The organism is Rhizobium sp. PL01, assembly GCF_033447125.1.
Classification (GTDB): Bacteria; Pseudomonadota; Alphaproteobacteria; order Rhizobiales; family Rhizobiaceae; genus Pararhizobium.
The window spans coordinates 1-230,686 of record NZ_JAWQUM010000008.1 but is presented as its reverse complement, the minus strand read 5'-3'; the positions used below and the strand labels follow the sequence as shown (position 1 = coordinate 230,686).

193 protein-coding genes, 6 pseudogenes and 2 riboswitches (1 of these 201 cut by a window edge) are annotated in these 230,686 nt (G+C 59.6%); of the genes and pseudogenes, 110 read left to right on the top strand and 89 right to left on the bottom strand.

Going from position 1 to position 230,686, the window contains the following annotated elements:
* Positions 1–252, top strand: the final stretch of a protein-coding gene (locus R6X40_RS19695) for a sigma-54 dependent transcriptional regulator (protein WP_318415505.1). Its footprint begins 1,095 nt before the window's first position; 252 of the gene's 1,347 nt are visible here — the last part of the coding sequence; its start codon lies beyond the left edge, outside the window; it ends in the stop codon at positions 250–252.
* Positions 253–348: 96 nt separating this feature from the next.
* Here the strand turns inward: R6X40_RS19695 and R6X40_RS19690 are convergent, their stop codons facing one another.
* The 5 genes from R6X40_RS19690 to R6X40_RS19670 are packed head-to-tail and all read right to left on the bottom strand — an operon-like array spanning position 349 to position 6,598.
* Positions 349–2,076 carry an acetyl/propionyl/methylcrotonyl-CoA carboxylase subunit alpha gene (locus tag R6X40_RS19690; protein WP_318415504.1) on the bottom strand — a complete coding sequence of 576 codons (1,728 nt, stop codon included), beginning with the start codon at positions 2,074–2,076 and terminating at the stop codon, positions 349–351.
* Between the two features lie 43 nt (positions 2,077–2,119).
* Positions 2,120–3,721: a 5-oxoprolinase/urea amidolyase family protein gene (locus tag R6X40_RS19685; RefSeq protein ID WP_318415503.1), complete on the bottom strand. Its 1,602-nt coding sequence runs from the start codon at positions 3,719–3,721 to the stop codon at positions 2,120–2,122.
* A gap of 7 nt (positions 3,722–3,728) precedes the next feature.
* The gene (locus tag R6X40_RS19680; protein WP_318415502.1) at positions 3,729–4,535 is read right to left on the bottom strand and encodes a putative hydro-lyase; all 807 of its coding nucleotides are present in this window, start codon (positions 4,533–4,535) and stop codon (positions 3,729–3,731) included.
* Positions 4,536–4,557: 22 nt separating this feature from the next.
* Positions 4,558–5,322: a 5-oxoprolinase subunit PxpA gene (locus tag R6X40_RS19675; RefSeq protein ID WP_318415501.1), complete on the bottom strand. Its 765-nt coding sequence runs from the start codon at positions 5,320–5,322 to the stop codon at positions 4,558–4,560.
* A 10-nt stretch (positions 5,323–5,332) separates the two neighbouring features.
* On the bottom strand, positions 5,333–6,598 hold the full coding sequence (locus R6X40_RS19670) for an NRAMP family divalent metal transporter (protein WP_318415500.1): 1,266 nt from the start codon (positions 6,596–6,598) through the stop codon (positions 5,333–5,335).
* 393 nt (positions 6,599–6,991) lie between these two features.
* Between R6X40_RS19670 and R6X40_RS19665 the strand changes: the two genes are divergently transcribed.
* Positions 6,992–7,660, top strand: a complete 669-nt coding sequence (locus R6X40_RS19665) for a GntR family transcriptional regulator (RefSeq protein WP_318415499.1) — start codon at positions 6,992–6,994, stop codon at positions 7,658–7,660.
* Positions 7,661–7,866: 206 nt separating this feature from the next.
* Positions 7,867–9,258, top strand: coding sequence for a family 16 glycosylhydrolase (locus tag R6X40_RS19660; protein WP_318415498.1), 1,392 nt, complete (start codon positions 7,867–7,869; stop codon positions 9,256–9,258).
* 40 nt (positions 9,259–9,298) lie between these two features.
* On the opposite strand, the gene R6X40_RS19655 is transcribed toward R6X40_RS19660, so the two are convergent.
* Both R6X40_RS19655 and R6X40_RS19650 read right to left on the bottom strand, forming a co-directional pair.
* The gene (locus R6X40_RS19655; RefSeq protein ID WP_318415598.1) at positions 9,299–9,760 is read right to left on the bottom strand and encodes an acyl-CoA thioesterase; all 462 of its coding nucleotides are present in this window, start codon (positions 9,758–9,760) and stop codon (positions 9,299–9,301) included.
* Positions 9,761–9,884: 124 nt separating this feature from the next.
* Positions 9,885–10,538, bottom strand: coding sequence for a GntR family transcriptional regulator (locus R6X40_RS19650; protein ID WP_318415497.1), 654 nt, complete (start codon positions 10,536–10,538; stop codon positions 9,885–9,887).
* A gap of 187 nt (positions 10,539–10,725) precedes the next feature.
* Here R6X40_RS19650 and R6X40_RS19645 point away from each other — a divergent pair, with 187 nt between their 5' ends.
* The 5 genes from R6X40_RS19645 to R6X40_RS19625 all read left to right on the top strand — a co-directional run bounded on the left by R6X40_RS19645 (position 10,726) and on the right by R6X40_RS19625 (position 15,347).
* Complete coding sequence (locus R6X40_RS19645; protein WP_318415496.1) at positions 10,726–12,153, top strand: M20 family metallopeptidase; 1,428 nt, start codon at positions 10,726–10,728, stop codon at positions 12,151–12,153.
* 66 nt (positions 12,154–12,219) lie between these two features.
* Entirely contained in the window at positions 12,220–12,939 is a 720-nt protein-coding gene (locus tag R6X40_RS19640; protein ID WP_318415495.1) for an ABC transporter permease, read from the top strand.
* Entirely contained in the window at positions 12,939–13,664 is a 726-nt protein-coding gene (locus R6X40_RS19635; RefSeq protein WP_318415494.1) for an ABC transporter permease, read from the top strand. Before R6X40_RS19640 ends, R6X40_RS19635 begins: the two co-directional genes overlap by 1 nt.
* Positions 13,661–14,443, top strand: coding sequence for an ABC transporter ATP-binding protein (locus tag R6X40_RS19630; RefSeq protein WP_318415492.1), 783 nt, complete (start codon positions 13,661–13,663; stop codon positions 14,441–14,443). Before R6X40_RS19635 ends, R6X40_RS19630 begins: the two co-directional genes overlap by 4 nt.
* Before the next feature lie 46 nt (positions 14,444–14,489).
* A complete protein-coding gene (locus R6X40_RS19625) occupies positions 14,490–15,347 on the top strand; it encodes a transporter substrate-binding domain-containing protein (RefSeq protein WP_318415491.1) in 858 nt (285 codons plus the stop codon).
* Between the two features lie 75 nt (positions 15,348–15,422).
* Here R6X40_RS19625 and R6X40_RS19620 read toward each other — a convergent pair whose 3' ends face one another.
* On the bottom strand, positions 15,423–15,629 hold the full coding sequence (locus R6X40_RS19620) for a hypothetical protein (RefSeq protein WP_318415490.1): 207 nt from the start codon (positions 15,627–15,629) through the stop codon (positions 15,423–15,425).
* A 149-nt stretch (positions 15,630–15,778) separates the two neighbouring features.
* On the opposite strand from R6X40_RS19620, the gene R6X40_RS19615 reads away from it, so the two are divergent.
* The 5 genes from R6X40_RS19615 to R6X40_RS19595 all read left to right on the top strand — a co-directional run bounded on the left by R6X40_RS19615 (position 15,779) and on the right by R6X40_RS19595 (position 20,835).
* Positions 15,779–16,063 (top strand): acylphosphatase, encoded by a 285-nt coding sequence (locus R6X40_RS19615; protein WP_318415489.1) that lies wholly within the window; start codon positions 15,779–15,781, stop codon positions 16,061–16,063.
* A 229-nt stretch (positions 16,064–16,292) separates the two neighbouring features.
* Positions 16,293–16,544 carry a helix-turn-helix transcriptional regulator gene (locus tag R6X40_RS19610; RefSeq protein ID WP_318415488.1) on the top strand — a complete coding sequence of 84 codons (252 nt, stop codon included), beginning with the start codon at positions 16,293–16,295 and terminating at the stop codon, positions 16,542–16,544.
* Positions 16,545–16,955: 411 nt separating this feature from the next.
* The gene (locus R6X40_RS19605) at positions 16,956–17,969 is read left to right on the top strand and encodes an ABC transporter ATP-binding protein (RefSeq protein WP_412178421.1); all 1,014 of its coding nucleotides are present in this window, start codon (positions 16,956–16,958) and stop codon (positions 17,967–17,969) included.
* A 119-nt stretch (positions 17,970–18,088) separates the two neighbouring features.
* On the top strand, positions 18,089–19,111 hold the full coding sequence (locus tag R6X40_RS19600) for a Fe(3+) ABC transporter substrate-binding protein (RefSeq protein ID WP_318415486.1): 1,023 nt from the start codon (positions 18,089–18,091) through the stop codon (positions 19,109–19,111).
* Positions 19,112–19,176: 65 nt separating this feature from the next.
* Positions 19,177–20,835: an ABC transporter permease gene (locus tag R6X40_RS19595; RefSeq protein WP_412178420.1), complete on the top strand. Its 1,659-nt coding sequence runs from the start codon at positions 19,177–19,179 to the stop codon at positions 20,833–20,835.
* A 78-nt stretch (positions 20,836–20,913) separates the two neighbouring features.
* Here the strand turns inward: R6X40_RS19595 and R6X40_RS19590 are convergent, their stop codons facing one another.
* The 3 genes from R6X40_RS19590 to R6X40_RS19580 are packed head-to-tail and all read right to left on the bottom strand — an operon-like array spanning position 20,914 to position 23,610.
* Positions 20,914–21,879 (bottom strand): ornithine cyclodeaminase family protein, encoded by a 966-nt coding sequence (locus R6X40_RS19590; RefSeq protein WP_318415485.1) that lies wholly within the window; start codon positions 21,877–21,879, stop codon positions 20,914–20,916.
* Positions 21,876–22,493 carry a transcriptional regulator gene (locus R6X40_RS19585; RefSeq protein WP_318415484.1) on the bottom strand — a complete coding sequence of 206 codons (618 nt, stop codon included), beginning with the start codon at positions 22,491–22,493 and terminating at the stop codon, positions 21,876–21,878. The genes R6X40_RS19590 and R6X40_RS19585 overlap by 4 nt, the downstream gene beginning before the upstream one ends.
* Positions 22,494–22,503: 10 nt before the next feature.
* On the bottom strand, positions 22,504–23,610 hold the full coding sequence (locus tag R6X40_RS19580) for an aminotransferase class I/II-fold pyridoxal phosphate-dependent enzyme (RefSeq protein ID WP_318415483.1): 1,107 nt from the start codon (positions 23,608–23,610) through the stop codon (positions 22,504–22,506).
* Positions 23,611–24,019: 409 nt separating this feature from the next.
* Here R6X40_RS19580 and R6X40_RS19575 point away from each other — a divergent pair, with 409 nt between their 5' ends.
* Together R6X40_RS19575 and R6X40_RS19570 are read left to right on the top strand one after the other, a co-directional pair.
* Entirely contained in the window at positions 24,020–25,546 is a 1,527-nt protein-coding gene (locus R6X40_RS19575; RefSeq protein WP_318415481.1) for an ABC-F family ATP-binding cassette domain-containing protein, read from the top strand.
* A gap of 158 nt (positions 25,547–25,704) precedes the next feature.
* Complete coding sequence (locus tag R6X40_RS19570) at positions 25,705–26,811, top strand: HPP family protein (RefSeq protein WP_318415480.1); 1,107 nt, start codon at positions 25,705–25,707, stop codon at positions 26,809–26,811.
* Positions 26,812–26,868: 57 nt separating this feature from the next.
* On the opposite strand, the gene R6X40_RS19565 is transcribed toward R6X40_RS19570, so the two are convergent.
* The 4 genes from R6X40_RS19565 to R6X40_RS19550 all read right to left on the bottom strand — a co-directional run bounded on the left by R6X40_RS19565 (position 26,869) and on the right by R6X40_RS19550 (position 32,167).
* Positions 26,869–27,666, bottom strand: coding sequence for an inositol monophosphatase family protein (locus R6X40_RS19565; protein WP_318415479.1), 798 nt, complete (start codon positions 27,664–27,666; stop codon positions 26,869–26,871).
* A gap of 29 nt (positions 27,667–27,695) precedes the next feature.
* The gene (locus R6X40_RS19560; RefSeq protein WP_318415478.1) at positions 27,696–28,757 is read right to left on the bottom strand and encodes an ABC transporter ATP-binding protein; all 1,062 of its coding nucleotides are present in this window, start codon (positions 28,755–28,757) and stop codon (positions 27,696–27,698) included.
* Positions 28,754–30,985: an iron ABC transporter permease gene (locus R6X40_RS19555; protein ID WP_318415477.1), complete on the bottom strand. Its 2,232-nt coding sequence runs from the start codon at positions 30,983–30,985 to the stop codon at positions 28,754–28,756. Before R6X40_RS19555 ends, R6X40_RS19560 begins: the two co-directional genes overlap by 4 nt.
* Positions 30,986–31,135: 150 nt before the next feature.
* Positions 31,136–32,167 (bottom strand): ABC transporter substrate-binding protein, encoded by a 1,032-nt coding sequence (locus tag R6X40_RS19550; protein ID WP_318415476.1) that lies wholly within the window; start codon positions 32,165–32,167, stop codon positions 31,136–31,138.
* Positions 32,168–32,351: 184 nt separating this feature from the next.
* On the opposite strand from R6X40_RS19550, the gene R6X40_RS19545 reads away from it, so the two are divergent.
* Entirely contained in the window at positions 32,352–33,356 is a 1,005-nt protein-coding gene (locus R6X40_RS19545) for a substrate-binding domain-containing protein (protein ID WP_318415475.1), read from the top strand.
* Positions 33,353–33,871, top strand: coding sequence for an NUDIX hydrolase (locus R6X40_RS19540; RefSeq protein ID WP_412178426.1), 519 nt, complete (start codon positions 33,353–33,355; stop codon positions 33,869–33,871). The genes R6X40_RS19545 and R6X40_RS19540 overlap by 4 nt, the downstream gene beginning before the upstream one ends.
* A 66-nt stretch (positions 33,872–33,937) precedes the next feature.
* Here R6X40_RS19540 and R6X40_RS19535 read toward each other — a convergent pair whose 3' ends face one another.
* Positions 33,938–34,108 (bottom strand): hypothetical protein, encoded by a 171-nt coding sequence (locus tag R6X40_RS19535; protein ID WP_318415473.1) that lies wholly within the window; start codon positions 34,106–34,108, stop codon positions 33,938–33,940.
* Between the two features lie 320 nt (positions 34,109–34,428).
* Here R6X40_RS19535 and R6X40_RS19530 point away from each other — a divergent pair, with 320 nt between their 5' ends.
* The 10 genes from R6X40_RS19530 to R6X40_RS19485 all read left to right on the top strand — a co-directional run bounded on the left by R6X40_RS19530 (position 34,429) and on the right by R6X40_RS19485 (position 46,577).
* Positions 34,429–34,575: a DUF1127 domain-containing protein gene (locus R6X40_RS19530; RefSeq protein WP_113243755.1), complete on the top strand. Its 147-nt coding sequence runs from the start codon at positions 34,429–34,431 to the stop codon at positions 34,573–34,575.
* A gap of 203 nt (positions 34,576–34,778) precedes the next feature.
* Entirely contained in the window at positions 34,779–37,703 is a 2,925-nt protein-coding gene (locus R6X40_RS19525) for an aminotransferase (protein ID WP_318415472.1), read from the top strand.
* An 87-nt stretch (positions 37,704–37,790) separates the two neighbouring features.
* Complete coding sequence (locus R6X40_RS19520; RefSeq protein WP_318415471.1) at positions 37,791–39,464, top strand: amidohydrolase; 1,674 nt, start codon at positions 37,791–37,793, stop codon at positions 39,462–39,464.
* Positions 39,465–39,575: 111 nt separating this feature from the next.
* Positions 39,576–40,676, top strand: a complete 1,101-nt coding sequence (locus R6X40_RS19515) for an ABC transporter ATP-binding protein (RefSeq protein ID WP_318415470.1) — start codon at positions 39,576–39,578, stop codon at positions 40,674–40,676.
* Position 40,677: 1 nt separating this feature from the next.
* Positions 40,678–41,598, top strand: coding sequence for an ABC transporter permease (locus R6X40_RS19510; RefSeq protein WP_318415469.1), 921 nt, complete (start codon positions 40,678–40,680; stop codon positions 41,596–41,598).
* On the top strand, positions 41,591–42,391 hold the full coding sequence (locus R6X40_RS19505; RefSeq protein ID WP_318415468.1) for an ABC transporter permease: 801 nt from the start codon (positions 41,591–41,593) through the stop codon (positions 42,389–42,391). The genes R6X40_RS19510 and R6X40_RS19505 overlap by 8 nt, the downstream gene beginning before the upstream one ends.
* A 22-nt stretch (positions 42,392–42,413) precedes the next feature.
* Positions 42,414–43,448, top strand: coding sequence for an extracellular solute-binding protein (locus tag R6X40_RS19500; protein ID WP_412178419.1), 1,035 nt, complete (start codon positions 42,414–42,416; stop codon positions 43,446–43,448).
* A 68-nt stretch (positions 43,449–43,516) separates the two neighbouring features.
* Positions 43,517–44,548: a histone deacetylase family protein gene (locus tag R6X40_RS19495; protein WP_318415467.1), complete on the top strand. Its 1,032-nt coding sequence runs from the start codon at positions 43,517–43,519 to the stop codon at positions 44,546–44,548.
* Between the two features lie 20 nt (positions 44,549–44,568).
* A complete protein-coding gene (gene aguB, locus R6X40_RS19490) occupies positions 44,569–45,435 on the top strand; it encodes an N-carbamoylputrescine amidase (RefSeq protein WP_412178425.1) in 867 nt (288 codons plus the stop codon).
* Positions 45,432–46,577, top strand: coding sequence for a serine hydrolase (locus tag R6X40_RS19485; protein ID WP_318415465.1), 1,146 nt, complete (start codon positions 45,432–45,434; stop codon positions 46,575–46,577). Before aguB ends, R6X40_RS19485 begins: the two co-directional genes overlap by 4 nt.
* Positions 46,578–46,579: 2 nt before the next feature.
* On the opposite strand, the gene R6X40_RS19480 is transcribed toward R6X40_RS19485, so the two are convergent.
* The 5 genes from R6X40_RS19480 to R6X40_RS19460 all read right to left on the bottom strand — a co-directional run bounded on the left by R6X40_RS19480 (position 46,580) and on the right by R6X40_RS19460 (position 50,151).
* Positions 46,580–47,266 (bottom strand): DUF2161 domain-containing phosphodiesterase, encoded by a 687-nt coding sequence (locus R6X40_RS19480; protein WP_318415464.1) that lies wholly within the window; start codon positions 47,264–47,266, stop codon positions 46,580–46,582.
* Positions 47,267–47,361: 95 nt separating this feature from the next.
* Positions 47,362–47,835, bottom strand: coding sequence for a GreA/GreB family elongation factor (locus R6X40_RS19475; protein ID WP_318415463.1), 474 nt, complete (start codon positions 47,833–47,835; stop codon positions 47,362–47,364).
* Between the two features lie 84 nt (positions 47,836–47,919).
* On the bottom strand, positions 47,920–48,354 hold the full coding sequence (locus R6X40_RS19470) for a low affinity iron permease family protein (protein WP_318415462.1): 435 nt from the start codon (positions 48,352–48,354) through the stop codon (positions 47,920–47,922).
* A 123-nt stretch (positions 48,355–48,477) separates the two neighbouring features.
* Positions 48,478–49,479: a pyridoxamine 5'-phosphate oxidase family protein gene (locus R6X40_RS19465; protein ID WP_318415461.1), complete on the bottom strand. Its 1,002-nt coding sequence runs from the start codon at positions 49,477–49,479 to the stop codon at positions 48,478–48,480.
* A gap of 54 nt (positions 49,480–49,533) precedes the next feature.
* On the bottom strand, positions 49,534–50,151 hold the full coding sequence (locus tag R6X40_RS19460; protein ID WP_318415460.1) for a glutathione S-transferase: 618 nt from the start codon (positions 50,149–50,151) through the stop codon (positions 49,534–49,536).
* Between the two features lie 142 nt (positions 50,152–50,293).
* Between R6X40_RS19460 and R6X40_RS19455 the strand changes: the two genes are divergently transcribed.
* From R6X40_RS19455 to R6X40_RS19440, 4 genes are all read left to right on the top strand, one after another.
* Positions 50,294–51,196: a LysR family transcriptional regulator gene (locus tag R6X40_RS19455; RefSeq protein WP_318415459.1), complete on the top strand. Its 903-nt coding sequence runs from the start codon at positions 50,294–50,296 to the stop codon at positions 51,194–51,196.
* An 81-nt stretch (positions 51,197–51,277) separates the two neighbouring features.
* On the top strand, positions 51,278–51,880 hold the full coding sequence (locus R6X40_RS19450; protein ID WP_318415458.1) for a TetR/AcrR family transcriptional regulator: 603 nt from the start codon (positions 51,278–51,280) through the stop codon (positions 51,878–51,880).
* 55 nt (positions 51,881–51,935) lie between these two features.
* Positions 51,936–53,075 carry an efflux RND transporter periplasmic adaptor subunit gene (locus R6X40_RS19445; protein ID WP_318415457.1) on the top strand — a complete coding sequence of 380 codons (1,140 nt, stop codon included), beginning with the start codon at positions 51,936–51,938 and terminating at the stop codon, positions 53,073–53,075.
* A gap of 31 nt (positions 53,076–53,106) precedes the next feature.
* On the top strand, positions 53,107–56,250 hold the full coding sequence (locus R6X40_RS19440; protein ID WP_318415456.1) for an efflux RND transporter permease subunit: 3,144 nt from the start codon (positions 53,107–53,109) through the stop codon (positions 56,248–56,250).
* 450 nt (positions 56,251–56,700) lie between these two features.
* On the opposite strand, the gene R6X40_RS19435 is transcribed toward R6X40_RS19440, so the two are convergent.
* Both R6X40_RS19435 and R6X40_RS19430 read right to left on the bottom strand, forming a co-directional pair.
* Complete coding sequence (locus R6X40_RS19435; protein ID WP_318415455.1) at positions 56,701–57,711, bottom strand: amino acid ABC transporter substrate-binding protein; 1,011 nt, start codon at positions 57,709–57,711, stop codon at positions 56,701–56,703.
* A 103-nt stretch (positions 57,712–57,814) separates the two neighbouring features.
* Positions 57,815–60,868, bottom strand: coding sequence for an aminotransferase class III-fold pyridoxal phosphate-dependent enzyme (locus tag R6X40_RS19430; RefSeq protein ID WP_318415454.1), 3,054 nt, complete (start codon positions 60,866–60,868; stop codon positions 57,815–57,817).
* A gap of 128 nt (positions 60,869–60,996) precedes the next feature.
* Here R6X40_RS19430 and R6X40_RS19425 point away from each other — a divergent pair, with 128 nt between their 5' ends.
* From R6X40_RS19425 to R6X40_RS19415, 3 genes are all read left to right on the top strand, one after another.
* Entirely contained in the window at positions 60,997–61,431 is a 435-nt protein-coding gene (locus R6X40_RS19425) for an Lrp/AsnC family transcriptional regulator (protein ID WP_060509122.1), read from the top strand.
* Between the two features lie 398 nt (positions 61,432–61,829).
* Complete coding sequence (locus R6X40_RS19420; RefSeq protein WP_318415453.1) at positions 61,830–63,122, top strand: NCS2 family permease; 1,293 nt, start codon at positions 61,830–61,832, stop codon at positions 63,120–63,122.
* A 291-nt stretch (positions 63,123–63,413) separates the two neighbouring features.
* Positions 63,414–63,833: a GNAT family N-acetyltransferase gene (locus R6X40_RS19415; protein ID WP_318415452.1), complete on the top strand. Its 420-nt coding sequence runs from the start codon at positions 63,414–63,416 to the stop codon at positions 63,831–63,833.
* 211 nt (positions 63,834–64,044) lie between these two features.
* On the opposite strand, the gene R6X40_RS19410 is transcribed toward R6X40_RS19415, so the two are convergent.
* The 3 genes from R6X40_RS19410 to puuE form a co-directional block, all read right to left on the bottom strand.
* On the bottom strand, positions 64,045–64,413 hold the full coding sequence (locus R6X40_RS19410; protein WP_318415451.1) for a YciI family protein: 369 nt from the start codon (positions 64,411–64,413) through the stop codon (positions 64,045–64,047).
* Positions 64,414–64,559: 146 nt separating this feature from the next.
* Complete coding sequence (locus tag R6X40_RS19405) at positions 64,560–65,045, bottom strand: ureidoglycolate lyase (RefSeq protein WP_318415450.1); 486 nt, start codon at positions 65,043–65,045, stop codon at positions 64,560–64,562.
* A 13-nt stretch (positions 65,046–65,058) separates the two neighbouring features.
* Positions 65,059–66,477, bottom strand: coding sequence for an allantoinase PuuE (gene puuE, locus R6X40_RS19400; RefSeq protein WP_318415449.1), 1,419 nt, complete (start codon positions 66,475–66,477; stop codon positions 65,059–65,061).
* A 165-nt stretch (positions 66,478–66,642) separates the two neighbouring features.
* Between puuE and uraH the strand changes: the two genes are divergently transcribed.
* From uraH to xdhC, 4 genes are read left to right on the top strand one after another with little or no spacing between them, the layout of a single operon-like run.
* Positions 66,643–67,002 (top strand): hydroxyisourate hydrolase, encoded by a 360-nt coding sequence (uraH, locus tag R6X40_RS19395; protein ID WP_318415448.1) that lies wholly within the window; start codon positions 66,643–66,645, stop codon positions 67,000–67,002.
* Between the two features lie 3 nt (positions 67,003–67,005).
* Entirely contained in the window at positions 67,006–68,481 is a 1,476-nt protein-coding gene (xdhA, locus tag R6X40_RS19390; protein WP_318415447.1) for a xanthine dehydrogenase small subunit, read from the top strand.
* Between the two features lie 10 nt (positions 68,482–68,491).
* Complete coding sequence (xdhB, locus tag R6X40_RS19385) at positions 68,492–70,828, top strand: xanthine dehydrogenase molybdopterin binding subunit (protein ID WP_318415446.1); 2,337 nt, start codon at positions 68,492–68,494, stop codon at positions 70,826–70,828.
* Between the two features lie 4 nt (positions 70,829–70,832).
* Complete coding sequence (gene xdhC / locus R6X40_RS19380) at positions 70,833–71,699, top strand: xanthine dehydrogenase accessory protein XdhC (protein WP_318415445.1); 867 nt, start codon at positions 70,833–70,835, stop codon at positions 71,697–71,699.
* A gap of 3 nt (positions 71,700–71,702) precedes the next feature.
* Here the strand turns inward: xdhC and R6X40_RS19375 are convergent, their stop codons facing one another.
* Positions 71,703–72,617 (bottom strand): LysR family transcriptional regulator, encoded by a 915-nt coding sequence (locus R6X40_RS19375; RefSeq protein WP_318415444.1) that lies wholly within the window; start codon positions 72,615–72,617, stop codon positions 71,703–71,705.
* Between the two features lie 135 nt (positions 72,618–72,752).
* Here R6X40_RS19375 and R6X40_RS19370 point away from each other — a divergent pair, with 135 nt between their 5' ends.
* Complete coding sequence (locus R6X40_RS19370) at positions 72,753–73,988, top strand: urate hydroxylase PuuD (RefSeq protein WP_318415443.1); 1,236 nt, start codon at positions 72,753–72,755, stop codon at positions 73,986–73,988.
* Complete coding sequence (gene guaD, locus R6X40_RS19365; RefSeq protein WP_318415442.1) at positions 73,985–75,313, top strand: guanine deaminase; 1,329 nt, start codon at positions 73,985–73,987, stop codon at positions 75,311–75,313. The genes R6X40_RS19370 and guaD overlap by 4 nt, the downstream gene beginning before the upstream one ends.
* Before the next feature lie 54 nt (positions 75,314–75,367).
* Here the strand turns inward: guaD and R6X40_RS19360 are convergent, their stop codons facing one another.
* Positions 75,368–76,012: an HAD-IB family phosphatase gene (locus R6X40_RS19360; RefSeq protein WP_318415441.1), complete on the bottom strand. Its 645-nt coding sequence runs from the start codon at positions 76,010–76,012 to the stop codon at positions 75,368–75,370.
* Positions 76,013–76,860: 848 nt separating this feature from the next.
* Here R6X40_RS19360 and R6X40_RS19355 point away from each other — a divergent pair.
* From R6X40_RS19355 to R6X40_RS19345, 3 genes are all read left to right on the top strand, one after another.
* The gene (locus R6X40_RS19355; protein ID WP_318415439.1) at positions 76,861–77,880 is read left to right on the top strand and encodes a GH25 family lysozyme; all 1,020 of its coding nucleotides are present in this window, start codon (positions 76,861–76,863) and stop codon (positions 77,878–77,880) included.
* A gap of 165 nt (positions 77,881–78,045) precedes the next feature.
* Entirely contained in the window at positions 78,046–79,158 is a 1,113-nt protein-coding gene (locus R6X40_RS19350; RefSeq protein WP_318415437.1) for a calcium:proton antiporter, read from the top strand.
* Positions 79,159–79,406: 248 nt separating this feature from the next.
* Entirely contained in the window at positions 79,407–80,153 is a 747-nt protein-coding gene (locus tag R6X40_RS19345; protein WP_318415436.1) for a F0F1 ATP synthase subunit A, read from the top strand.
* 28 nt (positions 80,154–80,181) lie between these two features.
* On the opposite strand, the gene R6X40_RS19340 is transcribed toward R6X40_RS19345, so the two are convergent.
* Positions 80,182–81,033 carry an IclR family transcriptional regulator gene (locus R6X40_RS19340; RefSeq protein ID WP_318415435.1) on the bottom strand — a complete coding sequence of 284 codons (852 nt, stop codon included), beginning with the start codon at positions 81,031–81,033 and terminating at the stop codon, positions 80,182–80,184.
* A 242-nt stretch (positions 81,034–81,275) separates the two neighbouring features.
* Here R6X40_RS19340 and gcl point away from each other — a divergent pair, with 242 nt between their 5' ends.
* From gcl to R6X40_RS19315, 5 genes are all read left to right on the top strand, one after another.
* Complete coding sequence (gcl, locus tag R6X40_RS19335; RefSeq protein ID WP_318415433.1) at positions 81,276–83,060, top strand: glyoxylate carboligase; 1,785 nt, start codon at positions 81,276–81,278, stop codon at positions 83,058–83,060.
* 21 nt (positions 83,061–83,081) lie between these two features.
* Positions 83,082–83,894 carry a hydroxypyruvate isomerase gene (hyi, locus tag R6X40_RS19330; RefSeq protein ID WP_318415432.1) on the top strand — a complete coding sequence of 271 codons (813 nt, stop codon included), beginning with the start codon at positions 83,082–83,084 and terminating at the stop codon, positions 83,892–83,894.
* Positions 83,895–83,899: 5 nt separating this feature from the next.
* Entirely contained in the window at positions 83,900–84,784 is an 885-nt protein-coding gene (locus R6X40_RS19325) for a 2-hydroxy-3-oxopropionate reductase (protein ID WP_318415431.1), read from the top strand.
* A gap of 63 nt (positions 84,785–84,847) precedes the next feature.
* Positions 84,848–86,116 carry a glycerate kinase gene (locus tag R6X40_RS19320; protein ID WP_318415430.1) on the top strand — a complete coding sequence of 423 codons (1,269 nt, stop codon included), beginning with the start codon at positions 84,848–84,850 and terminating at the stop codon, positions 86,114–86,116.
* A gap of 117 nt (positions 86,117–86,233) precedes the next feature.
* On the top strand, positions 86,234–86,839 hold the full coding sequence (locus R6X40_RS19315) for a DUF4174 domain-containing protein (RefSeq protein WP_318415429.1): 606 nt from the start codon (positions 86,234–86,236) through the stop codon (positions 86,837–86,839).
* Positions 86,840–86,851: 12 nt separating this feature from the next.
* On the opposite strand, the gene R6X40_RS19310 is transcribed toward R6X40_RS19315, so the two are convergent.
* A complete protein-coding gene (locus tag R6X40_RS19310; RefSeq protein ID WP_318415427.1) occupies positions 86,852–88,066 on the bottom strand; it encodes a TIGR03862 family flavoprotein in 1,215 nt (404 codons plus the stop codon).
* A 377-nt stretch (positions 88,067–88,443) separates the two neighbouring features.
* Between R6X40_RS19310 and R6X40_RS19305 the strand changes: the two genes are divergently transcribed.
* From R6X40_RS19305 to R6X40_RS19195, 23 genes are all read left to right on the top strand, one after another.
* Complete coding sequence (locus R6X40_RS19305) at positions 88,444–89,607, top strand: isovaleryl-CoA dehydrogenase (RefSeq protein ID WP_318415426.1); 1,164 nt, start codon at positions 88,444–88,446, stop codon at positions 89,605–89,607.
* A gap of 44 nt (positions 89,608–89,651) precedes the next feature.
* Positions 89,652–91,259 carry a carboxyl transferase domain-containing protein gene (locus R6X40_RS19300; RefSeq protein WP_318415425.1) on the top strand — a complete coding sequence of 536 codons (1,608 nt, stop codon included), beginning with the start codon at positions 89,652–89,654 and terminating at the stop codon, positions 91,257–91,259.
* A gap of 11 nt (positions 91,260–91,270) precedes the next feature.
* Positions 91,271–91,654, top strand: a complete 384-nt coding sequence (locus R6X40_RS19295) for a RidA family protein (RefSeq protein WP_318415424.1) — start codon at positions 91,271–91,273, stop codon at positions 91,652–91,654.
* Between the two features lie 14 nt (positions 91,655–91,668).
* Positions 91,669–93,654 carry an acetyl/propionyl/methylcrotonyl-CoA carboxylase subunit alpha gene (locus tag R6X40_RS19290; RefSeq protein ID WP_318415423.1) on the top strand — a complete coding sequence of 662 codons (1,986 nt, stop codon included), beginning with the start codon at positions 91,669–91,671 and terminating at the stop codon, positions 93,652–93,654.
* Positions 93,654–94,535, top strand: a complete 882-nt coding sequence (locus R6X40_RS19285) for a hydroxymethylglutaryl-CoA lyase (RefSeq protein ID WP_318415422.1) — start codon at positions 93,654–93,656, stop codon at positions 94,533–94,535. The genes R6X40_RS19290 and R6X40_RS19285 overlap by 1 nt, the downstream gene beginning before the upstream one ends.
* Positions 94,532–95,332, top strand: coding sequence for a crotonase/enoyl-CoA hydratase family protein (locus tag R6X40_RS19280; protein ID WP_318415421.1), 801 nt, complete (start codon positions 94,532–94,534; stop codon positions 95,330–95,332). The genes R6X40_RS19285 and R6X40_RS19280 overlap by 4 nt, the downstream gene beginning before the upstream one ends.
* 78 nt (positions 95,333–95,410) lie before the next feature.
* On the top strand, positions 95,411–95,782 hold the full coding sequence (locus R6X40_RS19275) for an antitoxin Xre/MbcA/ParS toxin-binding domain-containing protein (protein WP_318415419.1): 372 nt from the start codon (positions 95,411–95,413) through the stop codon (positions 95,780–95,782).
* On the top strand, positions 95,775–96,290 hold the full coding sequence (locus R6X40_RS19270; protein ID WP_318415418.1) for an RES family NAD+ phosphorylase: 516 nt from the start codon (positions 95,775–95,777) through the stop codon (positions 96,288–96,290). Before R6X40_RS19275 ends, R6X40_RS19270 begins: the two co-directional genes overlap by 8 nt.
* Positions 96,291–96,449: 159 nt before the next feature.
* Positions 96,450–97,370, top strand: coding sequence for a fatty acid desaturase (locus R6X40_RS19265; protein WP_318415417.1), 921 nt, complete (start codon positions 96,450–96,452; stop codon positions 97,368–97,370).
* A 119-nt stretch (positions 97,371–97,489) separates the two neighbouring features.
* Positions 97,490–98,299, top strand: coding sequence for a phosphate/phosphite/phosphonate ABC transporter substrate-binding protein (locus tag R6X40_RS19260; protein ID WP_318415416.1), 810 nt, complete (start codon positions 97,490–97,492; stop codon positions 98,297–98,299).
* A gap of 252 nt (positions 98,300–98,551) precedes the next feature.
* Positions 98,552–99,766, top strand: a complete 1,215-nt coding sequence (locus R6X40_RS19255; RefSeq protein ID WP_318415415.1) for an ROK family transcriptional regulator — start codon at positions 98,552–98,554, stop codon at positions 99,764–99,766.
* A gap of 286 nt (positions 99,767–100,052) precedes the next feature.
* A riboswitch (cobalamin riboswitch) is annotated at positions 100,053–100,267 on the top strand.
* A 107-nt stretch (positions 100,268–100,374) separates the two neighbouring features.
* Complete coding sequence (metE, locus tag R6X40_RS19250; RefSeq protein ID WP_318415414.1) at positions 100,375–102,720, top strand: 5-methyltetrahydropteroyltriglutamate--homocysteine S-methyltransferase; 2,346 nt, start codon at positions 100,375–100,377, stop codon at positions 102,718–102,720.
* Positions 102,717–103,415 carry an acyl-CoA thioesterase gene (locus tag R6X40_RS19245; RefSeq protein WP_318415413.1) on the top strand — a complete coding sequence of 233 codons (699 nt, stop codon included), beginning with the start codon at positions 102,717–102,719 and terminating at the stop codon, positions 103,413–103,415. The genes metE and R6X40_RS19245 overlap by 4 nt, the downstream gene beginning before the upstream one ends.
* Before the next feature lie 259 nt (positions 103,416–103,674).
* Positions 103,675–103,898: riboswitch (cobalamin riboswitch) on the top strand.
* A 260-nt stretch (positions 103,899–104,158) separates the two neighbouring features.
* Positions 104,159–104,380, top strand: a complete 222-nt coding sequence (gene nrdH, locus R6X40_RS19240; protein WP_060509194.1) for a glutaredoxin-like protein NrdH — start codon at positions 104,159–104,161, stop codon at positions 104,378–104,380.
* A 28-nt stretch (positions 104,381–104,408) separates the two neighbouring features.
* Complete coding sequence (gene nrdI, locus R6X40_RS19235; RefSeq protein WP_318415412.1) at positions 104,409–104,825, top strand: class Ib ribonucleoside-diphosphate reductase assembly flavoprotein NrdI; 417 nt, start codon at positions 104,409–104,411, stop codon at positions 104,823–104,825.
* Positions 104,795–106,948 (top strand): class 1b ribonucleoside-diphosphate reductase subunit alpha, encoded by a 2,154-nt coding sequence (gene nrdE / locus R6X40_RS19230; protein WP_412178418.1) that lies wholly within the window; start codon positions 104,795–104,797, stop codon positions 106,946–106,948. The genes nrdI and nrdE overlap by 31 nt, the downstream gene beginning before the upstream one ends.
* 16 nt (positions 106,949–106,964) lie before the next feature.
* Positions 106,965–107,954, top strand: a complete 990-nt coding sequence (gene nrdF, locus R6X40_RS19225; protein WP_318415411.1) for a class 1b ribonucleoside-diphosphate reductase subunit beta — start codon at positions 106,965–106,967, stop codon at positions 107,952–107,954.
* A gap of 290 nt (positions 107,955–108,244) precedes the next feature.
* Positions 108,245–108,472: a hypothetical protein gene (locus R6X40_RS19220; RefSeq protein ID WP_318415410.1), complete on the top strand. Its 228-nt coding sequence runs from the start codon at positions 108,245–108,247 to the stop codon at positions 108,470–108,472.
* Positions 108,473–108,675: 203 nt separating this feature from the next.
* Complete coding sequence (locus R6X40_RS19215; protein ID WP_318415409.1) at positions 108,676–109,668, top strand: hypothetical protein; 993 nt, start codon at positions 108,676–108,678, stop codon at positions 109,666–109,668.
* Positions 109,669–109,784: 116 nt separating this feature from the next.
* Positions 109,785–110,435, top strand: coding sequence for a hypothetical protein (locus tag R6X40_RS19210; protein WP_318415408.1), 651 nt, complete (start codon positions 109,785–109,787; stop codon positions 110,433–110,435).
* A 319-nt stretch (positions 110,436–110,754) separates the two neighbouring features.
* A complete protein-coding gene (locus tag R6X40_RS19205) occupies positions 110,755–113,334 on the top strand; it encodes an SH3 domain-containing protein (RefSeq protein ID WP_318415407.1) in 2,580 nt (859 codons plus the stop codon).
* Between the two features lie 109 nt (positions 113,335–113,443).
* Positions 113,444–114,238 carry an SDR family NAD(P)-dependent oxidoreductase gene (locus R6X40_RS19200; protein ID WP_318415406.1) on the top strand — a complete coding sequence of 265 codons (795 nt, stop codon included), beginning with the start codon at positions 113,444–113,446 and terminating at the stop codon, positions 114,236–114,238.
* Positions 114,239–114,677: 439 nt separating this feature from the next.
* Positions 114,678–116,099, top strand: coding sequence for an ISNCY family transposase (locus R6X40_RS19195; protein WP_318415405.1), 1,422 nt, complete (start codon positions 114,678–114,680; stop codon positions 116,097–116,099).
* A gap of 5 nt (positions 116,100–116,104) precedes the next feature.
* Here the strand turns inward: R6X40_RS19195 and R6X40_RS19190 are convergent, their stop codons facing one another.
* Positions 116,105–116,842 carry a hypothetical protein gene (locus R6X40_RS19190; protein WP_318415404.1) on the bottom strand — a complete coding sequence of 246 codons (738 nt, stop codon included), beginning with the start codon at positions 116,840–116,842 and terminating at the stop codon, positions 116,105–116,107.
* A gap of 419 nt (positions 116,843–117,261) precedes the next feature.
* Between R6X40_RS19190 and R6X40_RS19185 the strand changes: the two genes are divergently transcribed.
* Positions 117,262–118,017, top strand: coding sequence for an MBL fold metallo-hydrolase (locus R6X40_RS19185; RefSeq protein ID WP_318415403.1), 756 nt, complete (start codon positions 117,262–117,264; stop codon positions 118,015–118,017).
* A gap of 35 nt (positions 118,018–118,052) precedes the next feature.
* Here R6X40_RS19185 and R6X40_RS19180 read toward each other — a convergent pair whose 3' ends face one another.
* Complete coding sequence (locus tag R6X40_RS19180; protein ID WP_318415402.1) at positions 118,053–118,763, bottom strand: SDR family oxidoreductase; 711 nt, start codon at positions 118,761–118,763, stop codon at positions 118,053–118,055.
* A gap of 83 nt (positions 118,764–118,846) precedes the next feature.
* On the opposite strand from R6X40_RS19180, the gene R6X40_RS19175 reads away from it, so the two are divergent.
* A complete protein-coding gene (locus tag R6X40_RS19175; RefSeq protein ID WP_318415401.1) occupies positions 118,847–119,770 on the top strand; it encodes a LysR family transcriptional regulator in 924 nt (307 codons plus the stop codon).
* Between the two features lie 24 nt (positions 119,771–119,794).
* On the opposite strand, the gene R6X40_RS19170 is transcribed toward R6X40_RS19175, so the two are convergent.
* From R6X40_RS19170 to R6X40_RS19125, 10 genes are all read right to left on the bottom strand, one after another.
* The gene (locus R6X40_RS19170) at positions 119,795–120,565 is read right to left on the bottom strand and encodes an enoyl-CoA hydratase (RefSeq protein ID WP_318415400.1); all 771 of its coding nucleotides are present in this window, start codon (positions 120,563–120,565) and stop codon (positions 119,795–119,797) included.
* Positions 120,566–120,600: 35 nt separating this feature from the next.
* Positions 120,601–121,491, bottom strand: coding sequence for a 3-hydroxyisobutyrate dehydrogenase (gene mmsB, locus R6X40_RS19165; RefSeq protein WP_318415399.1), 891 nt, complete (start codon positions 121,489–121,491; stop codon positions 120,601–120,603).
* Positions 121,488–122,591 carry an enoyl-CoA hydratase/isomerase family protein gene (locus R6X40_RS19160; RefSeq protein WP_318415398.1) on the bottom strand — a complete coding sequence of 368 codons (1,104 nt, stop codon included), beginning with the start codon at positions 122,589–122,591 and terminating at the stop codon, positions 121,488–121,490. Before R6X40_RS19160 ends, mmsB begins: the two co-directional genes overlap by 4 nt.
* Positions 122,575–123,966 carry a dihydrolipoyl dehydrogenase gene (gene lpdA / locus R6X40_RS19155; protein WP_318415397.1) on the bottom strand — a complete coding sequence of 464 codons (1,392 nt, stop codon included), beginning with the start codon at positions 123,964–123,966 and terminating at the stop codon, positions 122,575–122,577. Before lpdA ends, R6X40_RS19160 begins: the two co-directional genes overlap by 17 nt.
* A 4-nt stretch (positions 123,967–123,970) precedes the next feature.
* Positions 123,971–125,242, bottom strand: a complete 1,272-nt coding sequence (locus tag R6X40_RS19150) for a dihydrolipoamide acetyltransferase family protein (protein WP_318415396.1) — start codon at positions 125,240–125,242, stop codon at positions 123,971–123,973.
* A 2-nt stretch (positions 125,243–125,244) separates the two neighbouring features.
* Positions 125,245–126,258 carry an alpha-ketoacid dehydrogenase subunit beta gene (locus R6X40_RS19145; RefSeq protein WP_318415395.1) on the bottom strand — a complete coding sequence of 338 codons (1,014 nt, stop codon included), beginning with the start codon at positions 126,256–126,258 and terminating at the stop codon, positions 125,245–125,247.
* A gap of 1 nt (position 126,259) precedes the next feature.
* The gene (locus R6X40_RS19140) at positions 126,260–127,492 is read right to left on the bottom strand and encodes a 3-methyl-2-oxobutanoate dehydrogenase (2-methylpropanoyl-transferring) subunit alpha (protein WP_318415394.1); all 1,233 of its coding nucleotides are present in this window, start codon (positions 127,490–127,492) and stop codon (positions 126,260–126,262) included.
* Positions 127,493–127,558: 66 nt separating this feature from the next.
* On the bottom strand, positions 127,559–128,686 hold the full coding sequence (locus tag R6X40_RS19135) for an acyl-CoA dehydrogenase family protein (protein ID WP_318415393.1): 1,128 nt from the start codon (positions 128,684–128,686) through the stop codon (positions 127,559–127,561).
* Between the two features lie 24 nt (positions 128,687–128,710).
* Positions 128,711–129,898, bottom strand: a complete 1,188-nt coding sequence (locus R6X40_RS19130) for an acetyl-CoA C-acyltransferase (RefSeq protein ID WP_318415392.1) — start codon at positions 129,896–129,898, stop codon at positions 128,711–128,713.
* A gap of 22 nt (positions 129,899–129,920) precedes the next feature.
* On the bottom strand, positions 129,921–130,688 hold the full coding sequence (locus R6X40_RS19125; protein WP_318415391.1) for a 3-hydroxyacyl-CoA dehydrogenase: 768 nt from the start codon (positions 130,686–130,688) through the stop codon (positions 129,921–129,923).
* Between the two features lie 195 nt (positions 130,689–130,883).
* On the opposite strand from R6X40_RS19125, the gene R6X40_RS19120 reads away from it, so the two are divergent.
* Entirely contained in the window at positions 130,884–131,894 is a 1,011-nt protein-coding gene (locus tag R6X40_RS19120; protein ID WP_318415390.1) for an AraC family transcriptional regulator, read from the top strand.
* 32 nt (positions 131,895–131,926) lie between these two features.
* Here the strand turns inward: R6X40_RS19120 and R6X40_RS19115 are convergent, their stop codons facing one another.
* On the bottom strand, positions 131,927–132,613 hold the full coding sequence (locus tag R6X40_RS19115; RefSeq protein WP_318415389.1) for a GntR family transcriptional regulator: 687 nt from the start codon (positions 132,611–132,613) through the stop codon (positions 131,927–131,929).
* 183 nt (positions 132,614–132,796) lie between these two features.
* Between R6X40_RS19115 and R6X40_RS19110 the strand changes: the two genes are divergently transcribed.
* The 6 genes from R6X40_RS19110 to R6X40_RS19085 all read left to right on the top strand — a co-directional run bounded on the left by R6X40_RS19110 (position 132,797) and on the right by R6X40_RS19085 (position 139,733).
* A complete protein-coding gene (locus R6X40_RS19110; RefSeq protein ID WP_318415388.1) occupies positions 132,797–133,831 on the top strand; it encodes a 4-hydroxythreonine-4-phosphate dehydrogenase PdxA in 1,035 nt (344 codons plus the stop codon).
* A 69-nt stretch (positions 133,832–133,900) separates the two neighbouring features.
* Positions 133,901–134,890 (top strand): tripartite tricarboxylate transporter substrate binding protein, encoded by a 990-nt coding sequence (locus tag R6X40_RS19105; RefSeq protein WP_318415387.1) that lies wholly within the window; start codon positions 133,901–133,903, stop codon positions 134,888–134,890.
* Between the two features lie 62 nt (positions 134,891–134,952).
* Positions 134,953–135,453 carry a tripartite tricarboxylate transporter TctB family protein gene (locus R6X40_RS19100; protein ID WP_318415386.1) on the top strand — a complete coding sequence of 167 codons (501 nt, stop codon included), beginning with the start codon at positions 134,953–134,955 and terminating at the stop codon, positions 135,451–135,453.
* Positions 135,454–135,486: 33 nt separating this feature from the next.
* Positions 135,487–137,025, top strand: coding sequence for a tripartite tricarboxylate transporter permease (locus tag R6X40_RS19095; protein ID WP_318415385.1), 1,539 nt, complete (start codon positions 135,487–135,489; stop codon positions 137,023–137,025).
* A 39-nt stretch (positions 137,026–137,064) separates the two neighbouring features.
* Positions 137,065–138,018 carry a sugar phosphate isomerase/epimerase family protein gene (locus tag R6X40_RS19090; protein WP_318415384.1) on the top strand — a complete coding sequence of 318 codons (954 nt, stop codon included), beginning with the start codon at positions 137,065–137,067 and terminating at the stop codon, positions 138,016–138,018.
* The gene (locus R6X40_RS19085) at positions 138,015–139,733 is read left to right on the top strand and encodes a dihydroxyacetone kinase family protein (RefSeq protein WP_318415383.1); all 1,719 of its coding nucleotides are present in this window, start codon (positions 138,015–138,017) and stop codon (positions 139,731–139,733) included. Before R6X40_RS19090 ends, R6X40_RS19085 begins: the two co-directional genes overlap by 4 nt.
* An 81-nt stretch (positions 139,734–139,814) precedes the next feature.
* Here the strand turns inward: R6X40_RS19085 and R6X40_RS19080 are convergent, their stop codons facing one another.
* The 16 genes from R6X40_RS19080 to R6X40_RS19005 form a co-directional block, all read right to left on the bottom strand.
* Positions 139,815–140,366 carry a glutathione peroxidase gene (locus tag R6X40_RS19080; RefSeq protein WP_318415382.1) on the bottom strand — a complete coding sequence of 184 codons (552 nt, stop codon included), beginning with the start codon at positions 140,364–140,366 and terminating at the stop codon, positions 139,815–139,817.
* 58 nt (positions 140,367–140,424) lie between these two features.
* Positions 140,425–142,590 (bottom strand): tetratricopeptide repeat protein, encoded by a 2,166-nt coding sequence (locus R6X40_RS19075; protein ID WP_318415381.1) that lies wholly within the window; start codon positions 142,588–142,590, stop codon positions 140,425–140,427.
* Complete coding sequence (locus R6X40_RS19070) at positions 142,587–143,639, bottom strand: glycosyl hydrolase family 8 (protein WP_412178417.1); 1,053 nt, start codon at positions 143,637–143,639, stop codon at positions 142,587–142,589. The genes R6X40_RS19075 and R6X40_RS19070 overlap by 4 nt, the downstream gene beginning before the upstream one ends.
* The gene (locus R6X40_RS19065; RefSeq protein ID WP_318415380.1) at positions 143,636–145,987 is read right to left on the bottom strand and encodes a cellulose biosynthesis cyclic di-GMP-binding regulatory protein BcsB; all 2,352 of its coding nucleotides are present in this window, start codon (positions 145,985–145,987) and stop codon (positions 143,636–143,638) included. Before R6X40_RS19065 ends, R6X40_RS19070 begins: the two co-directional genes overlap by 4 nt.
* Complete coding sequence (gene bcsA, locus R6X40_RS19060; protein WP_318415379.1) at positions 145,984–148,170, bottom strand: UDP-forming cellulose synthase catalytic subunit; 2,187 nt, start codon at positions 148,168–148,170, stop codon at positions 145,984–145,986. Before bcsA ends, R6X40_RS19065 begins: the two co-directional genes overlap by 4 nt.
* 108 nt (positions 148,171–148,278) lie before the next feature.
* Positions 148,279–149,319 carry a cellulose biosynthesis protein BcsN gene (bcsN, locus tag R6X40_RS19055; RefSeq protein ID WP_318415378.1) on the bottom strand — a complete coding sequence of 347 codons (1,041 nt, stop codon included), beginning with the start codon at positions 149,317–149,319 and terminating at the stop codon, positions 148,279–148,281.
* A gap of 73 nt (positions 149,320–149,392) precedes the next feature.
* Positions 149,393–151,414 (bottom strand): penicillin-binding protein 1C, encoded by a 2,022-nt coding sequence (gene pbpC, locus R6X40_RS19050; protein WP_318415593.1) that lies wholly within the window; start codon positions 151,412–151,414, stop codon positions 149,393–149,395.
* Between the two features lie 62 nt (positions 151,415–151,476).
* Positions 151,477–156,927: an alpha-2-macroglobulin family protein gene (locus R6X40_RS19045; protein WP_318415377.1), complete on the bottom strand. Its 5,451-nt coding sequence runs from the start codon at positions 156,925–156,927 to the stop codon at positions 151,477–151,479.
* Between the two features lie 179 nt (positions 156,928–157,106).
* A complete protein-coding gene (gene ssuD / locus R6X40_RS19040) occupies positions 157,107–158,276 on the bottom strand; it encodes an FMNH2-dependent alkanesulfonate monooxygenase (protein ID WP_318415376.1) in 1,170 nt (389 codons plus the stop codon).
* Between the two features lie 249 nt (positions 158,277–158,525).
* Positions 158,526–159,923, bottom strand: a complete 1,398-nt coding sequence (locus tag R6X40_RS19035) for an FAD/NAD(P)-binding protein (protein ID WP_318415375.1) — start codon at positions 159,921–159,923, stop codon at positions 158,526–158,528.
* Between the two features lie 239 nt (positions 159,924–160,162).
* The gene (locus tag R6X40_RS19030; RefSeq protein ID WP_318415374.1) at positions 160,163–160,555 is read right to left on the bottom strand and encodes a hypothetical protein; all 393 of its coding nucleotides are present in this window, start codon (positions 160,553–160,555) and stop codon (positions 160,163–160,165) included.
* Positions 160,556–160,696: 141 nt separating this feature from the next.
* Positions 160,697–161,413, bottom strand: coding sequence for an ABC transporter ATP-binding protein (locus tag R6X40_RS19025; RefSeq protein WP_318415373.1), 717 nt, complete (start codon positions 161,411–161,413; stop codon positions 160,697–160,699).
* The gene (locus R6X40_RS19020) at positions 161,394–162,158 is read right to left on the bottom strand and encodes an ABC transporter ATP-binding protein (RefSeq protein WP_318415372.1); all 765 of its coding nucleotides are present in this window, start codon (positions 162,156–162,158) and stop codon (positions 161,394–161,396) included. Before R6X40_RS19020 ends, R6X40_RS19025 begins: the two co-directional genes overlap by 20 nt.
* Positions 162,155–163,162, bottom strand: coding sequence for a branched-chain amino acid ABC transporter permease (locus R6X40_RS19015; protein WP_318415371.1), 1,008 nt, complete (start codon positions 163,160–163,162; stop codon positions 162,155–162,157). The genes R6X40_RS19020 and R6X40_RS19015 overlap by 4 nt, the downstream gene beginning before the upstream one ends.
* A 1-nt stretch (position 163,163) precedes the next feature.
* Positions 163,164–164,027, bottom strand: a complete 864-nt coding sequence (locus tag R6X40_RS19010; protein WP_318415370.1) for a branched-chain amino acid ABC transporter permease — start codon at positions 164,025–164,027, stop codon at positions 163,164–163,166.
* Positions 164,028–164,158: 131 nt separating this feature from the next.
* The gene (locus tag R6X40_RS19005; protein WP_318415369.1) at positions 164,159–165,331 is read right to left on the bottom strand and encodes an ABC transporter substrate-binding protein; all 1,173 of its coding nucleotides are present in this window, start codon (positions 165,329–165,331) and stop codon (positions 164,159–164,161) included.
* A gap of 565 nt (positions 165,332–165,896) precedes the next feature.
* Between R6X40_RS19005 and repA the strand changes: the two genes are divergently transcribed.
* From repA to R6X40_RS18980, 5 genes are all read left to right on the top strand, one after another.
* Positions 165,897–167,123 (top strand): plasmid partitioning protein RepA, encoded by a 1,227-nt coding sequence (repA, locus tag R6X40_RS19000; protein WP_318415368.1) that lies wholly within the window; start codon positions 165,897–165,899, stop codon positions 167,121–167,123.
* A 166-nt stretch (positions 167,124–167,289) separates the two neighbouring features.
* Positions 167,290–168,294, top strand: coding sequence for a plasmid partitioning protein RepB (repB, locus tag R6X40_RS18995; RefSeq protein ID WP_318415367.1), 1,005 nt, complete (start codon positions 167,290–167,292; stop codon positions 168,292–168,294).
* Positions 168,295–168,526: 232 nt separating this feature from the next.
* The gene (gene repC, locus R6X40_RS18990) at positions 168,527–169,837 is read left to right on the top strand and encodes a plasmid replication protein RepC (RefSeq protein ID WP_318415366.1); all 1,311 of its coding nucleotides are present in this window, start codon (positions 168,527–168,529) and stop codon (positions 169,835–169,837) included.
* 76 nt (positions 169,838–169,913) lie between these two features.
* Positions 169,914–172,418, top strand: a complete 2,505-nt coding sequence (locus R6X40_RS18985; RefSeq protein ID WP_412178416.1) for a DNA translocase FtsK — start codon at positions 169,914–169,916, stop codon at positions 172,416–172,418.
* A gap of 964 nt (positions 172,419–173,382) precedes the next feature.
* Positions 173,383–175,344, top strand: a complete 1,962-nt coding sequence (locus R6X40_RS18980; protein WP_318415365.1) for a methyl-accepting chemotaxis protein — start codon at positions 173,383–173,385, stop codon at positions 175,342–175,344.
* Positions 175,345–175,391: 47 nt separating this feature from the next.
* Here the strand turns inward: R6X40_RS18980 and R6X40_RS18975 are convergent, their stop codons facing one another.
* Positions 175,392–175,601, bottom strand: coding sequence for a DUF982 domain-containing protein (locus tag R6X40_RS18975; RefSeq protein WP_318415591.1), 210 nt, complete (start codon positions 175,599–175,601; stop codon positions 175,392–175,394).
* Positions 175,602–176,203: 602 nt separating this feature from the next.
* Between R6X40_RS18975 and R6X40_RS18970 the strand changes: the two genes are divergently transcribed.
* Positions 176,204–176,590 carry a hypothetical protein gene (locus tag R6X40_RS18970; RefSeq protein WP_318415364.1) on the top strand — a complete coding sequence of 129 codons (387 nt, stop codon included), beginning with the start codon at positions 176,204–176,206 and terminating at the stop codon, positions 176,588–176,590.
* Positions 176,587–177,114 (top strand): RES family NAD+ phosphorylase, encoded by a 528-nt coding sequence (locus R6X40_RS18965; RefSeq protein WP_318415363.1) that lies wholly within the window; start codon positions 176,587–176,589, stop codon positions 177,112–177,114. Before R6X40_RS18970 ends, R6X40_RS18965 begins: the two co-directional genes overlap by 4 nt.
* 535 nt (positions 177,115–177,649) lie before the next feature.
* Here R6X40_RS18965 and R6X40_RS18960 read toward each other — a convergent pair.
* The gene (locus tag R6X40_RS18960) at positions 177,650–178,090 is read right to left on the bottom strand and encodes an AMP-binding protein (protein WP_318415362.1); all 441 of its coding nucleotides are present in this window, start codon (positions 178,088–178,090) and stop codon (positions 177,650–177,652) included.
* An 844-nt stretch (positions 178,091–178,934) separates the two neighbouring features.
* Between R6X40_RS18960 and R6X40_RS18955 the strand changes: the two are divergent.
* The 4 genes and pseudogenes from R6X40_RS18955 to R6X40_RS18940 all read left to right on the top strand — a co-directional run bounded on the left by R6X40_RS18955 (position 178,935) and on the right by R6X40_RS18940 (position 188,360).
* A pseudogene (locus R6X40_RS18955) lies at positions 178,935–179,966 on the top strand (IS630 family transposase).
* Between the two features lie 549 nt (positions 179,967–180,515).
* Positions 180,516–182,900, top strand: a pseudogene (locus tag R6X40_RS18950) (DUF4347 domain-containing protein); the annotation flags it as partial.
* Between the two features lie 78 nt (positions 182,901–182,978).
* Positions 182,979–188,039 (top strand): annotated as a pseudogene (locus tag R6X40_RS18945) (DUF4082 domain-containing protein); the annotation flags it as partial.
* A 45-nt stretch (positions 188,040–188,084) separates the two neighbouring features.
* A complete protein-coding gene (locus tag R6X40_RS18940) occupies positions 188,085–188,360 on the top strand; it encodes a hypothetical protein (protein WP_318415590.1) in 276 nt (91 codons plus the stop codon).
* 391 nt (positions 188,361–188,751) lie between these two features.
* Here R6X40_RS18940 and R6X40_RS18935 read toward each other — a convergent pair whose 3' ends face one another.
* The 8 genes from R6X40_RS18935 to R6X40_RS18900 form a co-directional block, all read right to left on the bottom strand.
* Positions 188,752–189,045 carry a hypothetical protein gene (locus R6X40_RS18935; protein WP_318415361.1) on the bottom strand — a complete coding sequence of 98 codons (294 nt, stop codon included), beginning with the start codon at positions 189,043–189,045 and terminating at the stop codon, positions 188,752–188,754.
* 1,006 nt (positions 189,046–190,051) lie between these two features.
* Positions 190,052–191,401, bottom strand: coding sequence for an adenylate/guanylate cyclase domain-containing protein (locus tag R6X40_RS18930; protein WP_318415360.1), 1,350 nt, complete (start codon positions 191,399–191,401; stop codon positions 190,052–190,054).
* A gap of 86 nt (positions 191,402–191,487) precedes the next feature.
* Positions 191,488–191,772 carry a copper-binding protein gene (locus tag R6X40_RS18925; protein WP_318415359.1) on the bottom strand — a complete coding sequence of 95 codons (285 nt, stop codon included), beginning with the start codon at positions 191,770–191,772 and terminating at the stop codon, positions 191,488–191,490.
* A gap of 22 nt (positions 191,773–191,794) precedes the next feature.
* Positions 191,795–192,274, bottom strand: coding sequence for a plastocyanin/azurin family copper-binding protein (locus R6X40_RS18920; RefSeq protein ID WP_318415358.1), 480 nt, complete (start codon positions 192,272–192,274; stop codon positions 191,795–191,797).
* A gap of 32 nt (positions 192,275–192,306) precedes the next feature.
* The gene (locus R6X40_RS18915; protein WP_318415357.1) at positions 192,307–193,656 is read right to left on the bottom strand and encodes a copper oxidase; all 1,350 of its coding nucleotides are present in this window, start codon (positions 193,654–193,656) and stop codon (positions 192,307–192,309) included.
* 14 nt (positions 193,657–193,670) lie between these two features.
* Complete coding sequence (locus tag R6X40_RS18910) at positions 193,671–195,131, bottom strand: TolC family protein (RefSeq protein WP_318415356.1); 1,461 nt, start codon at positions 195,129–195,131, stop codon at positions 193,671–193,673.
* Positions 195,128–195,355, bottom strand: coding sequence for a hypothetical protein (locus R6X40_RS18905; RefSeq protein WP_318415355.1), 228 nt, complete (start codon positions 195,353–195,355; stop codon positions 195,128–195,130). Before R6X40_RS18905 ends, R6X40_RS18910 begins: the two co-directional genes overlap by 4 nt.
* Positions 195,356–195,445: 90 nt before the next feature.
* Positions 195,446–195,826, bottom strand: a complete 381-nt coding sequence (locus tag R6X40_RS18900; RefSeq protein WP_318415354.1) for a hypothetical protein — start codon at positions 195,824–195,826, stop codon at positions 195,446–195,448.
* Between the two features lie 351 nt (positions 195,827–196,177).
* On the opposite strand from R6X40_RS18900, the gene R6X40_RS18895 reads away from it, so the two are divergent.
* A complete protein-coding gene (locus R6X40_RS18895) occupies positions 196,178–196,561 on the top strand; it encodes a VOC family protein (protein ID WP_318415353.1) in 384 nt (127 codons plus the stop codon).
* Between the two features lie 72 nt (positions 196,562–196,633).
* On the opposite strand, the gene chrA is transcribed toward R6X40_RS18895, so the two are convergent.
* On the bottom strand, positions 196,634–198,046 hold the full coding sequence (chrA, locus tag R6X40_RS18890; RefSeq protein WP_318415352.1) for a chromate efflux transporter: 1,413 nt from the start codon (positions 198,044–198,046) through the stop codon (positions 196,634–196,636).
* A gap of 1 nt (position 198,047) precedes the next feature.
* The gene (locus R6X40_RS18885; RefSeq protein ID WP_318415351.1) at positions 198,048–198,869 is read right to left on the bottom strand and encodes a chromate resistance protein ChrB domain-containing protein; all 822 of its coding nucleotides are present in this window, start codon (positions 198,867–198,869) and stop codon (positions 198,048–198,050) included.
* 309 nt (positions 198,870–199,178) lie between these two features.
* On the opposite strand from R6X40_RS18885, the pseudogene R6X40_RS31635 reads away from it, so the two are divergent.
* Positions 199,179–199,609: pseudogene (locus R6X40_RS31635) on the top strand (MFS transporter); the annotation flags it as partial.
* 463 nt (positions 199,610–200,072) lie between these two features.
* Positions 200,073–200,975 (top strand): Abi family protein, encoded by a 903-nt coding sequence (locus tag R6X40_RS18875; protein ID WP_318415350.1) that lies wholly within the window; start codon positions 200,073–200,075, stop codon positions 200,973–200,975.
* Positions 200,976–201,097: 122 nt separating this feature from the next.
* On the opposite strand, the pseudogene R6X40_RS18870 reads toward R6X40_RS18875, so the two are convergent.
* The 5 genes and pseudogenes from R6X40_RS18870 to R6X40_RS18850 form a co-directional block, all read right to left on the bottom strand.
* Positions 201,098–201,397 (bottom strand): annotated as a pseudogene (locus R6X40_RS18870) (ABC transporter permease); the annotation flags it as partial.
* Between the two features lie 3 nt (positions 201,398–201,400).
* Positions 201,401–201,838, bottom strand: a complete 438-nt coding sequence (locus R6X40_RS18865) for a YqaA family protein (RefSeq protein WP_318415349.1) — start codon at positions 201,836–201,838, stop codon at positions 201,401–201,403.
* 23 nt (positions 201,839–201,861) lie between these two features.
* Entirely contained in the window at positions 201,862–203,172 is a 1,311-nt protein-coding gene (locus tag R6X40_RS18860; protein ID WP_318415348.1) for a cation diffusion facilitator family transporter, read from the bottom strand.
* Between the two features lie 57 nt (positions 203,173–203,229).
* Positions 203,230–203,505, bottom strand: coding sequence for a metal-sensing transcriptional repressor (locus tag R6X40_RS18855; RefSeq protein WP_318415347.1), 276 nt, complete (start codon positions 203,503–203,505; stop codon positions 203,230–203,232).
* Between the two features lie 153 nt (positions 203,506–203,658).
* On the bottom strand, positions 203,659–203,823 hold the full coding sequence (locus R6X40_RS18850) for a hypothetical protein (RefSeq protein ID WP_318415346.1): 165 nt from the start codon (positions 203,821–203,823) through the stop codon (positions 203,659–203,661).
* A gap of 188 nt (positions 203,824–204,011) precedes the next feature.
* On the opposite strand from R6X40_RS18850, the gene R6X40_RS18845 reads away from it, so the two are divergent.
* From R6X40_RS18845 to R6X40_RS18830, 4 genes and pseudogenes are all read left to right on the top strand, one after another.
* On the top strand, positions 204,012–204,740 hold the full coding sequence (locus tag R6X40_RS18845) for a HupE/UreJ family protein (protein WP_318415345.1): 729 nt from the start codon (positions 204,012–204,014) through the stop codon (positions 204,738–204,740).
* 18 nt (positions 204,741–204,758) lie between these two features.
* A complete protein-coding gene (locus R6X40_RS18840; protein ID WP_318415344.1) occupies positions 204,759–205,412 on the top strand; it encodes a transmembrane anchor protein in 654 nt (217 codons plus the stop codon).
* 623 nt (positions 205,413–206,035) lie between these two features.
* Positions 206,036–206,482, top strand: a complete 447-nt coding sequence (locus tag R6X40_RS18835; RefSeq protein ID WP_318415343.1) for a DUF305 domain-containing protein — start codon at positions 206,036–206,038, stop codon at positions 206,480–206,482.
* Positions 206,483–206,498: 16 nt separating this feature from the next.
* Positions 206,499–206,832 (top strand): annotated as a pseudogene (locus tag R6X40_RS18830) (four-helix bundle copper-binding protein).
* A 123-nt stretch (positions 206,833–206,955) separates the two neighbouring features.
* Here the strand turns inward: R6X40_RS18830 and R6X40_RS18825 are convergent.
* On the bottom strand, positions 206,956–207,150 hold the full coding sequence (locus R6X40_RS18825; RefSeq protein WP_318415342.1) for a DUF2933 domain-containing protein: 195 nt from the start codon (positions 207,148–207,150) through the stop codon (positions 206,956–206,958).
* Positions 207,147–209,234 carry a copper-transporting P-type ATPase gene (locus R6X40_RS18820; protein ID WP_412178424.1) on the bottom strand — a complete coding sequence of 696 codons (2,088 nt, stop codon included), beginning with the start codon at positions 209,232–209,234 and terminating at the stop codon, positions 207,147–207,149. Before R6X40_RS18820 ends, R6X40_RS18825 begins: the two co-directional genes overlap by 4 nt.
* Positions 209,235–210,055: 821 nt before the next feature.
* Here R6X40_RS18820 and R6X40_RS18815 point away from each other — a divergent pair.
* A complete protein-coding gene (locus R6X40_RS18815; RefSeq protein ID WP_318415339.1) occupies positions 210,056–210,628 on the top strand; it encodes a cytochrome c in 573 nt (190 codons plus the stop codon).
* A gap of 173 nt (positions 210,629–210,801) precedes the next feature.
* Here R6X40_RS18815 and R6X40_RS18810 read toward each other — a convergent pair whose 3' ends face one another.
* The 3 genes from R6X40_RS18810 to dmeF are packed head-to-tail and all read right to left on the bottom strand — an operon-like array spanning position 210,802 to position 212,363.
* Entirely contained in the window at positions 210,802–211,074 is a 273-nt protein-coding gene (locus R6X40_RS18810) for a DUF1289 domain-containing protein (RefSeq protein ID WP_318415338.1), read from the bottom strand.
* Between the two features lie 9 nt (positions 211,075–211,083).
* A complete protein-coding gene (locus R6X40_RS18805) occupies positions 211,084–211,359 on the bottom strand; it encodes a metal/formaldehyde-sensitive transcriptional repressor (RefSeq protein ID WP_318415337.1) in 276 nt (91 codons plus the stop codon).
* A gap of 32 nt (positions 211,360–211,391) precedes the next feature.
* Positions 211,392–212,363 (bottom strand): CDF family Co(II)/Ni(II) efflux transporter DmeF, encoded by a 972-nt coding sequence (gene dmeF, locus R6X40_RS18800; RefSeq protein ID WP_318415336.1) that lies wholly within the window; start codon positions 212,361–212,363, stop codon positions 211,392–211,394.
* A 314-nt stretch (positions 212,364–212,677) separates the two neighbouring features.
* Between dmeF and R6X40_RS18795 the strand changes: the two genes are divergently transcribed.
* The gene (locus R6X40_RS18795; RefSeq protein ID WP_318415335.1) at positions 212,678–212,878 is read left to right on the top strand and encodes a hypothetical protein; all 201 of its coding nucleotides are present in this window, start codon (positions 212,678–212,680) and stop codon (positions 212,876–212,878) included.
* A 166-nt stretch (positions 212,879–213,044) separates the two neighbouring features.
* On the opposite strand, the gene R6X40_RS18790 is transcribed toward R6X40_RS18795, so the two are convergent.
* Together R6X40_RS18790 and R6X40_RS18785 are read right to left on the bottom strand one after the other, a co-directional pair.
* Positions 213,045–213,827 (bottom strand): DUF930 domain-containing protein, encoded by a 783-nt coding sequence (locus R6X40_RS18790; protein ID WP_318415334.1) that lies wholly within the window; start codon positions 213,825–213,827, stop codon positions 213,045–213,047.
* Positions 213,828–213,980: 153 nt separating this feature from the next.
* Positions 213,981–214,184: a heavy-metal-associated domain-containing protein gene (locus R6X40_RS18785; protein WP_318415333.1), complete on the bottom strand. Its 204-nt coding sequence runs from the start codon at positions 214,182–214,184 to the stop codon at positions 213,981–213,983.
* Positions 214,185–214,397: 213 nt separating this feature from the next.
* Between R6X40_RS18785 and R6X40_RS18780 the strand changes: the two genes are divergently transcribed.
* The 4 genes from R6X40_RS18780 (at position 214,398) to R6X40_RS18765 (ending at position 219,897) form a co-directional block, all read left to right on the top strand.
* Entirely contained in the window at positions 214,398–214,772 is a 375-nt protein-coding gene (locus tag R6X40_RS18780) for a hypothetical protein (protein WP_318415332.1), read from the top strand.
* A gap of 123 nt (positions 214,773–214,895) precedes the next feature.
* Positions 214,896–215,300 carry a FixH family protein gene (locus tag R6X40_RS18775; protein ID WP_318415331.1) on the top strand — a complete coding sequence of 135 codons (405 nt, stop codon included), beginning with the start codon at positions 214,896–214,898 and terminating at the stop codon, positions 215,298–215,300.
* Entirely contained in the window at positions 215,297–216,724 is a 1,428-nt protein-coding gene (locus tag R6X40_RS18770; RefSeq protein WP_318415330.1) for an efflux RND transporter periplasmic adaptor subunit, read from the top strand. Before R6X40_RS18775 ends, R6X40_RS18770 begins: the two co-directional genes overlap by 4 nt.
* Positions 216,721–219,897, top strand: a complete 3,177-nt coding sequence (locus R6X40_RS18765; protein WP_318415329.1) for a CusA/CzcA family heavy metal efflux RND transporter — start codon at positions 216,721–216,723, stop codon at positions 219,895–219,897. The genes R6X40_RS18770 and R6X40_RS18765 overlap by 4 nt, the downstream gene beginning before the upstream one ends.
* 409 nt (positions 219,898–220,306) lie before the next feature.
* Here the strand turns inward: R6X40_RS18765 and R6X40_RS18760 are convergent, their stop codons facing one another.
* The 5 genes from R6X40_RS18760 to R6X40_RS18740 form a co-directional block, all read right to left on the bottom strand.
* The gene (locus R6X40_RS18760; RefSeq protein ID WP_318415328.1) at positions 220,307–220,537 is read right to left on the bottom strand and encodes a hypothetical protein; all 231 of its coding nucleotides are present in this window, start codon (positions 220,535–220,537) and stop codon (positions 220,307–220,309) included.
* Positions 220,538–221,162: 625 nt separating this feature from the next.
* Complete coding sequence (locus tag R6X40_RS18755) at positions 221,163–221,432, bottom strand: hypothetical protein (protein WP_318415327.1); 270 nt, start codon at positions 221,430–221,432, stop codon at positions 221,163–221,165.
* Positions 221,433–221,962: 530 nt separating this feature from the next.
* On the bottom strand, positions 221,963–222,202 hold the full coding sequence (locus R6X40_RS18750; protein WP_318415326.1) for a hypothetical protein: 240 nt from the start codon (positions 222,200–222,202) through the stop codon (positions 221,963–221,965).
* Between the two features lie 937 nt (positions 222,203–223,139).
* Positions 223,140–223,823 (bottom strand): glutathione S-transferase family protein, encoded by a 684-nt coding sequence (locus R6X40_RS18745; RefSeq protein ID WP_318415325.1) that lies wholly within the window; start codon positions 223,821–223,823, stop codon positions 223,140–223,142.
* A gap of 24 nt (positions 223,824–223,847) precedes the next feature.
* The gene (locus tag R6X40_RS18740; RefSeq protein WP_318415324.1) at positions 223,848–224,258 is read right to left on the bottom strand and encodes a DoxX family protein; all 411 of its coding nucleotides are present in this window, start codon (positions 224,256–224,258) and stop codon (positions 223,848–223,850) included.
* A gap of 83 nt (positions 224,259–224,341) precedes the next feature.
* On the opposite strand from R6X40_RS18740, the gene R6X40_RS18735 reads away from it, so the two are divergent.
* A complete protein-coding gene (locus R6X40_RS18735; protein ID WP_318415323.1) occupies positions 224,342–224,836 on the top strand; it encodes a MarR family winged helix-turn-helix transcriptional regulator in 495 nt (164 codons plus the stop codon).
* A 524-nt stretch (positions 224,837–225,360) separates the two neighbouring features.
* Positions 225,361–227,280 (top strand): diguanylate cyclase, encoded by a 1,920-nt coding sequence (locus tag R6X40_RS18730; RefSeq protein ID WP_318415322.1) that lies wholly within the window; start codon positions 225,361–225,363, stop codon positions 227,278–227,280.
* Positions 227,281–227,722: 442 nt separating this feature from the next.
* Here R6X40_RS18730 and R6X40_RS18725 read toward each other — a convergent pair whose 3' ends face one another.
* The gene (locus tag R6X40_RS18725) at positions 227,723–228,085 is read right to left on the bottom strand and encodes a hypothetical protein (protein WP_318415321.1); all 363 of its coding nucleotides are present in this window, start codon (positions 228,083–228,085) and stop codon (positions 227,723–227,725) included.
* A 32-nt stretch (positions 228,086–228,117) separates the two neighbouring features.
* On the opposite strand from R6X40_RS18725, the gene R6X40_RS18720 reads away from it, so the two are divergent.
* From R6X40_RS18720 to R6X40_RS18705, 4 genes are all read left to right on the top strand, one after another.
* A complete protein-coding gene (locus R6X40_RS18720) occupies positions 228,118–228,555 on the top strand; it encodes a curlin (protein WP_318415320.1) in 438 nt (145 codons plus the stop codon).
* Positions 228,556–228,617: 62 nt separating this feature from the next.
* On the top strand, positions 228,618–229,016 hold the full coding sequence (csgH, locus tag R6X40_RS18715) for a curli-like amyloid fiber formation chaperone CsgH (RefSeq protein ID WP_318415319.1): 399 nt from the start codon (positions 228,618–228,620) through the stop codon (positions 229,014–229,016).
* A 170-nt stretch (positions 229,017–229,186) separates the two neighbouring features.
* On the top strand, positions 229,187–229,600 hold the full coding sequence (locus R6X40_RS18710; RefSeq protein ID WP_318415318.1) for a curlin: 414 nt from the start codon (positions 229,187–229,189) through the stop codon (positions 229,598–229,600).
* A 524-nt stretch (positions 229,601–230,124) separates the two neighbouring features.
* Positions 230,125–230,487, top strand: coding sequence for a PDZ domain-containing protein (locus R6X40_RS18705; protein WP_318415317.1), 363 nt, complete (start codon positions 230,125–230,127; stop codon positions 230,485–230,487).
* Positions 230,488–230,686 lie beyond the last annotated feature (199 nt).

Below are 230,686 nucleotides of genomic sequence, written 5' to 3'. Positions count from 1 at the left end.
TCGCATTTTGCGGAACGTGTCGTGCTTGGCGTGGAGGCGGCCGGATGGACCGCCGTGCCATCCGTGCCGGTCAAAAACAGCCTGCCAGAAAAGCTGGAACTGTACGAGGCGGATATCATCCGCCAGGCGCTGTCGGCCAGCGAGGGCGATGTCCGGCTGACGATCGAGGCTTTGGGTATTCCAAGAAAGACTTTTTACGACAAGCTGCAACGTCATGGCATCAATCGGGCCGACTATGGCCGAAAACGGTGAGGGACGAAGACAGGCGCTGGCACGTTCCAAACAGCAAAACGCTCGCGGCTTGACCAAACCACGAGCGCTCTGAAACTTGCCCTGCAGGGGCAGGGCTTACTCGATACGGGCGAGCGCCGAACCGGCATTGACGTAAGCGCCCTCTGCAGTCTTGATCCGCAACACGCCGGACCGGGCCGAAAGGATCTGCGTTTCCATCTTCATCGCCTCCATCACGGCGATCAGGTCGCCCTCTTTGACGCTATCGCCATCATTGAATTTCCAGGCCTGCAGCGTACCGGAAATAGGAGCCGTGACAGCAGCGTCGTCCTCTACCTTCACTGTGTTCGCCGGATCGGCCGTCTGCTTGTTCAGGCCGCCGAGACCGGCAAGCAGGGAGGCTGGAATGCCGAGTGCGTGGCGCTTGCCGTCGATCTCGACATGGGTGCGGATGAGCGATGTATCGGCGCCGGGATCGGGCCGGGCTTCAGCTGCCAGGGTGTCTGCGAAATCGGTCTCGATCCAGCGCGTATGAACCTTGAAGCCATCCTTGCCGATGAAATCAGCGGCTTCCATCGCAGCGCGGTGGAACGGCAGGACCGTGGCAATGCCTTCGATCCTGAATTCCTTGAGCGCGCGGCGGGCGCGGGTTAGCGCCTGTTCGCGGGTGGCGCCGGTCACGATCAGCTTGGCCATCAGGGAATCGAAGGTGCCAGGAATAGTCGAGCCGGAGACGACGCCGCTATCGAGCCGCACACCGGGGCCGGATGGAGCTGCGAATGTGGTAATTGTGCCTGGTGTCGGCAGGAAGCCGCGGCCGGGATCCTCGGCATTGATGCGGAATTCGATCGAATGGCCGCGCGGTGCTGGCGTCTCGGTGACGAGGAGCGGCAGGCCGTCGGCGATGCGGAACTGTTCGATGACCAGATCGATGCCGGTCGTCTCTTCGGTAACAGGATGCTCGACCTGCAGACGCGTATTGACCTCGAGGAAGGAGATCGTGCCGTCAACGCCGAGCAGGAATTCGACCGTGCCCGCACCGGAATAGCCGGCGGCGGCACAGATCTTTTTCGCGGCGTCATGGATCGACTGGCGCTGTGCGTCGCTGAGGAAGGGGGCGGGGGCCTCTTCGATGAGTTTCTGGTTGCGCCGCTGCAGCGAACAATCGCGGGTGCCGAGCACGACGACATTGCCGTGCTTGTCGGCGATGACCTGTGCCTCGATATGGCGTGGACGGTCGAGGAACCGTTCCAGGAAACACTCGCCGCGGCCAAAGGCTGCCTTGGCTTCACGCACGGCCGACTCATAGAACTCGGCGATGTCTTCCATGTGCCAGGCGACCTTGATACCGCGGCCGCCGCCGCCGTGGGCGGCCTTGATCGCAACCGGCAAGCCGAATTTTTCGGCAAAGGCAATGACCTCGGCTGCCGTCTCGACCGGGCCGTCGCTGCCGGCAACCAAAGGCGCGCCGACACTGGTGGCGATCCGCCGCGCCTGCACCTTGTCACCAAGAGCTTCGATAACATGCGGGTCCGGGCCGATCCAGATCAGGCCGGCATCGACAACGGCGCGGGCGAACTCAGCCCGCTCGGACAGGAAGCCATAGCCAGGATGCACGGCATCGGCGCCGGAGCGCTTAGCGATGCCAATCAGCTTTTCGATATCGAGATAGGTTTCCGCCGGCCGGCTGCCGGAAAGCCCGTAGGCCTCGTCGGCCAGCTGGACAAACAGCGCGTCCATGTCCGGATCGGCATAAACAGCAACCGAGGCAGTGCCGTAATCGCGGCAGGCGCGGATGATGCGGACGGCGATTTCGCCACGATTGGCAATCAGCACTTTTTTCATGGGATCTATCCTCATTGTCTTTGGTCGGCCGGGCATCGCGATCTCAGGCCTTGGCAGGCTTTATATCGGCGAAGGCCGTCACGGGCCGGAAACGGATCTTTGCATTGACCGGGATCTGCCCGGCGAGATCGAGATGATATTCAGCGACGGTGCCGATTACCGGATAACCGCCGGTCAAAGGATGATCGGCGAGGAACAGCACCGGTTGGCCGCTGTGCGGCACCTGAATGGCGCCGGTGGCGGTGCCTTCGCTCGGCAGTTCGGCCTTGTCCTTGCGCTCAAGCGGGACGTCGCCGGAAAGGCGGATGCCGACACGGTTGGACTGCGGCGTCATCGTCCAGAGCTGTTGGGAAATCGTTGCGATGCCGGTCTCGGTAAACCAGTCGCTGCGCGGGCCCATGATCACGTCGAGAATCACCGTTTCGCCGGAGGCCGGATGATCGAAGGCCGGGGTCTCATTGAGCGAGACAGGCATCAACCCCTTCGTTTCGGTTTCGATGGTCAGCACGGTTCCGGCCGATACCGGATCCGGGCCGACGATCGCCAGAGTATCGGCGGAGGCACTGCCAAGCACAGGCTTGACGGCAAAGCCGCCGCGGATTGCCAGATAGCTGCGCATTCCCTCGGGGGCCTGGCCAAGCGTGACGATATCGCCGGGTTCCAGCGAAATCGGCTGGTAGGTTTCGGCCGTCTGCACGCGGCCGGATGTATCGCGAATGAGAATAGGGCAAGGGGCACCGGTGATGCCGAGCACTGCGCGGCCGGTGATCTCGAAGGAAAAACCACCAAGCGTGATCTCGAGACAGGCGAAATTGACAGGATTTCCGGCGATGCGGTTGGCGGCCTTGAGCGCGCCGAGGTCGAGTGCGCCGGAGGACGAAACGCCCTGACCGGTCTGGCCGAACCGGCCGAGATCCTGGAATAGCGCCGGCATGGGGGAAGCCAGCACCTTCAGCGCCACCACACCGGCTGCCGGGGCAGGCGTCGGCTCTACCGGAGCCTTGGCTGTACCGGCCGGTGCGGCGGTCTTGCTCTTTGCGAGATCAACAAAGCGCACCCGGTAACCCGGCTGGAACAGCGCTGGCGGATCGCGTGACAGGTCCCACATCTTTTCCGGCGTCGTGCCGATGATCTGCCAGCCGCCGGGGCTTGCCTGCGGGTAAACGCCGGAGAAGGCGCCGGCCAGCGCGACTGAGCCTGCGGGGATTTTCGTGCGCGGGCTCTGGCGGCGCGGCACCTGCAGGGCGGGATCGCCACCGACGAGATAGCCGAAGCCGGGGGCAAAGCCGCAGAAGGCGACGGTGAATTCGCTGTCTGTGTGGCGGCGGATGACCTCTTCGACCGACAGGCCGGTCAGCTCGGCGACATCCGCCAGATCCTCGCCGTCATAGCGGACGGTGATTTCGACGCATTTGTCGGATGGCGCGGCGCGAGCGGAGAGATCGCGCGTGGCGATTGCGCCGGCAAGCGTTTCAGCCGTCAGCTTTTCCGGCCGGAAACGGATCATCAGGGTGCGGGCTGCGGGCACCATGTCTTCGATGCCGTCGACCGGATCGGCTTCGAGCGAGGCAAACAGCGCTAATGTCTCGTCGAGATCGGCGAGTTCGACAAGCAGGACTGTCAGGCTGACGGGCAGAAAACGCATCGGGACCTCAGGCGTGATAAGCGGAATCAGGGATATCGGTGATGAACATATGCCCCGGTGCATGAGTGATGGCAAACGGCACACCGGACGCCATGACGGCTGCCTGCGGGGTGACGCCGCAGGCCCAGAAGACCGGGATTTCACCGGGTTCGATACGCACCGGATCGCCAAATTCGGGTTTGGCCAGATCCTTGATGCCGATCTCTTCCGGTGCGCCGATATGCACGGGCGCGCCATGCACCGCAGGGAACCGGCCGGAAATCGTCGCAGCATCGGCAACGCGCGAGGCGGGGATCGGCCGCATCGACACAACCATGTTGCCGTGCAGTCGCCCTGCCGGGCGGCATGGTTTGTTGGTCAGATACATCGGCACATTGGACTTGTCGGTGATGTGGCGGATTTCGATCCCGGCTTCCACCATCGGCGTTTCGAAGGTGAAGCTGCAACCGATCAGAAAGCTGACGAGATCGGGATGTTCGGCCCAGGCGGACCGGGCATCGGCCGTTTCCTCGGCAAGCTTGCCGTCGCGCCAGATGCGATAAAGCGGGATGTCGGTGCGCAGGTCAGCGCCGGGGGCGAGCAGAGTGGCATGCGAGCCCGGATCGGAGACGTCGAGGACCGGGCAGGCCTTCGGGTTGCGCTGTGCATAGAGCAGGAAATCAAAGGCCCAGTCGCGTGGCAGCACGATCATATTGGCCTGGGTGAAACCGGGAGCAATACCCGATGTCGGCTCGATGGCACCGGCGCGGTAACGCTCACGCGCCAAACGCGCCTGCTCGGCATTCACATGGCGCAGATGGTCTATCGCGATCATTGTGTTCCTCCCAGAACGTCCATCAGGCCGAAAGAAACGACCGGACGGTAATGCCGTCTGCCTCGAAGGCGCGGCGGATTTCCTGTGCGATGGCAACGGCGCCCGGGCTGTCGCCATGAACGCATATCGATTGCGCATCGACCGTGATGGTCGAACCGTCGATGGCTTCCAGGGTGCCCTGGCGGGCAAGCTGCAGCATACGGCGGGCAATCAGTTGCGTATCGTGCAGCACGGCGCCAGCTTCGCGGCGCGAAACCAGCTGTCCGTCCGGTGTATAGGCACGGTCGGCAAAGGCTTCGGCGACCGTTTTCAGACCCGACGCCTGGGCAAGCTTGAGGATCGGCGCGTTGGCAAGACCCATCAGAACCAGCGAGGGATCGATCGCCTTGATCGCATCGATCACCGCCTGTCCCTGTTTCGGGTCATGGGCGATACGATTGTAGAGCGCACCGTGCGGCTTGACATAGCCGACGGTGACGCCAGCGGCTGCGGCCATGCCTTTCAGCGCGCCGATCTGGTAGATGACGTCGGCGATAAGTTCGCCGCTCGTCACATCCATGTCGCGCCGGCCGAAGCCGACGCGATCGGGATAGGAGACATGTGCCCCGATCGAAACACCCTTTTCGGCTGCGGCCTTGACGGTAGTCCAGATACCGGCGGGGTCGCCGGCATGGAAGCCGCAGGCAACATTGGCGCTGGAAACGATGCCGAGCATCGTTTCGTCTTCGCCCATGCGCCATGCGCCGTAGCTTTCGCCGAGATCGCTGTTCAGATCGATGGCTGTCATGTCAGGTTCCTCAGGCGGCTGTCAAAAGGGCGAAGATCGGGCCGATCGACTTGTAGCCCATGTACCAGGTCAGAGCGCACACCAGAACGCCGAGCACCAGCAGCCAGCGCGGATAGCGGTAACCGGCCATAAGATCGGACCGTGCCCAGGCTGCATAGATGAAGATCGACAGGCCGATCGGCAGGATCAGGCCGTTCAGGCCGCCAACGAAAACAAGCATCTGCGCCGGGGGCGTGGTGATGATCACGTAGAAGAACAGCGAGACCGCAATGAAGATCACGGTCGCGATGTTGCGCGCACGTTCGCTGATGTCCTTCTTGAAGACGGTGATGAACGATACCGATGTATAGGCGGCACCGATGACCGAGGTGATGGCGGCAAACCACAGAACGGCGCCGAAGATGCGATAGCCGGTCTCGCCCGCAGCCGCCTGGAAGGCCTGTGCTGCCGGATTGGCGCCCTTGCCGGACACATCGATGACCACGCCGCTGGCGACCACACCGAGAATGGCAAGGAAGAGAACATAGCGCATCAGGCCGGTGACGGCGATACCTGTCAGTGCTGCACGGTTGACGGCGCCGAGGTTTTCGATGCCGACGGTACCCTTGTCGAGCAGGCGGTGCGCGCCGGAATAGGTGATGTAGCCGCCGACCGTGCCGCCGACGATGGTGGTGATCGTGGCGAAATCGATGGTGGAGGGCAGGAACGTCTGGAACAGCGCATCGCCAACCGGCGGGGCCGAAACGATAGCGACATACAGCGTCAGAACGATCATCAGGATACCGGCGACCACGATCAGCCGGTCAATGGCGACGCCAGCGCGGCTTGAGCTGAAGATGCCGATGGCGATCAGCGCGCTGATCGCGCCACCCCATTTGGGATCGAAACCCATCATGGCGTTGAGGCCAAGACCCGCGCCACCGATATTGCCGATGTTGAAGAAAAGGCCGCCGACAATGACGAGGATTGCCAGCACGTAGCCGGTGCCGGGGATGGCCGCATTGGCAATGTCGGATGCGCGCATCTTGGTGAGCGTCACGATCCGCCAGATGTTCAGCTGAACAACGAAATCGATGAGAATTGACGCGAGGATCGCGAAGGCGAAAGCGGCGCCGAGCTTGCTTGTGAAGGTGGCTGTCTGGGTGATGAAACCCGGACCGATGGCAGATGTCGCCATCAGGAAGATTGCTGCGACAAGTGCGGCGCGCCGCGACTTTGCCGACATGCCTGACGTGGGCGGTGCCCCCTTGTTGGGTGAAATAGCTGACTGTTCCATGAACCCTCTCTTTTATATTTGCAGGCGCCCACAAATTCCTCGGGCTGTCCCACGTCAATTTTATTGACAGCCGCAACCTCGCCGTATTTCACAATTCTGTCAATATTGTTCAACGATTATTATTTCATCGTTCCATCATATTGTTGAAATGTTGAGCTTTTCATGTGTGAGTCAAAAGCAGATATATCTCTATGCTGTGCTTCTCAGGTTCTTTCGCAGTGTGGGTGGCGATGGTCCTCGCAAAGCCGATGGCGCAAATCCAGGCTGCCTGCCGCATGGAAGCTGCAAAGCATACTCCTATCCACGTCTTCGACCCAGACCCCATTTCCAAGAGGAGAAAACCACGATATCGGTCAACCATGAGGTGCTTATCGCTTCGAATGAAGGACGTGTATGACTGATCAGGACATGACATCCGCACTTGCTCCCCGCCTGGCGGAAGCGATCCGCAACAAGCTGATCGCTGGCGAACTCAAGCCCGGCCATCGTCTGTCGGAAGTAAAATTGAGCACCGATCTCCAGGTTTCCCGCAACTCTCTGCGCGAGGCATTCCGGCTTTTGACCAAGGAGGGCCTTCTGCGGCACGAGCCGAATCGCGGCGTCTTCGTTGCCATCCCCAGCATGGCATCGATCATAGATATCTACCGCGTGCGCCGCGTCATCGAGTGCCGGGCCGTGGCGCAGGCCTACCCGAAGCATCCTGCGGTTGGCCGGATGCGGGCGGCTGTGGAAGAGGCGCGTGCCGCAGGCGCCAGGAGCGATTGGGGAACGGTCGGCAGCGCCAACATGGTCTTCCATGCGGCGATCGTCGATCTCGCTGACAGTGAACGTCTCAACGCCTTCTATCTGCAGATTGCCGCGGAGCTGCGTCTCAGTTTCGGACTTCTTGACAGCCCCGAACTTCTCCACGAGCCCTATATCGAGCTGAACGCCTCAATCGTCGAAAAGCTGGATGCGGGCGAGATGCAGGAGGCCGCGGCGGCACTGGAGACCTACCTTCTCCAGTCAGAGCGAACCGTTCTGGCAGCCTTTTCGCGCATTCCCGACAAGGGAAGAGCTTGAAACGCGCCCCTGTTTCGAAATCGATCACACGTGATCCAAAACGGGATCGCTTGTCTGCGTATTAACGTAGCTTGATGGTTTAACGCGTTTCATCCCAATCCATGATGGGGAGATTCGGCAGCCTGCTGTAGCTTGGGTGCGCTGCGGCATCGATCTCGTTTTCTGGTGCCGCTGGCTATGACCAGCAGTACCGGCAGGAGATGATCATGCGCAAAACCGTTTTGAATGCCCTTGGGCAACCCCTGTTCTACAGCGACAGTTCGACCGGGTTTTTCTCCGCAACCGGCGCCGGTCCGACGCTCAAGGGAACGGCAGGCAATGATTCCATGTGGGGCGATAGTGCCGTCAATGTCACGATGGCCGGCGGCACGGGTGACGACATCTATTATCTCTATTCGGCGATCAACCGCGCCTACGAGGCGGCGGGTCAAGGGATCGACACGATCAGCACCTGGATGAGTTATACCCTGCCGGAAAATTTCGAAAACCTGACCGTCACCGGCGATCTGCGCCATGCCTTTGGAAACGCTGCCGACAACATCATCAAGGGCGCTGCCGGGCGGCAGACGCTGGACGGCGGAGCCGGTAATGATGTGCTTATCGGTGGTGCGGGCGCAGACACCTTCATTTTCACCAAGGGCAATGGCAGCGACCTTATCGTTGATTTCGACGCCAATGATATTGTCCGGCTGAACAATTATTCGATCACGTCCTTTGATCAGGTTCTCGCCAATACAAAGCAGGAAGGCGCGCATCTCCGGTTCGATCTCGGCGATGGTGAAAGCCTGGTGTTTGCCGATACGACCAAGGCCGATCTGCATGCAGATCAGTTCGAACTAAGCCTTGACCGTTCCGTTTTGGCGCAGACATTTGGCGACGATTTCAACACGCTTCGGCTGATGAACGGAACGGAGGGGGTCTGGGAACCAAAATACTGGTGGGCCCCTGAGAAAGGCGCCACCCTGTCGGGGAATGGCGAACTTCAATGGTACATCAATCCATCATATGCGCCGACTGCCGCCAGCAATCCGTTTTCCGTCAGCAACGGCGTGTTGACGATCACGGCGGAGAAAACGCCCGACGCGATCAAGGTGGAGGTCGGTGGGCACGATTACACGTCCGGCATGCTGACGACGCACGCGTCGTTCTCGCAGACCTATGGCTATTTCGAAATCCGCGCGGATATGCCGGAGGAAAGAGGTGTTTGGCCGGCTTTCTGGCTGCTTCCGGAAGATGGCTCCTGGCCGCCGGAACTGGATGTCGTGGAAATGCGCGGTCAGGATCCCAACACCGTGCATGTAACGGTTCACTCGAACGAAACCGGGAAGCAGACGTCCGTCGCCACCGCCGTCAGTGTCTCCGATACGAAAGGTTTTCACACCTATGGGGTCCTGTGGCAGGAGGATGAAATCGTCTGGTATTTTGACGACGTCGCTGTCGCACGCGCCGACACGCCGTCCGACATGCACAAGCCAATGTACATGCTGGTCAACCTAGCCGTCGGCGGCATGGCCGGGGCGCCAACCGACGGGCTCCCCCACGGTTCGGAAATGAAGATCGACTATATTCGCGCTTATACGCTGGACGATCTTGCCTGATATCAGCCTCGAATATTTTAGATTAAAGTCTACGCCTAAGTTATTCTTCTGGCTCGGAACCCGCCGCTTTGAAGCGTTCTTCAAATTCGCGCCTGAGGCTGCGCCTTACCAGTGCCGCACGCTCGCGGCGCTTGGCGATGCCGGTCTTTGGGTTGTAGGCGGGGACGTTGGTCGGGCGTCCGTCCGCGTCGACGGCAACCATTGTGAAATAGCAGGAATTGGTGTGCCGCCGTTCGCCGGTGCGAATGGTCTCCGCTTCGACCCGGATGCCGACTTCCATCGACGTCCGGCCGGCATAATTGATCGAGGCGCGAAATGTTACAAGTTCGCCGACATGGATCGGCTGCCGGAAGACGACCTGATCGACTGACAGGGTGACGGCGTATTCCTGCGAGTAGCGCGAGGCGCAGGAAAAGGCGACGCGGTCGAGTAGGTTGAGCAGCGCGCCGCCATGGACCTTGCCGCTGAAATTGGCCATGTCGGGCGTCATCAGAACGACCATCTCGAGTTGGCTCGTGTCATGACCGGTTTCCAAAACACACCTCTCGATCGTAATTCCCGAAATTTCTGCGATTATCTACAATGATCCGGGACTGTACGACACAACCCGCGTCCCGGGCACTTGCTCATACCTGCTTCGGAATGTCCGCTGGCTGGCGGATATGCACGGCGATCAGGCGCTTCAATTCTTCAACGTCTCGTGCTGCGAGCGCATCGATCATCATGTGATGCTCGCGGCCTGACTTTTCGATTCGCGCCCGGGTCCGCCATTGCGAAACGGGGGCTGACGAGGTGCGCTGGCGAATTTCAGACACCAGATCGACCAGTTCCTGATTGCCACCCAGAAGCAGCAACTCGCGATGAAAGGCCAGGTTGGCCTCGTAGTGCTCAAGGATAGTCCCGGTCAGGGTCATTTCATCGAAATACCGGGCAAGTCCACGCAAGGCGGCGATACTGTCGGTCGTCACATTGGCAACCATCATGTCCGCCATGGCGGTTTCCAGAATGATGCGGATATCGCCGACTTCTTTGGCGCGCCGATCATCTGGCTGGTAGACGTGGTAGCCTCGATTGGGCACGTGGGCGACCAGCCGCTTCTGGGAGAGGCGGTCAAGCGCGCGGCGCACCTCCGGCCTCGTGCAATCGTACCGGCGTTCGAGGTCGATTTGCTTCAGCCATGTCCCCGCGGGTAGCATGCCGGTCAGGATGTCTTGAAGAACAAGTTCGGTGACGTCCCGCTCTTCGGATACGCCAGCCGTTTCACTTTGAACTTCGCTCATGAATTCTTCCTGTTGTCATAGACCGGCGGCGCAAGCCGATCCGAGGTTTTCTTTTAGCCGAGTTTCGGCAATTGCAACGCAAATGGCGCAAATAAAATTATTCATCGGGGCCAGTTGCGCAATTTATTTTTGTATCATAAATTGGCGCCAATATTGGTAACTATAAAACAAGCGGGTCCCCAACGCCATGAAAAACTCCGATTCCGTCTGGGATTTCGTCGAAGCGAAACGTGAGGCTTTCTTCGCGCTCAGCGACAGTGTCTGGGATGCGCCTGAAACGAACTACGAGGAATTTCGCGCCTGCGAGGCACATACGTGCCTGTTGACGGAGGAAGGTTTCCGCGTTGAGCGCAATGTTGCGGGGCTTCCAACGGCCGTCATGGGCGAAGCAGGCGAGGGTGGTCCGGTCATTGCCATCCTTGGCGAGTTCGATGCCTTGCCAGGCCTCAGCCAGGAAGCTGGCGTCGCCAAGGAGCGGCCGCTCGTCTCCGGCGGCAATGGCCACGGCTGCGGTCACAACCTTCTGGGCTCCGGCTCGATGATGGCTGCAGCTGCGGTGAAGGATTTCCTTGCGGCCAACGGCCTGAAGGGGCGCGTGCGCTACTATGGCTGCCCGGCGGAAGAAGGGGGTTCATCCAAGGGTTTCATGGTCCGGGCCGGTGTGTTCGACGATGTGGATATCGCCATATCCTGGCATCCGGCGGCGTTTTCCGGCGTCAACAACCCGATATCGCTTGCCTGTAACGAGCTTAATTTCCACTTCAGCGGCCGCGCCTCGCATGCGTCGGCGACCCCGCACCTCGGGCGCAGTGCCCTTGATGCCGTCGAGTTGATGAATGTCGGCGCAAACTATATGCGCGAGCACATGCCGTTGTCGGCGCGTGTTCATTATGCCATCACCGATGCCGGTGGTCCGGCACCCAATGTCGTTCAAGCCAGGGCGACGGTGCGCTATCTCATCCGCGCGCGGACCCTGACCGAACTGCTGAGCCTCGTCGAGCGCGTCAAGAAGATTGCCGAGGGTGCTGCCTTGATGACGGAGACGACGGTACGCAGTGAAGTCGTCAGCGGCGATGCCAATCTCGTCGGCAATACGCCACTCGAGGAGTGCATGTTCGCCAATCTTCAGCGCCTCGGTCCGCCCGTCTTTGATGCGGCAGACAATGAGGCCGCGCTGACATTCCAGCAGACATTTTCGCCGGAGGATATTGCAGCATCCTATGCGCGCTTCGGCGTCAAGCCGAAGAAAGGGCAGGCGCTGTGCGATCTCATCTATCCTCTCGGCGCTGGCGATGGGTCGATCGTGGGTTCGACTGATGTCGGCACGGTCAGCTGGGTCGTACCGACCGTGCAGATGCGTGGTGCAACATATGCGATCGGCACGCCGGGACATTCCTGGCAGCTGGTAGCGCAGGGCAAGCTTCCAGCTGCGCACAAGGGCATGGAGTATGCGGCCAAGGTCATGGCGAGCACAGCACTTGACCTGATTGCCGATCCGGCTCTGATCGAAGCCGCCAAGGCCGATCACAAAGCACGGCTCGATGGGACCCCGTTCGTCAACCCTATTCCGGATGACGTTTCTCCGCCTCTGCCGGAGAGCCCCAATGGCCGGTAAGCAAAGCTTTCAGGAGCCATCTCGTCAAGGCGGGGCGGTTTGCTGCCTCTGCAGAACGGATCCGTCATGACCCAGCCCGGATTTTTCGATCTGTTGAGCTTCGGCCCGGATGGCTGGGCAAAGGCGTTGCTCGCCGGTGCCTGGATGACGATCCTGATTGCGCTATCCGGCTACACGATCGGCGCCGTCATCGGTACATTTGGCGCCTGGGCAAAGATTTCCGGCGGCAAGGGGCTGCGCATCGCTGCCGATGCGTACACCACCGTCCTGCGTGGGATCCCGGATCTACTCGTTATCTATCTTCTCTATTTCGGCGGAAGTGCTGCGATCACCTCGATCGGCCGGCTTTTCGGCGCCGATGGTTTCATAAGCTTCCCCGGCTTTCTCGCTGGTGCGCTTGCGGTCGGGATCACGTCGGGTGCGCAGCATACGGAAGTATTTCGCGGCGCGTTCAAGGCGGTCCATCGCGGCGAAATCGAGGCGGCGATTGCCTGCGGCATGTCGCGCTCGCTGCGCTTCCGTCGCATCATCGCGCCCCTGACATTGCGTCATGCTCTGCCCGGTCTCGGAAATGTCTGGCAGGTCGTTCTGAAGGAGTCTGCTCTGGTCTCCATCACGGGTGTCGTCGAACTTTTGCGCCAGTCGCAGATCGGTGCCGGATCTACCGGTCTTCCCTTCGACTTCTACCTGATCGCCGGCCTGATTTACCTCGCCATCTCGACCGTCTCCAGCATCGCCATGCGACAGGCTGAGCGTCATTTCAGCCGCGGCGTGAGGAGAGGCTGATGGATTGGGAATTCACACAGGAAACCTTCATCAGCCTCGTTTCGGCCCTGCCGCTGACCCTGTCGCTTGCCGGGACGGCAATCGCCCTTGGCGCCGTTTTGGCTCTGGCCCTGGCTCTGGCGCGCACCTCGGGTATCGTGGTTCTCGACTGGTTTGCCCGCGCCTATGTCTTTGTCTTTCGTGGGACGCCGCTACTCGTCCAGATCTTCCTGATCTATTACGGTCTCAGCCAGTTTCCCGCTGTTCGTCACAGCATTTTCTGGCCGGTCCTCCGCGACGCCTATTGGTGCGCGGTGATGGCGCTGAGCCTCAACACCGCCGCCTATGCCAGTGAAATCATTCGCGGTGGATTGCTGTCGGTACCGCATGGGCAGGTTGAGGCAGCAAGGGCCTGCGGCATGCCGCGATTGATGGTCTTCCGGCGCATCGTGCTGCCCCTGGCGATCCGTCAGGCCCTGCCGGGTTACGGCAACGAAATGATCTCGATGATCAAGGCAACGTCGCTCGCCTCCATCATCACACTGATGGAAGTCACGGGCGTCGCCGCCCGGATCATCTCTGAAACCTACCGCGCCATCGAAGTGTTTGTCGTGGCGGGCTTCATCTATCTGGCAATCAATTTCCTTCTGACGCGTTTGGTGCAGTTGGTCGAATTCAAGCTCAGCCCGCATTTGCGGCAACCGGAAAACGCCGCGCAAGCGGTTATTGCAGGAGATGCGCGATGAACCTTCCCTTGTCTGCGGCGGGATCGCTGGCGCTGAGCGTCAAGGACCTTCACAAGAGCTTTGGGCCGATCGAGGTCCTCAAGGGAATTTCCCTTGATGCGAGGGAAGGCGAGGTCGTGTCGATCCTTGGTTCCTCCGGGTCTGGAAAATCCACCTTTCTGCGCTGCATCAACATGCTGGAAACGCCCGATTCCGGCAGCGTGACGGTCGGTGGCGAAACCATCCGAATGGTGCCCGCCCGCAACGGCAAGAGCAAACCGGCTGACGTTGGACAGGTGGATCGTGTTCGCTCAAAACTCGGCATGGTGTTCCAGAGCTTCAATCTGTGGACCCACAAGACCATTCTTGAGAACATTATCGAAGCGCCTTTGCATGTCCAGAAAAGGCCGCGCAAGGAGAGCATCGAGGAGGCCGAAGCGCTGCTTGCCAAGGTCGGTATCGCCGACAAGCGCAATCAATATCCCTCGCATCTCTCCGGCGGCCAGCAGCAGCGCGCGGCGATTGCCCGTGCGCTGGCCATGCGGCCGGATGTCATGCTGTTCGACGAACCGACATCGGCGCTCGATCCCGAGCTCGTCGGAGAAGTTCTGCGGGTCATGCGCTCGCTCGCCGAAGAAGGCCGCACCATGCTGATCGTCACCCACGAGATGGGCTTTGCACGCGATGTCTCCAGTCGGGTGATCTTCCTGCACAAGGGGCTGGTTGAAGAAGACGGCAGCCCGAAAGACGTTTTCGAGAATTCCAGATCCGACCGTTTCCGGCAGTTTATCAAGGGATGAGTGCCGTGACCAATCCAACAACTGATCAAAAAAGGGGAATGCAACAATGAAAACCATCAGATCAATCTTCAAGGCGGCCTGTTTTTCGGCGCTGATGCTTGCATCGGCCGGCGCGCACGCTGAAGAGAAGAAATGGACACATGTGACCATCGCGACCGAAGGTGCCTTCAAGCCCTACAACTTCACCAAGCCGGACGGTACGCTCGATGGCTACGAGATCGAGCTGACAAAATATCTCTGCGATCACATGAAAGTGGAGTGCGAGGTCGTCGTCCAGAATTTCGACGGCATGATCCCGGCGCTGAATGCCGGCAAATTCGATGCGATCATCTCCGGCATGTCGGCGACCGAAAAGCGCGAAAAGGTCATCGACTTCAGCAATTCCTATGGCTCGACCGGTCAGGCTTTCGCAACGCTGAAATCCAGCCCGCTTGCCGCTCTGCCATCAAAGGGTGAAGTCTTCTCGCTTGCCTCCAACGAAGCGGGCGCCATGAGTATCCTAGAAACGATCAAGCCGCAGCTTCAGGGCAAGATCATCGGCGTACAGATCGCTTCGACCGGCGCTTCCTTTGTCGACAAATATCTCAAGGGCGTGGTCGAAGTTCGTGAATACAAAACCACGGAAGAGCACGATCTCGATCTGGCTGCCGGCCGCGTCGATCTCGTCATGGCATCCATGGCGTACCTGATGACGGCATCGGAAAAGCCCGGCAATGAGGACATGACGACGACCGGTCCGCGCTTCCAGGGCGGCTTCCTTGGGCGTGGAAGCTCCGTTGGCCTGCGCAAGACCGACCCGGAACTCAAGGTCATGTTCAACGCCGCAATCGAAGCCGCCAAGGCAGATGGCACGATCAAGACATTGTCGGAGAAATGGTTCGGCTTCGACGTCACCCCGCTCTAAGGCGTAGCCGTCCAGTCCGGAGAGCCGGGCAATATCGATATCGGTTCGGCGGGCTGTGATGCCCGCCGGACTTTTTTATTCGGCCATCAGGCCATCGAAGACCTCAAGCATTGCATCTGCGATGGCTTTGCCGAGTGCAGCACCGTTTTCCTGGAGAGCGGCCTCGTTCATATCGCGGGCCGCTAACGCCAGTGCCGCGCCTTCGGCCATGACGATTTCCTGCGCCCGCTGGATTGCCCAAAGAGCAAAATCGCTTCTGCCATTGATTTCCACGGTGTCCATATCGATTTCCATTGTTACCATCGTGTCGGGAGCTTGGTGTTTCAGCCAAGGTAAGACCTTCCCATAGCAGGGGAAGGTCCATTGGAAAACTCGCTTGCAATCTTACCCGTCCGCTCCAGATTGTTGTGACTGCAATTAATGGAGACGTCATGACGGATGAAGCCAAAGCGGTATTGGTTCGCATAACCGGGCGTGTCCAGGGCGTTGGTTTCCGCTACTGGATGCGAGGTCAGGCGCAAAAGCTCGGCTTGTCCGGTTGGGTCCGTAACGAAACCGATGGGGCGGTGGCGGCCTTGATCTGCGGACCTGCTGCAGCTGTGAGCACCATGCTGGAACGCTGTTGGATCGGCCCTCTTGCCGCATCTGTTGCCGAGGTCGTGACGGAATCAGCGGCTTCTGACGCTGTGCTGCCGGGATTTCGCATCACGAAATAGCCCAGCTGCTATCCATGAGGAAATTGTCACATACTATTGCTTTGATTGGTCTTTTTAAGATCGACCGCGTGCGAATCGAAACCTTACTGCGGGCTCACCTAGCGGACGCAGCAATATTTGCTTGTCGATGCCGCACTGCAGCAATAAAAGGAGGTCGTATTTTGCGGTCAGGCATAACACGGGGAACGATAAACACAGACGTTCGATACATGAACAACAGGAGACTTCCATGTCTATTGCAGTCAACACCTTCGACAATCTTGGCCTCGGCGCCGTTTCCGGCGGAACCGTTGCTTCCCGGGTCAAGACCTATCGCGAATCTGCTGGTTACAGCATTGAAGACCTCGCCGTGACCTGCGGACTGGCGAATTTTGAGATTTCGGCCATTGAAGATGGCAGCGATACCGATCCGGCCAAGTTGAGAAGAATTGCCGCAGCGCTGCAGGTTTCCGTATCCGCCCTGCTGGGCACCGAGGTTTAAGCCGGTTGCCAATTCCCCTCGGTTTTACGATGGGGCCTTAGCCAGCCGAGCTTCCGACGCCGATCCGGGTGTGTTGCCTTTTCAGGAACCGCCCGCACCGCCGGTCCTCAGCAGAAACCCGAAAACTCCCTCATTTCTCAGAACGAACAGCATCAACCGGCGGCTTGCCAGCAGGCGCCGCTGAGCATCCTTGTTCGTTTCGACGGTGAGAACGTATCGGTTGCCACTGGGCCAAGACCCGATCGGCAAGCCTGGCACCTGATTGTCTTTTCCGCGAAATATACTGATAAACAGGTCGAACGCTGAGTCGTGCACCTGCCGCCTGCCGAGGCTCGCTTTCGGCTGCGTAAAGAGGAACTGGATAGAATTTTGACGCCGCACGCCCGGGATCGGACGCTTGAACTCCACAATGTGAGCCGCAGATTTGGCGCGACCATTGCGCTCGATAACGTGTCTCTGACGATTGCGTCTGGCGAAATCATCTGCCTCGTCGGCCAGTCAGGCTGCGGAAAGTCGACATTGCTGCGCATGATCGCCGGGGTCGATAGTGTCGATGGCGGCCGGATCTTGCTGAGCGGGGAAGAGGTCTCCGGCCCGTCACGTTTCGTGGAGCCGGAAGACCGGAAAATCGGCTTCGTGTTCCAGGATTATGCGCTGTTTCCGCATCTGAGTGTCGAGCAGAATATCCTGTTTGGCCTGAAGCGCCGCCCGAAACAGGAGGCTCTTGCCAGAACGGCCGCTGTCATCGCCCATATCGGCATCGACCATCTCAAGGGGCGTTATCCGCATATGCTGTCGGGTGGAGAGCAGCAGCGTGTGGCTCTTGCCCGCGCCTTGGCTCCGCAACCGGATATTCTGCTGATGGACGAACCGTTCTCCAATCTCGACCGGGGACTGAGGGAAAAGGTTCGCGACGAAACGCTGTCGCTTCTGAGAGGCCTTGGCACGACGGTGATCATGGTCACGCACGACCCGGAGGAGGCGCTTTCGGCCGGCGACAGGGTCGTGTTGATGAAGGCTGGCCGCATTGTACAGGCCGGATCGGGATATGATCTGCACGATCGCCCGTTATCTCCCTATGCAGCGGAATTTTTCTGCGCCTTCAACAAAGTGCCCGGCATATATCGCAACGGATATGTGGAAACGGCGATAGGCCAGTTCGCACAGGCGCTCGATATCGGCGAGGGCAGTCCGGCAACGCTTTATATCCGTCCACAGGGGATTTCGGTGTCGGATAATGCCGGTGACATTTCAGGCCGGGTAGATCGCCGCATTTTCCTCGGTGAGGTCGAGCAGCTCGCGATTACCGTTGATAGTCTGGAGCAGCCGCTGAAAGTACGGACAATGCATCGCCTGGAACCGGGTGCTAAGACGGTCGGGCTGACTGTTTTGCCGGGTAGCTGGCTGGTGTTTCCCGGCGTGTGAGGTTCGCAGTTCAGCGCCTCAGAATAGAGCAATCGTTTACGGTAAAGTCTCCTGCATAAACTTGACTGTTCTACTCAGTTAATGTTCGACCGAGCGGCACAGTTCACTTGGAGGCATTCATGAAAACGTCCAACATCGCAAAATCAACATTGTTCACGGCTTCATTGCTCCTGAGCACGAGCGCTGTCTCGGCTGCAGAACTCAACATCTACACAACCCGCGAGCCAGGCCTCATTCAGCCCCTGCTCGATTCCTTCACCGCTTCGACCGGCACCAAGGTCAACACGGTCTTCATGAAGGACGGTTTGGCTGAACGGGTCGCGACCGAAGGTGCCAGCTCGCCGGCCGACATCCTGATGACTGTCGATGCCGGCAACCTGATCGATCTCGTTGAAAAGGGCATCACGCAGCCAGTCGAATCCACTGTTCTGACGGAATCGATCCCCGCGCAGCTGCGCGATGAAAAGGGCCATTGGTTTGCGCTGTCGATGCGAGCCCGTGTCATCTATGCCGCCAAGGATCTCGATCTGACGGCCTTCAACTACGAAGATCTGGCCGATCCGAAATGGAAGGGCAAGATTTGCATTCGCTCCGGCCAGCATCCCTACAACACGGCCCTGTTTGCCGACCACATCGCCCATTACGGCGCTGAAGCCACCGAAAAATGGTTGACAGGTCTCAAGGACAACCTTGCCCGCAAGGCAGCCGGTGGCGACCGTGACGGTGCCAAGGACATTCTCGGCGGCATTTGCGATATCGCCATCGCCAATTCCTACTATGTCGGCCTGATGCGTTCCGGCAAGGGTGGCGAAGAGCAGGTTACCTGGGGCGATGCCATCAAGGTCGTCCTTCCGACGTTCAAGGACGGCGGTACGCAGGTCAATGTCAGCGGCGCGGCTGTCGCCAAGAATGCGCCGAACAAGGCCGAAGCTGTCAAGCTCCTGGAATATCTCGTCTCCGACGAAGCCCAGAAGATCTACGCGGAAGCCAACTTCGAATACCCGGTCAAGGCCGGTGCCGGAGCTGATCCGATCATCGCGTCGTTCGGCGAGTTGAAGATCGATCCGAAGCCGTTGACGGAAATCGTCAGCCATCGCAAGCAGGCCAGCGAGCTGGTCGACAAGGTCGGCTTCGACAACTAAAAGACGGCAGGCGCCCGCGTTACCGCGGGCGCCTTCTCTTTTGCCCAAAGGATGGATTTCAGCCGATGATCAGTGCTGCCCGAAGCTGGCCCAGAGGCCGTGCCGGAGCCCGCTGGTTGCTTGGCGCCGGCACAATCGCCTGTCTGGTGATGTTGCCGATTTTCGCACTGTTTCTGCAGGCCGCCCAGGGATCGGCGGGTCTGTGGTCGCATCTCGCCGCGACCGTCTTGCCCGTTGCCTTGGTGGATACCGCCATCCTTCTTTGTGGCGTCGGCCTGATCTCCGCCATTCTCGGAACATCCACAGCCTGGCTGGTCACGGCCTATGCCTTTCCCGGCCGCCGCGTGCTCGAATGGGCGCTGCTTCTGCCACTCGCAGTCCCCACCTATATCATCGCCTACGCCTATCTCGATATCCTGCATCCGATCGGATCGGTGCAAGGCGCAGTCCGCTGGTTGCTCGGTTACTCCAGCCCAAGGGAGTTCCGCCTTCCGGACGTGCGCTCGATGGCGGGCTGCATCCTGCTTTTAGGTTTCGTGCTCTATCCCTATGTCTATATTCCGACGCGGGCGATGTTCCTGACGCAGTCGGCCAGTCTGATCGATGCGTCGCGCACGCTTGGCATGTCGCGCCGCGCCGTCTTCTGGTACGTTGCGCTGCCGCTGGCGCGTCCGGCGGTCGCCGTCGGTGTCAGCCTCGCCTTGATGGAAACCCTCAACGATATCGGTGCCTCCGAATTCCTCGGCGTGCGGACCTTGACCGTCTCCATCTACACGACATGGATCACCCGTACCGACCTGCCGGGCGCGTCGCAGATTGCCCTGTCGCTTCTGATGGTGGTGGTGGCGCTAGTGGCCTTCGAAAAATGGGCGAGGGGCAAGCAACGCTACTCGACCGGCGCGCAGCGCAGCCGCGCCTTCGAACCGCGCCGCGTATCGGCTGGAAAAGGTCTGATGCTGTTTGTCGCCGGGCTCTTGCCGATCCTGATCGGCTTCGGAGCGCCCGCCATCTATCTTGTCACCGAGGCGTGGAAACGGATCGAATTCGCCGGCCTCTCGCCACGGTTCCTCAGCGAGGCATTCAACACCATGGTTCTGGCATCAGCGGCCACGATTATTACCGTCCTGTTCGGCTTGCTGGTGGCCTATGCCAGCCGTCTGCGGCCCGGGGCGGCGACCGCGTGGCTGCAGCGGCTTTCGACGCTCGGCTATGCCGCACCGGGCACGGTCGTTGCCATCGGCGTTCTGATCGTGCTTGCCACATTCGACGGTTTTATCGACCGCACGGCAATAGCATGGTTCGGCGTATCGACGGGCCTGCTGTTCATCGGTTCGGGCGCTGCGTTGCTCTACGCCTATACCGTCCGGTTCCTGGCCATCTCGGCGGGCGGCATCGATGCGGGGCTGGCGCGTATCCCGGTGTCCTTCGATCATGCCTCGCGCGTGCTGGGCCAATCGGCTGTTGGTACCTTCCGCCATGTTCATCTGCCGCTATCGAAGGCGGCGATTACGGCGGCTGGCCTGCTGGTGTTCGTGGACTGCGTCAAGGAACTGCCTGCCACCTTGCTGCTACGGCCGCTGAACGTCGAGACGTTCGCGACGCATCTCTACGGTGAGGCCGCAAGGGGCACCTATGAGGAGGCGTCCGTCGCGGCACTTGCGATCGTGGTCATCGGGATATTGCCAGTAATCCTGCTCTCGCGGATGGGGCAGGCCCGCCAGTAACGGCAATTGATACGACCTTCACGGCTTGCCGATGCCTGCGGCTCCGTCCCAAAAGGCCGTGCCCGATCATCTCGGTAATCAACGGGCTTGCGAACGCCTGTAGGCGTCGAGGACAGAGGTGGCAATGGCGATATCCTGAATTGCGATGCCTGTCAGGTCGGCAATGGTGATATCGCTGGAGTGGACGCGGCCCTTGGCTTTGCCACCCAGCACGGCTCCGAGTTCGGCGCAGTTTTCGGCTGAAATACCCTTAGTTCGGAATGCAGCGTAAAATTCGCCGTGATCCAGAGACTGCTCCAGACTGTCGCAGATGCGGTGATCCGCGCGAACAACGAGTGCAGTGTCGAGCTCCTGCTTGCCGGGCGCATCGGCGCCGATCGCAGTGATGTGTGTACCCGGCTGGATCCAGGCATCCTGGATCAAGGGTTGGCGCGAGGGTGTGGTTGTGATGATGATCTCGGCGTCCCGGCAGAGGCGTTCCAGATCGGAAGAGACGGTTACGTCGATGCCTTCGCTCGCAAGCACGCTTGCCGTCTCCTGCGCCTTATCCTGCGAACGCCCCCAGATGGTGAAAGTCAGCGGCGTTTCCGGCATGGCTTGCCGCAGGCAACGGACCTGCCAGCGCGCCTGAATGCCGGTTCCAACGATCGCCACCCGCCGTGCATCGGCGCGGCAAAGCGCCCGCGTGGCGATGGCGCCGCCAAGGCCTGTGCGCAAGTCGGTCAGAAACCCTTCGTCTAGCAAGATCGCTTCGAGAACGCCGGTTTCGGCGGAAAAGGCCAGCATCACGCCGCTTGATGTCGGCAGTCCGATCGCCGGATTGCCGTAGAACCCGGCGGCGACCTTGATCACGAATGTTGGATCGCCGGCGATATGACCGTATTTGATATGGCAATCGCCGTCATTTTCCGGAAAGACGAGATAGCCCACTGGCGGCATCGTCGCTCGGCCATCCGATGCGGCGATATAGGCCGCTTCGACGGCAGCGAGTGCACTGTCGAGATCGACCAAAGCTTCGATAGCTGATCGCGGCAGGATGATCATGCGTCCACCGATCGATCCTGATTGAGATATTTGTAGACCGTCGCGCGGCCCATGCCGAGAATGCGCGAGATATAGGCGGCGGAATTCTTACCGCCGAAAGCGCCATCGGCTGAGAGATCCTTCACCACTTGCTGCTTCTGTTCGCGGGTCAGGCCGGCGATGATCAACCCGCGCGAACCCGTCCAGTTCTGGATGTATTCGTTGATGCGCTCATGCCAGTCCTCCTTGAACAGGCTGGCCGGCTTGGCATGATCGATGGGGATCGAGGCGAAGGCGCTCAACGTCTGCATCACCGCATGGAAATGCGAAACGTCGGCATTGATGCACATCACCGCCGTCGGCCGCTCGTTGCTGTCGCGCAGGATGATGCTGATCGACTTGATCCGGCGGCCGTCCCAATTGACCTTTTCATACGGCCCGAGCAGCCGTTCTGTTGGGCGGAAATCGATCTCATGCAACAGCGAAGGTTCGCCGATCTCGCGCTTGGAAAAGTTTCCGGCAATGTGCGCGGCGGTCTCCGTTTCAAGGTCGTGCAGCACGACCTCGACGAACGGCTGGAACAGCTGGGCGACGCCGTCGCACACGGCCGCATAGGAGGCGAGTTCAGGGTTCATCCTCCGATCCTCAGCCTCTCATGAAGTCCGCGAGGCGTGCGAGCCCAGCTTCGAGATGATGCTTCTGCGCACCGATGCCGATGCGGATATAGCCGTCGAGGCCGTAGACATCGCCCGGCACCAGCATGACGCTCTTCTGCTCTCTCACCTGATCGACCAACAGCGACGAATTGATCTCGCGGTTGTAACGGACAAACGCCATGCCGCCGGCGCGGGGCGGCAGGTAGGAAAACAGGGTGTTGTGTGCCTCGATCCAGGATGTCAGCAAAGCCCGGTTTTCCCGCAGCAGATGGCGGCTGCGCGACAGGATTTCGGCGCGCTTGGCCGGCTGCAGCACAATATTGGCGATGTGTTCGCTGAGCGCGCCGGTGGTGATCGAGGTATAGTCCTTGCGCTGCCAGGTGCCGTAGATTTCCTTCGCGGGACCAACCAGCCAGCCGAGCCGCAGGCCCGGAAGCGCCATCGCCTTGGAAAGGCCGGCAGTAACCACGGCTTTTTCGTAGAGATCGGCAAAGCTGACGGACTCGTCCGTATCCAGCTCGGAACCCTTGTAGATTTCGTCGGCATGCAGGTAGACGCCGCGTTCGCGGGCGATATCAACGAGCGCGTCCATCGTTTCGCGTGGCAAAAGGCTGCCGGTCGGGTTGTTGGGATTGCACAGGCTGATCATCTTGGTTTTCGGCGTCACCGCGGCGCGGACTTCGTCCAGATCCGGCAGCCAGCCCAGTTCTTCGCGCAGCACGATCTCTTTGACGGTCACGCCGAGCGCCTTGGCCCAGCCGCGGATCTGCAGATAGTTCGGCACGAACAGCACCAGCTCGTCGCCGGGCTCCAGCAAGGTCATCACCAGGATGAAATTCGCTTCCGCCGAACCATTGGTGACCATGACGTTTTCACGGTCACGGCTCTTATAGAGCCGGGCGATCGTATCGCGCAGCTCGACGCCGCCATTGGTCCAGCCGTAGCCGAGTTCGACCTCATGCAGTCCCAGAAGCTGGTCCGGCGTCAGCAATTCCTTCAGCGAGTAGGGATGGACGCCGCTATCAGAGAGGTTGAACTCCACGAGGTTTTCGTAAAGCGACTGAATCCGTTCGAGCGTGAATTCCTCGATCTGCATAGCTGGCACCTCCATGTTGGCTGTGGCCGTTGTGTATCATGGGGAAATTGGACAATAAAGTATATAATGGAAAAATAGTCTATAGTGCGCGTCGTGCGAAGCGATTGCGAATCCCGAAACCGGATGTTATGAGTGCGGCCTATCGAGAAAGGAGGGCTGCGCAATGAATACATTTTTCCGGCACAATCGCCAGCGTGGCCCCGTCAACGCCCTGCAAATGCGTTTGCAGGGCTGACCAAAGTCCGTTTCTCTTAAAACCGTCTTCTGGTCTGCCCTTCGTGGCACTGCAGTATCGAGCCTCGTTGCTTGTGTTGTCTGCATTTTCCAATCCGCTGCGCGCGACGCATCACATCGATGATGGCTTGAGAGCCCTCGATGGATGGTTGTGCGGCAAGACCAGAGACAGATTATGACCCTTATCAACATCCGCAATCTCGGCATCGTGCTGGGCAGCCCGCTTTTCTCCAAGCTCAATATCGTCGTCAATGCTGGCGACCGCATCGGCCTCGTCGCCGCCAATGGCCGCGGAAAATCGACTCTGTTCCGCTGCATTTCAGGTGCGCTGGAGGCGAGCGAAGGCGAGATCACCAAGGCTCGCGGCCTGACTGTCGGCTATGTCGAGCAGAATGTCCCCGCGCGCCTGTCCGATCTGCCCTTCTATACGGCCGTACTGGACGCGCTGTCGGCCGACCAGCAGGAGAGTGATAGCTGGCGTGTCGACGTGGTGCTGGAGGAGCTCGATGTGCCGGAGGCCTTGCGGCAGAGGCCGCTGAAGCAATTGAGCGGCGGCTGGCAGCGGATCGCCATGCTGGCCCGCGTCTGGGTGACCGAGCCGGATGTTCTGATGCTCGACGAGCCGACCAACCATCTCGATCTCGGCAAGATCGCCATGCTTGAGGCGTGGTTGAATGCGCTGCCGCGCGATGTGCCTGTGATCATTGCCAGCCATGATCGCGCCTTCCTCGACACGGTCACCAACCGCACGCTCTTTCTTCGCGCCGAGCAATCGCAGATCTTTCCGTTGCCCTATTCGCGAGCGCGGATCGCGCTGGACGAGACTGATGCTGCCGACGAGCGCCGTTATCAGCGCGATATCAAGGTTGCCGATCAATTGCGCAAGCAGGCGGCCAAGCTCAACAATATCGGCATCAATTCCGGCAGCGATCTGCTGGTGATCAAGACCAAGCAGTTGAAGCAGCGTGCGGACAAGCTCGAAGACGCGGCCAAGCCGGCGCATCTGGAGCGCTCCGCCGGGGCGATCAGGCTTGCCAATCGCGGCACACATGCCAAGGTGCTGATCACGCTGGAGGACGCCGCGGTACAGACGCCGGATGGCACTCTGTTGTTCAGGACAGGAAAGCAGTTCGTCTGCCAGGGCGACCGGATCGTGCTGCTCGGCGCAAACGGCACTGGCAAGACCCGCCTGGTGTCGATGCTGCGCAATGCGATTGAACAGCCGGAGACGGCGCAGGAAGGCATCAAGGCGACGCCTTCGCTGGTTCTCGGCTATGGTGATCAGGCTTTGGCCGATCTCCGGGATAACGATACGCCGATGGGGACGATCATCCGCCGGTTCGAGATCGGCGATCAGCGGGCGCGGGCTTTGCTCGCCGGAGCCGGAATGAGCATCGAGCTTCAAGCCCGGACAGTTGGCCAACTGTCCGGTGGCCAGAAGGCTCGGCTCGGCATGCTTATCCTGCGGCTGACCAATCCGAACTTCTACCTGCTCGACGAGCCGACCAACCATCTGGATATCGATGGACAGGAGGCGCTGGAGGGTGAACTGATGGCGCATCAGGCCAGCTGCCTCTTCGTTTCGCATGACCGCAGTTTCGTGCGTGCGGTCGGCAACCGGTTCTGGTTGATCGACAGGAAGAAGCTGGTCGAGGTCGATAGTCCGGAAGGCTTCTTCGCCGAAGCCGCCAAACAGAACTAGGCGAAGGTGGACGGCCGGGCTTCCAGCCGTCCGCATGGTTCCTCAAGGCCTGCTGCCGTTTGACCGTTGCGCTTTGCGCATGATTTTCCTATAGCCGGGAAACGGGATGACGCGCGCGCCGGTCTCCCGATCCCGTCTTCGGCGTGTCCGGTTTCCCGATGCCTCATTCCAAAAAGCCAAAATCGGACGGCCGTTTTCGAATGTTTGCACCGATTCTGGCTGGCGCCACACTGCGCGAGCGGCTGATTGCGTGTGTCGGCGCACTGATCGGCATCGGCTTGACCGGCTTGATCAGCAGTTATCTGCTCGGGCAGGGGCCGCATCTGCCTTTGATCGTGGCACCGATGGGTGCGTCCGCCGTGCTGTTGTTTGCGGTCCCGACCAGTCCTTTGGCGCAGCCATGGTCGATCGTCGGCGGTAATACCATCTCGGCGCTGGTGGGCATCATCACCGCGTCTCTGATCCACGATCCGATCATTGCCTCCGGTGTCGGCGTCTCGCTCGCAATCGCTGCGATGTCGCTGACGCGCTGCCTTCATCCACCCGGTGGGGCTGCGGCTCTCACCGCCGTCCTCGGCGGGCCGGTCGTTGCCAGCTGGGGCCTGCTCTTTCCCTTTGTCCCGGTCGGCCTGAACTCCTGTATTCTGGTCATACTCGGCTTGCTGTTTCATAAGCTTGCCCGGCGCAACTATCCGCATGTTGCCGCTATAGCGAACGTGAACACGCACCAGACCGCAGACCTGCCTGCATCGCTACGCGTCGGTTTCCGCGAGGAGGATCTCGACGCAGCCCTTGCCGCGTTCGATGAAACCTTTGACATTGACAGGGGCGATCTCAGCCGTTTGCTGCAACAGGTCGAGCTTCAGGCAACCATCCGCGCGCATGGCGATATCCGCTGCGCTGACATCATGTCCCGTGACGTCATCTCCATCGACGCCAGTGCCGATCCGGCCGAGGCGCGAGAGCTGCTTTTGAAGCACAACGTCCGGACGCTACCGGTGACGGATGAGAATGGCCGTTTAAGCGGGACGGTTGGGTTGCGGGAACTTTCGAAGGCAGCCGATCGCATCGGCGACCTCCTGTCGAAGGCAGCTATCGCTTCGGACAGCGATCCGGCATTTTCGCTGTTGCCGGTCCTGACCGACGGGCATGCCCATGCCGTCATCATTGTTGATAGCGAGCGTCAAATTCTTGGACTGATCTCCCAGACCGATCTTTTGAGCGCTGCGGCACGCGCCTTGCCAGGCAGCCAAATCGGCGTGTGAAGACACCTGCCGGCATCAATGGGGCCCCGCCGGCTGGAGCGGCCCCATTTCCAATTTTCAGAGACCGGCGATTTTCATCAGGTCGTCTCGTGCGCCAGGCGCCGTTGCCAACACTGGCGAACCCTTGGTCAGTTGTTCTCCCTCGACAGGGAAGGGGTGATACCAGCCACCGGCTTCCTTGACGAGGCAATAGCCGGCAAGGCAGTCCCAGGCGTGCATATAGGGTTCATAGTAACCGACCAGCCGGCCGGCGGCGACATAGGCGAGCATCAGCGCGCCGGAGCCGTTGCGGATGAAATTGCCACCTGCCGTCAAAAGGTCCTCGACCATTTTGCCGACAAAGGCCGGCGTCACATGACTGTTGGCGCCAAGGCCGGTGACCGCGTTGCGGATGGTGCGGGAGGGGTCGAGGGTCAGCACCCGGCCGTTGAGCGTCGCGCCCTTGCCGGAGGCGCCGGCATAGAGCTCGTCGGCACAGGGCGCGTAGATAACGCCTATCACCGGTTCGGTGTTATGCAGCACCGCGATGGAAACGCACCAGCTCGGCATGCCGTTGACGAAAGGGCTGGTGCCGTCGATCGGGTCGACTACCCAGGTATAGCCGGAATCGCCACTGGCAAGACCGTATTCCTCGCCCAGGAACCCGTCGCCCGGATGCGCTTCGGCAACGCGGGCGCGAATGATGGTCTCGACGTCTCGGTCTGCAATCGAGACGACGTCCTGTAGGTCGCGTTTGGTTTCGATCACAAGCGTTTCGCGCCTGTTGAAATAGTCGAGCGCAACAGCACCGGCTTCCTTGGCGATAGCCTGTGCCAACGCGAAACGCGCGTCGAGCCCGGAGATCTGCAATGTCATGAAATAGTCCTTCTTTAGTCCTGAACGGCTTAGCCGTTGATGATGGCGATGCCGCGTCCCTTGAAACCGATGGCGACTTCCGTCGATGGCGCCAAGGCACGCTCGACGGCCGGATCGACGACAAAAAGCCTGCCTGTGCTCGTCTCTACCTCGTATTCGACATGGTCGCCAAGATAGGCGGCATGGGTAATCTGACCGGGAAAGGCAGCGCCTGATGCCGGTTCGAGCGTAATCGAGTTCGGCCGGACGGCCAGCTTTGCCGGTCCGGGTCTGGCATTGCGGCTCGGTACGCGATGTTCGAGCGCACCGATACGGATCGTTGCATCGGCACCATCGACGCTGATGACATCGCAGGCCACAACATTTGCCTCGCCCATGAAATCGGCGATGAAGGCAGACGCCGGTGCCTCGTAGAGATCGCGGGGCGAACCTTCCTGCGCGATCACGCCGTCCTTCATGATGACGATGCGGTCAGAGACGGCGAGCGCCTCATCCTGATCATGGGTGACGTAGACGGCGGTAAAGCCGAGGCGCTGCTGCAGATCGCGGATTTCGGTGCGCACCTGGCGGCGCAGCCGGGCGTCGAGGTTGGAGAGCGGTTCGTCGAGCAACAGGACCTGCGGTTCGAGTACGAGGGCGCGGGCAACGGCGACGCGCTGCTGCTGGCCACCGGACAGCTCGGCCGGGAGCCGCCCGCCCATGCCGCCGAGACCGACCAGCTTCAGACCTTCCTCCGCCCGTTCGCGGGCTTCTTTCTTTTTGAGCCCCGAGGATTCCAGACCATAGGCAACATTGTCGAGCGAACTCATGTGCGGAAACAGCGCATAGGACTGGAACACCATCGAGACGTCGCGTTCATTGGCCGGCAGCATGGTCACGTCCTTGCCGCCGATGAGAATCCTGCCGGAGCTAGGATGTTCGAGGCCGGCCAGCATACGCAGCGTCGTGGTCTTGCCGCAGCCGGAGGGCCCAAGCAGCGTGACCAACTGGCCGGGTTCTATGGTCAGCGACAGGTCGTGAATGGCGGTAAAGGCGCCAAACTGCTTCTTGATATTCTGAAAGACGACCGAGCCGGAGCGGGGGGTAATCATACGGTTTTCTCCTGACCGAGGGAAAGGGAAGGGGCTGTGGTGACGCCAGCGACACGGTTTTCGCGCCGCAACCGGCGTTCTCCGACGAGAAACTGGAAGCCGGCGATAACGACGATCATCACCACGATCAGCATGGAGGAATAGGCGATTGCCACGCCATATTCGCCGTTTTCGACGAGGCCGACGATATAGGAGGTCGCCATGTTGTACTCGGCGCTGACGAGGAAGATGACGGCGCTGATCGAGGTGATGGCCCGCACAAAGGAATAGACCAAGGCTGCCGTGATCGCCGGGCGCAACAGCGGCAGGATGACCTTGCGGATCGTCCGGAAACTGGTGGCGCGCAGGGTGAGCGACGCTTCGTCGAGGCTCTTGTCGAGCTGGCTCATCGCCGCCACGCCGCCGCGCACGCCGACCGGCATGTTGCGGAAGACGAAGCAGGCAATCAGGATGAGTGCCGTACCGGTCATTTCCAGCGGCGGCAGGTTGAAGGCCATGATGTAGCTGATGCCGATGACTGTGCCGGGAATGGCAAAGCTCATCATCAAGGCGAATTCGAAGATATTGCGGCCGGCGAATCTCTGGCGAACGATGAGATAGGCCGTCAAAAGGCCAACAGCCGCGGTCAGCGGTGCCGAGATCAACGCGATCTCGATCGTCGTCCAGAAGGAATTCCAGGCCACACCGGTCCAGGCCAGCGCTCCATCGCGGACTTCAACAGAGAAGGCGCGGGCGTAATGTTCAAGGGTCAATGAGTTGTCCAGCCCCCAGGTCTTCACGAAGCCGCCGAACAGGATCATGCCGTAGATCACGACCGTGAAGATCATCCACGGGATGACCATGGCGTGCACGGCAATGGAAACCGGGCGCGGCAAGGCGATATGTGAACCGCTGTCACCCTTGCCGGTGACGGTGGCGAAATTCTTGCCAGCCAGCCAGTAGCGCTGGGCAAGGAATGCCGTCAGCGTGAAGCAGAGCAGGATGATAGCAAGCACGGCGGCGCGCGACGGGTCGTTCTGCGAGCCGACCACGGCAAAGAAGATTTCAGTCGAAAGAACGCCGTGGCTGCCGCCGAGCACCAGTGGATTGCCGAAGTCGGCCATACTTTCGATGAAGCCGATCAGGAACGCATTGGCGATGCCCGGTTTCATCAATGGCAGCGAAACGCGCCAGAAGGTGCGCCAGCGGTCGGCCCGGAGTGTCTGGGACGCCTCTTCCATCGACGGGCTGACACCTTCGACGACGCCGATAAGCACAAGGAAGGAGATCGGCGTGAAGGACAGGACCTGGGCAATCCAGATGCCGGTCAGGCCATAGAGCCAGCGGCCGGGTTCGATGCCGAAGAGGTCGGAAAGGCCGAGCGTGACGACGCCGGCGCGGCCAAAGAGCAGCGTCAGCGCAAGGCCAATGACGAAGGGCGGAGTGATGATCGGCAGCACCGTCAAAAGCCGCAGCCCCTTCTTGTAGGGGAACCGCGTGCGGGTAGCGACGAGAGCGAAGGCCAGGCCCATGATGGTTGAGCCGCCTGCTGTCATCAATGCCAGCCAAAGTGTGCGCCAGGCAACGCCACACCGTTCACCGCCGACCACGCAGCCGAGGCTCCAGATCGAGTTGTCCTGAATGTTGCGGGTAAAACCGTCGGGATTGAACGACCCGTCAAAATCCTGGAAGGCTCCGACGAGCATGCTGCCGACCGGATAGAACACGAAGATCGCCACGAGGAAAACCAGGATGGCGATCGAGGCGACGACAAAAGCATCGCCTTTCATCACGCCACGTTCGGCAAGGCCGAAGGAAAAGATCAGAACGAAGGCAAAGGCTGAGAGCACTGCACCCGCCCCCATGGACGGTTGCCCGTCGGCCAGTGCACCAAACAGCGTTTCGCTGATCGCCCAGGTCCAACCGGAAAAGCCGATCGCCAATCCCTGAAGTGTTAGGAAGAGGACGCCGACGGCCCCGGCGATGGCAAGCATCGTTCCGCGTTGCATCGGGTCGCGGAGAAACCGCGCCGCGACCGCAGTCGCCATGATCAGCGCTGCAAAGGTCAGCCACCAGCGGCCGTGACTGAGGATCTGCAGGATGCCGGGTGCGACCGAAGCCTCCGTTGGAAAGCCGGAAAACCAGCCAAATCCGAGAAACCCGCCCTCGATCCGGTACCACGGAACGAGAATGAACGCGGCGATCCCCAGTGCGAGGACAATATCCAGCCTACGGTTGCGATGGTCCATGACGATCCCCGCGCCTTTTTATGATGCAAAATATGGAGTTAGGAGTGGCCGGAGACCGCGCCGCAATCTGTGGAGGGTTGCGCGATCTCCGGCTGGGAGAAACTTGGGGGCGGGCCGTGGTAACGATAACCCCGGCCTGACCCGTTTCTCTTAGTTGGCGTTGGCGCTGATTTCGCGGTCCCAACGCTCAAGCAGTTCCTTGCGCTTGGCCGGATCGCCATAGGTCTTGAAGTCGTAGTCGATCAGCTTGATATCCTCGAAGCGCGGCGCTTCCTTCGGGATTTCGGCTGTCTTGTTGGACGGCAGCTGGAAGGATTTCGCATCCTTCATGCGCGACTGCACGTCTGGCTTCAATGCCCAGTCGTACCAGGTCTTGGCATTGTCGAGGTTCTTTGCACCCTTGACGATCGACATCGAGCCGATCTCGTAACCGGTACCTTCGCAAGGTGCGACCGACTTGATCGGGAAGCCTTCGGCCGTCTGTGCAACGGCATCATGCATGAAAACGATGCCGATTGCCGTTTCGCCGCGTGCAGCCGCTTTGACCGGGGCGGAGCCAGACTTTGTGTACTGCGAAACATTGGCGTTGAGCTTCTTCAGGTAGTCGTAGGCCTGATCTTCGCCCATGATCTGGACCAGCGAAGCGAGCGCCGTATAGGCGGTGCCGGACGAGTTCGGGTTGGCGATCTGGATTTCGCCCTTGAACGCAGGGTTCAGCAGGTCCGCCCAGCATTTCGGCTCGGTGAAGCCTTTGGTTTTGAAGATTTCGGTGTTGTAGCCCCAGCCAAGCGCACCGGCATAAATGCCGACCGTCTTGTAACCGGCGCTTTCCGCCTGTTTCTTGGCCCAATCCTGGAGCTGGTCGAGCATAGGCGACTTGTATTCCTGGGTCAGGTTTTCGGATGCCGCCTGCAGATGCGGATCGCCCGTTCCGCCCCACCAGATATCGGTCTTCGGGTTGCGTGCTTCGGCCCGGATCTTGGCATAGGTCTCGCCGGATGACAGGCGGACCATGTTGACCTTGATGTCGCTGTGCACCTTCTCGAAGTCACCCTTCATCTGCTCGCAGATGACCACATCGGCCGAGCAGATCAGGTTGAGATCGCCAGCGGCCTGGGCCGAAAAGGCTGAAAGTGTCGTCCCGGCGGCAAATGCTGCGGCGGCAATATATCGTGAACCCATGAAATTTCCTCCTGTTGAAGCGGCGCCTCCACGCCGGTCGCCTTTGCAAGCGTGTGCAAATGCTGCATGAGATGAAAACGCCTGTCAAACAAAATCTTCATAAAACTGTCACATTTCGATCGATCGAACGCTTGCACGCAATTGCAAAATTGTGCAGATTGCACGCAAGAGGATGGACTCCAACGTGTCACAAAAACTATTCGTCAGTGCCCAGGAAGTGGCGGAAAAGGCAGGGGTTTCGCGCTCTGCGGTTTCCCGTACGTTTACGTCGGGCGCCAGCGTTTCGCCGAAAACGCGGCAGAAGGTGCTCGATGCCGCCGAGGCGCTCGGCTACCACGTCAATCATCTGGCCCGTGGCCTCATGCGCAACGAAAGCGGCATCATCTGCCTGATCGTTTCGGAGATCGGCACGCCCTATCGCTCGGCGCTTTTACGCGCGCTAACACAGCAGTTGCAGAATTCCGGAAAGGTGGCGATGTTGATCAACACCGACCGGTCGGATGGCAGCGTCGATCTCGCTTTGCGGCAGGCGATCCGCTACCGTGCCGATGCCTCGGTCATCCTGTCCGGCCTACCGGACAAATCGATCACTGATCTCTGTCTCAAGAACGGCCAGCGGCTGGTGCTGATCAACCGGGATGACGACCGGGAAGGGCCGCTGAAGATCAATCTCGATGACGCGGATGCAGCGGCGCGCATTGCGACAGCGTTCGTGCGGGCCGGCTGCCGCAAGCTTGCCTTTGCCAATTCGCAGGCGGGAACACCAAGCCTGATGGCACGCGAGCACGGCTTCGTCGCTGCCGCCAAGGCGCTGGGTCTGGATGTGATTGTCGAACGGTTCGGCCATACGGGGTATGAAAGCGGCCGGGTCGTTGCCCAGCAGCTTCTGACCCGCAAGGATCGTCCGGACGCGGTGTTCTGTGCCACCGATCTCCTCGCATGTGGTTTCATGGATGCCGCCCGGCACCAGTTTTCAATGTCTGTTCCGGACCAGATTTGTGTCGCCGGGTTCGACGATATCGAACAGGCGTCCTGGTCATCCTACGGGCTGACGACATTCGCTCAGCCTGTGGACACCATTGCGCGCGAGGCGGTGTCGTGGCTGGTCGCAGAGACGGCGGAGCCCGAGAACGATACGGTGCGTCTGCATGCCGATCTGGTGTGGCGAACTTCGATCAGGGGCGGTTGACCCTCATGGGCAGCGCGCTGAAAAAATCGACGAAAAAACCCGCGACGTTTCTATCTGAACTCGCACCGTTTACCGGGACGTTGTTCAAGGAGCGAATGCGGGAGCAGTTCGCGGCGCTTTGCTATCGTGCCTGCGGGGATAGCGGCATATTCGAAGTTCTGTTGGTGACGAGCCGCGAAAGCGGACGCTGGATTATTCCCAAAGGCTGGCCGATGGCCGGCAAAAAGCCGCACGAGGTCGCCGCGATCGAAGCCTTCGAAGAGGCTGGCGTGCGCGGAAAGGCGAAGAAAAAGCCGTTCGGATATTTCACCTACTTAAAGATGTGCGACAACGGCCAGCGTGCGCCTTGTTGCGTTCAGGTCCACCTGCTGGATGTCCAAGAGAGTTGCGCGGTCTTTCGGGAGAAAGGCCTGCGGCTTAGCGAGTGGGTGTCTTGTGTCGAGGCAGCCCGTCGTGTGCGCGAGCCGGAGCTGAAGGGACTTTTCCTGTCGATGCACCGGGAAATCTTTCCATGACCGCACGCACATGTAGCTATCGCGCCGGGTAGCCGACGCGACCAAGTTCAAAGCGAATTGTCGGCGTTAGCCAAACCGTTCCATTTCAAAAATCGCAGGTGCAGTAGTGCCGTTCAGGCGGCTCGTTTTCGCAAGCCTGGAGTGATCTACCGTGGAATGATCTGTCACCGTCATAAACATCAGTAGGCCGGCGCCGACAACGAAGCCGAATGCGAGATAGGAAAACTTTGCGAGCATATCAATAACTCCTGTTTGCCTCATCCCTCGAACGCGGCGGGATGGGTAAAGTTCCGCTGAGGTGGAAAGAATCGTTTCCAGTGTTCGGCTATGCGATGCCATGGCTGCGGGCAGTGAACGCGATACCAATCCAGCTTCAAGACCACAGTCTGCCAGCGGGATTGCTCCGGTGGAAGTTGACCATGCAGCTAGTGCATGGGTGTCCTGAAGTATTGGCGCTGTTACTCCATAATCAGGAGGCTTATAAACGGCTCATCAAAACGACAACGGCGCCACTGAATGGCTGCCGGGCCCGGAAAGCCCTAGGAAAGGGGATTATCATGAACGTAGCACGCTCTTTCAACAATTGGCGCAAGTACCGTCAGACGGTCACCGAACTTGGCCGTATGACCTCGCGCGAACTGCGCGACCTCGGCATCGACCGTGCCGACATCCAGAGCATCGCCCGCGCCTCGGTCGCTCGCTAATCGCTTAAAAACAACGCCTCCAGCGAAATTTCCCGAAACGCCCGTTGCCTCGCAGCGGGCGTTTCTGCGTTGGATGCCACTTCTCCTGCGGTGGGGTGCCGTCGCCCGCCTGAAACTTCCGGTACCGCACGCTCCAATTTGTCATTCGCGTTCATACATGGTTGTGCCAATCTGCCGGCGATCTGATTCCGGGGGGCGAGAGATTGGAATATGCTTTTTTGCGGCGAGCGGAATTGTCGCGGCCTGATGTGAATGCTGAAGACGCCGCGAGCCTTATTGCCGCTCATTACGGCCTGTCCGGCCCGATCACTGAACTCGGCAGCCAGCAGGACCGCAATTATCGCATCGAAGCGGCCAGCGGCCGTTTCGTCTTGAAAATCTGCCGCGCCGACTATGCAACTATCGAGCTTGAAGCGCAGAATGCCGCTTTGCGCCATATCGCCGGCAAGGCCGATGTGCCTCGCGTGCCGAAAGTCGTTGCGGCCGGCAATGGCGCGGACATCCTGCTCGTCACGGTGCGCGGTGAGGATTATCAGATTCGCCTGCTCGACTATATCGACGGTCAGCCGCTGACCCAGCGCAAACATTTGCCAACTGTCACGGTTGCAGCCCTCGGTACACTGGGCGGCCGGTTGGCACTGGCGTTGGCTGATTTCACGCATCCCGGCCTGTCTCGGGACCTGCAATGGGATCTGCGAAACGCCGAACCGGTTGTCGGCCATCTCCTGTCGGCGGTAAAAGATGCGGATCGTAAACAGCGCATCGGCCGCGCAATGGATGCAGCCATGCGCCGGCTCGACGGGCTGAAGCCGGAGCTGCGGCAACAGGCCATTCATCATGACATCACGGATGACAATGTCGTCAGCCTGCCGAACGAAAGTGGCCAGTTGATCCCGGATGGCGTCATCGATTTCGGCGATGTCATCAATGGCTGGCTTGTCGCCGATCTTGCCGTCACCTGCGCCTCGCTGCTGCATCATGCCGATGGCGACCCCACCATCATCCTGCCGGCGATCAAGGCGTTCCACGATGTTTTTCCACTCACCGCGGCGGAACTACGCGCACTCTGGCCGCTGATCGTGGCACGTGCCGCCGTGCTGGAAGCAAGCAGCGAGCAGCAACTCGCGCTCGACCCGGACAACGGCTATGTCAGCGGCAATATCGACCACGAACGGCAGATTTTCGACGTTGCCGTTTCGGTGCCGTCAGCCGTGATGGAAATTGCCATCCTTGAGGCCGTTGGCCAACTGGACGATCCCGGAGCCGCGATCACCGGCGAGCGCCTGCTGCCGGAAATCGAAGTATCCGGGATCGCTGTGATTGAATTGGACTCACAAAGTGACCTGTTCGACGGCGTTCAATGGCCGCAACCGGGTCTCGAAGACCGGCTGCTTTTGGAGGCATCCCGGGAAAACGCAGCCGTCTCGACGCGGTACGGCGAATACCGGTTGAACCGCACCGTGCTGCGCTCACCGCAGCCTACGGAAACATGCACTCTTCATGTCGATCTGGTCCTGCCGGCAGGCACCAGCGTGTCGGCGCCTTTCGGCGGCATTCTGAAATTCACGGATGGCGGCCTGATACTGATGGGGCGGGATGCCGCCTTGCATCTGGCCGGCATCGATGCCTTGCCCGGTCCGGACGATTTCATTCATCCCGGTCAGCCGCTTGGCCTGGTCGCTGGCTCGGCCGGTGAAAACGGCGTGCTGCGCGTCCAGCTCTGCCGCGACAAGGACATCGTCCCGCCGCCATTCGTCTCACCCAATCACGCCGCCGCGTGGAAAGTTCTATGCCCATCACCGGCAAAGCTTCTCGGTTTCGACTGCGATGCACCGATGCCGCAGAGCGCAACGCTTCTGGCTCGCCGCCAAAACCATTTCGCCAAGCCGCAGAAGAACTATTACGAGACACCGCCGCAGATCGAACGTGGTTTGCGCGAACATATGATCGATGTCGAAGGACGCGCCTATCTCGACATGGTCAACAATGTCACCATCCTTGGCCACGGCCATCCGCGTCTGGCCGATGCCGTGCACCGGCAGTGGCAAAGGCTGAACACCAATTCCCGGTTCCACTATGCTTCCGTTGCGGAATTTTCCGAGAGGCTGGCCGCTCTCGCTCCTGAGGGGCTGGATACGGTGTTTCTGGTCAATAGCGGCTCGGAGGCCAATGATCTGGCGCTCAGGCTCGCCTGGGCAGCCAGTGGCGCGCGCAACATGCTCTGCCTGTTGGAAGGCTATCATGGCTGGTCGGTGGCCAGCGATGCCGTCTCCACCTCGATCGCCGACAATCCGCAGGCGCTTACAACGCGGCCTGACTGGGTGTACCCTGTGATATCGCCGAATACCTATCGCGGCCCGTTTCGCGGGCCGGGTTCAACTGCTGCTTATGTTGACGCCCTCATACCGGTGCTGGAAAAACTGGACGGCGGTGGCGAGGGATTGGCCGGTTTCATCTGCGAATGCGTCTATGGCAATGCCGGCGGGATTCCGCTACCGCCGGGTTATCTCAAGGACATCTACGCTTTGGTCCGGGCTCGCGGTGGCGTCTGTATCGCCGATGAGGTGCAGGTTGGCTACGGCCGGCTCGGGCATCACTTCTGGGGTTTTGAAGAGCAGGGCGTGGTCCCCGATATCATCACTGTCGCCAAGGGCATGGGCAATGGCCATCCGCTTGGTGCCGTCATCACCACGAAGGCAATTGCCGATGCGCTGGAGAAGGAGGGCTATTTCTTCTCCTCCGCTGGCGGCAGCCCGGTCAGTTCCGTTGTCGGTTTGACGGTCCTCGATATCATGCGCGACGAAGGTCTGCAGGAGAACGCCCGTGCCGTTGGCGATCACCTGAAGCGCCGTCTCCAGGCATTGGGCCAGCGGTTTCCGCTTGTCGGCGCCGTTCATGGCATGGGTCTCTATCTTGGGCTGGAGTTCGTTCTTGATCGCGAGACGCTTGCGCCCGCAACCGCGCAAACGGCTGTTATCTGCGACCGGCTGCTGCAACTCGGCGTTATCATGCAGCCGACCGGCGATTATCTGAACGTGCTGAAGATCAAGCCGCCGCTCTGCCTGTCGCTGGGGAGCGCCGATTTCTTTGCCGACATGCTGGAGCGTGTGCTTTCAGAGGGATGGTGAGGAAACATTTTTGCCCCCCCGTTGTATTGCGCGGCCGGATCGGCTTAGCTCGCGCTCCATTCTTCCTGGCAAGCAGCGAGTAGCATCATGACGCAGACCGCCAATATCATCATTCTCAATGCTCGCGTTTTGACGTTGGATGAGGATCGGCCCCGCGCCGAGGCGGTGGCGATGGCGGCGGGTCATATCCTGGCGGTCGGCGCGGCCGCGCAGATGGAGCCATTTCGAGGTGCGGATACGCAGGTGATCGATGCGGACGGAGGCACGGTGCTTCCGGGTTTTTCTGAAAACCACATGCACCTGTTTTCAGGCGCCGCCGAACTCGACCATCTCCAGCTTGCTGGTGTCAGCGGGCTGGCAGCCCTGACCGAGGCTGTGCGCTCCTACGCCGCGACGCGGGCCGCAGAAAAGGTCCTGTTTGCGCAAGGTGTTGACTACACGATCCTCGGCGATAGCGAGCGGCTGACACGCCATCATCTCGATGCGATCCTTGCTTACCAGCCGCTGGTTTTGTTTGCCCCTGATCATCACACCGCCTGGGCCAATACCAAGGCGCTCGAAATGGTCGGTATGCTGCAGGGCGCCGCGCTTGGACCCGGCAACGAGGTGGTCGTCGGCCTGGATGGTCTGGCGACCGGAGAGCTGCGGGAGATGGAGGCGTTCAGCCCGCTGCAGGCAGCCGGTGGTTTCGATCGCTATCGTCTCGGCCTATCGACCGGAGGAGAGCCTGATCCTTATCCGAACGAAGCAGAATGGGCGCAGGATGTAACCGTGATGCGGCGCGGCCTCGACTATTGCTCTCGCCACGGCATCACCACCATTCAGAACATGGACGGCAATCTCTACCAGCTGGAGCTGCTTGCGGCGATCGAGAAGGAGGATGGCAACCTGCCGTGCCGTGTGATCATTCCCTTCCATTTCAAGAATTTCATGTCAATCGATATGCTCGAAAAGGCCTCGGAACTTGCCCGCCGGTTCGACACCGACTGGCTGTCGTCGGGCGTCGTCAAGATGTTCTACGATGGCGTGCTCGACAGCTGGACCGCGGTGATGGTCGAGGCTTACGCCGACAAGCCGGGCGATTGCGGCGAGGGGCTCTTCACGCCGGAAACGTTCCGCGAGGTTGCGGTGGAGGCGGACCGGCGCGGGCTACAGATTGCAGTTCATGCGATCGGCGATGGCGCGGTGCGGGCCGTGCTCGACGGGTATGAGGCAGCACGCGTGCAAAATGGCGTCCGCGACAGCCGCCATCGCGTCGAACATATCGAAGTGGTACATCCGGATGATATCGCCCGGTTTGCCGAACTCGGCGTCATTGCGTCGATGCAGCCGCCGCATCCACCCGGTTGTGCCGGCGTGCCGCTGGAGCCGACCGTATCGCGTATCGGCCGGGAACGCTGGCCCGTCAGCTATGCCTGGCGTACGCTGAAGGATGCTGGTGCGCATATCTGCTTTGCCTCAGACTGGCCGGTGTCACCGATCGATCCGATCATCGGCATTGATGCGGCTGTGACGCGAAAGCGCTGGGCAGAGAGCGACCCGGATCAGTCTTTCTCCCTGATGGAAGCGCTTTCGGCCTATTGCGTCGAAGGAGCCTATGCCGAATTCAAGGAGGACCGCAAGGGAAGGATCCGTGCAGGTTACCTTGCCGATATCGTCGTGCTGAACGGTGATATCGAGGCAGCGAGTCCCGATGAGTTGCAGAAGATCCAACCCACCACCACAATTTGCGGCGGGCGTATCAGTTTCTCTTCTCGCTAATTTTTTGATCAAAATATTAGAAATGGTGTTGTCAACGCACAGGCACTGTGGTCACCTAGCGCAAAGCCGAAAAGGCGGGAACAGCTTCATGCAACGGGTATTGGGCCGCAAATGGCGGAATTGAACGCGGTCGAAATCCGCCATGTTTCTAAGATATTCGGCTTTGGCGAGTTTGCGTTCGCTGCCGTCGACAACACATCGGTATCGATCCGCCAGAACGAGTTTTTCACGCTTCTCGGGCCTTCCGGTTGCGGCAAGACCACACTGCTGCGACTGATCGCCGGTTTCGAATTCCCGACGTCCGGTGAGATCATGCTGAACGGCGAAAATATCGCCGCCATGCCTCCCTTCAAGCGGCCGATCAACACGGTTTTCCAAAGTTACGCCTTGTTTCCACACATGACGGTGGCGGAAAATATCGGCTTCGGACTGATGATGCTCGGCAAGCCGAAGCAGGAAATCAAGGACCGCGTCGACGCGATGCTGAAGCTGGTGCGCATGGAAGCGCTTGCCGGCCGGCGCACAAGCCAGATTTCGGGTGGGCAGCAGCAACGCGTCGCGCTTGCCCGCGCCTTGGCACCCCAGCCGAAGGTGCTGCTTCTCGATGAGCCGCTGTCAGCGCTGGACTACAAGCTGCGCAAGGACATGCAGATCGAGCTGAAGCGCCTGCAGGCGGAAACCGGCATCACCTTCATCTTCGTCACCCATGACCAGGAAGAGGCGTTGACCATGTCGGACCGCATCGCCGTGATGTCGTCGGGCAAAATCCTGCAAGTCGGCAATCCCAGGGAGATCTATGATGCTCCGGCGGACCGTTTCGTCGCCGATTTCATCGGCGAGACCAATTTTCTCAAGGGCCGGATCAGCTCGGTGACAGACGGCATCGCCGATGTCGACACGCCGGTCGCCGGTCGCATTTCGGCAACGGTACCACAGGATTTCCATGCCGAAGGCGAGGTCACCGTAGTTCTGAGGCCGGAGCATGCAGCGCTCTGCGCACCGGACCGTGCGGACGCCAGCCAGATGACCGGCACGCTCGAAAACGTCGTCTATTTCGGGACGGATACGCATTACCACGTCCGCCTTTCCGACGGCGAGACGCTGTTTACCCTGCGGGAGCAGAACAAGCCGCTACAGGGTGCGCGGTTCAACCCGGGCGACACGGTTGGCATCGCGCTCGAAGCCAATGCCGCCCGGGTATTGAGGAACTGAGATGACTGACATGCCGGGGACGATCGAAGCGGAAAAGAGCAGGGATATCCGGAAACGGTGGCTGCTCTCGCTTCCCGCCCTGCTGATCATCCTGGTCGCATCAACCGGTCCTTTGCTGATCGTTCTCGTCTATTCTTTCCTGGCGCCCGGTCCTTATGGCGATGTGCAATGGTTGCCTTCGTTTGAGGGCTGGACCGGCGTCATCATGGAGAAGGATATCTTCGACGGCACCTTCTCGCTGGCCGATGCGCATGTGTCGATTTTCATGCGCTCCGTCATGCTGTCGCTGGCAACGACGGTTTTGACCCTGCTAGTCGGGTTCCCCACCGCCTATTTCATTGCCACGCGCCCTGAAAAAAATCGGGAACTCTGGCTGCTGCTGATTACCATTCCGTTCTGGACAAACCTTCTCATCCGCACGTTCGCCATCCTCGAAGTCATCCGCAATGAAGGGCTGATCAACGGTCTGCTGTTGAAGTTCGGCTTGATTGCAAGGCCGATCCAGATGCTCTTCACCGATGGCGCGATCCTGACCGGCATGGTCTATGTCTATCTGCCGCTGATGGTTCTGCCGCTCTATGCCAGCATGGAAAAGCTGGATTTCCGGTTGGTGGAAGCGGGCTACGATCTCTATGCCACGCCCTTCAAAGTCCTGCGGAAAATCATCATTCCGCTGGTCAAACCCGGCATCATCGCCGGCTCGATCCTCGTCTTCATCCCTGCATTGGGCGCCTATGTCACGCCGAGCATTCTCGGCGGCGGCAAGAACATGATGCTCGGCAACCTGATCGAACTGCAGTTCGGCCAGGGCCGGAATTGGCCGCTTGGATCGGCGCTGTCGATCACGCTGATGCTGATCGTCATGGCGGCGTTGCTTGTCTATGTTCGAAATGCGGGATCTCAAGGGAGCCGGCATGGCTAGAACATTCTCTATCCGGCGTCAGCGCGGTTTTACCGCGATTGCGATGGCCTGTTTCTTTGCGCTCTACCTGCCGATCGCGGTGCTGGTCTTCTATTCGTTCAACGCGGGAGAATCGCTCGCTTCCTTCGACGGGATTTCGCTGCGCTGGTTCACCAAGGCCTTTCAAAACCAGCAGGTGATCGACGCTTCTATCCGCTCGCTGCAGATCGCTTCGTTTGCCGCGGTCGTTGCGACCATTGCAGCCACCATGGCGGCGCTGGCGACGACCCGGACGGAGCCTTATCGCGGCCTAACGCTGAAATATGCCTTCATTAACCAGCCCTTGATGATCCCGGAAATCGTCACCGCGGTCGCACTGCTGATCTTCTTTGCCCGCGTCAAAATCTGGACCGGTTATTCCGGGCTTGGCTATCTGATCGCCGCCCATACCGCGTTCTGCATCCCGTTTGCCTATCTGCCGATCCGGGCGCGGCTGGAGAATATGGACCTGACGCTGGAGAAGGCGGCTGCCGATCTCTACGCGACCCCATGGAACGCTTTCCGCTACGTTACCCTGCCGCTGCTCTGGCCGGGTATTCTCGCTGGTTTCATGCTGGCCTTCGTGATTTCGCTCGACGATGTGGTCATTACCGAATTCGTCAAGTCGGCCGGCCAGGATACGCTTCCGACCTACATGCTCGGCCAGATTCGCCGCTCCATCACGCCGGAAATGAACGCGATCTCGACGCTGTTCCTGCTCCTGTCGGTCTGTGTCGTCATCGTCTTCTTCGTCGTCAACAAAAAACGTGTCTAACGAAAGAAAAGGGAACAGCATCATGAAACGGATGACCGCGATCATGGCCGTGACGGCCGCGCTCCTCGCCTCCACCGGCCTTGCCCGGGCGGAAGGCGAACTCAACATCTACAACTGGGGCAATTACACCAGCCCCGAGATGATCAAGAAATTCGAGGACCAGTACAAGGTCAAGGTAACGATCACCGATTACGATTCCAACGACACGGCGCTTGCCAAGGTCCGCCAGGGTGGTTCGGGCTTCGACATGGTCGTCCCGTCGCAGAACTACATTCCGATCTGGATTTCCGAGGGCCTCTTCCTCGAGACTGATCCGGGTAAGATGGAGAATTTCAGCCACGTCGCCAAGGAATGGCAGAATCCCGAGTTCGATCCTGGCCGAAAATATACTGTCCCATGGGCTATGGGTATCGTTGGTGTCGTGGTCAACACTGATGTCTACAAGGGCGATATCAATACCTGGGGCATCGTCTTCGACACTCCGGACGAGCTGAAAGGCAAGGTCAACGTCGTTCCTGAAATGACCGACGTGATCGATGCTGCGGTGCTCTACAATGGTGGCAAGAAATGCACGGGCGACCTCACTGTCCTCAAGAAGGTGCGTGATACCCTGGTCAAGGCCAAGCCGAACTGGGTGGCGATGGAATACGGGACCATTCAGAAAATGGGATCAGGCGATTTTGCCGCTTCCAGTGACTGGAACGGTTCTGCCTTCCGTCAGCGCCTGGCCAATCCTGCCATCAAGTTCGGCTATCCGAAAGAGGGCTACGTTAATTGGAGCGACAATCTTGCGGTTCTGAAGGACGCCAAGAACGTCGAGAACGCCAAGCTCTTCCAGAACTTCATGATGGATCCGCAGAATGCCGGGATGAATTCGGGTTTCCACCGCTATGCCAACGGCATTGCCGGTTCTGGCGAATTCATGCCTGCAGATATGAAGGGCGCACCTGAAATCGACATCCCGGCCGAATTTGCTTCGGTCGGCGTTCCCTCGCAGACCTGCCCGCCGGAAGTCCAGGAGCTCTACACCAAGATCTGGACCGAGCTTCAGAAATAAACCTGCCCCAATCGCACCCCGCCGATCCCGGCGGGGTGCGTTTTTGTTTCCAGCCGGTGGATGTTCCCATGAAAACTGTCTTCTCGCCCCGTCATCTCGGCCATGCCAACCAGCTCGAACTGGTTGCTGGCGCCATCGTTCCCGGTTTCGAACTGACCTCGCGCGCCGAGTATGTCTCCGCGCGCATCAAGACCGTGGGGTTGGGACCAATCCTTGCGCCCGAAGAGCACGACCTGACCACGGCAGCGCGCATTCATCGCAAGGACTATCTCGATTTCCTGCCGACGATCTGGGAACGCTGGACGGCGGAAGGTCGTACAGGCACGGCCTTGCCGTTTACGTGGCCGACTCGCGGGCTGCGCGGCGATGTGCCGCCGGAATTCATCGACGGTCTTCTCGGCTATTATTCTTTTGACGCAGGCTGCGGCACGGTCGAAGGGTCCTGGGATGCGATCAAATCCTCGCATGACGTGGCGCTGACGGCTGCCGGCCTTGTCCAGGACGGTGAACGGTCCGCATTCGCGCTTTGCCGGCCGCCTGGCCATCATGCTGGCGCCGGGTTCATGGGTGGCTATTGCTACATCAACAATGCTGCAGTCGCAGCCCAATGGTTCCGCGACAATGGCGCCAAGCGCGTCTCGATCCTTGACGTCGACTATCATCACGGTAACGGCACCCAGGAAATTTTCTATTCCCGCGCCGATGTGCAGGTGATCAATCTGCATGCCGATCCTATGCAGGAATATCCCTACTTCCTCGGCCATGCGGACGAACGTGGGGCCGGCGAAGGCGAGGGCTACAATCTCAACTATCCCATGCGCTTCGGTACGGATTGGGAGCGTTGGAGTCAGGCGTTGGAAGACGCCTGCGGCAAGCTGGTCGCCTTCAATCCGGATGTGGTGGTGATCTCGCTCGGTGTCGATACATTCGAAAAGGACCCGATCAGCAAATTCAAATTGAAGACCGAGGATTTCCCGAGAATCGGCGAACGTATCGCCCGGTTGAACCTGCCAACATTGTTTGTGATGGAAGGTGGCTATGCCGTCGCCGAGATCGGCGTCAATGCTGTCAGCGTGCTCACCGGTTTCGAGGGTAACTGATCGTGGCCTCCGATGCCATCATGAGCTTGGGCGTCGTCCAGTTCGCCTGCACGGACGATACCGCCGAAAATCTCGCCACTGCCTCCCGGCTGATCCGGAAGGCCGAAGGCAAAGGTGCCAATATCGTGCTGGTCCAGGAGTTGTTCGAGGGGCTCTATTTCTGCCAGACGCAGGATCCGGTCCATTTTGCCCGCGCACATCCGCTGGCCGATCATCCAGTGATAGCGCCGATGCAGGCTTTGGCGCGTGAACTTGGCATTGTCCTGCCGGTATCCTTTTTCGAGAAAAAGAACCAGGCTTTTTACAATAGCTTGGCGATGATCGATGCCACCGGAGACATTCTCGGTGTCTACCGGAAGTCCCATATTCCCGACGGCCCCGGCTATAGCGAAAAATTCTATTTCCGTCCCGGCGATACCGGCTTCAAGGTCTGGTCGACGCGTTTCGGCACGATCGGGGTCGGAATCTGCTGGGATCAATGGTTTCCCGAAGCTGCCCGCGCCATGGCGCTGATGGGCGCCGAACTGATCCTCTACCCGACCGCCATCGGCTCGGAACCCAGCCGGCCCGACCTCGATACGATGGAACACTGGCGCATGGTGATGCGCGGCCATGCCGCTGCCAACATGATGCCGGTCGCCGCCGCCAATCGCATCGGCTCGGAAACCATCGGCGGCCAATCGCAATCCTATTACGGCTCGTCCTTCATCGCCGGTCCCGACGGACAATTGGTCGGGAGTTCAGGGCGCGACGGCGAAGGCGTGCTGATTGCCAGCTTCGACCGGCAGCAGCTTGCCGACAATCGTGCCGCTTGGGGGATGTTCCGCGATCGCCGCCCGGAGCTTTATGGCGTGCTGGCGACAGCAGATGGAGGAGACAGGACATGACGGATTTCGCGCGCTCGGACGTTACGCTCGCCAATTGGCGGACGGCGCCCTTTTCGCAATGGGCCTTCCAGAATGTCAGCGAGATAGTGCCCTCGGCTGTCATCCCCGCCAAAGCCCTGGGCGAAGCGCTGCCGCTTGATCTCGGCGCTCTTAAGGACCTGCAGGTGACGGGCATCGGTGGCGTAAGCCAATCGCTGCAGGCATTTCTGACGGCAAGCGAGACCGACGAACTTGTGGTGATGCGCGATGGGCGGGTCGTTGCAGAATGGTCGGCTGATCATTCCGATCCCGCCCGTCCGCATATCATCTTTTCTGTATCGAAATCGCTGACCGCGCTGCTGGCCGGAATTATGGCCGGCAAGGGTCTGTTGTCGTTCGATAAGCTCGTGGTTGACTATGTGCCGGAGGTCGCCGGATCGGCCTACGCGGATGCGACGGTACAGCAACTGTTCGACATGGAAATCAGCGTCGATTTCGTCGAGGACTATCTGGACACATCCGGCGGGTTCGATCGCTATCGCCGGGCGACCGGCTGGAACCCAGACAGGCCGGAAAACCCTTCGCCGGATTTGAAAGGCTTCATCTGCAGTATCGGGAAAGGCGGCTGGAAGCACGGCGAAAAGCATGCCTACCGTTCGCCGAACACCGATCTTGCCGGCATCGTGCTGGAGCGGGCAGCCGGTGCTCGATTGGCGACCCTGCTCAGCGAGCATCTCTGGCAGCCAATGGTTGCGAGCTCCAATGCCATGGTCACGGTCGACAGGGTTGGCACCGCACGCGCAGCAGGCGGCATGTCGGCGACGGCACGGGACCTTGCCCTGATCGGCGAACTCGTCCGCAAGAAAGGCGACGGCCTGATTTCAGAGACGTTTATCGACGATCTGTGGACCGGGGGCAGCCGGGATGCCTGGCAGAACGGCGATCAGACAACGCTGTTTCCATCGGGCAGTTACCGCAATTACTGGTACGAGACCGGTGCGGGCGAACTGGCCGCCATCGGCATTCACGGCCAGTGGATTTGGATTGATCCTGCAACAGCGACCGTGGTTGTCAAATTATCGTCGCAGGCGCTGCCGGTCGATGCTGAGCTGGATCAGGCAATCGTTTCCGTGCTGCGTAAGGTCTCCAGCGCCACTCTTTGAAATTATAGGGTTGCGGCAACGTCCTCTTGGACGACCGTGGCGGCAGTGGGCCATCGGATCAGCGCTTCGGCGCCGGTCGCCGTCAGCCCATAGATGCCGTGGTCGATGCGTTCGAACCAGCCATAGACATTACCGCGCAGGATGGTGGCGGCCGATGGCGTGATCGCCTTCAGGTCTTTCGGCCGCAACGGTCCTGCCAGGAGCGCAGCAGCGCAGGCCAGCGCCTGCTGCCGATAGGCTGTCATGATTGGCGAGCGCGTGCTGCCACCGACAGCCGGGTCCCCCTTGCGCTTCTTGTGTTCATTGACCAGCCGCGACCGCTTGCGTGGGTTCTTGCGCGGCATCAGCGCCACCGGACTGACGATAACATCGACGGTGCCATTGTCGGAAACGGCCATCATGCCGAAACCGAGCCTGCGGCAAAGATCGCGGTAGCGGCGGTCGCTTTCGCGGCCCTTGCCCTTGGCGGAAACGCGGGCGGCAATCCAGACCTCGTCGCTGGCCGCAGCCCGATCGACGGCCTGCAGGATGAGTTCGAGATTGAAGCTGAGCTTCAGCTCGCAGATGACGACGACGGGTGGCTCGTCGGGGCTTAGGCCTACAAGATCGCAACCGGCGATCTCGCCCTTGACGCTGTAGCCAGCCGCTTCGAGAAAGCCCTTGATCGGCAGGTAGAGCGCGGTCTCCAAATCATGTCCTCACATCATCGTCCGCCCGGTCTTGCCGTGTTTTGCCGATGAGATCAATGAAATGGTGACGGCCGGAAGGCTTGCGCCGCCGGAATCTAGCCTGCGCCGTGTATCGACAGGACGACGATTTCCTCTTCGCGGCCTGCAACTTCGAACTCGATCGTGTCGCCGGGAGCGGCCCCTTCGAGGGCGCGGGCAAGCGGCGATGTCCAAGCGATTGCGCCAGTCGAAGGATCAGCCTCGTCTTCGCCGACGATGCGGATATCCCGGACCGCACCGGCGCGCTTGATCGAGACGCGGGTTCCGAACCTCACCGAGGCAGGATCCGGGCTAGGCTCCAGGATTTCCATGTTGGCACGCCGTGTTTCCCAATAACGCAGGTCGCGCTTGACCGCGGCGCGCACATCGCTATCGCTGGTCGCGGTGGTCTGCTGGGTGAGTGCGGCGATCATTTGCTCGATCTGGCGGGCGCCGTTTGCGGTCACGAGATTGCGCGTTGCGCTGACCGGTCGCTCCGGCACGGGCGGGGGAGGGGCGTCGTCGATTTCCTTGGTGAACGCGCGGCTCATCGTTTTCTCCCCCCATACCAACGCATAGCACGTTTTCGGGCTCATTGATGTCCCGTTTGCAGCCGGGCCGACGTCGTCCGCCGCTCAAACCTTCTTCTTCAGCTTCGTGCGGCGACCGCGGATGATGTGATCGACCTTTCCGGCAAGCGCATGGTCGGGTTCGCTTTCGGCCGCCTCCCTCAACAGCTCGGTCAGCCGCTTGAGCTCCCTTTCGTCGAGATGTTCGATGCCCATGAAGCGGTTCTCGGCCTCGCTGGTGAGGATCAACTCGTCGAGCTTTGCCTGAACGGCCTTGCCATCACGATTCTGGGAGTTCTGCAGCACGAAAACCATCAGGAAGGTGATGATCGTCGTTCCGGTGTTGACGACGAGCTGCCAAGTTTCGGAAAAACCGAAGAGCGGGCCGGTGACGGCCCAGACAAAAATACCCGCCACAGCGATCGCGAAGGTCGCGGGCTTGCCGGCCAGTTGCGCGACTCCGCCGGAAAATCTGGAAAAGAGACTGGGTTTCTCGGACATGGCAATCCTCCATCGGGTCGAGCCATGCGCTAAAGTCCCGGCAAGAGCGGAAGTTCCAGCCAGGACCAGCAAGCACGTAAGTAATGCTGGTTTGATGTCCGAAACGGCTCCTTGCGCCGAGTATCAGGCCATCGAAGCGCTCAACCGGCGCTCCGCCTCTTCCCAGCTGCCGGTCATGCGCAGACTCGGCGATAGGCTATCGGCATGGGAGTGCCAACGCAGGGGCAAGGCGCCGGGCCGCCGGATAATACGGCGTGGCGTGAAACGCCAAAGGCGCTCAGCCCCTTCGAAGGCGTCGAGTTCACGCGTTTCCAGGACGACCTCTGCATCGCCGGTCAGCTGCAGCAGGTCGCCCGTCTCGAAATCGGCAAAGACCAGACCGGCTTTGCCATTGGCGAGGATATTGCCGAGCGTGTTGAAGAACAGGTTGCCGGCAAAGTCCGGAATGGTCAGAACGCCGTCATTACCAACCCGCACAAAACCCGGTTTTCCACCCCGGTGCGAGACGTCCGCCTGCCGCTGTCCATTCTCAAACTCCGCGTAGGTCGCGACAAAGAACGTGTCGGCTGCGCCGATCATCAGCCGTGCATCGCTGTCGAGCGCTTGTAGTATCTCCGGCTCGCCAGCAGAGCGGGCCGAGGGGGCGCGGACAAAACTGAAATCGCGCTGCTGGATGTATTTCGGACAATTGCCATAGGACTGGCCGACGTCAACGTCGAAGCCTAGCGGTACGGTCCGCCTGATTGTCCCGTTCAGCCGGTTGCGCCGCCGCGTGTGCAGTTCGATGCCGAGCATGCCGATGGCATCACCATGGCCCATCCCGGCATCGGCCGGATCGTCGGCTTCTCGGCTGAGGCGGACATTCAGTGTGTATGGGTCCGAACTTTGCAGGAAACCGGGTTCATCCGCGCGCAAGGTAGCCCAGGCGTCGCCGGTGCCATCCACCGTGCCCAGCACGATGAACGGGAGCTGCGGATAGAAGGCGCGGTGCTGCTCAATCAGATGATTGCGCAGCACCCGGCGGCCGACGTCTTCCATGCGCTCTGCAACACCGGCCTGGCGCTGCAAGGCTTGCTCGCCCGCATGCCAGGGTGACGCTTCTTCGGTTGCGTTGATGGTGAACATCCGGCGCTCCTTTGATGGCGGGTTGACGAAGGGATCTGCAGTTTTCAGCCCTGCTCAGGCAGCCTCCGGAATGCCGATTGCCGTCTTTTGGAAGGCCACGAAACCGGGGAGCGCTTCGACGCGCTTCAGCCAGGCATTGACGTTGGAATAGGCGCTGCGGTCAACATTGCCCTCCGGCGCATTGGCGACGTAGCTGTAGAGCGCGACGTCAGCGACGGTCGGCTGGCCGGCGGCAATCCACTGTCGTCCGTCAAGAGCTGTCTCGATGTGCCGCAAAATGACGTGAGCGCGTGCGATAACCTCGTCCGCATCAAAGGGGGCGCCGAAGACGGTGACCAGCCTTGCGGCAGCGGGGCCGTAGGCGATTTCACCCGCAGCGACGGAAAGCCAGCGCTGCACGGCTGCGGCACCTGCGGGGTCTTCAGGCAGCCAGGTCCTCGCCGCATGCTTCTTGGCAAGATAGACAAGGATGGCGTTGGAATCGGCGATGATCGCGCCGCCATCGTCGAGCACCGGCACCTGCCCGAACGGATTGAGCTTGAGAAAATCCGGAGCTTTGTGCGCGCGGGCTGCAAGATCGACTTCGATCAGTTCTGCCTCGATCCCAAGCAGCGACAGGAACAGCCGGGCGCGGTGCGCGTGGCCGGACAAAGGGTGATAGTAAAGTTTCATTTGCGGTCTCCAGCAGGCGCCGATCGCCTTGGGGAGAAGATGTTTCTTTCTCTGCAGAAACAGAAGTGCGATAAAAGGCAAGATATCATTCCATTTATCGGAATAATCAGGTGGGGGGTTAACGGTGGACAGGCTTCAATCCATGCGGGTTCTGGTAAAGGTTGCCGATACTGGCAGCTTCGCGCAGGCAGCGCGCGTGCTCAATATGAGCCCTCCGGCCGTCACGCGCGCCATCGCCTATCTCGAAGACCTGACCGGCGCCGGGCTTTTCCTGCGATCGACGCGATCGGTGAAGCTGACGGCACCCGGCAGCCGTTATGTCGAGGATTGCCGCCGCATCCTTGCCGATATCGACGAGGCCGAGGCATCGGCTGGCGGCTCGCATGCGACGCCATCCGGCCTGCTGACGGTGACGGCACCGGTCCTCTTTGGCCAGATCTATGTCATGCCGGTGCTGACGTCGTTTCTGACCCGGCATCCGGCCGTCAACGGCCGTGCCCTTTTGCTTGATCGTGTCGTCAACCTGCTGGAGGAGGGTATCGACGTTGCGTTGCGCATCGGGCAGTTGCCGGATTCCGGATATCACGCAATCAAGGTCGGCAACGTGCGGCGGGTGATCTGTGGCGCGCCATCCTATTTTGCCCGCCACCCGGTGCCGCTTGTCCCCGCCGACCTCGCACAGCACACGATCATAGCCAATACAGGCTCGTCCGCGCCACAGGACTGGCGCTTCTCCGGCGGCGAGAAAAGCAGCGTCACGCTGCGTCCGCGGTTATTCTGCAACACGGTCGATGCGTCGATCTCCGCAGCGCTCAGTGGTTGGGGGCTGACCAGTGCGCTGTCCTATCAGGTGGCATCGGCAGTAAGAGAGGGAGGGCTCGATATCGTGCTTTCGGATTACGAGGAAGCGCCGATTCCCATCCACGTCATGCATGCCGAAGGCCGCCACATCTCGGCCAAGACGCGGGCGTTCGTGGACGTTCTGGTGGCCGAATTAAGGGCTAACCGAAACGTGCAGTCCGCAACCGCACTGGCCTTTGGTTAAAACGCCGCAGTTGACAGGGATTGCATTCCGATTTACGACTGACGAAATTTAAAATTCGTCAGTCGTAAATCGGAACCTACCATGGACGAAAATACGGACATCCTGGACACAGCGCGGCAGGACAATGTTGCCCGGATTCTGGAGGCAGCGGAGCGGCTTTTCCGGCATTACGGCTATGCCAAGACCAATGTCGCCGACATCGCCCGTGATCTCGGCATGTCGCCGGCCAATATCTACCGCTTCTTTGCCTCCAAGACCGAAATCCATCAGGCGATCTGTGGCCGTATGCTCGCCGGCAGCTACCAGCAGGCTTCTGAAATCTCGCGCCTGCCCATCAGTGCGGCGGACCGTCTGCGCCGCTACTTGCATGCCGAACATCAGCTGATCGTGACTGCCATGCTCGATCATGAAAAGGTGCACGAAATGGTCATCGTCGCCATTGAGCGCGACTGGCATGTCATCGAAAAGCATATCGATCAGATGCACGAGCTGCTGGAAGAGATCATTCGCCAAGGCATCGCCGCAGCGGAATTTGCCGCGCAGGACCCTGCGGTTGCGGCCCGTGCCTTCGGGGCGGCGACGGCGGTCATGTGCCATCCGCAGCTGGTGGCACAATGTCTTTCCAAGCCGAACCGGGCTACGCCCGACGAGATTACCGAATTTGCAATCAACGCTTTGAGATGAGCTCGGCCTTTACCGGCCAGCTTCCCCGACTTCATTTTTGATCAGGAGTGCGAACATGTTTTCGCCGAGCCATACCCATATTCGTCTGTCTGTCGTTGCCATCGTATCCGCCGCTGTTTTGGCTCTATCCGGCTGTTCTGAAGAGAAAGCCGCGACCAGTGAAATCGTGCGGCCGGTGAAAGTGGTCGAGATCGCCGCCATCGATACCTCGCGCACCCTCAGCTATTCCGGCACGGTTCGCGCCCGCACCGAGATGAACCTCGGCTTCCGCGTCAACGGCAAGATCACCGAGCGTCTTGTCGATATCGGCCAGAGGGTGAAATCCGGCGATCTGCTCGCCCGCATCGATCCGTCCGATTACGAGCTTGCGCTGACCAGCGCCAAGGCAAGCCTTGAGGCCGCCGAACGGCAGGTCGAAACCCAGGAACTGGCCCGCGTGCGTGCCGAACAGTTGTTTGCCAAGAACGTGGCGCCCAAATCGCAGCTCGAACAGGCAACGCTCAGCTACAACCAAGCGGTTGCCACCCGCGACTCGGCGCGCTCGGCGCTCGATCAGGCGAAAAACCAGGTCAGCTACACCGATCTGAAGTCCGACCAGAACGGCATCGTCACTGCTGTCAGCGCCGATATCGGCCAGGTCGTCGGCTCGGGAACGTCCGTCGTCAGCGTTGCCGTCGATGGCGAAAAGGAAGTGCTGGTCGCCATTCCCGAAACAGATATTTCCCAGTTCAAGCCCGGCAAGATCGTCACGGTCGGGTTCTGGTCAGATGCCGCACTGATGCTGCAGGGCAAGGTGCGTGAGGTGGCAGGCAGTGCCGAGCCGCAGTCGCGGACGTTTGCGGTGCGTATCAGCCTGCCGAATGATCCGAACGTCCTTCTCGGAATGACCTCCGGCATCATAGCCGCTGCTGCCGATACGCAGCAACTGGTCTCCATTCCCCTGAGCGCGCTTGCCAAGAGGGACGATCAACCGATCGTCTGGACCGTCGATCGCACCGCCGGAACCGTGCATTCCCGCCCGGTCAAGGTCGCCGATTTCGCTGCTGACGGCGTTCGGATCGCCGAAGGGCTGAAGCCGGGGGATGTCGTGGTTGCCGCCGGCACCCAGTTCATGACGGAAGGCCTGAAGGTGAAGCTTGACGGCGCAATCACGCAACAGTCTGCCGCCGCCGACAACACCCAGCTCGTGCGCTGACCCCAGATCCATCGAAAGCGGAATCACGCCGATGACCACGACCAACGACCAAAAGCCATCCTTCAACCTGTCGCGCTGGGCAATCGGCCATCCAAGCATCGCGCGCTTCCTTTTCGGGCTGATCCTGATTACCGGCGTGCTCGGCCTGATGCGCATGGGCCAGAAAGAAGACCCGGATTTCACCTTCCGCGTCATGGTCGTGCAGGCGATCTGGCCCGGTGCTTCGATCCAGGACATGGAGGACCAGGTCGTCAACAAGATCGAACGCAAGCTGCAGGAAACCCCGCATCTCGATTTCGTTCGCTCCTATACCCGTGCCGGCAGCGCCATCATCACACTGCAGGTCAAGGGCGATACCAATGCGGCGCAGGTCGCAGACGCCTTTTATCAGGTACGCAAGAAGGTTGGCGATATCGCCAATGAACTGCCGCAGGGTTTGCTTGGCCCCTATTTCAACGACGAGTTCGGCGATACCTTCGTCACCCTGCATTCGCTGAGCGGCGAGGGCTACAGCTATCCGGAGCTGAAGAAATTCGCCATTCAGGCTCGCGACATGCTGCTGACAACGCCGGGCGTCGAAAAGGCCGTGATCATCGGCGACCAGCCGGAAAAGATCTATATCGATTTCTCGTCTGCGGTGCTGGCGTCGCGCGGGCTGACGCTTGCCGATGTACAGAATGCTATCAAGGGACAGAACAATGTCGATCCCGCCGGCTCGGTCGATACCGGCACGCGGTCCGTGCGCATTTCCGTCGAGGGCGGAGTGACCACGCCGTCCGATATCCGCGAGCTGCGGCTGCGTTCCGGCAACGAGGTGACGCGCCTTGGTGACATCGCCACCGTCTCTTCCGGTCTCGAGGATCCCTACCAGCGCAAATACCGTTTCAACGGTGAAGATAGCGTTCAGATCGGTGTGGTCATGGCCAAGGGCTACAAGGTCACGGACGTTGGCACCGCTGTCGAGGAAAGCTACAAGCGCTTTGAAACCGCGCTCCCCTACGGCGTAAAGGTCGATCAGATTGCCGATCAGCCGGAAGTGGTCACCGAGGCCGTCGGCGAGTTCATGAAGGCGCTCGGCGAAGCGCTGGTGATCGTGCTCATCGTTTCCTTCGTATCGATTGGCTGGCGCTCGGGTCTTGTCATCGCCATTGCCATCCCGCTCGTTTTGGCTGCCACCTTCGCCATCATGTACGAACTCGGTATCGACCTGCAGCGCATTTCACTGGGGGCTCTGATCATCGCGCTGGGGCTTCTGGTCGATGACGCCATGATCGTCGTCGAATTGATGGAGCGCAAACTTGAAGAGGGGCTGGACAAGATCGATGCGGCCAGCTTCGCCTATTCCTCGACGGCATTCCCGATGCTGACCGGCACGCTGATCACCACGGCAGGCTTCATCCCGGTCGGTTTTGCCGCCTCGACCGCCGGCGAATATGTGCGCTCGCTGTTCTACGTCGTCGGCATCGCGCTCGTCGTCTCCTGGTTCGTGGCTGTCTATTTCACGCCGTGGCTCGGCTACATGATCCTCAAGCAGCGCGCCCATGCCGGCCAGCATCACGACGTTTTCGACACGGGCTTCTATCGCCGCCTGCGTGCCACTGTCGGCTGGGCGGTGCGCCACCGCGTTATCGTGCTCTCGCTGACGCTCCTGACCTTCGCGACCAGCCTCTGGGCGTTCCAGTTCATCCCGAAGAACTTCTTCCCACAGTCTTCGCGGCCCGAAATCCTCGTCGATCTGTGGCTGCCGGAAGGCACCAGCATCAAGGAAGTGGAAACCCAGGCCAAGGCGCTGGAAGCGAAGATACTGGACGACACCGACAAGAAGTTCATCGCCACCTATATCGGCGAGGGCGCGCCGCGTTTCTTCTTGCCTCTCGACCAGCAGCTGCGCAATCCGAATTTCGCCCAGCTTCTCGTCATGGCCAATGATGAGCCGGCCCGCGAACGGCTGATCGTCAAGCTGCGCACCATTCTGGCCGAGGACTTCCCGACCATCCGCGGCAAGGTCGACCGTCTGTTCCTTGGACCGCCGACCGGCTGGCCCGTCCAGATGCGCGTGACAGGACAGGACCGTGCCGAAGTTCGCCGCATCGCCGATCAGGTCAAGGCGAAGTTCGCCGAAAATCCGCAGCTTGGCGCCATCCATGACGACTGGCTGGAGCCGGTTCCGGCAATGAAGCTGGTCATCGACCAGGATCGTGCCCGGGCGCTTGGGGTCTCGTCGCAGCGCATTCGCCAGATGCTGCAGGCAACCATGAGTGGCGCGCCGCTGGATGATTTCCGCGATGGCGAAGAGACGGTATCCATCGTCGCACGCGAGCAGGAAAGCAGCCGCCATCTGCTGACGGCCGTGCATTCGATCTATATCCCGACCGATTTCGGCAGCTACGTGCCACTGTCGCAGGTTGCCAAGGTCGTGCCCGTTCTCGAGCAGGGCGTCGAATGGCGCCGCAACCGCCTGCCGACGATCACGGTGCGTGGTACGTTGCCCGATGGTGTGCAGCCCAACGACGTGGCGATGAAAATGTATGCCGACATGAAGCCGCTGCGCGACAGCCTCGCGCCCGGCTACGCGGTCGAAATCCAGGGCGGTGCCGAAGATGCGGCCGAAAGCCAGCAGTCGATCGCCGACAAGGCGCCGGTCATGCTCGCCGTCATCGTCGTGCTCCTGATGATCCAGCTGCAGCATTTCGGCAAGGCGATGCTGGTTCTGGCAACCGGTCCGCTCGGCATCATCGGCGCGGCCGCCGCCCTTCTGATCAGCGGCGCGCCGTTCGGGTTCGTGGCTATCCTCGGCGTCATCGCGCTGCTTGGCATCATCATGCGCAACTCGATCATCCTCGTCGACCAGATCGACCAGGATATCGCGGCGGGCATGGAACGCACGGAAGCAATTGTTGGCTCGGCCGTGCGCCGTTTCCGTCCGATCGTCCTGACGGCGATGACGGCGGTATTGGCACTGATCCCGATCTCGCGCGGCGTTTTCTGGGGACCGCTCGCCTATGCGATGATGGGCGGCATTCTCGTCGCCACCGTGCTGACCATTCTGGTTCTTCCGGCCGGTTATGCGTTGTTCTTCGGCAAGCAGCCCAAGGACGAGGTTACGGAGGCGGAGCCGTCAACGGGTGAGGCGGAACAGGCGCCGCATTACCCGGCCGCCATCGCGGCGGAGTAAATCACCGAAATCCCCGGCAATGGCCGGTATCAAGCGATGCCATGCATCCGCTGCGATGCATGGCGTGTGCGGTCAAAGCGACCGGTTGCGATATTGAAACGATTTATGTCGGGGTGAGCCATCCGCTACGCGCATAACGCATAGCTGCTCTGCAAAATACTGCCTACAATTTGGGCTGAATCAATGTATATTGAACTCATCGAAGTGATGCACCTCCTCCCGCAGAGCTTCGATAGTGTAATTGTCCTCACTCCTCCTCCCAGAGGGCATTTGCGGAACGGCAGCACTCCTCCTCCCAGTTGCCGTTCGGTTCTATTCGAAAGCCTGCCGCACCTCCTCCCGCGGCAGGCTTTTTCGATTCTGGGCCTCTTTTTCTTCTCCTCAAGCAAACATAAAAAACCGCCGCGAAGCATGACCTCGCGACGGCTGAAGCTGTTTTATGCGGTTCGATCAGCGCAGCGGTGGCGCGTAGACCAGACCGCCATTGTTCCAGAGGTTGTTCAGGCCACGATCGATCTTCAGCGGGCTGTCCTTGCCGAGGTGACGTTCAAAGACCTCCCCATAGTTGCCGACGGCCGAGATAGCCTGGAAAGCCCATTTCGGATGGAGACCAAAGTTCTTCGAAATCGCGCCGTCTGCACCCAGGAAACGCTTCTGCGCCACGGTACCGGACTCTGCCGTCTTGGCGACGTTTTCCTTGGTTATACCCAGTTCTTCCGCCTCGATCATCGCGAACAGGGTCCAGCGAACGATCTTGAACCACTGTTCGTCACCCTGGCGCACGGCCGGTCCCAAAGGCTCCTTGGAGATGACCTCGGGCAGAACCATGTAGTTGTCCGGATCGGTCAGCGTCAGGCGCTGGGAATAGAGAGCTGACGAATCCGTGGAATAGACGTCACATCGTCCTGTGCCAAATGCCTGGATGGTCTGGTCGGGTTTTTCAAAGGCAATGACGTTGTACGGGATGCCGTTGGCGCTGAAATAGTCGGCCATGTTTTGTTCGGTGGTGGTGCCGGTTTCGGTGCAGACCGAAGCGCCTGACAATTCCTTGGCGCTCTTCACGCCCAGATCCTTGCGGATCATGAAGGCCTGGCCGTCATAGTAGTTGGCACCGACAAAGCTCATGCCCAGATCGGTATCGCGCGACAATGTCCAGGTTGTCTGGCGCGACAGAAGGTCGACTTCACCCGATTGCAGGGCGGCGAAACGCTCCTTGGTGGAGAGCGGCACGTATTGCACCTTGCTGGAATCGCCGAGTGTGGCAGCCGCAACCGCACGGCAGAAATCGACGTCGAAGCCTGACCATTCACCCTTATCGTTCGGGCTCGAAAAGCCAAGCACGCCCTGGCTGACGCCACAGCGAAGTGAGCCGCGTTCGCGGGCGATATCAAGGGTGCCCGCCTGTGCTGCGGTGCCTGCCAGCGCTGCTGTGGCCACTAATGCAAGAATTGCTGATTTCATGGGTTCGTTCTCCTCCGGTTTTTTAAGTCGCACGTGTTCCGTCCGGGCAGCGCCAAGCGCTGCCAAGCTTTTTCTGTTTTTTCTTTGATATTCGCCGGGGTTGTCAGCCCCGGGCTGTCACCGCCTCGAATGTTTCCTCAAGCACCGCCAGCAGATGGTCCGCGTCACGCTTCGAGAAAATCATCGGTGGCCGCATCTTCAGGACGTTGTCATGTGGCCCCTCGGTCCCCATCAACACGCCGCGCTGCCTTGCTCCGTTCGAAACGGCCCGGGAAAACTCTGTCGCAGGCGCCTTGGTCTTGCGGTCGGTGACGAGTTCGATGCCGAGGAAAAGTCCCATACCGCGCACGTCGCCGATCACCTCATAGCGTTCCTGCATCGCCCGGAATCCGGCCATCAGATAGTTGCCAATCTGAAGGGCATTGCCGCGAAGGTTCTCCCCCTCGATGACATCCAAGACGGCGAGGCCGACGGCGCAGGAAACCGGGTTTCCGCCGAACGTGTTGAAATACTCCATGCCGTTGTTGAAGCTGTCGGCAATCTCGCGTGTTGTCACGACGGCTGCCAGCGGATGGCCGTCGCCGATCGGCTTGCCCATGGTGACGATGTCGGGAACGACGCCCTGTTCCTCGAATGCCCACCAATGGCTCCCCACCCGGCCAAAACCGACCTGAACCTCATCGGCAATGCAGACGCCGCCTGCCTCGCGCACCATCCGGTAGACCTCCCTCAGGTAGCCTTCCGGCAGGAACACCTGACCGGCAACGCTCGGGATCGATTCCGCAATGAAGAAGCCCGGACCTTCGCCCTTTGCCTGCATTTGCGCGATCAGTTCCGCAACGCTTTCTGCATAACGTTGGCCGTGTTCTTCGACCGGCCATTCGGTAGGGGCGCGATAACTGTCGGGAACCGCGGCCACATGGACATGCGGCTTCTTTTCCTTGCCGCCCTTGCGGCGGAACTTGTAGGGGCTGATGTCGATCAGCTCCTGCGTCGTGCCATGATAGGCCCAGTCAAGCACAATCGCGTTCTCGCGGCCGGTATGAGCCCGCATCATCCTCAGCGTCAGGCTGTTGGCTTCCGAGCCGCTGTTGACGAAGCCGGCAACCGTCAGCTCCTTCGGCAGCGTTGCGGTCAGCCGCTCGGCATAGGCGACGATGTTATCGTGCAGGTAGCGGGTATTGGTATTGAGCGTCGCCGCCTGCTTGGCCATCGCCTCCACCACGGCCGGATGCGCGTGGCCGATATGGCAGACATTGTTGAAGCAATCGAGATAGGCCCGGCCGCTGTCGTCGATCAGCCAGACACCATCACCGCGCACGAATTTTATGGGCTTGTCGTAGGAGATGGACAGGTTGGGGACCAGCAATTCCTTGCGCAGCTTGACGATCTCGTCATGCGACCGGCCGCTTTTCTCATAGAATTCCGGTGCGATACCAGCAAAGGCATTGGCGTTGGGGAAAAGCTCGGCCCAGACATCGAGATAACGCTCCTCGCCGACGCCGAGGATTTCCGTTGCGGAAAGCCTAGTGTCGATGGAGAGTTGCAGATGCAGGTGCGGCGCCCAGCCTCCGTTTTCCGCTGGAGCTCCCATTTCGCCAACCAGCGCACCGGCGTCCAGACGGTCGCCCGCCTTCAGCCGGCCGAGTGCTTCGTGGGCGAGATGGCCCCAGAGGCTGATGAAGGCCGGGCAGTCTTCTGGTTCATGGCGCAGCGCAATCAGGCAGCCGTAGCCAAGCGGGTCGGGCTCGATCTCGACACTGACGACTGTGGCAGCAGTCGGGGTGTAGAGCCGGGTGCCCGCAGCCATGAACAGGTCGAGGCCGAGATGGCGGATGCGGCGGGTGTTCTCGATCAGCCGCGACACGAACATTTCGCCGGAATAGACAGTGCGCTTCTCTCCCCATGGGCCAATGCCGAGATCGGCGCCGCGCTCGGCAGAGTAAGCCTCCCAGATCGCCTGCGCCTCGTCCGGCTGTTCGCCTGCGGATTTGACCGTCATCGGATGCTGCGGGTCGGCATAGGGAACGAGCGCTGCCGGATAGGTCGCCGCCGGGCGGTCAAGTAGCGGATGAAGTGTTTTCCGGTTGGCGTCGATCCAGGCTGTGACGGCGCGTGTGCCGGGTGTCGCCTCAAAGCCGCAGGCATGGCGCAGGATTGCCGTGGCAAAACGCGGGTTCATCGCATCGAGCTTGCGCAGCAGTGTCCAGGCAGGTTTTTCGCTGATGGCAAGATAGGGGTTGCCGCCCGTATGAGCGTGGCGCGACGCCGAGATTGTCACCGACGTGACGAGCCGCATGGCGATCAGGTCGAAGAGAAGATCAACTTCCTCCTCAAGCAACGGATATTCGGCATGGAAACCGCGGGCGATATTAGCGGCCGCACCAATCGGATCGGCGTGGTCGAGGCCGGCATAGGCGGCAGCAATCGCGACTTCGGCGATGACTGGCGCATAGAGCGCGTCGCCGAGATCGATCAGGCCGGCGATGCGATCGTGATTATCGTCGGCAACCAGCACGTTCCAGTCATTGGCATCGTTGTGAATGACCGTGGAGCGCAGTTTCGGCAACTTCGGCTCGACCACCGTATCGAAACGAGTGAGAAAACGCTCCAGCAGTGCCCGGTCTTCAGCACTGCCAATATGCCGGAGCCTGTCGGCGGAGCGGCCGACATTGCGGATGTTCCAGTCGAGATCGCGAAGCGCACCGGGGTGCATGAAGCCTTGCAAGGCGGTATCGAAGCGGCCAAGCAGACGGCCGAGCGATATCAGCGCTTCCTCGCTGCGGGCGGATTGTGCCAGCGGCAAACCGGGCACCCAGCCGACGAGGCGCAGGAGGTGGCGCACGCCATGGGCACTTGTCGTTTCGCCAAGGCTCGCACCCGAAATCGTCGGGCGGATATGCGGAACAGGCAGGTCGGGTGCATGTTCGCCGACATGGCTGAGAAGAGCCGTCTGGAAATCGCTTTCGACCGGCGGTTCGGCGGCATTGACGATCTTGAGGATATAGATTCCGCCGGTGCTGGCCGTCACCTTGAAGTTCTGGTCGCGTTCGCTGTCGAGCGGCGACAGCGATCCGTCGAGGCCATAATGCTCGGCCAGCAGGCGCTTGGCGTCGTCGATAGAAAAATCCGGTGTGGTCTTCAGCATATCGGTCATGATGGTTCCTCGTCTGCTCTCAGAGTTGCACGGGATGGCAAACCATTGCACCCGGCAATATGCCGGTTGCACCGGCATTATGTTTATAATAACCGTCATCTTGTCGGCACTTTGAAAGGCGCACAATCATGCAGGATACAGACGCGATCGACCGCACGATCCTGAGCATCCTGTCGCGGGAAGCGCGCATCCCGATGAAGTCGCTGGCCGGCCGCATCGGGCTTTCGAGAAGTGCCACGACCGAGCGCGTCAACCGGCTGGAAAAGGCCGGCATCATTCGTGGCTACCGGGCCGATATCGGCCAGCTGGACGAGGGACAGGTGCATGCCTTCCTGCTTCTGACTTTGAAGAAAACGCCGTCGATCGGCGTGCTCGACCGGCTGGCGGGCTTCTCCTCCGTCCGCAAGGTGTCGTCGGTCAGCGGCCAACTCGATCTGGTCGTCGAGGTCGAGGTCGGGTCAATCAACGCGCTGAACGAACTGAGGAACGAGGTGGCGACGATGGAGAATGTCGATGACCTGACGACCTCGATCGTTCTGCGCCGCGACATCGAACGCAGCTGAGCCGCGCTTGACTTTGCTGCAATTGCTTACAAACTGATTTCCAGGCTGAATGTGAGTAATCGACAGTATCCGCACCCGGGCTTCTGCCCGCAGAGTGTTGATTTCTCGCTGGTCAGGCTTTCCCGCGCCAACGCTGTTCCCCGAAAAATTTGAAAGTCTTTCGTTGAGCGCGTCGAAATGGACGGCTAGCGATCCGCCGCGCGAAAACGCACAATCATGAAACCGTGAATGAGACATCCGGCCTGCCGAAATGGTAGCCGGATACTGATCGGGCAGGGGCCCTGACAAGCCGTGACGGCTTGAAGATCGGTACAGTTTTGGTTGGTTCGCCAGAGGAGAAGGCGGTCCTGCCAAGTGGCATGCGCCGGGAATGGATTTTTCCGGCCAAGGGAGGAAATATGTTTGAACGGCTCTTCAAGCTGAGTGAGCACAATACGACGATCCGCACCGAACTGGTTGCGGGCGTCACGACATTTCTCACGATGTCGTACATCATCTTCGTCAATCCGGATATTCTATCGACCACCGGCATGGACCGCGACGCCATTTTCGTCGCGACCTGTCTCGCTGCCGCCCTCGGTTCGATCATCATGGCGCTGGTCGCCAACTGGCCGATCGGCATGGCGCCGGGCATGGGGCTCAACGCCTTCTTCGCCTTCACTGTCGTCGCCGCCCTCGGCTTCACCTGGCAACAGGCGCTCGGCGCCGTCTTCATCTCCGGCCTGATCTTCCTCTTCCTGACAGTGACCGGGATCCGCAGTTGGCTGATCCAAGGCATTCCGCATTCGCTGCGCAGTGCGATTGCCACCGGTATCGGCCTTTTCCTTGGCATCATCGCGCTGAAGAACGCCGGCATCGTCGTCGACAATCCGGCTACATTGGTCGGTCTCGGTAGCCTCAGGGCCACCGGTCCGCTGCTGGCGATCTTCGGCTTCTTCGTCATTGCGGTGCTTGATGCATTGAAAGTCCGTGGTGCGATCCTGATCGGTATTCTCGCCGTCACCGTGCTGTCCTGGGTCACCGGCGTCAGCCAATTCCAGGGCGTCGTCTCGATGCCGCCGAGCATGGCGCCGACCTTCCTGCAACTCGATATCGTCGGTGCGCTGCATGGCGGGTTGGTCCACGTCATCCTCGTCTTCGTTCTCGTCGAAGTGTTCGATGCGACGGGCACATTGATCGGCGTCGCAAAGCGGGCAAACCTCATTCAGGAAGGCAAGCCGAGCCGCCTCGGCCGCGCGCTACTAGCCGATAGCACCGCCATCGTCGCCGGCTCGCTGATGGGCACAAGCAGCACCACGGCCTATGTCGAAAGCGCCTCGGGTGTTCAGGCTGGCGGCCGCACCGGCCTGACCGCTTTGGTCATCGCCATCCTGTTCCTCGCCTCACTGTTCCTTTCGCCACTGGCAGGTTCCGTGCCCACCTATGCGACGGCACCGGCTCTGCTCTACGTCGCAGGCCTGATGATGCGCGAGTTAACCGAAGTCGATTGGGACGACCTGACCGAAGCCGCGCCGGCAGCGCTGACAGCACTTGCGATGCCCTTCACCTACTCGATCGCCAACGGTCTTGCGTTCGGCTTCATCAGCTATGTCGTGTTGAAAGCCTTCACCGGCAAATGGCGCGCCATCCACCCGGCCACCCTGATCGTCGCCGTCCTGTTCGTCATCCGCTTCGCGTTCTTCGCGGAGTGAGATGAGGCGGCGAACGATTGCCTCGTTTCAGATGATCTGTCCGTAGAACGGGCCGCATCCATTGCGGCCCGTTTTCATAACAGGTTCCGGTCTTTCGCTGCTAGCCAGGTGCAGACGCTATGACCAACCCCGATGTCCGTTACGAAAAGCAAGAGACGAAAGATCGCTTAGCATTCTTTGATAGGTTCAGCCGGATTGTGGACAATACCTCGTTGTTCCCGGGTAGTGGTGATTCATGGAGAGCGTGATGATAGAGGGCGTCGTGAAGATAAGGCGATCGGGAGATATCGGATGGACCAACTTGCGTATTCAATCGTGGTTCGAACCCCCTCTGTAGAAGAATATCTGCATCTTCGCGCGGTGTCGGGACTGAGCCCATTCTCGGAAGAGGCGGCTCGAAAGGGCTTGGAGGGGACCGTTTTTTCCGCGGTGGTTTTGTGCGAGGGCTCCGCAGTTGGAATGGGGCGATTGATCGGGGATGGAGGTTGTTTCTTTCAGATCGTGGACATCGCCGTTCATCCTGAACATCAGGGACGCGGACTCGGAAAGATGATCATGAAGGCAGTTATGGGCCATATAGAAAATGAACTTCCTGGCTCAGCCTATGTTAGTCTGATCGCGGACGTGCCTGCTGACACACTCTACGAAAAGTTCGGCTTCAAGGAAACGGCCCCACGGTCTCTCGGGATGGCATATCGTGTTGCACATTAAGCATGGCCGTGAATGGTGCACTTCCGGAATTTTCCGCCGCTGCTTCCGGTCCATATCAGTCTAGCCACGCGAAATAGCCTCAATCTTCTTCTGCTTTTCGCCCGGATTCCGCGTTGTTGGCCAAAGCCGTAAAGACCCGGCGGGGGTCTCAGCCGTTGCCGGGTCTCTTGTGTATCCGATCACGCAACGCGCGACCTCCGCCATCAGCGTCTCATTGCCAATCGGCCATCTCGTAGAGTGGCCGGATTTCGATCTCGCTCGGGCCGGGCATCGGATTGGGGCAGCGCTTCACCCAGGCGATCGCTTCATCCATATCCTTGACCTCCCACAGCCAGAAGCCGGCGACCAGCTCTCGGGCCTCGGCGAAGGGGCCGTCGATGACCGTCCGGCGGGAACCATCGAACGCGACGCGTTTGCCCGCCGAAGATGGTTTGAGGCCATCGGCATCGCGCAGGATACCGGCATCGCGAAGCTCATCGTTGAACTTGCCCATCGCCACCATCATCGCGTTGGTTTCTGCCGTGGGGAAAAAGCCTTTTTCGCTGTCTTCGGTCGCTTTGACCAACACCATCACACGCATTGTCTGTCTCCTCGCTAGAGCAGGCCTCATCGGGTCTGCATCCTAACGACGAATGGGTGTTTCGGAAATCGACATCCTTCTGCAAAACTATTTTCAACAATCGGAATGCAGTCGCGAGGTGCTGGCCTCAGCAATGACGGGAGGGATCAGCGGATCAAGAACGGCGTCTCATAAAAATGCTCTTCCAGATTGACGCCCTCGCCGGCGCGGTCGACGACGGCGAAATCGGAGAGCCCGTCGAGCGGTGTCAGGATACCGTGCCAGACATTGCGGCCGATATTGACGCCCTGTCCGGGCGCCGTCTTGAAGGCGATTGGCTCGCCCGGTCCTTCCGGCGTTTCCACGGCAACCACCACGAGGAACGGATGTTCGCTCAAGGGAATGAACGCCTGGCTGCCGAATGGGTGGCGCTCCACCATACCAAGCTCCAGGGGTAGCGGATAAGGCTCCCCGCGCAGCAGGCTGATCATCGGACGGGCCTTCTCGCCGGTCGTCTCGATCTTGGCCAGGTCATGATAGCGCACGCATTTGCCGGCGTTGATCGGAAAATTATGCGCTCCCTCGGTTTCAAGGACGTCGCCGAAGGGGGCGAAAGCTTCGCGTGTCAGCGGCTTGATATCGATCGTCTTCATCGTTTCTCTCCCCTCAGTTCGGTAACATGTCGGTGAGACGGAGCTGTGCAATCCGCTCGACCTGGCGGCAGGCCGTTTGAAATTCTGTCTGCCAGTCATTGCCGATGCGGCGCTGGAAAGCTGCCAGAATGTCTGCCTTGCCAAGACCGCGCACGGCGATGATGAAGGGAAAGCCGAATGTTTTGACATAGCGGCCATTGAAAATGTTGAACTGTTCGCGCTCTGCGTCCGTCAACGCGTCGAGCCCGGCGGATGCCTGTTCGCTGGTTGAGCTTTCGGTCAGGCGCTTGGCCTGTGCGAGCTTTCCGGCGAGATCCGGGTGGGCGTTGAGCACCGCCAGCCGCTCCGTTTCGCTTGCACCGCGAAAGACAGCCGCCAGCGCCGCATGCAGGCCAATCGCCGTGTCGTTGGCCGCGCCCAGTTCGCCTGAAAAGGCACGCCGTGCGATCCAGTCCGAATGTTCGAAAACGCCACCGAAACGGGCAACAAACGCCTCTTCTGAAAGACGCGAAGGGCGGTTTTCGTTCGGCTTGAAGGGAAATGCCTTTGCCCAATGATCAGCGATATCGATGCGGCGGGCGATCCAGACCTTGTCGTGGCTTTTGACGTAATCGATGAACCGGGCAAGGGCTGCGGCGCGGCCGGGACGTCCCACGAGACGGCAATGCAGGCCGATATTCATCATTTTTGGCGCGCCTTGTGCGCCTTCGGCATAGAGCACGTCGAACGTGTCCTTCAGGTAGCTGAAGAACTGGTCGCCGCTGTTGAAACCTTGTGGCGTGGCAAAACGCATGTCGTTGGTGTCGAGCGTGTAGGGAATGACCAGCTGGTGTTTGCCGCCGTGCTCATGCCAGTAGGGCAGGTCGTCGGCGTAGCTGTCGGAGACATAGGCAAATCCGCCTTCTTCGGTCACCAGATCGACGGTGTTTTCCGAACAGCGGCCGGTGTACCAGCCGCGCGGCCGTTCGCCGGTGACAAGCGTATGCAGCCGGATGGCTTCAGCGATCTGCTTGCGCTCCTCGGCCGGGTCCATGTCCTTGTGTTCGACCCATTTCAGCCCGTGCGAGGCGATTTCCCAGCCCGCACTCTGCATCGCCGCCACCTGTTCCGGAGAGCGCTTGAGGGCGGTGGCAACGCCATAGACGGTGACCGGAATGTCCCGCTCGGTCAGAAGCCGGTGCAGCCGCCAGAAGCCAGCGCGGGCACCGTATTCATAGATCGATTCCATGTTCCAATGGCGCTGGCCGGCCCATGCGCTGGCGCCGACGATCTCCGACAGGAAAGCTTCCGATGCGATGTCGCCATGCAGCACGCAGTTTTCGCCGCCTTCCTCGTAGTTGACGACGAATTGCACGGCAATGGGGGCTTCGTCCGGCCAGGCGGCGTTCGGTGCGTTTGCGCCGTAACCCTGTAGATCGCGCGGATATCTCATGAAATCATTCCTCCCAAAACGTTCGATTGACCAATTTCTAACTGCAAACCACGCGCGCCATTCCCCCTCAAAATTTTGAAAGTCTCGAACGATCCGCCCGCTACCGCAGGGAAGTGGAGTGACGGATAGTGGCCCAATCAATGCAGTCTTCGGGAGGTGAAACGCATGCAATCTGGAACAGCCGGCCGGCTGACGACCCACGTGCTCGACACGGCGCTCGGCAAGCCCGCCGGGAACCTGCGCATCGATCTCTTCCGCATCGACGGCGAGCGCGCCGAGCAGATCGGCTCCACCCGAACGAATGACGATGGCCGCTGCGATGCGCCGTTGTTGAGCGGCGAGGCGATGAAGTCCGGAACCTACGAGCTGCGCTTCCACGCTGGCGACTATCTCGGTCAGAAGGACGGCGAAGTCGCGTTCCTCAACATCATCCCCATCCGCTTCGGCATCGCAGACGTGTCAGCGCACTATCACGTGCCGCTGCTGCTTTCGCCCTACAGCTATTCAACCTATCGCGGGAGCTGAGCCATGACCGTGCAGATCCGCAGTTCCATCCGTTTCCTGCTCAATCGCCGCCTGGTCGAGCTCTCCGCCGTTTCGGCAGTGCAGACATTGCTCGATTTCCTGCGGCTCGACCGCAATTTGCGCGGCACCAAGGAAGGCTGTGCCGAAGGTGACTGCGGCGCCTGCACCGTGCTGGTCGGACGCCTGCTGGATGGCCGGCTGAAATATGAAAGCGTCAATGCCTGCATTCGCTTCGTCGGCTCGCTGGATGGCTGCCATATCGTCACCGTGGATTCGCTTGCTGCGCCCGGTGGTCCGCTGCATCCGGTGCAACAGGCAATGGTCGATACGCACGCCTCGCAATGTGGCTTCTGCACGCCCGGTTTCGTGATGTCGCTCTACGGCCTCTGGATGGAAAATCCGAAGCCTTCGGTGACCGAGATCGAAAAGGCGCTACAGGGCAATCTCTGTCGCTGCACCGGCTATGCCGCCATCATCCGCGCTGCAGAAGCCGTGTCGGTGATTGGCGATCTCGACCGGGATCCGCTGGTCGTGGAGCGCGCAACGATCATCCAGAAACTGGAGGGCTTGAAGGACGGCAAGCGCGTCGAAATGGGAGAGGGCGCCGAGCGTTTCATGCTGCCGGCCTCCGTCGAGGATCTCGCCGAAATCTATGAAGCGGAGCCCAAGGCCCGTATTGTCGCGGGTTCCACCGATGTCGGTCTGTGGGTGACGAAGTTCATGCGCGATATCGCGCCGGTCGTGCATCTCAGCCATCTCGATGAATTGCGCCGCATTGTCATCGATGAAACAGGCATCACCTTTGGCGCCGGTGTCAGCTACACGGAATCCTTTCCGCCGATCTCGAAGCATTTCCCGCAGCTTATCGAGCTCTGGAACCGCATTGGCGGCCAGCAAGTGCGCAATATGGGCACCATCGGCGGCAACATCGCCAACGGCTCGCCCATCGGCGATACGCCACCGGCGCTGATTGCGCTGGGTGCATCCGTCATCCTGCGCAAGGGCAAGGTGAGCCGCACTGTTCCGCTCGAAAGCTATTTCATCGAATACGGCAAGCAGGATCGCCAGCCCGGCGAATTCGTCGAAGCCGTGCGCATCCCGTTCCTCGACGAAAATGCGCGCTACGCGGTCTACAAGATCACCAAGCGGCTGGATGAGGATATCTCCGCCGTCTGCGGCGCTTTCCGCCTGGCCTTCGATGGCAATGGCAAGGTGTCCGGCGCCGTGATCGCCTTTGGGGGAATGGCCGGTACGCCGACGCGGGCCGACAATGCAGAGGTCGCGTTGATCGGTGCCGAATGGACCGAGGCGACGATCGACATCGCTATGGATGCGCTGGGCAAGGACTATACGCCGCTGACCGATTGGCGTGCATCTGCCGATTACCGGTTGCTGGTGGCAAAGAACCTTCTGCGCCGCTTCTATCTGGAGACGCAGGGCGATGAGACTGTCCGGCTCGACCGCAAGCAGGCTGTGTGAGGAGAAAACCATGAACGTCATGCAGCCTATCGACCGCATCCGCGGCGGCGTCCACGAAAACGAACGTCATGAGTCCGGCCACAAGCACGTCACGGGCACAGCCGAATATATCGACGACATTCCGGAACCCGCAGGCACGCTGCACGCCTATCTTGGCCTGTCGCAGCGGGCGCATGCGCAGATTCTGTCGATGGATTTCGACGCGGTCAGATCCGCACCCGGCGTTATCGGTGTCCTCACGGCCGACGATATTACCGGCGAGAACGATGTCAGTCCCGCGCACAAGCATGACGACCCGGTCTTTGCGACCGGCAAGGTCGAGTTCCATGGCCAGCCGATCTTCGCCGTCATCGCCGAAACCCGCGATGAGGCCCGCCGAGCCGCTGCCAGGGTCAAGATCGAGTATCAGGACTTGCCGCACGTCACCGATGTTCTGGAAGCGGCAGCCGCGAACTATCCGCTGGTGATCGATCCGCTAAAACTCGAGCGCGGCGATATCGCTGCCGGGTTTGCCAAGGCGAAGAACGTTCTCGAAGGCGAGATGCGCATCGGCGGGCAGGATCATTTCTATCTTGAAGGCCACATCTCCTTTGCCATTCCGGGCGAAGACGACGAAATCTTGCTCTATTCCTCGACGCAGCACCCAAGCGAAACCCAGCATATGGTCGGGCAGGTCCTCGGCGTTGCTTCCAATGCCGTGACCATCAATGTGCGCCGCATGGGCGGTGCCTTCGGTGGCAAGGAAACGCAGGCAAACCTGTTTGCCGCCGTTGCAGCGCTTGCGGCAAAGAAATATCGCCGCGCGGTCAAAATCCGCCCGGACCGCGATGACGACATGACGGCGACCGGCAAGCGCCACGATTTCCATGTCGGCTACAAGGTCGGATTCGATGATGACGGCCGGATCGAAGCCGTCGATGCGACCTTCTCGGCCCGTTGCGGCTTCTCTGCCGATCTCTCCGGCCCGGTCACTGACCGGGCACTGTTCCACGCCGACAACTGTTACTTCTATCCGCATGTCCGGCTGCGCTCGCGGCCGCTGAAGACCAACACCGTTTCCAACACTGCCTTCCGCGGTTTTGGCGGCCCGCAGGGCATGGTCGGCGGTGAGCGCATGATAGAGGACGTCGCCTATGCACTCGGCAAGGATCCCCTCGAAATCCGCAAGCTGAATTTCTACGGCGGCGAGGGGCGGAACCTGACGCCCTATCACCAGACCGTGGAAGACAACATCATCGGCAGTATCATCGAGGAACTGGAAACCTCCTGCGACTATGCAGCGCGGCGCGACGAGGTGCTCGCCTTCAACCGCAACAGCAGCGTCATCAAGCGCGGTATCGCGCTGACGCCGGTCAAGTTCGGCATCTCCTTCACCAAGACGGAATACAACCAGGCCGGTGCGCTGGTGCATGTCTATGCGGATGGGTCGATCCATCTCAACCATGGTGGCACCGAGATGGGGCAGGGGCTCTACACCAAGGTTGCGCAGGTGGTGGCTGATGAATTCCAGGTTGATCTCAACCGGATCAAGGTGACCGCGACGACCACCGGCAAGGTGCCGAACACATCGGCAACCGCGGCGTCGTCTGGCACTGACCTTAACGGCATGGCCGCCGCCAATGCCGCCCAGCAGATCAAGGCGCGGCTGGTAACCTTTGCCGCCGAGCGCTGGGGCGTCAGCGAGAAGGATGTCGCCTTCGAACCGAATACGATCCGCATCGGCGCGGAACGCATCGCCTTTTCCGAACTCATCAAGATCGCCTATGGTGCGCGCATCCAGCTCTCGGCGGCAGGTTTCTACAAGACGCCAAAAATCCATTGGAACCGCTCCGAAGGCCGGGGCCGGCCGTTCTTCTACTATGCCTACGGTGCCTCCTGCTCCGAGGTCAGCGTCGATACGCTGACCGGCGAATATCAGGTTGATCGCACCGATGTGCTGCACGATGTCGGCAAGTCGCTCAACCCGGCGCTCGACATCGGACAGGTCGAGGGTGCCTTCGTGCAGGGCATGGGCTGGTTGACCACGGAAGAATTGTGGTGGGATGCCAAGGGGCGGCTGCGCACCCATGCACCGTCGACCTACAAGATCCCGCTCGCCTCCGACCGGCCGCGCATCTTTAACGTCAAGCTGGCGGAATGGTCCGTCAACCGTGAGGAGACCATCCGCCGTTCCAAAGCCGTCGGCGAACCGCCGTTCATGCTGCCGATCTCGGTGCTGGAAGCAATCTCGATGGCGGCGGCGAGCGTTGCAGGTTATCGTATTGCACCACGCATCGATGCACCGGCAACGCCGGAGCGGGTTTTGCTTGCCGTCGAGCGTTTGCGGCAGGCAGCGAAGAACGGATAGGGTCATGGCCGCCAGACGCGAAGACATCAGGGATTTTCTGCGCCGCGAGCCGGATTGTGTGCTCGTCGAAGTGACGGGTGCTGCCGGCTCGACCCCGCGCGACACTGATGCCTGGATGCTGGTGGCGGCCGAGGGACTGTTCGGCACGATCGGCGGCGGCCAGCTTGAATATATGGCCATCGACCATGCCCGCCGCAGCCTTCGGCAAGGTGTTCCCGCCGAGGCGATGAATGTTCCGCTTGGCCCGGAAATCGGCCAGTGTTGTGGCGGCCGGGTCGGTCTCTCCTTCACGGCGATGAACACCGAGCTGGCAACCTTCCTCATTGCCCGGAGCGACCGCGACATGGCCGCCCGTCCACATGTCTACGTCTTTGGCGCCGGCCATGTCGGCGACGCACTCGCCATGGCCCTGTCGCTGGTGCCGCTGCGTGTCGTGCTGGTCGATACCCGCGAAGACGAACTCTCCGCTTCGACTGTTCCCGGCATCGAAACTTGCCTGACGGCCATGCCTGAAGCGGTCGTCCGTGATGCCCCGGCCGGAAGCTCCTTCGTCGTGCTCACCCATGATCATGCCCTGGATTTTCTCATCACCGCAGAGGCTCTGCGCCGCGACGATGCCGCCTATGTTGGCATGATCGGCTCCAAGACCAAACGCGCCACCTTCAAGAACTGGCTGTCGCGTGAAATCGGCCGCCCGGAGCTTTTCGGCCGCCTGATCTGCCCGATCGGCGGCACGGCTGTGAAGGACAAGCGCCCGGCAGTGATCGCAGCCCTGGCGGCGGCGGAGGTGATGACGGTTGCCCTGAATTACAGGGTGGGCGAGGCCGTCATCCCCGCCCGCAAGAGCCGAGCTGCGGCCGCCGCTCTCTAGCGCCTACTCCAGCATCTTGCCGATCATGCGCTGACAGCGTTCGGCCATGAAATCGATCATCAGCCGGACCTTCGGGTCCTGAAAACGCTTGTGCGGATAGATCGCGGCGAGCTGGACGCTGGCGGGTGGGTTGTCCTTGAGGATTTCAACCAGCGTTCCATCGTTGAGATGGGCCTTCACCTCGAACAGCGGCTTGTTGATGATACCCCGGCCTTCCAGTGCCCACTGGGTCAGGACATCGCCATCATCGGAATCGTAGGGGCCGCCGATCTCCAGCTTGCGGGTGCCGTCCGGCGTTTGCAGGGTCCAGAAATATTCCTTCGAGCCCGGATAGCGCAGCAAAAGACAGTCATGCTTGTCGTCGATCAGGGCATCGGGCGTTTCCGGCGTGCCGCGTTTTTCGAGGTAGGCGGGTGCGGCACAGACGACGCGCTGACAGTTGAGGATGCCGCGCATGCGCAGGTTGGAATCCTCCAGAACCCCGAGCTTGAAGGCGACATCGACGCCTTCGCTCAAGATATCGACATTGTGGTCGGAGAGGCGCACGCGCACCTCGATATCCGGATATTTATCGTGGAATTCAGGAATGCCAGAAGCGATCAGCCGGCGGCCAATGCCGAGCGGGGCGGTGATCCGGAGCGACCCCTTCGGATTATGCGAGAGATCGGCGATGGCGCTTTCCGCCTCGTTCACAGCCTCGATGATTTTGACCGCACCCTGGTAAAACACCCGGCCATGCTCTGTCGGCGACAGCTTGCGCGTCGTGCGGTTGAACAGGCGAACGCCGAGGTGGCGTTCCAGTTCCTTGATGCGATTGCTGGCGACGGCCGGCGTCACACGCTGGTCGCGGCCGGCTGAGGAAAGGGTACCGAGTTCAACCACCCGGACGAAGACGCGCACGTTATCGAGATAGGACATGGATTTCTTCTATCACATCGCAAATCGGACGGCATCGGGGGTGATCTTATAGATTTTTTTGAAAGTGTTGGGGATTAACCGGCATTTCGGTTGGTATCGCGCGATGGCAGAAAGCTCCCAAATAGGGAGGCCTACATGTATGAATACGCCATTGCCTGGGATTGGCTGACCTTCGCCGTCCGCTGGCTTCACGTCATCACCGCCATCGCCTGGATCGGTTCGTCGTTCTATTTCGTTGCGCTCGACCTCGGTCTACGCAAGCGCCCGGATCTCCCGGCTGGCGCCTATGGCGAGGAATGGCAGGTGCATGGCGGCGGTTTCTACCATATCCAGAAATATCTCGTCGCGCCGTCCAACATGCCGGAGCACCTGATCTGGTTCAAATGGGAAAGCTACGTTACCTGGCTGTCCGGCTTCGGCATGCTGTGTCTGGTCTATTATGCCGGTGCGGATCTCTATCTCATTGATCCGAACGTGCTCGATGTGTCGAAGCCCGTCGCCATCGGCATCTCGCTTGCCTCGCTCGCCTGTGGCTGGATCATGTACGACCTGCTCTGCAAGTCGCGCTTCGGCAATGACAACACCCGGCTGATGGTGGCGCTGTATTTCATCCTGGTCGCAGTTGCCTGGGGCTATACGCAGCTGTTCACCGGACGGGCCGCCTTCCTGCATCTCGGCGCCTTCACGGCGACGATCATGTCGGCGAACGTTTTCTTCATCATCATGCCGAACCAACGCATCGTCGTCGCCGACCTGATTGCCGGGCGCACGCCGGATGCCAAATACGGCCGGATCGCCAAGCAACGCTCGACGCACAACAACTACCTGACGCTGCCCGTTCTGTTCCTGATGCTCTCGAACCATTATCCGCTGGCCTTCGGCACCCAGTTCAACTGGATCATCGCCTCGCTGGTCTTTTTGATGGGCGTCACCATCCGCCACTATTTCAACACCCGCCATGCCAATACCGGCAATCCGACCTGGACCTGGCTGGCGACCGTGTTGCTGTTCATCGTCATCATGTGGCTTTCGACCGTGCCGAAGATCCTGAGCGGCGAGCCGGAACAGATTTCTGCCGCACAGCAGCCTTTCGTCACCGCCGAAGCCTTCCCGAAGGTGCGCGACACGATCCTCGGCCGCTGTGCCATGTGCCATGCAAAGGAACCCGGCTGGGAGGGCATGATCGTCCCGCCGAAGGGCGTGATGCTGGAGAGCGACGCCCAGATCGCCGCTCATGCCCGGGAAATTTATCTGCAGGCAGGACGCTCGCATGCGATGCCGCCCGCCAATGTGACCGCCGTCACCGACGACGAACGCAAGCTTTTGGTCGCCTGGTACGAGACAGTTGTGAACGGAGGAAAAACCCAATGACCGAACTCCTGATCCGTGGACGTGTGCTCACCTTTATCGATGAGCCCAAGGGTATCGATGATACCGCATCCTATCTGACCGTGGACGATGGTGCCGTTTTGGTGCGTAACGGCAAGATTGTGGCCGTTGGCGAATATACCGAGATCAGCAAAACAGCCGGCGCCGGCGTCGAGGTGGCCGATCATCGCCCGCATCTCGTCTTGCCCGGCCTGATCGATACGCATCTGCATTTCCCGCAGACGCAGGCGATCGCCTCCTACGGCGCGCAGCTACTCGAATGGCTGAACACCTATATTTTCGTCGAGGAACAGAAATTCGCCGAGCCGGAACATGCGGCCTTCATCGCCGGTCGGTTCATGGACGAGCTTTTGTCGAACGGCACGACGACAGCGGTTGCCTATTGTTCGGTGCACCCGCAGAGCGTCGACGCCTATTTCACAGCGGCCGAACAGCGCGGCATGCTGATGGTTGGCGGCAAGGTGATGATGGACCGCAATGCGCCGGATGCGCTGCGTGATACCCCGCAAAAGGGTTATGACGAGACCAAGCGGCTGATCGGAAAATGGCATGGCCGGGGTAGGGCGCACTATGCCATCAGCCCGCGGTTTGCCATCACCTCGACGCCTGAGCAGTTGGAGATGAGCCAGGCGCTGGTGGCCGAGCACCGCGATTGCTACGTGCAGACTCATCTCTCCGAAAACAAGGACGAGATCGCCTTTGCCACCTCGCTCTATCCGGATGCCAAGGACTATACCGACATCTATGCCCGCTACGATCTTTTGACCGAGAAAACGCTGCTCGGGCATTGCATCTATCTCAGCGACCGGGAAATCTCGGTGCTGGCGGAAACCGGCGCCGTCGGCGTGTTCTGCCCGACTTCCAACCTCTTCCTCGGTTCGGGTCTGTTTGACCGCGACCGGTTCGACAAGCTCGGCGCACGCTGGTCAGTGGCGACCGATGTCGGGGCGGGCACCAGCTTCTCGATGCTGGAAACGATGGACGAGGCCTACAAGGTGCTGCACCTGCAGGGCCAGCGCCTGTCGCCGCTCAATTCCTTCTACCGCATGACGCTTGGCAATGCCCGGGCGCTGGGGCTTCAGGATCGCATCGGGTCGCTGCATGTGGGTGCCGATGCCGATATCGTCGTGCTGGATTCCAGCGGCAAATCGGCGATGGAACTCAGGATGCGCACGGCAAAATCGCTGACCGACGAACTGTTCATCCTACAGACGATGGGCGACGATCGCTGCGTCGCCGAAGTCTATGTGGCGGGCAAGGCGATGAAGGGGCGGAAAGCTCCTGTGCGGGCTCTGGAAATGGCTTGAGTTTTGTACCCTCCCCTTCGGGGGAGGGGCTGCATGTGGTGCCAAGGTTATCATTCAGGAATGTCTGAAGCGGAGCACATCAGCAACAATGGCCGAGATATCGGCGTCAGGCCAGTGATGCACGTGCGGTAGCTCTTGCGGCAGATCGCTGCCGACAAAATATCCCCGGCGCGCAAGCTGCAACATCGGGATATCACCGTGGGAATCCCCCACGGCAACCAAGGAATGTCGTTCAAGCTCGAGCTTCTTGAGCAGCGCTTCCAGCCACGTTGCTTTGTCCTCCGGCCAGAAGTGAACAAGTTGGTGATCTTCGGTCAATCCCGTGCCAACCGCATAATCGGCGCCGAGATCTGCGGCCAGCCATTCAACTGCGAACTGCCAGGTAATCGAAACTAGGGCGATCTTTATGCCTTCCGCCCTCAGGCGGGCAAAGCCCTCTCTGACACCGGGGGCGAGACGGAGATCTTGAAGGTATCCGATAAGCTTGGGCTTGTTGAATGGAGCATACCATTCCAGCATGGCTTGCCGGCCGATCGTCATTTCTTCCCGGGAGCGAAGACGCTCAAACGCGTCCATTTCAGCGGAGCGTCCGATATTCCGGGCTATGCAGCCACAGATATTTTCTCCTCGCAGCAATGTGCCGTCAACGTCAAATGCCATCAGCTGCGGATTGGGAATGTTACGGTCCTTTCCAATCAATATTGATTCCTGCCTTTCCCATCGGCTTATACGAAATCTTGCGACGTACGCACATGCGGGAACTCTCCTCAAGGAGAGGTGGAGTTCCCTCTTCTCCCCGATGGGGAGAAGTGCCGGGCACAGCGAGGCGATGAGGGGGCTTTCGGTAAACGAAGAGTTCGCGGGCCCCTCAACGCCTGTAACCACGCCCGGAAAGTCCGCCGTGGGGTTTCTTCATGCTGACTTGGCCGGGGCGCTGGAAAGTGCCGGGACAAAGTTTATTTATATGACGCCTTCCAAGCGCCCCGTTCAGTGTTCGCCGATGGGCTACTCCGGTTTCTCTGCGGGGATGGCGGCGCCCTTTTGATACGGGGCGGCGTTTACGGCTGTTCGCCGTCTCGCCACGAACAGCCTGCCTTCGACACACCCGTCGCTGGTCCTCATGTGTGCCTCACAGGCACGCCCCGCCATTTTGCAGACGGGAGGGAAACCACTTTCTGACCATCCACCGGACAAAGGCTTACGTCTGTCCTCCGCCCGGCACCGGCCCTGTCTCACCGCTACGCCTAGCAGTCTCGCCAATGACAGGACGGCAATGATGATGGCACAGGTTTTATGGGCGGGGATTGGCGGGGATGATTTTTTTTGGATTCGGAGAGTGCTTTTTGCCGCGGCCAGATCTTCCAACACTCTCCGTCATGGCTGTGCTTGCCGCAGGCAGAGCCGCCAGCTTCGGCTGTTGTTTCCCGTTTATTCCCACCTTTCGTATGTGAGAAAGATCGGATTCAATCTTTGTTGGTAATTTTCCGTTAGCAATTGAAGGCAGTGGGGCGGGTGCCGCCTGTTTTTTGTTTTGCGTACGGGGTCCTATGCGTTTTTCGGCTGTTCCAGCGATCCTTCTTGCCGGCCTTCTTGTGGCCGGTTGCACATCGAGTTCCGGGCCGGAAAGCCTGGTGGCCGGGTTGCCGTCGAAGGAAACCACCAGCTCTGTTGTCCAGGCCCCGGTGCCTGCCGCCGATGTAGGTGCGGTGATCGCACAGGCCGAAAGCCACCCCGAGCAACTGGCCTGGGCGGGGCAGATTCCGCAGTCGCAGGCGTTTGAATCGGTGACGACCGAAGGCATGGCCGTTCCGGCCGAACGGCCGGTGGCGATGATCATGCCGGAAAATCCGCCAAGCGGCGCTACGCGCACCCGGCGCGGGCAAATCTATGGCCGTCAGTTCCGTGATGCGCATCCGATCAATTTCGGCAAGGCTTCGCCGCGCAAGCTCGCCGTTCACGGCGTTGACGTGTCGCGCTGGCAGGGCGAAATGGATTGGGCAAAGCTGCGCACGCAAGGGGCGAACTTCGCCTATATCAAGGCGACGGATGGCGGTGACCATCTCGATCCGATGTTCAAGACAAACTGGAATCGGGCCAAGGCTGCCGGCTTGAAGCGCGGCGCCTACCATTTCTTCTACTGGTGCCGTACAGCCGGCGAACAGGCCGATTGGTTCATCCGCAACGTGCCGCGCGACCCCGATGCGCTGCCGCCGGTGATCGACGTCGAATATAACGGTGAATCGAGCTGCAAATATCGCCTGTCGCGCGCCAAGGCGATCGAGAAAATGCAGGTGTTCATGGACAAGCTGGAGCGCCACTATGGCAAGCGCCCGGTGATCTACACTGCTCCAGACTTTTACCGTGACAACCTGGCCGGTGAATTCAAGGATTATCCCTTCTGGCTGCGTTCGGTCGCCGCCCATCCGTCGCAGGTCTATCCGGGCCGCAAATGGCTGTTCTGGCAATATTCCGGCTCCGGCCTGTCTCATGGCGTCGAGGGCAGGATCGACCTTAACGTGTTCCGTGGCAGCGAGAGCGACTGGCATGATTGGGTGGCGCGGAACTGACACGGCTGGACACTGCCGTGTTGGGTTGATAGAAACGGCGCATATGCTTCTGAGAAGCCCGGCACGGACGACCCTGCCGCGATCCTGATAGATGGGGACGGCCCCTTGTGAGGTTCACAAGTCTTGTTGCCGAAATCTTCCCCTAGCCTGTTCCACAGCCCTTTCTTGAAACTCGCCATCGCCTGGCTGGTCGTCCTTCTGTTTCTGTGGAAAGGCTCCGCCTGGCTTTTCCAACCGATGACGATCGGGGTGGCGATTGCCTGTTTTGCCGCTCTGTTTGGAACGATCCTTCTCGGTTCGTTCGGTGTCGTGCGCGAGGCAGACCATCTGGCGCACGAACTGGGCGAGCCCTATGGAACGCTCATTCTGACGCTTTCCATCGTGTCGATCGAAGTCATCCTGATTGCCGCCGTCATGCTCGGCCCGAGCGAGGCGCCGACCATCGCCAGGGATTCGATCTTCGCGGTGATGATGATCATCATGAATCTTGTCACCGGCCTTTGCCTGATTGCCGGCGCGCTGCGTCACGGCGAGCAGGAATACAATGCACAGGGGGCTCTGGCTTTCGTTTCCATGACCCTGGTTCTGGCCGGCGTCGCGCTCATTCTCCCCAACACGCTAACGACGGGGAACGGCACCTTCTGGCCATCGCAAGCCATTGCGATCGCGGTGCTGACAGCGGCACTTTACGCTGCGTTCCTGGCTTTGCAGATGGGGTCGTACAAAACACATTTCATGCAGCCGCCCGCGGGCGAAATGTCCATCCGCCGGGAAGCCGCTGATGTGACGGGCGCTGCTGCGCCCGCTCAGACCGGATCGAACCGCCGCAAGCTTTTGATTCACACCGTCATATTGCTGGCCTTGATGGTGCCGATCGTCCTGCTTGCCCACGATCTTGCTGTCGTCATCGACTATGGGGTGGCCATCGCCGGTGCGCCTGTCGCTGTCGGCGGCGTGCTGATTGCGATCATCGTGTTCACGCCCGAATCGATTACCGCCGTGAAAGCGTCGTTGAACAATGAAACGCAGCGGGCGATCAACCTTTGCCTCGGGGCCTTCGTCTCAACGGTCGGTCTCACCGTTCCCGCCGTGCTGGCGGTCGGTCTGGTGACCGGTAAAACGGTAATCTTCGGGATTTCGCCGGCAGAGACTGTATTGTTCGGATTGACCGTGGGCCTGACGGCCATGACCTATCTGGGGCGCAGAACGTCGATCACCCAGGGCCTGCTGCATCTGATGGTGTTTGCGGTGTTTACCGTGATGCTTTTCACGAACTGACGCCACTCTGCCTGCGGCGGCTTGCAATCGCCGTAGGACATGGATATCAGAACCTCGCGCAGGACGACCTGCGCCTCGACCACCCTGGGGACGGCCCCGCATCTCATCCGTGAGAGCAGGAGCCGCCCGTGAAAAACCTTATCCCCGCTTTCATCATTCAGTCTCGCGATCCCGTCGCGCGTGTTTTCGTGCCCTTGAGCCGGCGCGCGGACCCGTGCGTGATCGTGCTCTCTTTTCAAGGATAACCGATGGCCGGTCCTATTGAACAATTCGAAATCAAGCCGCTTCTGGAACTGAGCGCGGGTGGTGTCGATCTCAGCTTCACCAATTCCTCCGCCTACATGGTGCTAACGGTCGTGCTGGCCTCCGGCCTGCTTCTGATCGGCGCGGCGAAGCGGAGCCTCGTGCCCGGCCGTTGGCAATCGGTCTCGGAACTTCTGTTTGAATTCGTTGCCAAAACTCTGCGCGAGAATGCCGGTCAACAGGGCATGCGTTTTTTCCCGCTGGTGTTCTCGCTGTTCATGTTCATTCTCGTCGCAAACCTGATCGGCATGTTTCCCTTCGCTTTCACCGTCACCAGCCACATCATCGTCACCTTCGCGCTGGCGATGATCGTCTTCGGCACGGTGACGATTTACGGATTGGTGAAACACGGCTTCGGTTTCTTCAGGCTGTTCATGCCGGCCGGAATTCCGATGGTTCTGGCGCCGATCATCATTCCGATCGAAGTCATTTCCTACATGTCGCGCCCGATCAGCCATTCCGTCCGGTTGTTTGCGGTGATGCTGGCCGGGCATATTACCCTGAAGGTATTCGCGGGCTTCGTGGCGTCGATGACCGACCTTGGCACGCTCGGAATGATCGGCGCCGTCCTGCCTTTGGCGATGACCGTGGCCCTGACGGCGCTGGAAATGCTGATGTCGGTCATTCAGGCCTATGTCTTCACGATGCTGACCTGCATGTATCTGAACGACGCCTTGCATCCTGGACATTGATGCCGGCAAGCAGGCGCCCCGGCGTCTTTCATGACGTAGGCGTTTGGCTGTCGTCCCGCCGTCCGCCCATCGCCTGCGTCACGCCATCGGCTGCCGCCTTGACCACCGGTCCAAGCGCCGTTAGCGTTTCGTCCGGCAGGCGCACTGCCGGTCCCGATACGGAAATCCCGGCGATCGCTTCGCCGTATTCATTGAAAATCGGGGCCGCAAGGCAGCGCATGCCGAGCGTGTGTTCTTCATCGTCGATCGACCAGCCGCGCGTGCGGATGGTCTCGATATCGCCCAAAAGCTTGGGCAGTGTGTCGCGGGTTTTTTCGGTGAAATGGGCAAGCGGCCTGGGTGAGAGCAGGCGTTCGATGCTGGCGTTTGGCCAGGTCGAGAGGATGGCCTTGCCGATGCCGGAAGCGTGGATCGGGCCGCGGCGGCCGGGGCGGAAGAAGGCGCGCATCGGGGCGTGACTTTCGACCTGCGAGATGAACACGACATCGCCGCCGTCCTCGATGCCGATATTGGCGGTTTCGCCCGAATGCTCCATCAACTGTTTCAGGAAAGGGCGGCTGATCGTGCCGAGCTTGCGGAAGCGCAGGAAGGCATTGCCGATCTCGAAAGCTTTCAGCCCGATTGTCCAGGCACCGGTCTCTGCATCGTGGGTGACCATGCCATGGTTGGCCAGAGAGGTGAGCAACCGGTGAACCGTGGACGGCGCCATGCCTGATTGATCCGAAAGCTCGGTCAAAGCTGCGCCATCGGCTGATGCCACGAGGTCAAGCAGCTTCAGGCTGCGGTCGAGCACCTGCACGGAGGAGGGGACGGCGTTTTCGGCTGCCTTGCGGCCGCGTTTGGCGCGCAAAGGGTCCTGAGAGGTTTGCTTGTCCGGCATGTCGGCTCCGTGTTGTCTCGTCGTCCATCACATATTGCATCACTGCCGAAAGCGGAACGCCCTTGGCGCGCTTTGCGTCGATCACCTGACATCCACATGCGCTTAGCATGTCTCAAGACGTCGCCATTCCTATCGGATTCATTGAAGATGTTTATTTCCATCTGATGAGAATGATTTCCATTTATTGATTGCCCGTCGAAAAATTTGGATTACCCTGATCCTCACACGATGGAGGAATAGTCATGGCGAAAATGCGCGCAGTCGATGCGGCGGTTCTGGTTCTGGAGAAGGAAGGCGTCGATTGCGCTTTCGGGGTTCCGGGTGCTGCAATCAATCCCTTTTACTCGGCGCTGAAGGCGCGGGGCTCGGTGCGCCATATCCTGGCGCGGCATGTCGAGGGTGCTTCCCATATGGCGGAAGGTTACACCCGCGCCAAGCATGGCAATATCGGTGTCTGCATCGGCACCTCGGGTCCGGCCGGCACCGACATGATCACCGGTCTTTACTCGGCCCAGGCGGATTCGATCCCGATCCTCTGCATCACTGGTCAGGCGCCGCGCGCCCGGCTCGACAAGGAAGATTTTCAGGCGGTCGATATCGCCCGGATTGCCGCCCCGCTGACCAAGTGGGCTGTTACCGTCATGGAACCGGCGCTGGTACCGTTCGTCTTCCAGAAGGCGTTTCACCTGATGCGCTCGGGCCGTCCCGGTCCGGTGCTGATCGACCTGCCGGTCGATGTACAGTTGGCTGAAATCGAGTTCGATATCGACACCTACGCGCCGCTCGAAGCCTACAAGCCATCCGCCACGCGGGCGCAGGCTGAGAAGGCGATCGCCATGCTGAACGAGGCGGAGCGTCCGCTGATCGTTGCCGGTGGCGGTATCATCAACGCCGATGCGTCCGATCTGCTCACCGAATTTGCCGAGATTACCGGCATTCCGGTCATCCCGACGCTGATGGGCTGGGGCACGATCCCGGACGATCATCCGCTGATGGCCGGCATGTGCGGGCTGCAGACATCGCACCGCTACGGCAATGCCAACCTGCTCGCCTCCGACTTTGTGCTCGGTGTCGGCAACCGCTGGGCCAACCGTCATACCGGCAACGTGCCAACCTACACGGAAGGCCGCAAGTTCGTGCATGTCGATATCGAGCCGACCCAGATCGGCCGCGTCTTCGCACCTGATTTCGGCGTCGTCTCCGATGCGGGTGCAGCGCTGAAACTGTTCCTCGATGTCGCGACCGAATGGAAGACGGCGGGCAAGTTGAAGGATTGGTCGGGCTGGGCGGAAGAATGCCGCGAGCGCAAGCGGACCATGCTGCGCAAGACGCATTTCGACCAGACACCGCTGAAGCCGCAGCGCGTTTATGAGGAGATGAACAAGGCGTTTGGCCGCGACACCTGCTACGTCTCGACCATCGGCCTCAGCCAGATCGCCGGTGCGCAATTCCTGCACGTCTACAAGCCACGCAACTGGATCAATTGCGGCCAGGCCGGACCGCTCGGCTGGACGCTGCCTGCAGCGCTCGGCGTGCGTGCCGCCGATCCGGACCGGACGATCGTGGCGCTTTCGGGCGACTATGATTTCCAGTTCATGATCGAGGAACTGGCTGTCGGTGCACAGCACAAGCTGCCTTACCTGCATGTGGTCGTGAACAATTCCTATCTCGGTCTGATCCGCCAGGCGCAGCGCGGGCTGAACATGGATTTCGAGGTGAGCCTCGCCTTCGACAATATCAACCATTCCGGCGATGCGGAAAAGGGTTATGGCGTCGATCACGTGGCCGTCGCCGAAGGTCTCGGCTGCAAGGCGATCCGGGTCAGGAGCCCGAACGAGTTCCAGGAGGCATTCTCGAGAGCCAAGGACCTGATGAACGAGCACCAGGTGCCTGTCGTCATCGAGTTCATCCTCGAGCGCGTTACCAATATTTCGATGGGCGCCGACATCAATGCGGTGGTCGAGTTCGAGGAACTGGCCGAACGCGGCGAGGATGCCCCGACGGCGATCATGGCCCTGCTCGACTGATAGAAATACGGAGGATTACCCATGCCCAAGTTTGCGGCAAACCTGACCATGCTTTTCAACGAAGTGCCGTTCCTCGACAGGTTCGCACTGGCCGCCAAGGCCGGTTTCACGGCGGTGGAATATCTCTTTCCTTACGACTTCGACGCCAAAGCGCTGAAGGCGGCACTGGAGGTCAATGGTCTGACCCAGGTGCTGCACAACCTGCCGGCCGGTGATTGGGCCGCCGGTGAGCGCGGCATCGCGGTCCTGCCCGATCGTGTCGACGAATTCCGCCGCGGCGTGGCCTCGGCCATCGATTATGCGACGGCACTTGGCTGCACGCAGATCAACTGCCTTTCCGGCATCGCGCCGGTCGGGGTATCGGACGAGGTGCTGCGGGCGACGTTCGTTGCCAATCTGCGGCTGGCCGCAGGTGAACTGAACAAACACGGCATCCGGCTGTTGATCGAGCCGATCAACCGCTTCGATATTCCGGGCTTCTACCTCAACACGGTGGAGCAGGCTGCCTCGATCATCGCCGAGGTCGGCAGCGACAACCTGTTCATTCAGTACGATCTCTACCACCAGCAGCGTACCGAGGGCGAGTTGATCGGCACGTTCAAGACATACCAGGCGCAGATCGCCCATGTGCAACTGGCCGACAATCCCGGCCGCAATGAACCGGGCACGGGCGAGATCAACTATCCCTTCGTCTTCGAGGCACTGGATGCGGCCGGATATGACGGTTCCATCGGCTGCGAATACAAGCCGCGCACCACGACATCGGAAGGGCTGGGCTGGCTTGCCTCAGCCAAATCCGCCCGCGGCGCAGACATCATCAAGATCAGGAGTTAAGCATCATGGCCACAATCGGCTTTATCGGACTGGGTATCATGGGCACGCCGATGGCGCGCCATCTGCAGGATGCCGGCCACACCGTCGTTACCTCGACATTTCATATCCCGCCGAAGCAGGAACTGATCGACAACGGCCTGAAGTTCGTCGAAACACCTGCGGCACTGGCGGAGAAGGTTGACATCACCATCCTGATGCTGCCGGACACACCGGAAGTAAAGGATGTTCTGTTCGGTGAAAACGGCGTTTTCTTCGGTCTGTCGAAAGGCAAGCTGGTCATCGACATGAGCTCGATCTCGCCGATCGAGACCAAGGAATTTGCCAAAAAGGTCCGTGAAACGGGCGCCGAATATATCGATGCGCCGGTCTCCGGTGGCGAGGTCGGTGCCAAGAACGCATCGCTGTCGATCATGGCTGGCGGCGCGCAGGAAAGCTTCGACCGGGCTCTGCCCCTGTTGAAGCTGATGGGCAAGAACATTACGCTGGTCGGCGACTGCGGTGATGGCCAGGTGACCAAGGTTGCCAACCAGATCATCGTCGCGCTCACCATCGAGGCTGTCGCCGAAGCGCTGGTTTTTGCCTCGAAGGCTGGTGCCGATCCGGCGCGGGTTCGCGAAGCCCTGATGGGCGGGTTTGCCTCTTCGCGGATTCTCGAAGTGCACGGCGACCGGATGGTCAAGCGCACTTTCGAGCCGGGTTTCCGCATCTCGCTGCACCAAAAGGATCTTAATCTGGCGCTGCAGGGGGCAAAGGCCATCGGTGTATCGCTGCCCAACACGGCAGCAACGCAGGAGCTGTTCAACAGCTGCGCTGCTCACGGCGATGCCGGTCTCGACCATTCCGGGCTCGTCACGGCTCTCGAACGCATGGCAAACCACGCGGTCGCCTGACGACAAGGACCGGGCGGTCAGGAGGAGGGCCGCCCGGTTTCTTTCATGAATGAGGATAAAGACATGGCTGCGATCGCCCACCCGAAAGCCTTTCTCGAGACGCTGTTTCATGCGGCGGTCGCCGCTGCCGATCCGGGCAAGGTGCTTTCCGCCAATCTGCCGGAAAAGCCGAAGGGGCGCACGGTCGTCATCGGCGCTGGCAAGGGCGCCGCGCAGATGGCGCAGGTGTTCGAACGGTTGTGGGACGGGCCACTTTCGGGCGCGGTCGTCACCCGCTACGGTTATGGAGCGCGATGCGAGCGGATCGAGGTGCTGGAGGCATCGCACCCGCTGCCGGATGACAATGGGTTGAAGGCATCACGCCGATTGCTGGCCGAGGTCAGCGGTCTTGCTGAAGATGATCTCGTTGTGGCGCTGATCTGCGGTGGCGGCTCGGCGCTGTTGCCATTGCCGGCGGGGGACCTTTCGCTGGACGACGAGATTGCCGTCAACCGGGCGCTGTTGGCATCGGGCGCGCCCATCAGCGCCATGAACGCAATCAGAAAACATGTTTCGGGTATCAAGGGCGGGCGGTTGGCGGCTGCGGCCTGGCCTGCAAGGGTCGTCTCACTGGTGGTTTCGGATATTCCCGGCGACGATCCGGCACTGGTGGCCTCAGGGCCAACGATCCCGGACAACAGCACACGTGACGATGCGCTGCGCTACATCGAGCGCTATCGGCTGGACTTGCCGGAGACAGTGCTGGCATTCATTCGCAGCGACGCATCTACAGCTCCAAACCCTGCAGACCGGGCGTTTCATCGCAACGAGGTCCGGCTTGTCGCTTCGGCCGCGGTGTCGCTGGAGGCTGCGGCCGATCTCGCCCGTTCAGCCGGTATCGAGGCGGTCATCCTCTCTGACGCGATGGAAGGCGAGGCGCGGGAGGTCGGGCGCGTGCACGCGGCGATTGCCCGCGAGGTCGCCGTTCGAAACAGGCCGTTTCGCAAGCCGGTGGTCATTCTTTCCGGCGGCGAGACGACGGTGACGATCCGGGGCAAGGGCAAGGGCGGCCGCAACAGCGAATTCCTTCTGTCGCTGGCGCTCGGGATAGATGGAGCCGATGGCATCTCGGCGCTCGCCGCAGATACCGATGGCATCGACGGGTCGGAGGACAATGCCGGAGCCTTTGCGGACGTAACAACTGTCACCCGCCTAACCGAGACCGGTGTCGATGGCGCGGCGCTGCTTGATCGCAACGATGCCTGGACTGCGTTCGATACGATCGGCGATATCTTCAAGCCGGGCCCGACGGGGACCAATGTCAATGACTTCCGGGCAATGCTGGTGCAGTGACGGCTGGGCTTTGGTCTTCGCAATGTAAATGGGACCGCACCAGGCTCACTTCTTCCGTCATTCCTGTGCTCGTCACAGGAATCCAGTGCGCCGTGTCCACGGCGCGGATGACCTGGAATGTCGTCCGATAAGGGGACCTCCTCTCACGGCGCAGACGCGCCGCGGCTGGATTCCTGTGACGAGCACAGGAATGACGGGGAGATGGGGAATTCCGCAGCCTGCATCGACGGGCCGAAACTCCGGAACCAAATGCCCGCCTGCCAGTTTGTCTTCTCATGGGTTCAACGCGAGAGGATAACGGCGATGCTGAAATCATTGTCTGCCGCGGTCTCCGGTATCGAAATCGATCCGCAGCAGGGCGGCATGAGTCTGGCGGATTTCGAATGGCGTTACCGGGTGGTGATTATTTTCCCCGATGACAGTCATATCGAAGCGGCGCGTCAGGCAAACCAACTGCTTGCCGAGGCGGATGGTTTGCGCGAGCGTGACATGATCGTTCTGGAGGTCGGGCGCAACGAGGTCAAGGCTCTGTACGGGCCGGAATACGACCTCAATTGTTACGCCATAAGGTCAGATCTGGACGTGATGGACGGTTTTTTTGCGATGATGCTGGTCGGCAAGGATGGCGCGGTCAAATTCCGCTCGGACGAGGTGGTGCCGGCAGCCGTTTTGTTTGAGTTGATCGACCAGATGCCGTTAACCCAGAAGAAACGTTCGAACTGAAACCGGTCGGGTTCAGGCCGGGATCGCGAGCCATTCGTTGATCCCCGCAGCCGCGGCGCGCCCGGTGGCAAAACAGGCTGTCAGCAGATAGCCTCCGGTCGGAGCCTCCCAGTCCAGCATTTCTCCGGCTGCAAAGAGGCCGGGCAAGGCCTTCATCATATAGCGTTCGTCGAGAGCATCAAGGCGGATGCCGCCGGCCGAAGAAATGGCTTCGGCGATAGGCCTGGGCCGGACGACGGGGATGGGGAGCGTCTTGATCAGCCCCGCGAGTTGGGCTGCATCGTTCAGAATGGCTTGAGAGCCAAGCTCCCGTACCAACGCTGCCTTGACGCCTTCGAGGCCGGCGCCCTTGCGCAGGCGGTTGGAGAGGCTGATTTTCGCATCCTGCCGCGCCAGATCCTTTGCCAGGCGCTCGACACTGCGGCCGGGAGCGAGATCGACCAACAGGGTAGCGTGGGCCTGCTGCATGAGGCTGTCGCGCAAGGCTGAGGAATGGGCGTAGACGAGGCTGCCTTCGATCCCGTGGCGGGAGATGACGAATTCACCCGGAAAGGTTCCGGCGTCCGATGTGGTGGTGACGGATTTCAGCGGCGCACCGGCAAAACGGTCCTTGAAGACGCCGCTCCATTCAACATCGAAGCCGCAATTGGCGGGCTGCAGGTCGGCGATCTCGACGCCTCTATTTCTCAATAATGGAATCCAGCTTCCGTCGGCACCCAGGCGCGGCCAGCTGGCGCCGCCAAGGGCCAGCAGCGTCGCATCGCCTTGGACCGTTATGGGGCCATCCGGGGTGCCGAAGACGAGGCCGTCATCCGCGAAACCTGTCCAGCGATGGCGGGTCATCAACCTGACGCCCTGCGCTTCCAGCCGTCGCAGCCAGGCGCGCAGCAGCGGTGAGGCCTTCATCACGGTTGGAAAGACGCGGCCGGACGTGCCAGTAAAGGTTTCCGTGCCGAGGCCGGATGCCCATGTCCGCACGTCTTTCGGGGTAAAAGCGTCCAGTGCCTTTCGTAGGTGGTCCGAGGCCGTCCCGAAACGGGTGGCGAAGTGCTGATAGTCCTCGGAATGAGTGATGTTGAGGCCGGATTTGCCGGCGAGCAGGAATTTGCGGCCAAAAGTCGGCATGCCATCATAGACCGTTACGGTATGGCCGGACAGCGACAGCACCTCTGCTGCCATCAGGCCGGCCGGTCCGCCGCCGACGATTGCGATCTGTTTTGCTGACATGACGTGCTCGTTGCCCATTGTTCTGCTGCCGTCTTGGCGACTGCAGGCGTTTCGCGCAAGGACAATCGCGATCAATACCGGCATGGCATAGCGCCCTAGCGCTCAAGGCTTTGCCGCCGCCATATCGGACGAGCCGTTTCGCACCGCAATTTTTTACAAATCATGCGTGCAAGCTGCTGTCTTGGTTCGGAAATTGTTGTGCGGGTGTGTTAGTCTCGAAAATCGGTGCTGGTGCAGTGGAGAGGAGTCCACAGCACTGGCGTTTTGCAGCGTCTGCTGTGCGGGGAGGAATGCAGATATTCGCGACGGCTCTTCGGGCCGCTCGGGATGGCGTCTTCTTCCTTTCACACAGCGTGGTCCGACAGGGAGGAGGCCTGATGTATTCTGGCGGCTTGAATTTTGCCTTGGGCGAAGAGGTCGAGGCTCTGCGCGAAACCGTGCAGCGCTTTGCCAGCGAACGTATTGCGCCACAGGCGGCTGATATCGACCGGAACAACAGCTTTCCGATGCCGCTTTGGCGAGAGATGGGCGATCTCGGCCTGCTCGGGATGACGGCGGGCGAGGATTACGGCGGCATCGGTCTCGGTTATCTCGCCCATTGCGTGGCGATGGAGGAGATCAGCCGGGCTTCGGCTTCGGTGGCCTTGAGCTACGGCGCCCATTCCAATCTCTGCGTCAACCAGATCAACCGTAACGGCTCAGAGGCCCAGAAAGCACGCTATCTGCCGAAGCTGATTTCCGGCGAACATGTGGGCGCGCTGGCGATGTCCGAGCCGGGGGCCGGGTCCGATGTCGTTTCGATGAAGCTTCGTGCCGACAAACGCGGTGACCGTTATGTGCTCAATGGCAACAAGATGTGGATCACCAATGGGCCGGATGCCGATGTGCTGGTGGTCTACGCGAAGACCGATCCGGAAGCCGGGCCCCGCGGCATCACCGCGTTTCTGGTCGAAAAAGGGTTTGCCGGATTTTCAACCGGCCAGAAGCTCGACAAGCTCGGCATGCGCGGTTCCAACACCTGCGAGTTAATCTTCAGCGATTGCGAAGTGCCGGAAGAAAACGTGCTCGGCAGTGTCGGCGGCGGTGTGCGTATTTTGATGTCCGGCCTCGACTACGAGCGCGTCGTGCTCTCGGCCGGGCCACTCGGTATCATGGCGGCTTGCCTCGACGTTGCAGTCCCCTATCTGCATGAGAGGAAGCAGTTCGGCCAGGCGATCGGCGAGTTCCAGCTGATGCAGGGCAAGATTGCCGACATGTATGTGACGCTGAATGCGGCACGCGCCTATGTCTATGCCGTGGCGGTGGCCTGCGATCGCGGCGAGACGACGCGCAAGGATGCGGCCGGGTGCATTCTTTACGCAGCGGAACGGGCAACGGCTTTGGCGCTCGAGACCATCCAGGTGCTGGGCGGCAACGGCTACACCAACGATTATCCGGCTGGCCGGCTGCTCAGGGATGCGAAACTGTATGAAATCGGCGCCGGGACGTCGGAAATACGGCGTATGCTGATCGGCAGGGAGATTTTTGGCGAGACGGCTTGAGCGTGACGGGTGAAACTCTGCTGGATGTTGGGTCGGGGGAATGAATGGCCGTTCTGAAATCACAAATTACCACGTCCTCTGAAACCTTCCGCGCCAACAGCGCGGCGATGGCAGACGCCATGCGTGTTGTTGAGGAAGCGGCGGCGCTGGCTGCTGGCGGTGGCGGCGAGGTGGCGCGCGAGCGTCATATCAGCCGCGGCAAGATGCTGCCGCGCGAGCGCGTGGCGCAGCTGATCGATCCGGCCACACCTTTCCTCGAGGTCGGCATGACGGCGGCGCACGGGCTGTACAAGGGCGAGGCGCCAGGAGCTGGACTGGTCACCGGCATCGGCCGTGTGTCCGGCCGTGACTGCATGATCGTCTGCAACGATGCGACGGTCAAAGGCGGCACCTACTATCCGCTGACGGTGAAGAAGCACTTGCGGGCGCAGGAGATTGCAGCGGAGAACAATCTGCCCTGCATTTACCTGGTCGATTCCGGCGGCGCCAACTTGCCGAACCAGGACGAGGTGTTTCCCGACCGCGACCATTTCGGCCGCATCTTCTACAATCAGGCCAATATGTCGGCGGCGGGCATTCCACAAATCGCCGTCGTGATGGGGTCCTGTACGGCGGGCGGTGCCTATGTGCCGGCCATGTCCGACGAGGCCATCATCGTTGAAGGCCAGGGTACGATCTTCCTCGCCGGGCCGCCGCTGGTGCGCGCTGCAACGGGTGAGGTGGTGTCTTCCGAGGATCTCGGCGGCGGCGACGTGCATACGCGACTTTCCGGCGTGGCCGATCATCTGGCGCGCGACGATGCGCATGCGCTGGCTCTGGCGCGCCGGGCGGTCGCCAACCTGAACCGGCCATCGATAACCAATGTCGAACGGCAAGCTGTCGAAGAGCCTATCTACGATCCCGATGATATTGCCGGTGTCGTGCCTTCGGACCTGCGCACGCCTTACGATATCCGTGAGGTGATTGCCCGGGTCGTCGATGGATCGCGGCTGGACGAGTTCAAGGCGCGCTATGGCACGACGCTGGTCTGCGGTTTTGCGCATATCCACGGTATTCCCGTCGGCATCATCGCCAACAATGGCGTGCTGTTTTCGGAATCGGCGCTGAAGGGGACGCATTTTGTCGAGCTGTGCTCGCAGCGAAAGATTCCGCTGATCTTCCTGCAAAACATCACCGGCTTCATGGTCGGGCGGAAATACGAGACCGAGGGCATTGCCAAGCACGGCGCCAAGCTGGTGACAGCGGTGGCGACGACCAAGGTGCCGAAGATCACCATGCTGGTCGGCGGCTCTTTTGGGGCCGGTAATTACGGCATGGGCGGGCGGGCGTTTTCACCGCGCTTCCTCTGGACGTGGCCGAACAGCCGGATTTCGGTGATGGGCGGCGAACAGGCAGCAGGCGTACTGGCAACAGTGCGCGGCGATGCGCTGAAACGGGCGGGCACCCCCTGGACCGATGAAGACGAGGCGAAATTCAAGCAGCCGGTGCTGAACCTGTTCGAGACCCAGAGCCATCCGCTCTATGCCTCGGCGCGACTGTGGGACGACGGCATCATCGACCCGCGCAAGAGCCGCGACGTGCTGGCGCTTTCCTTGTCTGTGGCGCTCAATGCGCCGATCGACGATACCCGTTTTGGGCTGTTCAGGATGTAAGGAGAAAGACCATGAAACGTGATGCTTTCAATGCCAAGAACGCCCCTCAGCCGCGCGGCGGTTATTCGCAGGCCGTCCGGATCGAGGATTTTACCCGCGTGCTGTTCGTCAGCGGCCAAATTCCTGCTGACTCCGACGATGTATTGCCTGCAGGATTCGAAGCGCAGGCGCGACAAGTCTGGCTGAATGTCGATGCGCAGCTGAAGGCGGCCGGAATGAGCAAGACCGATATCGTCAAGGTGACGACCTATCTGTCCGACCGGCACCATACGATGGCCAACCGCGAAATCCGTGCCGAATATCTGGGCACTTTGGCACCCGCGATGACGGTGGTGATTGCCGGCATTTTCGATGAGAGCTGGCTGCTCGAGGTTGAAGTCGTCGCCGCGCAATAGACCGGGATAGATTGATGTTTTCGAAAATACTCATTGCCAATCGCGGGGAAATCGCCTGCCGGATCATTCGCACGGCGCGGCGTCTTGGCATTCGCACGGTCGCGGTGTTTTCCGATGCGGATGCCGGGGCGTTGCATGTCGAGCTGGCGGACGAAGCCTTCCGCATCGGCGCGGCAGCGGCGAGCGAGAGTTATCTCAACGCCGGACGCATCATCGCGGTTGCCGAGCGCTCAGGCGCGCAGGCGATCCATCCCGGTTACGGATTCCTGTCGGAAAACGCCGATTTCGCCGAGGCCGTCGAGGCGGCGGGCTTGGCCTTCATCGGGCCGTCGGCCGCTGCCATACGCGCGATGGGCCTGAAAGATGCGGCAAAGGCGCTGATGGAGCAATCGGGCGTGCCGGTGGTTCCCGGTTATCACGGCGAAAACCAGGATGCTGCCTTTCTGGGAGAGCAGGCTGTCACCATCGGCTTTCCCGTTCTGATCAAGGCCCGCGCCGGTGGCGGCGGCAAGGGCATGCGCCGCGTGGATCGGGTGGAGGATTTTGGCGCATCACTTGAAGCGGCGCGACGGGAAGGCGAAGCTGCATTCGGTGACGGCGCGGTTCTGATCGAGAAATACCTGATGAAGCCGCGCCATATCGAAATCCAGGTGTTTGGCGACCGGCATGGCAATGCGGTGCATCTGTTCGAGCGGGATTGCTCGCTGCAGCGGCGGCATCAGAAGGTGATCGAGGAGGCGCCGGCGCCGGGCATGACGGCGGAAATGCGCCGGGCCATGGGGGAGGCAGCCGTGAAAGCCGCCCGCGCCATCGATTATTGTGGTGCCGGCACGGTGGAGTTCATCGCCGATGTTTCCGACGGGCTCTGGCCCGACCGGTTCTTCTTCATGGAAATGAACACGCGGCTGCAGGTCGAGCATCCGGTGACGGAGGCAATCACGGGCATCGATCTGGTCGAGTGGCAATTGCGGGTGGCCAATGGCGAGCCGTTGCCATTGAAACAGTCGGAATTGTCGATCGATGGTTGGGCGTTCGAGGCACGCGTTTACGCCGAGGATCCTGCCCGTGGCTTCCTGCCATCGACCGGCACACTGTCGCATGTCAGCTTTCCGGCTGACGGGGTGAGGGTCGATGCGGGCGTGCGGCTGGGCGACCGGATCAGCCCATTCTACGATCCGATGATCGCCAAGCTGATCGTGCATGGCACGACGCGGGCAGCGGCGCTGGCGCGGCTGGCTTCGGCTCTGGAAAGCAGCCATATCGGCGGTGTCGCAAACAATCTCGATTTTCTCGCACGCCTCAGCCGGCAACCGGATTTCGTCGCCGGGCATCCTGATACCGGGCTGATCGACCGGGAGGTCGAGGTGCTGACGGTGACCGATGCGCCGGATGAAACGGCGCTGGCGCTGGCAGCCGTGCTATCGCTCGGCACCCTGCAGGCGCCGCCAGCCGGCGACCCCTGGCGGACGCTCGGGCATTGGCAGGTCTGGGGGCAGGCGACGCGCACGGTAACGCTGGATCATGCTGGCGAGAGGCATATTCTGCGTGTGGCAGCGCGCGGTCTCGACCTGTTTGCTGTCCATGGCAGCAGCCGGGTCATTCCGGTGCGGATTTCCGGCCGGTTCGACGGCGGTTGCCTTGTCGAGGCCGACGGCCGCCAGAGCCGGTTGCAGCGGCTTGAGATACCAAAAGGCTTCGCGCTTCTTGTCGATGGCCGCGCCTTCGATTTCCATGTTCCTGATCCACTGGACAGCGAAGCGGAAAGTGCGGCGGGAAGTGACCGCCTGACCGCGCCGATGCCGGGGCTGATCAAGCTGGTGCGGGTGAGTGTGGGAGACGCAGTATCGAAGGGCGACCCGCTTGTTGTCATGGAAGCGATGAAGATGGAGCTGACGCTTTCGGCCAGCCGGGATGGTATCGTCGATAGCCTGTTTGTCGCCGAAGGCGACCAGGCAGCGGAGGGCAATGTGTTGCTGATGCTGAAGCCCGAGGAGGCCTGATGCCTTCGGCGGGAAAAGGTTCTGCGGCGAGCCGGGTGTCGATCGTCGAAATGGCGCCGCGCGACGGTCTTCAGAACGAAAAGGTTCTGATCGGCGCGCAGGACAAGATCCGGCTGGTCGATATGCTGTCGGGCTGCGGTTTCGAGCGGATCGAAGTGACCAGTTTCGTTAGCCCGAAATGGGTGCCGCAACTGGCCGATGCTGCCGATGTGATGGCCGGCATCGCCCGGCGGCCGGGAGTGCGCTACGCTGTGCTGACACCCAATATGAAGGGTTTTGAGGCTGCGCTGGCAGCCGGTGCGGACGAGGTGGCGATCTTCGCCTCGGCCTCTGAAGGGTTTTCGCAGCACAATATCAATTGCTCGATTGCCGAAAGCATCGAGCGGTTTCGCCCGGTGGCACAGGCTGCCCGCGGTGAGGGGATTGCACTGCGTGGCTACGTCAGCTGCGTGGTAGAATGCCCCTATGACGGGGCGGTAGCACCGGAAAGCGCTGCCAAGGTTGCGGCGCAGTTGCTGGAGCTTGGCTGCTATGAAATCAGCCTCGGCGATACGATTGGCCGGGGGACGCCGGAGGCAGTGGACCGCATGCTGGTGGCCGTGCTGGCGGATATCCCTGCCGACAGGTTGGCCGGGCATTTCCACGACACCGCAGGCCGGGCTCTCGATAATATCGGTGTGGCTCTTGATCACGGCATCCGGGTGTTTGATGCGTCGGTCGGCGGTCTCGGCGGTTGCCCCTATGCGCCGGGGGCCAAGGGCAACGTGGATACTTTGCTGGTCGACAGCTTTGTGAAGAGCCGTGGCTTTGTGACCGGTCTTAATGAAGACGCGCTTGAGGCCGCATCTTCTTTCGCGCGCAGTTTGAGGAGTACGGCATGACCTACGAGACCATACGCGTCGCGGTTGACGGTAAAGGCGTGGCAACGCTGACATTGGCACGGCCGGAAAAGCACAATGCCTTGTCCGGCACGATGATCAGCGAATTGACCACGGTGGCAAGATTGCTGGGCGCCGATGCTGCCGTGCGGGTCGTCGTGCTCTCCGCCGAGGGAGCGAGCTTCTGCGCCGGTGGCGACCTCGGCTGGATGAAAGCGCAGATCGAGGCGGACCGCGCGGCGCGCATGAAAGAGGCCAAGCGGCTGGCGCTGATGTTCAAGGCTCTGAACGATCTGGAGAAGCCGGTCATCGCGCGTGTTCAGGGCAACAGTTTTGGCGGTGGCGTCGGGCTCTTGTGCGTCGCCGATGTGGCTGTTGCCGCCGATATCGCCAAGTTCGGATTGACGGAGACCCGGCTCGGACTGATCCCGGCAACCATCAGCCCCTATGTCGTGGCGCGGATCGGCGAAGGGCAGACGCGGCCCTTGTTCATGTCCGGCAGGATTTTTGATGCAGAGACAGCACGGGTGGCGGGCCTTTTGACGCGCGTGGTGCCATCAGGCGATCTTGACGCAGCGGTTGAAGCGGAGATCGAGCCCTATCTGCAGGTCGCGCCGGGGGCTGCCGGTCAATCCAAGGCTTTGGCGCGGTCGCTGGGCATGCCGATCACCGATGATGTTATCGAGGCGACGATCGAGCGGCTGGCCGATGTCTGGGAAACCGATGAGGCGCGGGAAGGGATTTCGGCGTTTCTGGAAAAGCGGGATCCATGGTGGCGAAAACCGGCTCAGCCGCTTTGATTGCCGTCTGCGCTTGAAATGCGCATGGTTTGAGCATATTTTGATAATGTACTTATCAATCCATGCTAGGAAAGTGTCATGACAGCTTTGAGCTTCGATATGACGGCCAGCCGGTTCGGGGACGGTCAATCGCCGTTTCTTTCGGCCGAGCGGGTCTCCAAGCAGCTTGGCGTCACTTTGGCCGAGCTTGCCCGGCTGATCGGCGTTGCCCGCAATACGCTGACGGCGAAATCTGGCGCGCGCAAGGTGGATCATGCCTTGAGCCACGTCGTGCGCATCCTGGCCATGGCCAGCGAAATGGCCGGCGACGAGAACCGCGCGACCATCTGGTTCAAGCATCAACCGATCCCCGGCTGGGCGGGCAAGACCGCCTATGATCTGGTAAGCGAAGGCAAATCGGACAAGGTTCTGGCCTATCTCGAGGCAGTGCGATCCGGCGTCTATGCCTGATAAAGTCAGGAAAACTCTGACGCTATGGCGCGCCTTCGTGCCGCAATGGGCCTTTGCGCCGCTTTCCGGCGAAGGGGCTGCCCGCTTCGGCGGCCGATGGAATCCCGTGGGTGCTGCGACGATCTATGCGGCGCGTGAACTCTCAACCGCCTGGGCAGAATATAATCAGGGTTTCGTCCAGCATCCGGCGCTGATCGCGCAGCTGGAACTCAAGGATGCCGCGCTCGCCGACCTCACCGATCCCGCGGTGCTGTCCGGCCTCGCTGTCTCCGATGATATTCATCTGTGCGAGTGGCGGATGTTGCTTGACGAACGCAAGGTGCCGCCGGCGCACCAGCTGCGACAGCGGCTGCTTGAAGATGGTTTCGATGGTGTCGTCTACCCGTCGTTCATGTCGCCGGGCGGGAGTTGCGTGGCGTTGTGGCGCTGGAACGCGAAAGGCGCACCGCGTCTTGACGCTGTTGATCCGGATGGCCGCTTGCCAAAGACGCCAGCGTCCTGGCTTTGACCCGGGTCTCTGTTGCAAAGACAAGTTAGGATGAAAGCTGCGGGCGATACGGCTGAAAACGAACGATTTTCTCCTAATAGTCTATAAAAGAAATAAACTTAATTATCTAAACGAATGGTCACGGTGTAATTTCTCTCTACTCTTGGGGAATAGCCGCGCATGTCCGACACACCATCCTATACAATCAAAATCCCGCACCGCCGCGTGGAATGGCCGACCGTCGTGCTTGCGAGCACAATCTATGGCGGCTTTCTGGCGCTGACATTCTGGTGGCAATCACTGCCGGTTCTTGTCGTTGCGCTTGCCGGCGGCTGGCTGATTGCCTGGCAGGGATCGTTGCAGCATGAAATCATCCATGGGCATCCGACCGGCAACCAGCGTATCAACGATGCCATCGGCTCAATCCCGTTGTCGCTCTGGCTACCCTATGAAATCTACCGTGAAAGCCATCTCGAACATCATCGCGACGAGCATCTGACCGATCCGATCGAGGATCCGGAATCCTCCTATTTTACCAGGACCGCCTGGGAGCGGCTGGGGAAGGCAGGCAAACGGCTTGCCCGCTGGAACACGACGCTGCTCGGACGGCTGACGATCGGACCGGCCGTCATGCTGGCGAGCTTTTTGGCGCAGGAAGTACGGCTGCTGCGGGCCGGCGAGCCTAGCCGGGCGCGCATCTGGACGGTGCATATGATCGGTGCCGCCGCAGTGCTGTTCTGGGTCACAGTGATTTGCGGTATGCCGTTCTGGCTGTATTTCCTCGGGTTTGTCTATTTCGGTGCAGCGCTGACGCGGCTGCGGTCCTATGCCGAGCACCGCTATGCCGAACGGCACGAGGAGCGCACCGCGATCGTCGAAAACAGCCACCTGTTCGGATTGCTGTTCCTCTACAACAACCTGCATGTGCTGCATCACCTGAAGCCCGGCATTTCCTGGTACCGCCTGCCGTCGGTCTACCGCCGCAACCGCGAAGCCTTGATCGGCACGAATGGCGGGCTGGTTTACAACAGCTACTGGGATATCGCCCGGCGGTTTTTCGTCAAACCCCATGATGACATTACGCACCCCAGGCATTCCTGACACAAGTGTTCCCGCGTGGTGCGCATCCAACTCCGGGAGGCCATCGCCGCATCCAAGTCTGGCGATACGGCGTCGGCCGGATTGTGCTAGTGACACCAGTCCCTTCTGAAAGTTTCTGAATGCGCCTTGCCAGCCTTGCCATGTATGCCAGTCCGCCGCCGCTTGCCGAAGCCACGGTTACGCTTTGGGGCTTCCTCAGCAAGGCCCTGAAGCGGGCAGGGCTCGTCGACGTCCCGGCCACGCTCGACGATGCTTTGGACTACCATCAGGCCTGGACGCGGCCGGATCTGCTGCTCGCCCAGACCTGCGGCTTCCCTTACGTCAAGCATCTGCGCGGCAAGGTGAAGCTGGTGGCGACGCCGGTCTACGGGCAGCCGGGCTGCGATGGGCCGTCGATGCGCAGCTTCATTGTCGTGGCAAGGGATAGCGCTGCTAAATCCCTTGAAGACCTGCGCGGTGCGCGGGCAGCGATCAACCAGCCCGGCAGCAATTCCGGCTCTAACCTGTTTCGGGCCGCCGTCGCGCCGCTTTCCCGTAACGGCCGGTTCTTTTCCTCGGTGATCGAAACCGGTAGCCATCGCAACAGCATTGCTGCCATCGGAGCTGGCAAAGCCGATGTCGCGGCGATCGACTGTGTCACCTATGGCAATGTGCTGCGATTTGATCCCGGCAGTCTTGCCGGTGTCCGTATCCTCTCGGAAACGGTCAAGGGGCCGGGGCTGCCGTTCATCACAAGAGGCGATGCATCAGACGAGGAGGTGGGTGTGCTAAGGCAAGTGCTGCAACAGGCCATTGCCGAGCCGTCTCTGGCGATGGCGCGCGATGTTCTCGGCCTGAAAAATTTTGCCGTTCTCTCCGACACTGACTATGAGCCGCTCGCCGAATTGGAGCGTGATGCGCGACGGCTGGGATATAGTGCCGTCGCCTGATATTTTACATGTAATTCAATATTATACGACTTCGTTCGCACGTTATGCATGAACCACGGCTAGCGTGTAACGCGTCCTCCAGAATCAGATTTCAAGTGCGTGGGCGCTGAAAAACGGCCCTCCGATGCCGCGGCGCGATGATTGCTCCGGCGGCGAAAACTGTCTCGTCCTGACTGTCACTTCATTTTACAGTTGACTCATATTCTATCCAAACTATTAGATCGGTGATAGAACGAATTAATTGAGATATCTGTGAGCGAAACCCTGCGCATCTCCCGGAAGTTTTCCCAAAGGGCCGTGATGGAGGCGATCATCCAGAACGGACCGATCTCCCGCGCCTCGATTTCAAAGCAGACGGGGCTCTCCAAGCAGACCATTTCCGAAATCGTCCGCCAACTGGAGCTGGATGACTGGGTGCGCGAAACCGGCCGCACCAGCGGCCATGTCGGGCGCACGGCGGTGACCTATGAACTCGTGCCGAATGCTGCCTATATTGCCGCTGTCGATCTCGGCGGCACGAAGATCCGTTTGGCGATTGCCGATCTGGCCTGCCAGGTTTTTGCCGAGGAAGTGGTTGCAACCGATCGGCGTGGGGGCCAGTTCGTTGTCGATCAGATCGCCGAACTCTGCGCACAGGCGGCAAATCATCTGAACATTCCGCGCGAGCGCATCCGCATGGCGGTCATCGGCGCACCGGGTGCACCGGACGCAAAGACCGGTCGCATCCTGCTTGCGCCGAATATCTCCGATTTCGATACGATGAACGTTGCCGCCGCCTTCGAAAAGGCGCTCGGCATGGACGTGATCCTGGAGAACGACGTCAATCTGGCGGTGCTGGGTGAGAATTGGCTGGGACAGGGGCAGGGAATCGACAATCTCGCCTTTATCGCGGTCGGCACCGGTATCGGTGGCGGCTTGATGGTCGGCGGCCAATTGGTGCGCGGCGCGATGAATGCCGCCGGTGAGCTGGGCTTCCTGCCGTTCGGTGCCGATCCTTTCGATCCGGAATCGCTGCGCACCGGTGCGTTCGAGCGGGTCACAGCTTCGATCGGCATCATGGAACATTACGCTGCGGCATCCGGCGAGACGGTGGCGGTGCCGATCATCTTTGAACGGGCGGCCAGCGGCGATGTGCATGCCAAAGCGACCCTGGACGAGACGGCGAAATATCTGGCCCGTGGCATCAGTGCCATTGCGGCGATTGCCAACCCGGAAAAGGTCATCATGGGTGGCTCGATCGGTCTGCGGCCGGAACTGATCGAGCGCATCCGCAAATTCCTGCCAACCTGCTTTCCCTATCCCGTCGATATCGAGGCGAGCCAGCTCGGGCCCCGCGCGGCCATTGTTGGTGCGGCGGCGATCGGGCTCAGCCATCTACACAACGCGTTGTTTGGCGCCGATGCGCCCGATAGCCGCGTGTCTCTGCCGCCGGCGGAAACCGTGACGTTCAGGGAGGCATTGCGATGAGCCCGTCGAACGCCCTGACGGAAAGGCTGCGCGCGGCGCTTGATCGCGACGATCCGATTGTACTGTAGCGCGAACGGAGCCGTCAGCGCGCTGCTCCTCACTCAAGCTACGATTGCCACCGTCGCGCGATTAAGTCCGACGTGCAACAGCTCTCGTCGTGTGACGGAATATCGAAGGCCCAGGGCAGTGTCCCGGGCTTTGATGGCTATTGCCGTGCTCACGCACCTTGCTTCATTTAAAGACATAAGCATTTCTTTATGTCTCTTGACGGGACTATCCATTTGCCGCATGTTTGCCGGATCGTGGTTCTCCGGAGTTCGCATCCGGAGCTAAGAGGGAATTCGGTGCGATGCCGCAAGGTGTCCATGCCGGAGCTGCCCCCGCAACTGTAAGCGGCGAGTTTCTGTTCAACTAAGTCACTGGGACGCGAATGCCCTGGGAAGACCGGACAGCGACGATGACCCGCAAGCCAGGAGACCTGCCGCGATAGATAACGTCCACGGGCGGGGTGTCCCGGTGCGCCGCTTTGCGAAACGGCAGGCCATGTCTCCCGTTCAATCTGCAACGCGTCCGCCAGTGCCTTGCCCTTAACAATCGGGGTAAGGAAAATGACCATCACGACAGCAAATCTGGGCTTTCCCAGAATTGGTGCAAAGCGCGAGCTGAAGTTTGCGCTGGAACGCTACTGGGCCGGAAAATCGGGCGTAGAAGACCTGCTCACTACAGCCAAAGGCCTCAGGGCCAAAAACTGGACACTCCAGAAAGACAAGGGGATCAACGTCATCCCCTCCAATGATTTCTCGCTTTATGACCACGTTCTCGATACCGCCGTCATGGTCGGTGCCATTCCCGCTGCCTATGGCTGGAAGGGTGGTCCGGTGGATCTCGATACCTATTTCGCTATGGCACGTGGCAGTCAGGGCGGTGGACATGCGAGCTGCGGTCATGCCGAGCATGGTCACGGCGTTCCGGCGCTGGAGATGACCAAGTGGTTCGACACCAACTATCACTATATGGTTCCGGAATTCACGGTCGATCAGGCATTTGAGCTGACAGCCAACCGGCCGCTCGAGGCCTTTCTTGAGGCTAAGGCGCTGGGGATCCACACACGTCCAGTCATTCTCGGGCCGCTGACATTCCTGAAACTCGGCAAGGCAGCACAGGATGGCATGTCGCCGCTCAGCCTTCTCGGCAGGCTGCTGCCGGTCTATGCCAAGTTGCTGACAGAGCTTGCGCAGGCCGGCGCCGACTGGGTGCAGGTCGACGAGCCCTGCCTCGTACTCGACCTTTCCGATGCCGAACGGGCCGCTTTCGCGCATGCCTATCAGACGCTTCGCACTGCGGCTCCCAGCCTCAAGGTGATGCTGGCAACCTATTTTGGCGCGATCGGTGACAATCTCGCGGTCGCATTGAAATTGCCGGTGGCAGGCTTGCATGTCGATCTGGCCCGCGCACCACAGCAGGTCGCAGTTCTGATCGACAAGGCACCTGCGGATCTTGTCCTTTCCCTCGGTATCATCGACGGACGCAATGTGTGGCGCGCTGATCTTGCCGGGCTGTTCAAGCGCATCCAGCCGCTGATCGAGGCGCATGGACATGCCAAGGTGCAGCTGGCGCCGTCCTCGTCCCTGCTGCACGTGCCGATCGATCTTGCCCTTGAAACGGCGGTTGATGCGGAACTGGTCTCCTGGCTTGCCTTCGCAACCCAGAAACTTGACGAACTCGCCTTGCTGGCAAAGGCCTTCGATACCGGCAGCGCCCAGGCAAACCTGGTGTTTGCAACATCGATCGCGGCGGCGAATGCGCGTTTGACCTCGGTCAAGGTGCATGATCCGCTGGTTGCAGGCCGTTTGAAGCAGGTGGATGCCGGCATGCTGAAACGCACGTCACCGTTTGCGAAGCGGCAGAAGCTGCAGCAGCAGAAATTGCGCTTGCCACTGTTTCCGACGACGACGATCGGTTCGTTCCCGCAGACGGCCGATGTGCGCAAGGCCCGCTCGCAGCATGCAAAGGGCGCGCTTTCCTATGTCGATTACCAGGCCTTTCTTGAGCGTGAGACAGAGCAGGCGATCCGCTGGCAGGAAGAGATCGGCATCGACGTGCTTGTGCATGGCGAGTTCGAGCGCAACGACATGGTGCAGTATTTTGGCGAACAGCTTTGCGGCTTTGCCTTTACCCAGCATGCCTGGGTACAGAGCTACGGCTCGCGTTATGTTCGCCCACCGATCATCTATGGTGACGTTTCGCGCCCGAAACCGATGACGGTTTCCTGGTGGAAATTTGCCCAGTCGCTGACATCCAAGACCGTCAAGGGCATGCTGACCGGACCGGTGACGATCCTCAACTGGTCATTCGTCCGCGATGATCTTCCCCGCAGCACGGTCTGCAAGCAGATTGCGCTGGCCATTCGCGACGAGATCCATGATCTCGCCGAAGCAGGTGCGGCGATGATCCAGATCGACGAAGCGGCCCTGCGCGAGGGACTGCCGCTGCGCCGCGCGGAGTGGAAGGCCTATCTCGATTGGGCGGTAGAGAGCTTTCATCTTTGCTCGACCGGCGTGCCGGACGAGACGCAGATCCATACGCATATGTGCTACTCGGAGTTCAACGACATCATGCCGGCCATCGCTGCCATGGATGCCGACGTGATCTCCATCGAGACCTCCCGGTCTAAGATGGAGCTGCTGACGGCGTTTACCGGGCGTGGTTATCCGAACGAGATCGGACCGGGCGTCTACGATATCCATTCGCCACGTGTGCCGAGCGTCGCGGAGATGGTCGAACTCCTCGATAAGGCAAGCGAAGGGCTGGTTGCAGGACAGATCTGGGTCAATCCGGATTGCGGCCTGAAAACGCGCAAATGGGAAGAGGTCAAGCCGGCACTCGTCAACATGGTTGCCGCAGCCGTGGAGCTGCGTACCGGTCTTGAACGCCGCCGTGCAGTCAACTCATGACGCCGATTGCAAAGCAACACACTGCGCCGGGGGATTCCCCGGCGCAGACCCGGCTCATCGATCTGGTTTTCCCCGGTGACACCAATCATGACGGCACATTGTTCGGCGGCGCCGGATTTGCTCTGATGGACCGGATCGCCTTCATCGCGGCCACGCGCCATGGACGTGTCCCTTTCGTGACGGCCTCCTGCGACCACGTCGATTTTCGCGCGCCTGCCCGCATCGGGCAGCTGGTCGAACTGGTGGCGCGGCCGGTTCGGGCCGGGCGGCGATCCTTGACCGTTGAGGTGGAGATGATCACCGAGGACCTGATCGGCGGCGAGCGGCACCTGTGTACGCGCGGATCGTTTGCCATGGTGGCGATGCCGGACGGCGACAAGCCGGATTGGCACGTGCCAGCGATTGCAGCAGAGGTGTCGGAGCCAGCCGGCACCGAACTCAGAATGACGGATATCGTCTTTGCCGATCAGGCCAACAGCTTCGGCAAGATGTTCGGGGGAGACGCCCTGGCGGCAATGACCAAGGCTGCCTTTGTCGTAGCGTCCCGGCACAGCCGCATGATCACCGTGCTTGCCTCGTCGCGGCGGGTGGATTTCAAGCATCCGGTCCCCGTCGGCTCTATCATCGACATGGTCGCCGGGATCGTCCAGACCGGCAGGCGTTCGATCACTGTCGCGGTTGAGCTTTGGGCGTAGACATTGCTCGACGGCAGCCGGAAACTGACGGCGCGCGGCGAGTTCGTCATGGTATCGGTCGGCCCGGACGGCCGGCCAGTGACCGAGGCGCGTGGCTCATAGCGGAAACCAGAACGGCTGTCCCCGGCGATGGCCCCGTTTATCCACAGCCGATTGCCGTCCCCGGTATTAACTCCCCATTATCCACAACGCCGCAAAAATTATCCGCCACGGAGCGGGTTTCCGGCATCTACACATTGACGTAATTTTCACATCGTATACTATATCTAGTGTTCAAGGTTCCTCTGAATTGCAAGGTTTGGAGGCTAAGAGGGAATACGGTGCGCTTGGCCATTCTGGCCGGACAAAACCGGAGCTGCCCCCGCAACTGTAAGCGGCGAGCGTCTGTTTCATTTCAAGTCACTGAAGCATCAGTCTTCGGGAAGACGGAATGGACGCCACGACCCGCAAGCCAGGAGACCTGCCTTAAACAAAACGTCCACGGGCGGGGTGCCCGGAAGGTCGCGTGATGTGCAGCGGAATGACTCCGCTTTGTGTTGCGTTCTTCCGATGTCCGCCAAACAGGCTTCGGGTGAAAGCATGTCAGTCAATCGAATTCGCAGACCTCAAGACGTGGGATCGCGATCGGCGGCGCAAGCCTAACCTCTCGCAAGCATCGCAATACAAGACCTGACGATCGGATCCGCGTGCAGCGGCTCGGAACCTTTCGTGCGCCAGCAACATCACAGACCACGAGGAACGTCATGAACATTACCGTCTACAGCAAGCCTTCCTGCGTCCAGTGCACCGCGACCTATCGCGCGCTCGATCGCGAAGGCATCGACTATCAGATCATCGACATTTCCAAGGACGAGGACGCCTTCGCAAAGGTCATCGGCCTCGGATACCAGCAGGTTCCGGTCGTCATTGCCGGGCAGGACCATTGGGCCGGATTCCGTCCGGACAAGATCAGCGCGCTTTCCTGAGCATGGCCTGAGCACGGATTGAAAAGCGATGGGCCTGATCGTCTATTATTCCAGTCTTTCGGAAAATACCCATCGCTTTGTCGCCAAGCTCGGTCTGAAATCGACCCGCATTCCCGTCAGCAGTGGCGGGGAAACGCCCGACGTGCGCGAGCCTTTTGTTCTCATCCTGCCGACCTATTGCGGCGATGACGGCAAGGGCGCGGTTCCCAAGCAGGTGATCCGCTTTCTCAACAATGCGGACAACCGATCCCTCATCCGGGGCGTAATCGCCGCCGGCAACAGCAATTTCGGCGAGACATTCGGTCTCGCGGGCAATGTCATCTCGGATAAATGCCGGGTGCCGTACCTCTACAGGTTCGAGCTTCTGGGTACGGACGAGGACGTCGCCAATGTCAGACATGGATTGGAACGATTTTGGACGTCTCAACGCTCGAACGCCCTTTGAAGGCGACGGAAACCGCGATTGACTATCATGCGCTGAACGCGATGCTGAACCTCTATGACGACGAGGGGAAGATCCAGCTGGACAAGGACCGGCTGGCCGCCAAGCAGTATTTCCTCCAGCACGTCAACCAGAACACCGTGTTCTTCCATAACCTGCGAGAGAAGCTCGATTACCTGGTGACCGAAGGGTATTACGAGCGCGAAGTTCTCGACCAGTATTCGTTCAACTTCGTGCGCGATCTGTTCGATCATGCCTATGACAAGAAGTTCCGCTTCCCGACCTTCCTCGGGGCGTTCAAATATTACACCAGCTACACGCTGAAGACCTTTGACGGGAAGCGCTATCTCGAGCGCTACGAAGACCGCATCTGCATGGTGGCGCTGGCGCTGGCGCAGGGCAACGAAGCGACTGCCCGCGACATGGTCGACGAGATCATTTCCGGCCGCTTCCAGCCGGCAACGCCGACCTTCCTCAATGCTGGCAAGAAACAGCGCGGCGAGCTGGTTTCCTGCTTCCTGCTGCGTGTCGAAGACAATATGGAGAGTATCGCCCGCGGCATCAATTCGGCGCTGCAGCTGTCGAAGCGCGGCGGCGGCGTTGCCCTGTCGCTCACCAACATCCGCGAGGCCGGTGCACCGATCAAGCAGATCGAAAACCAGTCGTCCGGGATCATTCCGGTGATGAAGCTGCTGGAAGACAGTTTCTCCTATGCCAACCAGCTTGGCGCGCGCCAGGGGGCAGGGGCCGTCTATCTCAACGCCCACCATCCCGATATCATGCGCTTCCTCGATACCAATCGCGAAAATGCTGACGAGAAGATCCGCATCAAGACGCTGTCGCTCGGCGTCGTCGTTCCCGATATCACCTTCGAACTGGCGAAGAACAACGAGGACATGTACCTGTTCTCGCCTTACGACGTGGAGCGCGTCTACGGCGTGCCGTTCACAGAAATCTCGGTAACGGAAAAGTACCGCGAGATGGCGGATGATGCCCGGATCACCAAGAAGAAGATCAAGGCGCGCGAGTTCTTCCAGGTTCTTGCCGAAATCCAGTTCGAGAGCGGCTATCCCTACATCATGTTCGAAGACACGGTGAACCGGGCCAACCCGATCGCCGGACGCATCACGATGAGCAACCTCTGCTCGGAAATCCTGCAGGTCAGCGAAGCCAGCGAATATAACGATGACCTGTCCTACAAGCACATGGGCAAGGACATTTCCTGCAATCTCGGCTCGCTGAACATTGCGGCCGCAATGGATAGCCCCGATTTCGGCAAGACCATCGAAACCTCGATCCGGGCGCTGACTGCCGTTTCCGACATGAGCCATATCTCCTCGGTCCCGTCGATCGAGAAGGGTAATGACGATAGCCATGCCATCGGTCTCGGTCAGATGAATCTGCACGGCTATCTCGCCCGCGAGCGCATCTACTACGGCTCGGAAGAAGGCGTCGATTTCACCAATATCTATTTTTACACAGTGACCTACCATGCCGTGCGCGCATCAAACCGGATCGCGGTCGAGCGTGGAGTAAGCTTCAAGGGCTTTGAGAACTCGAAATATGCCTCTGGCGACTATTTCGACAAGTATACGCAAGCTGAATGGATGCCCGCGACCGAACGTGTCAGGGAACTGTTCGCAACGGCCGGTATCGATATTCCAACGCAGGAAGACTGGAAGGCACTGAAAGAGGCGGTCATGACAACGGGCCTTTATAATCAGAACCTTCAGGCCGTGCCGCCGACCGGATCGATCTCCTATATCAACCACTCGACATCCTCGATCCATCCGATCGTCTCGAAGATCGAGATCCGCAAGGAAGGCAAGATCGGCCGCGTCTATTATCCAGCCTCGTTCATGACCAACGATAACCTCGAATATTACCAGGACGCCTACGAGATCGGCCCGGAGAAGATCATCGACACCTATGCGGCCGCAACCCAGCATGTCGATCAGGGCCTGTCGCTGACGCTGTTCTTCCGCGATACGGCAACGACGCGCGACATCAACAAGGCGCAGATCTATGCCTGGAAGAAGGGCATCAAGACGATCTATTACATCCGCCTTCGCCAGATGGCGCTGACCGGCACGGAAGTGCAGGGCTGCGTATCGTGCGCACTCTGATCCCCGGGAAAAAACGATGAACATTCAAATCAAGGGCAAAGCCGCGAAAAGCCCAACGGCTGTGCGCGCCATTAACTGGAACCGCATCGAGGACGACAAGGACCTCGAAGTCTGGAACCGGCTCACCGGAAATTTCTGGCTGCCGGAAAAGGTGCCGTTGTCGAACGATATTCAGTCCTGGGCGACCCTGCGGCCGGAAGAGCAGCAACTGACCATCCGCGTCTTCACGGGCTTGACCCTGCTCGACACGATCCAGACCAGCATCGGCGCGCCAAAATTGATGGAAGATTCGATCACCCAGCATGAGGAGGCGGTTTATTCCAACATCTCCTTCATGGAGGCGGTGCATGCACGCTCCTATTCCTCGATCTTCTCGACGCTGTGCTCGACGCCCGATGTCGATGACGCCTATCGCTGGTCGGAGGAAAACGAGCATCTGCAGAAAAAGTCGGCGCTGATCCTCGAGCAGTATCGCAATCCTGATCCGCTGAAGCGGAAGGTCGCCAGCGTCTTCCTCGAGAGCTTCCTGTTCTATTCCGGTTTCTATCTGCCGATGTTCTGGTCGAGCCGAGCAAAGCTGACCAACACCGCCGACATGATCCGCCTGATCATTCGCGACGAGGCGGTGCACGGCTATTATATTGGCTACAAGTTCCAGAAGGGCCTGGAGCGGCTGAGTGCTGAAAAGCAGCAGGAGATCAAGGACTTTGCCTACGAACTTCTGTTCGAGCTTTATGACAACGAGGCCAAATATACCGAAACGCTCTATGACAGCGTCGGGCTGACGGAGGACGTCAAGAAGTTCCTGCATTACAACGCCAACAAGGCGCTGATGAACCTTGGCTACGAGGCACTGTTTCCGGCCGAAGCCTGCAAGGTTAATCCGGCGATCCTGTCGGCACTGTCGCCGAATGCCGACGAGAACCACGACTTCTTCTCCGGTTCCGGCTCGTCCTATGTCATCGGCAAGGCCGTTGCGACCGAGGATGACGACTGGGATTTCTGAATCAGCCGCGCGCTGCTCCATCATCGAAACGAAAAGGCAGCCGGCGCACTCGCCGGCTGCCTTTTCTGCATTGTATCGGCTAAAATGGTCTCTGCTCATATTCTCCGGCGATTGTAACCGTAACGTACTCCCGCGCCGCCCGGAAAACGGCGATATTTGCGCGTGACAACTGTTTGGGGCGCAGCCTCAGCCGGTAGGGGAATTCGAGACCGACTGATATGCATCCGCCCAGCAACGCAGGTACAAGATCGATGTCGACCGGGACGGCGCAAAAGGGATTGTGGAAGCTGATGCTGAAGTTGCCCGCCTTGCGCGGCCCGCTGCAAATCCTGAGTGTCCAGAACGCGAGCCTGCTCAGCCTTTGCGATGCCTTCTACGACGCAAGCTCCACTCTCGAGGACATGCGAAAAGACCCGAAGGCCGATCGTGCGATAATCCGGGAATATGAGATCCTGTGCGCGGAGATCGAGGGAGAAGTCATCGAAATCTGTCTGCCAGCGCAAATGCCCCGGCGCTAGAAAATTCCCGCATCCATTTGTTTTATTTTGATTTTGTTGGAATATGCTCCAATAAAGTACAGGTTGGCGCGATTTTATCAATTTTGAAACAGTCAACGCAATTTTTGGCGATCAACGACGCCGATCTTCAGCAAAGAGCGTTTGACCGATGTCCCGTATTGGTATGTTAATGTGACCTTAAGTTGAAAAACTTGGGGGCGGGCATGAGCGACGAGCGTAAAGTCGATCGATCATTCTGCGAATATATTGACCAAGTCGAGGCGCAGTCGGAGATTGACCGGCTGCTGGCGGATGTCCGTTTTCAATCTCCGGAGCGCAACAAGAATTTTCTGCGCTTCATTGCCACAGAGTATTTCGAGGGCCGATCGGAGACGATCAAGGCGTATACGATCGCGGTGGATGTCTTTGGCCGTCCCACGCATTTCGATCCCTCCGTTGACCCCATCGTGCGCATCGAAGCGACCCGGCTGCGCGCCGCACTGACGCAGTATTATGGCACCCACGGAAGCGACACCGGCATTCGTGTCGATCTTCCGCGCGGCCGGTATGTTCCGGTCTTCACACGCATGGCGGTGAATGATGTGACCGGCCTTCCAGCTGAAACAGCCGGGCCGGATCTCTCCGATCCTGTGGCGGATACGGGGGACATCTCAGGCCGACGGTTTTGGGGGGCAAACGCCGGGCTGGCTCTAGCCTGGTTGCTGTTCGGTATCGGCATTGTCACGTATGCGCTGACGATCGGTCTTGACGCGTGGAACCACAATTCCTTGAGGCCGAAACCCCTGATTTCCATAGCTTTGGATGATGATGGGGATATGCCGGTGCGCGAAGTCGAGAAGATGCGGGATTATCTCACGGTAGCGATCTCGCAGTTTCAGACCGTTCGGCTTGCCGCTACCTCCGGTCCCGGGGTCGCGGCGTCGATGGGCGAGTGGACAGCGCCGAAACTCGTATCGGCCCTGCGAGGCCAGAGGGTGGCCGAGGATTACCATATTGATCTCAGGTATCGGGGGAAGGGGAGCGAAGGCTCTGTCTGGTGGCAGGTTACAGCCGTATCCAGCGGCGAAGTCCTGTTATCAGGTATCGAGACGGCGCTGAAACCGGATTCAGCTTCTTTCCGCCGGCCCAGAACCTGGCAAATCGGCTGGCACGGATACTTGTCGGTACCCGTGGTGTCATCAATACGATTGAAATAGGGCACGAACTCGATGCGCCGTCGCTTGGAAACGGCTGCACTCTAAGGGCAATCGCGGCGGGTGGGCGTGGCGATGACGGGGGCCTGGCGGATGCCCGAACCTGCCTGGACCAGACCTTGGCGATTGCGCCGAACGACGCCAGCGTGAAAGCGGAACTGGCCATTATATTGCTTGCACAAGACCCGATAGATGCGCCGACGGACTTCGTCGCCCGAGCGTATCGACTGGCCGGCGATGCGGTGACGCTCTCGCCATTTTCCGACCGTAGCAAATATGCATTGATGATCAGCCAGTTTCGTGTGGGCCAGACGGTGGCGGCGATTGAGACGGGATATGCCGCGATGGCCCTCAATCCCAACAACAGCGATATTGCTGCGCGGCTGGGGCTCTATCTCTTTACTGCAGGGCGTTGGGAAGAGGGCACGGGCCTTGCCGTGCGGTCAGCGCAGTTGGATCAGAATGTTGTATCTGACGGCCTGTTGACCCGCGCGCTGAATGCCTATCGCCTCGGACGTTTCGAGGATGCGCTGGCGCTGTCCCAGCAGTTGAAGAGTTTTGATGATTATGCGGTTCATACGGTTCAGGCCGCTTCCGCCGGCCAGTTGGGCAAAGCGGATGAAGCGCGATCGGCGTTGCTCAGCCTTGGAGCTGATCGCGCCGATTTCGACACCGCATTCCACAGGAGCATGAGCGCGCGCCGTTTCACACCCGAGATGACTGACCTTCTTCAGGCCGGAGTGTTGAAGGCGATCGCACAGAAATCGTGAGGCCGCAGTCCGGTTGATGATCGACGCAGCCTGCGTTTCGGTTGGGCGGGACTATGCGGATTTCCGAATTTCGTAAAAGTAACTGTAACGTACTTGTTGCAGCGCGCCGTTGTGCCAGACTTCCAACGCTCAGCCTGGCAAAGCCTGATGGCTTAGGCGGGCGACTGTGGACGCTTTCCTGCAGCCCAGCGGCTGGAAGGAAATGCCGGGGACAGGCGGCGATGATGGTGACTATCATGTTGCTGCCTCCAAGCCTGTTTCCGTGCGGCCGTGGAGTTGAGCGTGGCGATACTGAATGCCCATGATAAGGACGAAAGTGATGGTCAGACTTGGTTTTGTGTTGATGACCGCCGCCCTGATGGCCGGCTCCGCTCTTGCGGCCCCTGCTGTCACGACTGCGAATGTGAATTTCCGCTCTGGCCCGGGCACCGGGTTCGGTAGCCAGGGTCAGCTTGCCGAGGGAACCACTGTTGATCTCGGTGAGTGCGACGACAGCGGCGCCTGGTGCGCTGTTTCCGTCAAGGGTGAACAGGGCTTCGTCAACGGCAAGTATCTCAACCAGGCCGACGCAACAACGGACCGCCCAGGCTGGCCACGCGTCTACACGACGGACGGCGGTGCAGAGATTACGCTCTACCAGCCCCAGGTGACCGATTGGAAGGATTTCGCGACGCTTTCGGCGTTGATCGCCACCGAATATAAGGCGACCAAGGATGCAAAGCCGATCTTTGGCGTCATTGGCTTCAGCGCCGACACAGTATCCGATGCCGAGGCCGGAACCGTCATCCTCAACAATATCAAAGCGACTGAGATCAATTTCTCGGCGCTGGACCGCAGCCAGATCTCTGATCTGTCGCTGGAAATCGGTAAGCTGATGCCAACGGGCAATCTGACCTATCAGGAGGAACGCCTGACCGCCAGCCTTGCCGATTATCAGCGCATGGACGATGTTGAAGGTCTGAAATCCGATCCGCCGCCGATCTTCACCAGCAATACGCCGGCCATCCTTCTCCAGATGGACGGCAAGCCCGTGCTTGCTCCGGTCAAGGGTGTAACGGGCCTGTCCTTTGCTGTGAATACCAACTGGGACCTGTTCCAGGCCGATGCCGACAAGAGTTATTACCTGCGCGACGACAAGGCTTGGCTGACCTCCAAGGATCCGGCAGCTGGCTGGCAGATTGCGACAGCGCTTCCCGACGCACTGACGAAGTTGCCTGACGATGACAACTGGAAGGTGGCCCGGACCGCCATTCCACTGACGACGGTCGATGGTTACAAATTGCCGAAGGTGGTCTATTCGGAAACACCGGCCGAACTGATCCAGTTCGAAGGCGAGCCGAAGCTGGAGACCGTCAAGGGAACTGCGCTGAAATGGGCGTCGAACTCTGCCAACGACGTGTTCCACGATGAAAAGGGCAAACAATGGTACGTGCTTCTGTCGGGCCGCTGGTTCTCTGCTGCAACGCTCGACGGTCCATGGACATTCGCCACACCGAACCTGCCAGCCGACTTCCAGAATATCCCCGATGACGCGCCCTATTATTCGGTGCGTGCATCTGTCCCCGGCACATCGGAAAATGCAGAGGCTCGGCTGAAGGCCAGTATTCCGCAGACAGCCCGCGTCTCCACCGACGGATCGGTGAAGGTCGACGTCTCCTATAGCGGCGAGCCGAATTTCCAGCCGATCGACGGCACCTCGCTGTCCTATGCTGTGAACACCAACGAACAGGTCATCAAGGTCGGGGACACGTATTTCGTGCTCAAGGACGGCGTCTGGTTCCAGGGTGCGAGCCCGACGGGTCCGTTCACCGTGGCCAAAGCCGTGCCGGACGAGATCTACAAGATCCCGCCGTCGTCGCCGGTCTACAACGCGACCTATGTCCGCGTTTACCAAACCGAGCCGGATGCCGTCTGGTATGGCTACACGATGGGCTATCTCGGCGCCTATCTGGCCTGGGACACCTTTGTCTATGGCACCGGCTGGGCCTATGACGACTACTGGGATTACGGCTGGGCCGGTGGCGGCTACGTGCCCTATTATCCGCGTCCCGTCAGCTACGGGGTTGGCGCCTTCTACAATCCCGCGTTCGGGACATTCGGCCGATATGGCTATGCCTATGGCCCCTATCGCGGCATCGCGGGTGGGGCAGCCTATAATCCGCGCACCGGCACCTATATTCGTGGCGGTGCCATTTCCGGCCCGGCGGGCGAGCGTGGTTTCATCGCCGCCTACAATCCACGCACCGGCAATGGCGTGATGGCGCGCGGCGGTCACAATGTCTACGGCTCGTGGGGGGCGGCCAACGTCAAGCACGGTTCGGACTTTGCGCATATTGCCGGTGGCACGAACGCAGCTGGCGGCAACGTTCACTGGCGCAACTCAGACGGCAATCATGGCTTTGTAGCAGGCGGCAAGGGCGGCGACATCTATGCCGGCCGTGATGGCAACGTTTACCGCCGCGACAACGGGCAATGGCAGAAGCATACGCCGGACGGCTGGGATCCGGTGCAAAAACCGTCGACCGATAATCTGAAACAGCATGGCGAGAATTTTGCAGCCAAGCATCCTGACGTGACACAGAAAATCGGCCAGAACCATGATGCGGTAACCCCGGTCCAGCGGCAAACAAATCGCATCCGGCCCGTGGCGCCGGACAATCTCGGCCTTGATCGGGCAGGCCGCCAGATCGGCAACCAGCGGGCGTTCCAGCAGGATATGATCCGGCGGCCCTCAAGCGGTGGATTCGATGGCGGCGATTTCCAGCGTGGTGGCGGTTTTGGTGGAGGCGGTTTTGGCGGCGGCGGTGGCGGCGGTGGTTTTGGAGGCGGCGGTTTTCATGGTGGCGGAGGCTTCCATGGGGGAGGCGGTTTCCACGGCGGTGGCGGTTTCCGCCGCTAACGTTCCGGTGCACGCACCGTCCGGAGGCGTCACCTTCGGACGGCACTGGTCAATCCTGTTTCGAACGCTATTGTCCAAGCCACAACTTGACGGCAATCGAGGATGAGAAATGACAGGCTTGGACGGACAATGGAATGGGATCCGCATCGCCGATCTCGCTGGAAAAGCAATTCTGATCACAGGTGCCTCGACCGGCATTGGCGCTGCCCTTGCGCGTGCCTTCGCTGCGCAGGATGCAAGTGTCGCGATCCACTACAATGAGAGCAGACAAGCTGCAGCGGATCTTCTCGTCGAAGTCGAAAGCACGGGCGGCAAGGCGGTTCTCGTTCAGGGTGATGTCTCCGCCGATGGCGTGACGGAGCGCGTGGTCGAAGAGGCAGCCAGCCATTTTGGCAGGCTCGATGGGCTGATCAACAATGCCGGCGGCATGCTCGGCCGTGTGACGACAGCCGAGATGAGCGATGCGCATTACGAGCGGGTCATGAATCTCAATGCCCGTTCCGTGCTGGCCGCGACCCGCGCCGCGCATCCTTGGCTGAGGAAACAGGGCGGCTTCATCATCAACACGACCTCGATCGCCGCCCGCAATGGCGGCGGCAATGGCGCCATTCTCTACGCAGCCTCAAAGGGTTTTGTCTCAACGATCACCCGCGGCCACGCCAAGGAATTTGCCGGTGATGATATTCGCGTCAACGCGGTTGCGCCCGGTGTCATCGCAACACCGTTTCACGACCGCTACACCAGCCCCGAAATGCTGGATGCCCAGCGCAAGACCGTCCCGCAAGGCCGCGTCGGCACACCAGATGAATGCGTCGGCGCTTATCTGTTTCTCGCGTCTCCAACACTCTCCGGCTATGTCACCGGCCAGATCATCGAGGTCAACGGCGGCCAGTTGATGCCGTAGACCGGAACGCGCGTGCTAAACTCTTACCGCCGCCATGCGACGCGCATGCATCATGGCGGAAGCCGAAGCTTGCGGAGAAGTTCTGAAGTATGCCGTGGGGCGGCGAGCGCCAGCTGCGCGAGCGCTGCCGCAGCCCCCCGAGCGGGCTGCTGCTTGACGAGCCGTAATGCAACACCGGCTTGATTGAGCTGTCATGGGTGTCGTTGGTTGGGTTCCATAAGATAGATTACCTGATCAGGGCATGTAGCCGGGTACATTCTATTTCCAAGTGCGACATGCCAATGATTACAATGGCTGGTACATTCTATTTAGTAATGCGACAGTTGGGCTAGTTAGAGATGCGACAGTCTCGCCTCTTTATGCACTGGTCAAAACCAAACGTTGGGAGCAAGGATGACGACCTTCAGCCTGGTCAAGACCACGAGCAGTCGGAGTCGTCATGTCCTTTATGATCACCATGTCGCAGAAAGAATTGCATCGCCTCGAGGTCATCCAGAAGATCCGTGACGAACGCTTAAGCGTTGTTCTGGCTGCCGAACTGCTCGACCTCAGTCGAAGTCAGGTACACAGGTTGTTGCAGGCCTATGACCGGGATGGTCCAGCCGGCCTTGTTTCCAAGAAGCGATCGCAGCCGAGCAACCGGCGCCACACCGAAGAGTTTCGCAATGCGGCGCTGGACCTGATCCGCGAGCGCTATCTGGATTTCGGTCCGACGCTGGCGCGCGAGAAGCTGATCGAGCTACACCGGATCTCGGTTGCCAAGGAGACGCTGCGGCAATGGATGACCGAGGCCGGCATCTGGGTCTCGCGCCGGGAACGTAAGAAACGGGTCTTCCAGCCACGCGGCCGGCGCGACTGCTTTGGCGAACTGGTGCAGATCGATGGGTCGCATCACTGGTGGTTCGAGAACCGCGGCCCCAAATGCGCCCTGCTCGTTTATATCGATGACGCCACCGGCAAGCTCTTGCATCTGCGCTTTGCCGGATCGGAGAACACGTTCGACTATCTGCATGCGACCAAGGCCTATCTGCAGCAATGGGGCAAACCGCTGGCCTTCTATAGCGACAAGCACGGCGTCTTTCGTTCGACCCATGCGTCGGAGAAGGACCGGACGAGCGGCCTGACACAATTCGGCCGGGCGCTTTATGAGCTGACCATCGACATCATCTGTGCCAACACCCCGCAGGCCAAGGGCCGTGTGGAACGTGCCAACCAGACATTGCAGGATCGGCTGGTCAAGGAGATGCGGCTTCGCGGCATCGACACGATCGAGGAAGCTAACGCCTATGCGCCTGAGTTCATTACGGATTTCAACGCGCGTTTCGGCAAACAGCCACGCAATCCGAAGGACATGCACCGGCCGTTGGCCGATCACGAGAACCTTGATGGCGCCATGTGTCGCAAGGAAGTTCGCACGCTGTCGCAGGCTTTGACGCTGCGCTACGACAAGGTGCTGTTCATTCTCGATCCGACCGACATTTCCAGGCCCTTGGCCGGCCGAAAGGTGATTGTTTGCGATTATCCGGACGGTCGCCTCGAGATCATGCACGAGAGTTTTGCCCTACCCTACAGAACCTTTGACAAGCTGCGGTCGGTCCATCGGCCGGAAGTCGTCGAGAACAAGCGTCTGGACGACATGCTGTCGATCGTCGCCGAGATGCAGGCTGGACGTGAACAGCAACGGAGCAAGAGCGGCCCTCGCCGCACCGGGCAGACGGATCATATGTTCGGCATTCGGGACGGCAGCACGGCGAACGGCTATCAGAAGCGTGGCCGCAAGCCGAGGACAGATTACATGAACGATCCGGCGGTGATTGCAAAGCGGGAGAAGGCGTTATTGAGGCAAACAGCGGCGGAATAAGATCGTCAGTGCACGCCGATGTCGCTTTGCGTATCTGATTCCAGCTGCAGGCAGGCGGACCAAAGCGGCGTCTTGTGGAAGGCTCCGTCTTGAAGAAGCGTGAGCCCTTCTCGTGCCTCATAAAGCAGGCCCAGCCAGCACAGGCGCCGCAGGACACCATATTGGAGATCGGATTTTAGCTCCCAGGCTTCCAGGGTCATTTCGGTGTCGGACAGAGGTGCCATGTCTGGATAGAGGATCTTTACAACGTCCAATGGTGTGCAGCCCTCTCTCGTCTTGATATTGAGAAGATTGAGGAACATGCGCCACCAACGTAACCGAGCTTGGACCTCTTCTTTGCGCTCGGTGGCGTGGACATAGGAATAGAGATAATCCGTGGCGACGAGATCGAAGAAGGCTTGCGGGTTCATCAGGAACTCGTGGCCACGTCTGGTTGGCAGCAGCACATCCTTTTTCCGGCGAAGAAGCTTCAGATGGCGGGTCATGTCCCGCACGACCCAGAGCGGCGGCATGTCGCGTTCGTTCAGCACTTTGTTCATGCTGTAGAGGTCTTCGGCTGTGAAGTCGGGCCAGAGGAAGTTCACAGCGGCCCAATGCACGAATTTGCGGTTCATGGCGCCGGTCGCCGTCAATCCTATGCCACCCTCACCGTCAGCATAGGCAACGGACAGAAGCATGCCGCGAAGAAGAGGTGACAGCGCGGCGACATCGACGTCACCCTGCAGCTTTATTTTCGGAGCCATCGTGCGGTTTTGATCCCTGGCCTGCGCCAAGCAGGTGCCAGCGAGTATCGAGCGGCAAAAGAACAATTGCCAGTGAGAAAGCTAAAGCCGAAGGGGAATGTTATCACCCGCCCCCGCTCCGCCCTTGCAACCCGGCCCAGCCGGTCCGGTCGGGGGCTTGCCTCAGCGCATGTGGACATGTCGCGTGTCGCATTTCTAAACGGCTGAAGATGCGCCCAAAGTGACACTTTAACTTTGCGCAGATCCGGACAATTCAACCTTGCCGCCACAGGGCATGTAGCCGGGTGGGTTCGAGGATGAAGCGCGACAGACCCCTGACCTCGCCATCATCGCCGCATTCTCTTGGGGCTTGATTTTATCGTGGCGGGCGTGAGGATGATGCTGAACACTGCCAGCCAACTCTTGACCGGGAAGAACGCATGAAACTCCAGCTGATCCGCAATGCCACCCTGAAGCTCGAGTATGCCGGGCGTATCGTGCTAATCGATCCCTATCTGGCGCCGAAACACAGCTTGCCGTCTTTTACCGGCCGGTCGCCCAATCCGATGGTGGAGCTTCCACTTGGGACCGAGGATATTCTTGAGGGCGTGGAACTGGTGATCGTGTCGCATCTGCATGACGACCATTTCGATAGCGTCGCCATACAGCGGGTGCCGAAACATTTGCCGCTTTTTTGTCAGCCGGGCGATGAGGTGACGATCCGCAAGGCCGGGTTCACCAACGTGACGCCGCTGACCGAAAGCGCCGTCTGGGAGGGGCTGACGCTGACGCGCCGTGAAGGCAGCCATGGGCTTGGGCCGGTGGTCGAGTTGATGGGGTCGGTCATGGGCTTCAGCCTTGAGGCGGCGGACGAGCCTTCGATCTACTGGGCCGGTGATACGGTGTTCTATCCGCCTGTTGAGAACACGATCCGGAAGGCGAAGCCGGATATCATCATCACCCACTCCTGCGGTGCGCGGTGGGATGGCGATCTGATCGTCATGGACGCGGCGGAAACGGTTGCCGTGTGTGACGCAGCGCCGGATGCAATCATTATTGCCACCCATATGGAAGCGCTCGACCATGCCACGATCAGCCGTCAGGACCTACGTCAGGCCGCAGACGAAAAAGGCATTGCGGCTTCACGACTGTTGATCCCTGCGGATGGCGAGACGGTGGTCGTGGGCAAGTCTTAAGCGACGACGCAATCGCTGCCCTTCAGCGCCGACCATCAGCGCATGGTGTAACCACCATCGTTGTAGAGGGTTGATCCGTTCATGTTGCCGTTGTCGAGCAGGAACAGCGCGGCATCTACCGCGTCATCGACAGTGCCGACCTCGCCGGTGAGGTTGAGTGCCCGCCAGCCATCGAAAACCGGTTCGCGGAAGGCGGAGTCACGGTTGCGCCAGAGTTCGCTGTCGATGGTGCCGGGAGAGAGGCAATTGACCCGGATTGGCCGCAACTCCACGGCCAGCGCCCGGGCAAGACCTTCGATCGCTGCATTGCAGGCGGAGTAGGCCGGGTTGCCGAGCGGCCGAACCGAGGCTGCGCCCGACATCAACACGATTGCGGCATCCGTGGCGAGATGGGGTAATGCTGTGTGCACCGCCCAGTACTGGGCCCAAAACTTCGCCCGGAACGGGCTCTCCGCCGTTTCCGTATCTGCATCCCTGAAAGAGGCCGTACGATAGGTGGCACCCGGTGTGAACAAGCCGGCCAACTCATCTTCGCCGGCGAAATAGGTTGCGAGAGACGCCCTATCCTCCATATCGACTGTGCGGACGATGGCCAGCGGACCGAGCTGTTGCTTTGCCTGCTCCAGCCGCCCGCTGGATCTGCCGCCGATCAGGACCCTGTCACCCCGCTCGACAAGCCGTTGCGCAAGGCCGAAACCCATTCCCGAGGTTCCGCCGATGATGGCATATGTTTTCGCCTTTCTCATGGGATTGACTGTATTGCCGACTTTATAGCCTGGAAAGCGACGTTTGTTCGTGACATTCAGGACTTGTCTTCGCTAGATGGGTCATGTCGAAGAATGACCGAACCGGTTCGATCCGCATTTTCCTTGCGGTTTGCAGCGCGCGCTCCTTTGCGGCGGCGGCGGCGCAGCTGCGTCTTTCGCCCTCCGCTGTTGCCAAGTCGATTGCGCGGCTGGAGGCCCGGCTCGGGGTTCGTTTGCTCGAAAGGACCACGCGGCGGTTGCAACTGACGCAGGAGGGCGAGCATTACGCCGGCGTTTGCCGCCATGCGCTTGAAGAGATCGACCGGGTCGAGGCGGAACTGGTTGCCACCCGGAACGAGCCGAGCGGATTGCTGCGGGTCAGCCTGCCGCCGCAGTTTGGCATGTCGATCGTCGCTCCAGCGCTCTTTGCCGTGGCGGATGCTCATCCCCTTCTCTCCTTCGACATCAGGCTGAGCGCCGAAAAGGTGGATTTTATCGCACAACGGGTGGATCTGGCCGTAAGGATCGGCCATCTGCCCGATACATCCGGCCTGACTGCCCGCCGTCTTGGTACGCAGACGATCGTGCTCTGCGCGTCGCCGGGCTATCTCGATCAGCACGGAACACCCCAATCGATATCCGATCTTTCGCCGCATCGGCTGATCGCAAGCAGCGGCGAGAGAGGTATTGCTCCCTGGCCAATCGCAGGCCCAGATGGCGGCGTCGAGACGTGGACGCCCCCCGCCCGGCTGACGCTCGATGGCAGTGTCCTGATGCTTTCAGCGATCAAGACCGGCCGCGGTATCGGTTTGCTGCCGCAGTGGCTGGCAGCGCCGGAGCTGGCGTCCGGTGCTTTGAAACAGGTGCTGCCTGGGCGGATCGAGAGTGATCTGCCCATTCATGTGGTCTGGCCGACGACACCGATGATGCTGCCCCGATTGCGCGTAGCGATCGATGCGATCGTTGCAGCCGCCCGCAGTTCGGTTATTTCGGACGGCGGTCAATAGACCGGTTCCGGCTGCAATAACCTTTCACTTGCCCTGGAATTGCGGGGCGCGCTTTTCGACGAAAGCGGCCATGCCTTCCTTCTGGTCGCTGGTGGCAAACAGGGCGTGAAAGATGCGGCGTTCGAACAGGATACCCTCGCGTAGACCGCCTTCAAGGGCGCGATCGACGGCCTCACGTGCCGCCATGGTGGCGGCCTTGCCGTAGCCGGCGATCGTCTGGGCCGCTGTCAGCGTTTCCTCTAGCAGCTTTTCGGCGGGCAGCACGCGGGCGACGAGGCCGCAGCGTTCGGCCTCGGTTGCGTCCATCATCCGGCCGGTGAGGATCATGTCCATCGCCTTTGCCTTGCCGACCAGTTTCGTCAGCCGCTGCGAGCCGCCCATGCCGGGGATGACGCCGAGCTTGATCTCTGGCTGACCGAACATCGCGGTATCGGCGGCAAAGATCATGTCGCACATCATCGCCAGTTCGCAGCCGCCGCCGAGCGCGTAGCCCGAAACCGCAGCGATCTTCGGCGTGCGGAACGACGCGAACCGGTCCCAGGCGGCAAAGAAGTCTTCGCCGAACATGTCGGGGAATGACTTGTCGGCCATTTCCTTGATATCGGCGCCGGCGGCAAAGGCCTTGTCGGAGCCCTTCAGCACGAAGCAGCCGACACCGGGGTCGCGGTCGAGTGGCGCAAGGTCTGTCGCCAGCGCGTTCATGATCTCGGAATTGAGTGCATTGCGGGCTGCTGGCCGGTTGAGCGTGACGATGACGACCCGGCCCTGCTGTTCGACGATGATCGGTTTTTCCATGGGCGTGATCCTCTTGCAGGCGGTTCAGGGTTTTATCAGGCGGTACTGTCGGACTGTTGCCGTAGCATGTCGATGATGCCGGAAAAATCCTTGTCGGCGTTTCCAAGTTCGTTGAACAGGGCATAGAGTTCGGCGGCCTTGGCGCCAAGCGGCGTTGTGGCGCCTGCGGACCACGCAGCTTCCTGAGAAAGCTTCAGGTCCTTCAACATCAACGCGCCGGCAAAGCCCGGTTTGTAGTCATTGTTGGCCGGCGATGTTGGAACTGGGCCAGGCACCGGGCAATAGGTGGTCAGCGACCAGCACTGGCCCGAGGATACCGAGGCGACATCGAACAGCGCCTGATGCGAGAGGCCGAGCTTTTCACCAAGCACAAAGGCTTCGCCAACGGCAATCATGCTGATGCCGAGGATCATGTTGTTGCAGATCTTGGCCGCCTGCCCGACCGCTGCCCCGCCGCAATGAATGATGCGTTTCCCCATCGCTTCGAAGATTGGCTGAGATTTAGAGAACACGGCTTGTTCGCCGCCGATCATGAAGGTCAGTGTCCCCGCCGTAGCGCCGCCGGTTCCTCCCGATACGGGCGCATCGAGCGACGGGCAGCCCTTGGCGGCCGCCATGTCATGCGCCTTTCGGGCGCTGTCGATATCGATGGTTGAGCAGTCTATCAGCAGCGTGCCGGATGGCACCAATGCCACCAGTTCCTGCCAGACCGACAGGACATGTTTGCCGGCGGGAAGCATGGTGATGACGGTATCGACGCTAGAGACTGCCTCGGCAAGCGACGCACAGGCGGTGATGCCCTTGCCGCGCGCTTCGTCCAGCAGCGGTTGGGACAGGTCGAAACCCCTGACCGTATGACCTGCCTTGACGAGGTTGGCAGCCATCGGGCCGCCCATGTGACCGAGACCGATAAAGCCGATCGTCATGTTGTTGATCCTTCCTTGATCTTAGCCGCAAAGAGCGGATGGGCAGAGGGCTGGAAATAGGCATCGACGTCAGCTGCGGTGACATCGGCAAGCCGTGCTGGCCGCCACTGCGGATTGCGGTCCTTGTCGATCACCGCAGCCCGAACGCCCTCGTAGAAATCATGGCTGCGCAGGACTGCGGCCGTCGCCGAAAATTCCCGTTCCAGGCTATCTTCCAGCTTGCGCGTCTCGCGGCCAAGCCGCAGGAGGCGCAGCGTCACGTTGAGGCTGAGCGGTGATTTGGCCGAGAGAACGGCGAGGAGCTTTTCGGGGAAAGGGCTGCCATCCGCCCGCACCGCTGCGAGAATCTCTTCGATAGTGTTGAAGGCGAAGAGGCGATTGATGGCCTGCTGTTGTGGCTGCAGAACACCGGCGGGCGGCACATCTGAAAAGCCGTCGATCACGGTTGATATCGCCTTGCGCGGGCTGTCCGCCGGGAGCGATGCCAAAGCCTTGCTCAACTCGGCAAGCCTTTCGGACCGGATAAAAACATCGGCAAGACCGACGAGGATCGCATCGGCGGCGCCCAGTGGTTCGCCGGTCAGGCCGACATAGGTGCCGAGTTCACCGGCCTGGCGCGTCAGGAACCAGGATGCGCCGACATCCGGGAAAAAGCCGATGCCGGTTTCGGGCATGGCAAAACGGGTGCGTTCGGTGACGATCCGGTGGCTGCCATAAACGGAGATGCCGACACCGCCCCCCATGACGATGCCATCCATGATGACGGCATAGGGTTTCGGGAAAGCGCCGATGCGGGCGTTGAGTTTATACTCTTCGCGCCAGAATGTTGCCGGCTCGTGCGATCCGGCTCTGCCACCGTCATAGATGGCGCGGATATCGCCCCCTGCGCAGAGACCGCGCTCCCCCTCGCCCGTGACAAGCACGGCAGCTATGGCCGGATCACGTTCGAAATCGTCGAGCGCCGCCTCGATGTCGCGCACCATCTGTAGTGTCAGGCTGTTGAGCGCTTTTGGACGGTTGAGGCGGATACGGCCGAGTGCGCCATGGCGCTCGACCAGCGTTTCGGCTTGCACGGTGGTGGGATCAGATGTGGAGGGCATGGCCAAGCGCTTTCAAGGCGGCTTCCTGGAAGCCTTCGCTGCGTGTCGGGTGAGCATGGATCGTTCCGGCGATATCTTCCAGCCGCGCACCCATTTCGATTGCCAGCGCAAACGCGCTGGATAGTTCGGAAACACCGGCACCGACGGCCTGGATACCGAGAACGAGGTTGCTGTCCGCGCGCGCCACGATGCGCACGAAACCGTCTTCCGAGAGCATGGTCATGGCGCGGCCGTTGGCATTGAAGGGGAATTGACCGACACGGATTTCGAAACCCTGCGCCCGCGCCTCATCCGGTGACAGGCCGGCGGTGACGATTTCCGGATCGGTGAAGCAGACGGCCGGAATGCAACGTTTGTCCCAGGTCCGTTTCCTGCCCGCGACGATTTCGGCGACCATTTCGCCCTGCGCCATGGCCCGGTGGGCCAGCATCGGTTCGCCGGTGATATCGCCGATGGCATGGATGCCGCGCATGGATGTCCGGCAACGGTCGTCGATGCGCAGGAATTTGCCGGCGCGATCGAGGTCCAGTTCGTCCAGCCCCCAGCCTTCGGTGCGCGGCTTGCGGCCGACAGTCACGAGGATTTTGTCAGCGGTAAGCTGTTCTTCCGCGCCTTCGGCGGTTTCGATCAGAAGTGCGTTGCCGGAAAGGCTCTTGGCCTTGGCGCCGGTTAGGACGCGGATACCAAGATCGGCAAGCCGCTTGGCGACCGGCTTCACCAGTTCGGAATCATATTGCGGCAGGATCTGCGGCGTGGCTTCAACGACCGTTACCTCGGAGCCCAGCTTTGCAAAGGCGGTGCCGAGTTCAAGGCCTATGTAACCGCCTCCGACGACCACCAGCTTTTGCGGTACGGTTTTCAGGGACAAGGCCTCGGTGGAGGAAATCACCGGTCCGCCAAAGGGCAGGAAAGGCAATTCAACCGGTTCCGAACCGGTGGCGATGACTATCGTTTCGGCACGGATCACCTGCATTCCGGTTTCCGTCTCGACCTCGACGGTCTTGCCGTCGCGGAATTTTGCCCGGCCATGGACGATCTTGACCCGGGCCTTGCGCAGGAGACCCAGCACGCCGCTGTTCAGCCGTCCGACGATACCGTCCTTCCAGGCGATGGTCTTGGCGAGGTCGAGCTTGGGTTGTTCGACGGAGATGCCGAGCGGGCTTTTGCTGCCAGCCATGTGGCCGACCTTCTCGAATTCTTCTGCCGCGTGGATCAAAGCCTTGGAGGGAATGCAGCCGATATTGAGGCAGGTTCCACCGGCCTTGACGGCCTCGACGATGACGGTATCGACCCCGAGCTGACCAGCGCGGATTGCGCAGATGTAACCGCCGGGGCCGGCTCCGATGACGAGAAGTTTGCAGACGATCTCTTTCATAGGCTCAGCTTTCAATGAAAATCAGTGCGGGGGTTTCGAGCAGCGCCTTGATCCGCTGGACGAAGGTTGCCGCATCCCAGCCGTCAACCACCCGATGATCGAAGCTCGACGACAGGTTCATCATCTTGCGTGGAATGAACTGGTTGCCGTCCCAGACGGGTCGCATCATGATCTTGTTGACGCCGACGATCGCCACTTCCGGGTGGTTGATGATCGGCGTCGTGACGATGCCGCCCATGGCGCCGAGCGACGTGATGGTGATGGTCGAACCGGACAGTTCCTCACGCAAAGCCGAGCCTGTTCGTGCGGCGTCCGCCAGCCGCACCAATTCGGCGGCACAATCCCATATCCCGCGCGCTTCGGCATGGCGCACCACCGGCACGGTCAGGCCTGCTGGCGTCTGGGTGGCTATGCCGATATTCACGGCCGCATGGCGGCTGATAATGCCGGCATCGTCGTCGAAGGTGGCGTTGACGACCGGCTGCTCATCGATGGTCCTGACCATGGCCCGCATCAGGAAAGGCAGGATCGTCAGCTTCGTCTGGTCAGGCTTGCGGCCGGCGTTCATTGTCGCGCGCAGGTCCTCCAGATCGGTGACGTCGATTTCCTCGACATAGGTGATGTGGGGAATACGCGATGTTGCCAGCACCATTTTCTCGGAGATGCGGCGGCGCAGGCCGGTGACCTTGATGTCCTCGACTGCGGTTTTGCGGGCAAGGCCGGCGGGCGCTGCTTGCGGCTGCGCACCACGGGTAAGGAACTGGTCGAGGTCGTCATGGGTGATGCGTCCGGCCGGCCCGGTGCCGGTCACCTGACGCAGGTCGACACCGCTATCCTGCGCCCGAAGGCGGATGGCAGGCGAAGCCAAAGGTTTGTCCGCCAAGGTTTGCACCGGCGCCTTGGTGAAGAGTGCCGGCTGAATGGGTTTCTTCGCTTCGGCGGCGGGCGCACTGGCCAGCGTTTCAACAGGCTGCTCGGCAGGCTCGATCGTCACTGTTTCCGCCATCGGAACCGCATCTGCTTCGCCACCCTCTCCCACCACCTGGATGCGTACCAGCGGTGCCTTGACTGCAACGGTATCGCCGATCTCAGCACCCAGCCAGAGCACGGTACCATTGACAGGTGATGGGATTTCAACCGTCGCCTTGTCGGTCATGACAGCGGCGAGGATCATGTCTTCGCGGACGGGATCGCCGGGTTTTACATGCCATTCGACGAGCTCGGCTTCCGCCACGCCTTCGCCGACATCCGGCATCTTGATGATGAATTCACCCATGGTCACGCCTCCATCACTTCGGCAAGCGCACGCCCGACACGGCCGGGTCCGGGGAAATAATCCCACTCCTGCGCATGCGGATAGGGCGTATCCCAGCCCGTGACGCGAACGATGGGAGCCTCCAGATGATAGAAGCAATGCTCCTGCACCAGTGCGGCCAGTTCAGCGCCATAGCCGGATGTCAGGGTCGCTTCGTGCACGACGACGCAGCGGCCGGTCTTGGTAACGGATTGCACGATCGCATCGAGATCGAGCGGCAAAAGGCTGCGCAGGTCAATGACCTCTGCATCAACGCCCATTTCCTCGACCGCTGCCAGCGCCACATGCACCATCGTGCCATAGGCAATGACCGTCATCGCAGAACCCGGCCGGCGGATTTCCGCCTTGCCGATCGGGATGCTGTAATGGCCTTCCGGCACCTCGCCCAGGTCATGCTTGGACCAGGGTGTTACTGGCCTGTCGTGGTGGCCATCGAACGGGCCGTTATAAAGCCGCTTCGGTTCAAGGAACATCACCGGGTCGGGGTCTTCGATCGAGGCGATCAGCAGGCCCTTGGCATCGTAGGGATTGGACGGAACCACGACTTTCAGGCCGCAGACATGGGTAAACAGCGCCTCCGGGCTTTGGCTATGCGTCTGGCCGCCGAAAATGCCGCCGCCTGTCGGCATTCTGAGTACGATCGGGCAGGTGAAATCGCCGTTCGACCGGTATCGGATGCGGGCGGCTTCCTGGGTGATCTGGTCATAGGCCGGATACATGTAATCGGCGAACTGGATCTCGACGCAGGGTTTCAGGCCATAGGCGGCCATGCCGATCGCGGTGCCGACGATGCCGCTTTCGCTGATCGGCGCATCGAAGCAGCGGGTCTTGCCGTATTTCGCCTGAAGCCCTTGGGTGCAGCGGAAGACGCCGCCGAAATAGCCGACATCCTCGCCGAACACCACCACATCGTCATCGCGCTCCATCGAAACGTCCATGGCGCTGCGCACGGCCTCGATCATTGTCATTCTCGCCATGTCAGTATCCTGCCTTCTGCCGCTGGCGGCGAATATGGGGCGGCATCTCGGCATAGACGCCCTCGAAAATATCGCGCACGGACGGCTTGCCGCCGGCATGCAGGGTGCCATGGGTTTCGGCTTCCTTCTGCGCCTGGATCACCTCGTCGAGGATTTCGGCTTCGGCCTGGACATGCCGCTCTTCGGACCAGACACCACGGACGATCAGGTGTTTTTTCAATCTCAGGACGGGGTCCCCGAGCGGCCAGGCTTCAGACTCCGTCTTCGGGCGGTAAGCGCTCGGGTCGTCGGACGAGGAATGCCCACCGACCCGGTAGGTCACATATTCGATGAGCGTCGGACCGAGGTTGCGCCGTGCGCGCTCGGTCGCCCAGAGGGAAACAGCGTAGACGGCGAGATAGTCGTTGCCATCGACCCGCAGCGCCGGAATGCCAAAACCGAGGCCGCGGGCGGCAAACGTGCCAGAGCCGCCGCGGGCGATGCCCTGGAAGGTGGAGATTGCCCACTGATTGTTGACGATGTTGAGGATAACAGGCGCCTTGTAGGTCGAGGCAAAGACCAGTGCCGAATGGAAATCGGATTCCGCCGTGGAGCCATCGCCGATCCAGGCGGCTGCGATCTTTGTGTCGTTCTTGATGGCCGACGCCATCGCCCAGCCGACAGCCTGGACATATTGGGTGGCGAGATTGCCGGAGATCGTAAAGAAGCCGTGCTCCTTGGAGGAATACATGATCGGAAGCTGCCGTCCGCGAAGCGGATCTTTCTCGTTGGAGAAGATCTGGTTCATCATCTCGACCATCGGATAATCGTCGGCGATGAGCAGGCCCGCCTGACGATAGGTCGGGAAATTCATGTCGCCCTTCTTCAGCGCCTTGCGGAAGGCGCAACTGACGGCTTCTTCGCCCAGGTGCTGCATATAGAAAGACGTCTTGCCCTGCCGCTGCGCCATCAGCATGCGGGCGTCGAAGGCGCGCAGCTTCATCATGTGCTTGAGGCCGGTCAGCAACTCCTCATCCGACAGCAGTCCGGCCCACGGGCCGACGGCCTCGCCCTCACGGTTGAGCACGCGAATGATCGAATAGGCGAGATTGCGGATGTTTTCCGGCGCAGCATCGACCTCTGGGCGCGGTACGGAGCCGGCCTTGGCGATATCGACATTGGAAAAATCCGGCATACCGCCGGGCCGGACAGCGGGTTCCGGAACGTGCAGGCTCAATTGCGGGAACTCGGTCATGCCTCGTGCTTCCTCCCATTTTTACCCTTGTCTTCCAGTCTCCTCCCGGAAGTAGGGCTTCTTTTCTTATAGACTACGCGCAATGACGATGCGCTGCACGTCGCTTGTACCTTCATAGATCTGGCAAATGCGGACATCGCGGTAGATGCGCTCGACCGGATAATCCGACATGTAACCATAACCGCCATGGACCTGGATCGCATCAGAGCAGACTTTTTCCGCCATTTCCGAGGAAAACAGTTTTGCCATCGAGGCCTCCGTCAGGCAGGGTTCGCCGGCTTCCTTCAACTCGGCCGCATGGAGCACCATCTGCCGCGCTGCCGAAATCTGCGTCGCCATATCTGCAAGGCGGAAGGCAATGGCCTGATGCTCGATGATCGGTTTGCCGAAGGCGATACGTTCGCGGGCATAGTCGCGCGCTGCCTCGAAAGCCGCCCGTGCCATGCCGACTGATTGTGAGGCGATGCCGATACGGCCACCCTCGAGGTTGGCGAGCGCTATCCGATAGCCCTCGCCCTCGGCCCCCAGCCGTAAGTCAGCTGGAATGCGCATGTTGGTAAAGGCGATCTGGCACGTGTCTGAGGAATGCAGGCCGAGCTTCTGTTCGACGCGTACGACCTCATAACCCGGTGTATCCGTCGGCACGATGAAGGCGGTAATGCCCTTCTTGCCGGCATCGGGGTCGGTGACGGCGAAGACGATGATGACGTTGCCGTTCTTGCCTGACGTGATGAACTGCTTGGCGCCATCAAGAACGTAATGATCGCCGTCGCGGCGGGCGCGGGTGCGCAGGTTGGATGCATCCGACCCTGCCTGCGGTTCTGTTAGCGCAAAACCGCCGATCCATTCGCCAGAGGCCAGTTTCGGCAGAAACCGCTGTTTCTGCTCTTCGGTGCCAAATTTCAGGATAGGCACGCAGCCGACCGAACTGTGCACGCTCATGATGGTCGAGCACGGACCGTCGCCGGCGGCAATCTCCTCGAGCGCCACGGCATAGGCAACCGTTCCGGTCTCCGAGCCGCCATAAGCCTCTGGCACCAGCATGCCGAGGAAGCCGAGTTCGCCCATCTCTTTCAGTTCGGCCTTCGGAAAAGCATGTGAGACGTCGCGCTCAGCTGCACCTGGTGCCAGCCGCTCGCGGGCAAAATCGCGGGCCATGTCGCGAATCTGGATCTGCTGTTCAGACAGGATCATGTTTGGGTCTCCTCCCCTGCCTGCTCAATGCCGCTCGACTGCGATCGCTGTTGCCTCGCCGCCACCGATGCAGAGCGAGGCCATGCCGCGCTTCAAATCATAGCGTTCAAGGGCTGCCAGCAATGTGACGATGACGCGGGCGCCGGATGCGCCAATGGGGTGACCGAGTGCGCAAGCGCCACCGTGCACGTTGACCTTATAATGCGGCAGGTCGAGATCGCGCATCGCTGCCATGGGAACGACTGCGAAAGCTTCGTTGATCTCGAACAGATCGACATCCCTGAGGTTCCAGCCAGTGCGCTCGCTGAGTTTCTTCAAAGCGCCGATCGGTGCGGTGGCAAACAGGTTGGGAGCCTGGGCATGGGTGGAGTGGCCGGTGATGGTGGCAAGCGGCGTGAGGCCCCGGCGGTCCGCTTCGGAGCGGCGCATCAACACAAGTGCTGCGGCACCATCGGAAATCGAGCTGGCATTGGCTGCCGTCACCGTGCCGTTTTCGCGAAAGGCAGGTTTCAGCGTCGGAATCTTTTCGAGCCTTGCCTTGCCTGGCTGTTCGTCGCGGCTGACGACCTGTTCCGTCTTCCCTGCCTTCACTGTGACCGGCGTGATTTCGGTGTCGAACGCCCCATCCTCGATCGCCTTCTTGGCGCGGGTGAGCGAGGTGACGGCAAAGTCGTCCTGAGCGGGGCGGGTGAACTGGTAGGCCTCGGCGCAATCTTCGGCGAACGTTCCCATCAGGCGTCCCTTGTCATAGGCATCCTCCAGCCCGTCGAGGAACATATGGTCGATCACCCTGCCATGGCCGAGCCGGTAACCACCGCGGGCGCGATCGAGCAGATAGGGCGCGTTGCTCATGCTTTCCATGCCGCCGGCAACGGCAATGTTGGCGCTGCCAGCGAGGATCAAATCATGCGCGAGCATGGCCGCCTTCATGCCGGAGCCGCACATCTTGTTGACGGTGCTGGCGCCCGTGGCGAATGGAATGCCTGCACCGATTGCCGCCTGACGGGCGGGCGCCTGCCCCTGCCCTGCGGGTAGCACGCAACCGAAGACGACTTCCTCGACCAGTTCAGGCGCCACGCCGCTGCGCTTCAATGCGGCGCGGATGGATGCAGCACCGAGTTCCGGCGCGGTGGCGCCTTGCAGGTCGCCCTGAAATCCGCCCATGGCGGTGCGGGCGGAACCGACGATGACGATGGGATCATGCACTGTCATTTCAAACCTCCCGATACCGCGATCAACGCGGCCCCATGCGGAGCGCGCCATCCAGCCGGATGACCTCGCCGTTCAACATGGTGTTCTCACAGATATGGTGCACCAGAGCGGCAAATTCATCGGGGCGGCCGAGGCGCGGCGGAAACGGCACGTTTTTGCCGAGCGCTTGCTGGGTTTCAGGCGGCATGCCGGCCATCATCGGTGTTTCGAAAATGCCTGGGGCTATGGTGACGACGCGGATGCCGAAACGTGCGAGTTCGCGGGCAATCGGCAGGGTCATGCCAACAACGCCGCCTTTTGAGGCCGAATAGGCGGCCTGGCCAATTTGCCCGTCGAAAGCAGCGACGGAGGCCGTGTTGACGATGACGCCGCGCTCGCCCTCGCCGTCCGGTTCCTGCGTCTGGATGGCAGCGGCTGCAAGCCGGATCATGTTGAATGTACCGACCAGATTGATGCCGATCGCCTGCGCAAAACTTTCGAGGCGATGCGGGCCGTCGCGGCCCAGAACCTTTTCGCCCGGCGCAACGCCAGCGCAGTTTACCAGGCCATGCAGATGGCCGAATGTCTCAAGGGCCGCGTTGATCGCTGCCTGCCCGTCGGCTTCGCTGGTGACGTCGGTGCGGATGAAATGGGCGCTTGTCCCGAGGTTTGCGGCGATCTGCGCACCGGCATCCGGATTGATATCGGCGACAACAATGCGGGCGCCAGCCTCGGCCAGCAGCCGAGTAACAGCCGCGCCAAGACCGGAACCACCGCCGGTGACGACAAAAACCTTACCGGAAATCTTCATTGAGCTGCCCTTATCATGCGTAGGGGCGCGACAGTCAGTCCTCGATACGTCATGCAGCCTCCCCGCCGCGTTCCGTCCATCATGCCTGATTTCGATCATGGCATTTTGCCCGACTCTACGCTTGCGCAGTATTGCAAGCGATGACAGAACTGTCCTTCATTGTTCGGCCAGTTTTGCCACATGAGAGGAAAGCTGATGATGGACGCGGACCGGCGGATGATCTCGCCCTCGTTTGTCGAGGAAGCGCTCGATTGCCTGCGCCGGGCAGGCAAACCGACAGCGCCGCTTCTGGCTTCGCTGGGATTGCCACCCGTTGTCGAGAAGCCGATTTCGGCCGAAAATTATGGTGCACTATGGCTGGCGGTGGCAGCAGAGGTGGACGACGAGTTTTTCGGCATGGGCGAGCGGCCGATGCGGAGCGGCAGTTTTACACTGCTCTGTCATTGCGTGCTGCATGCGAAAACGCTGGATCAGGCCCTTCGCCGGGCGCTGCGGTTTCTCGGTGTGGTACTGGAGGATCCAAGCGGCGAGCTGGTCATTCGCGACGGTCTCGCTGAAATCGTGCTGACGGACAAGGGCAAGGCGCGATCGGCTTTCGCCTATCGGACGTACTGGATCTTGCTGCATGGCATCACCTGCTGGTTGGTCGGCCGCCGCATCCCCATCCGCCGGGTGGACTTCCGCTGCGCCGAGCCGTTGGAGGGGGCTGACTATCGCCTTTTTTTCGGCGCGCCCGTGCAGTTTTCGCAGCCCGTCAGCTGCCTCGCCTTCGATCGGGCGGTGCTGAAGCTGCCGATCGTTCGCACCGAGCAGGCCTTAAAACAATTTCTGCGCGGCGCCCCGGCTAATATTCTCGTGCGGTACCGCTATGACGCCGGTCTCGCGGCTGCCGTGCGCAAGCGGCTGCGCCAGCAGACGCCGGCGGCCTGGGCCGCGTTCAGCGATCTTGCCGCGCAAATGCATATGTCTGCCTCGACGTTGCGCCATCGGTTGCAAGGAGAGGGCCAGAGTTATGCCGGCATCAAGGACGAGATCCGACGTGACCGCGCCATCGAAATGCTGCTGGGAAGTGATGCAGGCGTCGGAGAGATTGCCGTGCAGCTCGGCTATTCCGAACCGAGTGCCTTCCATCGCGCGTTCCGGAAATGGACGACGAAGAGCCCCGCGGCCTTTCGGCGCGAAACGATCACGCCAAGCGGCGAATAGAAACGGCTGTTGGGTAGGTCAGAGCTGTCGCATCACAGCGAAGCCCGAACCCTGTCCCAGGCGTTGAACAGGTGTCGGCCGAGAACCTCCGACAGGCGCACCTTGTCACGGGCTTCGAGCGCCGTGATCATTTCCTCGTGTTCGCTGACGGCTGCCGCCCATTTTTCCGGGCCTTCATGGCCGATGAAGCGGATGCGCTTCAACCGGGTCTGCAGCATGGCATGGATATCGACGAGCGAGCTGTTCTGCGCCATCCGCACGATTGCGGTGTGGATGTCCTGATTGAGCTTGTAATATTGCAGGCGGTCAGCGGCCTTGTAGCGGTCGATCATCTCGTCGTGCAGTGCCCGCACTTCGGCGACCTCAGCGTCGGTTGCCATTTCGCAGGCGAGCCGGCCCGCCAGCTCCTCCAGCGTGCGCAACACCGTCAGCATGTCGTGGACATCCTTCGGGCTGAAACGCTTCACCACAGCACCCCGGCTCGGGACAAGCTCGACCAGGCCTTCGCTGGCCAGATATTTGATGGCTTCACGCAGCGGTGTCCGTGACACGCCGAGTTGCTCACCCAATTGGCCTTCATGCAGGCGTGTGCCCGGCTCCAGGTCACCTTCAATGATCATGTCACGCAGGTGATTGACCAGCGTGTCATGCAGCGCTGTGCGCCGGATCGGTCCGGCGCTGCCGTCGGCGCGGCGCTGCAGTGAGGATATCTCGTCCATGTGTTTAAGCCCGTTCCGCTCTGCCGCGATGAGTTTCTGAATCGTTTTTTCGCGCATTTCGAACATGAAGATTGACTGAACTAACGTCAACAAAAAATGCTGCATACAGAATACAAAAGACTTGATGCAGAATTTTGAATGGCGTATGACGGCTTCAACAGCATGAAGCGGAGGACCTTCACCATGACCCTGAGCGCCAACGATGCGCGTCCTGTCATTGCGCTCGCCATGGGCGACCCGGCAGGCATCAGCCCCGAACTGACCGCCAAGCTACTTTCGATGGACGATATTCGCGATGCGGCCCATCTGGTCGTGATAGGCGATCGCCGTATTCTCGACGAAGGGGCCGAATGCGCCGGGCTGACGCTCGACCTTGCTTCTGCATCGCTTGAGAATTTCGAAAGTGCGGGCACGGAAAAGCACGTGTTCATTGATCTCGCCCATCTCGATCCGGCTGATGTCGATCGCGGCGAAGCGACGCTTGCTGGCGGTACATTTGCCACCACCAATTTCCGTACGGCGCTGGGGCTGGCCGATAAGGGCCGGGCGCAGGCCGTCTGCTTCACGCCGTTTAACAAGAAAGCGATGCGTTTCGCCTATCCGGGCTATGACGACGAAATCCGTTTCGTCGCCGACGTTATCGGCTTCACCGGCAAGGTTCGCGAGTTCAACGTTCTGGAAAAGGTCTGGAATGCGCGCGTCACCTCGCACATCCCATTGTCCGAGGTTTCGGCCAATCTGTCGGTCGATGGTATCCTGGCGGAAATCGAGCTGACGCGGCAGTGCCTGAAGGCGGCCGGTTACGAGAACCCGCGCATCGCGGTCGCAGGCCTTAATCCGCATGCCGGCGACGGCGGCAGCTTTGGCATGGAAGAAATCGACATCATCGAGCCAGCCGTGCAGTTTGCCCGCCAGCGCGGATGGGATGTCGAAGGCCCCTTCCCGGCAGACACCGTATTCCTGCGGGCGCTGAAGGAAGGCTTCCAGGCTGTGCTCACCATGTATCACGATCAAGGTCAGATCGCGATGAAGATGATGGGTTTCGACAAGGGCGTGACGATGATGGGCGGACTGCCATTCGCTCTCTGCACGCCGGCCCACGGCACTGCATACGACATTGCCGGCAAGGGTACTGCTGAGGTCGGAGCAAGCCGTGAGGCCATTCTTCTGGCCGCTCGCATGGCGAAAAGAAGTGCCGCGCAAGCCGCTGCTGCCTGAATTCGAACGGTTTTGGTTTCTACCGGCGTGGAGGAGGTCCACGCCGTTCATCCAACGGAGGAGTTTTAGATGAAAAGTTCAGTCTCAATCGCATGCATCATGGCCGCCGCATTCGGTGTTGCCGCCCCGGCAATGGCTTTCGAGCCAAACCGTCCGGTTGAGTTCGTCGTTACGGCTGGTCCCGGCGGCGGCACGGACATTTTTGCCCGCACCATCCAGTCGATCATTGCCAAGTACGAGTTGATGAAGGCGCCCGTTGTTGTTACCAACAAGGGCAGCGCCGGCGGCGCGGAAGGCTTCGTCTATACGGCTGGCTACAAGGGCGATTCCTACAAGCTCGCATTCGGTACCAACAATGCCTATCTGCTGCCAGTTCGCGCCAAGGTTCCCTACAAGTCGGAAGACCTGACGCCGGTTGCAGCGCTTGCAGCCGATGAATTCGTTCTATGGGTCAACGGCAAGGCGGACATCAAGACGGGCGCCGATTTCGTCGCCAAGTCCAAGGAAGCCGGCAACTACAAGGTTGGCGGCAGTCAATCCAAGGATGTTGACCAGATTCTGACCTCGATGATCAACGAAGCAACCGGCTCCAAGCTCGGTTACATCCCGTTCAAGAGTGGCGGCGAAGCAGCCGTACAACTGGCCGGCGAGCACATTGCTGCCAACGTCAACAACCCGAGCGAAAACCTCGGCCAGTGGCAGGCAGGCATGGTCAAGCCGGTTTGCGTCTTCAAGTCCGAGAAGCTGAAGAGCGAAGGCAAGGTTGCCGGCGAACAGGGCTGGGGTGATATCCCGACCTGCAAGGAAAGCGGCATCGCGATCGACAACTATTCCATGCCGCGCACCGTCTGGATGCCGGCTGGTGTCGAGCAGGACGTGGTTGATTTCTACGCCGGTGTGCTGAAGAAGGTTTCCGAAACGCCGGAATGGGCCAAGTATCTCGCTGACACCTCGCAGTCGGCCGACTATATGAGCGGCACACAGTTTGCCGATTTCATCAAGGGCAATGAGGCTTCGGTCACGGAAGTGCTGAAGCGTGAAGGCTGGCTGGCTAAGTAAACCCACTCAGGTTTCCTGCGGACGCTTTGAGGGCGTCCGCACCCACCGGAAAGGTTTGAACGATGAGCGAGAACAGTGCCAAGGGTCTGTCCCGTTTCGCGATGGAAATCGGCGTCGCCCTTTTGACCGGCGCCTTCGGGGCCGCTGTCTGCTACGGTTCCATCGAGGCTGGCACAGGCTGGACCGACATGGGGCCGGACGCTGGATATTTTCCCTTCTATATCGGTCTCCTGATCATGTTCGGCAGTGCTGCCAATCTGATCGGCGCCGTGATCAAGCACCGCGGCAGCGGCGAGATCTTCTTCGAAATGGCCCGTTTCAAGGTGGTCCTGTCATTTCTTTTGCCGCTCGTTGCCTTTGCGGCGGTTTCTACCTTCCTCGGTCTTTATGTCGGTACGGCGCTCTATATCGCCGGCGCCATGACATTCCAGGGCCGCTACAAATGGTGGATCGGCCTGCCTGCGGGCATCACGGTCTCGCTTCTCTTCTTCGTCATCTTCGAAATCGGCTTCAAGGTTCCGCTCCTGAAAGGTCCGGTCGAGGCGTGGTTCGGGATCTATTGATCCTGCCGCCTTGTTGTCTTTAGGAGGAAAGACATGGAAAATATCGGTCTCCTGATCGACGGCTTCGGCCATATCCTGAGCTTCAACCATATTCTGCTGATGATGCTCGGCGTGACGCTCGGCATCCTAGTCGGCGTGCTTCCCGGGTTGGGGGCTCCCAACGGTGTTTCGCTGCTTTTACCGCTGACCTTCTCGATGGATCCGATCTCGGCGATCATCCTGTTGTCCTGCATGTACTGGGGCGCGCTGTTCGGCGGATCGACGACATCCATCCTGTTCAACATCCCAGGAGAGCCCTCGTCTGTCGCAACGACCTTCGACGGCTACCCGATGGCGAAGTCCGGACAGGCCAGCCGGGCGCTGACGCTCGCCTTCGTTTCCGCCGGTATCGGCGCACTGGCCGGTGTCGTGATGATCACGCTTCTGTCGGGTTGGGTCGCCAACTTCGCGCTGCGGTTCTCGTCGCCCGAATATTTCGCCGTCTATTTCCTCGCCTTTGCCAGCTTCATCTCGATGGGTGCGCAATCGCCTTTCAAGACACTGGTCTCGATGATGCTTGGTTTTGGCCTGGCCTCGATCGGCATGGACACGATCTCCGGAAACCTGCGCCTCACCTACGATATTCCGGAGCTGATCAAGGGCGTTTCCTTCCTGATCGCCGTGATGGGCCTGTTTGGTATCGGCGAGTTGTTGCTGACCACTGAAGAAGGCCTGCGCTTCGAAGGCATCAAGGCGCGCGTCAAGCTCTCCGAGATTGGCCGCACGCTGATGGAAATGCCGCGCTACTGGTTCACTATCCTGCGCTCTACCATCATCGGCATCTGGATGGGCATCACGCCCGCCGGACCGACCGCTGCTTCCTTCATGAGCTACGGCGTTGCCCGCCGTTCTGCCCGCGACAAGTCGATGTTCGGCAAGGGTGATCCGCGCGGCATCGTTGCCCCGGAAACCGCTGACCATTCGGCCGGCACCTCGGCACTGCTGCCGATGCTGGCGCTCGGGGTTCCCGGTTCCGCAACCGCCGCCGTCATGATGGGTGGCCTGATGATCTGGGGTCTGACGCCTGGCCCGACGCTGTTCACCGACCGCCCTGATTTCGTCTGGGGCCTGATCGCCTCGATGTATCTCGGCAACATCGTCGCCGTCATTCTGGTGCTCGCCACCGTGCCGCTCTACGCCTCGATCCTGCGGGTGCCGTTTGCGATTATCGGACCGATTATCGTCGCGGTGATCTTCTCCGGCGCCTATCAGGTGGCGAATTCGGTGATGGACATCTGGCTGGTCATCGCCTTCGGTCTGCTCGGCTATATCTTCAAGAAACTGGATTATCCGCTGGCGCCGCTGGTTCTGGCGATGGTTCTTGGTGACAAGGCGGAGGATGCCTTCCGGCAGTCGATGCTGATGTCGAACGGCGACCTGTCGATCTTCTGGTCGAACGGCCTTGTCTCCAGCCTGATGGCGTTGGGTCTGGTGCTGCTCCTCTCGCCGCTGGTCTTTTGGCTCATCGGACTGGCCCGTGGCGGCAAGCAAGATATCGCGGCGTCAGTCGACGATGGAAAACCGGCGGCCTGATCTGCCGCCGTATCTCCCTGATATTGGAAGGATTGAACCATGACCGCAGAACCGCGTCGATGGAATAGAGAGACCTGGCCGATCGCAGCTGCGATGATCCAGTATCCGAACGCCCTGCCCGACGGGCGCTCGGTTCAGGACCAGTCCGTCGAGGAGTGGGCAGCAACGCTCGCAGAGGTCGTCGACGCCGGTTTTACCGAGGTCGATCCGACCGACAGCTGGATACGGCTCGCCGACCTATCGCCGGCGCGTATCGACGCCTTCGTGGCGCTGACGCAATCGCTCGGGCTAACGATGCCGGCGATCTCGACGTCCCGCCGCAGCGTCATCGATGCGCAACATGGCGACGATTACCTTGCCTATGGTCACCGGGTGATCGAGACGGCAAAGACTATTGGCGCCAGCTCGGTCTCCTTCGGTCTGTTCGAGGCATTGACCGATGCGCAGAAGAAGGCGCTGTGGTTCTGGACCGTCGATGGCGCGAAGAACCCGGACGATGCCGCGACATGGCAAAAAGCCGTTTCGCGCATTCGCGAGCTGGGTCGCCATGCCGAAGAGCTGGGTATCGAGCTGGCGTTGGAGATGTATGAAGATACCTATCTTGGCACAGCGGAAAGCTCGGTCCGCTTCGTCGAGGATATCGGCCTTGCCAATGTCGGGATCAATGCCGATCTCGGCAACCTCATCCGTCTGCACCGCCCGGTCGAGCACTGGCAGGAGATGATGGCCAAGGTCGCGCCCTATGCGAAATACTGGCACGTGAAGAATTACACTCGCACCGAGGATCCGGCATCGGGCGTCATCGTCACGCATCCCGCCCCGCTCGAATCCGGCATCATCAATTATCGCGCCGCCATCCGCATGGCGCTGGCACATGGCTTTTCGAGCCCCTTCCTTTGTGAACATTATGGTGGCGACGGGCTTTCCGTCAGCGCAGCAAATCGCGATTATCTGAGGCGCATCCTGCCTCGTGACCAAGGACAGACGTCATGACCACCATTTTCGATGAACCCGAGGATTTTGCAGCAACGGCGCTTTCCGGTTTCGCCGCGATCTACAGCCGTTATGTTCGCCACGTGAAGGGCGGTGTCCTGCGTTCAACGGCGGTGCCGAAAGGCAAGGTTTCGGTCGTTATCGGCGGCGGCTCCGGTCATTATCCGGCTTTTGCCGGTTATGTCGGCCCCGGTCTTGCCGATGCCGCGGTCGCTGGTGACGTCTTCGCCTCCCCTTCGACGGCCGCGGTGGCAAGGGTTTGCCGTCACGCGGATCAGGGCGGCGGTATTCTGCTCGGCTTCGGCAATTACGCCGGTGACGTGCTCAATTTCGGCGTTGCCGCCGAGCGCCTGCGCGCCGAAGGCATCGATGTCCGTATCGTTCCGGTCACCGATGACGTGGCAAGCGCGCCGGCTGATGCCGCCGCCAAACGCCGCGGCATCGCTGGCGATCTGGTGGTCTTCAAAATTGCCGGCGCAGCGGCGGAAGCCGGCATGAACCTCGACGAGGTCGAGCGCGTGACGCGCCATGCCAATGACCGCACGGTTTCCTTCGGCGTCGCCTTCAAGGGTTGCACGCTGCCGGGTGCTGGCAGCCCCCTGTTCACGGTTCCGCATGGCCAGATGGCGCTGGGTCTTGGTATCCATGGTGAGCCGGGCATCAGGGAAGAAAACATCGTTTCGGCGAAGGATCTGGCAAAGCTCCTGACTGAAAAGCTCTTGGCAGAGCGCCCGGCCGGAACCACGAAGGTCGGCGTGATCCTCAATGGTTTGGGCGCGACGAAGTATGAAGAGCTGTTTGTGCTCTGGACGACGGTCTCGACGCTTCTCACCGATGCCGGACTGGACGTTGTGGCACCGGAAGCCGGTGAATTCGTCACCAGTCTCGATATGCAGGGCTGCTCGCTGACACTGCTGTGGCTCGACGACGAACTGGAAACACTCTGGTCAGCGGCCTGCGATACGCCGGTCCTGCGGCGCGGCGCAACGTTCTCGACGGAACCGGCAACTGGCGCGCTTGACGACGTCGAAGGAAAGATCGCGTTTGCGCCCGCCTCCGAGGCTTCAAAGGAAGCCGGGAAATGTGTTGCGAGCCTGCTCTCTGCCGTTGCTGCTGCGCTGAAGGATGCGGAAGACGAGCTCGGCCGAATCGACGCGCAGGCCGGCGACGGCGACCACGGTCAGGGCATGCGCCGGGGTTCGGCCGCTGCACTCGACGCCGCCAATGCCGCCGTTGCTGCCGGCGCTGGCGCTGCCAGCGTTCTGGCCGTTGCCGGTGACGCCTGGGCCGACCGTGCCGGCGGGACATCGGGCGCCATCTGGGGCTTGCTGCTGCGCTCGTGGAGCAATGCGCTGAGCGATAGCGATGCCGTTGAGAAGGATGCTGCCGTCAAGGGTGCCAGGCTTGCGCTCGAAGGCGTTACCAGGCTTGGGCGCGCCCGCCTTGGTGACAAGACGCTGGTCGATGCGCTTATCCCGTTTGTGGAAACGCTGGAGCGTGAGGCTGCTGCGGGCAAGTCGCTGCCGGACGCATGGGCGCTGGCGGCCGAGGCTGCAAAGTCCGCTGCCGACGCGACCTCGGCGCTGACACCGAAGCTCGGCCGCGCCCGGCCGTTGGCAGAAAGGAGCATCGGCCATCCCGATGCCGGCGCGATTTCCCTGGCGCTCGTCGCGCAGGTGGCCGCAGATTACATCTCCAGCAACACCGCGCGATAAATCAGATCACACGTGCTTTGAGCGGCCATGCAGGTTTACTGCGTGGCCGTTCGTTCTTTGCCTTCAAGGGATAGCGCGATGTCAGCTCTGCTGCGCCAGTTCCTTATCGATCGCAGAAACAAGCCGTCCATCCTCTGCCGTGACATCCGGTGAAAAGCGCGCCGCCACCTTGCCATCGCGGCCGATCAGGAATTTCTCGAAATTCCATAGCACGTCGGCTTTGTTCTCAGGCTCGACGCCGTAACCCTTCAACCGGTCACGCATCGGACCTTCGCCGATGGCGTCAGGCGCAATCGACGTCAGGCTGCGATAGAGCGGATGGATCGCCTCCCCTTTGACGGAAATCTTCGAAAAGATCGGGAACTGCACGTCATAGGTACTGGTGCAGAATTCGACGATCTCGGCTTCCGTTCCGGGCTCCTGCTCCATGAAATTGTTGGCCGGAAAGGCAAGAATGACAAGCCCTGCGTCCCGTTTGGCTTCATAGAGCTCTTCGAGGCCTTCATATTGTACCGTCAAACCGCATTTCGATGCGACATTGACGACCAGCATCACACGACCGCGAAATTCGGCAAGCGTCGTCTGACGTCCGTCGGCTGTCTTGACCGGGATATCTAATGGGGAAGATGTCACGTTGTCCACTCCGCTCCCGATGCCAAACCGGAAAGCCGGTGGGAGCCTCGTGTCCCGGTCAATCCTTGTCGTTGAATATCTGGTAGAGAATGCCAAGTCCACGCTGACCGTCGCGATTGCCGATGGCAGCCAGCGCCTCGAACACCCGCCGCGCATCAGCATAGCGTTTCAGCCGAAGATAGGCATACCCCCTGAGCGACAGAAGGTCGGTTCTTTCGGGGGAGATTTGCCTTAGCTGATCGAGAACAAGCAGGGCTTCTCGTGAGCGGCCGGCGTCGAAAGCCGCGACGGCTTTGTCGGCAAGGATTGCCTGTTGCAGTTCGAAAGCGCGTTGGCGGTTCTGTGGTGCCTTGACGGCCGATACTGCAGCCTTGCTTGAGAGACCGGCGCGCAGGTAGGCCAGGCTTTGACCATAAGCTGCATCTTCGCGTGTCTTTGCCGAAGAGCCGAGCATGCCGACTTCGAAGGCCGCTGCAGCTTCCATCGGTCTGTTTCGTTCCATCAGGCACCAGCCGCGCGTCAACGCGGCTTCCGGAGCAAGCGTTTGCGGGTTAACCGTGGATTTGCAACCCCGATCGACACTAATGGTCCTGCGCGGGCGTGTCACGGAGACCTGTTCCGGCTGATCGTAATCCACGTCCTGTGCGGCCGCTACCGTGCGCGGTTGCCGTCTGACGATGACTGTTTCATTTGCAACAGGCACCCGCCGCTTGGCCGTATCCGGTTCTTCGACCTCGCCGACCTTGGCAATACGCTCCGAGCGCCCGGCCCAGAGGCGCTGGATTTCGGTCAGGCCCTTCAGATCCTCCAGCTGCTGATAAGTGACGGCCAATCCGTATGCCGATGGTTCGTCGTCGAGCTTCCAGCTGAGGGCTGTGCGGAACCATTGCAGGGCCGTTTGCGGCTGGTTCAGCGCACGGGCATACCAGCCGAATTGCTGGGCAGTTGACGCATCACGCGATTTTATCACCTCGGCGGCAATCCGCTTCAAAACCTCGCCGGAAAGGGCAACCGGCGGCGCGAGCGCCAGCAGGTTGGCGGTGGCGGCGAGATACACAGCTTTTGCGTCCTTGGAATCGTCGCGCCAGCGATACATCGTGTCTTCGGCGGCAAGCTGGTCGTTGCGGTCGATCAAGGTGAGCGCCAGGCCTTGCGATGCAGATGCCGTATCTTCCTTGTCGCGCGCCTTGCGGAACCATTTTTCCGCCGCTTCCATGTCGCCGCGCGGCAGGTAATACCAACCGAGCAACAGGGCATCGGAGGTAAGCCCACCGGTCTCCGCCAGGCGCTCGACACGCGACAGATATTGCGGCGGGACGACGACCTTGCCATCGGCATTGGCTTCGGCAACAAACCGGCGCGCCAGGTCGTCGCGGATGCTGTCGAATTCCATCGTGCCGTCTGGTGAGGCTTTTTCCTTGGCGAGAAGATCCTCGACGCTCTTGGAGGGAAGAATGGCAGCGGCCTTTTGAACCGTCGCAAGGCGCTCGGCGGCATTCTGGCAATTGTCCAGGATGTAGGAATAGGCGTCGGCCGCGCGCTGAGCCTTGTCGGTGCGGAAGAAGGCTTCAGCCACGCGCCACAGGACATCGACCTCGCTGCAGGTCAGCAGGCTTGGTGTTTCCGAGCCGATCCGCACGACGGTTTCATATTGTTTCAAGTCTGAGGCATTGATCAGCCGCATGCGGGCTTCAGCCACGGTCAACCGGTCGATCAGATCTGCGGGCGGTTTCCATGCGGGTTCCGCGACCTGACGCTCGGCGATGGCCTTGCGGACTTCGGCGTAGCGGGCCTGAGCGTAAAGATCCCACATCGTCTCCAGTTGCTTGTCCTCGTTTTGAGGAACAGCCAGTGGGTCCTTTGGCGGCACCCAATCCGGATAGAGTGCTTTCAAACGGGAGATTTCCGCCTGCAGTCTTGCCGTATCTCCACGGCTGGCGAAATAACGCAGCGCGCTTTCGTCGACCGTTGCCGTCGTTGCTGCCGTCACCACCGTGTCGAGCACCGGCTGGGGAGAGCGTTTGATTTCCCGGAAGACAGGCGTGTTTGCGCCAGCGATGCCGGTTTCTGTCTGCTGAACCAGGCGCGATGATCGCGCAACAGGTTCTTCGGCATCTGCCAGCGAGAGGGATTGCATCGCATGCTTGATATAGTCGGGCTTGTTCATCCCGACGAGGCCGACCGCGATGACCGCTGCTGACAATGCGATGAAGGTCGACTTCATGAGCACTCCGGCTGCTGAGCAGCAATAATAGATAGCCCCAGCAAATGGAGCGTCGAAGGATAGTAGCGGGTCGGCGCAAATTGCTTCAGATCTTCCGGCACCGCTGTCTTGTTCACCACACAGGCCAGAATATGGTTAATTATTCGATAACCCGGATCGGTAAGGTTGTCCTTCGACTGTCCAGATTCTATATCTATGGTTGTATATTCTCCATTTGCACCAGAAGTCCCGCGCATCAATCTCGTCAACAAATCCCGATCTGTTATACCAGCGCGCACTAGATAAAGCGGGATGCGCAGGGCGTTGTAGCCGAATTCGGCAGGAAATCCGGTTGCCGGCGCCGGCGGCGATTTTAAGGATACCCAATCTGAGGGAAGCTGTTTCGGGCCAAATCGAAGTTCATTCAGAATGGCAACACCATCGGCACGCAGCTTTGCCCAAACCGGCGATGGCGCCAATTGATCGAGCACCGGGAAGGCTTCGAAAATCCAGTAGGAAGGATTGATGACGGGGCCGTCATCGCGGTCGGTGGCGGAAAAACCTGTGGCGGCTGGTAGAAGCAGGGTCCGCCCGGAAACTTGAATAACGGTCTTCTCGAGGATGGCGCGTGCGATGCCGGCGCCATTTTTGATGTAGTCCGGGCGGTTCCACTGTTTTCCGGCCAGGCCCAGCGCGTAGGCAATCAGGATGTCGCCGTCGGTGGCATTGTTGATGTCGGTAACATGCGGTTTGGTTGCGGGGTTCCATTTCCACGCCGCCAGACCATCGCTGCGCAACAACAGCTCCGTGCGGGTAAAGGACCAGATCAGTTCGAAATCCGCAGGGCTACCGGCAAGGACCGACAGCAGCAGCCCATAACCCTGGCCTTCGCTGTGGCTGATATTGCCATTCGCATCATCGATGATGCGGCCACCGGGATCGAGAAATTTTGCTTTATATGCCTGCCAGGCCTCGGCGGCGATCAAGGGCTGCTGTGCGGTCGCCGGAGTGCTGGCCATACAGAAGCTGAAAAGTCCTGCAAGGAACGCCGCCAGCAGTTTTCCTCTCATTGTCGCCGTCCGAGGTTGCCGAGCATTGTCGCAGTCGCCAACCCCAGGATGACGGCAAGCACGGCGAGCAGTACCGCATAGGACAGGATGTTCGTCGACAACCAGTTGGCGGCAATGAGCCGGTAATTGGAAAAGGATCCGGCCTGAGTCGGCACGAACTGGAAACTGTTCACCGGCACGGTCTGCACCGTTTTGGTGCCGCCCTCATATGTCGAAATGCGCCCGTCCAGTTGTGACCAATTTGCCTGTCCGCTCAGGGACTGCATGCTGTCGCGCAGATCTTTACCGGTCGGTGCCGCCACGACAGTCCAGGTTCCCGTCCCATCGGGGCTGGACGCCTGCGCCATCAACAGCGATGCCGCGCTCGATGGCATGAAGCTGCTTTCGGATCGCGGTGCAAAACGCAGGGACGTCAGCGTGATATCAAAATTCTGCTTCAGCCATGCCTCAAGGGCGCTGATCTGGCTGCTGAACAAACCTCCTTTCAACTTGTCGCGCCATTCATCATAGGCGGCCTGCGTATCAACGCCCTGCGCCTGAGTGCCTGTATCAGGCCCCCAGGTGTTGCGGCTTGCCTCTGAGATATTCATCTGGGTGAAGACCATCGGTGGCATCTGCGACAGGGAACCGATGAAAATAGCGCTTCTGTTGCCGATCAATGCCGGGGAAGCGACTGTCTCCACAGCAAGCGGATGGCCGGCACCGACGGCAAGCCGCCCAAGGAATGTTGCGGCTGCCGAAAGGGTATTGGCGTCGATGCGATCCATGAAGAGCGGAACAGGGTCAGTACCCCTGTTGTAAGGTGCTCCGGTTCCCGCCGTTGCTGCGAGATTGGGCAGTTGTCCGACGCGGGCAAAGTCCGGCATATGGAATTCGGACGTATCGAACAGCGCAAAGCGAGGGGCATCCGTGCCGGTTGCCCCGGGTGCGCAGACCTTGTCGGTTTCTGTTTCCAGGATTGCCTCGATTGCGATCGTATTCACGCCAGGACGAAAATGCCGCATCGTGACGTTGATCGGCAGATGACGAAGGAGCCCGCCGCCCGACGAGGTGATTGGAACGGTGGAGGCGATGCTGTCATTGACGTAGATATCGATATGGCTGCCCGGCAGGACGGCTGCGGTATAGGCCGCATCCAACAGGATGACGGCTTCGCCATAAGCGGCGGCATAAAAGTCCGAGGGAATGCCAATGGTGAAATCCGTGCGGAAACGCCTGCCGGTGAACTCCTCGGTTTTCAGTCCCAGCTGCGAAAAAGGAAGACGGCTATCGGAAAACAGGAACGGCGCATCCGGAGCGCGCCAGCGCTGGGTGGTAATCACGTCGCGGCGAACCGGCCCGGCAACATCGGTCGGTGCGACAATGCTTTCGATCGCGCTGCGGATCGCCTGCCATGTCGGGCCGGTGATTACCAGAACCGGTAGTCCGGTTTTTGCGTCCTGGACAAAGCCCGCAACCGGCGCGGATGCGGCGCCATCAGGCAAGGATGCAAAAAGCGGTGACAGCTCGGCGGGCGTGCCGACGAGGACGGTCATCTCTCCGGGGCCGGATGGCGGCAGCTTGTTGGTTTCGAACGAGAAGGATTGGTTTGGCATATCGGCGAGAACCGCCAGGCCCTGCGCCAGGCGCATCAGTGGGACAGTTGATCCGGGTTGTTCCAGCGCCGGGACAACAAAATTGAACCGGGTAAGGCCGCTTTCATCGACGCCGATGGCCCTGATGTCGTCAAGGCTCTGCATCGGCAGCGGATCGTTGCCGGCAAAACTGAGATAGGTTTTCTCGGCGTCGATATTCGACCACAGCTCGTAGGTCGATTGAACGGAGCAGTCGGTGCGGTGGCGCTGGTTGGAGCGCATGCGGATCAGGTTTGCTCCCGGCTTCAACAGATCCTTGGGGAGATTGAGGCTGAGGTCGGAGATGGATTCCGGCGAGCGGATGGCTTCCTCGGCGATTTTCGTATTGTTCACCTCAACGGTCAGGCGGGACGTTTCCGGGGCAACGAAGATCGAATTCTGATAACCGAGGTTGAGCTTTGTGCCTGTGGCGGCCTGCTGAGGCGTGAGATAGACAGACCATAGCCGATCTTCGTACTCCCCGGTCAACCCAAGGCTGCCTTCCGGAAGAATGTATCGATTGAAGGCTTCGGTTTCGACTGCCTCGACAACAGGCGCGACCGTCACCGGCTGGGAGGCCGGTGGATTCTTGGCCTGATCGCCCTGAGGTGTCGTCACCACGGGGCTTTCCGAGGCTGGGCGCTCCGGCGTCATGTCGAAAGGGACCGTCTGGGCGTGGAGCGAGCCAGCCGGCGACGCAAGCAGCGTGAGAGCAAGAATTACGGCTTTCGTCATTTTTTAGCTCCCGCAGAAACCCGTGGCTTGCCGCTTGCCCCCCGATTGCTGAAGAAATAGGCGAGCCCGCGGCTCGTCTGATAAAAGGCCAACCCGAAGAACCAGAGCGTTCCACGGAAGAGACCCGGATTGTCGCGGCGCGACATTTGGAATTCCGTCCATTGCTGTGAGTTTGCGAAAATCAGATCGGCGACGAGACTGTGATCACGCGCTGCTTCCGGCAGGTATTGGCATCCCATCGTGACGATATCGCCGTCGACTTTCGTGTTTCGGACCGCGATCGGAAGGATTTCCGCAGTCTCTCGGCCATGCGGCGTGAAACGGATCAGGCCGCGTGTATCGACGGCGGGAGAGCCGATCGTCTTTGCATAGACATTGATGCGCGCGCCGTAGACCGAAACGTCATCGATCGTTGCTGGATACCATTGTTCACCGAGACCGAATTCGCATTGGCGCGTGACCTTGACGCGGCGCGTTGCCGACAATTCACCGCGCTCGGAAACGACGCCGAGTGCACATCCGGCGAGGATGAGGTTGAGCAGGTTCCAGCCGCCGACGACCAGAGTGACATCTGCCTTATAAGGTTCGGTATAGACGCGGTATACGGTCACCAGCAAGGCAAGCAAGAGAACGGCGAAGATGATGAAAAACGGCCTGCTGATTTCGGACAGACGGCTGACCAGCACAGATTCATCCTTTGCGGTCACCTTGAAGCTCGGTTTCCTCGGGTTGATGATCGCCGAGACAACCGCCGGAAGGAGATGAACGGTCTGGACGTATTCATACAGTTCAGAAATCCATGGCCAGCGAAATGAACCGTACAGGTAGTTCTGCATCATCAGGTTCACCAGCATATAGGCGAGTGTATAGCCTAGGAACTCGCCTCCGGAGGCGGTGAAGATTTCCAGATCGAAGAACAGGTAACAGAGCGGCGCGAACAGGAAGATCGTCCGGGGAAACGGAAAGAGCCAGAACAATGTCGATGACATGTAGCAGAGACGCTGTGGGATCGACAGGCCGCGCTTCAGCGGTGGGAATTTGAAGCGCAAGATCTGCATCATGCCCTGGGCCCATCGGCTACGCTGGCCGATGAAGCTGGCGAAGGTCGCGGGCTGAAGACCGGCGATCAGCGGTCGGTCGACATAGACGCTGTTCCAGCCGCTGGCATGAAGATCGATTGCAGTTTCGCAGTCTTCGGTAATGCTGACACCACTGAAGCCGCCGGTCTGGTCGAGCGCCTGCCGGCGCAATACGGCCGCCGATCCGCAGAAGAACGAGGCATTCCACTTGTCGAGGCCCCGCTGGATGATGCCGTAGAACATCTCGTTCTCGCTTGGCATCTTTTCGAAGGTACGCAGATTGCGCTCGACGGGATCGGGATTGAGAAAGAAGTGTGGCGTCTGAACGAGGAACAACCTCGGATCGTCTTCGAAATAGCCGACCGTTTCCAAAAGGAAATCCCGGGCAGGCGCATGGTCGGCGTCGAACACGGCGATCAGTTCGCCTTGCGAATGCTGCATGCCGTTGTTGAGATTGCCCGCCTTGGCATGCTCGTTGCGGTCGCGCGTCAGATACTTGACGTCAAGATCGATGCAGAGGGTCTGCAATTCCTCATGGCGGGACTTGGCCGTCTGGCTTTCAAGAAGGTTTGCCGAGGTACGCTTCTGTAGCGTGCCGCCGTCGTCGAGAAGCCAGACAGTCAGCTTTTCGGCGGGATAGTCCATCGCTTTTGCTGCGGCCAGCGTGTTGGCCAGCAGATGTGAGTCTTCATTGTAGGTTGGTACGAAGACATCGACATTCGGATATTTTCCCTCAGAAGCGGCCCGCGACGGCCGCGACGGGAGCGGCATGGCAACGACGAACAGGCTGAGCGCCAGCATCATCACGCTGTACATTTCCGCCAGATAGAGCAGGAAACCGGGAATGAAGTTTTCCAACTGATTGATTGGCGGCAGCGTGCTGGTGGTGCGCCAGTAGACGTAGCGCATCACGATTGCCGTGCCGAAGGCGAGCGCCGTGAGACGCCAGGTTCCCTCGGCCTTGAGGATTTTCAGGACGGCCATGAACGTGACCACAGAGATGCTGGCGATCAACTGGGTCTGAAGGTTGATCGGAAGGGTGACCAGCGCAATGACGCAAAGGGAAGCAATCCCCCAGAAAAGAATAATGCCTGCCTTGCGCATGGTTGGTGCCTTTCAGGAGGCCACCCGGCGGCACGGAGATGCCGGCGGAAGCCCTCAAAACGCCATGGTCAACTCAAACTGCGATCGGCAATTCGGATCATGCCGGTGTTATTTGCATCGTCCGGCATCCGCTGACTGGTTCACACAATCCGGGGAAGGAACGACGATCCCATTCATATCCCCTGTTGTTGGTAAAGGAATGGTTTCTTCCGGCGCCGGTTGTTTGATCGGAGTGACTTTTTCCGTCGTCACAACGACCCGCCGGGGCTGTACGACAGGGCGTGCCCTCTCCACTTCGGCGGCTGGCATCATGTTGTCACGCACGTCGTTCGTCTTGGGATAGATGGGGTTTCCGGCCCGGCCCAATGTCGGTTCAACGCTGGGGGGCTCGCCGTAAGGGTTCCAGCCCGCAGCATTGAACGCTCCGCGGATCGTATAACCGTACATGGTGCTCAGCAGCTTTTCTTCGCTTGCATCTTCTTCGCAGAGCCGCAGGCGAACCTGGATCGTGCCGCCATTCTGAAAGGCCGTTCTTGCATCCTCGGGCGAACGGATCTGCTGCCAGGCATAAAGGCACGCATCGTTGCCGCGGCCGCGACCATAGGCATAGCTGAAGGGGCCGTAATTGTTCTGCAGGTAAATCGGCGATTGCCTGAGCGCGATGCCGGGTAGTTCGCGGCGCATTTCCTTGGCGATTTCGCTGGCGCGCACAGATGAGTAGCCAAGGGATCGCGTTCCTTCGAACTTTGATCCGACGGGTCCGTACAATTGGACACGCATGACATTCTGTCCGGGCGTGGAGGCGGAGGTGAACAGGAAGATATCCTGCTGGGTCGCATTACGGAAACTGCGTTCGACGATATTGACGATGGCCGGCCCGCCGGGACCCGGCAGGGCAAAGGCGGTATCGTCAGGCACGGTGGTTGCGGTATCGGACAACCTGACGCCGTCGCGCGCCCCACAGCCTGCAAGACCAAGCGTCAGGGCGATGCCGGCAAGCATATATAGAGCGGCTGAGGTGCGTGGAAAAGACAATATGCCTCCGTCAATTTCTTCGCGGATGGCTCCCGGCCTTGCGCGATTTCGAATCAGATCGGATCGATTCATCATCCATTGATAAATCATGAGGCTAGATTCGGGAATCCCCATTCATGATAGGGCACAAATCGGAGTTGCCAGTTTCACGGCTGATGGCGGTTTCCGGCTAACATCCGGGGTGATTCTAGTTGAGAAAAACCCGCACGCTGGCGGCACGTCCGGCTGCGTCGATGACGGTCAGCGTCGAATAACCCGCGCCATCCGGCACCCACTGATTGACGCGGCGCCGTGAGGTCTCAGGCAGTGGCTTGCCATTGGCAAGCCAGCGGAAGGGCGCCCTTCCCCCCTGCAGTTTGAGGACCAGCGGCATGGGTGTGCCTGCAGTATCAACGCCGAGCTCGACGCGGGCGCCTTCCGGCGGATAGACGATCTGCGGCGCCGCTTCGCGGACCGTAGCGGAAACGAGCCCGCTGGAGGTCAGCGAAAAACGGCGTTGGCTTATCGGCAATTCCGCTTGGGCAATACGGACTGCACCGGCCGGAGCGCGAGGCAGCGGCGTAATGGCGACGCCTGATTTCGCAAACCCCTCAAACAGGATCGGGGCTGCTGATCCATAGCCGGTCAGACCGGGGACTGCGCCGTTGTCTGGCCGGCCGACCCAGACGCCGAGAACATAACGGCCGTCAAAGCCGACAGACCAGGCGTCGCGGTAGCCGTAGCTCGTTCCGGTCTTATAGGCGATGCCGCGCTGAACGGCCCCTGCCGGCGGCAAAACACCTGACAGGATATCGGCGATCTGCCACGTGGCGACAGGATCGAGAAGCGGTTCGTTTTCGATTGCCCCCGGTTGCTCGCGAATGCCATCGCCAAGCCGGACGGGTTTGCCACGATTGGCAAGTGCAGCATAGAGCTGTACGAGATCCTTCAGGTTGGTTCCCAACCCGCCGAGGCCGATCGCCAGGCCGGGCGCCTCGTTCGGCGGCAGGATGGGACGGACCTCGGCGCGCCGGAAGCGCACCATCAGCCGTGTAGGCCCAACGGAATCGAGCAACCGCACCGCGGGGACGTTGAGGGATAGCTGCAGCGCCTGGCGGATGCTGACATCGCCCTGATAGGTCATGTCGAAATTGCGCGGCCGGTAGCCAAAGAAATCCGCAGGCCGATCTTCGATGATGGTTTCCTGGGAAACCAATCCTTCCTCGAACGCAAGGCCATAGATGAACGGCTTCAGCGTCGAACCCGGTGAGCGGGAAATGCGGGTCATGTCGATCCAGCCGGAACGGCTGGCGTCGAAGTAATCTGCAGAACCGAGTTCGCCGACAATCTCGCCGGTGCGTGCATCGGCCATGACCATGGCGATCGATACTTTCGGACCAAGCCGGGCCGCCGCTTCCTTGGCGACCGTTTCCAGTCCTTTCTGGATGGTTCGCCGCAGTGTCGTCTGATGCTGGACGGCTTTCGGCTCTTTGCGCCGCGCTGCTTCGGCGAGATGAGCGGCAAAGGCCGGCAGTTGCAGGCGACGTTCTGGTACGGCTACCAAATTGGCGCGCTCCGCCTCCCCTTCCCCGATGACAGCGGAAACCGCCATGCGTTCCAGAACCCGTTGCCGCGCCGCTTCCGCCGCCTTCAAATGGCGATCCGGGCGGCGTTTCTCCGGGAGCTGGGGAAGGGCGACAAGCAACGAGGCTTCGGACACGGTGAGACGGCGAGGCTCCTTGCCGAAATAGGCAAGACTTGCGGCGCGAATGCCTTCGAGATTACCGCCATAGGGCGCGTGGGTGAGGTAAAGATCGAGGATCTCGGCCTTGCTCAGCCGCCGCTCGATCTGCACGGCGCGGACGAGCTGGCGAAACTTTGCAGCAAACGAGCGCCCTTCGCGCGGCTCGATCAACCGCGCCACCTGCATCGAGAGCGTCGAGGCGCCCGAGACGATACGCCCATGAGCGGCGAACTGCCAAGCGGCGCGTATCAATGCCCAGGGATCAACCCCCTTGTGCTCCCAGAAACGCTGGTCCTCATAGGCAATCAGCATGCGGACGAATTGTGGATCGACCTCGTTCGCCGTTGTCTGCAGCCGCCAGCGGCCCTCCGGTGTCGCGAAGGCGCGCAACAACTGCCCGTCCGCATCAAGCACTTCCGCTGATACCGTGCGTGCCTTTTCTAACGGCGGCGGATAGGCGCGGTCCGCAGCGTCAAGGCCGAGCATGATGGCAACGCACAAAAGTGCGGAGCCCAGCAATGCGGCGCAGATTTTTGCCCAGAGAGACATTATTCGACCGCCTGAACCTCCATGCGCCCCATCGCGGAGCGTGCGGAATATTGCGGCCGGTACATGTCCTCGATGCTGGCTGCCGGATGATCATAGGTGCCCGGCGTGACAGCGCGAACGACATAGGCGACGGTAATCGTGCGGTTGTCACCCGCGGTGCGATCAAAGGCGGCGACGAAGCGGTCCGTGCGGAACTCCGTATGCGCCGCCTCGACCTCGCCGATCCATTCGAAGTTCGACAGCTTGGCGCTATCCACCAGCGTCGGATTGTCGATCTCGAACCCGGCAGGAAGAAGATCGGTGATCAGCACACGCGACGGCCAGGTGTTGCTCTCCGTCGCATTGATAACGACGACGTAACGCTCGTTCTGCCTGGCCTCCGTGACATTGGCCTCCTCACCGTCGAGCGTGTAGTAGGCGCGCTCGATGCTGAAGCCATTGCCGCCGGCAGGCAGCGGGAATGCCGGTGCTGCAACGGTCGTCACCACGGCGGCCACCGGTTCGCTCGACCGGTTGGTGATCGTCACCGGCTGATCGAGGACCTCGTCGCCGGTGAGACGTGCGGCATAACCACCGCTGTGTGGCGTGCCGTTGATGTCGAGGTTCAGATCGCTGTCGCCGCCCTGGATGGCGCGGGCCGCCATTAGCGTCCACATCTGTTCCTGAGTGCTCGTATAGGATTTCTGCTCCCATTCACGGGCAACGATCTTGGCGAGTTGCGGGATAATCGTCGGTACAGGCCGGGCTTCCGCAGCCAATGTCAACACGGCGGCGTCGTCACGCAAAGCTGAGCCATAATCGGAGCGATCCAGGCTGGCATTGCTTGCCGTCGTCGACATCTGCAGTGCTTCTTCGAAGATGCTCTGCGAACGTTGGGCATCGCCATAAAGAGCGAGTGCTGCAGCCAGATGGCCCTTCGACAGCGGCGTCGGGAACTCCGCGAGCTTGGTGTCGGCATAATACCGCAGATCGCTAATCGCTGCCTTGCGGTTACGGGCGAGCACGTAAAGAGAATAGGCGATTTCGTTGCCCTGGCTCTTCATGTCGACATCATAGCTCATGGCATTCTGCAGATTATCGAGCGCCTGGACCATCGCCTGATCCGGCACCTGATACTTCTGCTCGCGGGCACGTGTCAGGAAATCCGTGACATAGGCATCAAGCCACAGATCACCGGAGCCGGGGCTCCAGAGGCCGAAGCTGCCGGTCGAGGATTGATAGGACAACACCCGGTAGATGGCTTCCTGCACGCGCTTCTGGACATCGCCATCTTCGGGAAGTCCGGATTGCTTGGAGAGTTCGCTCAGATACAAAAGCGGTAACGCCCGGCTCGTTGTCTGCTCGGCGCAACCATAGGGGTAGCGGTCGAGCGATGTCAGCAGCGCCGGGATATCGAAGGCGGCAGAGCGAGTGACGCTGATGCTGACGGCAGAGCCCTGCAGCATGCTTTCCGCCAATAGATCGCCATCCACCTTCAGGCTGGCATTCGGCTCAATGGTCAGGGGATGCCGGGTCGTCACCGGAAGGGAAGCAGGCCGCACCGGAACGGAAACCGACTGTTGCAGCGACAGGCCATCGGCGCTGGTCAGTTCGATCGAGATCGCACCGTCGCCGGGGTGAACGCCGGAAAGCGGTAGCGTCAGGTCGAACTTGCCGCCCGGCTTGACGCTGAAAGTCTGTTCGGCTTGCGCCGCGTCGATCACAACGGAGGAGCTGCTTGTCACCTTGAGGTTCATGTCGCCAGCCGGGCCATCGGTATTGGCGATATCGAGCCGAAGCTCTGCCTTGTCTCCAGGCGCCAGGAACTGCGGCATGCTTGCCGTCACCACGACCGGATCGCGGATGACGACATCGGTTGACGCATGGCCGACGCCAGCCTTCGACCAGGCGACAGCCATGACGCGGGCAGTGCCGTTGAACTGCGGGATATCAAAGCTGATGATCGCCTTGCCGCTAGCATCGAGTTGAACGGGGCCGGAGAAGAACGCCACCAGCTTTTCGGTCGGTGGTTTGCCCTGCAGCGCCATCTGGCCGCCGTCGCCACCGGTGCGCAGGCGCCCGGTTGCGCCGAGAGAGCCATCGATCAGCCGTCCATAAAGGTCACGGATTTCAAGGCCGAGCTGGCGCTGGCCGAAATACCATCCGTCCGGATCGGGCGCTTCGTAGCGGGTGAGATTGAGGATGCCGACATCGACGGCGGCAACCGTGACATAGGCCTCGTCGCCTACACCTGCCCCGGTCACTTCCACCGGAATATTCAGCGTCTGACGCGGCAGCGTCTTTTCCGGCAAGTCGAGCTTGACGGTGAGCTTGCGGTCCTCGGGATCGACAGCCAGCCATTTGATGCCGATGGAGCGCATCGGCATGCGGCTTTCCTGCGCATCGCCCGGACGATAAAGTGTTGCGGTGACATAGGCTCCCGCGCCGAAATTGGCAGTAATCGGAATGTCGACTTCGCCACCTTCGGCGGGAATGGTCGCCGTTTTCGTGGCGATCAGCTTTTCCGAGCCGATGGTGACCAGGACTTCCCCGGCAAAGCGCGGCGATACGCGCAGCTTGGCGATGTCGCCGACGGCATAATTCTGCTTGTCGAGAGCGACTTCCAGACCATCCGGTGTTTCCGTCGAGCTTGCCGTGACATACCAGCCGGAATCGAACTCGACGCTCGATGTCGGGCCATCGATATCGGCGGTTTCGACTTCAAGCCGGTAGCGGCCCCAGCCGGCGGAAATGGCAATCTCGCCGCCATCCGGGGTGACATCCAAGGTGCCGGTCGAAACCTGCTTGGTCGACGTAACCGGTTCATATTTCCAGGCGGTGCCGTCACGGTACCACTGATAGTCCTGCTCGACGCGCAGCAGCTTCCAGCTCAGGCCGGACTTTGCCTGTTTGGCACCGCTCTGGTCGATAGCGATAACGTGGAATTTGCCGACTGCATTTTCAGCGAGATCGCCGGAGAATTCCGGCTTGATGCCGATCATCGCGCCGGCCGGCTTGACCGGCAGTGTCAGGGAGCGCTCGACGGCACGGCCGCCAGCTTCCTGAACGCGTACGGTGATATTGGCGTTGAGCAGCTGCGTGGTCGATGGAACCTCTGTTAGCGTGACGTCGAATGTCGCCTTGCCGTCCTCGTCGAGCGGCTCCAGTCCTTCGAGCGTCGTGCGGCTGTCTTCCGTTGCTTCCTCGTCGGCGAGGCCGAAGACATAGCCCTTGAAATCGGCGCTTTCACGGGTTGGCTTCAGGCCGACTTCGCCTTCAAGTTCGAGACCTGCAGCGGGTGCGCCATAGAGGAAGCGGCCGTCGATGGTGATGGGGGCCGGCGTGCCGATCTCGATCTGCTTGACGGTGCTGGCCATGTCGAACTCGACCCGGTCCGGCACGAAGTCATCGACCTGGAATTGCTTCTCGCTGATCGCCGTTCCCTTGGGATCGGTGAAGATTTGGACGGTCCAAGTGCCGCGCATCGCGTTTGGTTGCAAGGGGAGATCGAGAGCATAGCCACCTGCCAAACCGCCATCGCTGACGACACGGCGATCCTCGACGCCATCCGGTCGCATGAAGATGAAGGTCAGGGGCAGTTTCTCGATAGCCACCGAAGCGCTATCGCGGGCAAGAGCGGAGATATGCACGGTTTCACCGGCGCGGTAGATGCCACGTTCCGTCCAGGTCAGCACGTCGATGGCGCCAGGGGCTGCACGTCCCGTGACGCCACGATCGGAAAGGTCAAAGCCAGCACGCGTGAGGTCGAGGAAAACGAAATCGTCAGCGGCACTCTTGGCGGTGATGACTGCCGGCGTCATGGCGGCGGTGCCGCGCAGCAGGCCGGCATCGAAGGTCGCGCGGCCATCCCCGTCGGTGGTCGCGGTGCCGAGGATTTCATTGTTCTTGGCAAGCAGCGTCAGTTCGATGCCGGACATCTGCTTGGCCGATGCCAGCGACCGGGCAAAAACGGACAGGCCGTCTTCCCCGGAATAGGTGGACAGGCCGATATCCGAGATGACGAACCATTGCGTTGCCTGGCTGTCCCACTCGTTCGAATTGCCGGTAGCAGATACGGCGGTCAGGACATAGACACCGGGCTTGCGCTGCGGCAGGGCCTCATCGACCGGAAAGCTGGTGACGACTTCCTTGTTGAGATCGGTCGCAATATCGATCGAGCCCTGCCAGACCATTTCGCCGTTTTCATCCTGGATGCGCTGGGCGCTGTAACCATCGAGCTGCGTCAGGAACTGCGAGGCCGTCAGCAGCGAGGCAATGTTGCGATCGCCGACGCGATAGAGTTTTAGGTTGGCGCTTGCAGTGTTGACCGAGACGATCGGAATACCGCGACGGGCGGTTCCCGGCAAAACGAAGCTGTCGCCGGTGAAGCGGACCATCGCCGCACGGTCGGGGACATAGATGTCGAGATTGACGTTGGTTTCCAGTGGCTCATCGACAGACGACGGCAAGCCGGAGCGGAAGGCCACCTTGTATCGCTGACCGTGGGTGAGGCCCTCGACGCAGATCTGGCTGCCTTTGGCTTCGACAGCCTTGGGTGTGGCGCCATCCAGAAGGACGAACGGCGTGTAATCGACACCGGCCTTGACCAGCGGTTCGGAAAACTGGACGCAGACCCGTGGCGTGGCGCTGTCGGAATCGATTGTATGCTCGGTTACGCGGAAGCCCTGGCGGGTGCGCAGGTCGGTGTATTCGGCGCGAACGGATTTAGCTTCAACCAGTTCGAGGCTGGCCTTGTAGGCGCTGAGCGCACCACGGAAGTTCTCGACGTTCTTCAATGCTGCTGCCAGAACAGCCAGCGCTTCAGCCCGCGATTGTGTGCCGCGTGACAGTTGATAGGCGTTGAGGGCTGCAAGCGAGGCCTGAGTGGCAAGTTCGGAGTTGCCGTAAACACGGTTGGCAGCACGCGCGGCTTCGATCCATAGCGCGCCATCATCCGGGGTAATGGACAGCGCGCCCTGAAAAGCCTTCAGTGCCGGGGCAACGTTGCCAGCTGTCAGTTCGCGGTAGGCCTCAGTCTTGCGGCCATTCAGCCCGAGCGCATCCTGATCTGCCAGCACCGACAGATTTTCCTTGGTGGCGCGCGCGTCGCTCAAAAGTTGATCGCTGACGAACGGCAATGCTGGCGGTGCGCCAATATCGGGCTCTGCCGCCGAAGCGTCGACGACCTTGCCCGCCACAGCACCGGCGAACGTGTTGAGCGTGTTATAGTCGGATTTGAGGAAGCACCATTTCACCTTGGGATTATAGGTGAAGGCGCGGCAGGAGGAGTCTGCGACGCAGACCTTCTCGCAATCGGCAAGGGAAACGTTCTGTTCCGTCCGCAGGTCGAAACCGAAGTAATCGCCGTCCTGCGTGGTGACGATGTGCCTGCCTGTTTCCGCCGCTTGAACGGCGGGTGAAAAAGCAAGTGCACTCAGAATAATCGCTGAAAACCGGATAAACGCGCGCATAGACAAAAGTCCTCCCCAACGCTGCCGTTTTGACCGGTTTACTCTTTAGGCTCGCCTGGAGCTTGTCAACCGAACTTGGGCAGCGGCCGTTTCAATAGCCACTGTCCTGGTTAACGGCTGAACGTTACGATTTAATCGCGGCGTTGAGAATAAAAGGCGCCGATCCGGGTTTGTCCTCATCAGGATTGCGACACCTTGAGCGCGGGGCGGTGATCGCCAGCGATCGTCTCGCCAAACGGACCGGTGTTGGCGCTTGGCTTGTGGGACTTGACCGGGTGGTTCAGAGGAAGATTCGGCAGCACGAGTTCGCCGAACCTGTAGGCCTCTTCCAGATGCGGATATCCGGAGAAGATAAAGGTATCGATGCCGATCTGGCGGTACTCTTCGATCCGGGCTTTGACCTGATCGGGATCGCCGACCAGTGCGGTCCCTGCCCCGCCGCGAACGAGACCGACGCCGGCCCACAGGTTGGGGCTGATCTCCAGCTTGTCCTTGCGGCCGCCATGCAGCTTGCTCATTCGGCTTTGACCGACCGAATCCATCCGTTCGAAAACCTTCTGAGCTGCAGCGATCGTATCATCGTCGACATATTTGATCAGTTCGTCGGCTGCGGTCCAAGCTTCCTTGGCCGTTTCGCGAACGATGACGTGAAGACGAATACCGAAAGTGACCTCGCGGCCTTCCGCTTTAGCGAGCGCACGGACTTCCGCCACTTTCTTCTCGACATCCTCGGGTGGCTCTCCCCAAGTCAGGTATTTGTCGATCGTGCGGGCTGCGACCTGCTGGCCAACACCGGAGGAACCGCCGAAATAGAGTGGCGGATGCGGCTCCTGCACCGGCTTGAACAAGAGTTTTGCATCCTCGATATCGAAATGCTTGGTCTTCGTGGTGACGTCTTCGCCCCGCAGCACGGCCTTGTAGATGTTGATGAACTCTTCCGTGACCTCGTAGCGTTCCTCATGCGAAAAGTGGATGCCGTCGCCCTTGTTTTCGATCGGGTCACCGCCGGTGACGACGTTGATCAGCAGCCGGCCATTGGAAATTCGGTCGAGCGTCGCGGTCATACGCGCGGCCAGCGTTGGAGAGAGAAGGCCGGGGCGCACGGCGACGAGGTAGCGCAATTTCTCCGTCAACGGGGCAAGCGCCGAAGCGACGATCCAGCTGTCCTCACAGCTGCGGCCGGTTGGGATCAGCACGCCGAAATAGCCGAGCGTGTCGGCCGCCTGAGCCACCTGCTTGAGGTAGTTGAGATCGACATTGCGGCCGCCGATCGATGTGCCGAGATAACGGCTATCGCCATGGGTTGGCAGAAACCAGAGAACGTCGATCTTGTCCGGAACGGTGCTCATGCGCGATTGTCTCCAGCGTTTATGAATGCGGAATGTGTCATCGCCTAGTTTTTCCGGGAACGGCCGTTATCGCAAAATTATAATATCTATAAATTTTATTGAGTATGGAAAATCCGTTCGCGTTTGCGGGCTTCTTGAGACGTTACACCCGGCGAACGAGAAGTGCATCGCTGAACGATTGAAACGGAGCGGTGTGCCGGAACAACTGCGTGCAGCGCCCCGGCTGGTTGGGGGAGCTATTGCCGGCTGTCAGCTCGCCTGCAATTGCGGCAGCGACCGGACACTAATCAAGCCGGCAGCCGCGTAGGCCTGCGTGACGATCTCCGGAACAAGGTCGATATCGGGCAATGAGCCTAGACCGAGAGGACCGATTGCGAAGAGGCCGGCTGGCCGGCCCTTCGGTGTTAGCAGCTCCCCCGCAGGGTTGACGGCGAGACCAAGCTCGAGCTCGTCTGTCGCCGCAAGGCCCGCTTCCAGGAGGTCGACGACAACAGGATCCTTGAGATCTGGCGACAGGCAGCGGCAGTCGATCACCTCGTTAGCGGCGAAATGGCTTTCAGCTGACTGGCCGGCCCATCGTACCAAAAGTCCATCCGGGGTGCGTTTCAGGGTGGTCCCGCGCTTGAGTTCAGTCAGCCCGCTGGCAAATTCGCGTTCCAGTCTTGCATGCACGTCGGCGGGAAGCCGGTTGCGATGGCTGTCGTAGATCGCGCGCAGGTGCCGGTTGAACTGCCGTTTCTCGCTGGGTGGTAGCGACGCCCAAAGGGTGCGCGCGCGTTTGCGCAGGCCGTTCATTGCCGCCTGCCAGCTCCAGCCGTTTTCTTCCGCGTCAGCGCAGGCGTCGCGCACGAAGCGGACGATTTTGCGCAGTTGCGAGGGCATGGGCTGCGTTGGAAAGACGGCGTCGGCAGGCATGCGGGTGTGCGGCTGTGGCAGAAACCCGCGGCGCGACAAGATGGTGATATGACCGGTAAAGCCGCCGTCGCGCAGCTGCAGAACCTGATCGACGGCGCGCAAGCCATTGCCCATGACGACGACATGCCGGTGTGTCTCGGCGCGCTCAAGCAGGCGCGCGTCCATATCTTGCTCGGCCGTCTCAAGCGGTGCTCTCAAACCGTAGCCAGTGGCAAGCACAACCGTATCGTAGATTGCCTCGCCACCGTCGGCCAGACTGAGCGTGAACAGGCCATTGTCGTTGTGGCGGATATGGGTGATGCCTTCGTTGGACATCTGAACGGTTACGTCCTTGCGCTGCGCCAGCGCTTCGGAAAAACGCTGGTAGACATAGTCGCTGAATGTAGCCTTCGGCACGAAGATCTGGCCGAAACCGGGGATTGCGGCGGACACTGCTTCGCGAAAAGGCGCGTTTGCCTGCAGCCAACGGGTAAAGTCCTTCGGCTCGCCAGTCGAAACGGAAAGGTCTCGGGCGCGGCTGTTTAGAATTTCAGTGGAACGCGCCGTGGCCAGCGCCTGACCGCCGCTGATGATAGGGCGCGGATCGAACATGCGCAGCCGGAATGGCTGGTTGACCGACTTCAACAGGGCGATGGCCATCATCAAGCCGGAAAAGCCCCGGCCGACGATTGCGATCTGCAGCGGCGGATCGCTCAGCGGACTGAAGGGCGACGAAAGACCATGAACCGTCATATCATTTCCTCCCCGCATCATGCGGCTGGATGGTTGAACCTCGGCACCCCTACTCAAACGCCAGTTCATTAATACGCGGCATACTCTATATATTTTGTCATTTTAAACACGGGCAAGCCATTCTATCAAGCCGTTTTCACGTCCTGTTAAAACGCGATATGTTTCCGTTACTTAGTCGGCAACTCCATGGGTAACCTACTTCCCGCTGCACCGAAAGTAGGTTTCTTACACCCAAAATATCATGGATCAGCGCGGCCAGCACGCAGCTTCTCAAACCGGCGCAGGAAGACGCCGATATCGCTGCCGCTGCGGTGTAGCTGTCTTTTGCGTGTCATGACACACATCACCCTGGCCGCGGTGGAAAACGTCATCTCGTCCAGCGAACTGTTGCTGCTTAAGGGCTTGGTCAGTCTTTCGGTAATGGCGCTGACCATGTTATTCGGCAGAATATCGGTGCAATCCCGCATATGATCGAATACCAGCCCGATCGGCACTGGCATGCTCAGATGGTAGACCACGGGAACGTCGGTTTCATCGGCCCAGTCGTCATACGCTTCGAGTGCATCGCGAAACAGCAGATGCAGCGTAATAGGAGCGTGGCCTTCATGCAATTCCGGTAAAAGGTTGTTCATCTGCACATCCTCATCGTTGCGAACGGTGGTTGGTGCCGACAGAAATCGACCTAACGCATAAATACACGAGAGAACGCATTGTTCCCTCGTGCTCAAAATAAACTTTCGGCAATTTTCAGGACTGTTCGCCCGGGTTTTTGGTCAGTGCAGTCCGCCGACGCCGAGCAGCCGCTCCACCGCATCATGATCAGCTGTCAGCGCCTGCGGTGTACCGCTCCAGGCCACCCTCCCCCGCTCGAGCACGATCACCTGATCGGCGAAATCAAGGGCGCTTTGGATGCGCTGTTCGACGAGCACGATGGTCATGTTGCCAGTGATGGCAAGTTCGGAAAACGCCTTCATCAGCTCTTCGCAGATCACTGGCGCCAAACCCTCAAGCGGTTCATCGAGCAACAGCACGGTGGGACGTCCAAGAATGCTTCTGGCCGTGGACAGCATCTGCTGCTCGCCGCCGGAAAGCTGGGATCCGAGGTTCCCCTTGCGTTCGAAAAGGCGGGGAAACATCGCGTAGGCATCCTGAAGATCGCTCTTTGGCCGGTCTTTCAGGCCAACGAACAGGTTTTCCTCCACCGTCAGTGTCGGAAAGATGCACCGCGTCTGTGGTACGTAGCCGAGCCCCGTACGCGCACGCAGGGCGCTTGAAATGCTGGTGACGTCGGTTTTGCCGATGCGGATGCGACCGTCATACCGTTTTGTCTGCCCTGCGAGTGTTGCGAGCAATGTTGTTTTCCCCATACCGTTGCGGCCGAGCACTGCGAGGCGTTGTCCGGCGGACACCGAGAAGGAGACGTTTTCCAGAACCCGCGTCGGCCCGTAACCGGCTGACAGATTTTCGACCTCAAGCGGCGTGGCTGGCATTGGCATAGCTCCCGAGATAGGCCTCGCGCACGGCGGCGTCCTTGGTGACGTCGGCGGGCGAGCCGTCGAAGATGATGGTGCCGGCAGCCAGCACGATGACCCGCTTTGCAAAGCGGAAGACCAGATCCATGTCATGCTCGATCATCAGCACGGCAAGATCGGCCGGAAGGTCGGCAAGCGCCTGCTCGATGCGGCCGGTATCGCTCTGCGGCACGCCTGCGGCCGGCTCATCGAGCAAGAGCACTTTCGGTTTGAGGGCCAGCGCCATCGCGATTTCGAGCAGGCGCTGCTGTCCATAGGCGATCTCACTCACCTTGCGGTGCATCAGATCGTGTAAGCCGAGCTTGGAGAGAAGCTCGCTCACCTCGTCCATGACATCGGGCATCGACAGAAAGTTGCCGAACATCTTTCCCGCGCGCCCGTCTCGCTGAAGAACGGCCAAGGCGACATGTTCGGCCGGCGTCATCTCCTGAAACAGCCGTGTCACTTGAAAAGAGCGGACCAGCCCGCGCCGGACGCGGCCGATCGCGTCGATTTTCGTGATGGTTTCGCCGTTGAGACGAATCTCACCGGAATCCGGCCGTAGATTCCCGGTGACGAGGTTGATGAAAGTGGTCTTTCCGGCGCCGTTCGGCCCGATCAGCGCCACCCGGTCACCCGTCGCCATGGATAGAGAAACGTCGTTGGTGACGGTCAGGCCGCTGAAGGCTTTTTTCAGATTGAGAACGTCGAACACCGCACTCATGGGCGTTTCTCCAGGCGGCGGGCGACAAAGCCGGCGGCGGTGCCGTAAAGCCCCTTCGGAGCGAACAGGACGACCGTGATCAAAAGCGCGCCGACCATTGTCAGCCAGTGGAAGGGGTTGGCGGCCGAGACGTAATCCTCGAACAACATGAACACCACCGTGCCCATCAAAGCGCCAAACAATGAGCCGGTGCCGCCCAGAACCAGCATGACCAGAGCTTCCGCCGATTGGGTGAACGACAAGCTGTCGAGACCGACAACCTGCGTCGAGACCGCATTGAGGGCACCGCCAACACCTGCGACCGCACCGGAAACGACATACATCTTGATCAAGGCGATCTTCGGCGAGGCGCCCATGGCCATGACGCGCAGCGGGTCTTCCTTCATGCCGCGGCAGAGCATGCCGAATGGCGAGCGGACCAGAAAGCGGAGGAGGATGAAAACCGCAAGCAACAGAAAGACGCCGAAGACATAGGCGGTCTGGCCCCACAGATCGAATTCGTAGACGCCGAATAGTGGATCCGGTGAAATGCCGGAGAGGCCGTCGCTTCCACCCGTCCACGACGAAGCCTTGTTGGCAAACTCGTGGAAAAGATAGATCAGCGCGATCGACAGGACGAGCTGTGGCAATCCGTGTGCCCGCAGAATGATCACACCGCAGACGAGGCCTGCAATTGCTCCCCCAAGAATGCCGGCAAGTGTCATCAGCAATGGGCTGGTGATGCCAAAATGTGCGGCGGCTATTCCGGCAGCATAGGCGCCCGAGCCGAACAGCGCCGCATGGCCAAGGGTTGCCACACCGCAATAGCCGGTGACGAGGTCCAGCGACAGGACCAGCAGCGCAATCGCGATGATCCGGGTCAAAAGCGCCAGATTGTCGGGAAACAGAAGATAGCCGATCGCAGCAGCAGCGACGATGGCGCCGATGCCGATCAGGTCACGACCGATGCTACGGTTCCGGGGAGCGGTCGTGGCGACCGTTTCATGGTTCATGAGGAGTGTCATCCTATCGAGCCCGTCCGGCAAGGCCGCGTGGGAAAATGCAGATGATGGCGATGACCGCGAGGTAGAAGAAGAATTCTCCGAATTCCGGCATCAGGTAGCGGCCGGTCGTATCGATACCGCCAAGGAGGAGGCAGGCCAGAAGCGCTCCGGGAATGGACCCCGCGCCCCCAACCGACACGACGACCAGGAAAGTGACCATGTACCGCAGCGCAAAGTAGGGCTCGACCGGCAGGAGTTCTGCACCCAAGACGCCGCCGAAAGCTGCAAGGCCGACAGCAACGGCAAAACTCACGGCATAGATGATTTCGGTCCGTACGCCGAGGGCTGCCGCCATGGAGGCATTGTCGACGGAGGCGCGTAATTTTACCCCAAAGGCCGTCTTTTCGATGGTGTACCAGAGGCCGCCGGCGACAACCAGACCGCAGACGATGGCAAAAAGGCGGTGCACCGCGATTGTGCGGAAGCCGAGGTCGGCGGAGCCTTGAAGGGCTGCAGGTAGAGGGATCGTCTTCAGCGTCGGGCCAAAGACATAGTTGGCGATGCCGATAATGCAGAAGGTAATGCCGATGGTCATCAACACCTGCGTCAGTTCCGGCGCGCCATAAATGCGCCGGTAGAGCAGCCGCTCGATCGGGATTGAAATGATGACCGTCCCGAAAATAGCCAGCAGCACGGCTGCGGCGTAGCCAAGCCCGAGATCCTGCGCTGCATAGGAGGCAATGTAACCGCCGATCATGGCAAAGGCGCCATGAGCCAAATTGACGACGCGCATCAGGCCCATGGTGACCGAAAGGCCGATCGAGATGATGAAGAGCACCATGCCATAGGCAAATGCGTCGATGGCTATGCTGAGAAAGGTCTGCATCGCTCGAGTTCCACTCGTTGTCTGCGGGAGATGGGAAAGCCCTCCCCTCCCCCGCGATCGTAAAATCCGGGCAAACGATCGGCGTTGCAGATTGTCCCGCTACACGCCGACAGGATTTGCCGTTGGGCCGCTTACTTGACGGCAGCGAGCCCAGGGTCGCCCTGTTTCTCGAACGTCTGGATCTCCTTATTGTAATAGGAGCCGTCGTCCGCCTTGGTGACTTCGCGCAGATAGATGTTCTGCGTGATATGACGCGATTCCGGATCGATCGATACCGGGCCGCGTGGGCTGACCCAGGACAGACCCTTTACCGCATCGACAGCTTTCTGCGCATCCTGTTCTCCGCCCGTTGCCTCGATCATCTTGTAGATGACGTTCATACCGTCGAAGGCACCAACTGAAGGGAAAGACAATTCAGCAGGGTTGCCGATCGCCTTGGAGGCGGCTTTGACAAATGCCTTGTTCTCCGGAGAATCGTGAGACACCGCATAGTGGAACGTCGTCTGGATACCGAGAGCGGCGTCACCGAGCGCCGGCAGATCGGATTCCTGCGTCAGGTCTCCGGGTGCGAAGAATTTGATGCCGCCAGCTTTGAGACCGTTTTCGTTGAAGGCCTTGACGAAACCGAGTGTCGTCGGACCAGACGGCAGGAAGGCGAAAACGCCTTCCGCTCCGGAATCTTTGATACGCTGCATGATCGGGCTGAAATCGTTGGTGGAAAGCGGCATGCGGATCGCCTCGACGACTGCCCCGCCCTCCTTCTCGAACCCGGCCTTGAATGCGTTCTCGGCATCGATGCCCGGCCCGTAATCACTGACGATGGAGATGACTTTGGAAACACCGGCATCATGCGCGACCTTGGCGATCGGCGTAGAAGTCTGCCAAGTGGTGAAGGAGGTGCGCACGACCAGCGGGCTCTTCGTGACAATGGCCGAAGTCGCAGCATTCATGACGATCAGCGGCACGTTTGCCTGCTTGAGGATCGGTGTGACGGCCATCGCATCAGGAGTGAAATAGAATCCGGCGAGATACTGCACCTTTTCCTTGACCACCAGTTCCTGTGCCAGCGCCTTGGATTGGGCCGGGTCGGCCGCTGGTAGGTCGCGGTAGATGATCTCGACTGTGTCATCGCCAATTGTCGTGCCGTGCATGGCCATATAGGCATCGATGCCGGCCTTGAAATTCTTGCCCTGCAGCGCAAATGGTCCCGAGAATGGGCCGACGACACCGATCTTGATCGTGTCGGCATAGGCACCGCTACTCATGATGATGGCCGCAAACGCGGCGATAATGGCCTGTTTCATGTTTCTCCTCCCTGGATGACCGGCATGCTCCCGAAGAACCGGCACAGAATGACTGACGGAACAGCTAATCTCAGTTTGTCATGCCGAATGGTAATGTAAAATGAAATATCAAACGGGATTTCATACTCAAATGATTATGGATCAGGGCATCTCAGGCTTAAGGCGTTCGCTCCAACAGCCCATGGCGGCTTCATCACCTGGCATAAATTTTGATACGGAAATGTCCGTTTGCGCGCGACAAAGCGGCCCTTCCCGCAGAGAATATGCTGCGTATGTCGATGAGTCGTTTCTGGCTCCCCTCCCCTCATTTTTCGGTACTGGGCCTGAATCAGAATTACACACATGAATCATTTGCATGCGCGTTTTCCACTCTGGCACATTTTCAATGCCGGGAACGCCTTGGATTCATGAGCGAAATGCATCGGGTGGTGCTGCAGATTCAGTTTCTCACGTCTCTCGGGTAAGCAACTGTTAACCAATAACTTCTTGCACGAATCGTTGCGTTGCGTATCGTCACGGTTATATCTCCCATCGGGCCATTTTACCGTGACGAAAGTTTTTGAACGTGAGCAATGCCATTCGAGCGACCAAGATTGAGCGGAAGACCGTCGATGAGACGATCGGAGACCATGCGGCAATCATCAGCTCGCAGCTTCAGGCGATCAGCGAAGCGCTGTTCCCGCCGACCGCCAACAAGACATTGCGCCGGTTCACTTCGGGTGAAGCTGCACGGCTGATGGGTGTTTCGGATTCGACGCTGCGCAAGATGACGCTTGCCGGTGAAGGCCCCCTGCCCGATCTTACCAGCAATGGCCGGCGTCTTTATACGCTACGCCAGATCAACGAACTGCGCGAAAAGCTGGCCCAAACTGTGCGTGGCCGGGAAGCCTATAATTTTGTACCGCGCCGTGGCCCCGAGGATCATCTGCAGGTGATTGCCGTCACCAACTTCAAGGGCGGTTCCGGCAAGACCACAACTTCGGTTCATCTGGCCCAGTATCTGGCGCTGCAGGGATATCGCGTGCTCGCGGTTGATCTCGATCCGCAGGCAAGCCTTTCCGCCCTGCTCGGCGTGTTGCCGGAAACGGACGTGAAGTCGAACGAGACGCTCTACGCTGCGATCCGTTACGACGAAGAGAAGCGTCCGCTGTCGGAGGTTATCCGAAACACCTATTTTGACGGCCTCGATCTGGTCCCGGGCAATCTCGAATTGATGGAATTCGAGCACACAACGCCACGTGCCCTGACGACGGGGGTACGGGATGCCGACGGGATTTTCTTCACCCGTGTTGCGCGCGCCCTCGATGAAGTTGCCGACAATTACGATGTCGTCGTCATCGATTGCCCGCCGCAACTCGGTTACCTAACACTGAGTGGGCTCTGCGCTGCGACATCGATGGTGGTAACTGTTCATCCACAGATGCTCGACGTTGCGTCGATGAGCCAGTTCCTTTTGATGACGCATGATCTGCTCGCTGTTGTTCGCGAAGCCGGCGGAGAATTGAAATACGATTTCATCCGCTATCTGCTCACCCGCTACGAACCGCAGGACGCGCCGCAGACGAAGGTGGCTGCCCTCCTCCGCAATTTGTTTGATGACCACGTCATGACCAATCCGATGGTTAAATCGGCTGCCGTCTCCGACGCAGGACTGACGAAGCAGACACTTTACGAGATCGGCCGGGAAAATCTGACGCGTTCGACCTATGACCGGGCAATGGAGGCCCTCGATTCCGTCAACAACGAAATCGAGTCTCTTGTCCGTCAAGCATGGGGACGTACGCCAAAATGAGCTTGCTTCACACATCGCGAACCGTGTGTTGGGAACTCCCAACAATGGGAAACCGGCGTATCGGGGTGTTGGTTAGAGTGGTGCCACTGGCACCTTTTGCTGTCTCCAGATCATCGTTGGGAACTCCCAACGGACGCGTTTTATGTTACAATGAAGGTGGCCCGCTGTGAGCCGAAAAGATACCGTCAACACGCTGTTCATGCGAAAGCCGGAAGGTTCGGCGCCGGTCGCTGGTGTGGAGAAAAACACCGACCGCGTTCGCACCGGCGCCATTTCGGCGATGGGCGCATCGCTCCAGGAAATGACCGAAGGCGCCCGCAGCGCCGCAAAGCTGCAGGAGCAACTGGCTTCCGGCTCGTCGGTGGTCGACCTTGATCCTGCCCTGATCGATCACTCAACGGTGAGTGATCGAATTTCCATCACGGTCGATCCGGGTTTTGAGGCGCTGGTCGACAGCATGCGCGAAAACGGGCAGCAGGTTCCCATCCTGGTGCGGCCGCAGCCTGCATCGTCGGGTCGTTTCCAGGTTGCTTATGGCCGCAGGCGTCTTCGTGCCGCAGCGCAGCTTGGCCGGACAGTACGGGCAATCGTCCAAACCCTGACGGACAATGAGCTTGTCATCGCCCAGGGCAAAGAGAATCTCGACCGGCAGGATCTCTCCTACATCGAGAAAGCACAGTTCGCCCGCCGTCTGGAGGATGGTGGGTACGACCGAACGACGATCATGGCGGCACTTTCGACCGATAAAGCCGATCTCAGCCGTTACATCACTATTGCTAGAAGTATCCCGGAATACCTTGTTCAGGCGATTGGGCCAGCACCAAAAGCGGGGCGGGCGCGATGGGCGGCATTGGTCGATCGGGCCGAACGCAAGCAGCATATGCTTGAGGCTCTGATCACCGCCGCAGACTTTCTGGCAGCCGATAGCGACACGCGCTTTACCCGCGTTTTCGAGATGCTTGGCGCGGAGCCGGCAAAACGGAAGCCGAAGGCACAGGAATGGAGAAGTCCGCAGGGGCGCAAGGCGGCACGCATCGAGCGCGACGATATCCAGACACGAATTGTTTTTGACGAGCGCCAGGTTCCTGACTTCGGCGGATATCTCGCCGATCGCCTGGACGATCTTTACGCGGAATTTACGGCAAGCCTGAAACAGGGCGGCCGACAGTAGTTTATGCCGGGCCACTGCTTGGCAGCGGCCTTCAGATCAACCGCTATCGAAGGATAGGCACAAGAGGAAAATAGGCAAAGAAAAAGGCCCCCGAAATCTATTCCGGAAGCCCTTCTCGACTGTTTGGCGACTGAGAGAATCACACTTCTTGGAATCGTAGTCAAGTCTCTTCATCGAGATAGACGTCATTTCGACGAGCCGGACAGCTTTGCCTTTGCGAAAGGCAGAGGCGATGGAAGGTGGAAGTGTGACGACGCCCTTTGGGCGGCGGCCGATGACTCTTGGCATGTTGGCAAGCCAGATTGCGGCCAAAGATATTGAAGTCGGAAAGAGCACCGATAAGTGGAAGCTTTACCGGGCGCTATGCGAAGCCAGGCCGCTCATCGGTGTGACCGATCGTGCGTTGGCGGTGATGAGTGCGCTGCTCAGTTTTTATCCGAAGGATGAACTGTGCGAGACCAATGGTCTTGTTGTATTCCCATCCAACGCGCAGTTATCCCTGCGATCCCACGGCATGACCGAACAGACGATCAGGCGTCACCTAGCCGTGTTGGTTCAGGCGGGCCTGATCGTCCGTAAGGACAGCCCGAACGGCAAGCGCTACGTGCGCAGAGGCAGTACGGGCACGATCGATGATGCTTTCGGGTTCTCTCTAGCACCATTGCTTGCCCGCGCTGACGAGATCGAGCAACTGGCGGCGCAGGTTATTGCTGAGCGCTTGCATCTGCGGCGTTTGCGTGAACGGCTGACGCTTTGCCGGCGCGATGTTTCCAAGCTTATTGAAGCAGCAATCGAAGAAGGGGCGAGCGGCAACTGGGAGATGATTACGGTCCATTTCAGAGCCCTTGTTACGGCAATTCCACGCACGCCCTCAGCACTAGAAGTTGAGACGGCACTCGGTGAAATGGAAATGCTGCGCGAAGAGATCATCAACCAGTTGGAAATTCAGGTAAAAACAGAAAAAAAGAACGGCAATCCCTTCCAAAATGATTGGCACATACAGAATTCAAATCCCGAATCTATCCTTGATTCTGAACCTGCAAGGACGAAAGAGCAGGGCGAAAACTCAAAGCCAACCCAGATGAAGCAGAAAATGCCGATGGCGAGACACCGGTCTGATCATGGCCGTGACGCAAGCAGCATTGCTGCAGCGGCAGACGAGGGGGGGCAAAGTCATTCAGTGGCAGTGGGCAAGATGAAGGCGTTCCCGTTGGCTATGGTGCTGCAAGCATGCCCAGAAATTATCCCTTATGGCTCCGGTGGAGCGATTTCGAACTGGCGTGATCTGATGGCAGCGGCTGTGGTTGTCCGCTCGATGCTTGGGGTCAGCCCGGATGCCTATCAGCAGGCATGCGAGATCCTCGGGCCGGAAAATGCGGCTACGGTGATTGCGTGCATTCTGGAGCGGGCAGGGCATATCAATTCGGCCGGTGGCTACCTGCGGGACCTGACGCGGCGCGCGGAAAAGGGCGAATTTGCCATCGGCCCGATGATTATGTCGCTTGCGAGGGCGAACGGAAATTCTCTGAGAAGGGTCGGCTAGAAAGGGGTGATTAACCTTTATTTTCTATTGAATGAGGTGTGCCCATTGCGCGTGAATTTTGAGTGAGCAGGTCCCTATGCGTCTTTCCCGAACCAATTTTTCGAACGGCTTCGATAACACCGGGGATCAGCCCGTAGACCCGGAAAATCATCTGGGAAAAGCGGAGCCCCAGCGCCGTATCTATGGTGCTCCCGTAGATGTGAAAACCGACGAAGGCCCATACGAACCGGATACCGACGCGATGGCCGAGATCGAGGGGCGAGGGGAGGCACCGGTCTGGCAGAGCGCTTTTGTGCTTGGACCGAATGTGCGGTTTACCCGGACACCGGAGAGTGTTTATGCGAAGCGGCCGGCCAGCGATGCCAGGAAGGAACCGGAAGATCTGGGCACAACTGCGCTCGCGGTTTCCGAAGCAACGGAGACTGCCGTTGTGATTGTGGAACATCTGCCGGTTATCGAGCCTGCACAAGAGGAAGCGCCGGTGGTTTCCGGCATTCAATTGCTTTCGCTCCGTCTGCGGCAGGAGCTTGAAACATCGCTGAATGAACCAGCTGCGGTCGAATATGCAGGCCTTGCCGATATCGACTTGGCGTGCTTTCCGGCCGAGCCGGAGACTGTGGCCCCGCACGTGACCGAAACGACGATGAGACAGCCCAGTTCTTTCCTGCATGTGTCCGACGAAGTGTTCTGGAACACGATGGATATGGCAGCTGATATCAACAGTCTTGCGCAGGTCGAACATTGGCAGCCCCCTGAGGTTGACTCCCCATCCGGTTCTGTAACGGCGCTCTACCGCGAAATCGGCATAAGCAAGGCTGGCCGTCATGTTGAAGCACCTGTCGTTAGCCGTCCGGCCCCCATCAAGACGCAGGTTGTCGAAGTAAGCCAGCCGGTTGCTGCCGATGTTGCGATCCCAGTTGAACCCGTGCGTATCGCAAAGCCACCAGTCGCTGTTTCCAGACCCATCCGGGCAGTCCGGCCCGATACCTTCATGGCGATTCCGGAAATGACGGCTGAGGCCGGCGCTGGTGAGTATGAATTTCCCCCAGTGACACTGCTGCAGGAGCCATCCGTTCAGGAGACGGCTGTTATTACGCAGGAAGCGCTGGAGCAGAGCGCCGGTCTTCTAGAAAGCGTGCTTGAGGACTTCGGCGTCCGCGGCGAGATCATCGATGTTCGCCCGGGACCCGTGGTTACGCTTTACGAATTCGAACCGGCGCCCGGCGTTAAATCCTCTCGCGTCATCGGCCTTGCCGACGATATAGCGCGCTCGATGTCGGCGCTGTCGGCCCGCGTTGCTGTTGTGCCCGGCCGGAATGTCATTGGTATCGAGTTGCCGAATCCGGTGCGCGAAACAGTTTATTTCCGCGAACTGATCGAGTCGGAAAATTACCAGGAAACACGTTTCAAGCTGGCGCTTTGCCTCGGCAAGACCATTGGCGGCGAACCGGTCATCGCCGAACTCGCCAAGATGCCGCATCTTCTGGTCGCTGGTACCACCGGCTCGGGCAAATCGGTGGCGATCAACACAATGATCCTGTCCTTGCTCTACCGCTTGAAGCCGGAGGAATGCCGGCTGATCATGGTCGATCCGAAGATGCTGGAATTGTCGGTTTACGATGGCATACCGCACCTCCTGACGCCGGTCGTTACCGATCCGAAAAAGGCGGTCATGGCACTCAAATGGGCCGTGCGGGAAATGGAAGACCGCTATCGCAAGATGTCGCGGCTCGGCGTACGGAATATCGACGGCTACAATGCACGCGCCGCGATGGCGCGGTCAAAGGGCGAAACCGTCCTATGCAGCGTTCAGACCGGGTTTGACCGGTCGACCGGCGAGCCGATTTTCGAACAGGGGGAAATGGATCTCGCACCGATGCCTTATATCGTCGTCATCGTCGACGAGATGGCCGACCTGATGATGGTCGCCGGCAAGGAAATCGAAGGTGCAATCCAGCGGCTGGCCCAGATGGCGCGCGCTGCCGGTATCCATCTGATCATGGCGACACAACGTCCCTCGGTCGATGTCATTACCGGCACGATCAAGGCCAATTTCCCGACGAGGATCTCCTTCCAGGTCACCTCGAAGATCGATAGCCGCACCATCCTGGGCGAGCAGGGTGCCGAGCATCTGCTGGGGCAGGGGGATATGCTTCACATGGTGGGAGGCGGCCGCATTGCCCGTGTGCACGGACCGTTCGTCTCCGACGAGGAAGTCGAAAAGGTTGTTGCGCATCTGAAGACGCAGGGACGCCCGGAATATCTTGGCACTGTCACCGAAGATGCCGAGGAAGTCGACGAGCCGGCTGAGGACGACGCTGCGGTCTTTGACAAGGGGGCGATGGCGGAAGAGGACGGCAATGACCTCTACGACAAGGCGGTCAAAATCGTACAGCGCGACAAGAAATGCTCGACCTCCTACATCCAACGCCGTCTGCAGATCGGCTACAACAGAGCTGCGTCCTTGGTTGAGAGAATGGAGCGGGAAGGGCTGGTCGGTTCGGCAAATCATGTAGGCAAGCGGACGATCCTGTCTGCAGGCCGCGAAGTTGCGGAAATGCCGACTGGTGACGAGGAATAGACGCCGGTGGATTTAATGATTTTGGGCAGGCGAGGGTACCGACTGGTGATGTGACGCGGTGCGGGCGCCGCGGCTGGTGACAGGTTTTTGTGCGGCTGTGAAAGTGCCAGTTGTTAGGTGATATTTCTGTTGGGCCGCGTTTCATCTTCCTGTTTGTATTTTGGACGGGATTTGGGAGATCGTGTCGATAATCTCACGCAACTCTCGCTGAAGGCGAGAACAAACGATAATGCAGACATCTGGCTCAGATTGCCGCGTTTCGATAGATGTCTGATTTGTCATGCGGGACCAGTTCATCCGTCTATCTATACCAAGCCCCGCCCTGTGCCGACGGGGAACTCAAGTTCTACTGGCTAGATTTTTCATTGATCTCGCCCACAATCAAAACGTCTTTGGGCTGTGTTATCGGATGAGAAATTGTGAGCTTGCGCATCGCAACGTTTGCCGATGGTTCACCCATGAACCTTTAGGCGCTACGGTCTGAAGTGCTTGCTGGTATCAGACGCTCTCGCAACCGATATCAAATGCAAGATGTCCGTCTTCCTTTGAAGCAGGCGATCCCAAACAATTGAATAGATATTTCGTTAATTTATCGAGTGCTACAATGCGTGCGAGGCTGCGCGTGAAGTTTTAGGGCGTTGAAACCGCCAGCACAGCCTTGGCGCTTACCGATTGAGCGCCGAAACCTGAAATTAGGAGGCCGGGAAAACCGAATGTCCAGCGGGACGAGTAGGGTTTCCAGTGTTGCTTTTGGTGTTCAGAGGCGTTCTGCGGGCGTGTGCCCCTATATTGCCTTGTGGTGGCAAGCGACACAAAGCCTGAAACTTGGCCGGTCTCTCAGGGGCAAATACTGCGCGGCATGATGCGTGCGGTCCAATCAAATGGAATGACTCCAGCAATTCAGTTTCGAGGGTAACCGACATGCCGTTGGCGGTTTCGCTGTACCGTTTCAGAGAGGACTAGCATGCCCGCCATGTTGAAATCATCCGTCGCCTATAAAATTGTCGCCACCACACTTGCCCTGATTTTCCTGAGCATCGCGATGGTCGCTGGCATGATGATGTATAATCTGCAGAAATTGGAAATGGAGCAGGCTCTTGAGGACACGCATGCCGCGGCCCGTACCATGGCAATCATGTATAGCCTCCAGGCGAGCGACCTTAAGGTCGATCTGAACGGCAGCTCGCTCACCGGCATCACGGCGGAAGCCATCTCTGCTACGGCCGATCATCATCTGGTGGATCGCACGGCGGCATCCATCGATGGCGTAGCGACTATCTTTTCCAAGACTGCCGCGGGTTTTGAGCGGATTTCGACCAACGTCAAGAAAAGCGACGGCACGCGGGCCACTGGCACGATGCTGGCGGCGGATCACCCGGCCCAAACCCTTCTTGCACGCGGTAAAGCCTATTTCGGGCCGGCCCAACTGTTTGGGAAGGACTTTATGACCGGTTACTTCCCGGTGCTGAATGCCGCTCGGCAAACCGTCGGTGTTTTGTTTGTAGGCCTGGCGATGGACACCTATGTGGCGAAGATCCACCATTTGCAGTTAGTCGCCATGCTCTCTGGTCTGATCGTACTGGTTCTGAGCGCGGTCCTCACCCTCGTGTCTAACCGTGTCTTGCTGAAGCCGTTCGGCAGGTTGATCGATGCAGTGGGCAACGTTTCCGAGGGCAGGCTCAACAGCGACATCCCTTATGCGGATCGTCATGACGAATTCGGCAAGATCGCACGGGCGCTGGACGTGTTTCGCGGCAATGCGACAGAGCGGCGGCGTCTCGAAGCGGAGACGGAGGCAGCGCGTGTGCGGACGGCGGACGAAGAGGCCGCCAGGCACGCTAGTGAAACCAGAAAGACAGAACAGGATCAGTTCGCGATCGATGGCCTGACGGCCGGGCTTGTGCGCCTTGCTGACGGCGATGTCACATGCCGCATCGAGCAGCCGTTCGCGCCGCATCTTGAAGGCTTGCGCGACAATTTCAACGAATCCGTTTCCCGCTTGCAGCAGGCGTTGCAATCGGTCGGCCAGACTGCTGCATCCATCAATGCCGGAGCGAAGGAGATCGGCGCGGGCGCCGACGATTTGTCGAAACGCACCGAGCAGCAGGCAGCCTCCGTCGAGGAAACGGCGGCGGCTCTCGAACAGATCACCACGACGGTCAGGAATGCCGCAGCCCGCGCTGCGGAGGTCGGTAGTCTGGTGAGCAGAACGCGGGCCGAAGCTGAGAAATCCGGTGATGTCGTGCGCAACGCCGTCGAGGCCATGAGCGGTATCGAGCAATCATCTGGTGAGATCGGCAACATTGTCGGCGTAATCGATGAGATTGCCTTCCAAACCAATCTTCTAGCTTTGAATGCGGGCGTCGAGGCAGCGCGCGCCGGCGATGCCGGCAAGGGTTTTGCCGTCGTCGCTCAGGAAGTCCGTGAACTGGCCCAACGTTCGGCTAGTGCAGCAAAGGAAATCAAAACGCTGATCACCAGGTCGAATGGGCAGGTTCAGTCGGGCGTTTCCCTCGTTGGGCAAGCCGGAAAAGCGCTGGAAACCATCGTCGCAGAGGTGAAGGAGATCAGTGGACATGTGAATGCTATTGTCGATGCAACACGTGAACAGTCGATCGGCCTTCAGGAGATCAATACGGCCGTAAACGCCATGGATCAGGGAACACAGCAGAACGCTGCGATGGTTGAGCAATCGACTGCGGCAAGCCATAGTCTCGCATCCGAAGTGCATCAGCTCAATCAGCTCCTGTCGCAATTCAAAGTCGGTTCATCAGACCCTGTCCGTCCGGCAATCGGGGTAGTCGCATCCAGGCAGCTGCAAGCCGCATCGCCAGCCCGCGTGTTGCATGGCAGGGTGGCGAAAGCATTCAACGGTAACGCCGCAAGGGCGCTCGCTTCCAACGTGGATTCCTGGGAGGAGTTTTGATCATTCCTTTGACAAAGCCGAAGTCCATTCAGCGGGCTTCGGCTTGTCTACGCCAATACGTAAGACTCGATTGCTGCCGCAATGAATTCCTCTCTCGCCATCTCGCTTGATATCTGCCAATTCAACGCAGCTTTGCATTTGCCTTTTGCGTTTTCGAAATGGCTGCCCCGCTCGATTGGCCAACGGTGCGTGAGGTAGTCAAACGCATCCGAAGGGCCACGGATTATTTCTGACGCCCCATACCCAATTCTGATCATGACAGGTACGTGCCATTCCCTCTCCAACCCGATGGTTGCGCTACCGGCATCCATTGCTTCTATCCCTCTCAATCCACCGATATGATTTAGAGTTTTCCATAAAGTTCGAAAACGCGCCATTCATCCAAGGCTAATCAAAAGGAGCTAAGCCCATTCGCACCCAAAGTGATGACGGCTCCGTCAACCTGTTAAAATGACCCATCCCGCAAGGGCGGCGATCACAAAGCCGAACACCATGACGACGGCGAAAGAGTACTTGAGAAGAAAATCGCGCATAACGACGGGATATCATCGGCAACCGAACCTGCCAACCCGGGGAGGGGCCGTTTCGCAAACACCGTCTCCCTGTTCCGAGCCGACGATATAGGCATTCAAAACTGCGGCGGCAGTTCTTAGAAAATCTTCCCATCGAATTCCGGGTCTCAGAGCTAGAACGCATAACCGTTCGAAAATCGGCTCCAATCTCGATTTACAATATAGTGGCAATAGAAGGAGGGCGCGCGCATGACGGGCGCGTGCCCCTCGCCAAAAATTCAAAACGACAGTCTTGATGTGCGCTTAAATGTGCATATATTGTGCATATTCTTTTATTGGAGTGCACTATGGTACAGGCTTTTATGGCACACGCATCTGTGGTCTCAGGCTTCGTCGATAGCCTGCAGGAGCCACGTACACCCTACATTTCTCCCAATCGCCTATCCAAGGCGCTCGGTGTTCCAGTAACCGGATTGGCGGAATTGACGGGCGTTCACCGCAATACGCTGCGCAATCCCTCCTCGGAGCGTCTGCAGGGTCGCATGCGCGAAATGATCAAAGTCATTTCAGCTGCGGCCGAGCTGACGGGAGCCCTTGATAAGTCCATCTACTGGTATCGAAACGAACCCATTCCGGACTATGATCATAAGACAGCCGCCGAACTCGTCGCAGAAGGTCATGTCGAGGCCGTTCTGGCATATATCCGGGATCTTGGTAACGGTGCACGCGGGTGAGGCTTACAGGCTTAGGCCCGCCGGGCGAGGTTTTTCATCGCTTTCTTACGCCAAAATGGGCGCATCTTCCCACAAGCGGGGCAGGGGCCGCGAGCGACGGCGGTCGCTTCAATCGACCGGGTGTTGAAGCGCTTTACCTTTCAAGGGCGCCGCAAACTGCGTTGGAGGAGTATCGCCAGGGCGCCTCGATTACACCGCCGGCAACACTCGTAGCATATACTGTAAAACTAGATCCTGTCGTCGACCTGTCAAAAGGGTTCGATCCTTTGGTTTGGGATGCAAAATGGGCGGGATGGGATTGCCAATGGCGAAAGATCGCCCGGATTGATCACAGAACCCCGCCCTGCTGGCTGTTGTCGGATATAGCCGTCACGTCGGGATACAAGGGAATTCTCTTTCCTTCACTGCAACACGCGGGCGGAACAAATCTCGTTGTATTTTCTGCCAATGTCCAAGTGGGCGACATTATCGAGGTTCACGATCCCGAGGGGCGACTACCGAAAGATCAGTCGTCCTGGACATAACTTCGAAGCCTAGACGGCTAGCTATGTCACGGTTTCTTTGCAAGTTAAACTGTTCGATCTGAGCGCTTGGCGGGAGGGGAGGCATACAATCGCCTGTCGGCAAACCAACAACCCAGCTGGCGATGTGCTGAGAGACGTCGCCGCTTCTCGAAGACGGAATTTTTAGGCTTTTGCGCGATGATACGAGCATTCCAGTCATGCCGAGCGATATGACCGATAATGCAACATTATCTGTCGTATTTGTGTCACGACATGGCGTGCGGTTCAAGTCGATATTACTGGCTAAATCCGCGCACATGATTTACACTTCGGTGCATGGATTCGCTCGCGCCCTCCGCTTCAATTGTCCCCGACTGGTCGCCCCGCGTGCCGGGTTGGGCACTGCCGCGTGGTCGCGACATCAACGAGATAGATGCCGCCTGCGACGGTCATGAAGCGTAGGGATGAAGGGAGCCTGCTGCGAAAATCAATGCTCTCCAGAAGCTCTTAAGAATAGGGCACGCCGGAAAAATTCGTGCATCCGGACTGTTCCAGCCTATCGTGGAATTGCGGATCCGCTATCGATATTTTCGGGAAATAGATGCTTAGCACCGACCGAAAGATGCGAATGCAGAACGGACAAGCCGTAGCAATAGTGCAGTGGCGTCAAGCCGAGATACTGGGCGATCGACGCCGCATTGGCGTCGAGGTTCCGAGTGGAGAGTTTTACCGCCCTGGCGCGGCCAGTACTTCCGGATGTCATCAGCAGAAGCGCCAGATCGGGATGCGGCGGAATACCGTGCTGGCCGCGGCTGCGGGGAGGTTCAATCAGCCACCAGCGGCCGTCGATATGGAGAAAGCTGATTTCGGGCGCAAAGGCCTCGTCGATGACGGCGCCCAGCGCCGGGTCCGTTGGAGGAAGCAGGACACCGGCATGGCCGGCTTGAAGGGCGGCGAGGTAGCCGATGATTGCATGCTCAGAATGCGATGCTTCCACGCCGACCGGCATTTTGTGGCAGTAGAGGGCCGAGGATTTCTGAGTTACACGATCTGCCAGTTCCCGTATGTGATCGGATCACGGTCTGGAAAAAGCATTGCAGGCGCATCACCCCAATTTGCCAGGGCGGAGATAAAAAGCGGTGCCATGGTGTGCGATCTTGACGGAATGGGAAGGGACGTTGGATAGGCTCCCTATGAAATGCATGATTGCTATTGTCAAGTTATTGGCGGCGCAAAGACGGTTGTGCGTTGATGCCTAGTGTGTCAGCAGTCAGGGTCAGCGCTATAGACGTGCGCGGCCAGGAATTTGAGGGGCTTCCTGAGGGAATGGCCCGATCAGCATGGGGAACGAATGATCGGAACGCCGCAGTAGCAGACCAGTAACACGGCGCGGTTCGGGTAGACAAAATAGGGTGACTACCCGACTTTCCCAAATCTTCACTTCACGAAGCAGTCATGAGGTCAAATGCTGGAACGAAGTCAGTAACGGTAAGGAGACTACCTTTCGATAACGGCTGTCACGGCGGCGTTCAACGCGTTGATCTGTTGTCCGTTCGGCAGCCGTTCGCCTTATGCGAGTATCACGGCGGTTTTCACACGTCCGAGAAAGGTCACTGGACTTTTATGTAAGCGGCGCCTAATCTTCTCAAGCTGTTACCTTGGCCGAAACCGGAACGGCGTTCATTACGAAAGTATTTTTTGACATTCCGTATTGTGAACCTTCTCAACGATCTGTATTTCCGGGGCGATTTTGAGCCCGCTACCTGTTCGGTGGCGGGCTCTCTATAGACCAGGCACGAATATATATTGAGTTATAGAGCCCGAAATAGTATGATTTGGTCATGGAGACAGACGCACGGAAACTGAGCGAATCAGCGCTTTATGAGCTTCGCCTGCAGGTGGTCCGGTTGTCCAAGGCCGATCACAAAGTGATGCGGATTGTCGAGTTGACGGGCCTGTCGTGGCAGGCGGTTCGCAAGGCGATCGACGGCTATGAAGCGGAAGGTGTGGCGAGCCTCAAGCCAAAGGATCGCGGCCGATCCCAAGGCGACGGCCGCAGCCTGAGCCCTGAGCAGGAGGCGCAAATCCGTCGCTTGATCTGCGACAAGCGTCCTGAGCAACTGAAGATGGAATTTGCGCTGTGGACGCGCGGGGCGGTGATGGAGTTGATAAGCCGGGAATGCGGTATTTCCCTGAAGATCCGCGCTGTCGGCAATTATCTGAAGCGCTGGGGGTTTACGCCGCAGAAGCCGATCCGTCGGGCCTAAGAGCAAAATCCGCAGGCCGTGCAGGCCTGGCTGGAGGCGACCTATCCAGCGATCGAAGCGCAGGCCAAGGCCGAGGGTGGTGAAATCCGCTGGGGCGATGAAACCGCTGTTATCAACGCAGACGTGCGCGGCCGATCTTATGCTCCCAAGGGAGAGACGCTGGTCGCTTACGCGCCGGGAAGCCGAGCCAAGTTGTCGATGATCTCGACCGTCACCAATCAGGGCAAGACGCGCTGGATGATCATTGAAGAGAACTTCGGCGCGGATCGGCTGATCGAGTTCCTCGAAGCGCTCATCAAAGATGCGGATCGCAAAATCTTTCTCATCCTCGACAATCTCCGGGCGCATCACTCGAAATTAGTCAAGGCATGGCTGGAGACAAGCAAAGATCAAATCGAGATCTTCTATCTTCCCAGCTACTCGCCTGAATTGAACCCAGATGAGCGGCTCAATGCCAGCCTCAAGCATGCCATCAGCACCACCGTCCCAGTCAAAACCAAGGCCAGGCTCAAGGCCGCGGCCGAAAGCCACATGACCGGCCTGGCACAGTCGCCACACGCCGTGCGAGCCTTCTTCCGCGACCCCCGATGCCGATACGCAGCCTAACTATCACCGTGCCGGATCAATAATTCGGGTCTCTCGACCCGAAAAATCAATATTGACTGCCGGCTACGGCGATGGATATCGGCCCCTTGCCAGCGGGAAAATAAACATTGAGCTTGGGAAAGCCAGGGAACCTCACCCTGCGGTGGGGGGTTGCAGAGCGCTAGGCAAGGCGGAAGCAGCACTCTCCAAATTGATACGAAACGCTCAATATTGGCTGCCGATAAACGCGATCTTTTTCGTGTTGGGAGTGAACCCTCCGGATGCTCCACGGTCCAGAAAATCTGACACCCCGCCCTCACGCTCAGCGGGTCCTCATCCGACTGACAGGTTCAAGTAGAGGCAATATCCAGTAGCCAATCTGTCCGGACCTACATCGTCGCGCGGTCGCATCGCCCATGCTCCATCACAAAATTGGCGTTCTCCTGAAATTCGGCCAAGTGTTCCAGTAACCTGGCGTGATTAGACTTCGCAGGAGATGCTATTTCCTCCAGCGCCTCGCAAAGGAGCCGATTACGCCATCCAATCCATTATCACATAGGAGGATGGGGCATGCACCGCCTACCACCTTTAGCAGTTGTAGTGAGACCGATTGCTAAGGTTTGCGGACAATCAAAAGCTGGCAGGATGGTTTTGTTGCAGAGGCGTGATCTGGCGGGCTTATTTGGGCGGCTGCAACCGGGTGGCGTGACAAAATCCGCGCGGTCGCAACAGTTGGCCAGATGCCCCAACGTTAATCCAAATTGTCCGGGAAACACCATGACCCCCTCTCGTGAGATTGCCTTCATCGACCCCTCAGTGACGGACTTCGAGACGCTGCTTGCCTGTCTGAGACCCGACGTCGAGCCAGTGGTGCTTTCGAAGAACGAGCCGGCGATGACCCAGATGGCGCGGATCCTGGAGGCGCGCGCGAACCTTGACGCGATCCATGTGATCGCGCATGGCCGGCCCGGTGAAGTAAGCTTCGCGGCGGGGCCGGTCTCGTGCGAGACGATCAAGGATGAAACGACCGAACTTCCTTGCTTTGACACAGCACTTGGAATGGATAAGGCCCTGCTGATTTGGGCCTGCGAGACCGGCGCCGGTGAACGGGGAGATGCCTTCATCGATGTGCTAGCAGCAAGGACAGGCGTTCGCGTCGCTGCGGCGAGCGGTATTGTCGGCGCGGAACTCCGCGGTGGAACGTGGTCGCTGGATCGCGGTGACGGCGCCGGTCGTCCGCCGCTTTCGCCGGAAGGCATGATGACCTATGCCGGGATCATGGCGACGTTCACGGGCACCAGCGGCAACGACACGGCGAACGCCACGACGGGGACGCTCACCGGATTCTCGGGCGGCACGGCCGCACAACTTCAGGACACCAGCGGCGACACGTTCAATGGCGGCAATGGTGCAGATGCAATCGTCGCCGGTAGCGGCGACGACACGATCAACTTGGGTGCCGGCCAGTTCGCTGCGGGCGAGTCAATTCAGGGTGGGGGCAACAGCGCTAGCGGCACGCGCGACCAGATCGTGCTGACGGCCGGCGGAACGACCGACCTTTCGGTTGGCACAGTTTCCGGCATCGAAACGCTGACAGGAAATACGAGCAGCGATACCGTAAGGATGACCGCGTCGCAATGGGCCGGATTTGCCACGGTCGATCTCGGCAGCGGCTTGCTGACGACCGATGTGCTGAACGTTCTGGCGAGCGGAAATATCTCGGCTCTTACCCTGCCGACGGTCAGCAATGTCGAAACCGGCAACCTCACCGGTACGTCCGGCACCGACACGGTAACGCTCAGCGGCACCCAGCTCGACGCGATCCTCATCGGCTCCGGCACGATCAATCTCGGCGCTGGAACCGGCGATACGATCAACCTGACCTCCACATCGACCGACCTCAATTCGCTGGGAGCGACGGATGGATCCATTCAGGGCGTCGAAGCGATCTCGGCTTCAGGCGCAGCAGCCGGCGTCACGATCACGCTGGGCGGCCAGAGCGAAGCGTTCGCCATCACCGGGAGCGGTCAGGCCGACAGTCTTACCGGCGGGGCCGGGGCCGATACGATTGTCGGCGGCGGCGGTGCTGATACGATAAGCGGCGGCGCAGGCAATGACACGATCACCTATGACGGTTCGGACGTATCGATTGCCGGCGGGACAAACACCGACACGCTGGTGGTCACCGGAGCGGCAACCATCAATCTCGCGTCTGCGGACCAGAGTTCCGGAGACACCGCAGGCACCACCGGCTTCGAAAATGTGAATGCGAGCGGAGCGATCGCGGTCGTCAGCCTGACAGGCGACGGCAATGCCAACATACTCACCGGCGGCGGCGGCGCCGATACGATCGTCGGCGGTGCCGGCGCTGACACGCTCAACGGTGGGGCAGGCGATGACACGATCACCTATGACGGCTCGGACGTATCGATTGCCGGCGGGGCAAACACCGACACCCTGATGGTCACCGGAGCGGTGACCATCAATCTCGCCTCTGCGGACCAGAGTTCCGGAGACACCGCAAACACCACCGGCTTTGAAAATGTGAATGCGAGCGGAGCGAGCGCTGCCGTCAGCCTCACTGGCGACGGCAATGCCAATGTGCTCACGGGCGGTGGCGGCGCCGATACGATCGTCGGCGGTGCTGGCGCTGATACGCTCAACGGTGGGGCAGGCAACGACACGATCACCTACGACGGCTCGGACGTATCGATTGCCGGCGGGACCAACACCGACACGCTGCTGGTCACCGGTGCAGCGGCGATCAACCTATTGTCTGCCGACCAGAGTTCCGGCGATACGGCCAATACGACTGGCTTCGAGAACGTGAATGCGAGCGGATCGAATGCGATCGTCAGCATTACAGGTGACGGCAATGCCAACGTGCTCACGGGCGGCAGCGGTGCCGATACGATCGTTGGTGGAGCTGGCATCGACACGCTCGCCGGCGGTGCTGGCAACGATCTGGTCACCTATGACGGCTCAGACGCATCCATCGCCGGTGGGGCTGATATCGACACACTGCTGGTCAACGGTGCCGCGACGATCAACCTGTCGTCTGCCGACCAGAGTTCGGGCGATACGGCCAATACGACCGGCTTTGAGAACGTCAACGCGAACGGATCGATCGCGGCGGTCAGCCTGACGGGCAGCGGTGGCGCCAACGTGCTCACTGGAGGGGCGGCAAACGACACGCTTAACGGCGGTGGCGGCGATGACACGATTGATGGCGGTGGTGGAACAGGCGACACCGTGGTCTTCACCGGGGCATTCGCGAACTATACGATCGGCCTTTCAGGGGCCACCTACACGATTGCCGACAACCGCAGCGGCTCACCGGATGGTGCTGATACGGTCACCGGTGCCGAAAATTTCCAGTTCTCCGACGGAACGCGCACCGCAAGCCAGCTCAACCCGACCGCCCAGAACAAGATCGTCCTGGAAAACCTGAAGCAGGGCAACCCCATCAGCGAATGGGGCATCAATGGCGACGGGGAATATACCAGCATTCAGGGCTTTGCCACCCAGATCAGTACCAATATCGGTCAGACGGTCGACTTCAAAATTGCGACCAACTCGACCAACTACCGGATCGAGATCTATCGACTGGGTTATTATGGCGGCGCCGGCGCCCGTAAGGTGGCCACGATCCAACAAACGCTCGGCACCGCGCAGGTACAGCCGCATCCGATTGTCGACATGTCGCGCGGCCTCATCGACGCGGGCAACTGGGCGGTGTCGGCGAGTTGGGCCATTCCGCAAGATATGGTTTCCGGGGTCTACATCGCCAAGCTCGTGCGCGAGGACGGCACGGCAGGCCAGAGTCACATCCCCTTCATCGTTCGCGACGACAATGCGGCCAGCGATATCGTCTTCCAGACCTCCGACACCACCTGGCAGGCTTACAATGCCTGGGGTGGCGCCAGCTTGTATTATGGCGAGGTACCGGTCAATCCGGCCGATATGATCGGCTACATGCCGCCCAACTGCAGTTGCGGCCTGACCGCGATCGGTCGAGCCACAGCGGTCAGCTACAATCGCCCAATCATCACCAACACCAGCCCGATCGGCGGCACGCATGATTTCATATTCGGCGTCGAACATTCGGCGATCCGCTGGCTCGAGCAGAACGGCTACGACGTCTCCTATATCTCCGGTGTCGATGCGACGCGAAGCGGCGGCCTGTTGCTCAATCACCAGGCTTATCTTTCGGTCGGTCATGACGAGTACTGGTCGGCTGAACAGCGAACCAACGTCGAGGCGGCGCGCGACGCCGGCGTCAACCTTGCGTTCTGGAGCGGTAACGAAGTCTACTGGAAGGTTCGCTGGGAAACCAGCATTGACGGCAATGGTACGCCGTATCGGACGATGGTCACCTACAAGGAAACCTGGGGTGGGACCCCCGATCCGAGCTCCACGGCGACCGGAACGTGGCGAGATCCACGCTTTGCCGATCCCGGCCAGAAGCCGGAAAACGCGCTGACAGGTACCATGTTCACGGTGGACGGCTACCGGCTGGACACGATCACCATCCCCTACGACTATTCCAACCTCCGGTTCTGGCGTAACACCAATGTTGCCAATCTGCAGCCGGGCCAGACCTACTCCCTGGCCCAGAACCTGCTTGGCTATGAGTGGGATTCCGACGTCGAAAACGGCTACCGGCCCGCCGGGCTGATCAACATGTCGCTGTCGACGGTTTCGGTCGACACCTATCTACGCGACTACGGCACTTCGGTCGGTTCTGCGACTGTAAACCACAGCCTGACCATGTACCGGGCCGAGAGCGGCGCGCTCGTCTTCGGCGCGGGGACCGTCTTCTGGTCCTGGGGCCTTGATTCGAACCATGAAGGGGCGGCCACACCAACCGATCCGAATGTCCAGCAGGCTATGGTCAACATGTTCGCCGACATGGGCATTCAGCCCGGGACGCTCGACGCGAGCCTGATCCTGGCGACACAATCGACCGATACGATCAAGCCGACCTCGACCATCACCTCTCCAACCCTGGGCGCGAGCTTCGTCGAGGGACAGAAGGTCACGGTCACGGGCAGCGCACAGGATCTCGGCGGCGGCATCGTCGCGGGCGTCGAGGTGTCCCTTGACGGCGGCCAGAGCTGGTGGAAAGCGACAGGCCGCGAGGCCTGGAGCTACAGCTGGGTCGTGCAGGCGTCCGGGACCTACAACATCATGTCGCGCGCCGTGGACGACAGCCTCAACCTCGGCACTCCGTCGGCGAGCACCCAGGTCACCGTCAATCTGCCTTCGACATCAAGCCTCTGGACGCTTGCCAGCAAACCGCAAATCGAAACCAATCTCGACCGGGACGGCATCGAGGTGGGCGTCCGCTTCCAGGCGGCGACGGATGGCGTTGTCAACGCCATTCGGTTCTACAAGGGTTTCTACAATGTCGGCCAGCATGTCGTAAATCTGTGGACGTCCGCAGGTACGCGGTTAGCCACCGGCACGTCCTCCGTCGAACCCATAACGGGCTGGCAGACAGTAACGTTCGCCAATCCGGTGCGTCTCACTCCCGGAACGAGCTATGTCGCATCCTATCACACCGGAGGATATTGGTCATCGAGCAACAATTATTTCGCGTCGAGCTATACGAACGGCCTGCTCACGGCTCAGGGCGGCGTCTACGCGTATTCCAGCGACAGCAACGGCATGTTCCCGAGCAACAATTTCACCTCAAACTACTGGGTCGATGTCGTTTTCACGCCGGACCCCAACCAAGCGCCGACGCCAACGGCCGATTCGGGGTTTTTGGTCGGAAAGAACGGGATGCTCCCGATCTCCTTCGCCGCGCTGGTGGCCAACGACACGGATCCGAACAGCGACCCGCTGACCGTCAGTGCGGTCAGCAATGCTACCAGCGGAACCGTGACGCTCGACGCCCAGACCGGCAATGTCATCTACACGCCGAATGCCAACTATAGCGGGCCGGCAAGCTTCACCTATACGGCTTCGGATGGGCGCGGCGGCACGGCGACCGCCAATGTATCCCTGACGGTCGAACAAGACCCTGCCGGTGTGTCGCTGTTCCAGTGGACAGAAGGGCCGGCGGGGCCGGCGGTCAACGACCAGCCACTGGAGCTTGGGATGAAGTTCACCGCATCCGTGGTCGGCACGATCACGGGCGTACGCTTCTACAAGCCGGCAAATGCCACCGGGCTGCACACCGGTTCGCTGTGGTCGTCGGCGGGTACGCTGTTGGCCACCGTCACCTTCACCAACGAATCCACCAGCGGCTGGCAGACCGCTACCTTCTCCAATCCGGTTGCGATCACGGCGGGAACGACCTATGTCGCCTCCTACCATACGACCGGAGTCTATACAGCCACCGCGAACTATTTCAACAGCGCGAAGGTCAATGGGTCGCTGACGGCTCCCTCATCCGCGACAAGTGGCGGAAACGGCCTCTATGCCTATTCGCCGGGCACCGCGTTTCCAACGACCAGTTTCCAGGCCACCAACTATTGGGTCGACGTCGTCTACAAAGCCTCGACCGCCAACACCGTGCCGATTGCAAGCAACGACAACGGCTACACCACTACCCAAAGTACGGCCGTGACGATCGCTGCATCCGCCCTCCTCGCCAACGACACGGATCCCGACGGCGACGCTCTGACGATCACCGGGGTAAGCGGCGGGGTCAACGGTTCGGTAAGTTTCAACGCGCAGAACAACACAATCACCTTCAATCCGACAGCCGGCTATACCGGGGCCGCGAGCTTTATTTATTCGATCTCCGACAGTCGCGGCGGCACGGCTTCGGCCACCGTCAATCTGACGGTTTCTCCGCCCTCGACGGCAACGAGCCTGTTCAGCCTTTCGGATACCCCGGCGATCACATCCGTGAACGACCCGAACTCCGTCGAACTCGGCATGAAGTTCGTAGCCTCAGTCGGTGGAACCATCACCGGCATGCGCTTCTACAAGGGAGCACAGGACAACGGCCCCCACACGGGGTCCATCTGGAGCACTACCGGCGTGCGGCTGGCCACCGCGACTTTCATCGGCGAAAGCGCCAGCGGCTGGCAAACAGTGAACTTCGCCCAGCCGCTCACCATCGCAGCCGGCACGACGTACGTGGCCAGCTATCATACCAATGGCAACTATGTGGTAACCTCCAATTATTTCGCCACCAGCCGCACCAATGGCGAACTTACTGCTCCGTCCAGCAGCACAAGCGGCGGCAACGGTGTCTATACCTACGGGACGAACAGCCTGTTTCCCACGTCCAGCTACACTGCGTCGAACTACTGGGTCGATGTGCTCTACCAGCAGTCGACCCAGAACTCCGTGCCGGTTGCCGTCACCGATTCTAATTACTCCACAACCGCTGACACACCGCTCGTCATCCAGGCCTCGGCACTGCTCGCCAATGATACCGATGCGGATAGCGACACGCTGACAATCACCGGGGCCAGCGGCGGGGTAAACGGTACCGCTTCGTTCAACAGCCAGACCAACATGGTCACGTTTACGCCGACAGCAGGCTATACCGGCGCCGCGAGCTTTACCTATTCGATCTCCGACGGGCGCGGCGGCGCGGCTTCGGCCCAGGTTTCTCTGACCGTTTCTCCGCAACCAACGACCCAGAGCGTCTTTACGGCGAGCAGCACACCGGCGATCATTTCGGTGAACGACAATAATCCGGTCAACCTCGGCATGAAGTTCCAGGCGGACACGGCAGGCTGGATCAGCGGAATCAAATTTTACAAGGGCTCCAACAACACCGGTTCGCATACCGGATATCTCTGGTCGTCGACCGGCACGCTGCTGGCAAGCGCGAGCTTCGGCGGCGAGAGCGCCAGTGGCTGGCAATCGGTCAATCTGGCCCAGGACGTCGCGATCCAGGCGAACACCACCTATGTCGTTTCGTACAGCACCAACGGAAATTATTCGGCAACGGGCAATTTCTTTACCTCCGACATCACGAACGGCAACCTGCGCGCGCTTTCGTCGGCGCTTAGCGGCGGCAACGGCGTCTACGGTTACGGATCGAGCGGGCTGTTTCCGAACAGCACATACAACAGCGCGAACTACTATGTGGATGTGGCGTTCAGACCGCAGCTGGCGGCGTAGGGCGGAGCTCACGGGAAACCGGTGGCGCGAAAGATGGAGTATATGATGAATACTGAACTCTACGCCGATGGCATCGGAGAAATTACCGTTACAAACTCGATTGTCAGGATCGATCTGATGAGCCTTTCCGCTACCGAAAAGGACGGGCAAAACAATCCGAAACCGGTTTTCCGCCAGAGGATCATCATGCCAATTGATGCCTTCGCCAACGCCGTCGACCTCATGCAGAAAGCGCTGGGCGGGCTGGTCGAGGCAGGCGCGGTTCGCCGGTTGTCCGGTGTCCAGGACATGCCGCAGCTCGTCCCCGCCGACGCGGTGTAGCCGGAGGGTAACCGCAACCATATCGATGACCATCAACTATAATTGCGACACGCGGGTGTCCTCAGGTAGCCATTGGGGTACTCCTTGCATAAGATTCGTCCATCCTTGCTTCTCGATTGAAAATCGGTCATGCCACTCGGGTGAGGCCGCCACTATTAACTAGATGGCAGTAATTGGGGTGATGCCTGATGCGCGGATCGAACGCAGTCGAGCAGCCCTCGTTCCGACCCCTATTACCGAGTCGACAGTTTGGTGCGTTTTCTCGCGAGTAATAGCAAAACCGCTCTCTACGCTGGGGTTCGTTCCACCGATCACCAATCTCGACCGTGCCGCACACTGCCGTAACGTCGCTGCTCGGTTCCCCCTACTGGCATTGCGAGATTTGTCCTGCTCATTTATCGATGGCTGCGGTGTGCGGGTCAGTGGACCAGGGGCGGCGGAACGCTGTCGATACCTTCGTCATTCCAATCCGAATATCGCCGTGTTTGGCGAGGAGCGACAGAGGCTTTTTCTGCGCCCACCATGCGGCCAATCCCAAGGCCACACCGCCAACTATGGCGCGCCCCGAAAAGGCGGGCGCGGAGATTTTTCCGGACACTGGCAGGAGAAGCAGTTCCGGCACAAAACGGTGCATGAGATAAATGTGAAAGCCCACCGCGGAAATCGGCAGGATCAACGTCTTCATCACCCCGGAACCGGCACGCGCGGCAGGAACAAGAGCAAGGCCAGAACCGGGATTTGCAGAAAATATTTGATCCTGGTACCGATCCAGACACTCTCGTAGAAAGCGAAGAAGCAAAACACGGCTGTAACACAGCCATCGTGCTCAGGGGTATGCCTGTAGATAAGACCCGACTGATCATGATGTCGCCGTCGCGGTTTAAAGCGCTGGAGCAGTTCCGTATTCGCCTTGAACCTTGAGACCCGTCAACCTGGTTGCGGAAAATGGACGTGCGGCTCTATACTTACGATGGCAAGATGCTGCTCGCGGCCACACGCCTTTATCAAGGTCAGACTACCAATTTCAGAACTCCGGGCGGCGGCTTTGCCTCGGTTCTGGTGGTATGACACGCCGGATTCATGAATAAAAACAGGGGCTCGTCGAGCCTGGTTCGCTTTGTTTTCGGTCGCGGAGCTGCAGATTCCGATGACTGCATGGCAAGATTAATCGTTGGCAATCACAATACCGACCTGACCTGTAGTGATTTTGGCGGTGAGTACCGAGGCACGCGATTGTTGAAATCAACCACGAGCTAGCTGTGGACGTTCGTCACATCCAAACTGACGGACGAATTGCGGCCCATAGCAAATCTTCGACCGCCGCTCGCATATCTGTTATAAATAACGCCGCCTCTTTTGATTGGTGTATACTCTTTTCGTCGCTTGCCTTGGGAGGGGTCAATGTGGAACCGTGCGATCTTCCTATTTCCTGCCGCAATTATCTTATCCGTTTTTGGGGCACAGGCTGCAGAACGGTCGCCATTTCACGTCTCGCATTTCCAGGACGACGTTACCGTCAATCTAACCGTGACATCGCTGCAGACATCGCTTGTTCGGGACTACGACTTCGATGTGACCGTCGGCCTGACCGAATTCGATAGCGCGGGATCGGTCAGGTACATCGACCGGGGAAGCCACGACGTCCGTGTGAAATGCGACGGTGCCGGCAAGGTCTTCGTTGGTGGGGCGGTTTACGTTCCAACGAGTGGTGTTGCAGGAAGCGACTGGAAAGAAGACCTTTGGAAATCGGTCTGCATGTCCCCGGTTTCATAGCCGGCCGGCGGCACGAGATCGGCAGCACGACGAATATAGGCGATGTTGAGCGACGCTTTCCTGCCTGGGATATTGACGCCGTTTGTGTACACCCATTCATTGGCCCCGAACATATTCGGCACTTCTTCGATCACGCGCTCCGAAACCACGAGTGGCGACTTCAAAAGACTCGCCAGCGACTCGAGGCGTTGGGCGACGTTGACGGCGTCTCCGATCACGGTGAACTCGTCATGGAAGCCGCTTTCAAGGACGCCGCCGAGAACCGTGCCATAGTGCAAGCCGATCCCCACATCCAAACGGGGGCCACCCTTGCCGATGCTGTCGTTGCGCCAGTCGTCGAGTGCCGCGGTCAAAGCCAAGGCACACGCCAGTGCCCGCTGCGCATCGTCCACCTTCGGCCTGGGTTGCCCGAACACCGCCATCACGCCATCGCCGATGAATTTGTCCACGGTCCCGCCATAGGCGAATACAGTGCCGGCGACGATGTGCCGATACCCGCCGAGGACGCGGGCAAGCTCTCGTGCCGAAGCAGTTTCCGCATATGATGTGAAATCGCGGATGTCTACAAACATGATCGCCGCGTCCCGTCGCTCGAGGTCTAGCGTGGCACTGGCAGTTTGAAGATCGGCGACGACCCTTGGCGAGAAGAAGCGCGACAGGTTCATTCGCTTCTCCTCGATCCTCAAAGCCTGCCTGATGGTGCGGTCGTGATCGCGAGCCAACAGATATACGGCCAGCGCGGTGAAAGCGAAACTCATCGTCAGACCGAGGTCCTGGTTGAAGAAGTTAGAGAGCATTGTCCCTGGGGTGCTGGAGTGGTGACGAAACGCCATCACGGCAAGCATCAGTACCCATGCCGACACCACTATCGTCGAAAACAAGACGATCAGCCTCCGGTCGAGCTTCAGGGCGACGTGGTTCAGAAGGATGAAGGACACGACCAGGCTCGATGTCGTAAGGTTGTGGTCTTCCGTGATCGGGCTAGCCAGAATGTGTTCATAGAGAACGACGACCACGAGTGCCGCGTCGAGCGTCACGAATGTGGTGCCGAGGTGCCTCTGTTTCGGGAAATAGACGGCCGATGCGACGGATGCGACGCCCACGACCAGATAAACCAGACTCACGATGACATGGGTCGTAAAACTGGCGAGGTCGTCGCCGAACACCAAGTTGGCGAACAGGATTGCAAGGACGACGAACCGCAGCGAGGCCGACCGTATTTCCCGCGTCGACGCACTGTTGCTGAAGGGCGATGATTTTTGATTCATTGATCCACGTCGGCACGATCGACAACTGTCGATCCGAAGGATGATCTTGGACGGACCGAGCGTTTGGAACGCTCGGCCCGATCGCGTTACTTGATTTCCGTGACGGTCAGCTTGCCCTCGACGCGCTCGGCGACGAATTCGATGCTCGCGCCTTCCTTGAGCTTCTCAAGCATTGCATCGTCCTTGACGCGGAACACCATGGTCATCGCGGGCATTTGAAGGTCCTTCAGTTCCTCGTGGATGAGAGTGACCTTCTTCGCCCTGGCGTCGACCTTCTTGACCGTGCCCTTGGTGAATTCGGCAGCAAAAACCCCGGAAGCCAGCGTGAAGGCGAGAACCGTCGCAGAGGCGACCTTGATGAATGTTTTCATGTCCATATCTCCTTGTATCGGGTTACTTCTTGGCCACGGTCACGTCGCCGTGCATTCCGGCGTCGTAGTGGCCGGGAACCAGGCAGGCGATCTTGAAGGTGCCGTCGTTGGTGAACTTCCAGATAATCTCGCCGGATTTTCCAGCGGCCAAACGGATCGCGTTCGGGTCGTCGTGTTCCATCTCCGGGAACTTCTCCATCACGGCCTTGTGCTCGATGATCTTGTCTTCCTGGTCGAGGACGAACTCGTGGTCCAGCTCGCCAGCGTTCTTGATGGAGAAGACGATGGTTTGACCTTTGCGGACCTTGAAGGTGTTTGGGGTGAAGATCATCTTGCCGTCGTCCGTCTCCTTCATGGACACGCGGATGGTCTGGGTGGCCTGTGCCTTCTTGCCGGGCTCACCGACAGCCATGGCTTCGCCGTGACCACCAGCATGTGAGCCGGAGGCGAGGGCCGGAGACGCGAGCGCCGCGAGGAACAATGCGATAATTGCAGTCTTCATGATTCAGTCCTTTGGTTGGTTGGGAGATGAGATCAGCCGTGCTTCATCGGCTTTGGCGTGATCTGGGTTTTGGCATCCTTGGCCTTGGGCGTGTCGGGAAGCTCACCCGTCCACTCCCAGGCCTGCGTACCGGGTGGGTTTTCGTACCAGCCGGGATCGGTGTAATCGTCGGCCGCGATGCCCTCGCGGACCTTGACGACGGAGAACATGCCCCCCATCTCTATGGGACCGTGTGGACCCCATCCGGTCATCATCGCAACGGTGTTCTCCGGAATTTCCATTTCCATCTCGCCCATGTCGGCCATGCCAGCAGTCCCCATCGGCATGTATTCGGGGCGGAGTTTCCTGATCTTTTCCGCGACTGCCTTCTTGTCGACGCCGATGAAGGTCGGGATGTCATGTCCCATGGCGTTCATCGTATGGTGCGACTTGTGGCAATGGATCGCCCAGTCGCCGACGTATTTGGCATCGAACTCGTAGGCCCGCATCGCGCCGACCGGGATGTCGATGCTCACCTCGGGCCAGCGGGCTTCCGGCGGCACCCAGCCCCCGTCCGTGCACGTGACCTCGAAGTCGTAGCCGTGCATGTGGATCGGATGGTTGGTCATGGTGAGATTGCCCACCCGGACCCTGACCCTGTCATCCTTGGAGACCACAAGCGGGCTGATGTCTGGGAAGATGCGGCTGTTCCAGGCCCACAGGTTGAAGTCCGTCATCTCCATGATGCGCGGAACGTAGGTGCCGGGGTCAATGTCATAGGCGCTGAGCAGGAATACGAAGTCCCGGTCCACCGGCATGAACTTCTCGTCCTTGGGATGGATGATGAACATACCCATCATTCCCATGGCCATTTGGACCATTTCGTCCGAATGCGGGTGGTACATGAAGGTGCCCGATTTCACGAGGTCGAACTCGTAGACGAAGGTCTTGCCGACCGGAATGTGCGGTTGCGACAGCCCGCCGACCCCATCCATTCCGGACGGAAGGATCATGCCGTGCCAGTGGATGGTGGTATGTTCCGGCAGCTTGTTCGTCACAAAGATGCGAACGCGGTCGCCTTCGACCGCCTCGATGGTCGGGCCTGGCGACTGGCCGTTGTAGCCCCAGAGATGGGCGGTCATTCCCTCGGCCATCTCGCGCTCGACGGGTTCGGCGACGAGGTGGAATTCCTTGACGCCGTTGTTCATGCGATGCGGTAACGTCCAGCCGTTCAGGGTTACGACGGGGGTGTAATCTGGTCCCGATGAGGGCCGGACGGGCGTCTGCGTTTCGGCGGTTTCCATCACTGCAGCCTCTGGCAGCCCCATGTTGGAGGTCTTCGCCCAGGCGGCAGTCGAAACGAGGGCTGCGCCTGCGCCGAGCATCTGTCTTCTGTTGAACATGTCTGTGTCCTTTCCTAGTGACCGCCGCCGCGTTCGGCAGCCGCTGCGACTTCCGTTTCGCCCCCGGCAGCGCCCGCGCCGCCGCCATAAATGGCAGGCGCGAGATTGGCTTCGGCCAACCAGAAATCGCGTTTTGCGTTGACGGCCAGGAGGATCGAGTTGACCTTTTCCCGGCTGTCGGCGAGCAGTTCGAACGTGTTGGTGATCATGCCGTTGTAAGTGAGGAGGGACTCTTCCTCGATCTTGGTCCGCAACGGCACGACGCTGTCGCGGTAGTGTCGGGCGATATCGTAGTTCGAGCGGTAGGCCTGGTAGGCGGACCGTGCCTCGGAACGAACGTTCACCGCTTTTTCCGCCAGCAGGTTCGCGGCACGCATGTAGGACAGCTCGCCTTTCCGCATTCGGGCCTTGCCGCTGTCGAAGATCGGAATGACGAACTCCAGCGCGACGTTACCGGTCGTGTCGACGTTCTTCTCGCCGTCCTCCAATTCACGTTCAGTCTCGAACCCCGTCAGGATTTCGAGATCGGTCACGTATCGCGTTGCTTCCGTAAGTTTGTAAGACTTGGCCGTGGCGTCGAGATCGAGCTTGGCCATCTGCAGGTCCACGCGACGTTGGAGTGCTTCCGCCTCGATCAGGTCTCGCTTGATCAGACCCTTCGGGAGCTGTGCCAGGCGATTGGGAATCTGGTAGTCAGCTTCCACACCCCACAACCCCATCAATCGAGTCAGCTCCTCTTTCGCGAGGCGGACCTCAAGTCTGGCCTTTGCCGTCTGACCCGCCAATTCGGCATAGAACACGTGCTCGCGCGCCTGGCCGCCCTTGGTCAGTGCACCTGTTTCGCCTAGTTTTTGCGCAAGGTCCGAAGCCGCGTCTGCCGCCGCCTGCGCCTGGTTGAGCTGGGCGACCGTTTCCCAGGAGGCAACGGCGTTGATCCACGCCCGCCGGGTATCGGCGGCGAGCTGCAAAGTCTGGAGGGCCGCATTGAGCTGGGCCTTGCGGAACTCGGTATCGGCAATACCCACGTTCCGTTTGTGCGTGGCGAGGGCCAGGAGGTTGGTGGCGATCACGCCTTCGACGGTCTTGAATGCTTCAAGCCCCGGCGTGCCAATTCCGATCAATCCCACTTCGACTGTCGGGTTCACGAGCATGGTCGACTGCCATGCATCCGCAGCAGAGTCACCGAGATCGGTATAGGCTGCCTGGAGGCCCTTGTTGTTGAGGAGGGCGACTTGCACCGCTGTCTCGACGTCGACGTTTTTCTTCGCCAGCAACGACTTTACCCGACCCGAGACGGCCTGGGCATCGTGGCGGTTCTGAATCCAGACCGTGTCTTTTCCAGTCGCTTCTGCGGTTTTGTTGTATACGGACGAGAAACCGGAGTTCTTCTGGGAATACTCCGCTGCCGAGACGCATCCACCGAGAATAAGCGGGAGCGCGACAGTCGCCGCAAGCTTGAGTTTCGTAACGTTCATGACGCGCCTCCGTCTGGGGCCTGCGCGTCGTTCTGGTTTCGCCACGGTTTCGGATCGACCGGGACGCGGTGCGTGTAGCCCGTAACGGGGCTATGATAATGGACGGGACGAACGTCGACCGGGAGGTCGGCAAGGTCGCCCGAAGCAATGACTTCAGGGGGCAACGTGGCAGCGCAGCCGCTTGTGAAAAGCGGCAAGGCAACCACCAGAAATATAGGTTTCATGGTGTAATCCGAATAGGAGATGGCAGCGGCGCAGCGAGCAATAACACCCATCTACGCACGTTCAGACCCGTAAGGACGGGCGTGTCCTATTCAGATATTAGGGGGACGATGCAGCGGAACGAGTTCGCCGACGACACGATTGTCGTCGATGAAATTGCGGATGGAATCCATCACGACGGGGCCGCCGTCCACATCGCCGGTCGCGACAATCGCAAAACTCACGCAGAAGTCTTTACAGCACTCCGTCTTCGCAATTTTTTGCATATCATCCGGAGATGCGCTTTCGTCTCCATGGACGTGATCGCCGTTTGCCATCTCGTGGTGGTCGTCAGATTGGACGGTTGTGGATGTCGACATCGGCCCATGCATTGCTGCCGAAGCAGTGGGCAATGAGTATCCAGTCAGTGATGCGATGATCACCAACCGAAGCAGAACCAGCATTTTTGCCAATGTGATTCGATACATACCCATGCCCGAGGACTACCATCAGTCCGGAAGTTGTCAATTGCGAGCTTCATCTAGCCGATGATTCGCGTCGTTTATGTGGCGCTGCACAAGGGAACATTCCGCCGATGAAGCACTATGAAACCTTTGTAAGCCTTCCAACGGTGGCAAGGTCAACAAAAGTGCCAAGCGAATTTTGGTGGGAATGACGGGCTTGGTGGATCGCGGACATCCACTTCAATCACTGGAGTTTACTCTGTAGAATTCGGGCGCACTTCCATCTTTTCCGATCCACCCGCTATCCGGCTGATAGCCATAGCGGTCCCTATGGAAAACGGCGGAGCATTTAACGTGGGATACTCAATCCAGGAGGCGGGAATGTCACAGACTATCGTCAATTTGCGCTACATGGTCGACGACGTCGAAGCTGCCGTCGAATGGTACACCAAACACCTACGCTTCTCGCTTATTTCCAGCCACGCACCCGCTTTTGCAGACATCAAGCGCGGATCGTTGCGGCTTTTGCTCAGCGGGCCGACGAGTTCGGCGGGACGCCCAATGCCCGATGGCGAACAACCGCTCCCAGGTGGCTGGAACCGCATTCACCTCATCGTCGATGATTTGCCTGCCGACGTCGCTAGCCTGCGTATTGCCGGAGTTCAGTTCCCTAACGACATCGTCACGGCCCCTGGTGGATCACAAATCCTTTTGGTCGACCCTTCCGGGAATCTCGTTGAACTGTTCCAGCCCGCTCGCAGCTGATCGCCGTTTCAACTGCGAAGTCTATGGCTCGTCCTTGCAGGCTTAGTCAGGGATCGGCTAATTCGGTCGATGTCATGCCGCCACAGTTGTAAGCGTCCAAGCCATTCCCGCCAGGGCGCAGACCAGCAGAGTGCCGATCACCGACGCTTTAAAGCGGAAAATGGCGGCCGCCGCTGCTAGCGATAGCACCAGCGACGGAAGGACAATCGAAGTCATCACCGGAACGTCAATCGAGATTGGCCCGATTTGTCGGGTGGTGACCTGCGCAAACAGCGTGTGTAGGGCAAACCAAACGGCAAGGTTAAGGATGACGCCAACGACAGCCGCAGTGATCGCCGACATCGCGCCCGTCAGAGCGACGTTACCGCGCAGCTTTTCGATGAATGGCGCTCCGAGGAAAATCCACAGGAAACACGGGATGAACGTCACCCATGTTGTCAGGATCGCCGCAAGCGTCGCTGCCATCATCGGACTGATTGAACCCGGATCGCGGTAAGCGCCCATAAAGCCGACGAACTGCACAACCATAATCAGCGGGCCTGGTGTCGTTTCGGCCATTCCGAGACCATCAAGCATTTCGCCGGGTTTAAGCCACCCGAAATGCTGGACAGCTTCCTGCGCGACATAGGCAAGTACCGCATAGGCTCCGCCGAAGGTCACCACGGCCATTTTGCTGAAGAAGACGCCGATCTGGGTGAAGACGTCCTCCGGTCCGAGGTAGACGTAAAGCAGCGCAACCGGAACAAGCCATAATATGAGAAAGACGGCCGACACTTTGAGTGACCAAGCAAGGTTTGGGCGAGCGTGGGCTGGTGTCTCTTCGCCGAGAGCCGAGTCCTCGTCCTTTAGTGTTGGTCCTGATCCCGCTTTGTGGCCGCCGCCGACACGGAACAGCGGCGAACCGGACCGGCCGCCGATGTAGCCGACGATGCCTGCCGTCAGGATGATCAGCGGGAAAGGCATGCGGAACACGAAGATCGCGACGAAGGCGGCCGTCGCGATGCCGATCATCAACCTGTTCTTGAGCGCTCGGCTGCCAATCCGGAACACCGCCTGAACGACGACGGCGAGCACCGCAGCCTTCAGTCCAAAGAACAGCCCTTCGACCACGGTGACATTGCCGAAGTCCGCATAGATGTAGCTGAGCCCGAGGATGGCGAGAAACCCAGGCAGAACGAACAGGATGCCCGCAACCAGACCGCCCGCCGTGCGATGCAAAAGCCAGCCGATATAGATGGCGAGCTGCTGTGCCTCAGGTCCGGGCAGTAACATGCAATAGTTGAGGGCATGTAGAAAACGATGCTCACCGATCCAACGCTTTTCGTCGACGAGTATAAGGTGCATGACGGCGATCTGTCCTGCCGGACCGCCGAAGCTCAGCGCGGCAATCCGCAGCCAGACGCGGAAGGCTTCGCCGAACGAGATTCCGTGGTCATAGGTTTTCGAGGCCGCAGTCGGGGCGGCCTGATCAATAATGTTGGTCATGTCAGGCTCCCTTCTTTCCTGCTGGCCAATTGTGCGTCTCGTCAGTTGCATCTCTGCACCAGCGATAGAAGGCATCGTATAGAAGGAGGCCCGCTTCCATCTGCTCGTGATCGTCGGCAAACATCCGCGAGAGCCCAAGCGAAGCCGCAAGCAGGCCGGGTGCCTCGGGGGCTAGATCGAGACGGGACGTGTCTGCGCCGCGCACAATGGTTGCCAGACGGAGGAGAGGTGGGGACGAGATACCAAATTCCTCCACCATGACATCGAAGGTGCAAAGCTCGCCGCGATGGCTCCATTTGATGTCCGCCTCAATGTCGAACGGAGCGCCTCCGAAGCGGTCTGCGACCAGTACGACCTCGGACGGCGGCACGAACAGGAAGACGGCGCTCGGATCGACGAAGCGGCGGATGAGCCAGGGGCAGGCGATCCGGTCGATTTTGGGCCGCGCACGTGTGACCCAGACAGTCTGTCCGGCGGCATTCCGAGGAGGCAGGAGGCTCACAGGAACGACGGGGAGCTTCTGGGCGATCCATGCCTCGAAACCGCCTTCCAGAGTGTCCGCTGGTATTCCGGTCTGCCGCAGCCACGCTGCAACGCCGTGGCTGAGCTTCTGGCCGCGCTGGCAGATGACTATCGCCGAGATTCCATCCAACGAGCCGATCCAGGTATCGAGTGTGCGGTAGTCCCGCCGGATTGAGCCGGGTATCATGCGCGGATCGGCATCGAAGTCCTCTTCTATGCGGACATCGATGAGGGTCGGGCATTTTGGTGTGCCGATAAGGCGGGCAAGTTTGTCGGGGGAAATTTCCAATAGTGAAGACATGACGCGTCCTTCCGTTGATCGGTTGTTGGACGCGATACTTCGGCTGTCGCCTCGTGGGGTGATCGCGACCCCATGGATGGTGTTTTGAAACGATCTCCCGATACTGTCAAGCGCTTGGCCGACTGTTATGCAATAGCCACCCATTGAACGGCCGTCGTACTCAACGTTCTTGACCTACGGATAAGCCCATTCAGCCCTCTGTCAGATAATCCGGACAGGAAGCTGTCAGCGTTGTATGGCGATCCAAATCTATAAATATCCAGATTGCGATGACATAAGCTGCGGTTTGCTCTGAATGGTTTTTTGAGAATGGCCCGCATTTCCAGCACCAGGTCGTCAATTTGGCGCGAAGTCCCGAAGGGGATTTGGGCGCTTGGCTTTGTGTCTTTGCTGATGGATGTCTCATCCGAGATGATCCACGAACTGCTACCAGTCTACATGGTTACGGTGCTCGGAGCCTCGGCGCTGACGGTCGGGATCATAGAAGGCATTGCCGAAGCGACAGCCTCCATCACGAAGGTTTTTTCCGGCGCTCTCAGCGATTGGCTTGGAAAACGAAACCCGCTTGTTGCAGTTGGTTACGGTATGGCGGCGCTGACCAAGCCGGTGTTTCCGCTCGCGCCCTCGATCAGTTGGCTCATCTCGGCGAGGTTCATCGATAGAGTTGGAAAAGGTATCAGGGGAGCGCCCGTGACGCGCTCATCGCCGACATCAGTCCTGTTCATCTTCGAGGTGCCAGTTATCAGTTTGCCATCGTTTTCTGGATCGCTGTTATCCCGGCCGCCCTGTCATTTCTCTTGGTTGTTTTCGCTGTCAGAGAGCCGGAGCGACAGCCGGGGTTGCGACAGGTTCGCATGCCGTTCAGCCGCTCCGAGCTTGTCCGCTTACCTTTAAACTACTGGGTCGTCGTCGGTTTATTCGCCGTCTTCACCCTTTCCCGCTTCAGTGAAGCTTTTTTGATCCTTGATGCGCAGGCGGTCGGCTTGACTGAAAGATATCTCGACTAGCTTGGCCAAGGCAGAGTGCGCAGCAAGCAAGCTATCAGTGCACCGGTAATTATTGCTTTACCCGTAATATGCATTAGTGGCTAGTGCACGTTACGGATGGGGTTGACACAGGCTGGGGGATGCTCTACGTTTTGCATCAACAAGACCCGTCCACACGTGCTCTCTCCGGGGGGCGTCCTCGAAAGAGGCGTGCAAAATGGCGGGTTTTTTGTTGTTTAAAATTCCTTTTAATAAAGTCTCGTTCACTCCCCTTCAGCAACTTACGAAATTGCAAGACCGAGGTCTTGTGGTTTCAAACGAGCCGCAAGCGCTTTCCTACCTACAGCATGTGGGCGGTTATCGCCTAAAGGGCTACTACTATCACTTGCTTGATCATTCAACGAAGGAATTCCCAAAGGGCTATTGTTTCGAGCAGATTGCGGAGCGCTACGAGTTCGACCGCCATTTGAGATTCCATACATTTGCGGCGATCACGCGTCTGGAAACATCCGTGCGATCCAACATCGCCAACCACCTCAGTAGCACATATGGACCGCACTGGTTCCTCCGTCACGACCTCTTTAACAAGACCGAAAAATGGTCGCCCGGTAAGCTGGTCCGAAAGGTCGAGGAAGAGGTTGGTCGATCAGCCGCGCAGTTCGTGAAACATTACTACAGGAAGTTCGACGAACCGTATCTTCCACCAAGTTGGAACGTCGCAGAGTGCGTTACCTTTGGGATGTGGTCACTGACATACGACGCGTTGAAGAACTCGGGCGATAAAAAAAGCATTTCGGCGAAGTACCGGGTTACGAATGTCGAAGTCTTCGGCTCATGGCTGCATACGCTCACGGTCGTCAGAAATACCGTCGCGCATCACAGTCGACTGTTGAACCACAAGTTTGTGGCCGGGCCACAAAACTCCAAGGAAAACAAACTGAAATTTTTGGATGCGCATTCGTTCTACTCTGCCGCTACGTTGATGAACTACATGCAAAACGTGACATCGCTACCTAACAACTGGAAGAACGACCTCATTTCGACCTTCAACGCGTTTCCCGGCGTTAGCATAAGCGAACTGGGATTCCCAGCTGGATGGCAGTCGCGACCGGGATGGTAGTGGCTTATGTTTGGAACGGCCATTGCATGAACTGCTCCGAAGTCTCGAAAAAATCCGCGCCAGATTCTGCCTCAAGGTCAGCCATCTAACCTATGTTTGGTGGTCTTTGCTACCTAACGCCGCATGATCGAGACCAAAGGGAGGGAGAAAAGCGCGACGATAACGGACATCGTGACATGCATGAACGACAGCGCGAGCGATACTAAAAGGCCGCGAAGCATTCCCGCCGACGAACCGGCCAGATAGGTCGCGAGGACCGACTTGCTGTGGCCCGGCGTCATCGCATGAATGGCTCCGAACGCGATTCTCATCGGGAGGAAGGCGAGGAAAGCGCTCCAGCGGGTCCCGCTGGCAAATGCCTTGATGTGGTCGCCGAAGCCCTGATAGATGTCGCGCTGTATATCAATGACGAACTGCCACACGGATCACATCCAACTCAGCGCGACGGCCGTCAGCACTAGGTAGCGGGAAACCTTGGCGATTGTGACCAAGAAAAGGAACATCCAGAACGGCTCCCTCAGCACGCCAGCAATTACAGTGAGCGGATCGCCAATGATCGGCAGCCAGCTCCCAAGCAACGACCACTTTCCATATCGTTGGTACCAACGCTGCGCTTGCGCAAGCCGTTCGGTCCCGACGGGGAACCAGGCTCGGTCTTTGAAGCGCTCGATACCGATGCCGAGCAGCCAGTTCGCAACGGACCCGAGGACGTTTCCGGCACTGGCGACGGCAACCAAAAGGGCGGTCGGATAGTTCCCAGTCAGGAGGAGTCCGACGAAGACCGCCTCCGACTGAAATGGCAGAATTGTCGCCGCCGCGAACGCGACGAGAAACAAGCCCATATAGGCTGCGAGATCACTCATGCGTGAATGCTCGCGTCCGGTTCCTAATGATGGTGCCCCTCGGGCTCAAGCATCTTGAACGAAAGCCGTTCGCTGTCCGCGCCGTTGGCGAGCACTAGCTCGGCGTCGAACTCGTGCGGCTCGGCCGGGGCTTCAAAGCTCTGCAGCAAATGGTGGTTGCCCTCGACGGGAAGCAATGCGTGCTTCTCAATCATCCCACCGTCCCGCTGGATTGCCACGGTTGCGGAGAGGCCCTCGGCGTGGCGGGATAACTGGAGGCGAAACCGTTCCCCGTCTGGGGTGTCGACGATTTTCAGGAGGCCTTGTGCCAGCTTGCCGCTCACTTGGAATGGGTCTGGGGCATGATGTTGTCCCTGTGGCTCCGGCGCAACGATCCTGACTGTCGCGACGGCTAGCGCCGGGATATGGGCGAAAAGTTCAGTCTGGAGATTACCAGTAATGACGTTGGCCTCCGCGAGCAGAACACTTTCGTCGATGATCACCGCCACATCGACATGAAGCTCGTGGCCGAGCCAGCGTGCTTTAGCCTCTTTTACCTTGTCGATGCCTTTGATGTGCGCTGCGGCGTGCTCGATCTCGTCGATAACGCCCGGCTCAACACCATCCAGCATCCTTGTCAGCACTGAACGAGCGGACTGCCAGACAATGCCGAAGATCGCCAGTGTAATGAGGAGGCCGACAATGGGATCGGCGAGCGGAAAGCCAAACCAGACGCCTATGGCACCGGCAACGACGGCTAGACTGGTCAGACCGTCCGTGCGAGCGTGGTATCCGTCGGCGATAAGAGCCGCACTGTTGATTTCCCGCCCAACCCGGATGCGGAAGACGGCGACAACTTCGTTTCCAATAAAGCCGACAATGCCAGCTCCAATCAGCCAGCCCAGATTAGAAACAGGTTGAGGATCGATGAGACGGTGAATCGCTTCGTATCCGGCGACCAACGCGCTGAGCAGAATAATCACGACTATGATGATGCCAGCGAGGTCTTCCACCCGACCCAGACCATAGGTGAACGTTTTCGTTGGCTTCCGCCGAGCCAAGACGAAAGCGATCCAAAGCGGAATTGCCGTCGTGGCGTCGGCCACATTGTGGATCGTGTCGGCGAGCAATGCGACGCTACCAGATATCAGGACCACCACGATCTGCATCGCCGCCGTCAAGGCAAGGATGACAAACGACCATTTGATGGCCCAGATGCCACGGCCTGTCGTGGCAATCGTCGCGTCAATCACACCATGCGTATGGCCGTGCGGTCCGTGATTATCGTGACCCCGGGGGGAGTGGCTGTCGCTGTGGCTGCCAAATCCAAACCAGTCGAGAACTTTATTCCACATAGTCTGCTCACATTGCTCTTCCGTGTCGCGACGCCTTGATGGTCGCGCACTGATTGATCAAAGGTATTTGGTGATCGTCTTGAACTCGTCGATGGTCCGTCGTTGGTCGCCGCCGAGCGGCCCGACCGCTTCATCAAGGCAATGATCGAGGTGGTCCTGGATCAGTGTTCGCTTGGCGTTGGTAATCGCCTTTTCGACGGCCTGAAGCTGTTGGGCGATGTCCAGACATGGTCGGCCGCCCTCGATCATCGCAATTACACTTTTGAGATGTCCCTCGGCTCGCTTCAGCCGTTTGACAATTTCCGGATGAGTGTCGTGTCGATGTTCCGTCATCTTTCCTACCTATCCCCCTGGAGAGGATATTTCAAGTGGATCGTCTTGTCCAAATTCCAGAAGCGGGGTAACAGTTCGACTATGCTGCTTCGCTCGACTAAAACACCGCTTAACGTTCTCACCGCATTTATGGCGGGGATCGCGGTCCTGTTCCTAGCGCTTGCTGGGATGGGCGATCATGCCCCACAGCTGCATTCTGTGGCCGTTGTCGTAGAGACGGTTGATCACGATCATGCTCATACTCATAGCCACGGCGATCTCGACGTTGACATATCGTCGGACAAGAATGCAGACCATCATCACGCTGACCATACTCACGATAAAGCAGGCCTTGTGGCAGCTGTTGGTATCGAAAGTCGCTTCCGGTCCACTCCATCCTATGGTGTTATTTCCGAGCGATTAGCCGCCGGACGGCTTTACGGCATTGATCGTCCTCCGCGTACCGTGGCGTTGATCTGACAAGTGCCGCTCCGGCGGCGTGTTCAACGCAATCACGGAAATTCCATATGAAACAACCACCTCTTGGAGGCAGCGGTCGGTTTTTGTCCCGACCGTTCGTTCTCCAGCTTTTCCTTGCCTTAATTTCGGTATTCGCCTGGGCGGGAACGGCGGCAGCACATGCCGTCGCTGAGGGCGATAAGGGTTACATCCAGGAAATCACTGGCGTCCACCTGATCCCGTTTATCTACCTCGGGGCGAAGCACATGGTGACCGGATACGATCACCTGTTGTTCCTCTTCGGCGTGATTTTCTTCCTCTACAGGCTGAAACACATCGGCATCTACGTCAGCCTGTTTGCCATTGGACATTCGGCGACCATGCTTCTGGGCGTCTATTTCGGGTGGAACGTCAGCTCCTACCTGATTGATGCGATCATCGGTCTGTCAGTCGTCTACAAGGCGCTCGATAACCTCGGTGCCTTCCAGCGATGGTTCGGCTATCAACCGGACACGAAGCTCGCCACCCTGATCTTCGGCTTCTTTCATGGCCTTGGGCTCGCGACAAAAATCCTGGAATACGAAATCGCCCAGGATGGGCTCGTTCCCAACCTGCTCGCATTCAACCTGGGCGTCGAGATCGGTCAGCTGGTCGCGCTTGCGATCATCCTCATTGGCATGAGCTTTTGGAGGAAGACGCCCAGCTTCATCCGACATGCCTACAGCGCCAACGTCCTCATGATGACCGCCGGGTTCGTGCTGATCGGATATCAGCTCACTGGCTATTTCGTCGCTTAATCAGAAAAGGAAACCACATTGTTTAATTCCCAAACACCGGCTCCGGGCGAACTACCGTCCGCGAAGCAATTGGTGAAGTCCACGGTCATGGCCGCTGCTGTTGCGGTTGTCATTCTTGTCACCGTTGTCTTGCCGTCTGAATACGGCATTGACCCGACTGGAACAGGCAGCGTTCTTGGTCTGACTGAGATGGGAGAGATCAAAACCCAGCTCGCAGAAGAGGCTGAAGCCGATCTCAAGAAAACGCAGGAAATGCAAGTCCCAGCCACGATCAGAGCCACGCCGCAGCAGGGTTCGAGCCTGATGGATCGCCTGATCCAGGAATTTGGCGTCCGGGCGGCATTTGCCCAGGAGGTGCGTCAGGATGAGATGTCCGTAATGCTGAAGCCGGGTGAGGCGACTGAGATCAAACTGACGATGACGGCAGGAGCGAAGGCCGCCTACGAGTGGACTGCAGAAGGTGGGGTCGTGAACTTTGACATGCATGCCGACGGCAACAGCGGTGAGACTATTAGCTACGAAAAGGGGCGAGCGAAACCGTCTGGCTCTGGTGAACTACAAGCTGCTTTCGACGGGAAGCATGGTTGGTTCTGGCGCAACCGGTCGAATGGCGACGTCACACTCACTCTCAAGACCTCCGGAGCGTACTCCGAAATCAAGAAGGTGATGTAACCGTGTCGTCATGCCGGATAACGGGTTATCTGGCATGACGCATCCTCTACAAAACCACCGTCAGGCGCGTTCTGCAGACATCTCGGTTCAGTGCAGTTAGGCTCCTATGAAGCGACAAGCTTCATCTGCGACCATATTTCGTTAATGATTAGCTGGCGTGGCAGGGAAATCATTTACGGGCGGAACCGTTTTGCTGGGCAGGAGTTTATGTGACATCTCCGCTAAACCTATCTGGCCCGGCGGACGAAGGGACGCCGTCGATGCTCAGGTTTATGAGAGTGATTACCGTTTACCGCTTGATTGCGGTGGTTTTGCTTTTGCTAAATTTTGAAGCTATGCCGGCGGCCCACGATAGTCCCGACGCCCCTCGTTGCTCGCCATCATATCAGTCCATCTCTCATTCGAATTCTGGTCAAGCACACGCCTGCTGCAGCAACATGACCTGTTGTCCAGTTTTGCCAACATGTGCGACGGTTAGTATCCAAACATTCGAGAGGGCAGAGGTTTTTGCATATCCTGAAGCTGAACTGTCTCTTCTTCTGATCCGTGCGGTCTACCCGCCTCCAAAGCTCCTTAGCTGATTGGCTGAATCCAAATATGTGAATCCAAACAGGAGAATAGAGATGAAAACTCTCGTAAAATATTCGCTCGCTGCAGCAGGCGCTCTTTCAATACTCGCCATTATGCCAGCCGCCTCTTTCGCGGAGATGGCCTACCCGGAAAAGTGCAAGTCCGAGATGGACATGTCGAAGATGGACATGCCTTCGGGTGGCATGAAGATGTCCGGTGATATGGGTATGGGCGATAAGATGACCGACGATCAGAAGGCATCAATGGCAGGCATGAAGTCGATGAACATGAACATGATGCAGGGCATGATGAAGAAGGACGCCGACGTTGCCTTCGTCTGCGGGATGATTGCCCATCATATGGGCGCGATCAGCATGTCCGAGGTCGAGCTGAAATATGGTGATAACGAATGGGCCAAAAAGACCGCCCAGAAGATCATCGACGCGCAGACCAAAGAAATTGCCGAGATGACTGAGTGGCTCGACAAGGAAGCGAAGTAGGAAGGGGAGCACGAGCATGCATCACCTTTCAAACGAAATGAAACTCTGCGTCGATAATTGTCTCGCCTGCTATCGTGAGTGCTTATCGGTGGCTATGGGGGCACTGCCTGGAAATGGGCGGCGAACACACCGAGCCGAAGCATTTCAGGCTCATGATGGCCTGCGCGGAAATCTGCCGAACTTCGGCTCATTTCATGCTCATTGGTTCGGAGCATCACAAGCACGTCTGGCGTGAGTGCGCCGAAATCTGCGCTCGGTGCGCCGAGGATTGTGAACGGGTCGGAGACATGGAGTCGTGTGTAGCGGCTTGCCGTCGCTGTGCGGAGAGCTGCACAAAAATGGCGGCTTGAAAAGTCGGGGGAGAGCACGTTCATCCGTTTTCTCCCCCGACAATCATCAAATTGCTGCTCTGCCGACCTCGTTACCTCAACATCAGCCTGTGCGGAGTAGGGGTAGATCAACGTGTTTCATCCTTACCTACCCGGTCCCCGCTGTGCGCGGTGGCCGTGACCACCATGGCCATGGATTAGATGCAGTAGAGGGCAGGCCAACACGAGAATGCAGGGCGCGAGACCCAATGTATGCGTCCAGTGCTCGCGCAGCAGGAAGAAGGCGAGAATGACGCCCAGCGACGCAGCAATCAGCGTCCATTTGCGATCCCATCTCATATCCGCACGCTCCTCAATCTCAGGGCATTGCCAATGACACTTACCGACGAAAGCGCCATCGCGGCCGCTGCGATGATGGGCGACAGTAAAAGTCCGAACGAGGGGTAGAGCACTCCGGCGGCAATTGGGACGCCAACCGCGTTGTAGATGAAGGCGAAGAACAGGTTCTGCCGGATATTGCTCATTGTCGCGTGGCTGAGTTCACGAGCCCGGACAATCCCTTGAAGATCGCCTTTGAGCAATGTTACGCCCGCACTCTCAATCGCGACATCCGTGCCGGTTCCCATAGCAATTCCGACATCTGCAGCAGCCAGGGCCGGGGCGTCGTTCACGCCATCTCCGGCCATGGCGACGATCCGGCCTTCTTCCCGCAAACGCTTTACGATCTTGCTCTTGTCCTCCGGCAGGATTTCAGCCTCGACCTCGGTGATCCCGAGTTTTCGCGCAACTGCGTCGGCCGTCGTCTTGTTGTCGCCTGTCAGCATGACAACCCGGACCCCTGCCTTCAGCAAAGCTTGAACTGCATCTGGCGTCGTCGTTTTGATCGGGTCGGAGATCGCCAAAAGGCCTCCAACACGGCCGTCTATAGCGATGAAGATTACCGTTGCGCCTTCACCCCTCATCGCTTCCGCTTGGCTCGTAAGAGCCGAGACATCGATATGAGCTTCCTCCATGATGCGGTGGCTGCCTATGATGAGCCCGCGTCCGTCGACACTCCCCTTCACCCCTTTGCCAACCGGGCTATCGAAATCTTCCGCGACGCCGAGAACGAGCTGCCGTTCCGTCGCCGCGTTAACAATGGCAGTTGCCAGTGGATGCTCGCTTGCCCGTTCCAGTGTTGCCGCCAGGCGAAGCAGTTCGGATTCTGTGAACCCATTTATCGCGGCCATCGACGTTACCTTGGGCTTCCCCTCGGTCAGGGTTCCGGTCTTATCGACGACCAATGTGTCGATTTTCTCGAAACGCTCCAGGGCTTCGGCATTCTTGATCAAGACACCAAGACCTGCACCCCGGCCAACGCCCACCATGATCGACATTGGGGTCGCAAGGCCCAATGCGCAGGGGCATGCGATGATGAGCACCGCGACTGCGGCCACAAGGCCGTGGGCAAAGCGCGGTTCTGGTCCCCATATCATCCATGCTGCAAATGCAACGATGGCAATCCCGATCACCACGGGGACGAACCAACCGGAAACTTCGTCGGCCAGGCGCTGGATGGCCGCTCGCGAGCGCTGGGCGTCCGCAACCATGCGGACGATCTGGGCCAGCATGGTGTCGCGGCCGACTTTTCCTGCCTCCATGACGAAGCCACCAGTCTGGTTCATCGTGCCGCCTATCAGCTTTGCACCGACCTCTTTGGTGACGGGCATCGATTCACCTGTGATCATCGATTCATCGATTGAACTGCGACCTTCAACAAGGCTGCCATCAACCGGGACTTTTTCACCGGGGCGAACCCGAAGCCGATCCCCGACGACAACCATCTCCAGGGCGATGTCCTCGTCGACACCCTCGCGCACGCGGCGTGCCGTCTTGGGAGCAAGGTCAAGAAGTGCACGGATGGCACCTCCGGTCTGTTCACGGGCCTGCAACTCCAGCACTTGTCCAAGCAATACCAGGACCGTGATGACGGCGGCTGCCTCGAAATAGATGGCGACAGAACCGTCGGTCGAGCGGAGAGTCGCCGGAAACAGGCTGGGTGAAAGAGTCGCAACGACGCTGTAAATCCATGAGACACCAGTCCCCATCGCGATCAACGTGAACATGTTGAGGCGCATAGTGACGAGGGACTTCCATGCTCGCTCGAAGAATGGAAAGCCTGCCCATAGGACGACAGGTGTAGCAAGAACGAGCTGAATCCAATTCGAGGTCTGGGCACCAAGTACCATGTGAAGATTGGTGAGGTGTCCACCCATCTCCAGGATGAGAACTGGCACGGACAGTAGGAGCCCGATCCAGAAACGGCGTCTCATGTCGAGATATTCGGCGCTTGGCGCGGTATCCGTTGTGACCGCTTCCGGTTCGAGCGTCATTCCGCAGATCGGGCAGTTCCCGGGGCCAATTTGCCTTACCTGCGGATGCATCGGGCATGTGTAAATGGCGCCCTCCGTCTGATCGGTCACCGGACTTCCTTCGGTTGCCAGCGCGGCCTGAGCGTGATGTTCGCCATGATGGTAATACTGACCTTTATGGTCCTTTTGTACGTCCATTGGATTTGGTTCCCTATTGGTTCGTCTCGTTCGGAACGTTCCCCTGGCTGATCCAAGACTTTGCAAGGAGGCGCAGTACCGGGGTGTCGGCAATTGTCATCAACATGGTCGCCGTGCGGGTATCGCAGGCACCCGACGATCATCCCGCCGTTGAGCGGAGGTGTTCAACCAATGGAACGGGGAGGGCCGAGAGCAGGTGAGGAGCTGTGGCCGGTGATGGACTGCTGAGGATCAAGGTATAGCTGGGCGGCAGAACCCACGTAAAAAACTACAGGGTTCGATGCCGGAAGAATGACGTTGCACAGGCTGCATACGCTTTTGCAGCAAGCCTTCTTCTCGGCAGCGTGGAGATCACCTTGTCCAGCTACTTCGCCCATCGACGTTTCGATATGTACAACTTGAGATAGGTCGTTATCGCATCTAACGGGAGCAGCCTCGGCCATCGGCGCGACGAGGAACATAATTGCGACCAAAATGGCCAGCAATTCTCTCGCATATCTTCGAATGGTTTGGCATACGGCGACCATGTTCCGCTCGGACCCCATTATCGTATTCAAGCACAGTGCCGTGCCGTCGCAAGAGTTGCGTTGATCTTGATCAAACGCGAAGACGTTTCCAGACCCCGAAGGTTGGGCCTCCATCCGCCGGGATGGCCAAAAGTGGGAGGAACAGCCTCCGGGAAAATGGAGTGTAGCATGGGGATGAATGCGAGCGTGACGAAACTAGCCGTTCTCGTGTTTCCGATAGCCGTTTTCGTCACGGCGATCTCCGTAGCAACCGCCCAAACCGCCGCGCCTGGTAACATTGTCCAAAGACAGGACGGCATGAAGGCGATGGCAAACGCCGCCAAGTCCATCAACGCCATGTTCAAGGACACGTCGCCATACGACGCAAAAACGTTCAAAGCGGCCGCCGAGGCCATTCGGGCCCACTCAGGAGCTACCCTGTCGGCGCTGTTCGACGGTTCCGGCACCACGGTTGGCTCAAAAGCCAGCCCAGGCATTGAAACCGACCGTCAACAGTTCGACACGTTGGCAAACGACCTTGGCATCTACGCGTCCGCGCTGTCTCTCGCAGCTGATCGAAATCCCGACACGCTCGGCCCCGGAACACGGATGCAGGCGGGAGATGCTATGGGAGGTGGACCTTTCGCGAGAAAGGTCGATGCAGCGAGAGATGCAGCATCAATGCCCGCAGAACATGCTTTCCACATGATGCTTCAAACTTGCACGTCTTGCCACGCCAAGTTTCGGATCGAGAGTAAGTAGCGTGAGGTTACAGCCTCTGATGGCCTTACGGAAGGAAGCAGGTCATCTGATCGGAGAAAGGGGCTTTGCCAAGCCCGCAGAATTCAAAGGTTATCCCGGAACGTCATGCCTGCTTTAGACGAAAAATCGACGCCGGGGGGGATTTGTCTCGTTCAGGCGATTTTTGAGGATACTCAGCTGGCTGTCGGCCGAAGAAGGCAAGAATGACATCGGCTCTGAACCTGAGGGCGCAAAATGATGCTCTGGGCTTTTTGTTGAGATGGGTCGTCATCGACTTCCTTTAAACGGTCGAGGCGACGCTTTAGCTCCTTCGAAATCGACGTGCGGTGATATGGCGACAGCTTCCGCCAAGTCTTGATTTCCTCCGTCGTACGGCCGCAACCCAGGCACCACTTCTTGCGGGGGTCGAATTGGCAAACGTCGGTACAAGGGGAAACAACTTTCAACTTCAATTCCTATTTTAGATAGGCGCGAATGACATCGATCAGTTCGGCGGCACCTTCATCGCGCTCTTTCTGGGACAGCCCTTCGGCGGCAAGGTGCATCAGGATATGGTCTTCGATGACTTCGCCCATGAGACCATTGATGGCCCCCCTCGCACCGGCGATGGTCTGCATGACCTCGACGCAGCCCTTATCCTCCTCTAGCATCCGCTCGACGCCTTCCATCTGTCCGCGAATACGTCTTACGCGGTTGATCAGCTTCTGCTTCTCGCGGATGGTGTGGGTCATGCGGATGCTCCTGAGGATAGCGGTGGATTTGATCAAGCCGCGCGGGCTTCAACTTCCACCGTCACATGCGACAGATCATGAATTGCCGCAAGCTTTTCTCGGTAGTAGGACGGCGCATGAGCGTGGTCCACGACGATAGACACGATGGCACCGTGATGGCCAGGTCCGAGCTGCCAGATGTGAAGATCGACGATTTCAGCACCTTCCTTGACGAGGATTTCCTGAATCTCGTCGGGAAGGTCTTCGCCTTCAGGGACATAGTCGAGCAGGACGCCACCCGCATCGCGGATCAAACCCCAAGACCAGCGCGCAATTACGACTGCACCAACAATGCCAATAGCTGGATCAAGCCAAAGCCAGCCGTACAAGCTACCAAAGACCAGTGCAGCTATCGCCAGCACGGAAGTTAACGCGTCTGCAAGCACGTGGATATAGGCAGCGCGGAGGTTTTGATCCTGCCCCGCGCCATGGTCATGCCCATGATCGTGCCCGTGATGGTGGTCGTCCTTGAGGAGCCAAGCGCAAACCAGGTTAACGACCAAGCCAATGACAGCCACAATGATTGCTTCGTTAAAATCGATGGCCATTGGTGACTGGAAGCGACGAAAGCTCTCCCAGCCAATTAGAAGCGCGATCAGTGCGAGAATTACTGCGCTGGCAAACCCTGCCAGGTCGCCGAGCTTACCTGTGCCGAAAGTAAAGCGGCGATTACTAGCGTGCTTGCGGGCATACAGGTAGGCCAACGCCGCTATGAGCAGGGCGGCTGCATGAGTGGACATGTGCCAACCATCTGCCGTTAGAGCCATCGAGCCAAACATGTTTCCGGCAATAATTTCCACCACCATCATCGTGGCAGTGATGGCGATCACCAACCAGGTGCGCTTCTCATTCCGGTCGTGATTGTCGCCAAGGAAGAAATGCTCGTGCGCGGCCTTGAGGGAGCGACTATTGCTTTGATCGTGTGGATGGGGGTGGTCGTGTGCATGCTCGTGAGGTGGCTTCATCGCCTGAACTCCAAATTGGATATAATAGGGGGGTATACTATATAGGGCTTAATAACAAGCCTGTATGGTCAGGCCGCACGCGGCTGCTTGTTTTGCGAGTGAGTGGTTGGTCGAGGGCAAGTCCCACAGGCTGATGTCGCCACAATACGGGCCAGTCAGAAGCCACCAGCACAAGTTGAAAAACGGGTGCGTACCTCACCTGAAGTGTCACATTTTCATCTTGTGCTACTGCTACTTTAGGCTAAGGATGCATGTGCTGGAGGCCGCGAGGAGGCGGCTTCTCAACAAAAAAGATGTCAATTCTTGGGAGGGAAATGATGCAGAATTCTGATATCGCAATACCACCAAAAGACCTCAATATGCTCCAGTCGGTTCTTGACGCTTGGTGCACACAGCAGCGCATTTCGCGCAAAGATGCCACCGCAGAAGCAAAGATATTGATCAACGAGTATCAGCGCGGCAATCGCTCGCAGATCGCACTCATCGATGCACTTATAAATAGCACCACGCACTAGCGGGCTCAACTGCCGCTTATAGTCGAGAACCCGGCCTAACCGGCCGGGTTTTTCGCGCTCAGGTGATCCGGTATCACATGCCAGCGCCCTTCCGAACATCACTGCGAAGGCTGTAATAATCGACTGACACCGATGTCCAACGGTGTGCAAGAGTCCGCTCGGCGTATTAGTCGTCCGGTCCGTCATCGGGAGCCAAATTGTGGGCTCGCCATTCCTGCTTGGGGATTTCGCTACCCACCAAAAACGCAAACGAGACAATCTTACTGATGTCGGCGGTCACGGCCCATTTGAAACCGATGTTGTACCAATGACTTTTACTTCGAGATGCACCGCCGTCGGCGTCAATTGCGGTGGCTGCCATTTTCGGGTCTGACATCGCGTAGGCCACTAGATAGTCCGGTTGAAACGTTTTGTTCCATCTATGGACCTGCTCCATCGCTTCGATGTTGCACAGCTGAATCATATGCTCTTCGGTCGCCAATTTGCGGAGAGCTTCTCGAACCTTCTTGCTCCTTGGGGCCGCCAGTATCTTGGCGGCATACAGCTGGCTCGCAGCAACCATTCGCGCGGGCTCGACCTCGCGTTTTCCGATAGGCGGCAGTTCTTCGGCACTCGCCTTGTTGGTTTCCTCGGCCTGAACAGCTGGGGCCTCCGCAACAGGGGCAATGTGCTCGGTGGCTATTGGCGGCTGTACCGCGAGGTCCACATTTTGCGGTGAGACCATTTCAACGGTGATACCCTCGTCATCCGGTGGGACAAATTTCGGCACGCTGGGAATGAAGGTCAAAACGATAGAACCGAAAACCAAGTGGGCGATAACAGAGGCAAGGACGCTCCAGTTCCAGGCTCTGTGCTTCGACCTCGCGCCGTTACACCTCAACGGCAGCGATGCCGTGGGTCCGGCATCGACATCAAATGAATTGACCGTCGGGTAGCTCGAAGAATTCATTCAGTCCTGTCCGAAGCAAGTCGGTAAACTCGCCGTTTCCCCATGGTTCGGTCAGGCAGGTACCACTTCATCGCATAATTGCCACTGGCAAACTCACGGATATATCGTAGCAGGTGATGCCCTCGCTCGTCAGCGGAGGCATCACCTTGCTCATTAAGGTCGGCTGACAGTCACAGGATACCCAGCTTTCTCAATCGCCTGGCCAATCACGGAAGGATCAAGAGCTGTCTCCACCTTCGCCTTCCTTGACGCTAGATCGATTGTAGCAGCGGCGCTCGGGTCGGCGGATTTGATAGCTTTCTCCACGGTACCCTTGCAGTGGCCGCATGTCATGTTGGGGATATCGAACTCGTACATCTGTTGTCTCCTTTCGATGTGTTGCCATGAATGTGGGGCTTCCAACGATGGGAGGGTCAAGGGGCTGCGGTCAGAGTTTAACGTTTTTTGCATTTCCGTACACGCGAAGGAGTATCAACTACTTACGACCATGTTTTCGCGCGGGGAACCAAGCGACTGCACTTTTTCGTGAGATGTCTTCCAATGAAGGTGGCTCCGTGCCAGACTAACACCATGAGGTTCATGAAGGTCATCCATCGACTGCTGTTCGTGACCGCCATGCTCGGGACCATCGTCGGTCCCATGGGCATCGGGGCGGCTGACAGTGCCATGGCCGCCTCGGGGCCCGCCGCGATGGACAGTATGGCTGGCATGGATATGCCTGACGACATGCCGTGCTGTCTCGACGAACAACCGACCAAGCCTGACTGCGGGAGCAAATCCTGCCCGCTTGCCGTGCTCTGCACGACGGCGATCGTCGCTCAGGTGACGACCTCACATTCCTGGTCGTTGAACGTCGGGTGGACTGCCCATCGGTTCCTTATTTCTCCATATGCCGAGCTTGTCTCCTCGCTGGTCGATCCGCCAGTGCGCCCTCCAAGAGTCTGATCCCAGGTCATCGAACATGTCGTCGATTCTGCACGGTCGCAAGGTTGCGTCCGCGCGGTACCGATGGTGATCCATATTGACTGAAGACGAGGTCGCAGACCCGTCCGGATGAGACATTGAATCATGAAACAGACCACATTTTACGCGAGGATCGCGCTCCTTGCTGGAGCAATGCTGTCCAGCACCGCCACCGCTTCTTTCGCCGGAGCGCAAGACTACGAATTCCAGGCCGTCAAGACGGACATCAAACAGGGGGCAGGGGAATCCGTATCCGTCCGCTTGATCGATAAGCGAACTGGCAAAACGGTCCCCGATGCCGTCATCTTCACCACCCGGATGGATATGGCTCCAGAAGGCATGGAGATGATGACCACGACTGTGGACCCATCAACCTCCGCTGAACCGGGCGTCTACGGCTTCACAACGAACCTTTCCATGGAAGGCGGATGGCGGTTCCAGGTCGCCGCCAAGGTTCAGGGTGAGCCTGAGACGGTCCAAGGCGAAGTCGTCTTCAAGGCTGTCCCGTGAGCACCTCGCGCATCATTGCCACGCTCTCCCTCGCCGCGATCGTCGGCGGGGTAGGCTATTGGGCCGGAAAGAACGATGGAGGTGCATTCTTGCAGCGATACGTCGAAGGCACCGGGATGGCCGCGGGGGCTGAACCGCGACCCGAAGGAACGGGAGCGGTGATCTACTACCGCCACCCGGACGGGTTGGCCGAATACTCGGCCAAGCCGACGAACACCGATGACGGGCGGCCGTTCACGCCCGTCGAGGCAAGCGAGGACATCAGCCTCGGTGCGACCGGTGCGGTCGCGTCTGAGGCCGGTACGGCATCCGTCACATCCGAACGAAAGGTCCTATACTACCGCAACCCCATGGGGCTTCCCGACACGTCCAAGGTGCCGAAGAAGGATTCGATGGGGATGGACTACCTCCCCGTCCATGACGGCGAGGTCAGTGACAGTTCCACCGTCAGGGTTACGCTCGGAAAACTCCAGCGGACGGGGGTGAAGACCGCGGTCGCCGAAAAGACAACCGTCAGCCGGAAAATCCGGGTGCCCGGAACCGTCACACTCGATGAGCGCATGGTCAGCATTGTCTCGATGCGGGCGGACGCCTTCGTCGAGGAGGTCGCAGACGTCACCACAGGCGACCGGATCGCGAAGGGAGAAGACCTCTTCCACTTCTATTCGAAGGAGATCGCCACTGCCGGGGCCGAATACGCGACCGAGATGCGCAACGGCGGCAAGCCGGCCCCGGATTCCGGCTCGGCGCTTCGCCTCAAGAACCTCGGTGTTCCGACGGCCACTATCACCAGCATCGCGGCCGAGAGAAAGGTGCCGCAGAGCATCGCCTACACCTCGCCCCGGGACGGGGTCGTGCTGGAGCGCATGGCCGTGAGTGGCATGATGGCCGAGGCTGGAGACATTCTCTTTCGCATCGCCGACATCTCGAGGGTATGGGTGATCGCAGACGTTCCTGAATATGAGCTGGGCTCCGTCCGCAAGGGTGCTGTCGTCTCCGTGGCCGTTCGCAATCTGCCTGGCACGACGTTCAAGGGAACGGTTGATCTAATCTATCCAGAGGTCCAGATGCAGACCCGGACGACGAAGGTGAGGATCGAGCTTCCGAACCCGGCGGGGCAACTGATGTCCAACATGTATGCAGAGGTCGAGATCGAAGCCGGAGCCGGGAATCCCGTCGTCGCCGTTCCCAACAGTTCGGTCATCGATACGGGCGACCGCCAGATCGTCTTCCTCGACAAGGGCGACGGCAGGTTCGAGCCGATCGATGTCTCTCTCGGTGTACGTGGGGAGGACATGACCGAAATCACCAAAGGGATCGCAGCAGGCGACCGCATCGTTGTTTCCGCCAACTTCCTCTTGGATGCCGAAAGCAACCTGAACGCCGCATTGAGCGCGCTGACCATCGATGAGGTGAAACCATGATTGCGTATATCATCTCGTGGTCCGCCCGTAATCTTCTGCTGGTCTTCTTCGGCGCGGTGCTGTCCATCGCGGGCGGCGTCTACGCACTGCGCACCTTGCCGCTCGATGCGATCCCTGATCTGTCCGATGTCCAGGTGATCGTCTTCACCGACTATCCGGGGCAGGCTCCGCAGGTCGTCGAGGACCAGGTCACTTATCCGCTGACGACTTCGATGCTGACCGTACCGAAGTCGAAGGTCGTGCGCGGCTTCTCGTTCTTCGGCGTTTCGTTCGTCTACGTGATCTTCGAGGACGGGACCGATCCCTATTGGGCGCGCAGTCGTGTGCTGGAATTCCTGAACGCCGCCGCCAGCCGTCTGCCAGACGGCGTGTCGCCGAGCCTCGGGCCGGATGCTACGGGCGTAGGCTGGGTCTACCAGTACGCCGTCGTCGCCAAGGAACTGTCGCTGGCCGAGCTACGTTCGCTTCAGGACTGGGTGGTACGTTTCGCCGTCTCCAAGTCCGAAGGTGTGGCTGAAGTTGCCAGTGTGGGCGGCTTCGTCAAGCAGTATTCCATCGTCGTCGATCCCGCCCGCCTCAAGGCCCAGAATGTCACGCTGTCGGATATCGCTGATGCCGTGCGATCGAGCAACCGCGACGTCGGCGGCCGGACCGTAGAAATCTCCGAATTCGAATTCATGGTGCGCGGCAAGGGATACCTGCAGGGCATCAAGGATATCGAGAGCATCGTCCTGAAGACGAATGCGGGGGTTCCGCTGCGTCTGTCGGACGTCGCGCGGGTAGAACTCGTGCCTGACGAGCGCCGCGGCATCACCGAACTGAACGGTGAAGGCGAGGTCGCCAGCGGTATCGTCCTTCAACGCGACGGTGCCAACGCGCTCACCGTCATCGAGAACGCCAAGGAAAGTCTGGCGGCGGTGCAGAACAGTCTTCCGGCCGGCACTGAAATCCTGCCCGTCTATGACCGTTCGAAACTCATCGAAGCGGCTATCGAGACCTTGAAGGGCACACTGATCGAGGAATCGATCGTCGTTGCGCTGGTGACGGTCGCGTTCCTGCTGCATGTCCGAAGCGCGTTGGTGGCGATCATCATGCTACCGATCGGCATCCTGATCGCATTCATGGCGATGCGGGCGCGGGGTCTGGGATCAAACATAATGAGCCTTGGAGGTATAGCCATTGCCATCGGTGCGATGATCGACGCCGCCATCGTCATGATCGAAAACGCCCACAAACACCTCGAGCGCGCTCCACCAGACAAGCCTCGAACCGAAGTCCTGATCGAGGCGGCAAGCGAGGTTGGTTCGGCGCTGTTCTTCAGCCTATTGATCATCACCGTGTCATTCCTGCCGATCTTCACGCTGGAATCACAGGAGGGCCGCCTGTTCGGGCCGCTCGCCTTTACCAAGACGTTCGCGATGGCGGCTGCCGCGCTGCTGTCGATCACGCTTGTCCCTGCCTTGATGACCCTGTTCATTCGGGGTCGCATCGTCCCCGAACATAAGAACCCGCTCAACCGACTGCTGATCTGGATATACCGCCCGGTGATCGCTGGCGTCCTGAAGGCCAAGAGCCTGACGATCCTGGCGGCTGTCGTGATCCTCGGCGTGACCGCCTGGCCCGTGCAGCACATCGGCAGCGAGTTCATGCCCAATCTCGACGAGGGTACGTTGATGTACATGCCCACGACACAGCCAGGCCTGTCGTTGACGAAGGCCGCCGAGCTGATGCAGACGCAGGACCGCATCATCAAATCCTTCCCGGAGGTCGAGACGGTGTTCGGCAAGGCGGGCAGGGCGCTGACGGCAACCGATCCGGCTCCGACCGAGATGTTCGAGACGATCATCACCTTGAAGCCGAAGTCCGAATGGCGGCCAGGGGTGACATCCGACAGTCTCAAGCAGGAGATGGACGCAGCGCTCCAGTTCCCTGGCGTCTCCAACGCCTGGACTATGCCCATCCGCGCCCGCATCGACATGCTATCGACGGGGATCAGGACGCCCGTCGGTGTGAAGGTCTATGGCACCGACCTGAAGGAGATGGAGAAGGTCGCCCGTGACATCGAGACCGTCCTCAAGGCGGTGCCCGGAACGTCGAGCGCCTATGCCGAGCGTGTCATCGGCGGGTACTATCTCGACATCATTCCGGACCGCATGGCTCTGGGGCGCTACGGTCTTTCCATAGACGACGTCCAGGACGTCATCGGGATGGCTCTCGGCTCTGAGGTCGTCACGTCAACGGTCGAGGGCAGGGAGCGGTATGGCGTCGCCATCCGCTACCCAAGGGCGTTCCGAAGCGATCCGCAATCCATCGCCCGTGACGTCCAGGTTTCCCTGCCGGGAGGCGGCACGGTCCCGCTCGGCGAGGTCGCGGAGGTCAAGCTCACGCGTGGTGCCACCACTATCCGGACGGAGAATGGCCAGCTTGCCGTCTACATTTTCGTCGATATCGCCAACCGCGATCTCGGGGGCTACGTCGCGGAAGCCCAAGCTGCCGTCGCGGCAAGCGTCGAGATGCCTGCTGGCTATTCCGTCGCATGGAGCGGCCAGTTCGAATATCTCGAACGGGCCAAGGCCCGGCTGATGATCGTCGTCCCGCTGACGCTCTCCCTGATCTTCCTGTTGCTCTACCTGAACTTCAAGGCGCTGACCGAGACGATAATCGTCATGCTGTCCCTACCGTTCGCCCTTGTCGGCGGCATCTGGATGATGTGGTGGTTGGGCTTCAACGCGTCGGTGGCCGTCGCCGTCGGTTTCATCGCCCTCGCGGGCGTGGCGGCCGAGACCGGGGTCATCATGTTGATCTACCTCGATCACGCTTTCAGGGACGAGAAGGCGAAATGCGCCACCGAGGGCCGAGTGTTCGGAAAGGAGGACCTCAACAGGGCTATCATGTTCGGAGCTGTCGAGCGGGTGCGTCCCAAGATGATGACCGTCGTAGCGATCATGGCAGGCTTGGTGCCGATCCTCTGGAGTACGGGCGCGGGATCGGAAATTATGCAGCGGATCGCCGTGCCGATGATTGGCGGCATGGTATCATCGACGCTGCTGACGCTGGTCGTGATCCCAGCCGTCTACGGGCTAGTCAAGGGCTGGCGTCTTCCTGTCAGGGCGGATGCTCGGCCGGATGAAATCGTATCTCGATCGCCCGTCTTGAACGAGGCTGCCGAATAAAGGTGGCATCCATGATGAGCGATATGATGAGCAGGGGTATGACGTGGGGCATGGGAATTGCGGGTCTGTTCGGCATCGCCGTGGTTGTGCTCGTAGTCGCGGCCTTGGTCAGATACGTATTCTTCCGCTAGGGGGCGGTCACTTCGACCGCGGTCTTTTGCGGCGATAACACTGGTGAAATTGACCCACCTCTCAAATCTCAAGGTTGATGAGGGGCTGATTTCGCCCACCTGGCACAACCAGGGGCAAGACCCATGCGAAAGATCGTTGAAAGAACATTCAGTTTTATTCTATTTGGGGCCGTTCTCACAAGTGCTTGGGCTTTTTTGTACAGTCCTGGCATTTGGAGAAGAAGGTGCCGGGCAATTCCCTTTATAGAAGAAATGACGACCGGGGTGGACAGGCCTGACTAGACCTGCGCCGAAGACAGCCATCGCCGGACTGTGCCGCCGAAGACCGCGCTCTGAGCCTCAAGTTGCCTGGGGCTTCTCGCGGCTGCTTCCTTTGTTTTGAGGACCTCCTGCTGGGCGATATCCACATCCGCCCGAAACTCCGGTAATGAGTGCAGCTTCGCGACGGTGGCTGCGGCCATGAAGCGGCCTGAGAGAATGTCACTTTGCCAGTGGACATTGCAGATCATCCGGCTCTCCCCAAACGACCGGCCTCGATAAATGACAATTTCGGCCCGTTCGGGTATTATCTCGGCCAGCACGAGAGCAGTACCCACCCGAGAGCGGTGTGGCCTGACGGGTAGGAACCATCCGCTCGCAGGTCCGCATCTTCGTCAGGGGTGCACATGGTTTCACCATTGACGACGAAGGGCCGCAATACCTGATATTGACGCTTCGCGCCATCGGTGGATGTGCTCGTATCGACCAGGACACGTTGAATCAGTTGGTAGAGCCGGGGCGTTTCGTTTCGTGAAATATCGATACCGGCGGCGCACTCGAACGCTCCGATCGCATCTTCGGAAGCAAGGTTTGCGTCTCTGATGGCTCAATCCCATCGTGCCCTTCCTCGGAGTGCAACTGCACGATCTTGCATTTGCTGGTCGAACTCGGCCGATTCCGAGCCGGAACCGGGAGGAGCCGGAAGCAACGTAACACTGTCGAGTTTCTGATCGTCTGTGAGATATCCCGTAGGCACCCCGGGTATGAGTTCGGCCACACCCTGTCTCATCTGGGCGTTCGTAGGCAAAGTGCCAATGAACATGGCCAAGCTCAAAAACGCGGCCCAAGATATTGCATTTCTGCTCATCCCTGCACCTAGACACCGTAGAGTTTAATGACGCGAAAATGGTCCTTGAGGTAAAAGCCACAAAAAAACCCATCGCACTTTTGCGTCTGCGCAATTCCGATGACATCCGCCTCATCAAGTGCGCGGTGCGCATCACCGACGAGCTCGGCACTTTTTCCGCTGTGGCGCAAACTACTATAGATAGCTGCTTTCCCTATGACACAATTTGCAAGGCGGCGAGTAGCGGGGTTGGCTCCAACAAGGCGTAAGGTCGTCCGGATGTTGACCGCAAAAGCCATGTCAACCTCGAGAGAGAAAGTCGTGGTCGATCTACGCAAGATGGGCACTATTCCTAATCCACATCGGATCGGCTTTCATATCGAATTTATGCCTCCAAACTTGTTGCTCATCAGGGCAGGTCCACGTGTCATTATATTGTCGGACGTCCACCGAGCGCGTCCGGCTTTGATCCTACTTCCAGGCCACGACAGTCCTAGGCTTACTCGAGACAAATGCTCCGGAAAGGAACTTTTTGGCCGTATGCGAAAAATGAGTAATGGGTAAGAGCCTCACGCGTGTCGTGTCTCCGTCGCCGACCCGCATCGGTTTGACGCTATTGTAGGAGCGCGCGGCACCCAGATTTAACGAAACGGGGAATGCGCCGTCAACGCCTCGCCTTTGGTCACCGTCGAACTGCGGGAAACGGGCACGGCCGTGGACGACCGCTCGGCATCAGGTAAAGCCGCGTCGCGAACAACAATAAAGCCCGCATGCTGAGGGGAGGTAGACATGCGGGTGGTAGGGGATACAGCACCGAGGTCGAACCGTCTCATCGCGGCTTCTGCTCAGATACACGACTGTCTTTCTTCTGGACGAACGCGAGATCATCAAAGTAGCTGATCCGCAGGTGTTTCAACACCTTTTCCATCTCGTTGTTTGTTTTTTCAATAGGCCAGTTATGTGCGCTGGCGTCAGCCATAATTTTCCGTACGGCCCTTTGAACCGCCGTCTGTGAAGCGAGCTTTGGGTTCACATGGCTAAATCTAACTTTGGTTGATACGAGTTTCATGGCACCCTCCTTCTGGTAGAGAAACGATTTACCCTTTTGTTAGTTCCTCTGGGCGTTGAAACCGACATCGACAATACAGACCGTCGGCCGATGGCCTCACTACAAGCGTGTTCAACGATTCCGATGGCAACGACAGGTTCGAGCGCTCAAGCCGGGATGTCACAATCCTCAACGCCGATGGTAGCCGCGTTCAGGCGGACCCGCATCCATTCCGCTCAGCCGCCGCTTTACCAGCTGGTGGCATCCAGGCGCAGGATGACAGCGCTCGAACATTGCATCAGACGTCTCCAGGCATGCGATAACTCGTGCCGGTGCGAGCCAGTGGGTGCTGATAATTGGCGAAATTCGGCGCTCTACAGCCGGCCGGTACGCAGGTTGCTCCATAGCCTATTTGAAAATACGAACGGCACCCTTTTCTTCAAGAGCAGAGAAGGTGGCCGGCAGGGAGTCCCACAGTTCGCGAGACTTCCGCTCATTCTAGCGCCGGGCTTTTTACGACCAGCAGCGCTAAAACCGACCGTGGCCAGAAGAGGCTCAGATGCCCGCATGAAACTTTCGCCGGATAAGACGCACGGGCGCATTTAAAATGCTTCGGCGTTCCCTATCAGTAGTTGTCCAAAGCTCTGTTTCTAGTGCCGACGATACCTTCATATTTTGGCTTTAAGGCCTTTCCGACCTGACGCTGGGAGGGTGATGTCAGTGCCCCCCTACTTCGTCCTGCGGACTTTCCTTTCAGCGTGCGTTTTTTTTGCAGCAAGGCCCCCCGAGCGCTTGGCGACTTTCTCGCATTTGACATGCTGCGCGTCGAGTTCCTTATAGGAGAGGTCGCAATCTCGGTGGAACATCACCGTGGATTTCGGCGCTAAAATCCCAATTGTGCGACAGGCAAAATTCGGGCGCAAAAGCGGAACTCTAAATCGGGACTTTCGCCAATCGGTCACGCGGCTGCTTTCAGCAGCCATGCGTCATGGTTCTTGAGAAAAACGTTGAGCCGGTCGGCATAGTCATCGGCGGCGGCCTCGCGCACGCTGGGGCGCTCGGCTAGTGCATTTCTCCATGCCCTAACGCGCGGTAGCGCATCGAATAGCCCGGTCGGCGTGATGGTGTCGAACACGTCGAAATAACGGAAGATCGGCGCGAAAACAGCATCGACCAGGCTAAATGCTTCACCGACGAAGAATGGGCCGTCCCCTAATCCGGCCTCGACGCGGACAAATTTGTCTGCCAGCACTCGGCGCTTTGCCTCATATGCTGCGGCGTCCTTGGCCGTCTCGAACCCCCAGAGGTCTGACAGGATGGAGGAACCGAACTCCATCCAGCCACGGAGCCGAGCCCGGGCCAGCGGATCGGTAGGATGAAGCGGCGCGCCGGGCTGCGTTTCCTCAAGATATTCGCAGATCACGGCGCTCTCGAACAACACAGCGTCTGTGCCATCGTCCGATTTCACGATCAGCAGCGGCACCTTGCCGAGCGGAGAGATGGCGAGGAACCAATCGGGCTTTGCCGCTAAATCAACATAGCGGCGCTCGAACGGAACGCCCTTTTCCGCAAGGGCGATCGCGGCCCGCTGGACGTAGGGGCAAAGATGGTGGCTGATGAGGGTCAACTTAACGTCGGGCATGGTGAAATTTCCTATTATGGGGTTTCAGCGAAAGGCGGGGGAGGATCGTAGCGCATAGCGGCCATCACCGAGCAGTAGCTGCGAGATCGACAGGACGATGAGGTAGAGCGGATATTCCCAACCGCCATTCGGTGCGTTGAACACCCAACCATTGCCGGCATGCGCCCAAATGATCGCGCCGAGAAGCGCCGGGATCAGCGCCACGGCCGCCCAACGGGCATAGATACCGAGAACAAGCATGACACCGCCAACGGTTTCAGCGGCAAAGGTGACGTAGGCCAGCCAGCCCGGCAGGCTGATGGATTCGAAATAGCCCGCCGTGCCAGCAAGCCCGAAGGTGAATAGCTTGAGCACGATGCTATGGGCGAGATACATCACGCCGAGGCTGACGCGTAGCAGCGTCACGGCGTAGTCGGTCAGGCGGTCTTGGGTCACGAGCGAGGTCTCCGATGGATATAGATGCAATTGCATTTATATAAGCACTTGCCTCGCCGGTCAATATAGATGTAATTGCATTTATGTCCGATTCCTCAGAGATCAATTCCCCACAGCCCTCTCAGTCCGTGACGCGAGCATGGGTGCGCCTTATGCGAGCGCAGCAAATCGTCCTCGACGCGATCGAGCAGGATTTGAAGGTGGCCGAGCTGCCACCGCTTGGATGGTATGATGTGCTGCTAGAGCTAGCGCGGGCCGATGATGGCAGGCTTCGACCCTACGAGATGGAGCAACGCACGTTGCTGGCGCAACACAACCTGTCTCGCCTTCTCGACCGGATGGAGAAGACGGGCTTGGTTCAGCGCGAAGTGTTTTCGGAGGACGGGCGCGGCCGTTGGGTTATGATCACCGAAGCCGGCCGCGCCATGCAGGCGCGCATGTGGCGCGTCTATGCTCCCGCCATCCAGCGTCATTTAGGCGATAAGTTGGACGAGGCGCAGGCCGATCAACTGGCCGAACTATTGGCGGCATTGTCGCAGAAATCCTACAGAGCGCCCAAAAACTCAATCGAGGGCTGATCGTATCGCGCTTTTAATACCCAGCCCGACAGAACCCGACAATTGAAAATCTGGCCCCGGAAGAAGCGCCGAGCACCCCTCGATCCATCGATGCAAAAACCAACGGCCATTTAGCTACACAGCCAGCGCATTGCGTTCGCTCTTTCGGTCCGGCCAGGTGGGGTCCTCGCCTCCGTCTAGAAGGGCCACACGCTGACCGATTTCGCGGAAGAGGAGATACCAATCCACGGAAAGAAATCGGACATCGCGCTTCCGTGCGCCGCGCTCGGTTGACCAGGGCGGCAATGGCGGGGCGTGTCGTGCTGCGAATAGCTCCAAGTAGCGCCGATGGAGCGTCGCTCGGTCGAAAGACACCCTCCTTCTGGCCCCGGCTCGACAAGGGAGCGCTGCCGGACTGTAATCCAGAATGCAGCGATCCGTTGGGCGAACGGAGTGTTGGTTCGCTAAATCTCGGCTAAACATTAAATTAAGCGCGCTATGTTACTAAAGTCGGGACATTTATCCGTTCGGGGCTTGTTTAGTAAATGAATTTGGTTTGGCAGGTATTGGCCGGAAACCTAGCGACCGTCGCGCTGATCCTGTCGATTTGGATGCACCTTTCGTACCGCCTTTACCGGATGTCACCTGCCTGGCAGCGCGTGGGCTTTGGCGGGATATTGGGATTTGCGGCAATCGCCTCGATGTTGCTGTCCGTGGAATTCGAGCCAGGCATATATTTCGATCTGCGCCTGGCTTTGATCGAAGTTTCCGCAGTCTTCGGCGGACCGGTTTCGCTCGGTATCACTGCGGTGATGACGATAGCCTTTCGTATTTTCCTGGGAGGCGCGGGTGTCGTGCCCGGTGTCATCGGTATCGTGATCTCTTCAGTGATTGGACTGGTGATGTGGCAAGTGGCCGGCCGGCGGCCCATCGAGCGGCCGCCAGCGATCCTGGCTGTTGCGGGCGTCGCCGCCGCCCTTGGCCTCGCTGTTCTGGCCCTACTGCCGCCGCAGCTCTTTCGGAGTGCACTTGAGGCGATTGGTCTCCCGATTGCAGTGCTGAATTTCATGACAACCGGTGCATCCGGATTGCTGATAACCTACTTCAGGCGTTTCACGCTTGAGCGGGACATTCTTTACGCGGCACTCACGCAAGCGCCGGACTATTACTACGTGAAAGATCTCGATCATCGGTTTGTTGTCACGAATCTGAATGTTGCACGTCACAACGGGCGGGATCGATCCTCTCTGATGGTGGGACTCAGTGATTTCGATCTCGTTCCGGAGCAGAGAGCACGGGAACTTTATGAGGCCGAACGCAAGGTGCTCGAAACGGGCGAGACCATCAGCCACTTCGAAGAATATCTCATTGAGGAGGGAAATTGGGCCCGGTGGTATTCGACATCGAAGGTGCCGTTGCGCAATCGTCACGGGGAACTGCTTGGTTTGGCCGGCGTGACTGTCGATATCACAGACAAGAAACGATTTGAGACGGAGTACCAGAGCAGCCGGGAGGTAATGGCCCAGGCGATGGCCGAAATGTCAGACGGATTGGCGATGTTCGATGCGGCAGACCGTCTGGTATTCTGTAACGATCAATACCAGGCCCTGTTTCCGCGTTCCGCTTATGCACGGCAGCCGGGCGCGCACATCAGCGACATTGTGCGGGCGGTGGTTCGCAATGGCGAACGGAAGGACGTGCCCACCGACGCCAGCGAAGAGAGCATTCAAGCTGCGGCGGCAACCTTGCACACAAACCAGGACGAGGTGATTCCGCTCTTTGATGGAAGGTGGTTGGCCATGCGCACGCGCGTTGGCGAAAACGGGTCGGCACTGGTTGTCGTGTCGGATATCACCGCAATGAAGGAATCCGAACTTTCCCTTCGCAAGCTCGCCGATCAGATGAAGGGGCTGGCGCAGACCGACGGCCTTACCGAACTTGCCAACCGTCGATACTTTGATACGGCATTGGCGACAGAGTTTTCCCGCGCGTCACGAACCGGAAGTCCCCTCTCTCTTCTGCTGATCGATGTTGATCGGTTCAAGCTTTTCAACGACGCATATGGACATCTTGCCGGAGATTCCTGTCTGATACAAATTGCCGGATGTCTTGAGGCCTCCGCCGAGCGCGCGGCCGATCTGGCCGCCCGCTTTGGCGGCGAAGAATTTGCCGTGTTACTACCAGAGACAAATGCCGAGGCAGCTGTTGCCATTGCGGATCGGTTGCGCGAAGGAATCCGGGAACTGTCGATCGAGCACGGTGGCAGCGAGTTCGGTATCGTTACGGCAAGCATCGGTGTTGCTATCCTCACACCCGAGTCACTGTTCTCCACCCCGGCGGAGTTGATCGGTTGCGCGGACGCAGCTCTCTACCGATCGAAGGACGCCGGGCGTGACAGGACGAGTTTGATGCGGCTTGGTAATCAAAGGCAAGCCCGGCCCACGGACAACATCCATCTGATCTGAGGTTGGAACATCTTGCCTGCTGCTCAGATGGAACTGTCCAATCGAGGGAGTGCACTCAAGACAGGCGATGCGCGCCTCGTATCTTGCGGCCGCCGGCGGGTTGCGTTCGACGTGTGCCAGCGACGGCGCAATTTCGAAAACTGAACTTTGACGTTGCGACTTCTCGAGGCAGGGGGAGCTGCCTGCGAACGACGTAATATTACTGGGTTCTGCAGCACCTAAGGACGGGCGCTGATCTGGCACGCGCTGGCACAGATAAAACATACGGTCAGCATCAAACTCGTCAAGGCGAGCATGGGGAGAGTTCTCGTCGTTCGAGACAGTGGCAAAATCCCGCCTCGGTTTGCCAATGAAACGGTGTACTCCGACCTTACGTGCCCGAAGATGTTGGGCCGAACTTGTAAGCGTTCGGAATCGACCATGGTCGATTGATTCAGAACTTTCATTTGACGTATTTATCGGCAGTGGGGCCCAGCTTCTCTACCGCATCGATGCCGAACGAAACATGTTCCGGTTCACCACGTAAGCGTGGAAACGGATCTGCTCGGCATTCGGCGCTGGGGGAGAATTGGTACAGACGCCAAGATGCGTATCGAGGTCTGTCCCAGTTCATCACCTGGCCGACCAAGCGTATTTGGTGCGGGCGCATGAAAATGGCCAGCCGAAAACGACCAATGGAGCATCGAATTTGGATGGACGCGGCTTGATCGCGAGGAGCCGGGTACCGGTGTCTGCGAATGAACGCCGCCTGAATGGTGCCTTCAGCTTCCGTTCCGACGGGAGCGTCTAAAAGAAAGATGTTCAACCGCGGTCCAATCCGCCTGAGGAGACACAGTCATGATCCGCACGTCTTTCATTGCAACCGCACTCGTCGCTCTAGTTGGCCTCACGGCTGCAGCCCCCGCCATGGCCAACGATGTGCGTATCGAACAATATGGCTGGTCGAACTCTGCCGGTGGCGCGCAGGAAGGGTACGGAAACAGGATCCGGACCTACCAGAATGGAGGTTACAACCGAATTGTCGGCCATCAACACGGCCGCCATAACCTTTCGGCTGTCGGTCAAGAGGGCAATGACAACTACGGTGCCACCTATCAGAACGGTAACCGCAACGTAGCCGGCATCGGCCAGTTTGGCTCCAACCACACGACCATCCTTACCCAGGACGGCAATGGCAACATCGCGGCTGGCGTCCAGGTAGGTCGTGGCTGTAGTGCCAATGTCAGCCAGGGCGGCAACGGCAATGTCGCAGCCTTCGTCCAGGCCTGCCCGTAAGCGGCTGCTCGATGATGTGAAAGAGGTCAAGATCGCAACAGCAGACCAATAGGGGATGACCCATGCCAAATAGCGTCAAACACCCGCGCCGTCTGATGACGATTTTCGCGCTGGTCCTGCTTCCCGTAGGCGCGATTGCGGCCATGACGACTGCCAACCAGTCTGACGGAACGCAGCCCTGCGAAATCAAAGCAACGCCCGCAGCAGGTATGGTGATACTGGATGCGCTCGTCCACGTCGACAAGCCTGTCGGCGGAACTTACACCTTTCATGTCGAGAAATCAGGAGACGGCGGCAGCTCTACGATCAACCAGAGTGGCGATTTTGATGCCACAGCGGGACATTCGGCAATCCTTAGCTCCGTCTCGCTCGACTCTAAAGGAACCGCATACAAAGCCACACTGGATGTCGTGATCGAGGACAAGAGTTTCAGCTGCACGAAGCAGATCGGTGGCAACTAATTGGCCCCACAATCTGCAAATTCCTCTAAAAGGGCGCCGGTTTCTGGCGCCCTAGCCTTCGGTCGAGCCGAACGACTGAATGGCAACTGAACGGGCAATTCCGACTGGGTTCAGCTACAAGATGCCAAAGTTAATCATCGGCTAAAGGCGGCCGGCAAATGGAGATCAGGATGACCCGCAACGTGCTTAAGATACTTACAGTCACTCTTCTTGCTGGAAGCTTGGGGCAAGTAGTCTTGTCCGCGCCAGCCTATGCCGGCGGCGGGATTTCGTTCAACCTCGCGCCGGACAATGCCGAGGATGCGGGTCTTTTCTCAACAGGACTGCGCGTCTATTCGCTCTACCGCGGCCTGAAAGACGCTGACATCCGGCAGCGGGGCCGTGGTAACGCGGCTGGCATCGCTCAGGCGGGCCGTGGCAACCTCGGCGTCATCCAGCAACGCGGCAACGGTCATTCCGCAACCTTGCGGCAGAATGGCAACAACAACGCCTATGGCATTTTCCAATACGGGAAAAATGCTGAAACCGACGTGGTGCAGGATGGGGACAACGGCAGTGGCGCTACCTTCAGCTACGGCTGGTAGGCAGTTCACAACCGTCGAGAGGGCGATGTCACGTTAGTTCAACGGGTCTTCGTCTCGGTGGGTTGAACCGGGATCTTAATCGATTCGTCGCGTTGAGGTGAATGGTTGAAATTCCCGCTGCCGCCCCGATAATTTGATATCGGCCGTGTTGTTCTGTCTTGGACGCGAGCGCGTTAGACCTGACATCGATCTCCCAGTTATGATCAAGAACGGATGGGCGGTGATCGTTGCCGGTATACGCGCCGGGATTCCTGTCCCGGAACGTCTTTTCTCAAGTTTGCCGGCAAGCATGAGTTTGCCACGGATGGTTTCAAGGCCGTCGCGTCGTCCCTATGCCGCCATTGCCTTCAGTCAGAGCGGATCAGCCGTAGGCAGCAGCACGGTGAGGCGGAGACACCAGGAGATGTTAAGGCGCCGACAGGCAACCATTTTTGGTGATTACGAAGCGCGCGATGTGTTTGTTCTTTTTCTAAATAAGCAAGCGTTATAGTAGGTGCTACCCAATTACGGGCGGGACACCTTTTATGAAAAACAAGATTTTTGTTATCACCACAGCAATCGCTCTTTTGCTGACACACGTTGCCGTCCCCATCGCCGGTTTTGATCCGGTCTTTGCTGCCGCTACGTCTGCTGCGGACGGACTTCCAAAGCCCGCGATTTCCCGCGCACTCGGCGCGCTCCTGCTCCCGATCAACAAGCAGGTCATCAGGACATTCAAACTCGACGAGTCGGATCAGGGGCTGCTCGTTCTTTCCGTCAAGCCGAATGGGGCGGCCGCCAAGCAAGGCATAAAGGCAGGCGACATTCTCGTGGAAATCCTGGGCCGAAAGGTACACAAGCCGATCGATGTAGAGAGCTGGCTCGGGAAATCTGCACAGCGGGGATAAGTGGAATTTCTGCCTGACTTCGGCTTAGATGCCGGGAACAGGAGGTGGCATGATAAGACGACCGCGCCGGAATCACAGCCCGGCTTTCAAGATCCCATGGGGAGTGAACAGCGGCCGAAGCTCTGGCAAAGTGAGGCTGCAATAACGCACTCACTCCAGAGGAGACGCCGTCATGGAAGCTGTAACTTCGAAACTGCAT

What these genes read in the sequence shown, in the direction of transcription:
- R6X40_RS19090 (WP_318415384.1), top strand. Translation starts at nt 137,065, where the DNA reads ATGACCGCAGAACCGCGTCGATGGAATAGAGAGACCTGGCCGATCGCA.
- R6X40_RS19035 (WP_318415375.1), bottom strand. Translation starts at nt 159,923, where the DNA reads ATGACGGTTCATGGTCTTTCGTCGCCCTTCAGTCCGCTGAGCGATCCG.
- R6X40_RS19205 (WP_318415407.1), top strand. Translation starts at nt 110,755, where the DNA reads ATGGTCAGACTTGGTTTTGTGTTGATGACCGCCGCCCTGATGGCCGGC.
- R6X40_RS19450 (WP_318415458.1), top strand. Translation starts at nt 51,278, where the DNA reads ATGGACGAAAATACGGACATCCTGGACACAGCGCGGCAGGACAATGTT.
- hyi (WP_318415432.1), top strand. Translation starts at nt 83,082, where the DNA reads ATGCCCAAGTTTGCGGCAAACCTGACCATGCTTTTCAACGAAGTGCCG.
- R6X40_RS19320 (WP_318415430.1), top strand. Translation starts at nt 84,848, where the DNA reads ATGGCTGCGATCGCCCACCCGAAAGCCTTTCTCGAGACGCTGTTTCAT.
- R6X40_RS19200 (WP_318415406.1), top strand. Translation starts at nt 113,444, where the DNA reads ATGACAGGCTTGGACGGACAATGGAATGGGATCCGCATCGCCGATCTC.
- R6X40_RS19645 (WP_318415496.1), top strand. Translation starts at nt 10,726, where the DNA reads ATGAAAAACTCCGATTCCGTCTGGGATTTCGTCGAAGCGAAACGTGAG.
- R6X40_RS19070 (WP_412178417.1), bottom strand. Translation starts at nt 143,639, where the DNA reads ATGAGAGGAAAACTGCTGGCGGCGTTCCTTGCAGGACTTTTCAGCTTC.
- R6X40_RS19280 (WP_318415421.1), top strand. Translation starts at nt 94,532, where the DNA reads ATGACCTACGAGACCATACGCGTCGCGGTTGACGGTAAAGGCGTGGCA.
- mmsB (WP_318415399.1), bottom strand. Translation starts at nt 121,491, where the DNA reads ATGACGATCGGCTTTATCGGTCTCGGTCACATGGGCGGCCCGATGGCT.
- R6X40_RS19170 (WP_318415400.1), bottom strand. Translation starts at nt 120,565, where the DNA reads ATGGAAAAACCGATCATCGTCGAACAGCAGGGCCGGGTCGTCATCGTC.
- R6X40_RS19065 (WP_318415380.1), bottom strand. Translation starts at nt 145,987, where the DNA reads ATGACGAAAGCCGTAATTCTTGCTCTCACGCTGCTTGCGTCGCCGGCT.
- R6X40_RS19570 (WP_318415480.1), top strand. Translation starts at nt 25,705, where the DNA reads ATGCCTCATTCCAAAAAGCCAAAATCGGACGGCCGTTTTCGAATGTTT.
- R6X40_RS19675 (WP_318415501.1), bottom strand. Translation starts at nt 5,322, where the DNA reads ATGACAGCCATCGATCTGAACAGCGATCTCGGCGAAAGCTACGGCGCA.
- R6X40_RS18785 (WP_318415333.1), bottom strand. Translation starts at nt 214,184, where the DNA reads ATGTACGAGTTCGATATCCCCAACATGACATGCGGCCACTGCAAGGGT.
- R6X40_RS19560 (WP_318415478.1), bottom strand. Translation starts at nt 28,757, where the DNA reads ATGATTACCCCCCGCTCCGGCTCGGTCGTCTTTCAGAATATCAAGAAG.
- R6X40_RS19455 (WP_318415459.1), top strand. Translation starts at nt 50,294, where the DNA reads ATGCGGGTTCTGGTAAAGGTTGCCGATACTGGCAGCTTCGCGCAGGCA.
- R6X40_RS19680 (WP_318415502.1), bottom strand. Translation starts at nt 4,535, where the DNA reads ATGATCGCGATAGACCATCTGCGCCATGTGAATGCCGAGCAGGCGCGT.
- R6X40_RS19145 (WP_318415395.1), bottom strand. Translation starts at nt 126,258, where the DNA reads ATGGCGAGAATGACAATGATCGAGGCCGTGCGCAGCGCCATGGACGTT.
- R6X40_RS19185 (WP_318415403.1), top strand. Translation starts at nt 117,262, where the DNA reads ATGAAACTCCAGCTGATCCGCAATGCCACCCTGAAGCTCGAGTATGCC.
- guaD (WP_318415442.1), top strand. Translation starts at nt 73,985, where the DNA reads ATGACCGAACTCCTGATCCGTGGACGTGTGCTCACCTTTATCGATGAG.
- R6X40_RS19555 (WP_318415477.1), bottom strand. Translation starts at nt 30,985, where the DNA reads ATGGACCATCGCAACCGTAGGCTGGATATTGTCCTCGCACTGGGGATC.
- R6X40_RS19285 (WP_318415422.1), top strand. Translation starts at nt 93,654, where the DNA reads ATGCCTTCGGCGGGAAAAGGTTCTGCGGCGAGCCGGGTGTCGATCGTC.
- R6X40_RS19015 (WP_318415371.1), bottom strand. Translation starts at nt 163,162, where the DNA reads ATGACACTCCTCATGAACCATGAAACGGTCGCCACGACCGCTCCCCGG.
- R6X40_RS19415 (WP_318415452.1), top strand. Translation starts at nt 63,414, where the DNA reads ATGGACCAACTTGCGTATTCAATCGTGGTTCGAACCCCCTCTGTAGAA.
- R6X40_RS19085 (WP_318415383.1), top strand. Translation starts at nt 138,015, where the DNA reads ATGACCACCATTTTCGATGAACCCGAGGATTTTGCAGCAACGGCGCTT.
- uraH (WP_318415448.1), top strand. Translation starts at nt 66,643, where the DNA reads ATGCAATCTGGAACAGCCGGCCGGCTGACGACCCACGTGCTCGACACG.
- R6X40_RS19310 (WP_318415427.1), bottom strand. Translation starts at nt 88,066, where the DNA reads ATGTCAGCAAAACAGATCGCAATCGTCGGCGGCGGACCGGCCGGCCTG.
- R6X40_RS19505 (WP_318415468.1), top strand. Translation starts at nt 41,591, where the DNA reads ATGGCTAGAACATTCTCTATCCGGCGTCAGCGCGGTTTTACCGCGATT.
- R6X40_RS18905 (WP_318415355.1), bottom strand. Translation starts at nt 195,355, where the DNA reads ATGAAACCTATATTTCTGGTGGTTGCCTTGCCGCTTTTCACAAGCGGC.
- R6X40_RS19260 (WP_318415416.1), top strand. Translation starts at nt 97,490, where the DNA reads ATGCGCCTTGCCAGCCTTGCCATGTATGCCAGTCCGCCGCCGCTTGCC.
- R6X40_RS19095 (WP_318415385.1), top strand. Translation starts at nt 135,487, where the DNA reads ATGGAAAATATCGGTCTCCTGATCGACGGCTTCGGCCATATCCTGAGC.
- R6X40_RS19590 (WP_318415485.1), bottom strand. Translation starts at nt 21,879, where the DNA reads ATGATCATCCTGCCGCGATCAGCTATCGAAGCTTTGGTCGATCTCGAC.
- R6X40_RS19010 (WP_318415370.1), bottom strand. Translation starts at nt 164,027, where the DNA reads ATGCAGACCTTTCTCAGCATAGCCATCGACGCATTTGCCTATGGCATG.
- R6X40_RS18885 (WP_318415351.1), bottom strand. Translation starts at nt 198,869, where the DNA reads ATGTCTTCACTATTGGAAATTTCCCCCGACAAACTTGCCCGCCTTATC.
- R6X40_RS19565 (WP_318415479.1), bottom strand. Translation starts at nt 27,666, where the DNA reads ATGACATTGCAGATCTCCGGGCTCGACGCGCGTTTCGCGTTGGCACAG.
- R6X40_RS19315 (WP_318415429.1), top strand. Translation starts at nt 86,234, where the DNA reads ATGTCGTCCGATAAGGGGACCTCCTCTCACGGCGCAGACGCGCCGCGG.
- bcsA (WP_318415379.1), bottom strand. Translation starts at nt 148,170, where the DNA reads ATGCGCAAGGCAGGCATTATTCTTTTCTGGGGGATTGCTTCCCTTTGC.
- R6X40_RS19640 (WP_318415495.1), top strand. Translation starts at nt 12,220, where the DNA reads ATGACCCAGCCCGGATTTTTCGATCTGTTGAGCTTCGGCCCGGATGGC.
- R6X40_RS19190 (WP_318415404.1), bottom strand. Translation starts at nt 116,842, where the DNA reads ATGGCTCCGAAAATAAAGCTGCAGGGTGACGTCGATGTCGCCGCGCTG.
- R6X40_RS19140 (WP_318415394.1), bottom strand. Translation starts at nt 127,492, where the DNA reads ATGACCGAGTTCCCGCAATTGAGCCTGCACGTTCCGGAACCCGCTGTC.
- R6X40_RS18815 (WP_318415339.1), top strand. Translation starts at nt 210,056, where the DNA reads ATGGGGATGAATGCGAGCGTGACGAAACTAGCCGTTCTCGTGTTTCCG.
- R6X40_RS19495 (WP_318415467.1), top strand. Translation starts at nt 43,517, where the DNA reads ATGAAAACTGTCTTCTCGCCCCGTCATCTCGGCCATGCCAACCAGCTC.
- R6X40_RS18790 (WP_318415334.1), bottom strand. Translation starts at nt 213,827, where the DNA reads ATGAATTCTTCGAGCTACCCGACGGTCAATTCATTTGATGTCGATGCC.
- R6X40_RS18860 (WP_318415348.1), bottom strand. Translation starts at nt 203,172, where the DNA reads ATGTGGAATAAAGTTCTCGACTGGTTTGGATTTGGCAGCCACAGCGAC.
- R6X40_RS18925 (WP_318415359.1), bottom strand. Translation starts at nt 191,772, where the DNA reads ATGAAAACATTCATCAAGGTCGCCTCTGCGACGGTTCTCGCCTTCACG.
- R6X40_RS19610 (WP_318415488.1), top strand. Translation starts at nt 16,293, where the DNA reads ATGTCTATTGCAGTCAACACCTTCGACAATCTTGGCCTCGGCGCCGTT.
- R6X40_RS18980 (WP_318415365.1), top strand. Translation starts at nt 173,383, where the DNA reads ATGCCCGCCATGTTGAAATCATCCGTCGCCTATAAAATTGTCGCCACC.
- nrdF (WP_318415411.1), top strand. Translation starts at nt 106,965, where the DNA reads ATGAACATTCAAATCAAGGGCAAAGCCGCGAAAAGCCCAACGGCTGTG.
- R6X40_RS18910 (WP_318415356.1), bottom strand. Translation starts at nt 195,131, where the DNA reads ATGAACGTTACGAAACTCAAGCTTGCGGCGACTGTCGCGCTCCCGCTT.
- R6X40_RS18985 (WP_412178416.1), top strand. Translation starts at nt 169,914, where the DNA reads ATGCGTCTTTCCCGAACCAATTTTTCGAACGGCTTCGATAACACCGGG.
- R6X40_RS18775 (WP_318415331.1), top strand. Translation starts at nt 214,896, where the DNA reads ATGAAACAGACCACATTTTACGCGAGGATCGCGCTCCTTGCTGGAGCA.
- R6X40_RS19670 (WP_318415500.1), bottom strand. Translation starts at nt 6,598, where the DNA reads ATGGAACAGTCAGCTATTTCACCCAACAAGGGGGCACCGCCCACGTCA.
- R6X40_RS18750 (WP_318415326.1), bottom strand. Translation starts at nt 222,202, where the DNA reads ATGAAACTCGTATCAACCAAAGTTAGATTTAGCCATGTGAACCCAAAG.
- R6X40_RS18930 (WP_318415360.1), bottom strand. Translation starts at nt 191,401, where the DNA reads ATGAATCAAAAATCATCGCCCTTCAGCAACAGTGCGTCGACGCGGGAA.
- R6X40_RS18915 (WP_318415357.1), bottom strand. Translation starts at nt 193,656, where the DNA reads ATGTTCAACAGAAGACAGATGCTCGGCGCAGGCGCAGCCCTCGTTTCG.
- R6X40_RS19650 (WP_318415497.1), bottom strand. Translation starts at nt 10,538, where the DNA reads ATGAGCGAAGTTCAAAGTGAAACGGCTGGCGTATCCGAAGAGCGGGAC.
- R6X40_RS18970 (WP_318415364.1), top strand. Translation starts at nt 176,204, where the DNA reads ATGGTACAGGCTTTTATGGCACACGCATCTGTGGTCTCAGGCTTCGTC.
- R6X40_RS19130 (WP_318415392.1), bottom strand. Translation starts at nt 129,898, where the DNA reads ATGACAGTGCATGATCCCATCGTCATCGTCGGTTCCGCCCGCACCGCC.
- R6X40_RS18940 (WP_318415590.1), top strand. Translation starts at nt 188,085, where the DNA reads ATGAATACTGAACTCTACGCCGATGGCATCGGAGAAATTACCGTTACA.
- R6X40_RS19180 (WP_318415402.1), bottom strand. Translation starts at nt 118,763, where the DNA reads ATGAGAAAGGCGAAAACATATGCCATCATCGGCGGAACCTCGGGAATG.
- R6X40_RS19110 (WP_318415388.1), top strand. Translation starts at nt 132,797, where the DNA reads ATGACCCTGAGCGCCAACGATGCGCGTCCTGTCATTGCGCTCGCCATG.
- R6X40_RS18765 (WP_318415329.1), top strand. Translation starts at nt 216,721, where the DNA reads ATGATTGCGTATATCATCTCGTGGTCCGCCCGTAATCTTCTGCTGGTC.
- ssuD (WP_318415376.1), bottom strand. Translation starts at nt 158,276, where the DNA reads ATGAGCACCGTTCCGGACAAGATCGACGTTCTCTGGTTTCTGCCAACC.
- R6X40_RS19635 (WP_318415494.1), top strand. Translation starts at nt 12,939, where the DNA reads ATGGATTGGGAATTCACACAGGAAACCTTCATCAGCCTCGTTTCGGCC.
- R6X40_RS19515 (WP_318415470.1), top strand. Translation starts at nt 39,576, where the DNA reads ATGGCGGAATTGAACGCGGTCGAAATCCGCCATGTTTCTAAGATATTC.
- R6X40_RS19420 (WP_318415453.1), top strand. Translation starts at nt 61,830, where the DNA reads ATGTTTGAACGGCTCTTCAAGCTGAGTGAGCACAATACGACGATCCGC.
- R6X40_RS19405 (WP_318415450.1), bottom strand. Translation starts at nt 65,045, where the DNA reads ATGAAGACGATCGATATCAAGCCGCTGACACGCGAAGCTTTCGCCCCC.
- chrA (WP_318415352.1), bottom strand. Translation starts at nt 198,046, where the DNA reads ATGACCAACATTATTGATCAGGCCGCCCCGACTGCGGCCTCGAAAACC.
- metE (WP_318415414.1), top strand. Translation starts at nt 100,375, where the DNA reads ATGACCATCACGACAGCAAATCTGGGCTTTCCCAGAATTGGTGCAAAG.
- R6X40_RS19655 (WP_318415598.1), bottom strand. Translation starts at nt 9,760, where the DNA reads ATGGTCGTTCTGATGACGCCCGACATGGCCAATTTCAGCGGCAAGGTC.
- R6X40_RS19025 (WP_318415373.1), bottom strand. Translation starts at nt 161,413, where the DNA reads ATGCCAGCCACGCCGCTTGAGGTCGAAAATCTGTCAGCCGGTTACGGG.
- R6X40_RS19485 (WP_318415465.1), top strand. Translation starts at nt 45,432, where the DNA reads ATGACGGATTTCGCGCGCTCGGACGTTACGCTCGCCAATTGGCGGACG.
- R6X40_RS19435 (WP_318415455.1), bottom strand. Translation starts at nt 57,711, where the DNA reads ATGAAATCAGCAATTCTTGCATTAGTGGCCACAGCAGCGCTGGCAGGC.
- R6X40_RS18720 (WP_318415320.1), top strand. Translation starts at nt 228,118, where the DNA reads ATGATCCGCACGTCTTTCATTGCAACCGCACTCGTCGCTCTAGTTGGC.
- xdhC (WP_318415445.1), top strand. Translation starts at nt 70,833, where the DNA reads ATGGCCGCCAGACGCGAAGACATCAGGGATTTTCTGCGCCGCGAGCCG.
- R6X40_RS18745 (WP_318415325.1), bottom strand. Translation starts at nt 223,823, where the DNA reads ATGCCCGACGTTAAGTTGACCCTCATCAGCCACCATCTTTGCCCCTAC.
- R6X40_RS19665 (WP_318415499.1), top strand. Translation starts at nt 6,992, where the DNA reads ATGACTGATCAGGACATGACATCCGCACTTGCTCCCCGCCTGGCGGAA.
- R6X40_RS18935 (WP_318415361.1), bottom strand. Translation starts at nt 189,045, where the DNA reads ATGAAGACGTTGATCCTGCCGATTTCCGCGGTGGGCTTTCACATTTAT.
- R6X40_RS19325 (WP_318415431.1), top strand. Translation starts at nt 83,900, where the DNA reads ATGGCCACAATCGGCTTTATCGGACTGGGTATCATGGGCACGCCGATG.
- R6X40_RS19600 (WP_318415486.1), top strand. Translation starts at nt 18,089, where the DNA reads ATGAAAACGTCCAACATCGCAAAATCAACATTGTTCACGGCTTCATTG.
- R6X40_RS19550 (WP_318415476.1), bottom strand. Translation starts at nt 32,167, where the DNA reads ATGGGTTCACGATATATTGCCGCCGCAGCATTTGCCGCCGGGACGACA.
- R6X40_RS18825 (WP_318415342.1), bottom strand. Translation starts at nt 207,150, where the DNA reads ATGAGATGGGATCGCAAATGGACGCTGATTGCTGCGTCGCTGGGCGTC.
- R6X40_RS19290 (WP_318415423.1), top strand. Translation starts at nt 91,669, where the DNA reads ATGTTTTCGAAAATACTCATTGCCAATCGCGGGGAAATCGCCTGCCGG.
- R6X40_RS18845 (WP_318415345.1), top strand. Translation starts at nt 204,012, where the DNA reads ATGAAACAACCACCTCTTGGAGGCAGCGGTCGGTTTTTGTCCCGACCG.
- R6X40_RS19375 (WP_318415444.1), bottom strand. Translation starts at nt 72,617, where the DNA reads ATGTCCTATCTCGATAACGTGCGCGTCTTCGTCCGGGTGGTTGAACTC.
- R6X40_RS19465 (WP_318415461.1), bottom strand. Translation starts at nt 49,479, where the DNA reads ATGTTCACCATCAACGCAACCGAAGAAGCGTCACCCTGGCATGCGGGC.
- R6X40_RS19425 (WP_060509122.1), top strand. Translation starts at nt 60,997, where the DNA reads ATGCAGGATACAGACGCGATCGACCGCACGATCCTGAGCATCCTGTCG.
- R6X40_RS19120 (WP_318415390.1), top strand. Translation starts at nt 130,884, where the DNA reads ATGATGGACGCGGACCGGCGGATGATCTCGCCCTCGTTTGTCGAGGAA.
- R6X40_RS18710 (WP_318415318.1), top strand. Translation starts at nt 229,187, where the DNA reads ATGACCCGCAACGTGCTTAAGATACTTACAGTCACTCTTCTTGCTGGA.
- nrdI (WP_318415412.1), top strand. Translation starts at nt 104,409, where the DNA reads ATGGGCCTGATCGTCTATTATTCCAGTCTTTCGGAAAATACCCATCGC.
- R6X40_RS18855 (WP_318415347.1), bottom strand. Translation starts at nt 203,505, where the DNA reads ATGACGGAACATCGACACGACACTCATCCGGAAATTGTCAAACGGCTG.
- R6X40_RS19300 (WP_318415425.1), top strand. Translation starts at nt 89,652, where the DNA reads ATGGCCGTTCTGAAATCACAAATTACCACGTCCTCTGAAACCTTCCGC.
- R6X40_RS18735 (WP_318415323.1), top strand. Translation starts at nt 224,342, where the DNA reads ATGTCCGATTCCTCAGAGATCAATTCCCCACAGCCCTCTCAGTCCGTG.
- R6X40_RS19075 (WP_318415381.1), bottom strand. Translation starts at nt 142,590, where the DNA reads ATGAAGTCGACCTTCATCGCATTGTCAGCAGCGGTCATCGCGGTCGGC.
- dmeF (WP_318415336.1), bottom strand. Translation starts at nt 212,363, where the DNA reads ATGAAGCCACCTCACGAGCATGCACACGACCACCCCCATCCACACGAT.
- R6X40_RS19690 (WP_318415504.1), bottom strand. Translation starts at nt 2,076, where the DNA reads ATGAAAAAAGTGCTGATTGCCAATCGTGGCGAAATCGCCGTCCGCATC.
- R6X40_RS19595 (WP_412178420.1), top strand. Translation starts at nt 19,177, where the DNA reads ATGATCAGTGCTGCCCGAAGCTGGCCCAGAGGCCGTGCCGGAGCCCGC.
- R6X40_RS19030 (WP_318415374.1), bottom strand. Translation starts at nt 160,555, where the DNA reads ATGAACAACCTTTTACCGGAATTGCATGAAGGCCACGCTCCTATTACG.
- R6X40_RS18920 (WP_318415358.1), bottom strand. Translation starts at nt 192,274, where the DNA reads ATGAAGACTGCAATTATCGCATTGTTCCTCGCGGCGCTCGCGTCTCCG.
- R6X40_RS18835 (WP_318415343.1), top strand. Translation starts at nt 206,036, where the DNA reads ATGAAAACTCTCGTAAAATATTCGCTCGCTGCAGCAGGCGCTCTTTCA.
- pbpC (WP_318415593.1), bottom strand. Translation starts at nt 151,414, where the DNA reads ATGCTCGGCCTTGACGCTGCGGACCGCGCCTATCCGCCGCCGTTAGAA.
- R6X40_RS19215 (WP_318415409.1), top strand. Translation starts at nt 108,676, where the DNA reads ATGAGCGACGAGCGTAAAGTCGATCGATCATTCTGCGAATATATTGAC.
- R6X40_RS19305 (WP_318415426.1), top strand. Translation starts at nt 88,444, where the DNA reads ATGTATTCTGGCGGCTTGAATTTTGCCTTGGGCGAAGAGGTCGAGGCT.
- R6X40_RS19245 (WP_318415413.1), top strand. Translation starts at nt 102,717, where the DNA reads ATGACGCCGATTGCAAAGCAACACACTGCGCCGGGGGATTCCCCGGCG.
- R6X40_RS19460 (WP_318415460.1), bottom strand. Translation starts at nt 50,151, where the DNA reads ATGAAACTTTACTATCACCCTTTGTCCGGCCACGCGCACCGCGCCCGG.
- R6X40_RS18780 (WP_318415332.1), top strand. Translation starts at nt 214,398, where the DNA reads ATGAGGTTCATGAAGGTCATCCATCGACTGCTGTTCGTGACCGCCATG.
- R6X40_RS19265 (WP_318415417.1), top strand. Translation starts at nt 96,450, where the DNA reads ATGTCCGACACACCATCCTATACAATCAAAATCCCGCACCGCCGCGTG.
- R6X40_RS18900 (WP_318415354.1), bottom strand. Translation starts at nt 195,826, where the DNA reads ATGGGTATGTATCGAATCACATTGGCAAAAATGCTGGTTCTGCTTCGG.
- R6X40_RS19150 (WP_318415396.1), bottom strand. Translation starts at nt 125,242, where the DNA reads ATGGGTGAATTCATCATCAAGATGCCGGATGTCGGCGAAGGCGTGGCG.
- R6X40_RS19340 (WP_318415435.1), bottom strand. Translation starts at nt 81,033, where the DNA reads ATGCCGGACAAGCAAACCTCTCAGGACCCTTTGCGCGCCAAACGCGGC.
- R6X40_RS19580 (WP_318415483.1), bottom strand. Translation starts at nt 23,610, where the DNA reads ATGCAGATCGAGGAATTCACGCTCGAACGGATTCAGTCGCTTTACGAA.
- R6X40_RS19475 (WP_318415463.1), bottom strand. Translation starts at nt 47,835, where the DNA reads ATGAGCCGCGCGTTCACCAAGGAAATCGACGACGCCCCTCCCCCGCCC.
- R6X40_RS19440 (WP_318415456.1), top strand. Translation starts at nt 53,107, where the DNA reads ATGACCACGACCAACGACCAAAAGCCATCCTTCAACCTGTCGCGCTGG.
- xdhB (WP_318415446.1), top strand. Translation starts at nt 68,492, where the DNA reads ATGAACGTCATGCAGCCTATCGACCGCATCCGCGGCGGCGTCCACGAA.
- R6X40_RS18895 (WP_318415353.1), top strand. Translation starts at nt 196,178, where the DNA reads ATGTCACAGACTATCGTCAATTTGCGCTACATGGTCGACGACGTCGAA.
- R6X40_RS19625 (WP_318415491.1), top strand. Translation starts at nt 14,490, where the DNA reads ATGAAAACCATCAGATCAATCTTCAAGGCGGCCTGTTTTTCGGCGCTG.
- R6X40_RS19630 (WP_318415492.1), top strand. Translation starts at nt 13,661, where the DNA reads ATGAACCTTCCCTTGTCTGCGGCGGGATCGCTGGCGCTGAGCGTCAAG.
- R6X40_RS19355 (WP_318415439.1), top strand. Translation starts at nt 76,861, where the DNA reads ATGCGTTTTTCGGCTGTTCCAGCGATCCTTCTTGCCGGCCTTCTTGTG.
- R6X40_RS19295 (WP_318415424.1), top strand. Translation starts at nt 91,271, where the DNA reads ATGAAACGTGATGCTTTCAATGCCAAGAACGCCCCTCAGCCGCGCGGC.
- R6X40_RS19530 (WP_113243755.1), top strand. Translation starts at nt 34,429, where the DNA reads ATGAACGTAGCACGCTCTTTCAACAATTGGCGCAAGTACCGTCAGACG.
- R6X40_RS19430 (WP_318415454.1), bottom strand. Translation starts at nt 60,868, where the DNA reads ATGACCGATATGCTGAAGACCACACCGGATTTTTCTATCGACGACGCC.
- csgH (WP_318415319.1), top strand. Translation starts at nt 228,618, where the DNA reads ATGCCAAATAGCGTCAAACACCCGCGCCGTCTGATGACGATTTTCGCG.
- R6X40_RS18705 (WP_318415317.1), top strand. Translation starts at nt 230,125, where the DNA reads ATGAAAAACAAGATTTTTGTTATCACCACAGCAATCGCTCTTTTGCTG.
- R6X40_RS19510 (WP_318415469.1), top strand. Translation starts at nt 40,678, where the DNA reads ATGACTGACATGCCGGGGACGATCGAAGCGGAAAAGAGCAGGGATATC.
- R6X40_RS19160 (WP_318415398.1), bottom strand. Translation starts at nt 122,591, where the DNA reads ATGCCCTCCACATCTGATCCCACCACCGTGCAAGCCGAAACGCTGGTC.
- R6X40_RS19345 (WP_318415436.1), top strand. Translation starts at nt 79,407, where the DNA reads ATGGCCGGTCCTATTGAACAATTCGAAATCAAGCCGCTTCTGGAACTG.
- R6X40_RS19020 (WP_318415372.1), bottom strand. Translation starts at nt 162,158, where the DNA reads ATGAGTGCGGTGTTCGACGTTCTCAATCTGAAAAAAGCCTTCAGCGGC.
- R6X40_RS18795 (WP_318415335.1), top strand. Translation starts at nt 212,678, where the DNA reads ATGATGCAGAATTCTGATATCGCAATACCACCAAAAGACCTCAATATG.
- R6X40_RS19520 (WP_318415471.1), top strand. Translation starts at nt 37,791, where the DNA reads ATGACGCAGACCGCCAATATCATCATTCTCAATGCTCGCGTTTTGACG.
- repC (WP_318415366.1), top strand. Translation starts at nt 168,527, where the DNA reads ATGGAAGGTGGAAGTGTGACGACGCCCTTTGGGCGGCGGCCGATGACT.
- R6X40_RS19615 (WP_318415489.1), top strand. Translation starts at nt 15,779, where the DNA reads ATGACGGATGAAGCCAAAGCGGTATTGGTTCGCATAACCGGGCGTGTC.
- R6X40_RS18975 (WP_318415591.1), bottom strand. Translation starts at nt 175,601, where the DNA reads ATGATCAGAATTGGGTATGGGGCGTCAGAAATAATCCGTGGCCCTTCG.
- R6X40_RS19685 (WP_318415503.1), bottom strand. Translation starts at nt 3,721, where the DNA reads ATGCGTTTTCTGCCCGTCAGCCTGACAGTCCTGCTTGTCGAACTCGCC.
- aguB (WP_412178425.1), top strand. Translation starts at nt 44,569, where the DNA reads ATGAGCTTGGGCGTCGTCCAGTTCGCCTGCACGGACGATACCGCCGAA.
- R6X40_RS19445 (WP_318415457.1), top strand. Translation starts at nt 51,936, where the DNA reads ATGTTTTCGCCGAGCCATACCCATATTCGTCTGTCTGTCGTTGCCATC.
- R6X40_RS19270 (WP_318415418.1), top strand. Translation starts at nt 95,775, where the DNA reads ATGCCTGATAAAGTCAGGAAAACTCTGACGCTATGGCGCGCCTTCGTG.
- R6X40_RS18760 (WP_318415328.1), bottom strand. Translation starts at nt 220,537, where the DNA reads ATGATCTGCAATGTCCACTGGCAAAGTGACATTCTCTCAGGCCGCTTC.
- puuE (WP_318415449.1), bottom strand. Translation starts at nt 66,477, where the DNA reads ATGAGATATCCGCGCGATCTACAGGGTTACGGCGCAAACGCACCGAAC.
- R6X40_RS18730 (WP_318415322.1), top strand. Translation starts at nt 225,361, where the DNA reads ATGAATTTGGTTTGGCAGGTATTGGCCGGAAACCTAGCGACCGTCGCG.
- lpdA (WP_318415397.1), bottom strand. Translation starts at nt 123,966, where the DNA reads ATGAAAGAGATCGTCTGCAAACTTCTCGTCATCGGAGCCGGCCCCGGC.
- R6X40_RS19135 (WP_318415393.1), bottom strand. Translation starts at nt 128,686, where the DNA reads ATGATCCTGTCTGAACAGCAGATCCAGATTCGCGACATGGCCCGCGAT.
- R6X40_RS19175 (WP_318415401.1), top strand. Translation starts at nt 118,847, where the DNA reads ATGTCGAAGAATGACCGAACCGGTTCGATCCGCATTTTCCTTGCGGTT.
- R6X40_RS19220 (WP_318415410.1), top strand. Translation starts at nt 108,245, where the DNA reads ATGCTGAAGTTGCCCGCCTTGCGCGGCCCGCTGCAAATCCTGAGTGTC.
- R6X40_RS18805 (WP_318415337.1), bottom strand. Translation starts at nt 211,359, where the DNA reads ATGACCCACACCATCCGCGAGAAGCAGAAGCTGATCAACCGCGTAAGA.
- R6X40_RS19370 (WP_318415443.1), top strand. Translation starts at nt 72,753, where the DNA reads ATGTATGAATACGCCATTGCCTGGGATTGGCTGACCTTCGCCGTCCGC.
- nrdH (WP_060509194.1), top strand. Translation starts at nt 104,159, where the DNA reads ATGAACATTACCGTCTACAGCAAGCCTTCCTGCGTCCAGTGCACCGCG.
- R6X40_RS19195 (WP_318415405.1), top strand. Translation starts at nt 114,678, where the DNA reads ATGTCCTTTATGATCACCATGTCGCAGAAAGAATTGCATCGCCTCGAG.
- R6X40_RS19470 (WP_318415462.1), bottom strand. Translation starts at nt 48,354, where the DNA reads ATGTCCGAGAAACCCAGTCTCTTTTCCAGATTTTCCGGCGGAGTCGCG.
- R6X40_RS19410 (WP_318415451.1), bottom strand. Translation starts at nt 64,413, where the DNA reads ATGCGTGTGATGGTGTTGGTCAAAGCGACCGAAGACAGCGAAAAAGGC.
- R6X40_RS19045 (WP_318415377.1), bottom strand. Translation starts at nt 156,927, where the DNA reads ATGCGCGCGTTTATCCGGTTTTCAGCGATTATTCTGAGTGCACTTGCT.
- R6X40_RS19585 (WP_318415484.1), bottom strand. Translation starts at nt 22,493, where the DNA reads ATGAACCCTGAACTCGCCTCCTATGCGGCCGTGTGCGACGGCGTCGCC.
- R6X40_RS19275 (WP_318415419.1), top strand. Translation starts at nt 95,411, where the DNA reads ATGACAGCTTTGAGCTTCGATATGACGGCCAGCCGGTTCGGGGACGGT.
- gcl (WP_318415433.1), top strand. Translation starts at nt 81,276, where the DNA reads ATGGCGAAAATGCGCGCAGTCGATGCGGCGGTTCTGGTTCTGGAGAAG.
- R6X40_RS19535 (WP_318415473.1), bottom strand. Translation starts at nt 34,108, where the DNA reads ATGCTCGCAAAGTTTTCCTATCTCGCATTCGGCTTCGTTGTCGGCGCC.
- R6X40_RS18875 (WP_318415350.1), top strand. Translation starts at nt 200,073, where the DNA reads ATGGCGGGTTTTTTGTTGTTTAAAATTCCTTTTAATAAAGTCTCGTTC.
- R6X40_RS19105 (WP_318415387.1), top strand. Translation starts at nt 133,901, where the DNA reads ATGAAAAGTTCAGTCTCAATCGCATGCATCATGGCCGCCGCATTCGGT.
- R6X40_RS19620 (WP_318415490.1), bottom strand. Translation starts at nt 15,629, where the DNA reads ATGGACACCGTGGAAATCAATGGCAGAAGCGATTTTGCTCTTTGGGCA.
- R6X40_RS19575 (WP_318415481.1), top strand. Translation starts at nt 24,020, where the DNA reads ATGACCCTTATCAACATCCGCAATCTCGGCATCGTGCTGGGCAGCCCG.
- bcsN (WP_318415378.1), bottom strand. Translation starts at nt 149,319, where the DNA reads ATGGGGATTCCCGAATCTAGCCTCATGATTTATCAATGGATGATGAAT.
- R6X40_RS18865 (WP_318415349.1), bottom strand. Translation starts at nt 201,838, where the DNA reads ATGAGTGATCTCGCAGCCTATATGGGCTTGTTTCTCGTCGCGTTCGCG.
- R6X40_RS19115 (WP_318415389.1), bottom strand. Translation starts at nt 132,613, where the DNA reads ATGGACGAGATATCCTCACTGCAGCGCCGCGCCGACGGCAGCGCCGGA.
- R6X40_RS19125 (WP_318415391.1), bottom strand. Translation starts at nt 130,688, where the DNA reads ATGAAGATTTCCGGTAAGGTTTTTGTCGTCACCGGCGGTGGTTCCGGT.
- R6X40_RS19660 (WP_318415498.1), top strand. Translation starts at nt 7,867, where the DNA reads ATGCGCAAAACCGTTTTGAATGCCCTTGGGCAACCCCTGTTCTACAGC.
- R6X40_RS18755 (WP_318415327.1), bottom strand. Translation starts at nt 221,432, where the DNA reads ATGGCTTTTGCGGTCAACATCCGGACGACCTTACGCCTTGTTGGAGCC.
- R6X40_RS19500 (WP_412178419.1), top strand. Translation starts at nt 42,414, where the DNA reads ATGAAACGGATGACCGCGATCATGGCCGTGACGGCCGCGCTCCTCGCC.
- R6X40_RS19100 (WP_318415386.1), top strand. Translation starts at nt 134,953, where the DNA reads ATGAGCGAGAACAGTGCCAAGGGTCTGTCCCGTTTCGCGATGGAAATC.
- xdhA (WP_318415447.1), top strand. Translation starts at nt 67,006, where the DNA reads ATGACCGTGCAGATCCGCAGTTCCATCCGTTTCCTGCTCAATCGCCGC.
- R6X40_RS18820 (WP_412178424.1), bottom strand. Translation starts at nt 209,234, where the DNA reads ATGCATCCGCAGGTAAGGCAAATTGGCCCCGGGAACTGCCCGATCTGC.
- R6X40_RS19005 (WP_318415369.1), bottom strand. Translation starts at nt 165,331, where the DNA reads ATGAAACAGGCCATTATCGCCGCGTTTGCGGCCATCATCATGAGTAGC.